Here is a 183,821-nt window from a genome sequence, read left to right as displayed (position 1 = left end):
GATTCCCGATTCCCGATTCCCGATTCCCGATTCCCGATTCCCGATTCCCGCCCCATGCCCCGCATCCTGCTGGTCGAAGACGAATCCGCCATCGCCGACACCGTGGTGTACGCGCTGCAGGCCGAGGGCCATGCGGTGGTGCATTGCGCCACGGCAGGCGATGCGCTGCGCCAGGCCGGTGCCGTCGCATTCGACCTTGCGGTACTCGACGTGGGGTTGCCGGACATCGGTGGTTTCGCGCTGTGCCGGGAACTGCGCGCGCGGCATGACCTGCCGGTGATCTTCCTGACCGCGCACGGTGCCGAGGCGGACCGCATGCTCGGGTTCGAACTGGGCGCGGACGACTACATCGCCAAGCCGTTCTCGCCGCGCGAACTGGCGGCACGGATACGGGCGCTGCTGCGACGCGTGGCCGCCGCTGCGCCGGCGCCAGTGGCGTCGAAAGGCTTCGAGCACGATGCCGAAGGCCGCCGCATCCGCTGGCACGGGCAGTTGCTCGAACTCACCCGCTACGAATACGGCCTGCTGGCGGCGCTGCTGGCGCGGCCGGGTGCGGTGCTGTCGCGTGCGCAGCTGATGGACCGGGTGTGGGGCGATGCGCTGGACAGCAGCGACCGCACCGTGGACACCCACGTCAAGACGCTGCGCGCGAAGCTGCACGCCATCGCGCCCGGCACCGACCCGATCCGTACCCATCGCGGCCTGGGCTATTCCGTGGATGCCGGCTGAGCCGCGGTGAAGATCGGCCTGCGCATCCTGCTGGGGTACTTCGTGATCGTCGCGATCGCCGGCATCCTGTTGCTGCGCGTGTTCGTGCAGGAAGTGAAGCCCGGCGTGCGCCAGGCGATGGAGGACACGCTGGCCGATACCGCCAACGTGCTGGCGGAACTGGCCACCGACGACATGCTGGCCGGGCGCATCGCCGACGGCCGCTTCGCCCGTCGCATCGATGCGCTGCGCCATCGCGACCTGGGCGCGCACATCTGGGACGTACGCAAGCGCCGCGTCAGTTACCGCGTCACCATCACCGATGCCGCGGGCATCGTGGTCTACGACTCGGCAGGCCTGGACATGGGCCGCGACAATTCGCGCTGGAACGACGTGTACCTGACGCTGCGCGGCCAATATGGGGCGCGTTCGACCCGCAGCGATCCGGACGACGAAGACAGCACGGTGATGCACGTGGCCGCGCCGATCCTCGACGGCGACCGGCTGATCGGCGTGCTGACGGTGGCCAAGCCGAACAGCGCGACCCAGCCGTTCATCGCGCGCAGCGAGCGCACCGTGCGCCGCTGGGGGCTGGTGTTGCTGGGCGCGGCGCTGGGCATCGGCCTGCTGGCATCGTGGTGGCTGTCGCGCCAGTTGGGCGGCCTGCAGCGCTATGCCCGCGCAGTGACCGCGGGCGAGCGCGCCACGCTGCCCGATGCCGCGGGTGAGTTCGCCGACCTCGGCCGCGCGCTGGAAACCATGCGCGACCGGCTGGAGGGCAAGCAGTATGTCGAGGGCTACGTGCACAGCCTCACCCACGAACTCAAGGCGCCGTTGACCGCGATCCGCGGTGCGGCGGAACTGCTGTCGGAACCCTCGCTGCCCGAGGCCGACCGGGTACGTTTCGCCGCGCACGTCGATGGCCAGAGCGAACGCATGGCGCAGACCATCGACAAGCTGCTGGCGCTGGCGGCAGTGGAATCGCGGCAGCGCATCGAGCAGCCGGAGGCGATCGATGTCGGCACGCTGCTGGCCGACGTCTGCCTGCAGTTCGCATTGCGCGCGGAGCAGCAGGGCGTGTCGCTGCAGCCACCGCGGGAACCGCCCGCGGCCATCGTGCGCGGCGACGGCTTCCTGCTGCGGCAACTGTTCGCCAACCTGCTGGACAACGCGCTGGCGCACGCGCCGGCGGGCAGCCGGGTGCGGTGGTCGCTGGTACGCGCTGGCGCGCATGTCGTGGTCGAGATCGGGGACGAAGGCCCCGGCGTGCCGGAGTACGCACTGGGCCGGGTGTTCGAACGGTTCTATTCGCTGCCGCGTCCCGGGGGCGGCAGCCGCAGCAGCGGACTGGGCTTGCCGTTCGTGGCCGAGGTGGCCGAACTGCACGGTGGCCGCGCGTCGTTGGCCAATCGCGACGAGGGCGGCGCCATCGCGCGGGTGGAACTGCCGCTGGCGGACTGACCGGACGTCGTCGCCCGCGCCGTGCTCCGCCCGATGCGGGTACTTCACCGTCGCCACACATTCGCGCCATCGCCGGCCCATGCCGCGCGGGCACGCTGGCGCCCTCATCCGGAGGGAGCGTGCGATGAAGCTGGCTTTGAAGGTGTTGGTGGTGGTGCTGATGACGCTGGCGATCCTGGTGCCGTTGGCGATGATCCGTGGCGTGGTGCACGACCGGCAGGTCTATCGCGCCGAGGCGGTGCAGGCGATCGCGCGCAGCGAGGCTGGTGCGCAGGGCATCGCTGGCCCGGTGCTGGTGGTGCCATGGACCGAGATCGTGGAAGTCGAGGAAAAGGACGCGCGCGGCGACGTGGTGCGCACGGTGCGTCGCGACGGGGAAAGCGGCGAATGGGTGTTCTTCGCACAGGACGCGGCATTCACCGCACGGCTGGCGCCCTACACGCGAAGGCTGGGCCTGCATGAGATCCGCATGTACGCGCTGACCGGCAACCTGCGGGCACGCTTCGATGTGCAGGTGCCGGCCGATGCCGATCCCGCGCTGCCGCGACGGATCGGGCAGCCGTGGCTGGGCTACGGCATCGCCGATGTGCGCGGCCTGCGCGCCGCACCCCGCCTGCGACTGGACGGCAGCGAGGTCGCGCTGCAGCAGGGGCAGGGGCATCGCGGCCAGCCGGGGGTGCATGTGCGCTTGCCGGTGCCACGGGCCGGCACCTCACTGGCCTTCGATGCCGTCCTCGACGTGGAGCTGGCCGGCGCCGAAGCCTTCGCCTTCGCGCCGCTGGCAACGCGCAACCACGTCGTGGTCGAGTCGACGTGGCCGCACCCGCAGTTCAATGGCGCGTTCCTGCCGCGCGAGCGCAGCACATCGGCCTCCGGGTTTCGCGGCGAATGGGAGGTCAGTGCATTGGCGACCAATGCCCAGGCGCAATATCGCGGCGGGCAGGGGCTGTCCTCGACCGACGTGGCCGCGGTGCGTGACGGCGGTGGCAACGGGCTGGACGTGGTTGGGATTTCGCTGGTCGACCCGGTGAATCCCTACGTGCAGGCCGACCGTGCCACCAAGTACGGCGTGCTGTTCGTGCTGTTGACCTTCGTCGGCTTCTTCATGCTCGAGTTGGTCAAGCAGCTGCGCATCCACCCCATCCAGTACGGCCTGGTCGGGCTGGCGCTATCGATCTTCTTCCTGCTGCTGGTGGCGCTGTCCGAGCACATCGCATTCGGCTGGGCCTATCTCGCGGCCAGCGTGGCCTGCATCGGCCTGCTCGGGTTCTATCTCGCACACGTACTGCGCAGCACGCTGCGGGGCGGCGGGTTCGCGGCGATGCTGGCCCTGCTGTATGCCGCGCTGTACGGCCTGCTGGTCTCGGAAGACAACGCACTGGTGCTCGGTGCGGGACTGCTGTTCGTGATCCTCGCTGCGCTGATGGTCGCTACCCGCAGGGTCGACTGGTACCAGCTGGCGGCGCCGGCCCCGAAGCCCTGATTGCAGGCAGAGGTCGAGTTCGAGTGGACCGCTGCAGCCGGGCGTCAGGCTGCAGCGGTTTCGCGCTCGAGGAACAGCAGCAGGAAGCCAAAGAACTCGGCGCGCGGGGCAAGCGCGTGGCCGACGACCTTCCAGCCTTGCTTGCGTGCCTGCCGGTCGTAGGCGCTTGCGCCGATGGCAGGCGTGATGCGGCGCGATGCAGTGCCGTAGAACGCCGCGCGCTCGGCCATCTGGTCCTCGAACGAAGGCGTGTTGAAGCGCGGGTCGGCGTTCATCATTTCCGGATCGGTGATGAAGTTCAGCGCCAGCACCGCATGTTCCGATTTCGGGTCGAAGTAGCGGAACACGGCGGGCATGGCGTCGAAATGCTCGCAGAAGCCGTGGTAGATGCCGCCCAGGTTGTTGTCCAGCACGATCATGTCGTACAGGCCGAGGCGATCGTCGCCCTCGTTGATCATCCTGAAGCTGTCGCCGTGGATCGACGTGACCTTCGGGTCCAGCTTGCCGGCCAGCCGCGCCGCGTCCTGGTCGATGTCGCACAGGTGGGCTTCGCTGACCCGGTCGAGGTAGCTGTGCGACATGTTGATGCCGGCGCCGGCGAACGGGTCGAGGATGCGTGGCCGCTCCATCGGGTAGCCGTGTGCCGCGCACAGCCAGAACACGGTGTCCATGTGGAACACCACGCGCGTGTAGTTGCGGAGCGGCGGCGCCAGCGCATGCAGGCCATTGATGCCGGCGATCGCTGCGCGGCGGGTCCAGTAGTGCAGATCGGCGGAAACCGAAGCCATGGTGTCACCCCTGTAGCGAAGACAATGCGTCGGGACCGGTGCATCATGGCGACTGCCGTGGTGATGCCTGCGGCCCTGTTGTGAAACAACGTGAAGTCCTACGGGTTCCGGACAAGGCAGGTGGCGCACCATGCAATCGCAGCAGATCCAGGTGGTGCGTGGGGCCGAGGCGGGGCCGTGGCTGGAGGCGGTGGCGGCGCTGCGGATCGCGGTGTTCCGCGACTGGCCCTACCTCTACGCGGGTGATCCGGGCTACGAGCGCGAGTATCTCGCCGCCTACGCGGCATCGCCGCGCAGCGTGTTCGTGCTGGCGCTGGAGGGGGATCGACCGGTCGGCGTATCCACCGGCTTGCCGCTGGCCGACGATGCCGAGGCATTCCGGGCGCCGTTCGACGCCCGTGGCATCGATCCCGGCGAGGTGTTCTATTTCGGCGAGTCGGTGCTGCTGCCGGCGTGGCGCGGCCGCGGCATCGGCCACGCATTCTTCGATGCACGCGAAGCGCATGCGCGAACGTTGGGGGGCTTCCGCTGGACGGCATTCGCCGCCGTGGATCGCGACGTGGACGATCCACGACGCCCGCCGCGACATCGTGGCAATGATGCGTTCTGGTCGCGGCGCGGTTACGTGCGGCAGCCGGGCATGACGATGCGCCTGCCGTGGGAGGAAACCGGCGTGGGAAGCACCATGCACGCCCTGACATTCTGGCTGCGGCCACTGGAGCACACGCCATGAGGGTCGCGGTGGCGCGTTACGACATCGCTGCACCGTCGAGCTTCGACGCGTTCGCCGAGCGCCAACGTGCGTGGCTGCAGGACGCCGCCGATGCAGGTGCACGCATCGCCGTGTTGCCGGAGTACCTGTCGCTGGAGCTTGCTGCGACGTTCGCGCCGGAAGTGCAGGCCGACTTGCCGCGTTCGCTGGCCGCACTGCAGGCGTTGCGGCCGCAGTGGTGTGCGCTGTACACCTCGCTGGCGCGATCGCTGTCGATGCATGTGGTGGCAGGCACCTTCCTGCTGGACGTCGCCGGGGAGGGCGGGCAGGCGCCTCGCTATCGCAACCGTGCCGACCTGTTCACCGCGCAGGGCGGGCACGCCTGGCAGGACAAGCTGCAGTTGACCGGGTTCGAGAAGGCCGTCGGCACGATCGAGCCGGGCGATGCATTGAAGGTGTTCGCGCTGGACGGACTGCGCGTCGGCATCGCCGTGTGCTACGACATCGAGTTCCCGCTGCCGGTGCGCGCGCAGCGCGAGGCGGGCGCGCGCGTGTTGCTGGTGCCCAGCTGCACCGATACCGAGGCCGGCGCGCACCGCGTGCGCATCGGTTGCCAGGCGCGCGCACTGGAGAACCGCTGCCATGTCGCGCAGGCGGTGACCGCAGGCATCGCGGAATGGAGCCCGGCGCTCGACGTCAATACCGGCGATGCCGCGGTCTACGTGCCGATGGACGTCGGGTTTCCCGCCGATGGCGTGCTGGCACGCGGCACGCCGGCACAGCGTTGGGTATTGGCGGACGTGGATGCGGATGTGTTCGATGCCACCCAGGCGTCGGCTCAGGTGGGGATCGACCGCGATTGGCGGGGTCAGTTGGTGCCCGCGCTGGCACGTGCAACGCTGGAACGCCTGTAGCGTACCTTCCGGAAGTGCGCACCCGCCGTCATCCCCGCGCAGGCCGGGAACCATGGGCTCGGGTCTCGAGTAAGGCCTGGCGGGGAATTCGGCGGAGTCGATGCCCGTCGAGGAGTTCCGGGCTCCTGGTTCGTGCCGTGGCTGCGGAATCAATGACACCGTGGGAAGTGGTTCGCTTGCGAGGATATCCCGCGACACGGCTCCCCGGCGTCTTTCGAACGCGGGATGTGGCCAACGACCCCCGCTCACTCCGCTTCGGCAGTCCCCGTCGGCAGGATCGCGAACTCCGACAGCACGCCGTGGTGGTCGGATGCCCACGCGCCGGTCTCGTCCGGTTGGGTGAACAGGATTTCCGAGCGCAACGCCTCGAAGCGTCCGCGCTGGAAGTAGATGTGGTCGATCCGCCGCGGTGTGTCGAACCAGGCAAGGTTGAGCGTAGTCGCCTCAGGGCTTGCGTCGGGATGCAGCTGCCCGAAGCTGTCGATGTATCCGCTGCCGGTCAACGCAGCAAGTTCGGGTGCATCGGCCAGGGCATTGAAGTCCCCCCCGACGATGCTGGGTGCATCGCCGGCGGTCCGCGTGATGAACTCCATCAGGCCATCGATCTGGCGCGCGCGAAGCGCCGCGCCGCCGGGGGTATGGTGCAGGTGGGTGACGTAGATGTTGACCGGTTGCCCGCGCACGTCGATCCGCAGCATCCCGGCGTTGCGGCCGTCGTCGCGTGGCTCCAGCGCCACCTGGTCGCGCGCCAGCACCGGGTGCGGGGTCAGCAGGGCGTTGCCATAGCGATGCACCTTCTCTTCCGGATCGACACTGGTGAAATACACCGCGTAACCAAGTTCGGCTGCCAGCCATTCGGCCTGGTTCTGCAGGTTCTCGTGCTGCAGGACTTCCTGCAACACGATGGCATCGGGTCGCAGCGCGCCCAGCACGCCTGGGATCTGCGCGCGGCGCTTCGGCCAGTCGTCACGGTCGTGGTAGAGGTTCAGCGTGACGACCGTGACGGTCGAATGCGCATCGGACGGGGTGGCTTGCGCGTGAGCGGCCATGCAGCCGGCGCAAAGCAGGCTGGCCAGCAGCAATCGAAACAGGGGGCGATACATCGCATTGTCCGTGAAGGTGCGGAAACCCGTCAGCGTAGCGGCGTTTCCATGCGATCACATGAACGCATGCACCGGCACCGCCCACAGCGACACGAAGGCCAGGCCTGTACCGATGGCGGTCGCGGCCAGCACGTCGCTGGGGTAGTGCAGACCCAGCACCACGCGTGAGGTCGCCACCGAAGCGGCGAACGGCACCAGCAGCCACGCCAGCGCCGGGTAGTGCGCCACGGCGACGATGGTGAACGACACCGCATGCAGCGTATGTCCGGAGGGGAAGCTGAATTCGTCCAGCGGCGCCACCCAGGCGCGGATGCGGCCATCGGAGGCGAAGGGCCGCGGTCGCCGCGTCCAGCGCTTCAGTCCCTTGTACATCAGCAGTGCGACCATGCCGGTCGCGGCCATGTGGGCCGATGCCGCCAGTCCCTCGCGGCCGTCGACCAGGATCAGGATGGCCATCAGCGCATACCAGAACACGCCATCGCCAAGCCGGCTGACGGCGGCGAAGTAGGCACGCACGCGCTGGCGCGCGCAGGCGCGGTTGGCGCGCAGGCACCAGGCCGATTCACGCTGTACCAGTCGTTCAAGCCGTGGCGAGGCGTGCATGTCCGGTCTCCCTGCCGGCAAGCCCGGCGAGCAAGGCATCGAAATCGGCCGACACGCGGTCCGGCGAGAGCGGGTGCACCGCGTCGCGCGCAGCCGCGCCCATTGCGCGGCGCAGGGCGGCGTCGCTGCCGATGCGCACCACGGCCTCGACGAAGGTCGCCTCGTCCTGCAACGGCACTGCCGCGCCGTGGCCGCCGTCGCGCAGGTGCTCGTGCGCCGCGCCGTAATCGTAGGCCACCGTGGCCAGGCCGCTGGCCATCGCTTCCAGGGTGACGTTGCCGAAGGTTTCGGTGGTGCTGGGGAAGGCGAACAGGTCGGCGCTGGCGAACAGGCGTGCCAGCGCTTCGCCGCGCTGGATGCCGAGGAAGATGAAATCCGGGTTGTGGCGGGACAGGCGTTCGCGCATCGGACCATCGCCCACCCATACGTAGCGGGCCCCGGGTTGCGCCTGTTGCAGCGCGCGGAACGCCCGCACGGCCAGGTCGAGGTTCTTCTCGGCCGCGATGCGGCCGACGTGGATCACCACCGGGCCGGCATCGTCGCCAAGCCACGCGCTGCGGATGCCTTCGTCGCGCTTCGCCGGGTCGAACAGTACGGTATCCACCGCGCGCCGCAGCAGGCGTACCTCGTGGAAGCCACTTGCCTGCAGGAAGTCGCCCAGCGCGCGCGTGGGCACCAGGGTTGCCTGTGCGCTGTTGTGGAAATGGCGCATCCAGCGCATCGCCACCGGCTGCAGCCACGGCAGGCCGTAGTCGCGCATGTATTCGTCGAACCGGGTGTGGAAGCCGGTGGCCACCGGGATGCCGAGTTTGCGTGCCGCGCGGACCGCCGACCAGCCCAGCGGGCCTTCCGTCGCCACGTAGATCGCGTCGGGACGGGCATCGCGCCACAGGCGCTGCAGCCGCCCCGCGCATGGCAGGCCGATGCGCAGTCCGGCATAGCGTGGCATCGGCACGCTGGCCACGCGCGTCTGGTCGCCTTCGCGCCCGGGTCGCATGCCGGCCTGTGCCGGGCGTACCACGCACACGGCATGTCCACGCGCGCGCAGGCCCTGCTCCAGCGACTGCACCGTCAGCGCAACGCCGTTGACTTCGGGCGGATAGGTCTCGGTGACGATGGCGTAGCGCATGCAAGGCTCCACGTTTGCGTCATGGTGCGCACGGGCGATGAAGCCTTGGTTGCAGCGTGGTTGCGGCGGGATGACAGTCGCCGGGCGGGATCAGGCCACGAACGGCTTGAAGGTGATGCCCAGCCCGGGCATGTCGTCGGGCTCGCCCAGCAGGTCCGAGCGCAGCAGCGGGTGTGCATCCACCCAGCGCTTTCCGACCACCAGGTCGAGCCGGTCGTCCCCGGCCTTGAGCTCGAGGTGCGGGATCGGTTCGGCGCTGCGCGAGCGATGCAACAGCACCGCCAGCCGCAGCAGCGCGGCCTTGCGCTTGGCCGACGACAGCAGGCGGTCGGGCAGGGCGTCGAACGCGCTCTTCGACACGCCGCGCCGGTGCGTACGTACCAGCGACGACAGCACCTGCTGCTCCTGCCGCGAGAAACCGGAGATGTCGGAGTGCTCCAGCAGGTAGGCGCCGTGCACGTGGTACTGGCTGTGCGCGATCACCAGGCCGATCTCGTGCAGGCGTGCGGCCCAGCCGAGCATCAGTGCGTCGTCGTCATCGAGTCCCCAGGCCTCGCGCACCTGCTGGAACAGGCGCATCGCGGTGGCCTCGACCCGCGCCGCCTGCGCCTCGTCGATGCCATAGCGCTGCATCATCGCAGCCACCGACAGGTCGCGTGGATCGTTGTCGCCGCCGCGCCCCAGCATGTCGTAGAGGATGCCTTCGCGCATCGCGCCCTTGCTGACCATCATCCGCTGCAGCCCCAGCGCCGAGAACGCCGCCTCCAGCACCAGCACGCCGCCGGCGATGATCGGCCTGCGGTCGTTGGACAGGCCGGGCAGCTCGATCGCGTCGATGCGATCGGCCTGCAGCAGGCGGTCGCGCACTTGCGGCAGCGCCTCGGCGGTGACCGCGCCCTTGGTGAGCTTCATCGCCGCGCAGATATCGCCGATCGCCTTGTTGGTGCCGGACGCGCCCAGCGCCTCGTTCCAGCCCAGCTCGCGATAGGTATTGGCGAACTGCTGGAACTCGGCCGAGACTTCGATCACCGCGTCGCGCCACTTCTTGCGCGTCAGTTTGCCGTTGCCGAAGAAGCGCCGCGTGGTGGCGATGCAGCCGGCCTGCAGGCTTTCGCGCTCCAGCGTGTCGAAACCGGCGCCGATGATGCATTCGGTGGAACCGCCGCCGATGTCGATCACCAGCCGTCGGTGCCCGGCCTTCGGCGGCTGCGCGTGCGCCACGCCGAGGTAGATCAGTCGCGCTTCCTCGCGGCCGGAGATGACTTCGATGGAATGGCCCAGCGCGGTTTCGGCCGGCACAAGGAAGGCCTGCGGCGAAGCAAGGCTGCGGACCGTGTTGGTAGCCAGCGCACGCACGTGCTGCGGCGGGATGTCGCGGATCCGCTGGCCGAAGCGCGCGAGGCACTCCAGTGCGCGCTGTCGCTCGTCCGCGGCCAGGCCGCCACGGCCGTCCAGGCCTTCGGCCATGCGCACCGTCTCGCGCAGGCGGTCGACGATGCGCAGTTGGCCCAGCGTGTAGCGCGCCACGACCATGTGGAAGCTGTTGGACCCGATGTCGATGGCAGCCAGCATGTCGCCATCGTCGAGCGGAGGCGCGGTGGGTTCGGCCAGGGACAGCGTTTCGGTCATCCGCACAGTTTCGCCAGCAGGGAGGATTGCGCCGAGTGCGGCATCGCTCCGTCGGCGGGCGAGAGTTTGAGGTAGCTGCCGTCGGGCTGCAATTCCCACGCGTTGAGGTTGTCGGCAAGGTAGTTGTCCAGCGCCTCGTCCTTGACCCGGGCCTTCAGTTCGGGATCGAGGATCGGGAAGCAGGTTTCCACCCGGCGCAGCAGGTTGCGCTCCAGCCAGTCGGCGCTCGCGCAGAACAGTTCCGGGTCGCCGCCGTTGGCGAACCAGTACACACGATGGTGCTCGAGGAAGCGACCGACGATGGAGCGAACGCGGATGTTGTCAGATATGCCGGGCACGCCCGGCCGCAACGTGCATGCGCCACGGATGACGAGGTCGATCTGCACGCCCGCCTGCGAGGCGGTGTACAACGCCCGCACCACCTGCGCCTCGTTGAGTGCGTTCATCTTGGCCATGATGCGGGCCGGCTTGCCATCCAGCGCGTTGCGGGTCTCGCGCTCGATCCGCGCGATGATGCCGGCATGCAGGGTGAACGGCGACTGCAGGAGGCGCTTGAGTGCGATCGCTGGCGCCAGGCCGGACAGTTGCTGGAACACCTGGTGCACGTCGGCACCCAGGTCCGGGTCCGCGCTGATGAGGCCGAAGTCGGTGTAGCCACGCGCGGTGCCGGCATGGTAATTGCCGGTACCCATGTGCACGTAACGGCGCAGCTTGCGGCCCTCGCGACGCACGACCAGCAGCATCTTGGCGTGCGTCTTGTAGCCGACCACGCCGTACACCACCTGTACGCCGGCCTCCTGCAGCCGATCGGCAAGGCCGAGGTTGGCTTCCTCGTCGAAGCGCGCGCGCAGTTCCACCACCACGGTGACGTCCTTGCCATTGCGCGCCGCCTGCACCAGATGCTCGACGATCGCCGAATCCTTGCCGGTACGGTAGAGCGTCTGCTTGATCGCCAGTACGTTCGGGTCTTCGGCCGCCTGCTTGATCAGCTCCAGCACCGGCGCGAACGAATCGAACGGGTGGTGCAACAGCACGTCGCCCTCCGCGACCAGCTCGAACATGGCGTCGGTGCCCGCCAGCGTGCGTGCCTGGAACGGCGGGAACTTCAGTTCCGGCCGCTGCACCAGGTCGTACACCTGGGTGACGCGGTTGAGGTTCACCGGGCCGTCGATGCGGTAGACCGCGTTCTCGGGCAGGTCGAAGTTCTCCAGAAGCGTGCGCACGATCGGCTTGGGGCAGTCGGCGGCGATCTCCAGCCGCATCGCGCGCAGGTAGCCGCGCCCGACCAGCTCGTCGCGCAGCGCCAGCGCCAGGTTCTCGACTTCGTCCTCGTCCAGGATCAGTTCGGAATTGCGGGTCACGCGGAACTGGTACGCGCCCTTGACCTCCATGCCGGGGAACAGTTCGTCGACGAATTCCGACAGCACCGCCGACAGGAACACGAAGTCGTGTTCGCCGCCCGAGATCCGCTCGGGCAGCTGGATGATGCGCGGCAGCGAGCGTGGCGCGCGCACGATGGCGAGGTGGCCGCTGCGCCCGAACGCATCCTTGCCCTTCAGCACCACCACGATGTTGAGCGACTTGTTGAGGATCTTCGGGAACGGATGCGCCGGGTCCAGCCCCAGCGGCGAGAGCACCGGCAGGATCTCGTCGCGGAAATACGCGCGCAGCCAGCGTGTCTGCCGGGCACTCCATGTCCCGCGTGCAAGCACGCGCACGCCGTTGTCCTCCATTTCCGGGCGCAACACCTGGTTCCAGCAGCGGTACTGCGCGTCCACCAGTTCCTGTGCGCGTTCATGGATGCGCTTGAGCAGGGTGGTGGGGGCCAGCCCGTCCGGCGGGGCGATGCTGCCGAAATCCTGCGCGTGTCGCACCGTGGCGGCGCGGATTTCGAAGAACTCGTCCAGGTTGGTGCAGGAGATGCAGAGGAAGCGCAGGCGCTCGAGCAGTGGCACCGACTCGTCCAGCGCCTGTGCCAGCACGCGGAAATTGAAATCGAGCTGCGACAGCTCGCGGTTGAAGTAGAGCGATGGGTCGCGCAGCGGATCGGCGACGTCGCCCCCGCCCACCGGCGTGGCGATGTCGGCGACGGGTTTACGCGTCTTGCGTGGCTTGCTCACTCGGGGCTCCGTGGAGGTCTGGGTCGCGCGCCAGGATGCGATCGGCGCCGAAATGGCATGAGAAAAGGCTGCCTTGGCCGACTTCGCTCGCGACCTGGAGGCGGCCCTGGTGCAGGTTCAGTACGTGCTTGACGATCGCCAACCCGAGGCCGGTGCCGCCGCTGCCGCGCGAGCGGCTGGTGGAGACGCGGTAGAAGCGTTCCGTGAGCCGCGGCAGGTGCGACGCCGGGATACCGAACCCACTGTCGCGCACCGACAGCGCCACGCCATCGCCGTCGTGCCAGAAACGGACATGGATGCTGCCGCCAGCGGGGGTGTAGCGCACCGCATTGCTGACCAGGTTGGAAAACGCGCTGTGCAGTTCCTTGGTGGAGCCCAGCAGGTCCACGCCTGCTTCATCGGCCACCGTGACCTGGTGCTTGCCCTGGCTGAGCGCCTCGGCCTCGCGGCGCAGGGTGGCGAGCATCGAGGCCATGTTGACCGCATCCTCTTCGATGTCGTCCTGCGCCTCCAGCCGCGACAGCGTCAGCAGGTCCTCGACCAGTTGCGTCATCCGCTGCGACTGCTGCTGCATTTCCTTCAGCATCGGTGCCCACTCGGGCTGGTCCTCGGGATCGAGCATGTCCAGGTAGCCGTGGACCACCGTCAGTGGTGTGCGCAGTTCATGCGACACGTTGGCCACGAAATCGCGGCGCATCTGTTCCAGTCGCATGATCTTGCTGACATCGCGTGCGACCAGCAGCCACAGTTCGTCCGAATAGGGGATCAGGCGCAGGCCCAGGCGCACCAGCGGCGATACCGGCGAGGGCACGTCGAGGATCGGTTCGGCCTGCGGGCCGCTGGCCAGCCAGTGCGACAGCTGCAGCGGCTGCAGGCGCTCGACGATCGATGCGCCGATGTCGTTGGGGTAGTGCAGCCCCAGCAGCGGCGTGGCGGCTTCATTCATCCACAGCACGCGCTGGCTGTCGCGCTCAAGGACCACCACCGCGTCCGGCAGCGCGGCGGCGGCGGCGCGATAGGCGCGCAACATGGCGACCAGTCGCCGTTTGCGGTTGCGCACGTCGTCCTGCTGCTCGCGCAGCAGGGATTCGAGTTGGTTCCACACGCCGACGCCACTTGGGACGGGCATCCGCTGGCGCGAGGTGAGGTGCATCAGCACCCGTCGCAGGCGCCAGTAGTGCCACGCCACGATACCGAGCGCCGTGATCGCCAGTGCCGGCCACACCTGGCCCAGGGCAAGCCCCAGCAGAAGGCCAGCGGCCAGCACCAACACGAGTTGGCCGAGGGTGCGGAGCCAGGCGGAGCGGGCGCGGGGGGGCATGGAATCAGTCTATGCGATGGGATGCGGGTGAGGCGGATGGGTGGCGATTGGTGTGGGTTGGACGGTGTGCGTTTGCTTGCTGGTATCGCGCATCTCGATGGCTTCAAAGCAAGCGCCCATGGGTCCCGCCTGCGCGGGGATGACGGTTGCTTTGCTCTTTACGCGGGCGGTGTGGATTCATGCAGACCCGGAGGGCGGCCGGCATGGATGCCGGACGTTTTTCGACAGGACATGGATGTCCTGTCGAAAAATCCCGTCGAGTCCAATCTGGGACGTTAGCTTCGTCGGGGAAAGGCCCTTTCTTTTGGTTACTTTTCTTTGGGCTAGCAAAGAAAAGTAACTCGCTCGCCGCAGGCGAGTGAAAGCCTTTGGTCTTGTGCGGGCAAAAGATGGAGCTGTAGAGAAAACAAAGGCTTCCGTCCGCTATCGCGGCCGGGTTCATTTCTTTTTGCTGGCCCAAAAAGAAACGAACCAAAGAAAAAGGGCCTTCCCCGACAGAGCTAACCGGGCATGTCGAATTCGTCGGGATTTTTCGACGGGACATCCATGTCCCCTCGAAAAACGGCGCGCGTCCTGCGCGCCGCCCTTCGGGTCTCCATGGCTGCGTCGAGGCTCGCTGACGAGCGAAGAGCACCAGGGATGCTTTCTGCCAGATTGCCAAACCCGTTGCTCACACCGCAGCCGAGAACCGGTAACCCGATCCCCGCACCGTCTGCACCATGCCATCCAGTTGCACCGGCTCCAGCGTCTTGCGCAGGCGGCGGATGTGCACGTCCACCGTGCGTTCCTCGACGTACACGCTGCCGCCCCACACATGGTCCAGCAACTGCGCGCGACTGTAGACGCGCTCCGGGTGGGTCATGAAGAAATGCAGCAGGCGGTACTCGGTGGGGCCGATGCTGATCGGCTCGTCGCCGGCGAACACGCGATGCGCGGCGCCATCGATGCGCAGGTTGCCGACGGCGACGCTGCCGTCTTCGTCGTCGTCCCGTGAGCGCCGCATGACCGCGCGGATGCGGGCCAGCAGCTCGCGGGCGGAGAACGGCTTGACGACGTAATCGTCGACGCCGGCCTCGAGCCCGCCCACGCGGTCGTTCTCCTCGCCGCGGGCGGTGAGCATGATGATCGGGATCTCGCGGGTCAGCGGTTCACGGCGCCAGCGCCGGGCCAGTTCAAGGCCGCTGGTGCCGGGCAGCATCCAGTCCAGCAGGATCAGGTCCGGCACGCGGTCTGCGATCGCCGACTGCGCTTCGCGCGCATCGCCCGCATGGACGGGATCGAAATCGCCCTTGCGCAGTGCGAAGGCGACCATGTCGCGGATGGCGGGTTCGTCGTCGACGATCAGGACGCGCTTCTGCATGGATCTGCCGGCTGGGGGCGGGTGCCGGCATTAAACGACAGTTTTATGACCGAACGATGACGGGCCTAACGCCGGCGCAGGTCCTCGTCGCGGATGCCCTGGCGACGCAGTTCCAGCACCACGGGGGTGATGGTCGCGATGCGCGCGTCGATGCGGGCGCGGGCGTAGTAGTCCAGGTCGTCGCGCTTCTTGAGTGTGTTGAGCTGCACCAGGGCCTGTTCCTCGCGGCCGCTGAGGAAGGCAGCTTCGGCCCAGGCCTCGCCGGCGCGGACCGGATCTCCGGCGATTTCGCTGGCGCGGGCGAAGGTGCGCTGGAACATCGGATCCTCCGCCGACGACCGCATCAGCGGGCGCAGCACGGCCTGGGCACGTCGGCCCGATTCCGGGGTGTCACGCTCCACGAGGACACGCGCGTAGGTCAGGGCCACGGCCGGGTTGTGCGGCATGCGCTCGAGCAGGCTGTCGAGGTGGCGGTCTGCCTGCGCCGGACGGCCGGCGCGCTCCTCGGCCTCGGCCAGGCCCAGCGACAGCCACAGGTCGCCGGGGTGCGACTGCAGCAGTTCAGCGAACTCCGTCGCAGCCGAGGCCGCGCCACGGCCATCCTGCAGGCGCGCGACGGCCAGGCCGTAGCGCTGTGCATCGGTCAGCTGGCCAGCGCGCTGCATCTGCTCGTATTCGCGGATGGCTTCGGCCGGGGTATTGGCGCTCAGCACCCGCAGGCGTTCCTTGGCCCAGCCGAACTGCACCGGGTCCGGACCGTTGCCGCCCGCTTCGGGCAGTCGCAACGACGACGGCAGCAGCGGATTGCCGGAGAGCAGCAGGTCGGAGGCCGGCGGTGCGTTGTCGCTGGCGGTGCCCAGTGGATCGGCGGCGCCTTCGGCGGGTGCGCGCGGCGGCGCCTGCCCCCACGTGACCGACGTCGCGACATTGGCGTTGCCGGCCATCTGCTCGGCACGCTGGCGCGCCTCGCCGACCCGGGTGGTGGTGACCGGATGGGTGCGCAGGTAATCGGGCGCGCGTTCGCGCTCGCCGCCCTGGTTGGTACGCGAGGCGGCCTGCATGCGCTCGAACATCGTCGCCATCGCCATCGGCTCGTAGCCGCTGCGGGCGAGGGTGCGGATGCCGAGGCGATCGGCCTCGGATTCGTTGGCGCGGGTGTAGTCGATCTGGCGCTGGATCGCGAGGCCCTGCGCCGCGGCCATCGCCGCCATGGAGGCATCGCCGGCGGAGCTGCCGCCTGCCGACTGCGCCACCGCGATCGCGCCCAGCATGCCCAGCAGGATCGGGATCTGGTCGCGCTGCGCACGCTCCACGCCGCGCAGTACGTGCTGCTGGGTGACGTGCGCGATCTCGTGCGCCAGTACGGCGGCCACCTCGTCCTCGCTGCCTGCCGTCAGCACCAGCCCGGCGTTCATGCCGATGTAGCCGCCCAGGGTGGCGAAGGCGTTGATGCTGCGGTCGCGCATCATGAAGAACGTGTAGCGCTGGCGCGGCTGGTCGCTGACCGCACCCAGCCGGTTGCCGGCCGACTGCAGCCAGCCGTCGATCAGCGGGTCTTCCAGTACGTAGTTGTAGTGGCGCAACTGCGCCAGCAGCATCCGTCCGTACTCCTCCTGCTGCACCGGGCCGATCAGGGTCCCGGCGGACGAGCCGATGTCGGGCAGGCGGCTTTCCTGCGCGGTCGCGCCCATGCCGCCCAGCAGGGTGAGCAGGGCGATGGACAGGGACAGGCGCAGCGGGCGGAGTGGGCGCATCAGGAGCTGGAGGTCGGGGAAACGATGTCGGGAGGATGCAGTCTCGCGCCCGTGAAGGCGTGAACTCTGTGTTAACCGGACCGGTGTGGCCCGGCAGGCAACGCTGCGTTTTGGCGTCGGACTGGAAATGACCGGCGGTGCGCACCACACTTGGACCTCCGACACGACGACAAGGTTCCGGAGCGCGCGTGACAGCAGGCATCGACTCCCCCGGCAGCGCGGCGCAGCCGCCCATCACGCTGTACACCAGTGCGGTGTGCGGCTATTGCATGGCCGCCAAGAACTTCCTGAAGAGCAAGGGTCTCGACTGGGAGGAGGTGCGCGTGGACCTGGACCCCAAGGCACGCGAGCGCATGCTGGCGCTGGCCCGGCGCACCAGCGTGCCGCAGATCTTCGTCGGCGACGTGCACGTGGGCGGGTATGACGACATGGTCGCCCTGAACCGGGCCGGCAAGTTCGATGCGCTGCTTGGCGACGCAGGGGCTTCCCCGTGAGTGGTGATGCCTCTGGCGGCGAGTCGGACCGCATCGCGGCATTCACCGCCTTCCGCAAGCGCATGAACGACCGCATCCTTGCCGAACCCAACCAGGTGGTGCGGCGCTTCTTCGCGCTGGACACGCAGACCTACCAGGCCGGCGCGCTGGATGTGAAGACCAAGGAGCTCCTCGGGCTGGTCGCGTCGCTGGTGCTGCGCTGCGACGACTGCATCAGCTACCACGTGGCACAGTGCCGCGAGGCGGGCGTGAGCCGCGACGAGATGTTCGAGGCTTTCTCGGTGGGGCTGGTGGTCGGCGGCAGCATCGTCATCCCGCACCTGCGGCGCGCGGTGGACTTCCTCGACCAGCTGGAGCAGGGCGACGCCGACGCGCCTGGCGCGCACGCACACGACTGATCCGATGCACATGCCGTCGTGGCGGCTGCGGGCAGGCCAAGCGCGCCTCAGACCATCGTCGATTTGGGGTACCGGCGGCCGGTCCGGCATAATGGGCGGATGTTTTTTGCCCATTTCGCCGTGTTTTTCGGCGTTCGACCGTACGGAACCCCCACGCAATGACCCAGACGATCACCATCATCCGCGGCGACGGTATCGGCCCCGAAATCATGGATGCCACCCTGCACGTGCTCGATGCGATGCAGCTCGGCCTGCAGTACGAAGATGCCGATGCCGGCCTGGTCGCACTGGAAAAGCACGGTGAACTGCTGCCCGCGACGACGATGGCATCGATCCGTCGCAATGCCGTGGCGCTCAAGAGCCCGCTGGCCACGCCGGTGGGCGGGGGCTTCAGCTCGATCAACGTCGAGCTGCGCCGCCAGTTCGACCTGTACGCCAACGTGCGTCCGGCGATCTCGTTCCCCAACACCAAGTCGCGCTTCGACAGCGGCATCGACCTGATCACCATCCGCGAGAACACCGAGGGCTCGTACATCAGCGAAGGCCAGGAAGTGTCGGAGGACGGCGGTACCGCGGTCTCGATCACCCGCATCACCCGCAAGGGCTCCGAACGCATCGTGCGCTACGCGTTCGAGCTGGCGCGTTCGACCGGTCGCAAGAAGGTCACCATCGTGCACAAGGCCAACATCCTCAAGAGCACGTCGGGCCTGTTCCTCAAGGTCGCGCGCGAGGTGGCCGCGGAATATCCGGAGATCGAAGCCAACGAAATGATCGTGGACAACGCCTGCATGCAGCTGGTGATGCGTCCCGAGCAGTTCGACGTGATCGTCACCACCAACCTGTTCGGCGACATCATCTCCGACCTTTGCGCGGGCCTGGTCGGCGGCCTTGGCCTCGCGCCGGGCGCCAACATCGGCAAGGACGCGGCGATCTTCGAGGCGGTGCACGGCACGGCCCCGGACATCGCCGGCCAAGGCAAGGCCAACCCCTGCGCGCTGCTGCTGGCGGCTGCGCAGATGCTGGACCACCTCGGCAAGCCCGACGATGCCACGCGCCTGCGCAAGGCCATCGTCGATACGCTGCAGGCCAGGGACAACCTCACGCCGGACCTCGGCGGCAGCGGGAATACCCTGTCGTTCGCCAAGGCGATCGCCAGTCGCGTCTGACCCGGCCTGCGCCCTGACGCATGCGGACGGGACGCTTCGGCGTCCCGTTTTTGTATCCGCGGCATTCCGCCAGGCGGGATGACGGCAGCGCATCCACGCCGCAGAATCCGGCGACCCCACGCGATGGCTTCCCGATGACCCAGCCTGCCGGCGCCCGCCCCAGTGCGATCGCCCTCACGCCGCTGCTGCTGTTCCTTGCGCTGTTCTTCGGCGCCGGGCTGTACTTCACCGCCCTCGGCGAGCCGATGGGGTTCTACCAGCTGCGCGCGCCAGTCGCGATCCTGCCCGCCCTCGCGCTGGCGGCGTGGATCGCACACGCCCGCGGCCTGAAACCCGTCGAGGTGCTGCTGCGCGGCATGGGCGATCCCAATATCGTGCTGATGTGCCTGATCTTCCTGCTGGCCGGCGCGTTCGCTTATGTATCGAAGGCGGCCGGTGCGGTGGATGCCATCGTCGGGCTGGGCATCGGCGCGCTGCATCCGGCGTTGCTGCTGCCCGGGCTGTTCCTGATCGCGGGCCTGGTGGCGCTTTCGATCGGCACCTCGATGGGCACGATCGCCGCCGTGGTGCCGATTGCCCTGGGGGTCGCGGATGCCTCCGGGCTGGATCGCGCGCTGGTGGTCGGGGCGGTGATCGGCGGCGCGATGTTCGGCGACAACCTGTCGGTGATCTCCGACACCACCATCGCGGCCACGCGTACGCAGGGTGCGCAGATGCGCGACAAGTTCCGCGAAAACGTCAGCATCGCCGTGCCCGCCGCGCTGGCCACCATGGTCTTGCTGGGTATCGCCGGCGACTCTGCCCCGGTGGAAGTCGACCACGTCGCGTCGCCCTGGCTGGCCCTGCCTTACGTCCTGGTGCTGGTACTGGCGGTGGCGGGTCTCGACGTGCTGCTGGTGCTGGGCATCGGCCTGCTGCTGTCGGGCACGTTCGGCCTGCTGTTCGTGGCCGACTACGACCTGGTGCAGTACGCGGGCGACATCTGGACCGGCTTCGAGGGCATGGTGGAAATCCTCCTGCTGTCGCTGCTGATCGGCGGGCTGGGCGCCCTGATGAAGGCGTCCGGCGGACTGGACTGGCTGGCGGCGGCCATTGCGCGCATCGGGTGGGGGCATCGCGGACGCCGCACCGGCGAAGCAAGCATCGCCGCGCTCGCGGCCACCTCGGATGTGTTCACCGCCAACAACACCGTGGCGATCCTCGTGGGCGGCAGCGTGGCGAAGGACATCGCGACCCGGCATGGCATCCCGCCCCGGCGTGCCGCCAGCCTGGTCGACATCTTTGCTTGCGTGCCGCAGGGCGTGCTGCCCTACGGCGCGCAGCTGCTGCTGGCGGCATCGCTGGCTTCGGTGTCGCCGCTCGCCCTTGCAGGCAAGGTCTGGTACTGCTGGCTGCTGGCCATGGTGGCCATCGTGTTCATCGCCTGGCCTTCACGTGCTGGCATGCCTGTCGCGGACAGCAAGGGAGCCCCCACGCAGGCATGAGCTCCCGCAGTCCGGGATATCAGGGGGCCTGGCGGGGCCGCGACTTGCGGCGGCATCCTACCTGCGCCGCCGCGAGTGTCTATCGTTCGATCAGGGGAAAACCATGAAAAAGGGCGCCCTCGGCGCCCTTCTTGGTGATGCGGACATGTGCGTCAGTTGCGCGACTGCAGCTTCGACAGCAGGCGCAGGAACTCGATGTACAGCCACACCAAGGTGACCATCAGGCCGAAGGCCCCGTACCACTCCATGTACTTCGGCGCGCCCTGTTCAACGCCCGTTTCGATGAAGTCGAAATCCAGCACGAGGTTCAGCGCCGCGATCACCACCACGAACAGGCTGAAGCCGATGCCGACGATGCCGCTCTCGTGGATCAGCGGGATCCCGCTGCCGAACATGTTCAGCACGATCGAGGCCAGGTACACCAGCATGATGCCACCGGTGGCCGCCACCACGCCCAGCTTGAAGTTCTCGGTGGCCTTGATCAGGCCGCTGCGGTAGGCGAACAGCAGCGCGAACAGCGTGCCGAAGGTCAGCAGCACCGCCTGCATCACGATGCCGTCGTACATGTGGTTGAACATCGCCGAGATCGCGCCGAGGAAGAACCCCTCGACCAGCGCATACATTGGCGCGGTCACCGGTGCCCAGGTCTTCTTGAACACGGTGACCATCGCCAGGATGAAGCCGCCGATCAGGCCGCCCCACATGTAGATCGGGGCCATCGCGGTCGGCTCGCCGTTGACGAAGCTCGCGTTCCAGGCGAAGGCCGCCGTCATCACCGTCAACAGCAGCAGGATGCCGGTCTTGTTGACGGTGCCGTTGAGGGTCATCGCACCGTCGGCGCGCGACACCACGGTGCCGCTGCCGAGGTCGAGGAAGGTGGATTCCTTCAGGGCCGGATTGCCGCTGCGCATGGAGAACTCCAGGGAGAAGTGAACGATGGGGGGGAGGATACACGGCGCAGGTAAATCCCGGCCTCGTGCGTTCCGGTTTCCGTCTGGAGGAGGTGCCCGTCCGGCGGATGAGGGGGGTGGGGCTGCCAAGGCTTTTCCTCCGCCATGCAGCCTGATTCGGGGGCCATCAAATAGCGTGGCGCTCCGGGATGCGCGATTTGCGGCGGCTCCCTCGGGACGGGCTCGACCATCACCGCGTCGCGGGCCCTTTGCGTCGATTCGTCGAGGGCGCGGCTCCGTCCGCTTGTTCATTTACCCGGCGGCCCGAGGTGGAACCCGGGGTGGTGCGAAAGGAGGGACTCGAACCCTCACGGGGGTTACCCGCTGGAACCTAAATCCAGTGCGTCTACCAATTCCGCCACTTTCGCCCGATCTCGCGCCGCGCATCTTACTTCGCGCGGGCAGCCTCGCGCAGCGGGCGAACCGGAGGTTCGAATCCGGCGATCCGGGGCGGCGCAAACGAAAAACCCGGCGCATGGCCGGGTCTTCGTGAAATGGTGGGCCGTCAAGGATTCGAACCTTGGACCTATTGATTAAGAGTCAACTGCTCTACCAACTGAGCTAACGGCCCCGAAAATCGGGCGAAGATTGTAACAGACCCGCTGCCGCTGGCAATGGCTTACCCATGACTGCGGGGAAATAGGGTGGGGTGGCTGAGGGGACTCGAACCCCCGACATCTGGAATCACAATCCAGGACTCTAACCAACTGAGCTACAGCCACCACATGGAACCTGCGTAGGATACCGGAGCGACGGGGTCCGTGGCTTCCGGCAACCGTTTCGAACATGGTCGAATCGACTCGTCGATGTCGCGCACCGGGAACGCGGACATCGCCACACCGACTCTCGATGAATCCTGCCTGGCGCGCCCGGCAGGACTCGAACCTGCAACCACCGGCTTAGAAGGCCGGTGCTCTATCCGGTTGAGCTACGGGCGCGTATGCGCATGATAGCGGCCCCGGCAGGTCCGGATGGTCGGGGTAGAGGGATTCGAACCCCCGACATCCTGCTCCCAAAGCAGGCGCGCTACCAGACTGCGCTATACCCCGGTGGATCCGGATATTGCTGGCCCGTTGGCGTCTTGCCGCGGGGAACCGCCCATTGTCCGGGCGTGCGAGGGGGGTGTCAACGCGCCGTGGGCCCGGCATCGTGGCCCTGATGCCGGGAGGCGGGGGCGCCGGCACAAGGTCCGTCTGGCGCGAATGGCTGGCGGCGAACCCCGGAATCCGCCAAAATATTCCGTTCCGCCGGTGCGGTCGGGTCGAACCCGATGCCGCTCCGGACCGCACGGCATCCACAGGATGCGCCCAGTAGAGCCAAGCCGCCGGCACCATGCCGCGGTGGCAGGAGTGAATATGCAAGTTTCGGTCGAATCCGTCGGCAACCTTGAGCGCCGCATCACCTTCCGCCTGCCGTCGGAGGGCATCGAGAGCCAGGTCGGCGGACGCCTGCGCGAGATCGCGCGTACCGCGCGGATCAAGGGCTTCCGTCCCGGCAAGGTGCCGACGAAGGTCATCGAGCAGCGCTATGGCGAGCAGGTGCGCGCCGAAGTACTGGACGGCCTGCTGCGTGATCGTTTCAACGAAGCCGTGCGCGAGAACGAGCTGCGCCTGGCCGGCCAGCCGAAGATCGAGCCTGGCGAAGCCGTAGGCGATGAGCTGGCGTACGTGGCCACTTTCGAGGTGGTGCCGGACTTCGGCGATATCGACGTCTCTGGACTCAACGTGGTGCGCCATACCGCCGAGGTGACCGAGGAAGACATCGACCGCATGATCGAGAACCTGCGCATGCAGCGTCGCAGCTGGAGCGCGGTCACGCGCCCGGCGCAGTCCGGCGATGCGGTGGATGTGCAGACTTGGTCTGAAGTGGACGGCGAGCGACTGCCTGCCGAGGGCGCCGAGGGCGGCACCACCGTCATCGGCTCCGGCGCGATGTACGCCGACCTTGAGAATGCGTTGGTTGGAATGTCGAAAGGCGAGCAGAAATCGCTCGAAGTGGCGTTCCCCGCCGACTGGCGGGTGCAGCGCCTGGCCGGCAAGACCGCGCAGGTCCACCTGCAGGTGGAGCAGGTGTCCGAACAGCACCTGCCGGAAGCCGATGCCGCGTTCATCCGCAGCTTTGGCGTGAAGAGTGGCGAGATGGACCAGTTCCGCGCCGACATCCGCACCAACCTGGAGCGCGAGCTAAAGGGCGCGCTGATGAACCGCCTGCGCCGCGAAGTGGGCGAGCAGCTCATCGCCACCTTCGCCCAGGTGGAGATGCCGCCCAAGGTGGTGGAGGCCGAAGCGCGCGCGATGCTGCAGCAACAGCTCGACCAGCTGCGCCGCAACGGCCGCGACCCCGGCCAGGTGCCGGCGGATGCGCACCAGTCGTTCATCGAGCCGGCGCGCAAACGCGTGCTGGTCGGCCTGCTGGTGGGCGAGGTGGCGCGTCGCAACGCGCTGGTGCTCGATCCCAAGCGCGTGAACGAACACCTGCGCCTGATCGCCTCGACCTACGAGGAACCCCAGCAGGTCATTGACTTGTACCGCAACGACCCCCAGCTGATGTCGGGACTGCAGAACCGCGTGATGGAGGAACAGGTGATCGACTGGATCGCCGAGCGCGCCCAGCACGAGGAGAAGCAGTTGACGTTCCAGGAAGCGATCGCGCCGTAGGGCGGGTTTCGACCCGCCGTTCGGCCGACATGTAATCCAATGGCGGGCCAAGGCCCGCCCTACGCAGCTGCAAGCACCGGGAAGCGACCATGATCGATACCACCCCCAAGGCCCTCAACCTCGTCCCGATGGTGGTCGAACAGACCAGTCGCGGCGAGCGCGCCTATGACATCTACTCGCGCCTGCTGAAGGAGCGCGTGATCTTCCTGGTCGGTCCGATCGACGACTACATGGCCAACGTGATCGTTGCCCAGTTGCTGTTCCTCGAGGCCGAGAACCCCGAAAAGGACATCAACCTGTACGTGAACTCGCCGGGCGGCATCGTCACCGCCGGCATGGCGATCTACGACACCATGCAGTTCATCAAGCCGGACGTGAGCACCATCTGCGTCGGCCAGGCGGCCAGCATGGGCGCGCTGCTGCTGGCGGCGGGCGCGGCCGGCAAGCGCTATGCGCTGCCGAACTCGCGGGTGATGATCCACCAGCCGCTGGGTGGCTTCCAGGGCCAGGCGACCGACATCGACATCCATGCGCGTGAAATCCTGTCGATGAAGCAGCGCCTCAACGAGATCCTCGCCCGCCACACCGGCCAGTCCATCGAAACCATCGCCAGCGACACCGAGCGCGACAACTTCAAGAGTGCCGAGGCCGCTCGTGAGTACGGACTGGTCGACCAGGTCCTGGAGCGCCGCCCGGACGAGTCCATCCAGCCGGCCTAACCGATTGATTCCACAGGGAAACTATGGTCGTGCAGCGCGCCGTTTGCGCTGCCGGGCCCTGTGCTATTCTCGAACCGTGAACGCAGCAGCAGACCAGAACACAGCATGAGCGAAGATCGTCAGGGCCGCAGCGGCGACAGCAACAAGATCCTGTACTGCTCGTTCTGCGGAAAGAGCCAGCACGAGGTCAGGAAGCTGATCGCCGGCCCCAGCGTGTTCATCTGCGATGAATGCGTCGAACTGTGCAACGACATCATCCGCGAGGAACTCGAGGAGAAGGCGCAGTCGGCGCGCAGCTCGCTGCCCAAGCCCAAGGAAATCCTCGAGGTCTTGGACCAGTACGTGATCGGCCAGTTGCGTGCCAAGCGCACGCTGGCGGTGGCGGTCTACAACCACTACAAGCGCATCGAGAGCCGGCAGAAGAACGACGACGTCGAGCTGGCCAAGTCCAACATCCTGCTGGTCGGCCCGACCGGTTCGGGCAAGACCCTGCTGGCCGAGACCCTGGCGCGACTGCTCAACGTGCCGTTCACGATTGCCGATGCCACCACGCTGACCGAAGCCGGTTACGTGGGCGAGGACGTCGAAAACATCATCCAGAAGCTGCTGCAGAAGTGCGACTACGACGTCGAGAAGGCGCAGCAGGGCATCGTCTACATCGACGAGATCGACAAGATCTCGCGCAAGTCCGAGAACCCGTCGATCACCCGCGACGTGTCCGGCGAAGGCGTGCAGCAGGCGCTGCTGAAGCTGATCGAGGGCACCGTGGCCAGCGTGCCGCCGCAGGGCGGGCGCAAGCATCCGCAGCAGGAGTTCCTGCAGGTCGACACCAAGAACATCCTTTTCATCGTCGGCGGTGCGTTCGCCGGGCTGGACAAGATCATCCAGCAGCGCAGCACCGATGCCAGCGGCATCGGCTTCGGTGCCAAGCTCAAGAGTTCCGAGCGCAAGACCGAGACCGGCAAGGTGCTGGCCGACGTGGAGCCGGAAGACCTGATCAAGTTCGGCCTGATCCCGGAGTTCGTCGGTCGCCTGCCGGTGGTCGCGACGCTGGAGGAACTGGACGAGGCGGCGCTGGTCAAGATCCTCACCGAGCCGAAGAACGCGATCAGCAAGCAGTTCAAGAAGCTGTTCGAAATGGAAGGCGTGGAGCTGGAGTTCCGCCAGGATGCGCTGAGCGCCATCGCCAAGAAGGCGATCAAGCGCAAGACCGGTGCGCGCGGCCTGCGCACCATCGTCGAGTCGGTGCTGCTCGACACCATGTACGACCTGCCATCGCTCGAGAACGTGAGCAAGGTGGTGGTGGACGAGTCGGTGATCGAGCACAAGTCCGATCCCTACCTGATCTACGAGACGCCTGCGGCCACGCAGAAGGTCGCTTCGGCCGAGTAAACGCTGGCCGAACGATCCGGCAGGGCAGCCCCCTTGCGGCTGCACTGGCGGAACACGCCGTTCCGCGCAGGGCGGCGTTCATCTGTCCCCTTCGTTCCTTCGAGCCGGTGTGAGCGCCGCGTGGTCGGGCGACGCCGGCGCGCTTGCATCCTTGTCGCGATAGCCCCATAACGGAGGCGACGCGATGTCGCGTGACTGCCTTGCCCGGAAGCCGAAATGACCGATACCACCCCCCGCGAAACGATGGAATTGCCCGTGCTGCCGCTGCGTGACGTGGTGGTGTTCCCGCACATGGTGATTCCGCTGTTCGTCGGTCGCGACAAGTCGATCCGTGCGCTGGACCTGGCGATGGAAGGCGACAAGCGCATCCTGCTGGTGGCGCAGAAGTCTGCCGAGACCGACGATCCCTCGGCGGACGACCTGTATACCCTCGGCACGCTGGCGCAGGTGCTGCAACTGCTGAAGCTTCCCGACGGGACCATCAAGGTGCTTGTGGAAGGGGTGGCACGGGTGGAAGTGTCCAACGTACAGGAGGCCGACGGCACGCTGGCGGGTCGTGGCACCGTGGTGGATCCGGTCGATTCGCGCGATCCGCGCGAGGTCGAGGCGATCGCGCGTTCACTGGTCTCGCTGTTCGAGCAGTACGTCAAGACCAATCGCAAGCTGCCGCCCGAACTGCTGCAGACGCTGTCGGGCATCGACGAGCCGGGACGTCTCGCGGACATCGTCTCCGCGCACCTCGGCGTGCGCCTGGCGGAGAAGCAGCGCCTGCTGGAAACCGTGGATACCGCCGACCGGCTGGAACTGCTGGTGGGCTTCGTCGATGGCGAAATCGATGTACAGCAGATGGAGAAGCGCATCCGTGGGCGCGTGAAGTCGCAGATGGAGAAGTCGCAGCGCGAGTACTACCTCAACGAGCAGATGAAGGCGATCCAGAAGGAACTCGGCGACATGGACGACGCGCCGAACGACCTGGAGGATCTCGCGCGCAAGATCGCCGAGGCCGGCATGCCGAAGGAAGTCGAGGCCAAGGCGAAGAACGAATACAACAAACTCAAGCAGATGTCGCCGATGTCGGCCGAGGCCGCGGTGGTGCGCAATTACCTCGACTGGCTGCTGGGCGTGCCATGGAAGAAGCGCAGCAAGGTGCGCAAGGACCTCAAGGCCGCGCAGGACACGCTGGATGCCGACCACTTCGGCCTGGAGAAGGTCAAGGACCGCATCCTCGAGTACCTCGCGGTGCAGTCTCGGGTGAAGCAGATGAAGGGGCCGATCCTGTGCCTGGTCGGTCCGCCGGGCGTGGGCAAGACGTCGCTGGGCCAGTCGATCGCGAAGGCGACCAACCGCAAGTTCGTGCGCATGTCGCTGGGCGGCGTGCGCGACGAGGCCGAGATCCGTGGCCATCGCCGGACCTACGTGGGTTCGATGCCGGGTCGCATCGTGCAGAACCTCAACAAGACCGGGACGAAGAACCCGCTGTTCGTGCTCGACGAAATCGACAAGATGTCGATGGACTTCCGTGGCGACCCGTCGTCCGCCCTGCTCGAGGTGCTGGACCCGGAGCAGAATAACGCCTTCAACGACCATTACCTCGAAGTCGACCTGGACCTCTCCGAGGTGATGTTCGTCGCGACCTCCAATTCGCTGAACATCCCCGGTCCGCTGCTCGACCGCATGGAGGTCATCCGCATCCCGGGCTACACCGAGGACGAGAAGATCGCCATCGCGATGCGCTATTTGGTGCCGAAGCAGATGAAGGCCAACGGCCTGCGCGACGGTGAACTGAAGATCGCGGAAGAGGCGGTCCAGGACATCGTGCGCTACTACACGCGCGAATCCGGCGTGCGTAACCTCGAGCGCGAAGTCGCGCGGATCTGCCGCAAGGTGGTCAAGGAAATCGCCCTGCAAGGCCCTGCGACGGCCGGCGCGAAGAAGGGCAAGTCCACGCGCGCCATCACCGTCAACTCGAAGAACCTCGAGAAGTACCTCGGCGTGCGTCGCTTTGACTTCGGCCGCGCCGAGCAGGACAACGAAATCGGACTGGTCACCGGCCTGGCCTGGACGGAAGTCGGTGGCGACCTGCTCCAGGTCGAATCCACCCTGGTGCCGGGCAAGGGCCAGACCATCCTCACCGGCCAGCTGGGCGACGTGATGAAGGAGTCCGCATCGGCGGCACTGTCCGTGGTGCGCGCGCGCGCCGACCGGTTGGGCATCGACATCGAGTTCCTGCAGAAGCACGACGTGCACGTTCACGTGCCCGACGGTGCCACGCCGAAGGACGGCCCGAGTGCCGGCATCGCGATGGCGACCGCGCTGGTGTCGATGTTCACCAAGATTCCGGTCAAGGCCGACGTGGCGATGACCGGCGAGATCACCCTGCGCGGCAAGGTCACTGCGATCGGCGGACTGAAGGAAAAGCTGCTGGCGGCGATGCGCGGCGGCATCCGCACCGTCATCATCCCCGAGGAAAACCGCAAGGACCTCGCGGACATCCCGAAGAACGTCACCCAGCACATGAAGATCGTGCCGGTGAAGTGGATCGACGAGGTGCTGGACCTGGCGCTGGAGCGCCCGCTAGCACCGCCCGCGGCACCGCGCGAAGGCAAGCCCGAGGCGCCGGTGACCCGTCGGCGCGAGAAGCCATCCCGGCGCCCCGACGTCAAGCATTGACGCCATCTGAATGGGCCGTTGCCTGCACGACAATGCGTGCCGTGGCGCTGGACCGCGCGTGACCGGATTCGCAGATCCAGGTCGAAATCGACCGGCACACCGCGTAGAATGGCGGCGTGAGCCGTTTTCATCCGGTCGCGTGCACGGCGGATTCCCCGCCACCGCATGTGGCCCCACCAGGCGGAACAGTCCGCACAAGGAGTCCATCCATGCCCATGAACAAGAGTGAGTTGATCGACCAGGTCGCCGACAAGGCTGGTCTGTCCAAGGCCGATGCCGGTCGTGCGCTCGATGCCACCATCGATGCCATCACCTCGGCGCTCAAGCGCGGCGATGCCGTGAACCTGGTCGGCTTCGGCTCGTTCTCGGTCAAGGCCCGCGCGGCCCGTACCGGCCTGAACCCGCGGACGAAGGAGGCGATCCAGATCCCCGCTTCCAACAATCCTGCGTTCAAGGCTGGCAAGGCGCTGAAGGATGCGGTAAACTAATCGGCTCCTGAGTTCCCTCGTTGGGTGCTTAGCTCAGCGGTAGAGCGTCTCCTTTACACGGAGAGGGTCGGGGGTTCGAAACCCTCAGCACCCACCACGCGCAACGCGGTGAGTCGCGAGTCGTATTTCGCAAGAGTTCAAAATCAGCGGAGTGGTAGTTCAGTCGGTTAGAATGCTGGCCTGTCACGCCGGAGGTCGCGGGTTCGAGTCCCGTCCACTCCGCCAGATGTTCCGAAGCCCCGCCAAGTGCGGGGTTTCGTTTTTCCGGGGTTTGCCGCGCCGCAGGCAGGCGAAACGTCGCGCTTGCGCTAAACTGCGCGGCTACGTCCAGACAGCGCAAAACCATGCTGCAAGCCCTTCGTGACAAGACCTCCGGCTGGATCGCGATCGTGATCGTGGCGATCCTCGCCGTGCCGTTCGCCTTCTTTGGCATGGAGCAGTACCTGTTCCAGAGCAGCGCCAATTACGCGGCGAAAGTGGAGGCACCGCCGAAGTGGTGGCGCTCCGCGCCTGCGTGGTGGCCGGCCTCGATGGTCTGGGATAGCGAGGAAGTCAGTGCCGAGGATTTCCGCACGGCGTTCGAGCAGGCGCGGTTGCAGCGCCGTGACGCCGAGGGCGAGGCGTTCGATGCGCGCGGGTTCGAGACAGCGCAGAACCGCCGCGAGGTGCTGGAGGGGCTGATCGACCAGGCGGTGATCCGACTGGCGGCCCGGCAGGCCGGGGTCGCGGTCGGCGACCGCGAAGTTGCGGAGATGATCCGTGAGTTCCCGGCGTTCCAGGTGGATGGCCGATTCGACCCGGAACGCTACCAGTTGGCGCTGGGTTCGCAGAATCCGCCGCAAACCCCGGCTTCCTTCCAGGAGCTTGTGCGCGAAGGCCTGCAACAGGGCTTGATCCCGACCCGCATCGCGGAGTCGGCATTCGTCACCGGGACCGAGACCGAACGCATGCTGCGCCTGCTGGGTGAGCGCCGCGACGTGTCGCTGGTGGTGCTGCCGCCGCCGGAGGCCGACACCGCCGCCGTCACGGCGGAAGAAATCCAGGCGTGGCACCAGGCCAATGCCGCGCAGTACCGCGCGCCGGAGATGGTCACGCTGGAGTACCTCGATCTTGAAGCCAGCGCCGTTCCGCCGCCCGCGGCACCGGACGAAGCCAGCCTGCGCCAGCGCTACGCGCAGGAACAGTCGCGTTTCGTCGATCCCGAGCAGCGCCTGGCCTCGCACATCCTGGTGCGCGTGGATGCGGGCGCGGACGACGCGGCTGACCAGGCGGCGCGCCAGAAGGCGGCGGAACTGGCCGGACAGGCCCGAGGCGGCGCTGATTTCGCCGCGCTCGCGCGTGAGCACTCCGACGACACCGGCTCGCAGGCCGGCGGCGGCGACCTTGGCTGGGTGGCGCAGGACGGCACGATGGTGAAGCCGTTCGAGGATGCGCTGTTCGCACTGCAACCAGGCGAGGTCAGCGAGCCCGTCAAGACGCCGTTCGGCTGGCACGTGCTGCAACTGCGCGAGGTGCGCGAAGGCCGCCAGGTGCCGTTCGAGGACGTGCGCGACGAGCTGTTGGCCGAGCAGGCCGAGGCCGACCGCGAGCGCAGCTTCAACGAGTACGTGGGCGGCATCATCGACGAGGTCTACAAGAACCCGACCTCGCTGGAGTCTGCCGCGGAGCTGGCCGGTCAGCGGGTGCGCACGGTCGGCCCGTTCGCGCGCGGCGAGGGCACGGGCATCGCCGCGATCCCGGCGGTTGTTCGTGCCGCGTTCTCCGAAAGCCTGGTGCAGGACGGCACGGTCAGCGATCCGATCGAAGTCTCGCCCACGCGCAGTGTGCTGGTCCGCGTCTCCCAGCACACGCCCGAGCGTGCCTTGAGCGCGAACGAAGCGCGTGACGAGATCGTGGCGGCGATCCGCGCCGACCGCGCCGCCAAGCGCATCGAGGCCGACGCCGAGGCCATGCTGGCGCGGATCCGCGCGGGCGAATCGTTGCAGGCCGTGGCTGGCGAACGCGGGCTGGAAGTGCAGAGCATCCCGGGCGTGCCGCGTGGGGCGCCGATTCCCGATCCGGCCGCGGCACAGGCGATGTTCCGCGTGCCCGCCCCCGAGGGCGGCGTGCCAGTGCCGGGCAAGGCGCCGCTGCCCGATGGCGGCATGTTGGTGTTCACCGTTGACAGTGTGGCGCCGGGCGATCCGGCGGAAGCATCCGAGCAGGAGCGCACGATGTTCCGCCAGCAGATGTCGTCGCTGATGGGCAACGAGGATGCCGACAGCCTGCTCAAGGCCCTGCGCCGCGCGATGAAGATCACCGTCGTCGAAGCGCGACTCTGACGCCGGCGCTTCGTTCGCGCAAGTGAAAAAGCCCGGCATCGCCGGGCTTTTTCATGAGGCTTGCGCCGAGGCGTGGCGCGGCATCATTCCCCGTCGTGCAGCCCGGTCATGCCGAGGATGTTGTAGCCGCCATCGACATAGGTGATCTCGCCGGTCACGCCGGCCGCCAGGTCCGAGCACAGGAACGCGGCGACGTTGCCGACATCCTCGATGGTGACGGTGCGGCGGATCGGTGCGTTCGATTCCACGTGGCCGAGGATCTTGCGGAAGCCGCCGATGCCGGCCGCGGCCAGGGTCTTGATCGGGCCGGCGGAGATGGCGTTGACGCGCGTGCCTTCCGGGCCGAGGTTGAGCGCAAGGTAGCGCACGGTCGCTTCCAGGCTGGCCTTGGCCACGCCCATGACGTTGTAGTTCTCCAGCGCGCGTTCGGCGCCGAGGTAGCTCAGGGTCAGCACCGCGCCCTGGCGGCCCTGCATCATTGGCCGCGCCGCCTTGGACAGTGCCGCCAAGGAGTAGGCCGAGATGTCGTGTGCCAAGGCGAAGTTTTCGCGTGTCAGCCCATCGAGGAACTGGCCGGCGATGGCCTCGCGCGGCGCGAATGCGATGGCGTGCACAAGGATGTCGAAGCCGTCGCTCCAGTGCCTGCCGAGGTTGTCGAACAGCGCCGCGATCTGCGTGTCGTCGGCGACGTCCAGCGGGAACGACGGGCCACCGCCGAGCTTCTGCGCCACGTCTTCGACGCGCGATTGCAGCTTTTCGTTCTGGTAGGTGAAGGCCAGTTCGGCACCTTCGCGGTGCATGGCTTCGGCAATGCCGTTGGCGATGGAGCGCTGGCTGGCGATGCCGGTGATCAGGGCGCGTTTGCCTTGCAGGAAACCCATGGGATGCTCGCGGATAGGGACGCGCCTATTCTGCCACGCCGGCCGCGCCGGTCTCCGGGGGAGTGTCGTCCACCTGCAGCACCATGCCGGGGCGGAGCACGCTGGTGGCCTGCAGGCCGTTGCGCGCAAGCAGTTCGTCGCTGCGCACGCCGTAGCGCCGTGCAATGACCCACGCCGATTCGCCACGGGCGACGGTGTGGGTGCGCGGCGATGTCGCCTCGGCGGCAGGGTCAGGCTCGGGCGGTGCCATGTTGACGAATCCGGCAACACCGCTCGTCGCGGTCGACGGGCGGGTCGGGGTCGGGGACGGGACGGTGTTGGCAGCCACCAGGCGCGCGGCGCTGTCGTTCAGTGGTGCCAGCAGCATGCGGCCGGGCGCGGACGCGATGGCGCCGTTCGCGTGCGCGGGGTTGAGGCGCTTCAGTCGTGCCGCGTCCAGCCCGTGGCGCTGGGCGAACGCATCCAGGTTGCCGCGCCCGGCCGGCACTGCTGCGAGCAGCGCCACCGGACGGTCGAGGGAATCCAGCCAGGCCTCGCGTTCCTCGGCTTCCTCCAGCAGGCAGGACAGCGCATGCAGTTTGCGTACGTAGGCGTGGGTGATGGCGGGCAGGGCGAGGGTCTCGGGCGTCGCGTTGGCCGGCGTCTGTCCTGCGCGACGCAGGGCGCCCAGTACGCGGTACTCGCCGGCGTTGTACGCCATCACCGCCAGCCGCCAGTCACCAGCGAACATGCCGTGCAAGGTCTTGAGGTAACGCACGGCCGCCTGGGTGGAATCCACCGGCGACAGGCGCCCGTCGTAGCCGCTCTCGATCGGCACCTTGTGGTTTCTGGCCGTCGTGGCGATGAACTGCCACAGCCCGACCGGGCCCGAGGGGCTGCGCGCACCGGCGCGGTAGCCGCTCTCGACGAAGGGAATCAGCGCGAACTCGGTCGGCAGATAGGCTTCATGCAACGCGTCGACCACGTAGCCGAACAGCGGCAGCACGTCGGTTCCGGGCGTGGCGAACTGGCCCGGCGCATGCGCAAAGTGCCGGCGCCAGCGCTCGCTGTCGCCGGGCGCGCATTCGGGCTCGGCCAGGCCTTCGCGGAACTTGCGGTAGATCTCCAGCCCGTTGCGGGTGCCTGCCGGCATGAGTACGGTGCTGGTGCCGGTATCGTCCTCCTGGGCGGCGCCGGGCGCGGCAGGCGGTTCGGCCGCAAGCGCGACCGGCACCAGGCACGCCAGCACGAGGATGGCCAGCGGCCTGCGCCATCGATGTCGCCGGGTCATGCGGCGAACCCGTCTTTCCAGCGCCGTAATGCGGCGAAGGCGGCCACCCGGTCGCTGGCGACAGCGGGCTCGCGCGCGACCACGGCATCGCGCACGGCGGGCGCATCGATGCGCAGGAAGGGGTTGCAGGCCCGTTCGTCGCCCAGGGAGACGGGCAGGGTGGGGTATCCGGTGTCGCGCATCGCGATGACCTCTTCGTGCCGGCGCTGTAGCGCCGGGTTGCCGGGATCGACCACGCGCGCAAAGGCGGCATTGGCCAGCGTGTACTCGTGCCCGCAGCAGACCAGGGTCTCCGCGGGCAGGGTGGCCAGCCGGTCGAGTGAGCCGAGCATGTCGCCGGGCGTACCTTCGAACAACCGTCCGCAACCCAGACTGAAGAGGGTGTCGCCGCAAAACAAGTGACCGTGGCCATGGAATGCGATGTGGCTCACGGTATGCCCGGGGACCGCCAGCACCTCGAAGCGCCAAGGGGCGGGATGGATGACATCGCCATCGGCGACCGCGTGGGTAACGGTGTCAATGCGTGGGTCTGCCGGGCCGTACACCTGCAGCGTGGGCCAGCGCTGCAGCAGGGCAGGCACGCCGCCCACGTGGTCCGGGTGGTGGTGGGTCAACAGGATGGCGCGCGGCGACAGGCCGGCATCGGCGGCGGCCAGCACCGGCGCCGCCTCGCCGGGGTCCACGATGACGGCGTTGCCAGCGTCATCGGCAAGCGTCCAGATGTAGTTGTCCGAGAGGGCCGACAGGGCGCGCAGATGCATGGGGGCTCCGGAAGCCTGGGACAGAGGAGGCGATCGACGGCCGCCATGGGTCTTCGATGCCACGGGCGTGAACCAAGGGGCCGACGCCGTAGAATGGCGACCATGCCTTCTTCCCTGCCGGGCGGTCAATCCGCCGCCCATGCCTGGTTCCAGACCCCGGCCGGCCGCGCGGTGGTGGACGCCCAGGCGTCCCCAGTCGCCGACGCCCTGCGCCAGCGCCCCGGCCAGCACTGGCTGTGGCTGGGGCCGGGTGCCACCGCGGGACCCGAAGACGCACGTGGGCTGCGACTGGCCGTGGCGGAAGGTGGCTGGCAGGGCGATATCGCCTGCAGCCTGCCACTGCCGCTGCCCAACGAGTCCTTCGCCACGGCCGTGCTGCAGCACGCGGTACCGGCCGGCGGCGAGGCCGACGCCCTGCTGGCCGAGGTCGCGCGGATCCTGGTCCCGGGTGGACGGGTGTGGATGTTCGTGCTCAATCCGCTGTCGCCATACCGCTGGCGCTGGCGGGGCACGGGCTTGTCGGCTGCGGAGCCGCTGACCTGGCGCCGTCGCCTGCGCCGGCACGGGCTGGTGCCCGACCCGGTGTCCCAGGGCGTGGGCCCGAGCTGGCGGGTGGAGGCCGCGTCGCCTCCGCAGCACGGCCCGGGCCTGCGGGCGGCCTACCTGCTGCAGGCCGAGAAGCGCGAGTTGCCGCTGACGCCGCTGCGCCAGCGGGCCGCGCTGCGCCTGCCGCAAGGGGTGCCCGCGGCATGAAGATGGTCGAGATCCATACCGATGGCGCGTGCCTGGGCAATCCCGGCCCCGGCGGCTGGGCGGCCCTGCTGCGCTACGGCGAGCGCGAGCGCGAGCTGGCCGGTGGCGAACCGCAGACCACCAACAACCGCATGGAGCTGATGGCCGCCATCGTGGCGCTGGAAACCCTGACCGAGGCCTGCGATGTCACCCTGCATACCGACTCGCAGTACGTGCGCCAGGGCATCGCCGAATGGATGCCGAACTGGGTGCGGCGCGGCTGGAAGACCGCCGGCGGCGCACCGGTCAAGAATCGCGACCTGTGGGAGCGGCTGCATGCCGCCAGCCAGCGGCATCGCATCGACTGGCGTTGGGTGAAGGGCCACTCCGGCGATCCCGACAACGAGCGCGTCGATACGCTCGCCCGCGACGAAGCCATTCGTGAGCGTGCGGCCGGCAACGCCGCGCAAACCGCCTAGCCCGAATCCATCCAGGCCCCGAAACCCACCAGGAACGCATGCGCCAGATCGTCCTCGACACCGAAACCACCGGCCTGGAATGGAAGCGCGGCAACCGCGTGGTGGAGATCGGCTGCGTCGAGCTGGTCGAACGGCGGCCGACCGGGCGCACCTTCCACAAGTACCTCAACCCGCAGCGCGAGTTCGAGCCCGGTGCGCAGGAAGTCACCGGGCTGACGCTGGAGTTCCTGGCCGACAAACCGCTGTTCGCCGACATCGCCGACGAGTTCCTGGCCTTCGTCGATGGGGCCGAGCTGGTGATCCACAACGCCGCGTTCGACATGGGGTTCCTCGAACACGAACTGGCCCAGCTGGGTGGACGTGGCCGCCTGGCGGACCGGGTGACGGTGCTCGACTCGCTGTTGCTGGCGCGGCAGCGCTACCCCGGCCAGCGCAATTCACTCGATGCCTTGTGCAAGCGGCTGGGCGTGGACAATGCGCACCGGCAATTGCACGGGGCGCTGCTGGACGCCCAATTGCTGGCCGAGGCCTACCTGGCGCTGACCTCTGGACAGGGCGAGATCGGGTTCGGCGGCGAGGCGTCGACCACCCCGGCCGCGCAGGCCGCGGTGGTGCGCGTGGTCGATGCCGGTCCGCGTCCCGCGATCACCCCCGACGCGGAAGAACTGGCCCTGCATGCAGCGCGTCTGGAGGCGATCCGCAAGAAGGCCAAGGATGCGCGCTGCCTGTGGGATGACGCGGCGGCCTGAGCGGACTGGCCTGGGAGCGCACTTCAGCGGAACGGACCATTTCGCCGCCCGGCGCCACGTTCGAAGTGCTTGAGACCTGCCCGACAGCTCCGGCGCACGCCTGGCGTCAGCCGAACTGCGCCGACCGACTCAGTGCCTGCGTACCAGCAGTACGGTCACGTTGTCGGACCCACCGCCATCGAGCGCCGCGGCCACCAGTCCGTCCACGCATTCCTGCGCGCTGCATTCGTCGTGCGCCAGCACCCGGGCGATGCCCTTGTCGTCCACTTCCTCGGTCAGCCCGTCGCTGCACAGCAGCAGCTGCATGCCGGGGCCGAGTTCGCCTGACAACGTTTCGACGTTCAACTGCTGCGGGTCGGTGACGCCCAGCGCCTGCGTGACCACGTTGCGATGCGGATGGCTGCGCGCCTGGTCGATGCTGATCGTGCCCTGCGAGATCAACTCCTGCACGTAGCTGTGGTCCTGCGACAGCTGCACCAGCTTGCCGCCGTGCCACAGGTACACGCGACTGTCGCCGACCCAAGCGACTTCGAAGCGGCTGCCGACCACGCGCGCGGCGACCACGGTCGTGCCCATCGGCAGCGAGTCGTTGCGTTGGCGAGAGGCGCGGATGATCTCCTCGTCGGCGATGCGGATCGCCTGCGGCAGTGGCGTGCCCTGGCGGATCTCGCGCACGATGGCTTCGCGCGCCAGCGCGCTGGCGACCTCGCCGTATTCGTGCCCGCCCATGCCGTCTGCGACCAGCCACAGGCCCAGCTCGCTGTCGCCGTAATACGTGTCCTCGTTCAGCTCGCGGCGGAGGCCCGCATGGGTGAGGTGTCCGAATTCGATCATGCGATCCCCGGGGCGGGGCAGGGCGGCTGTCCCATACATCAACGAAGGATGGCCCGGCGGGCGGTCATCGCGCGGTGAAGACGACGCATGCAGTGCATGGACTGTTCCGTCCTTGGAGGATGCGCGCCAAGGTATCAGAGCGACGGCGAGAGCGTCAGCCGGTGGCGCGTTGGACCCGGCAGGAACGGCGATGGCCGTCCGTGGACCCAGTCGTCGTGGCCCGCGCCCCAGAAGGGCGACAGTGGATGCCCGCTCTGCCCACCGGGCATGTGCGCGATGCCCTCGGCCTCCCGGCCCGGAGAGACCACCATGCGTTGCGACGCGCCGAAGCCCGGACCCTGCACGCGCGGCACCAAGCCATCGCCGGGCAGTGGGTCGGCCGGCATGCACAGCCGCGACCTGAGCACGCTGGGCAGCGCGCCGGCCAGCGGGTGGCAGATGCGCGCGGTGTTGCGCTCGCCCCATGTGCGCTCCGCCAGTGGCCCGTGCGGTGCGAGTTCGGTGCGGACTTCGCGCGCGGCATCCTCGAACAGCGCGTCCCAGGTCTCGAAGCGCTTCGACAGCAGGTGCGGCGGCCGTGTGGTGACCAGCGGCCATGCCACGCCCTCGAGTTGCGGCAGGTCGGGCATCTCGAACGCATCGCCCAGCGCGACGCGGGCGGGCGCGACCAGGCCATCGGCGACGCGCGACAGCACCGCCTGCCGCCAGGCGCGCACGAGTCGATAGCCCGCCGAGTCGACGCTCGCGCGACCGCTCCAGTCCCGGGCGGCGTCGGCCAGCTCGCGCAGGGCGGATGATGCGTTGTCTTTGGCACGGTCCTGGAGCAGCGTGTGCCAGTTCGACAGGAGCAGCGCGCGATCGTCGAGCTGGATCGCCAGCAGGTCCTGTTCGGTGAACCGGTCCTTCGCCAGCAACTGGTCGCGGATCTGCTGCTGGCGCACGCCGAGCGCGTAGCCGCCGTCGCCGATGCGTTCGAGGTCGGCATCGGAAACGACGCGGGCGTTGGCGGTCCAGAGGCGATGCGTGTCGGGCGAGCGTGTGGACGGGGATGCCGTCGTGTTGATATCCCATCGATAGCAGCGCTCGCGTCGCACGCCCGCTGGCGCGCTTTCAGAGGCGAGGCCATGGATCTCTGCGGGATCGTTGGCGACCAGGTCGCCTGCCGAACAGCCGCCGCGGCGTTCCGGCAGTGGTCCCAGCAGTCGCCACGCGATGTTCCCGACCGCATCGCCGACGACGAGGTTCTGCGTCGGCGTGGCGGTGCGGTCTGCGATTGCCAGGGCCTCGTCGAGATCGGCCGCATGCGCGAAGTCGGCAAGGCCGAAGTTGATAGAGCCGCGCAGGTGCGCAACCCAGCGCAGCGACAGCACGCTGCCGTTGCCCGCGTCGTGCAGGATCGGCCCCCACCGGGTTTCGCGCACATCGAAAGCCAGGGGCGCGTCGCCGGCCACGTCGATGCGCTCGACGTGGGTCACGGCATCCGTGCATCCCTCCGTCGCGTTCTCGCCACACGGCGTTTCCAGCGCCCAGTCCAGATAGTCGCCGTAGCTGTTGGTGAAGCCCCAGGCGACGTGCCCATTACTGCCCACGATCACCGCCGGCAAGCCGGGCAAGGTAAAGCCCTGCACATCGACCCGGCCACCCGGTGCCCACGCATCGGGATAGCGCAGTCGCGCGCGGAACCAGATGTTCGGCGCGCGCAGGCCCAGGTGCATGTCGTCGGCGACGATGGCGCGGCCATCCGCCGTCAGTTCGCCGGAGACGGCGAAATTGTTGCTGCCGGGAGAGAACCCGGTCGCCGCAGGCGACCCGCCGATGCCTCTCTCCCGCGTCGCGGCAGAGTGGGGGACCATCGACGGAGCGGATGGTGGCGTGAGGGCAAGCGACTCAGCGTCGTCGTCTGGCGCCGGCAGGGCGCGCAGGTCCACCTCATCCGCCACGGGCAGCACCGCATCGCCGAAGCCTTCGCCCGACAGCGGCGCATCCCAGCGGCTACCGCCGTGCGTCAGCAGCGCGAACAGCGCCTCGGGCAGGTGCGGGCGCAGTTTCCACAGCGCGAGTTCGCGCGTGTTGCCCGAATCCTGCAGGTCGAAGTACATGGCGTAGCCGGCAAGCGCGGAATCGGCTTCGGTCCAGGGCTGCGGGGTCTGGCGGAGCAGCAGGTACGGCCACGGGCGCACGCGCAACGTGGACAGCCCGGCATTGACGCCTTCGGTGTAGGCCCGCAGGGCATCTCCCTTGTCGCCGATGATGGCGTCGAGGTTGTCCATCACGCGCGCGCGCATGCGGTGCACGCGGTGGCGCTTGTCGGTGTCCAGCGCAACCGGGCCGAACAGCGCCGCCAGTTCGCCCGCCGACGTGCGTCGCAACAGGTCCATCTCGAAGAACCGTTCCTGCGCGTGCACGTAACCGAGCGCGCGTGCCGCATCGGTCTCGCTGGCGGCCTCGATGGTCACCACGCCAAGCGCATCGCGCTGGAGGGTCGCGGGCGCCGACAGGCCCGGGAGATGCATTTCGCCATCGAGCGCGGGCAGGCTGCCGCGCACCAGCCACGAAGCCAGCAGGGCCACGATCAGCAGCAGGGCGAGGAGCAGCAACAGCAGGCGGCGCAGCCAGCGGACCATGCGGGTGTTCCCTTGGCGGGGTTGTCGGGCGTGGTCTACATCATGCCGTTTTGAGAATGCGAAATGCAGTCGTTCTCACTCGATCATCGTCATCCGGGGTTGGTTAAGCTGTGGGCACCCCCGCACCGGCACGCCCTGATGAAAGGCCATCCCGAAGTCATCGATTACCTGAAGTTCCTGCTGCGTGGCGAGCTGGCGGCGCGGGACCAGTATTTCCTGCATTCGCGCCGCTACGAAGACCTCGGCCTGCATGCGCTCTACGCACGCATCAACCACGAGATGGAAGAGGAAACCGAGCACGCCGACGCGCTGCTGCGGCGCATCCTGTTCCTCGAGGGCACGCCGGACATGCGTCCCGATGCCTTCGAGCCGGGCGAGACGGTCGAGCAGATGCTGCGCAAGGACCTGGACCTCGAGTACCTGGTGCGCGACAACCTGGCCAAGGGCATCGCCTTGTGCGAACGGCATGGCGACTATGTCAGTCGCGAAGTGCTGGTGACCCAGCTGGCCGACACCGAGGAAGACCACACCCACTGGCTGGAGCAACAGTTGCGCCTGATCGAAATGGTCGGCCTGCAGAACTACCAGCAAAGCCGGATGGGCGAGGCGTCGCCGTCGGCCTGAGCATGGCCTGCGGCGCGCGCGCTGCACGAAAGGGGATCAAGCCTGCTTGTGCAGGCGGTAGGCGCAGGTATGCAGCGTCGTGATGCCTTCGTCGAGGAATGAGGCCTCGCGCTGCAGGATGTCGCGGCGTTCGAGCAGTTCCACCTGCCAGTCCCGTCCATAGACCCGCATCACCTCGTCCTGTTGCACGGAAAACGGCGGCCCGTCCTTCTGGTGCTGCGGATACTCCAGCGTGACCAGCAGGCCGCGGCAGCCGATGGGCAGCCGCGCATGCAGGGCCAGCGCGTAGCGCTCGCGTAGATCGGGTGGCAATGCGATCAGCGCGGCGCGATCGAACACGCCCCCACAGTCCGACAGCGTGGCCGCATCCAGCGCGAAGGCATCGCCGCGGATGATCTCGATCGCGTCGGCCACGTGGTGCAGGCCGAGGCGCGACTCGTGCACATCGGGGACCAGCCCGTGTTCGGAGAAGAACTGGTCCACCGCCAGTTGCGACAGCTCGACCCCCAGCACGCGATGGCCGCGCGACGCGAGCCACGGCATGTCAAGCGACTTGCCGCACAGCGGCACGAAGACGCGGCTGCCCGGCGCAAGCTGCAGCGATTCCCAATGCGCCTCCAGCAGCGGCGACGGACGCGCCTGGTGGAAGCCGATGCGGCCTTCCCGCCAGCGCTGTTGCCAGAAATCAGGTTGCACTTGCTTCCTCCGCCTGACTTGGACTGAACGGCTATTCGACCAGCAGCCCATCCACCTTCTGCCAGCCCCGCGGCAACAGGCCGCCGCGACTGGCGCGCGCGCCCACGTAGTCGCCCAGGTCCTTGAACGACAGGCTCATCGTGCGCGTGCCGGACTGCACCACCAGCGTACCGCCCGGCGGCACCACGGCCACGGCGACCACGCGCTCGGTGCCACGCTTGGCCTTGGGGATCTCGATCAGCTTGTTGCCCTTGCCCTTGTCGAGTTCCGGCAGCTCCGAGACGGGGAACGCCAGCAGGTGGCCGGCGCTGGTCACCGCGACGATGCGGTCGTCGGGGTTGCCGGCGACGGCGGCAGGCTGCAGCACCTTCGCGCCTTCCGACAGCGACAGCATCGCCTTGCCGGCCTTCTGCCGGCCGGTGAGGCTTTCGAACCGGGTGACGAAGCCATAGCCGTGCGACGAGGCCAGCACGTAGCGGTCGTCGTTGCCGCCGCTGGCCAGCGCCGCGAACGACGCGCCGGCCGCGGGCGAGAAGCGTCCGGTCAGCGGTTCGCCGTTGCCGCGCGCCGAGGGCAGCGAATGCGCCAGCGTCGAATAGCTGCGACCGGCGCTGTCGAGGAAAGCCACCTGCTGCGTCGTGCGTCCCTTGACTGCGGCGAGCAGGGTGTCGCCTTCGCGGTAGGACAAAGTTTTCGCGTCGATGTCGTGGCCCTTGGCCGCGCGTACCCAGCCCTTCTGGCTGAGGACGATGGTCACCGGTTCGCTGGCCACCAGTTCGGTTTCGTCCAGCGCCTGCGCGGCATCGCGCGCAACCAGCGGAGAGCGGCGGGGGTCGCCGAATTTCTTCGCATCCGCCAGCAGCTCGTCCTTGACCAGCTTGCGCAGCTTGGCCTTGCTGGCCAGCGTGGCGATGATGCGGTCGCGTTCGCTGTCCAGTTCGTCCTGCTCGCCGCGGATCTTCATTTCCTCGAGGCGGGCAAGCTGGCGCAGCCTGGTTTCAAGGATGTACTCGGCCTGTTCCACCGACAGCTGGAAGCGTGCGATCAGCGCCGGCTTCGGTTCGTCCTCGCTGCGGATGATGCGGATCACCTCGTCCAGGTTGAGGAAGGCCACCAGCAGGCCTTCCAGCAGGTGCAGCCGGCGCTCGACCTTGTCCAGCCGGTGGCTGAGGCGGCGGGTGACGGTGTCGGTGCGGAACAGCAGCCACTCCGACAGCAGTTGCTTGAGGTTCTTGACCTGCGGGCGGCCGTCGAGGCCGATGATGTTGAGGTTGACGCGGTAGCTCTTCTCGAGGTCGGTGGTGGCGAACAGGTGCCCCATCAGTTGCTCGGCATCCACGCGGTTCGAGCGCGGGATCAGCGCGATGCGCACCGGGTTGGCGTGGTCGGATTCGTCGCGGATGTCTTCCAGCCACGGCAGTTTCTTGGCACGCATCTGGGTGGCGATCTGCTCGATCACCTTGGACGGCGATACCTGGTAGGGCAGGGCGGTGACGATGATGTTCGCGCCTTCCTTCGCGAACGTCGCGCGTGCACGCACGCTGCCGTGGCCGGTTTCGTACATCGCCAGCAGGTCGGCGGTGGGGGTGATGATCTCGGCGGTGGTGGGATAGTCCGGGCCGCGCACGTGTTCGCAGAGGTCGCGCACGCTGGCATCGGGGTCGTCCAGCAGGCGCACGCAGGCGCTGACGATTTCGTTGAGGTTGTGCGGCGGCACGTCGGTGGCCATGCCCACGGCAATGCCGGTGGTGCCATTGAGCAGCAGGTGCGGCAGGCGCGCGGGCAGCCAGCTGGGCTCGTCCATCGTGCCGTCGAAGTTCGGCGTCCAGTCCACCGTGCCCTGGCCCAGCTCGCCCAGCAGCACCTCGGCGATGGGGGTGAGCTTGGATTCGGTATAGCGCATCGCCGCGAACGACTTGGGGTCGTCGGGCGAGCCGAAGTTGCCCTGGCCGTCGATCAGCGGATAGCGGTAGGAGAACGACTGCGCCATCAGCACCAGCGCCTCGTAGCAAGCGCTGTCGCCGTGCGGATGGAACTTGCCGATCACGTCGCCGACGGTACGCGCCGACTTCTTCGGTTTTGCTGCGGCCGACAGCCCCAGCTCGCTCATTGCATAGACGATGCGGCGCTGCACCGGCTTCAGGCCGTCGCCGATGAACGGCAGCGCGCGGTCCAGCACCACGTACATCGAATAGTCGAGGTAGGCGCGTTCGGCGTATTCGCGCAGCGGGATCTGTTCGAATCCGTGGAACGGGGTACGGACGGGATCGGTCATCTTCTGGATCGCGGCAGCGGCAAGGGGAAGCCGACGATTCTACCGCTGGCGACAACCACGGCCGTGCCGCCGGGGGGCGACGGCGAAGCGGCATGCAGGGGCTTGGCGCGGTGGACGGCAAGCCCGCGCGGGCCTTCGTCCGGCAGGCTGCGCAAGCGCCACGGTCAGGGTTTTCCTACACCCGCGCGCGGTGAGCGCCGACTGTATCGGCCGGCCCGGCGGGGCATTCTGGTTCTGCCAGCAACGTGCGTGCCGTCGATACCCCCGGCGCATGTCAAGCAACGTACGGGCGCCACGGGACGGCGCCGCTGGTACCCCACTTTTCAGGTTTTCGAAGGATCGTCCCATGTCGACGCTCGAACTGATCGCCCGCGGTGGTGGCTGGCAGCTGGTGGACGCCGGCAAGCTCTCGTTCTGGTTCCCGGAGCGCGAGAAGGCGCTGGAAACCGTGACCATGATGGCCGATGCCCGCAGCCTGCTGCACGGCATCGCCACGACCGTCCACGCCGAGAACCACAGCGGCGAAGTCGAACTGGTGGCCAGCTTCGGCTAGGTTCGCCACGGCGGCGCTTGCAGCTTCACCTGCCTCGTTTCTCCAGTAACGGTGGGACCGCATCCTGGCCGGGACCTGGTCGTGTTCGAGCGAACCGATGACGCTCCCGCCGTGTGCCGTGATCTGGCGGGATGCCGGACACCGCGGGCACTCAAGTGCGCCACTGCCCTGCCCCGAGGGAGAAAGGCAACAATTAATGGTAGCGCTAACATAATTCTGGCTTGGTGGACTGCCTTCCATGCCGCGCTGCAGCACGGCTTTTCCAGTCTGCGCTGCTACAGTCGGCCTATCTCAACGGGGTGGTGTCGGGGTCATGGGGCAGGCGGTCCGTCCATCGATGCGGCAACTCACGGCGGCAGATCGTGATAGCGCTAACCTGATTCGAATTGCCGGGGGCGGGCGATGACCGTGCTGGCGGGCATCGATGCCGGCACCCAGAGCATCAAGGTTCTGGTGTACGACGCGGACCGTCGCGAAGTGCTGGACTCGGCCAGCGCACCGCTGGATCTGATCAGCGGCGAGGATGGCAGCCGGGAGCAGCACCCTTCCGACTGGGTGCATGCCATGGAGGCCTGCTTCGACCGTTTCGACCCGGGGCTGCGGGCGCGGATCGCGGCGCTGTCGGTGTCCGGGCAACAGCACGGCTTCGTGCCGCTGGATGCCGCTGGCCGGGTCCTGGCGCCCGCCAAGCTGTGGAACGACACCAGCACCACCGCCGAATGCAGCCGCATCATGGACGCGTTGGGCGGCGCGACCAAGACGATCGCCTCGGCAGGCAACCCGATCCTGGCCGGATACACCGCGTCCAAGCTGCCGTGGACCAAGGCCCATCGCCCGGACGCGTACGCGAAGCTGGCGACGATCCTGCTGCCGCACGACTACCTCAACTTCGTGCTCACGGGCGAGCTGTGGATGGAGCATGGCGACGCCTCCGGCACCGGTTGGCTGGACGTGCGCACGCGGACCTGGTCGCCGGACCTGCTGCGTGCGACCGATGCCGATCGCGACCTGGGCGACTGCCTGCCGCCGCTGGTGGCGCACGACACGCTGTTCGACATCGCGCCAGCGTCTGCAGCGCGCCTTGGCCTGCCGACCACGGCGAAAGTCGCAGTGGGTGGTGGCGACAACATGATGGCCGCCATCGGCACCGGCTGCGTCGGCGAGGGCCGGCTGTCGATGAGCCTGGGCACGTCGGGCACCCTGTTCGCGCATGCGTCGCGACCCATCGTCAGCGACGACGGCGACTGGGCGGCGTTCTGTTCGTCCACCGGTGGCTGGCTGCCGCTGATCTGCACCATGAACTGCACCGTGGTCACCGAGCAGGTGGCGCGCCTGTTCGGCTTCAGCACGCGCGAGGGCGATGCGCACATCCACGCCACGCCGCCGGGCGCGCAGGGATTGACCATGCTGCCGTTCCTCGGCGGCGAGCGCACGCCCGACCTGCCGCTGGGCAAGGGCGTGCTGGCCGGGCTGGACCCGCACAACATGAGTCCCGCGCACCTGTATCGCGCGGCAATGGAAGGCGCCACGTACGCGCTGCGTTACGGGTTCGATGCCTTCGTCGCGGCCGGCATGCGTTTCGAGCGCATCGTGCTGACCGGCGGTGGCGCCAACAGCGCGGCGTGGCGGCAGATGGTGGCGGATGTGTTCGACCTGCCGGTCGACGTGCCGCGCCAGGCGGAAGGCGCCGCCTTCGGCGCCGCGCTGCAGGCGCTTTGGGCACTGGAGCGCAGCCAGGGCAGTGATGCCACCATCGAATCACTCGTGGGCGCCCATGTCACCACCGACGCCAGGCAGGCCTGCACGCCGGACCCTGCGCGCGCCGAGGCCTACCGTGCGCCCTACCGTCGCTATCTGCAGCACCTCGAAGCCGTGATGCCGCTGTTCCGGCCGGGCAGTCCATAGGCGTGAACCAGTCACGCATCCCTCCCCAACGCATCTTCCACAGGACCATCGCAGCATGAGCACGACCCCCTTCATCGGCGCACGCGAGTACTTCCCCGGCATCGGCAGGATTGCCTTCGAAGGTCGCGACTCTGACAACCCGCTGGCGTTCAAGGTCTACGACGCGGACAAGCGCATCGGCGACAAGACCATGGCCGAGCACCTGCGCTTCGCGGTGTGCTATTGGCACAGTTTCTGCGGTGCGGGCCACGATCCCTTCGGCCCGGGCACGCGTGCATACCCCTGGGATGCGGGCGATGGCAAACCTCTGCAGAAGGCGGAAGCCAAGCTCGATGCCGCCTTCGAGTTCTTCACCAAGCTCGGTGTTCCCTACTGGTGCTTCCACGACATCGACCTGTCGCCCGATGACGATGACATCGGTACCTACGAGTCGAACCTGAAGCACATGGTGGCGCTCGCGAAGGCGCGGCAGTCGGACACCGGGCTGAGGTTGCTGTGGGGCACGGCCAACCTGTTCAGCCATCCGCGCTACATGAACGGCGCGTCCACCAACCCGGACTTCGCCGTGGTCGCACGCGCTGCGGTGCAGGTGAAGGCGGCGCTGGAAGCCACGGTCGAGCTGGGCGGAGGCAACTACGTGTTCTGGGGCGGCCGCGAAGGTTACGCCACCCTGCACAACACCGACATGAAGCGCGAGCTGGCGCACATGGCGCGGTTCTTGACCATGGCGCGCGACCATGGTCGCAGCATCGGATTCAAGGGCAACTTCCTGATCGAGCCCAAGCCGATGGAGCCGATGAAGCACCAGTACGATTTCGACAGCGCCACCGTCGCCGGATTCCTCAAGGACCACGGGCTGGAGAAGGACTTCAAGCTCAACATCGAAGCCAACCACGCCACGCTGTCGGGCCACAGTTTCGAACACGACCTGCAGGTCGCCAGCGACCACGGCCTGCTCGGCAGCATCGACGCCAACCGCGGCAATCCGCAGAACGGCTGGGATACCGACCAGTTCCCGGTGGACCTGTACGACACCGTCGGCGCGATGCTGGTCGTACTGCGCCAGGGCGGCCTGGCGCCGGGTGGCCTCAATTTCGATGCCAAGGTGCGGCGCGAATCGACCGATCCGGCGGACCTGTTCATGGCCCACATCGGCGGCATGGATGCGTTCGCGCGCGGACTGGAAGTGGCGCATGCGTTGCTGACCGCTTCGCCGTGGGAGCAGTGGCGGAGGGACCGCTACGCCAGCTTCGATGGCGGAGACGGCAAGGCGTTCGAGGAGGGCGGACTGGACCTCGCGGCGCTGCGTGCGCTTGCCGGCAAGGCAGGTGAGCCCGCGCAGGTCTCCGGGCGGCAGGAGCAGTACGAGAACCTGCTGAACCAGTACCTGTTGCGCTGAGCTTGCCCGGCGTCGCATGCGGTGCCGGTGGTAACGATCCCGACGACACGATGGCGAACAGGAGCAGGGCAATGACCGCAGCCACCCGGCAACACGAGAACACCGGCCTGATCGTGGCGATCAGCGTGGTGGCGACGATCGGCGGCTTCCTGTTCGGGTTCGACAGTGGCGTGATCAACGGCACGGTCGATGGCCTTCAGCGTGCCTTCGATTCCGACTCCGTGGGCACCGGCTTCAACGTGGCATCGATGTTGCTGGGTTGCGCGATCGGCGCGTTCTTCGCCGGTCGCCTAGCCGACCACTTCGGGCGCCGCAACGTGCTGATCGTGGCGGCGGTGTTCTTCTTGGTCTCGGCCTGGGGTTCGGGCATCGCCGGCAGTTCGCTGGAGTTCGTGCTGTACCGCGTGCTGGGTGGCCTGGCCGTCGGTGCGGCCAGCGTGATGTCGCCGGCCTACATCAGCGAGGTCTCGGCGGCGCACTACCGTGGCCGGCTGGCGACGGTGCAGCAGATCGCCATCATCGCGGGCCTGTTTGCGGCCTTCCTGAGCAACTATCTGCTGGCCAATGTCGCGGGCTCGTCGGTGACCGAGCTGTGGGCGGGCTACGAGGCTTGGCGCTGGATGTTCTGGATCGAACTGGTGCCGGCCGCGCTGTTCCTGGTGGCGCTGCTGTTCATCCCGGAAAGCCCGCGCTACCTCGTGGTCAAGCGCCGCAATGTGCAGGCGCTGCAGGTGCTGACCCGGCTGTACGGCGAAGCCGAGGGCACGCGCAAGCTGGGCGAGATCGAGGCCTCGCTGGCGGCAGACCACCATCGGCCGCGGTTGTCGGACCTGGTCAGCAAGACCACCGGCAAGGTGCGGCCGATCGTCTGGGTCGGCATCGGCCTGGCGACCTTCCAGCAGCTGGTCGGCATCAACGTGGTGTTCTACTACGGCGCGGTGCTGTGGCAAGCGGTGGGCTTCTCCGAGAACGATGCGCTGTTGATCAACGTGCTGTCGGGTGCGCTGAGCATTGGTGCCTGCGTGGTCACGGTGTTGCTGATCGATCGGATCGGGCGCAAGCCGCTGCTGTGGATCGGTTCGGCGGGCATGGCGGCGTCGCTGGCGCTGCTGGTGGTGGCGTTCGCCAGCGGGTCGCTGGTCGACGGCCGCCTGCAGCTTTCGGACAACATGGGGGTGCTGGCGCTGGTGGCCGCGAACGTCTACGTGATCTTCTTCAACCTGTCCTGGGGCCCGGTGATGTGGGTGATGCTGGGCGAGATGTTCCCCAACCAGATCCGCGGCAGCGGGCTGGCGGTGGCGGGATTGTTCCAGTGGGGTTCGAACTTCCTGGTGACGATGACCTTCCCGATGCTGCTGGCCGGCATTGGCCTGGCCGCGACCTACGGGCTGTACACCGTCGCCGCCATCATCTCGGTGTTCTTCGTGCTGCGGTTCGTGCACGAAACCAGGGGCCGCGAGCTGGAACAGATGCAGGGCTGACGGGATGGCTGGCGCGTCCACGACCGGCATGGCGATGCGAGGCGCACGCAGCGATGCGATGCCTCGCGACCCGTCGGTGGCGATGTCAGCGGCGGCGCGGTGGCCCGGCGACGGAGTCGCGTTCGACCAGCCGGTGCGGCACCACGTGGTCCACCAGCACGCGGGTACTCTGGTCCTTTCGACGGATGCCGCGCAACAGGACCTCGATGGCGGCATTCGCCATCGACGCAATGGGCTGGTGGATGGTGGTGAGCTCTGGCCACACGGTGGTGGCGGCCGAGGTGTCGTCGAAGCCGACCACCGACAGGTCCCGCGGCACGTCCAGTCCGCGCCGGTGCGCGACCGAGATCACGGCGGCGGCCATGTCGTCGTTGCTGGCGAAGATGGCGCTGGGCGGGTTGCGGTTGGCCAGCAGTTTTTCCGCGGCCTTCAGCCCGGAGCGGTAGGTGTAGTCGCCCTGCTGCACCAGCGACAGGTCGATGTCGATGCCGGCGTCGTGCAGTGCCGCCTGGAAGCCGTCGTAGCGCCGTGCGCTGGCGTTCTGGTCCGGGCGCCCGCGGATGAACCCGATGCGGGTGTGGCCCTGTTCGATCAGATGCTCGGCCAGTTCCTTGCCGGCGCGGAAGTCGTCGATGCGCACGCAGGAGATGTCTTCGCTGAACCGGTCGGACGCGATCGACACCACCGGTACGCCGGCGCGCGTGAACTCATTCACGGCCACGCGGGAGTCGCACAGCGGCGGCGGCAGGATCACGCCGTCCACCTTGCGCGCCATCGCCCGCGCGGCCTTGCGCTCGGACTCGGCGCTGGGGTCGTCCCAGTAGTCGATCACCAGCTGGATCGCGGTGCGCGAGGCGACCCGCAGCAGGCCGACCAGCAGTTCGCGCAGGTAGGCGCCGCTGGGGTTGGTGTAGATCAGCGCGATGCGCGTGTGCTGCGCGGCGGCCAGCGAGCTGGCGGCGAGGTTGGGGGTGTAGTCCAGCTCGCGCACGGCGCGCATGACCCGGTCGCGGGTGGTGTCGCGCACCTTGCCCTGTCCGTTGACCACGCGCGAAACGGTCATCGGCGAGACCTTCGCCAACGCGGCGACGTCGGCGATGGTCGCCGCCTGGCCCTTGCGTCGTACGGATTTCCTGGGCTTTTCCAACACGCATTCCCTCCGGCAGCCGGCCGTAGCCGTGGCGCTTGTACGCGACGCACCTGCACGCGGCGGAGGGCGTCGGCGACAACGCGTGGCAAGGCATGGAGACGTCGGACATGACCTCGGGCACGACCTGCACGGGCGACAGCGTACGCCAGAAGGCCGCCGGCGCGCATCGGCGATGGCGGCCTGTCGCCCGGGACCAGGGTCGCGGCCGACGGTTGGCATGGCTGCTGCTGTTGGCAGGGCTGTCGATGCTGGCCCCTGCCCGGGCCGAGGACGGCTACGACCTCTGGCTGCGGTATCGTCCGCTGCCCGCCGCGCAGGTGGCCGCGTACGCGCCCGAGATGCAGCACCTGCGGATGGACGTGGACTCGCCGGCCCGGGCCGCTGCCCGCGACGAGCTGTCGAATGCACTGCAGGGCTTGCTGGGCAGCGCGCCACAACCCGTGGACCGCATGCGTCCCGGCACCCTCGTCATCGGCACCCCGGCGTCGTCGCCATGGCTGGCCGGGCTGGCCGCCGATGTCGATGGCCTGGGCGACGAGGGATTCCTGGTCCGTCGCATGCGGGTGGACGGTCAGCCCGCCATCGTGATCGCGGCCAACGCCGATGCGGGACTCGTGTACGGCACGTTCCGCTTCCTGCGCCTGCTGCAGACCGGGCAATCGCTCGAAGCGCTCGACCTTCGCGAAGCGCCGCGGGTGAAGCTGCGCGTGCTCAATCACTGGGACGACCTCAACCGCTATGTGGAACGCGGCTATTCCGGCCAGTCGATCTGGGACTGGCACCGCCTGCCGGGTTGGCTGGACCCACGCTATACCGACTACGCGCGTGCCAATGCCTCCATCGGCATCAACGGCACCGTGCTCAACAATGTCAATGCCAATGCGCGGATCCTGACGCCGCAGTACCTGGAGAAGGTGCGCGCGCTGGCCGGGGTGATGCGGCCCTATGGAATCCGTGTATACCTGAGTGCGCGCTTCAGCGCGCCGATGGAGATCGGTGGACTGGCGACGTCGGATCCGCTGGATCCCGAGGTGCAGCGCTGGTGGAAGGCGAAAGCCGACGAGATCTACGGCCTGATCCCCGACTTCGGCGGTTTCCTGGTCAAGGCGAACTCGGAAGGACAACCCGGCCCGCAGGATTACGGCCGCAGCCATGCCGATGGCGCCAACCTGCTGGCCGACGCGCTTGCGCCGCACGGCGGCGTGGTGATGTGGCGTGCGTTCGTGTACTCGGAGGAGGAGCCCGACGATCGCCACAAGCAGGCGTACAACGAATTCGTGCCGCACGACGGCGAATTCCGCGACAACGTGCTGGTGCAGGTGAAGAACGGCGCCATCGACTTCCAGCCACGCGAGCCGTTCCATCCGCTGTTCGGCGCCATGCCGCGGACGCCGCTGGTGATGGAGTTCCAGATCACCAAGGAATACCTGGGTTTCTCGACGCACCTGGCCTACAAGGGCACGCTGTACGAGGAAGTGCTGCGCGCCGACACGCGGGTCGATGGCGAAGGCTCCACGGTGGCGAACGTGGTCGACGGCTCGCTGCATGGCCATGTGCTGAGCGGCATGGCTGGCGTGGCCAACATCGGCAGTGATCGCAGCTGGAGCGGTTCGCACTTCGACCAGGCCAACTGGTACGCCTACGGGCGACTGGCATGGGATCCCGATCTGTCCTCGCGCGCGATCGCCGAAGAGTGGGTGCGGATGACGTTTTCGAACGATCCTGCGCTCGTCGCGCCCGTGGTCGGGATGATGATGGACTCGCGCGAGGCGGTGGTGGATTACACCGGCGCGCTGGGGCTGCACCACCTGATGGGGCGGGGCCACCATTACGGGCCGGGACCGTGGGTCGACGGTGGGCCGCGCGCGGACTGGACGTCGGTGTACTACCACCGCGCCACCGGCGAGGGCATCGGCTTCGACCGCACCACCGGCGGCAGCGATGCGGTGTCGCAGTACGCACCGGAACTGGCCGCGGTGTTCGATGACCCGACGCGCGTGCCGGAGGAGTTCCTGCTCTGGTTCCACCACGTGCCCTGGGACCATCCGATGCGTTCCGGCCAGCCGCTCTGGGACGAACTGGTCATGCGTTACGACCGTGGCGTGGACACGGTGCGGCGCATGCGCGCCACGTGGGACGCGCTGCAGGAGCACGTCGATGGCGAACGCCACCGGCAGGTCGCTGCGTTCCTTGCCATCCAGGAAAACGAGGCGCAGTGGTGGCGCGATGCCAGCATCGCCTACTTCCAGACGTTCGCGCGCCGGCCGCTGCCGGCCGGACATGCGCCGCCGCCGCGGTCGCTCGAGTACTACCAGTCGCTTGAGTTCCCGCATGCGCCGGGGGATACGCAATGAGGGGGCTCGGGCCGGGCGATCCAGCCGTGGTGCGTCGCCTCGTCTTGATGGCGTGTGCCGTGGTGGCGTGCTGCGTCGCGTTGTCCGCCGGCGCAACGGATGCACGTGACGCACGGCTGCTGCATGCGATGTTCCAGGACCATGCCGTACTGCAGCGCGACCAGCCGATCCGCATCTGGGGCCAGGCACAGCCGCAGCAGGAGGTACGCGTGACCCTGGCCAACCGCCGCGTCCGTGCGCGGGCCGATGCGGACGGGCGCTGGAAGGCGTCGATCCCGGCACTGAAAGCCGGCGGGCCATACGCGCTGTCGGTCGTTGCAGGCGACGCCACGCGCACGCTGCGTGACGTTCTGGTCGGCGATGTCTGGCTGTGTTCCGGCCAGTCGAACATGGAGCTTCCGGTCTGGCGTTCATTGGATGCGCGTGCCGAGATCGCCGACGCATCCGCCGATTCCATCCGGCTGTTCACCGTGCCGCAGGTGGGCAGCACCGTCCCGCGCGAGACCTTCGGCACGCCGGCAACCTGGCAGATCGTCACGCCGGAAACCCTGCGCGACTTCTCCGCCGCCTGCTTCTATTTCGCGCGCGAACTGCAGAAGACGATCGACGTACCGATGGGTCTGGTGAGTGCGGCATGGGGCGGTTCGCGCATCGAAGCATGGATGAGCGACGAAGCCTTGCGTGCAACCGGCGGACAGGGTGAAGCACTCGACGTGCTGGCTGCCTATGCGGAGGATCCGGTGGCGGCCGCAGCCGCATGGGGCGACCTGTGGGCGCGCTGGTGGCGCGGTCGCGACGGGGCGCAGGTCGGTGACGAACCGTGGCTTCCCTCGCACCCGGTGCGTGCCGGCTGGCGCAATGCGCCGCCGCAGCTGGGTGCGTGGGAACGCTGGGGCGTGCCGGAGATGGCTACGTTCGACGGCATGGTCTGGTATCGCGCCACGGCGCGCCTGACTGCGCGGCAAGCGGCACAGGATGCGGTGCTGCTGCTCGGCCCGGCGGACGAGATGGACACCACATGGGTCAACGGCCGCGGGGTGGGCAGCACCTACGGTGCCGGTACGCCGCGTGAGTATCCGCTGCCGGCCGGGCTGTTGCGCGCGGGTGAGAACGTAGTGGTCGTCAACGTGCTGGACACGTGGCGCGAGGGCGGGTTGTCGGGTCCCGCATCGGCGCATGCGCTGCGTTTCGCCGACGGTTCCACGGTCACGCTCGGCGGCTGGCGCTATCGGGTCGTGCCGGGCGAAGCGTCGCCGCCGCGTGCGCCATGGCAGACGGCATCGGGGCTGTCGACCCTGCACAACGGCATGATCGCGCCGCTGGGGCGCTACGGCTTGCGCGGCGTGGCCTGGTACCAGGGCGAATCCAATACCGGCGAAGGCGGGCGCTACGCCGACCTGTTGCGCGGCCTGCGCAGCGACCTGCGCGCCCGTTTCGGTGCGGACCTGCCGTTGCTGGTGGTGCAACTGGCCAACTTCGGTGCGCCACCCACCGCGCCGATCGAAAGCGGATGGGCGGACGTGCGCGAGGCGCAGCGGCAGGTGGCGGCGGAAGATGCACGCACCGCACTGGCCGTCGCGATCGACATCGGCGACCGCTACGACATCCACCCGCCGAACAAGCAGGAACTCGGACGTCGGCTGGCCCGGGCGGCCCTGCATGCCGCGTACGGACGGCGTGGGGCGGCATCGGGCCCGGTCCCGCGCTCGGCGACGCATGAGGGCGAGGCCGTACGGGTGGTGTTCGCCGACGTGACCGATGGCCTGGTGGCCCACGGCGGGGAAGGGCCGATCGGATTCGAACTGTGCGGCGTTGGCCGCGGCACTTGTCGCTACGCGACGGCGGAACTGCAGGGTAATGCGGTGCTGCTGCGGGGGCGGGGTATGGCAGGCGCGACGCGGGTGCGCCACGGCTGGGCCGATGGTCCGGTGGTCACGCTGTTCGATGGCGCAGGCCTGCCGGCCGGCCCGTTCGAGATCGAGGTGGGGCCGTGAACGTCGCGACCTTGGCTCCAAGACTCCAGCTTTGAGACAAGAGCGGAATGACATGACATCACAGCCAAACATCATGGGTGCACCTCGTTCGTCGTCGCTGAGCTATACCGCCATGGCGTTTCAGATGCAGGGACGACCTCCTTGCGTGCCGCCCCGCGCGTGGCTGACGACGCTGCTGCGCGATGTTGGGGCAGGACGGTTCGGATCGAAGGGGCTGCTGTCGTCGGTAGCGGTATGGATGCTGTTGATCACGGCACATGCTGCCGAGCCAGCGCAATTCCACTGGTTCGAATACACCGGCCGCGATGCCGCGTTCGAGGCGCCGCTGCCGGACGGCCACTTCCGCAACCCGATCCTCGCCGGCTTTCATTCCGACCCCAGCGTCGTCGCGGCGCGCGGCAAGTTCTACATGGTGCATTCCACCTTCACCTATTTTCCCGGCATCCCGGTGTTCGAGAGCGAAGACCTGGTGCACTGGACGCAGGTGGGCAGCGCCATCCATCGCCGCGAACAGCTCGACTTCGACGGGCTTGGCGTCTCGCGCGGCGTGTTCGCGCCCGCCATCGAATATCACGACGGCACGTTCTACGTGGTCAACACCGCCGTCGACAGCGGCGGGAATTTCATCGTGACCGCGACCGATCCTGCGGGCCCCTGGTCCGATCCGCACTGGCTGCCGAGCATCGGTGGCATCGATCCGTCGCTGTTCTTCGACGACGACGGCCGCGTGTACATCCTCAACAACGACGAGCCGGACGTGCCGGTGCGCTACGACGGCCATCGCGCGATCTGGCTGCAGGAGATCGACATCGCCACGCTGACCCCGTTCGGCCCGCGCAAGGTGCTGGTCGATGGCGGCGTGAAGCCGGAAGAGAACCCGATCTGGATCGAAGGCCCGCACATCTACAAGGTCGACGGCTGGTACGTGCTGTCGAACGCGGAAGGCGGCACCGGTCCGCAGCATTCCCAGGTGGTGCTGCGCAGCCGCGACGTGTGGGGACCGTACGTGCCCTACGATCGCAACCCGATCCTGACCCAGCGCGACCTCGACCCGAAGCGCCCGCTGCCTGTCACCAACGCCGGCCACGCGGACATGCTGCAGGGGCCGGACGGCAGCTGGTGGGTCACCTTCCTGGCCAGCCGCAACTACGACGGGCGCCAGTACAACACAGGGCGCGAAACCTACCTGCTGCCGGTGACCTGGCAGGACGGCTGGCCGACGATCCTGCCGCCGGGCGAAGAGATTCCGTACGTGCTGCCCGGTCCGTCGTGGATGCGGCAGCCGGCCGACCAGGCGCCGCAGACCGGCAACTTCACCTGGCGAGACGACTTCGATGGCGGCGAGCTCGACAAGGCGTGGCTGTTCGTCCGCGTACCGAAGAGCGATTGGGCGGACGTAGCCACGCAGCCGGGAATGTTGCGCATCCATCCACTGGCCGAAGGCCTCGAGACGCTGGGCAATCCGTCCTACCTCGCGCGTCGCCAGCAGCACTTGCGGTTCGATGCCAGCACCGCGTTGTCGATGCCGGAGGTCGGTGTCGCGGCGGGCATCGCGGCGTTCCAGAGCGAGCAGTACTGGTACTTCCTCGGCGTGCGCCGCACCGACGCTGGCGCGCAGCTGTTCCTTGAACGACGTGCAGGCGACGCGCCGGCCTCGGTGGTTGCCAGCCGCGGGATCGACGTCGACGACACGGTGGTGCTGAAGATCACCGGTGACGAAGGCCGGTATGCGTTCGGGTTCGATGCCGGTGGTGGCGACTGGCAATGGCTGGTCGACGACGCCGACGGCACCGTGCTCAGTACCGAGGTGGCCGGCGGATTCGTCGGTGCGACGCTGGGCCCGCACGCGCGCGACGAGCGTGGTGGAAACGCCGGGGGGACGGGCCATGCGGACTGAAGGCATCGCGCAGCGCGATACGTGGTCGCAGAGCCCATCCCCCGCCTGCGGGGGAAGAGGCCCGCAGGGCAGATGGGGGCCGCGGGCGCAGCGAGCGTGGGGCGGACCACGCGAGGCCGTCGCGGGGAACGAACATCCCATCCAAGGGCCGGGGACGTGCAGCGCCATTGCACTTCGAAGGCCCTCACCAGCTTCCGCGCGTGCGCCATCGCGCTGGAGCCGGATTGCGACGGCGTTGCTGGTGCCGGTCCTGGCGCTGCCAGCCCTCGCACGCGATACGCAACCCTGGCTCGATACCACGCGCAGCTTCGAGGCGCGTGCCGCTGCGCTGGTAGCGGAAATGACGCTGGAAGAAAAAGCCGCGCAGATGCAGAACGATTCGCCCGCGATCGAGCGGCTGGGCGTGCCCGCCTACGACTGGTGGAACGAGGCGCTGCACGGCGTGGCGCGCGCGGGCGCGGCGACGGTGTTCCCGCAGGCGATCGGCCTGGCAGCCACGTTCGACGTGCCGTTGATCGACGAGGTATCGCGCACCATCAGCGACGAGGCCCGCGCAAAGCACCACGCGTTCTTCCGCAACGGTGAGCATGGCCGCTACCAGGGCCTCACGTTCTGGTCGCCGAACATCAACATCTTCCGCGACCCGCGCTGGGGCCGTGGCCAGGAAACCTACGGCGAGGACCCGTACCTCACCGCGCGCATCGGCGTGTCGTTCGTGCGTGGCCTGCAGGGCGACGCGCCGGACGGCACCCCGCTGGACCCGCGTTATCGCAAGCTCGATGCCACCGCCAAGCACTTCGCCGTGCACAGCGGCCCCGAAGCCGATCGCCATACCTTCGATGTGCACCCCAGCAAGCGCGACCTGTACGACACCTACCTGCCGGCGTTCGAAGCACTCGTAAAGGAGGCCAACGTGGCCGCGGTGATGGGTGCCTACAACCGCGTCTATGGCGAGTCGGCCAGCGCCAGCCGGTTCCTGGCCGAAGACCTGCTGCGCGGCGAGTGGGGCTTCCAGGGCTACGTGTTGTCCGATTGTTGGGCGGTGGTCGACATCTGGAAGAACCACAAGCTGGTCGAGACGCCGGAAGCCGCCGCCGCGCTCGCGGTGAAGAACGGCACCCAGCTCGACTGCGGCGATACCTATGCCGAATCGGTCCCGGTCGCCGTGCGCAAGGGCCTGCTGGACGAGGCCGAGGTGGATGCCGCCGCGACGCGGCTGATCGCCGCGCGCATGCGCCTGGGCATGTTCGATCCACCGGAGCGGGTGCGCTGGGCGCAAACGCCTTACTCGGTCAACCAGGCGCCCGCGCACGACGCGCTGGCGCGCGAGGTCGCGCGCAAGTCCGTCGTGCTGCTCAAGAACGACGGCGTGCTGCCGCTGTCGCGTGACCTCAAGCGCATCGCGGTCATCGGCCCGACTGCGGATGACGTCATGTCGCTGCTGGGCAACTACTACGGCACGCCGGCCGCGCCGGTCACGGTGCTGCAGGGCATCCGCGAAGCGCTGCCCGATGCCGAGGTGGTCTACGCGCGCGGCGCGGACCTTGTCGAGGGCCGCGACGATCCCGCCGCCACGCCGCTGGTCGAGCCGCAGTACCTGCGGCCTTCGGCCGGTTCGAACGAGCGCGGCCTGCGCGGCGAATACTTCCCCAACCAGGACCTGTCCGGCACGCCGGTGCTCACGCGCGTGGACCCGCAGGTCGCGTTCCGCTGGGATCGCGGCTCGCCCACCGACAACCTGATGGCGCGCGGCGAGGCCGGGCCTGGGCAGGCGCTGCCAAACGACCGTTTCAGCATCCGCTGGAGCGGCCAGCTGCTGCCGCCGGTCAGCGGCGACTACCGCCTCGAAGTGGGCGCCAACGACGGCTTCCGCCTCTCCCTCGACGGCAAGCTGCTGGTCGAACGCTGGAGCAATACCGAACGCCTGCGCAGTGCCGATGTCCGCGTGCGGCTGGAGGCCGGGCGCGCCTACGACATCGTGCTGGAGTACTACGAGCACGAGCGCGACGCCGCGGTGCGCCTGGCCTGGGACCTGCCGGGCGCCAAGCCCGCGCTCGAACACGCCCTGGATGTCGCACGCGATGCCGACGTGGTGGTGTTCGTCGGCGGCCTGACCGGAGACGTCGAAGGCGAGGAGATGGACGTCGAGTTCCCCGGTTTCTCCGGCGGCGACCGCACCGACACGCGGCTGCCTGCGACGCAGCAGAAGCTGCTGGAAGCGCTGCACGCCACCGGCAAGCCCGTGGTACTGGTGCTGACCACGGGCTCGGCACTGGCGGTGGACTGGGCACACGACAACCTGCCGGCGATCCTGGTGGCGTGGTACCCGGGGCAACGCGGTGGCAACGCGATGGCCGACGTGCTGTTCGGCGAGACGAATCCCGCCGGACGGTTGCCGGTGACGTTCTACAAGGCCGACGAAGTGCTGCCGGCGTTCGACGACTACGACATGGATGGCCGCACCTACCGTTACTTCGAGGGCGAACCCCTGTACGCCTTCGGACATGGGTTGTCGTACACCACGTTCGCGTACTCCGGCCTGCGGCTGGACCGCACGCGCGTGGGCCGGGACGATGTGGTGCACGTGCAGGCCACGATCCGCAACGCGGGGACGCAGGCCGGCGACGAGGTGGTGCAGTTGTACCTGAAGCCGCTGGCGCCGCAGCGTCCGCGCGCGCTGAAGGAATTGCGCGGATTCCAGCGCATCCACCTGCAGCCGGGCGAAACGCGCGAGGTGGTGTTCACGTTCACGCCTGCCGATGCCTTGCGTACCTATGACGAAGCACAGGCTCGCTACGTGGTCGACGCGGGTGCGTACGAAGTGCAGCTGGGCGCATCGAGCGCCGACATCCGCCAGCAGGCGCGCTTCGCGGTGTCCGGTGATTGAGCTGCGCCCGCGTCGCGTCAGGTCGCTTGCGCGGCCGCCTGCACCGATGCGGGTGCAGGCGCGCGCTGGCGGATCAGCGGTCCGCGCCGAGCCCGGTGGCGTGGGTGCGCACGCGGGCGAGGAAGTCGTTGGAGGTCATGTACAGCGTGCGGCCGTCATCGCCGAACGTGCAGTTGGCGATCGCGCTGCCGGTTTCGATGCGACCGAGCCGCGTGCCGTCGGCCGCGATCACCAGTACGCCGCCGGGACCGGTGGCGAACAGCGTGCCATCGGTGGCAACCACCAATCCGTCGGGCAGGCCATGCACGCCTTCGCCCATCAGGTCGGAGGCGTCGGCGAAGACGCGGCGCCCGGACACGTCGCCGGCATCATCCAGGGCATACGCCATCCATACCGGCTGTTCCGGATCGGACACGGCGACATACAGGGTGCGCTCGTCGGGCGACAGCGCGATGCCGTTGGGATAGGTCAGGCTGTCGTCCAGCAGGTGCACGCTGCCATCGGCGTCGATGCGGTACACGCCGTTGAACGCAAGTTCCTTGGCCGGCGAGTCGTTGCCGTCCTTCAGGCCGTACGGTGGATCGGTGAAGAACACCGCGCCATCGCTGCGAAGCACCACGTCGTTGGGGCTGTTGAAGCGCTTGCCGTCGAAATGCGTCGCCAGTGGCGTCTTCGCCTTCGTCGCGGGATCGAAGCGGGCGACCAGCCGGCTGCCGGAATCGGCCAGCAGCACCGTGCCGCCGGGCTCGGCGAACAGGCCGTTCGCACCCGCCTCGCGCAGGGTGCCGTCGTCCGGGCCGCCATAGCCGGAGGGCTGCAGGAACACCGACAGGCCCTCTGCATCCGACCAGCGATGCATGGTGTTGCCGGGCACGTCGGTGAACAACAGGTAGCCGCCATCGCCATCGCGCACCCATGCCGGGCCTTCGGACCAGGTGAAGCCTTCGGTCTGCGGATCGGTCAGCCGTTCGATGCGGGCATCCCCGGGAACGTGCGAGTGGAATCCGTCCGCGTACGCGGTGAGCTGGCCAATCACCGGGAATGCCTCCCCGGGATCGCCCGCCGTCGCGGCGTTGCCGGCGGCATCGCCCGTCGTGACCGTGCAGGCCGCAAGGGCTGCCGCCAGAGGCAGGGCGAGGGTGGCGCAAGAACGAAAGGACATGTGGTTCTCCCGAAGCGTGTCGTTGAAGGGCTGGGTGCTCGCGCGGATGCGACGTGGGTGGAGCCGTTGGGCGACATCACGACCGTTGCCGCCTTGTCGCATCGAGCCGACGGACGCTTCCTGTCCTGCACCCATCGACGCGCGATAGCGAACCCAACTTGCATTGCCTCCTGCACCGATGCGATCCGCATGCCGGGCAATGCATCGGCATGCTCCGATCATAACGCCGACTACCTGCACGATGTGCGGCAACGCATCACCTGCAACCGCGCCCGCCGTACGGGCACGGACCACCATCCGCCTCACGGGAGACCCGCATGATCCATGCCACACGAAACCACCGGCGCCATGGCTGGCTGGCCACCATCGCCGTCACGCTCGCTGCCATCGCCGCGCCGGTCGTCGCCAGCCCGGTCGAGGTGGTGATCGAAGCCGATCGCCCGGGTGCCACCATCCATCCCAACGTCTACGGGCAGTTCGTCGAGCACCTCGGGCGCGGCATCTACGAAGGCATCTGGGTGGGCGAAGACTCGTCCATCCCCAATACCCGCGGCTACCGCAACGACGTGCTGGCCGCGCTGAAGGACTTGCGGGTGCCATTGCTGCGCTGGCCCGGCGGCTGCTTCGCCGACCAGTACCACTGGCGCGACGGCATCGGCCCGCGCGCGCAGCGTCCCAAGCGCGTCAATACCAGCTGGGGCGGCGTGATCGAGGACAACGCCTTCGGCACCCACGAGTTCCTGGACCTGGCGGAGATGCTCGGCGCCGAGGTCTACGTCAACGGCAACCTCGGCACCGGCACCCCGCGCGAGATGGCCGAGTGGGTGGAATACATCACCGCGGACGGCCAGTCCACGCAGGCCGAACTGCGCCGCCGCAACGGCCGCGACAAGCCCTGGAGGCTGCACTACTTCGCCATCGGCAACGAGGCCTGGGGCTGCGGCGGCAACATGCGGCCGGAGTACTACGTGGACCTGTACAACCACTACGCCACGTTCGTGAAGGCGCCGGAAGACAACCAGCCGAAGATGATCGCCAGCGGCGGCCACGGCGACATGACCGAGTGGGCCGAGGCGATCAGCAGCGGCGTCGAGCCGAACTGGAGCCTGCGCCTGGACGGCATCAGCCACCACTACTACACGTTGCCCAACGCCGACTGGGAGAAGAAGGGCGCGGCGCTGGGCTTCGACGAGGCGGCGTGGTTCGCCACGCTGCGCCAGACGCTGCTGATGGACGATTACATCGTGGCCAACAAGGAAGTGCTGGCGCGCAACGACCCCGACGGCAAGTACGGCTTCTACGTCGACGAATGGGGCACCTGGTACGACACCGAGGAAGGCGACAACCCCGGCTTCCTGTTCCAGCAGAACAGCCTGCGCGATGCCGTCGTCGCCGCGCTGAACTTCCACATCTTCCACGACCACGCCGACCGCGTGCACATGGCGGTGATCGCGCAGATGGTCAACGTGCTGCAGGCGATGATCCTCACCGACAAGGAGAAGATGCTGCTCACGCCCACCTACCACGCCTTCCACATGTATCGCCCGTTCCACGGTGCGACCACGCTGCCGGCGCGGGTGCGGAACGCGCCCGAGTATCGCCATGGCGACGGAGCCATCCCCGGCATCAGCGTGTCCGCCGCGCGCGACACCGACGGCAAGCTGCAGCTGGCGCTGGTGAACCCGGATCCCGGCACGCCACTGACCGTGCACGTGGCCGTGCAGGGCGGCGCCGTGCAGCGCGCCAGCGGACGCCTGTTGACCGCCGATGCCATGGATGCGCACAACAGCTTCGCGCAGCCGCAAGCGGTGCGACCGCGCGACTACAGCGTGGAGGCGCGCGAGGGACGACTGGCGATCGAGCTGCCGGCGAAGTCCATCGCGGTACTGGTCGTGGAATAGGCTTGCGCACGACCCACACGACCCGTGCGGCGCGGGTCGTTTGGTATGCGAAGTAACCTCCATCCAGCGATGGGTGCGTGTACCGAACGCTGCTGCCGTGCAAGCGCAGGGGGCATCGCGTTGCCTTCCGGGTTGACGGAGGCAGCCTTCGCGCAGCGCATTGGCCTTGTGTCACGCATGCACAGCCTGATCTTCGCCGTGCTGTCCGACGTGCTGCGCAAGCATGCTGGTGGCCTGTCGATCAGGACCGACCGGCCGGGCAACCCCTATGTGGAGGCGCCAGCCCGCGCGCCGAAGGCCAAGGCGGCGTTCTTCGGCGTGGTGCAGGCCAGGAAGTCCTACGTGGGGCTATCACCTGATGCGGTCTACGAGGATCCCGGTCTGCTGGATGGCATCGGCGATGGATTGCGCGGGAGGATGCAGGGCGAATCGTGCTTCAACTTCGAGGCTGTCGATCCTGTGCCGTTCAAGGAACTCGACCAGCTGACGAAGCGATGTGCCGCCAGTGTGGAAGGACGCCCGGGCGTAGGGCGTGTCGTCTGGCGCGGCGCGCGGCACGATGGCGCGCTGGATGGGACAGGCCGACGCCTCACTCCCGAGCCGGGTGCGCCATGTCGTGTGACGGTCGTTGCCGCTACTCCACGCCACTCTGCACGTAGTCCCGCAGCCACGCGAGGGCAGGGCGCTCGCTGCCGTCCTCGTTGACGAGGTAGGCGCGCTGTTCAGTGCGCCACATGCCGGGCCGGAAGCCCCAAAGCGTGATCCCGCGGACGCCGGGGTGGTCCCAGAACACCGGGAAGATGCGCTGGTAGTCGGCCAGCTGTTCTTCGTCGGTGGCGCCATCCACGTCGAACTCGGTGACGTACACGGGCAGGCCGGTGGCCGCCAGCGCATCCAGGTTTTCCCGGTGCACGTCCATCGAGGTTTCGGTGGTGGTCGAGAACGCATGACCCTGGATGCCGATGGCATCGATCAACCCTTCGCCCTGCAGCAGGCGGATGATCTCGAGATAACGCCGCGTGTTGTCGGGGGTGTTGGTCACACTGTACTCGTTGAGCATCAGCTGTGCGTCCGGGAAATGCTGGCGCGCGAGGCGGAACGATTCGAGGATCCAGTCCCAGCCGGTGTCGCCATCGCCACCCAGCGCGGCGATGTAGTTGCCGCCGCCTTCATCATCCTGCGATGGCGGGTCGTGCAGGGGTTCGTTCACCACTTCAACGGTATCGATGTCGGGATAGCGTGCGGCCACGGCGGCGAACCACTGCTCGATCGCCGCGCGCTGTTCCGCTGTGGACAAGGTCTTGATCCACTCGGGCTGCTGGTTGCCCCAGACCATCACGTGCATCTGGAACGGCAGGTCGTTGTCCTTGGCGGTGCGGTAGGCGGCATCGAGTGCGGTCCAGTCCATCACTCCGCGCTCGGCCTCCACCTCGCCCCACTTGCCGCCGTTCTCGGGCGTGACCTTGTTCCAGTACACTAGGAAGTCGCGCGCCTGCGGCGGGCTGTGCGCACTGCCGAGGAACTTCTCATGGCCATGCGCCAGCGCGGTGCTGGCGGATGCCGGCGTGGCGCCAGTGACCGCGCTTCCGGCGGGTGCGGGAGCGCCACCGCACGCAGCGAGGGCCAGTGTCGCGGTCATCAGCAGGGTGGGCATCAAGGGTTTCATCGGGCAAGGCTCCCGGCAGGCAACGAATCGGCGATGTCGTCGGAGTGACCGGAGTGCGGATGCAGGCCCTTCGGGAGTGCCGGTATCGCAGCGACCACTTCGACGACAGGTGATAGCGCTATCAGTAACACAGGCGTACCACGGGCGCCAATGCCGATCCGTGGCATGTGCCGGCGACAACGCCTGAAGCCTTGAATCCACGCTTCTGGCCAGACACTGCGGTCGTGCTGCTATGCAGCGTGCGTACCCTGATTGGTAGCGCTACCATTCGTGTCGGGACAATGCGGACATGTTGCGCATGTTGCCATCGGCCATCCGGCCGTCGTATTGCAGGGGGCGGGATGACGGAACAGGGCCGACAAGATCGCTGGCGAACGCAGGGCAGGCATGGTGCGCGCGCAGTCGCCGCGCGGGACGATGCGGTCCGGGTGATTCGTTGGACGCGGCCCGGCTGCGTCCAGTCCATTGGGTCCCCGGTCGCCCACGCTCCACGACTTCCTCCCACGGCCCGCACCGGTGCGACCGACCACCGGCCGGGCCGTGATTTTTCATCGGATGGCACGTGCACCCCGCATGCGCCGGCGCTGGAGGACTGCGCCGTGAGATCGTCGCGCTTCCGATCCCATTGCCGGCAGATGCCATGACCAGTACCGCCGAAAAGCTATCCGTCACCGAGAAAGTCGGCTACAGCCTCGGCGATCTCGCCGCCAACCTCATCTTCCAGACGCTGGTCACCTTCCTGGCGTTCTTCTACACCGACGTGTACCGCATCCCGGCCGGTACCGCGGCAACGATCATCTTCGTGGTCGGACTGTTGGGGGCATTCGTGTTCACGCCGCTGATGGGCATCGTGGCCGACCGCACGCAGACGCGCTGGGGCAAGTTCCGGCCATGGATCCTGTGGACGGCGGTGCCGTTCGGCGTGCTGTCGCTGCTGGCGTTCAGCACGCCCGACCTTGGTCCGCAGGGCAAGGTGGTGTACGCGTTGGGAACGTACACGCTGCTGGTGATGGTGTACGCCGCCAACAACCTGCCGTATTCGGCGCTCAGCGGCGTGCTGACCGGCAACATGGCACAGCGCAACAGTCTGTCGGCCTACCGCTTCGTGGCGGTGATGGTGGCGCAGTTCATGATCCAGGTGTTGCTGTTGCCGCTGGTGCTGATCCTCGGCGACGGCGACAAGGCACGGGGCTTCCAGACCACGATGATGCTGTTCGCCATCGTCGGGACGGTGTTCTTCCTGATCACCTTCCTCACCACGCGCGAACGCGTGGTGCCCACGCCCGAGCAGAAGTCGACCGTTCGCGAGGACCTGGCGGACCTGACGCGCAACCTGCCGTGGATGCTCATGCTGGCGGCGACGATCCTGGTCTTCATCAACCTTGCCCTCAAGGGCGGCATGTACGTGTACTACTTCCAGTACTACATGAGCGAGCCGCACCTGGCGGCGTTCCTGCAGGACGTGGGATTCAACGGTTTCATCGCCGGGCTCAACACGGTGCTGACCGGCATGGGGCTGACCGCGTTCCAGTGGCCGGAAGATGCACCCACGTCGGCCTTCAGCCTGTTCAACGCCGGCGGCATCATCTTCATGATCGTCGGCATCGGCTTCTCGAAACCGCTGGCCGACCGCTTCGGCAAGCGCAACGTGTTCGGCAGTGCGTTGTTCGTGTCGACGCTTTTCCTGCTGGCGTTCTGGCTGTATCCGCCGGATGCGGTGGGGCTGGTGGTGGTGTCTTACGTGCTGCACGGGTTCACCTATGGCATCACCATCCCGCTGCTCTGGGCGATGGTGGCCGACGTGGCCGACTGGTCCGAGTGGAAGAACAACCGCCGCGCCACCGCGATCATCTTCTCGGCGATCCTGATCGGCCTGAAGCTCGGCCTGAGCATCGGCGGCGCGCTGGTGGCCGGCATCCTCGCGTTCTACGGCTACGACCCGGATCTCGCCGTGCAGTCGCCGGGCGCGGTGCAGGGCATCAAGCTGGCGGTCAGCGTGTACTGCTCGATCCCGTTCCTGCTGTGCGTCGCGCTGCTGTTCTTCTACGAGATCGACAAGCCCATGGAATCGCGCATCGAGCGCGAACTGGGCGAGCGCCGGCTGCTGCAGCCACCGGCACCCCTTTGACCGCAAGCCCCACGGACGCATCGATCCATGAGTGAGCCATCGCCGACGGACGACATCGAACTGCTCGGCGCGAAAGCCATTTCGCAGCCGCTGGTGACGCACATCTACACCGCCGACCCGTCCGCGCACGTGTACGGCGGCAAGGTCTACGTGTACGTGTCGCACGACATCGAAGCCGGCACCGCGTTCGACGACGAAGGCGGTCATTTCATGATGACCGACTACAACGTGCTGCGCATGGACACGCCGGAACACGCGGCGCAGGACATGGGCACCATCCTGCACGTGCGTGACGTGCCCTGGGCGGACCGGCAGATGTGGGCGCCCACGTCCGCCACGCGCGACGGACGCTATTTCCTCTACTTCCCCGCGAAGTGCGCCGACGACCGCTTCCGCATCGGCGTGGCCGTCGCCGATCGGCCGGAAGGCCCCTTCACCGCCGATCCGGAGCCCATTGCCGGCGCGTACTCCATCGACCCGGCGGTGTTCGTCGACGACGACGGTACGCAGTACCTCTATTTCGGCGGCATCTGGGGCGGGCAGTTGCAGAAGTACCGCGACAACGCCTTCGACCCGGCGCACGAGGAGCCGACGGGCGACGCGCGGGCGCTGGGTCCGCGCATGGCGCGCCTGCGCGCCGACATGCGCGGTTTCGACGAACCCTCGCGCGAGATCGTGATCCTCGACGAACACGGTACGCCGCTGCGTGCCGATGACCACGACCGGCGTTATTTCGAGGGCCCGTGGGTCCATCGTTTCGACGGTCGCTACTACCTCTCGTACTCGACCGGCAACACGCACAAGCTCTGCTATGCCGTGGGCGACAGCCCGTACGGGCCGTTCACCTGGCAGGGCGTGGTGCTGTTGCCCGTGGTCGGCTGGACCACGCACCACTCGATCATCGCGTATGGCGAGCGCTGGTACCTGTACTACCACGACTGCGTGCTGTCCGGCGGCATCACCCACCTGCGGTCGGTGAAGGTGGCCGAACTGCACCACGAGGCGTCGGGGGGGATCAGGACGATCGACCCCTATGGCGGCTGAGTCCGGCACGCTGGACGCGGCCGTGCAGGGCGCGATGCAGCGGCTGCCGCCGGGTCCGTTGACCTCGCTGACGCGCGGCGTACTGTCGGTCGATCTTTCACCGCAGGCGGGCGGGCGCATCGCGCAGATCCGCCATCGCGGTATCGAGCAACTGTTCGGCCCCGACGATGGCGATCATGCCGCGATCGCCTGGGGCTGCTTCCCGATGGTGCCGTGGGCGGGCCGCATCCGCCATGGCCGTTTTGCCTTCGATGGACGCGGGCACGCCTTGCCGGTGAACTTCGGCGCGCACGCCATCCACGGCACCGGATTCACGCAGCCGTGGACGCTCGAAAGGCCCGGCGACGCCACCGCAATGCTGACGCTGGAACTGCCCACGGACATGCGATGGCCCTTCGGTGGTCGCGCCACGCACTGCATCACCCTGCAGGACGAAGACACCCTGCACCTGGTGCTTGAGGTGACTGCAGGTGACCGGCCCATGCCGGCCTCGCTGGGTTGGCATCCGTGGTTCCGCAAGCCAGATCGCATTGACTTCCAGCCCGATGCCATCTTTCCGCGCGATGCCGAGGGCATTGCCACGCTGCCGCCGGCCGCGCCGCCGCCGGGGCCCTGGGACGACTGCTTCGTCAACCGGCGCCCGGTGCGCGTGCATCGCGGGGATACAACGCTCACGATGACGTCGGACTGCATCTGCTGGGTGGTCTACGACCAGGCCGCGCACGCCACCTGCGTGGAACCGCAGACCGCCATGCCCGATGCGTTCAACGCCGACCCGGTGGTCCTGCCGCCCGGGCAGTCGCTGCGGGCCTGGACCACCTGGCGCTGGACGTGACGTATCCGAATCCGCGCCGCCGTGGCGCCCGGCCCGGAACGCAAAAAACCCCGCGATTCGCGGGGTTTTTCGTGTGCCACGTGGTGCCCAGGAGAGGACTCGAACCTCCACGGTTTTACCCGCTAGTACCTGAAACTAGTGCGTCTACCAATTCCGCCACCTGGGCAGGTGGCCGCGTATGTTGCGTTGCGGCGCGGGCAATGTCAAACCCTTCCCGCGGTGGACGGGCCGGTGACGGGGCGGCGTGTACCATCCGCGCATGACAAGGACTCCAGGCAAGCGCGGCGGTGGCCGCAAGACGCCCTCCAAGGGACCCTCCAGCAGCGGCAAGCCGTCACGCGCGCAGGAGGGCGGTCGCAAACCGCGGCAACAGGCGACGGCGAAACGGCCGCCGTGGATGCCCGATCTGCCCGCGACGCCTGCCGCAGGCGCGGGGGGCAGGAAGAAGACTGCACGCCCTGCCGATACGACGCGCCCTGTGCGCGACAAGCCTGCCGCTGGCGGCCGGCGCAAGGGCGGTTTCCATGACCCCCACGCCGAACGCGAGGCGCGGCGCTACGATCGGCCCATTGCCAGTCGCGAGGCGATCCTGGAACTGCTGGCCTCGGCCGACGGCCCGATGTCGGCGGATGAGCTGGCCGATCGCCTCAAGTTGAGCGAACCCGATCGCGCCGACGCGCTGGGCAAGCGCCTGGGCGCGATGGTGCGCGACGGACAACTCCTGCAGAACCGTCGCGGCGGTTTCGTGCCGGCGCGGCAGGTGGACCTGATCCCGGGCACGGTGATCGCCAATCCGGACGGCTTCGGTTTCCTGCGCCCCGACAGCGGTGCCGGCGACGACCTGTTCCTGCCGCCCGGCGAAATGCGCAAGGCCATGCACGGCGACCGGGTGATGGCCAGCGTGACCGGCGTCGACCGCCGCGGGCGCCGCGAGGGCGCGATCGTCGAAGTGCTGGAACGGCGACTCAACCGCCTGATCGGCCGTTTCACCCTCGAGTCCGGCATCAGTTTCGTGGTGCCCGATGACCGCCGCATCCAGCGCAACGTGCAGGTGCCGGCCGATGCGCGGCTGGGCGCCAACCACGGGCAACTCGTGGTCTGCGAGATCACCACGCCCGCAGAGGAACGCCGCCCGCCGATCGGCAAGGTGCTGGCGGTGCTGGGCGATGCGCTGACGCCGTCGCTGGTGGTCGAGGCGGCCATCCACGGCCACGAGTTGCCGCACGAATTCCCGCCGCAGGTGCTGGCCGATGCCGGCGCGGTGCCGCTGGACGTGACCCATGACGAGGCGCGCAGCCGCGTGGACCTGCGCGCGCTGCCGCTGGTGACCATCGACGGCGAGGATGCGAAGGACTTCGACGACGCCGTCTACTGCGAACCGAACCAGGGCGGCTTCCGCCTGATCGTCGCCATCGCCGACGTGTCGCATTACGTGCGGCCCGGCGAACCGCTGGACGACGAGGCGCAGCTGCGCGCGACCAGCGTGTACTTCCCCGGTTTCGTGGTGCCGATGCTGCCGGAAACGCTGTCGAACGGCATCTGCTCGCTGAAGCCGAAGGTGGACCGGCTGTGCTTCGCCTGCGACATGCAGGTGGACCGCGAGGGCAACGTCACCGGTTCGAAGTTCTACGAAGCGGTGATGCACTCGCACGCCCGCCTCACCTATACCGAGGTGTGGAAGGCCGTGGGCGAGAACGACGCCGAGGTGCGCAAGCAGATGGGTGCGGTGCTGCCGCAGGTGGAACGCCTGCACCAGCTGTACCACGTGCTGGCGAAGGCCCGGGCCAAGCGGGGTGCCATCGAGTTCGAGAGTTCGGAAGTGCGCTTCGTGCTCGACAATCGCGGCGAAGTCACCCAGGCGGGCATGCTGGTGCGCAACGATGCGCACAAGCTGATCGAGGAATGCATGATCGCGGCCAACGTCGAGGCCGCGCGCTTCCTGCTTGAGAAGGAGATCCCGGCGCCGTACCGCATCCACGACAAGCCGCCGGAGTCGAAGTATGCCGACCTGCTGGAGTTCCTGAAGGAGTTCGCGCTGCGGATGCCACCCTGGGGGCGCCTGCAGCCCAAGGACTTCGCCAACCTGCTGAAGAAGGTGCGCGAACGGCCCGATGCCACGCTGCTGGAATCGGTGATCCTGCGCAGCCAGAGCCAGGCGGTGTACTCGCCGGACAACATCGGCCACTTCGGCCTGGCGCTGGAAGCGTATGCGCACTTCACCTCGCCGATCCGCCGCTACCCCGACCTGCTGGTGCACCGTGCGATCAAGCATGCGCTGGCGCGCGGCAAGCGCGATGCCTTCGACTACACCCCGCGCGAGATGGCGTCGCTGGCGCTGCAGTGCTCCGAGCGCGAACGCCGCGCCACCGAGGCCGAGCGCGAGGTGGACGAGCGCTATCGCGCCGCATGGATGGAGCAGCATATCGGCGGTGAGTTCGACGGCACGATCAGCGGCGTCACCAGCTTCGGCCTGTTCGTCGAGCTGGACCAGTCGAAGGTCAACGGCCTGGTGCACGTGACCCAGCTACCAAATGACTTCTATCACTTCGACCCTGTGCGCAAGACCCTGGCGGGCGAACGCGCCGGGCGCGAGTTCCGGCTGGGCGACCGGGTGCGGATCGTGGTGCTCAAGGCCAGCCTGGAGGAGCGCAAGATCGACTTCCGGCTGGCCGAGGAGCGGGGTGCCAAGGCGCCACCGCCGCGTGGACAGCCGGCGAGGCGGCAGAAGAAGAAATACTGATCGCGCCCGAGCCGACGCAGGCGCCAGCGGACGCCTGCGGGTCTGGCGGGCCCATTGGTCGCGGGCATGGCGGCCGGCTTCTACAATGCGCGTAATTCCACGAGCCACCGTCGCATGAGCAAGCAGAACCAATGGATCGTCGGCATCAATGCCGTGGCTGCGGCGGTGGAGCACGACGCCACGCACGTGCGCGAGGTGCTGTTGGAGGCGGGTGCCAAGAACCCGCGGCTGGCGGAGATCGAGACCGCCGCGCGGCGCAAGGACATCGACGTGCGCCGCGTCGCGCAGCAGGCGCTGGACGGCGTGGCCGGCGGCGTGCGCCACCAGGGTGTGGCCGCGCGTTACGCCGCGGCGAAGACCTGGGACGAGCATGACCTGGCCGAGCTGGTGGCGCAGGCCGGCGGCAAGGCCTTGATACTGGTGCTTGACGGCGTGCAGGACCCGCACAACCTCGGCGCCTGCCTGCGCAGCGCGGCGGCGGCGGGCGTCACCGCCGTCGTCATCCCCAAGGACAAGGCGGTGCAGGTCAATGCCACCGTGCGCAAGACCTCGGCCGGCGCCGCCGACAGCGTTCCGGTGGTGCGCGCCACCAACCTCGCGCGCTGCCTGGCCGACCTGCAGAAGCAGGGCGTGTGGATCTATGGCCTGGTCGGCGAGGCCGATGCGTCGCTGTACCAGCTGGACCTGACCGGCAACGTCGCCCTGGTGCTGGGCGGCGAGGGCGATGGCCTGCGCCGGCTGACGCGCGAGCACTGCGACCAGCTGGTGTCGATCCCGATGCCCGGGGTGCAGGTGTCGCCGGGCGTGGAAAGCCTCAACGTTTCCGTCGCGACGGGCGTGTGCCTGTTCGAGGCCGTGCGCCAGCGTTTTTCCTGACACCAACGACCAATCCGCAACGAAGAAGAGAGGATCCGACATGATGTCGCTCGACCTGCAATGGCATGACTGGGTGGGTTTCGCCGGGACCTTCATGGTGCTGGCTGCGTTCTTCCTGCTGCAGGCGCGCCGCCTGTCCGGCATCGGCATCACTTACCAGCTGCTCAATCTGGTCGGGGCGATGGGCGTGCTGGTGTCGGTGATCGTCAACTTCAACGCGCCGGTGTTCTTCATGCAGGTGGCGTGGATACTGATCGCGGGCTACGGCATCGCGCGGGGGCTGTCGGAAGGCGGCAAGCCGCGGCGCTGAGAACGACTGCCGGGTCAGCCGGTGGTCACCCGGCAGGCACCCATGCGTGCAAGAATCCTCCTGCGCCGGGACGACCCGGCGCCTTTGCACATCCGGGGACGGCCCCATCGTCAAGATGGAGGTGCCACCATGCCCTGGATGATCCTGCTGCTCGCAGGCCTGTTGGAAATCGGTTGGGCGATCGGCCTCAAGTACACCGAGGGCTTCACCCGCGTGTGGCCAACCCTCGGCACCGTCGCGGCAATGGTCGCCAGCCTGGGCTTGCTGGGCGTGGCGATGAAGTCGCTGCCCGTCGGCACCGCCTATGCGGTCTGGGTGGGCGTGGGCGCTGTGGGCACCGCGATCCTGGGCATCGTGTTGTTGGGCGAACCGGCCAACGCCGCGCGCTTTGTCAGCCTTGGACTGATCGTGGCGGGCATCATCGGATTGAAGCTTGCAGCAGGTTGAGGGGCGTCACGCCGCACGACGCGCCCGAGGTCGTGAGGTACTGACGCCGTGCGAACGCACGCAAGCAGCCGGAAGCCGGGGCAAAAATCCGCGGCCTCCACGCTGCGTGCGGGTGCGATCAACCGCTGTTGCGGCTGTCGCGCTTGCCCTGGTTGATTCGGTCCCGCGTGCTGATGCTCCCCTTGATCGCGGGCATGCGTGCCTCACCTGCGTGGAGTTCCTGCGCCCGGCGTGCGGCCGCACCGGACTGGTAGCCGGGCTGGCCGGGTGCGGAGGCACCGCCGTCCAGCGACTCCCATGGCTTGGGCGCACGATCGCGCTCCTGCTTGGCCTTGAGCAGCGACTGCGTGCGCTTCAAGGCCTGCCTGGGGGTAAGCGGTTTGGTGGTGGCTGTCTTCCTGGCGGACTTGCCGGCCTTCTTGCGTGCAGCCTTGGCGACAGGTGACTTTGTCGCAGCGGTCCTGGCGGCAGCCTTGCGTGCAGGCGCCGGCTTGGCAGCCGCGGAGCGCTTCTTTTCCGTCGTCTTCGCGCTTGCCTTTTTTGCAACAGTCGCCTTGGTTGCAGCGGACTTCGTCTTGCGGTCGGCGGCTTTTCCGGTCGCCGCTTTCGTGGTTTTGCCGGCGGCTGTCTTCCTGGCAGGCGACTTCTTCGCCGCTGGTTTCGCGGCCTTGGCACTGCGCGTGGCGTCGCGCGTCGCCTTGCGTGCGTCGCGCCGGTCGCTGCGACGGCTTGCCGACTTGCGAGCGGGTGTCTTTGCAGCCTTCTTCGCGTTCTTCTTCGCAGCCTTCTTGCCGGTGCCGGTGTTGGCGTCGGCCACCTTGTCCAGCTGCGCCTCGAACCGGCGCAGGATGTCGGTGGTCAGCTCCACCTTGTCCTTGCTGCGCTGGTTGGCGACGCCGCTGGCGCCGCGCTTGTTGCCGGTCCTGTCGCGGGACGAGAGTTTCTGGCGCTGGACCAGGTCACGGGCGCGGTCGCGCAGGTCGCGCGCACGGGAGATGCGTACCGAGAGTGCCTTTTCATCGAGTTCGCGGATGGCGTTGGCGCGGCTGTCGTCGTAGAGCGCCATCTCCCGCTGGTTCAGCAGTGCGGTCGCTTTCGCGCGTGTGATGGGCATCGTCCGGCTCCTTGTGCAATGGAGCCTCGAACATAGCGACGCGGATGATTGCGGTGCGTGAAAGCTCAGGCCGGCGTGGCGCCGCGCGGCCAGTCGTTGACGATGGTGCAGAACAGGCGCGCGGTCTGCTCGGCGTCGTACAGCGCCGAGTGCGCCTCGCGAGTGTTCCAGTCGAACCCGGCGGCCTGCACGGCACGGGCCAGGACCGTTTGCCCGTAGGCCACGCCCGCCAGGGTGACCGTGTCGAACACGCTGAACGGATGGAACGGGTTGCGTTTGTGTCCGCTGCGGGCGACCGCGGCATTGAGGAAGTTCAGGTCGAAGTGCGCGTTGTGGCCGACCAGGATCGCGCGCTGGCAGCCGTGCTTGCGGATCGCCGCGCGCACGGGTGCGAACACGTGGTCCAGCGCGTCGCGTTCGGGTTTGGCCATGCGGAAGGGGTGGTCGAGGTCGATGCCGGTGACTTCCAGCGACTGCGGGTCGATCAGCGTACCGGGGGCCGGGTCGACATGCGCGCTGGCGGTCTGGCCCAGTACCAGCCTGCCATCGTCATCGAGGTCCAGCGGCACCGCGGCGATTTCCAGCAGTGCATGGCGGTTCCAGTCGAAGCCGCCGGTTTCCACGTCGACCACCACGGGCAGGTAGCCGCGGAAGCGTTTCGCCATCGGCGATGCGGACGCGGTGGGCGATGCGGCGGCGTGAGTCATCGCGCAAGCGTAGCAGAGCTGCTGGCTTCGACCGACCGGCGCATGCCGCGCGCCGCCCCGGCGAGGGGCGGCGCCGGCGGGATCAGGGCGTGGTGGCGGTGTTGGTGCCGTCGCGCTTCTCGCGCGGCGGCAGGGCGTCGTCGCCGTGGACCAGGAACCAGATGTTCTCGGCGATGTTGGTCGCGTGGTCGCCGATGCGCTCGATGTTCTTGGCCATGAACAGCAGGTGCGTGCAGGGGGTGATCGCGCGCGCGTCTTCCATCATGTAGGTCAGCAACTCGCGGAACAGCCCGGTGTACAGCGTGTCGATCTCCGCATCCTTGGCGCGGACGCGCTGCGCGGCTTCGGCATCGTTGTCGCGGTAGGCCTGCAGAACGTCGCGGATCTGGGTGACCGCCAGCTGGCCGATCGCGTTCAATCCGCGGGTGAGCGGCAGCGGCGGCGACAGGTTCAGCGCGGTCGAGCGCTTGGCCACGTTGGCGGCGTAGTCGCCAATGCGTTCGATGTCGGCGGAAATGCGCAGGGCCGCGAGGATCTCGCGCAGGTCGCGCGCCATCGGGCCGCGCAGCGCCAGCTTCATCACGTCCTGGCTGACGACGTGCTCCAGCGCGTCGATGGCTTCGTCGTTGGCGATGATGCGCGCGGCGGCCTTGTCGTCGCGGCGGTCCACCACGTCCAGCGCGGCTTCCAGCTGTGCGGCAGCCATCTCGCCCATGCGCAGGATCTCGCCGATCAGGCGCTGGCGTTCCTCGTCGTAGCTCTTGACGATGTGGTCGTGCGGTTGGGTGTTCATCAGCCGAATCGTCCCGTGATGTAGTCCTCGGTCTGCTGCTTCGAGGGATTGGAGAAGATGGTCTCGGTGGCGTCATGCTCGACCAGGTCGCCGAGGTACATGAAGGCGGTGAAGTCGGAGACGCGCGCCGCCTGCTGCATGTTGTGGGTGACGATGACGATGGTGTAGTCCAGCTTCAGTTCTTCGATCAGCTGCTCGATGCGGCTGGTCGAGATGGGGTCGAGCGCGGACGTCGGCTCGTCAAGCAGCAGCACGTCCGGGCGCAACGCCACGGCGCGGGCGATGCACAGCCGCTGCTGCTGGCCGCCGGACAGGCCCAGTGCGCTCTGGCCCAGCTTGTCCTTCACCTCGTCCCACAGCGCGCCCTGGCGCAGCGCGTGTTCGACGCGCTCGTCGAGCTGTTTTTTCGACAGCTTCTCGTGGTGGCGGATGGCGTAGGCGACGTTCTCGTAGATCGTCATCGGGAACGGCACCGGCTTCTGGAACACCATGCCCACCTTGCTGCGCAGGCGGTTCATCGGGTACTTCGGCGACAGGATGTTCTCGCCGTCCAGCAGCAGTTCCCCGCTGGCTTCCTGCTTGGGGTACAGCGCGTAGATGCGGTTGAAGATGCGCAGCAGGGTGGACTTGCCGCAGCCGGACGGTCCGATCATCGCGGTCACCCGCTTCTCGGGGATGTCCATGTTGATCTTCTTCAGCGCATGGAACTTGTCGTAGTGGAAGTCGAGGTCACGGACCGCGATCTTGACCGGGGAGGGCGCGAGCGCGCCGCGCCCCTGCGTGGCCACGCTGATGCGTTGCGACGGCGCGGATTGGATGTCGTTCATGGCCGTGTCCGGTCCGAGGTTAGTCATGGGATATCTTGTTGCGCAGCAGGATGGCACGAGCGACGAGGCTGACCACCAGCACGAACAGTGTCAACACCAGCGCACCTGCCCAGGCCAGTTGCTGCCAGGATTCGTACGGGCTGCCCGCGTACTGGTTCATCACCACCGGGACGCTGGCCATCGGCTGCAGGATGTTGCTGTTCCAGTACTGGTTCCCGAATGCAGTGAACAGCAGCGGCGCGGTCTCGCCGGAGATGCGGGCCAGCGCCAGCAGGATGCCGGTGACGATGCCCGCCGAAGCGCTGCGGTACAGCACCTGGATGATCACCTTCCACTGCGGCACGCCCAGCGACAGCGCCGCTTCGCGCATCTGCACCGGCACCAGCCGCAGCATCTCGTCGGTGGTGCGCACCACCACCGGCAGCACGATGAAGGCCAGCGCGATGGCGCCCGCGAGTGCCGAGAAACGACCGCCGGTCTGCATCACGAACAGGGTGTAGACGAACAGACCCAGCACGATCGAAGGGGCCGACAGCAGGATGTCGTTGACGAACCGTACGACGGTGCCGGCCTTGCGCGCGTTGCCGTATTCGGCCAGCCATGTGCCCGCGGCGATGCCGAGGGGCGTGCCGATCAGGATCGCCAGGCCACACATCACCGCACTGCCGAAGAAGGCATTCGCCAGCCCGCCTTCCTGCATCGGAGGCGGGGTCATCTGCGTGAACAGCGCCCAGTTGATGCCGCCCAATCCGCGCGAGGCCAGCGTCCACAAAATCCAGCCGAGGAAGAACAGGCCGAACAACGCAGTGACGACCGCCAGGATGATGGCGACGGCGTTGTAGATGCGACGCTTGCCGTACAGGCGGTCGGCGGTGCGCAGTTCCGCTTCGGTCTTGACCTGGATGCCCAGTGCGCTCATCAGTTGCCCTCCCTGCGCGCCAGCTGCATCAGCATCAGGCGGGCGATGGCCAGTACCACGAAGGTCACCACGAACAGCACGAAGCCGAGCAGCAGCAGGGCCGAGCGGTAGGTTTCGGTGGCTTCGCCGAAGTCGTTCGCGATCAGTGCGGCGATGGTGGTGCCCGGCTCGAGCAGGGATGCGGAGAACCGTACCGAGTTGCCGACCACGAAGGCGACCGCCATGGTTTCGCCCAGCGCGCGGCCGAGGCCGAGGAACATGCCGCCGATCACCGCCGACCGGGTGTAGGGCAGCACGATGTTCCAGCTCACCTCCCACTTGGTCGCGCCGAGGGCGTAGGCCGATTCCTTCAGGCGCGTGGGCACGGTGAGGAACACCTCGCGCATCACCGAGGAAATGAAGGGGATGATCATGATCGCCAGCACGAAACCGGCGGTCAGCAAGCCGATGCCCAGTGGCGGTCCGCGGAACAGCATGCCGATGCCCGGGATCGTGCCGAGGTGGTCGTTCATCCACGGCGTGACGTGCGTGGTCATCACCGGCACCAGCACGAACAGGCCCCACATGCCGTAGATGATCGACGGGATGCCGGCCAGCAGTTCGATCGCGGTGCCGACCGGTCCGCGCATCCAGCGCGGCGCCACCTCGGTCAGGAAGAAGGCGATGCCGAAGCTCACCGGCACCGCGACCAGCATGGCGATGACGGCCGTGACCACGGTGCCGTAGATCGGGACCAGTGCGCCGTACTTGTTCTCCACCGGATTCCATTCGGTCGAGAAGAAGAAGGACAGGCCTTGCGAAGCGAGGGCGTCGCGACCGCCCCACAGCATCGACAGCGCGGCGCCGGCCAGGGCGACCATGACGAACGCGACGGTGGCAACCAGCAGCCAGCGGAACAGCCGGTCATTGCGGGCGTCGCGTGTATCGCGAGCGCCGGCGGCGGGGAGGGCGGTGGCGTTCATGGCATCCCGGTTCGTTCGATAGTCCACATGTGGAACGGCAAGCCGGAGACGGGCGCCGTCCGTTCCAGTGTTCCGCCCTGCCTGGCCGCCGTGTTGGCGGCCCAGCCAGCGGGACGCACGCGGGTGCGTGCGTCCGTGGCGTGGCCGGTCAGGCCTGACGGTATCGCAAGTGCGTTACTGCTGGATTTCCGCTGCCCAGTAGGCTTCGATCTGCTGCACCAGCTCCGCCGGCAGCGGCACGTAGTGGAGTTCCGCTGCCTGGGCCTGGCCGTTTTCCAGCGCCCACTTGAAGAAGTCGAGGGTGGCCCGGCTGCGCGCGGCATCCCGCGGCTGCTTGTGCATCAGCATGAAGTTGGTGGCGGTGATCGGCCAGGCGTCGGCACCGGGGGCGTCGGTGATGACCAGGTTGAAGTCGCGCGCGTTCGCCCAATCGGCGTTCGCGGCGGCGGCCGCAAAGGACGATTCGTTCGGGCGGATCCAGTTGCCGGCGGCGTTCTGCATCTGCGCATACGGCATGTTGTTCTGCAGCGCATAGGCCAGCTCGACATAGCCGATCGAGCCGCGGATCTGCTGCACGTAGGACGCCACGCCTTCGTTGCCCTTGCCGCCGACGCCGCTGGGCCACTGCACCGAGGTGCCTTCGCCGACGCTGCTCTTCCAGTCCGGGCTGACCTTGGACAGGTAGTTGGTGAAGTTGAACGTGGTGCCGGAGCCGTCCGAGCGGTGGACGATGCTGATCTTGCCGTCCGGCAGGCTGACGCCGGGGTTGAGGCCGGTGATGGCCGGGTCGTTCCAGGTACTGACCTTGCCCAGGAAGATGTCGGCCAGCACCGGGCCGGTCAGGCGCAGTTCGCCCTGCTGCAGGCCCTGGATGTTGACCACCGGGACCACGCCGCCGATGGCGGAGGGGAACTGGACCAGGCCGGCCTCGGCCAGTTCCTCGCTGGGCAGCGGCTTGTCGCTGGAGCCGAAGTCGACCGTGCCGGCCTTGATCTGGGCGATGCCGCCGCCCGAGCCGATGGACTGGTAGTTGACCCGGTTCCCGGTGGCCGCGCTGTAGTCCGCCGACCACTTCGACACCAGGGGGAAGATGAAGGTGGCGCCGGCGCCCGTGATCTGGGCACCTCGCTGGGTGCCGCCCGTGGCGGCGGTCTCCTGGCTCCCGCTTGCGCTTTCGTAGCCGCATGCGGCGAGCAGCGACGCTGCTGCGAACGAGAGAAGGGCGGTGCGCGCCTGGATGGCTTTCATGGAATCTCCGGAAGTAGGACGCCGCTCGGGGCGGCACTGGCCGGACTATGAAATGATGTTTTTGTTACAGGCGGATGACATCCTCCGGGGCGTTCCGGGAAGAGGGGCTCAAAAAAACGGGCCCGAGGGCCCGATGGGGAGCGTAGGACGCCAATTGGGGAGAGAGATCTGCCGGCTTGCAGCCGCGGGGAACGTGGGAGGGCGCGCCTCTGCGGATGGCCTGCGCATAGTGGACCCCGCCCAGATGGCAGGTTGATGATCCGCAGGTTTCGGTTGCATGACAGCCACGGTCGATCCTCGGATGGCCTGAAGACCACTGTCACGAAACAAACACAACCGGGAAATGAAATTGTCACGATTGACATCGTGTTGTCACAATCGATGCCCAGGCTTTCCTGCGTTCGCGCGGGCCGAGTGCTGGCCTCGATCGCGAGACCGACCCCCAGCCCGGAGTATCCCGTGTCGAAACCCTTGTTGCTTCCGACCGTCCTCGCAATGGCGATTGCCGCCGCGGCACCGGCGACGGCGCATGCCAGCGACGCCGAAGAGATCGCCTTGCTGAAGGCGCAACTGCAGCAGTTGCAGGCGCGCATCGAACAACTCGAGACGCGCGCAACCGCGTCGCCCCCTGCGGACGCATCCCCTGGCGCTGTCGAGCAGGGCGTGGCCGAACCCGGATCGGCCACGCCATCGGTGGATACGCGAGGCGGCTTGAAGGTGGTTTCGGCGGACAAGGCGTTCGAGGTGTCGCTGGGCGGGCGGGTGCACTTCGACGCGTATGCTTTCGATCGCGACATCGCCGCGGCCATCGGCACCACCGAATTCCGGCGCGCGCGCCTGACCCTGCAGGGCAAGGCCTATGGATGGGACTACAAGCTTGAGCAGGATTTCGCGGCCGGCAGCAACCTCGATGGTCTGCGCGATGCGTACATCGGTACCTCGCTGTTCGGCGGCAAGGCGATCATCGGCCAGTTCAAGCCCTACCGGTCGATGGAGGAACTGACCAGCTCCAACGAGATCCTGATGATGGAGCGCCCGTTCGCATCGGGCAGCGGCCTGTTCAACGGCCGGCAGTTCCAGCAGGGCGTGGGCTACCAGCGCTCGGGGGATCACTACACCGCCGGCCTCAGCGTGTTCAACCTGCGCGGTGCCAACGGGCCGCGCAACGAGGGCCATGGCGTGGCGGGCCGCGTCACCTATGCCCCGATCAACGACGAGGGCCGTACGCTGCACCTGGGTGCATGGGCCAGCCACGAGGACGTGCGGCTGGGTTCGGCCGATATCGCCGCGGTGGCGAACTACGCCGGTCGGCGCGGTCCCGCGCAGACCATTGCCGTCACCACCAGCGCCAGTGGCGGCGAGGTCACGGCGCATGGGCTGGAAGTCGCAGCGGCAATGGGGTCCGCGTTCGCGCAGTCCGAGTACGTGCGCGCAAGCTTCGGCCAGCAGGGCGGCGGCGACAGCGACGTCCAGACCTGGTACGTGCAGGGCGGCTGGCTGTTCGGCGGCGCGCACAAGCCCTACAAGTCGGCGACCGGTGTGTTCGGTTCGCCGAAGGTCGGCGCGGACGGGCAGTGGGAACTGACCGCCCGCTACGACGCCATCCGCAACCGCGACGTGGCCGCGCTGGACGTACGCAGCTGGATCCTCGGGCTGAATTACTACGTCAACCCGAACCTGCGCTTCATGCTCAACTACACGCAAGGCGACAACCGCGCCACCGGCGACGAAACCGGGCAATACGCGCTGCGGGCCCAGTTCGCGTTCTGATGCACGCGGCCCCCGGCATCCGCGCCGGGGCGACTCAGCGTCCCGGCGCGGGTGGCGTCGGAACCAGGAACCGCGCATGCACGCGCAGCTGTCCGTTCCCGGTCGTGACGTGCAGCGCGTCAGGGGCCAATCCGTGCTGGCGGCGCATCTGTTCCAGCCACGCGACCAGCGGTGCATGGTCCACGGCGTCGATGTCGACCAGCCATGTGCCCGGCTCGCCGTCGCGATCGCGCGTGATGGCCACGCCGGTGGCGCGGGCGGCGTCGACGACAGCCGCCGAGACCGCCTCGCGCGTCGTTGGCGCTGTTGCGTCGCCGGGCTGCGTTGCCAGCCGCGCTGCGGCGGCCTGCACGACTGCAAACGTGTCGGCGGCGCGCTGGTGCGAAGCATGCGCGGTCTCCCGGACCTGTCGTAGCGGTGTGAGCATTCCATACCACCACGCGAAGGCCGCCAGGGCCGCGAGGATCAGCCACAGCAAGCGCCGTTCGCGGACGTCGCGCGCCTGCCACCACGTCTGGAGGGCGTGCAATCCGTTCATGGGCGCACCTCCAGCGAAAGCTCACTGCGCAAGCCGTCGCCGAGTGCCTGCGTGTCCACTACCACGGCATCCAGCCCGCTGTCGCCAAGGCGCGTGCGGATCGCATCGAGCGTCGCGGAGTCGGGGTGCTGCACGCCAGCCAGGGCAGGAGCGGCGCGTTCCAGCGTGAGCGCGTCGAGCCGTGCGCCCGGCGCGTGCGAAATCGCCTGCGACAGCAGATCCATCCGCGAAGCCAATGCGTCCGGCCAGGTCGTCCGTGACAGTAGCGCCGCAGCGGCTGTCGCGGGATCGGGACTGTCCGACCCGCCGGCACCATGCGTGGCCAGCACCGCCGTGGCCTTCGACTGCAGCAGCTGCGCAGCCACCGCATGCCGCAATGCGAGCGCGCCATCCACCAGCGCGGGCGACAACAGCGCCAGTGCCGCGAGCACGCGCACGCGCCTTCTCAGGCGCGTGCGCGGCCCGTCGCGACGTGCGTACGGTCCCTGCAGAAGGTCCGGAGATGCCGCAACGGCATGGCGCGCGAAGATCGCCTCAGCGGTGGTGGTGGCGTCGAGGGCATGCATCGCGTCGGCGTCGGCGACGACGGCCAGCAGCGTCGCTTCGACGCGGAACGCCTGCGTGCGCCCTCGCGCCAGCACCTCGCCCTGCCAGTGGACGACATGCAGTGCCTCGTCGTGGTCCGGAGGCGGCAGCAGCAGGTAGTCCGGCAGCAGCGCCTCGGGCGTGATGCCCAGACGCTCGCATTGCGCCAGCCAGCCCTGCATCGACGCGTGCGTGGTCGCCAGCACGCATCGCGGCATCGCGGGATCGGCGGCGGGGTCGAGGGCGACATGCATCGCAGCCAGGTCCCCGGCCACGTGGTCCTCCAGCGCCAGCCGGGCCGCGGCCATCGCCTGGTCCGCGCGCCGTGAGGGCAAGGTGCGCCACAGTGCGCGCACCTCGGTCCCCGGGACCACCACGCGGGCGCGGAGGCGCGGGCCGGCCGAGGCTGCGTCCGCGCGCAGCAGCCGGCGTTCGAGCAGGCTGCCATCGGCGCCGATGTGCAGGCACAGGGCATCGCCCGTGGGGTCGTTTGGCAAGAGCACCAGTCGCATCGTCAGTCTTCTCCACTCCAGCGCCGTGCCACCAGCGCCACGCGCCCGTCGGGCCTTCGGTGCAGCAGGGTGCCCATGTCCACGCGTGCATCCATGTAGCGCACGTCTGCGGACACGCGGAACCAGTCGCCGCGCAGCGACACCTGTTCGTACACGGCGCTCGGCACGTCGCTGCTCGCAAGGCCGGGCGTCGCCCAGAACGCGACGGCGTCGCGCCAGCCGCTGGCCGGGCGCGCGGCGATGATGCGCGCCCCGGCCAGCGGGTCCAGTGCGCCCAGCGTGAGCATCGACAGCAGCGGCGCATCGTCCGGTGTCAGGGCGTTGACGTTGAGCGGCGAGGGCGCGGCCATCGGCAGTGCGCAGACGTGCCGGCGCAGGCGCGCATAGGCGGGCGCGGCGTAGCCGTGGATCGCGCGCAGTTCGCTGGCGTCGGCCAGCAGGGTGGCCGACGTGCGATACGCAGGCCGCAGGCCGAGGTACGCGGCATCCTCGGCGCCACGCGGCGAGCGCACCTGGTCGCTGTCGATCCAGTCCACCAGCGCGTCGGCCATGGTCTCGGCCTGCTCGGCGGGAAAGCCGAGTGCCGCCAGCAACGCAAGGTACTGGCGTACGCCCAGCTCGCGGCGCTGCCACTGCCCGGGCATGCCCTCGACCACGCTGTTGAGGTTGAAGCAGCGGCTGCCATCCTCGATGGTGGCTTCGACGTGCCCCTCTTCGACCGGGAACGCGACGATGCGGCGCTGCCACAGGCGCGGGTCCACGCTGCCGCCGGACGCCAGGCCGGCGATGCGCTGCATCGCCATCTGTTCGACCCCCTGCGCGTACCAGCGCGCTTGGGCGATGTCGCTGGCATTGGCGCTGCGGCGCAGGCCGAAGCGCACGTCATCGAGCATTGCCACCACCAGCACCGACATCACCATCGCCAGCAGCAGCACGGTCAGCAAGGCCATGCCGGCCTGCCGGTGCGGCCGCGGCGGGACACAGTGCCGACTCATGTCGACGCACCGGGCAGCAGGAACACCTGGCGCACACGGCCGTAATGCTCCAGCTCGAGCTCCAGTGCCACGGCGTCGGGCAACGCCTCCTGGCCACCGATCCAGCCATCGTTCCAGCGCCCTTGGACGTGGAATGCGAGCGATCCGGCGCGCACTCCCTCCAGCAGCACCTGCGGCGTGCCCGGGCGGGCACCATCCAGGTCGCTGCGCGCGCTGCGCTCCAGCCGGCCATCGGCGATGCGGTACTCGACGTACTGCAGCGATGCGCGTGGCGCGTCGTCCGGGTTGTCCCAACCATGGCGCACGAAGGCCAGCAGCGGCAGGCGCGGATCACGCGGGGCGGCGTTGAAGGCATGGCGGTCGGCGCCGCCATCGGGGCGGCGCGTGCGGCGTGCGACGGCCTGCGACAGATCGGCCTGCAGCAGGCCGTGCGCCAGCTGCAGCTGCGACATCCGGTCCAGGTGGGTGCGCACCGCGGCCTGCTGGTCGGCGGCATGGGCCAGCGCCAGCACCGCGGCACCCGAGAGCAGCGCGAACACCGCCATCGCGACCAGCATCTCCAGCAGGGTGAATCCCCGGCTGCGTGCGTGCGTGCGCTGCGCGCGACGTGGCTGTCGCGTCACGGCACGGCCCGGAACAACTGCGTGTCGATGCTGACGCGGTCGCCGTCGCCCGGGCCGACGCGCACCCGTATCGCCAGCAAGCGTCCACCGTCGCCGGTATCGACCTCGCTGGGCTCGCGCAGCCAGCGCCAGCGACGCCCCCCCAGCTCTTCCACCCCGGCAGCGGGTGTTGCGAGTGCGCGCGGCTCGAGCAGCATGGCTTCTGCGGCCAGGTTCTGCGCAACGATGCCGGCGAGCACGCGTTCCTCCACGTGCGCCGCCGTGCGCGTACTCTCCCCCGACAGGTTGAGCAGGGCCAGCACCACCAGCGCGAACACGGCCATCGCCACCAGCAGCTCGATCAGCGAAAACCCGGATTGACGGTCAGCGCATCGCATCGTCCACCCGGACCTTGCCTGCGACCTCGACGACGACGGCGGCGCGATGGTCGCCCAGTGCCAGCACCAACGTGCGTGCTTCCGCACTCCCCGTAGGCTCGAACGCAAACGTGACGTGCGGTTCGCGCGGCGCGAGCAGGGGCCTCGTTTCGCCTTGCCAGCGGCGCGACGCGAAGGCGGGCGCGGCCAGCGGCTGCCAGGCACGGCCGGTGCGCGCCTCGAACGCATAACCGTCGGCGTCGGCCCGCACGCGGACGGGACGCGCCGCGAGGATGGCTTCCTCGCGCGCACGCTGCAGGTGCAGGGCGAAGGCGTCGGCCTGCCGGTGCAGGCTGGCATCGCCGGGGGGCAGCGACAGCGCGACCGCGGCCCCGGCCACGCCGAGGATCGCCAGCACCACCATCAGTTCGACGAGGGTGAAGCCGGGCGGCGCCGTGATTCGTGGCTTGCGGTTCGTGACTGCAAACGGCCTCAACCGCGCCACGGCGTTGCCGTTGGCACGCTTCGCCTGGTCACAACCCGCCGATGACGAACCGACCATCACCCAGTTACCCATCACATCGCTGTCATTGCCAGTTGCCGATGTCGGCGTTGTCGCCTTCGCCGCCTTCCACGCCATCGGCACCGAACGAGAACACGTCGAAGGCACCGCGGCGTCCCGGTTGCCGGTACTGGTAGGGGTTGCCCCACGGGTCGGCCGGAAGCCTGCGGATGTATCCACCGGGACGATAGCGTTCCGGACGCGCCAGCCCCGCCGGTGCCGATACCAGGGCCTGCAGTCCCTGCTCGGTGCGCGGGTAGGCCAACTGGTCGAGCCGGTAGGCATCGAGTGCCTGCTCCAGCACCGAGATGTCGGCGCGCGCCTTTTCGACCATCGCACGGTCCTGGCTGGGCATGACGTTGATCATCACCACCGTGGCCAGCAGGCCAAGGATGACGATCACCACCATCAGTTCGATGAGGGTGAAGCCGCGTTGCCCGACGACTCTTGATGGGGCGTTGGTGGTTCGCTGGCGCATCGGTCTGTGCTTCCTGTTTCGTGGGTGTCGCGACGTGTTTCCAGTCGATGGATTCGGCAACCGCCGGTCGGCGACCGCCTGTTCCGCCTCAAAGCGCCATGGTGTTGAACTGCAGGATCGGCAGCAGGATCGACAGCACGATCACCGCCACGATGCCGCCCATCGCCACGATGATCGCCGGCTCGAGCAGGCTCATCGCGGCGGTGGTGAAGGTGTTGAACTCGCGCTCGAGGTAGTCGGCGGCGCGGTCGAGCATGGGTGCCAGCTGGCCGCTGTTCTCGCCGCTGGAAGCCATGTACAGCAGCGTCGGCGGGAACACGCCGGCGCGCTTCATCGCCGTCGACAGGCTGCTGCCTTCATGGATGGCCTCGGCCATGCCCAGCGTCGCCTGCCGCAGCACCTGGTTGACCTGGGTGCGCGCCGTCGCGGCCAGCCCTTCGACCAGCGGCAGCCCGCTGCCCAGCATGATCGCCAGCGTGCGCGCCATGCGCGCGCCGTGCACGTCGCGCAGCACGCGGCCAATACCCGGCAGGCGCAGCAGCATGGCGTCGAAGCGCAGCCTGTACCCGGGTTTGCGCAGCAGGTGCAGGGCAGCGGCGATCGCCGGTACGACCAGCAAGCCCAGCAGCCAGCCCCACCCGGTCAGCACCTCCGAGACACCGATCACCGCGCGCGTCAGCCAAGGCAGGGTGCGGCCCATCGAATCGAACTGTTCCACCACCTTGGGCACCACGAACACCATGAGCGCGACGACCACCGCCAGCGCCGTGGACGCGAGTGCGGCGGGATAGACCAGCGCGCTGGTGAGGCGCGCGCGGACCTGCTGCTGTCGTTCGAGCAGGTCCGCCAACCGTTCGAGGATCTGCGGCAGCGCGCCGGAGCGCTCGCCAGCGGCGACCATGGCGCGGTACAGCGGCGGGAACGCCTTGCCTTGCCGCGCCATCGCATCGGCCAGGCGGAAGCCCTCCACCAGTCCGCGATGCACGCCCATCACCACGCGGCGGACGTGGGCGCGCTCGGACTGCGTGCCGATGGTGCGCAAGGCTTCCTCCAGCGGTGCAGTCGCGGCAAGCGTCGCCAGCTGCCGGGTGAACAGGCTCAGGTCGCGCGTACCGAAACGCGTGAAGGCGAAACGCGGTGCGGTTCCCGACGCATCGTCGCGCGTTGCATCCAGGCGAACCGGTACCAACTGGCGCTCTTCCAGCAGCCGCCGCGCCTCTCGCGGGCCCGCGGCCGCGACCACGCCGGTATGCAGGCGCCCCCCCGCATCGAGGGCGGCGTAGTCAAACGCCGCCATCGGCCCCGCCTTCGGGTCGCGCCACGCGATAGGCTTCTTCCAGCGTGGTGATGCCGGCGGCCACGCAGGCGTGGGCACTGTCGGCCAGGCGACGCCCCTGCGCGAACGCGGCGCGGACCAGCGCATCCTCACCCGCGTCCTCGGCCACCAGCCGCCGGATCGCATCGTCCACCGCGATCACCTCATGGATGCCAGTGCGTCCGGCGTAGCCGGTGTGCCGGCAATGGTCGCAGCCCATCGCACGGTACACCGGGCCGTCGAAGCCGGGCATGGCCATGCGCGCGAGCGGGCGCGCCGCGTCGTCGACCGCGCGGCAGTGCGGGCACAGCCGGCGCACCAGCCGCTGCGCCAGCACCAGGCGCAGGCTGGAGGCGAGCAGGAAGGGCTCGATGCCCAGGTCGCGCAGCCGGGTGATGGCACCCGCGGCATCGTTGGTGTGTACCGTGGACAGCACCAGGTGGCCGGTCAGGCTGGCCTGCACCGCGATCTTCGCGGTCTCGCCGTCGCGGATCTCGCCGACCATCACCACGTCCGGGTCCTGGCGCAGGATGGCGCGCAATCCCGCGGCGAACGTCATGCCGACGCGGGTGTTGACCTGGGTCTGGCCGACGCCATCGATCGCGTACTCCACCGGGTCCTCGACGGTCAGGATGTTGCGCTCGCCGTCGTTGAGCGTGGACAGCGCGGCGTACAGCGTTGTGGTCTTGCCCGACCCGGTGGGGCCGGTGACCAGCACGATGCCGTTCGGTATGCGCAGCGCCTCGCGCAACGCGGACAACACCGCGCCGTCCATGCCCAGTTCGGCCAGCGAGCGCATGCCGGCATCCTTGTCGAGGATGCGCATCACCACGCGTTCGCCGCCGCGGGTGGGCAGGGTCGAGACGCGCACGTCGAAGCTGCGCGCGCCCATCGCCAGCGACACCCGCCCGTCCTGCGGCACGCGCTTCTCGGCGATATCCAGGCGCGCCATCACTTTCACGCGCGACACCAGCAGCGGGGCGATCCGCGCAGGCAGCGTGGCGGCCTCGCGCATCACCCCGTCCACGCGCAGGCGCACGCGCAGCGACGATTCGAACGATTCGATATGCACGTCCGACGCGCCCAGGCGCACCGCTTCGGCGATCAGGCCGTTGATCAGGCGGATGACCGGAGCATCGTCCTGGGTATCGAGCAGGTCGGCAGTGGCCGGCAGGTCCTCGAGCAGGGCATCCAGCGTGCTGTCGGCATCGATCCCTTCGACGCGGGCGGCCGCATCGAGCCCGGCGTCGGCATACAGTTCCGACAGGCGGCGGTCGAAGTTGGACACGGGCATCGTTTCGACGCGCAGCCCGCGGCCCAGCAGTCGGCGCACTTCCACCAGTGCCTGCGCGTCACCGCCTTCGCGAAGGCCGACGACCGGGGCGTCGCATGCGTCGTCCAGCACCAGCACGCCGTGGCGGCGCGCGAAGGCGTAGGGCAGCGCGGGCGAAGCCAGGCTCATGGCGCTTCGGTCGTCGTTGCCGGCGCGGGCGCGGCAGGCACCGGCATCGTCGGCGGCGTGGTCATCAGGTACTCGCGTACCAGGGTGTCGAGCGCGGCTTCGGCGTGGCCGTCGCGCAGCTGGCGGTCGCGGATGTAGCCGTAGCGGCGTGCGGTCTCGCGCTGCGCGTCCTCGGCGCCGCCGACGATCGTCGGGCGCAGGAACACCATCAGGTTGGTCTTGTTGCCGGTGCGCGAACGGCTGCGGAACAGCCCGCCGATCACCGGGATGTCGCCCAGCAGCGGCACCTTCTGCAGCGTGTTGCGGTCGCTCTGGTCCAGCAGGCCGCCCAGCACCACCATCGCGCCGTCGTCGACCACCACGTTGGTCTCGATCTCGCGCTTGTTGAGGATCAGCTCCTGGTAGTCGCTGCTCACCGGGCCGGCCACGGCGGAGACTTCCTGCTTGATTCGCAGGGTGATGCCGCCGCCCGCGTTGATCTGCGGACGCACGGTGAGCTGCACGCCCACGTCCTCGCGCTGGATGGTGCGGAAGGCGTTGTCGAAGTTGTTGCTCAGGGCCTCGCCCGTGGTCAGCGGCACCTCCTGCCCGACCAGGATGCGCGCTTCTTCGTTGTCCAGGGTGAGGATGGAGGGCGTGGACAGGAGGTTGCTGGCGGTATCGTTCTGCACCGCATTGATCACCAGGCCGAAGAGGTTGTCGCCACTGCGTCCGCCGATGCCGAACAGGCTGCCGCTCAGGCCGAACAGCGAGCGCGCCGCGGCCTCGCGTGCCAGGTCGCCGATGGTGTCGTCGCCATCGCCATCGCCGTCGCGGCGCCCGGCCAATGCCGCCCCGGCCAGCGGCAGGATGCCGACGTCGGCGGTCGAGAACTGCGTCGCGGCGATCGGCACGTTGCCATCGCGCCCGGCCACCACCAGCTGCGCGCCGAGCTTGCGTGCGGCGTCATCTGAGATCTCCACCACGATCGCCTCCACCAGCACCTGCTGGCGGCGTTCGTCGAGCTGGCGGATGACTTCCAGCAAGGTCCGCTGGGTGTCGGGGTCGGCGTGGATCACCAGCGAATTGGAGCCCGGGTAGCGGACGATGGTCGGGCGCTTGCCGCCGGCGGGCGCAATGACCTGCGCGTTCGCGGCATCGACCGCCGGGCCCTGCGTCGCGCCATTGGCGGTGGCGCCATCCGGTGCCTGCCCGATGAGCTGCTGCAGCACCGGCAACAGCTGGTCGGCACTGGCGTGCTGCAGCTTGACCACCGCCACGTCGCCGCTGCGTTCGGCGCGTCCATCCAGGTCCATCGCCATCTGCGTCACCTGGCGCACCAGCGATGCCTCGCCGCGCACGACCAGCGAGTTGCTGCTGTCCACCGGCAGGATCGACAGCACGTTGCCGGGATCGTTGCCGGCGATGCCGAACACGCCCGCCAGCGTGCCAGCCATCTCGCGCGCGGACGTATTGCGCAGGGTCACGGTGTCGATGCTGCCGCTGTCGCGGTCGATGCGCTCGACCAGGCCGCGCACCCGGCGGATGTTGTCGGCGTAGTCGGCAACCAGCAGCCGGTTGCCCTGCGGCAGCGCCATGACCACGCCGCCGCGCCCGACCAGCGGCTTGAGCGTTTCGGCGGCCACGCGGGCATCCAGGCGCTGCAGGTTGAACACTTCGGTGGCGAATCCGTAGCCACTGCCACCCAGTGAACCGGGCTGCTGCGCAGCGCTGTCGTCCGGGACGATGCGATAGGTGGCCCGCCCGGATGGCACCGCCACCAGGCCATTGGCGCGCAGCACCGCCAGCAGCACGCCGATCAGGTCCTGGTTGTCCATCGCCTGCTGGCGATGCACGTCCACGCTGCCCTGGACGCGTGGATCGACGATGAAGGTCGTACCGGTGGCGCGCGCCACGTCCTGGATGAAGGCACGCAGGTCCACGTTCTGCATGCGCATCGCGGCGGCTGCATCCTGTGTCGCCTGCGCGTTCGCAGCGCACGCCGGCGCCAGCGCCAGGCAAAGCACCATGGCGAGTGCGGAGATGCGGATCATGGGGCGCGGGCTCCGAGTTGCAGGGTCCGCGTCTGGCCGTCGCGGCGGAAAGTGAGCCGTGCGCCGTCGGCGGATTGCAGTTCGCCGGACAGCTGCAGCAGGCGTTCGGGGTCCAAGGCCTGGCCGTTGACATCCAGCAGCACGTCGCCGGGTTGCAGCCCCACCTGGCGGAGCAGGGCGTCATCGTTGCCGGGCATCAGCGTGTACCCGGTCACGCGGCCGTCCTCGCGGTATGCGCGCAGGCGCGCGGCAGCGAAGAGTGCTGCGGCATCGACCTGCGTCGCCGTGGTGGTGGAGTCGGTGGCGGCAGGCGCCACGGGTGGCGGGCTGGTCGGCAAGGAGCCCGCTGCACCGTCCCGACGTGCAGAACCGCCATCGACGGGAAGGTCGACGCGGACGGTCTGCGTGTCCCGCCGCAACAGTACATGGTCGCCGCCAACGGTTTCCAGGACCATGCCGGGTGCGATCTCATCGCCCACCCGGTGCGCCACCTGCGTCCCGCCCGCTTGCGACAGGATCGCGGTACTGCCACTGCCATCGGGTGTCCGGCGCACGCCGTGGAGCGTCCAATCGCCCTGCGGTGCCGTAGCCGATGCTCCGCCGCCTTCGGGATGGAACGGATCGGGCCGCGCTGCGGTTGGACGGGCGTCGCCCGTCGGCAGCGGGTCCAACACCACCGGCGCCGGCGCGACCGGCGCCAGCAGTCCCCACGACAGGCGAACCCCTTGCGCGGCCAGTACCGCCAGCAGGCAAAACTGTATCGCGGTAAGCAGGCGCGGGCTGTTTTGGGAGAGGGTGGTCACGAGTGGCAATGACGGGGCCGCTGATCACGGCGCGAGCAGGATGCGTCAGGAATATGACCGTCAGGTTGCGGTGGATGCCGAAACTGACACGTGGCTGAAATGAACAAGGCCCGGCGCGGGCCGGGCCTTGCGGATGCCGCGTCCACCGTCGATCAGAACTCGACCGACAGGCTCAGGTCGTAGCTGGTGCCGGGCTTGTAGGTGTACACGTCGACCTTCTCGCCGCCGCGCTCCTGGTACTCGCGGTAGCGCGTGTCCAGCAGGTTGCGGGCCGAGAACGCGACGGTCGTCCGGTAGCGGCCGCCGAAATCCATGCCCTTGCGCAGCACGAAGTCGAGCGAGGTGCCCGGCTCCTCGAGGTAATCAGGCTGCCCCGGGCGACCACGTGCGCTGATGCGTTCGCTGACGTGGTTGGCGATCAGCGTCGCCTGCAGGCGTTCTTCGGTGCTCTCGATACCCAGCTGCAGGTTGGCGATGTGCTCGGACTGCCCCTGAAGCTTGCTGCCATCGCGGACGAACAGGCGTGCGGGCAGTGGCTCCGTGTAGCCGAACGGCTGCACCGTGTCGCTTTCGCTGGCACGGACTTCAGAATCCGACCAGGTGTAGTTGCCGGCCACGTACAGGCGGTTGTCGCCCCACCAGGACGCCTGCACGGGCAGGTCGAAGTACTTCTTCATGTCCAGTTCCACGCCGTACACGTTCGCGCGGGGTGCATTGAAGTAGCTCTGGAACGTTGTGCCGCCGGCCTGGTTGATGTTGGCCTCGATCGGCTTGTCGATCTGCTTGTAGAACAGGCCCGCGGTGACGTATTCGCCAGCACCGAAGAACCACTCGTAGCGGGCGTCGAAGTTGCGCAGCCTGCTGTCGACCAGGAACGGGTTGCCGTAGAACAGGCGGTTGTTGTCCGGGTCCTGGTACTGCTGCGGGGACAGTTCGCGGAACTGCGGGCGGGCGATGGTCTCGGACGCGCCGACGCGGACCTGCATGTTGTCGGCGAAGTTCCAGGTCACGGTGGCGGAGGGCAGGAGGTAGGTTTCTTCCAGCGCCTGCGGTGCCGGCTGCGGTGCGCCACTGAAGATATCGTAGGGCGCGACGAATTGCGTGGCGTCCTCGTGGCGCAGGCCGAGCGCGCCCCGCACCGTGGGCACGATCTCGCCCTCCAGCTGCAGGTAGAACGCCTTGACCTCGAGCTCGCCGGTGTACGCGGCCGCGCCGGAATTGCCGGTCGTCTCGCGCAGGCGCAGCAGCCCCTGGCTGAGGTTGTAGTCCGAGAACAGGTAGTCGATGCGCTGGTATCGGTTGTAGAACGGCAGCGCGCCGTCCAGCGCCAGCAGGCGGAACTCCCGCGTCCACGACTCGCGGTCGTTGTCCGAGTAGGCCGCGCCGCCGCTCAGGGTCAGGTCGCGTTCCACCGGCAGGCGCCAGGTGATGTCGACGCCGGCGCTTTCGGTGCGGTCGACCACTTCGCTGAAGCGGAAGAAGTTCTGCACCCGCGAACCGTCGTGCGACCAGAACCCATCGACGTCTTCGTAGCGAACGCCGGTCTCGTACGGGGCCTGCCGGGTGGCTTTCGCCACCGCGCCACGCCATTCGACCTTGAGGTCGTCGAACTCGCCGAACACGTGGCTGCCGCCGAACTGGTGGCTGAGCAGGCTGCGTTCGAACCACTCGGTGTTGTCGTCGCGTGCGGTGAAGCCGGCGAGGTCGTCGTAGCCCGAGCGGCTGCGTGCTTCCTTGACGGTATCGTGCACGTACAGCGTGGTCCAGCCGGCCTGGTGGCGTTCGCCCTTCAGTCCGGTGGAGAACATGGCGTTGGTGCGGGCCTGGTTGCGCGTGGACAGGAAGTCGTAGCTGGAGTCGAACTCGACGTTGTCGTTCGAGGTGAAGAACGCGTCCTGCTGCTGGCCGAAGCGCGTGCGCCACTCGTTCTTGAAACTCGCCACTGCGATCACGCCGAGGCGAACGCCTTCGCCCATGTCCCAACCATAGCCCAGGCTGCCACCGAACCCGAAGTCCGGGTCGATGCTGTTCTTCTGCTGCAGCAGGTACAGGTTGGGGTTGTTGAGGCTGCGGCCAAGGGTGCGGATCTCCTCCTGGCTGAAATTCGCGCCCTGGTCGATCCGGTTGCCGGTGGCCATCGCGGCCTGGATTTCGCGCGGGATCTTGCGGGTGCCGTCGTCGTAACCCCACCAGTCGTCGTCGCCGCCGTAGTAGGTCAGGCCATTCTCGCCTGTCGTCACGTTGTTGCCGCCGATGCCGACCGACACCTTGAAGAAGTTTTCCTCCGGTACCGCGAGCGACTGCAGGTCGATGACGCCGCCGCCGAACTCGCCCGGATAGCGGGCGGAATAGGTCTTCTGCACGGTGACGCCCTGCAGCACCTCGCTGGGGAACAGGTCCAGCGGCACCACGCGCTGCAGCGGTTCGGGGCTGGGCAGCGGCGAGCCGTTGAGCAGGGCCAGCGAGTAGCGTTCGCCGAGGCCACGGACATAGACGAACTTGCCGTTGACCAGGCTCAGGCCGCTGACCCGGGTGAGCGCCTCGGCGGCATTGCCGTCACCGGTGCGTTCGAAGTCTTCGCGGGTGACGAAGCTCGCGACTTCCGGCGTTTGCAGCATCGGTTCCGGGATGTATTCGCCGCGCACCATCACGGCGTCCAGTTCTGCCGGCTGCGATGCCGGGGGCGGCTCCTGCGCAATCACCGCCATCGGTGCCAGCAAGGCGGTGATGGCCAGCGAAAGGCCGGTTCGAAGGGGCGTTGGTTTCATCGTGGAGAAGGCCTTGGGCTGCGATGCGGGTGGTGGCGTCACCATCGTGACCGGGGGCGGCTTCCCGCCCCCGGCGCTTGCTTGCACGTCGATGTCAGCAGGGAGTTGCCGCGGTCAGGCCGCAGGTCCAGCCCTGCCACCAGGTATCGCTGGCGTTGCGCACGCCGCCGATGTAGTCCACGTTCTGGAAGTAGCCGCTGACGCCGCTCAATCCCTGGAACGCGGGCACGGCGTTTTCGTTCGCACCATTGATGAAGATGCTGCTCAGCGTCGACGTGCCGTTGGCCGTGTTGTTGGTGCCGGCGTTGAAGTCTGCCTCGGCGCGGGCCCCGGTGAATGCAGTGGGGCAGGACATGTACACGGAATGGAAGGTGCCCTTGGTGTCGTCGTCGACGATGTTGAGGCAGGTGGCGCCGTTGCCGCTGCCGCCCGCAGGACGCGTGACCACCGAGTTGTAGAACTGGGCCTGCGTACCCTGGTTGAGCTCGATCGCAACGCCGCCACCCGAGCGACCGACGAAGGTGAAGTTGGCGACCTTCGGGTTGGAATACGGCTGGCGGCGGATGCTGCTGAACTCGTTCATGCGGTCGCCGCGGCCATCGCGCTTGACCACGATGCCGAACTGGATGGCGCCGTTCCAGCCGGTATCGGTGTCCAGGTCGTCGTCGTCGTTGCCGGTCAGCACCAGGTAGCGGCCGTTGACGGTGCCGCCGAACCATTCGATGCCGTCGTCGGAGCTGTTGTGCACTTGCACGTACTCGAACACGGTGCCGTTGCCCACGCCGGCGAGGGTGATGCCATTGAGTTCGTTGTTGGGCTGGATCTCGAAGCCGGAGTGCATCACGCGCACGTAGCGGAAACGGCCACTGTTGTCGCCGGCCGAGTTGCCGCCGTAGAACGCATTGGTGCCTTCCACCTGGGCCTGGCACTCCGGGGTGCCCGAAACGGTGTTGCCCGGGCAGGCATTGATCGGCGCGCGGCCAAGGATGACCACGCCACCCCATTGGCCGATCGAATCGAGGTTGGTCTGGCCTTCGATGCTCTGGCGCGAGGTGAACACGACCGGGCTGCTCGACGTGCCCTCGGCGAAGATCTGCGAACCACGGTTGATGACGATGTAGTCGGCACCGGCCGACCCGAACAACCGCACGCCAGGGGCGATGGTCAGGATGCCCTGCTGCGAACCTGCCGCAGGGCTGCCAGCGTTGCCACCGCGGTCGGTACCGACGTTCACCTTGCCGCTGATGGAGTAGACCACGCCGGGCGCATTCGGAACGCTCAGGTTGCCGACGATCAGCTCCGGCAGCTGGCAGGCGCGCAGCGTGCCATTGGCCACCGTGCCCACGTTGGCGAAGCCGGTGGGGCACTCCTCGGCAGGACCGCCGCCGGGCGGGGGCGGCGGGGGCGGCGGCGGCGGCGGAGTCGTCGGCGGCGGCGCGGGCGGGAAGGCGCCTTCGCCCGGGGAGACCACGCTGTCGGCGCCATTGCCGCAGCCGGCGAGGGCGAGCGCGGCGCCGAAGGTCATGAGCAGGGTCTTGGCATTGGTACGGACGGACATTCGGGTTCTCCGATGGATGGTGGTCCGGTGGACGAAGCAAACGGAGGCCGATGTCGGGCGACAACGACCGGCGAAGTGGAGGGTGGAGCGGGTGGCATATTTATAGGCGGGGTCTGTGACACTTTGTTTTCCCATTTGTGTCCGTGGACGGGCATCGAAATGACAGGTCGCGCGCATCGCGCTCCATGGCTTTCCTGTTGCAGAATGACGACATGACGCAAGTACGGATCACCCCGGAATTGGAGCGATGGATCGTCGACCAGGCGATGGCCGGGCGAGAGCCGGACGTGGTCGTCAGGTCGATGCGCGATGCGGGATGGAGCGAAGCCGACGCGATGGAGGCGGTGGATCGCGTGGTACGCGACCACCTCGACCAGAACGCACGCGAAACCGGCCTGCCGCCCGCGGTCCGCGTCCCGGCGCCCATCGTGGCCAACGGTGCCTCGGTGCTGGACGCAGGCGACCGCAAGGTATGCGTGCTCGCCAACATGCTGTTGCCGCGCGTCGTGCTGTTTGGCGGCTTGCTGTCGGAACAGGAGTGCGACGCGTTGATCGAAGTGGCGCGTCCCCGGATGTCACGGTCTACGACGGTCGATCCCGGCAACGGTGGCGACCTGGTGCACGAGGCGCGCACCAGCCGTGGCACTTTCTTCCCACGCGCCTTCGACGCAATGTTCGCCGCCATCGAGGCGCGCATCGCGCGACTGTTGGAGTGGCCCGCGGACCACGGCGAAGGGCTGCAGATCCTGCACTATGGGCCGGGCGCGGAGTACAAGCCGCATTACGATTATTTCGACCCGGCGCTGCCTGGCAGCGAACCGCTGCTACGGCGCGGTGGGCAACGCGTGGCGTCGTTGGTGATGTACCTCAACACGCCCGAGTGCGGTGGTGCGACCACGTTTCCCGACGTGCGGTTCGAAGCGGCGGCGATCAAGGGCAATGCCGTGTTCTTCAGCTACGACCGCCCGCATCCGATGACGCGCTCGCTGCACGGCGGCGCGCCGGTTGTCGCGGGCGAGAAGTGGGTGGCGACGAAGTGGCTGCGGGAACGTGCGCACCTGTAGGGCGCGACTGTCGCGTGGATATCCTTTCGAACCCCTCCCGCGCGCATGCGCGGGGCATGTGGCGCTTACTCGTCCTCGTCGAACGCCGTGAACCGCAGCGGCGTGCCGGCCAGGCCGGGATCCTTCCAGCGGACGTAGATCGGCCTGCGCTGGCGCTCGCGGAAACCGCTGCGGTGCAGCTCGGAGGTTTCATGGGCGGGCAGGCAGCACTCGATCGAGAGGGACTGGCAGCCCATGGCGTAGGCCGTGGTCGACAGCGCGGCCAGGCACTGCGCAAGTGACGCGCCATCGGGGATGATCATGTCCGCGATGTGCAGTACGTCGCCCGCACGATGGCAGACGAACCAGGCGCCGTTCGCGCCGCGCGCGGGCAGGCACACCTGCAGCAGGCGGAAGTTCGCGAGCGGGTTGCGCCGGAATCGCCAGTCGAGGGTGGCCCGGCTTCGTACCCCCTGCAGCGGTGTGCCATCGCCTGCCTCGGGCAACGCGAGATCCGCCGCCATCGCTTCGCACCAGTGCGCCCGGGCACGGCCACCGGGCCAGCGCGCGCGCAAGTGGTCGCGCGCCTGGGTGGCGAGATCGAGGAAGCCACCCAGCACCCTTGCCATCGGCCCGGGCATCCGGCGCGCCAGGTACGGCGCATGGTGCAGGGGGCGCACGTACAGCACCATGTCGCCGGCATGCGCGTAGCCCAGCCGCTTGACCACCGGAACCGCATTCGGATTCGGAAAGCCGTACACCAGGTCGGCATCGGCCAAGGCGCGTTCGCAGGTCGTGCGCTGCAGCGACAGCGCGGGGCCCAGCATGCGATGACTGCTCAGCACCGCCATGTCGGCGAGCAGGCCGCCGAGCAGCGCCCGGCCATTGGCTTGCATCCTCCGCCAGCCGACGCCGGCCGTGCCCACCACGTCGCGGTCGCTGCCATGCCGCAGCAGCTGCAGCAGCGCGCCATCGGGTGCGGAGTGGTAGAACCATTCGAACTTCGCGGCGCGCCCTTCGGCATGACCGAGGCTTGCGCGCCAGACGGCGATGGCGGCGTCGCCGTCGCGCGCCATGTCCGCGGCCTCCACTACGTATCCGGGTTCGCCAGTGGCGGCCTGCGTCATGCCGCGTGGCCCCCGACCGAAACGCTGCCGAACAGGATCGGACGCAGATGCAGAGGCCGGGTGGTCTGGCGCTTGCGCAGGATGTCGGCGTACACCGCCTCCGCCTGTGCAGCCGTGATGTCGAGTGCGGATGCGAGCTGCGCGGCCGGCACGGCGTGTTCCAGTGCCCACAGCGCCAGGTCCATCGCGCGATAAGGCAGTGCGAAATAGAACTCGTCCTGGCCCTGCTCCAGGCTGTAGGTGTCGGTAGTGGGTTGCGCGTTGCACAGCCGCTCGGGCAACCCGAGGTGACGCGCCATGGCGTAGACCTGGGTCTTGTACAGGTGTGCGATCGGCTTGATGTCGGCCGAGCCGTCGCCGTTCTTGACGAAGAAGCCCTGGTCGTACTCCAGCCGGTTCGGCGTGCCGATCACCGCATAGTGCAGGCGGTCGGCATGGAAGTATTCGATGGTCTTGCGCAGCCGCTGCTTGTAGCTGGTGGCGGCGACGATGGTCAGGTATTCGTGCAGGCGCAGGTCGCGTTCGTGCTGTTCGCCGCCGGGGGAACGCGCCACCAGGCGGAAGCGGTTGATCGCGCCTTCGCTGCCGCCGGAGATCGCGAGCTTCATCTTCCACGTTGTGTCGTATTCCGGCAGCACGCTGCGCACCGCGGCATCGCGCGCGGCATAGGCGCCGATGGCTTCCAGTGCGGGCGCGATGTCGAAGGTTTCGGCCTGCACGCCCAGCGTCTGCGCCAGCAGGGTGGCGCGGGCGGCACTGTCGGGGTCGGAGTCGCGTTCGGGCAGGATCAGGCAATGCACGCGGGTGGGACCGAACGCGCGCACCGCCAGCGCGGCGCAGACCGAACTGTCGATGCCGCCGGAGATCGCCACCACCACGCCACGGCGGCGCAGCGATTGCGCGACCGCCTGGCGCAGGCCGTCGCAGATGCGCGCGGCCTCCTGCTCGCAGTCGAGTTCGAGGACGGATGCATCGATCCGTTCGTCGACGGTACTCATGCCGATGCCCCCGTGCCGGATGCCGCCCGCTGCGCGAGCAGGGCACGCACCGCGCCGGCATCGTCCACCAGTTCGCGCACGTCGCCCCAGGCCGGATCGTTGCGCAGGCGCCGGGCCATCGCCGCGCCCTGGCCCAACCCGACTTCGAACGCCAGCCAGCCGCCGGCGCGCACGAAACGCGGTGCGTCCTGCATCAACCGCGACAGCAACGACACGCCCAGCGGGCCCCCGTCGAACGCCAGCCGGGGCTCGTGCGACGAGATTTCCGCAGGCATCGCCCCGACCTTGCCGCTGCTGATGTAGGGCGGGTTGCAGGTCAGCAGGTCGACGCTGCCATGGAAGGCCGCTGTCTCGAACGGCGCCAGCAGGTCGCCGGCCTGGAACGATACGCGGGCATCGAGCGCCAGCGTCGCGGCATTGCGGCGCGCCAGCGCGACGGCAGCCTCGCTGAGGTCGGCGCCATGCACGGTCAGGCCGGCGACATGGTGCACGAGCGCCAGCGCCAGGTTGCCTGAGCCGGTGCACACGTCGATCGCCACCGCGGCACGCCCGCCTTCGCAGGCCTCGCGCGCCAGGGCGATCGCCGCACGGCCCAGCAGTTCGGTTTCGCGGCGCGGGATCAGCGCCCCGGGGCCGGCCAGCAGGTCCATGCCAAGGAAGTGCTGGCGACCGGTGAGGTGCGCCAGTGGCACGCCGTCGATGCGTCGGTCGAGGAGGGTGTCGAGGCAACGCTCGGCGTCTTCATCCAGCGCAGGTAGCGCGATGTCGGATGCGCTGACCGCCGACAGCGGCGCGCCGGCGGCGGTCGACCACAGTGCCAGCAACGTGTTGCGGGGCGTTTCCTCCGGCTTGTCCGGCGCGGCCTGCCAGTTGTCCTGCAGTCTGCGCAGGCGTGACGCATAGGCGGGGGTGGGGGTCATGCGGCCTTCGCGCGCATCACGTAGGAGACGATGCGATCGACCGAATCGAAGTTCTCCGGCACGATCGCGGTGTCCAAGACCTGCATCGAGAAGTTCTCCTCGATCAGCAGCACGAGTTCCAGCACCCCGGTCGAATCGATCACGCCCATGTCCAGCAGCGAGGCGTCGTCGGGCAGCTTCGCGGCATCATCGGTGAACATCAGGTTCTCGAGGATGTGGCCGCGGATGGTGTCGCGGATGGCGGTTTCGCTCATGGTCATGCGGTTCCCGTGGCAGGCAGGGCCGGCGCGGAGGTGCGCTGGCGGATGAAGGTGTCGTGCAGCAGCATCGTCGAGACGATCCCGGTGAACGCCTGGTTGTCGGCGAAGCCGAGCGCACGGCCATTGCGGCATTTCTCGAACAGCAGCCGTACCTTGGCGGCATCGAACACGCCGGCATCGCGCAGTCGTTCCGGCGACAGCAGTTCGGCCACGTAATCGACCGGCTTTCCGGCATCGAAGAAGCTGGCGGCATCCGGCGCGCGATACGGCTGCTTGGTGCGGCTGGCGATGGCCTTGGGCAGCAACGGCGCCAGCGACTTGCGCAGGATGTGCTTCTCGGTGAGTCCGCGGATCTTCCACTGCGGCGGCAGGCGGCTGGCGAATTCGACCAGGCGATGGTCGAGGAAGGGGAAGCGGCCTTCGATGGAGTTGGCCATCGCCACGCGGTCGCCCTGCGACGACAACAGGTAGGCGGCCATCAGTGATTTCGCCTCGACGTACTGGTCGCGTGCCAACGGCGTCCATTCGCCGATTTCGCGCGGGAGTCGTTGTTCGTAGAACGTCAGCGGATCGAACGCCATCGCGCGTGGCTGCAGCTCGGTCGACAGGAACGCCAGCGCACGTCGCGACGTGGCCCAGCGTGGCGCATGCGCGAACACCGGCCGCCCGATGTGTTCCATGCCTTGTGCGAAGAAGCCGCGGGCGAACCCGGGCGTGCCCACCGGCGAATGCCTGAGGTAGCCGTAGAGGCGCCCGAGCAGCAGGTGGCGCCAGTCCGACTCGGGTCGGCGCGCCCAGAAGCGACGCACCTTGGCCTCCTTGAACAGGTCGTAGCCGGCGAAGATTTCGTCGGCGCCTTCGCCGGTCAGCACCACCTTGTAGCCGGAGGCGCGCACCTGTCCGGACAGCAGCATCAGCGGTACCGGCGCCGTGCGCAGCACCGGCGCTTCGGCATGCCGGACCAGGGTCGGGAATGCGGCGGCGATGTCGCGCTGCGTGCAGTGCAGCGTGGTGTGCTCGGTGCCGAGATGGCGCACCATCGCCTGTTGCTGGTCGCGCTCGTCGAACTCGGCATCGTCGAAGGTCACCGAGAACGTGCGCACCTGGCTGATTCCCGCGTGCTTGGCCAGCGCCACGATGCCGGAGGAGTCCAGGCCGCCGCTGAGGTAGGCGCCGACCGGCACGTCAGCGCGCAGCTGCAGGCGGACCGCATCGGCCAGCAGGTCGCGCAGCTCGTGCACGGCATCGTCGAAGGAGGCGAACGCCGGTGCGTCGCCCGCGCGTGGAAACGTCCAGTCCCAGTACTGCGACAGCGTTTGCGTGCCATCGGCCTCGCGCACCAGCAGGTGGCCGGGCGGCAGGCTCTGTACGCCGACGAAGAGGGTCTGCGGATCGGCCGGGCCCCACAGCGTGAATGCTTGCACCAAGCCATCGGGATCGAGTGCCGCGCATTCCGGCAGCGCTTCCAGCAGCGCCTTGACCTCCGAGGCAAACCACAGCCGGCCACGCGCCATCGCGTAGTACAGCGGACGGATCCCGGCGCGGTCTCGCGCCAGCAGCAGGCGATGGTGGCGCGCATCCCACACGGCGATCGCGAACTGGCCGTTGAGCCGTTCGACGAAGCGATCGCCGTCGCGATGATAGAGATGGACGATCACCTCGGTGTCGGATTGCGTGTGGAAGTTGTAGCCGTCACGCTCCAGCTCGGCGCGCAGTTCGATGTAGTTGAAGATCTCGCCGTTGAACACCGTCCAGATCGATCCGCTGCCGTCGTGCAGGGGCTGCTGGCCGGTGGCAAGGTCGATGATCGCCAGTCGCGCATGTGCCAGGCCAATGCCGGGCGCGGCATGGATGCCTTGTCCGTCCGGCCCGCGGTGGTGGAGTGTTGCGATCATCCGCTGAAGCAGCCGGCGGTCGTCGACGCCACCACCGCACTCGCCAGCGAAGCCTGTGATGCCGCACATGGGTCAGTGCCGCCCGCTTCGTCGACGGCAGGTGCAGCCGTTGCATCCCGGTCGGGTGGGCGGCAGGCAATCGCAGGGGAGGGCGGGCGCGCGGGTCGTCGTCATCGGCACAGGGCAGGCGATGGCACGCCGTCGGGGGAGGGGGCATGCCGGGCGTTGGATCGAAGGGCGTCGCATTCCTGCGTGCCACCTCCTGCAATCAACGCAGGTCGATCCAGCCACCGGACAGGACTTCCGGGGAGGGTGGCCGACTGGCCGGAAGCGCGGGCCGTTCGCTTGCCGAAAACGGACCCCGGGCCACGGTTGACGTGGGTGGCCAACGGCACACGCGTCGGTTTTCCTTGAACCGGCGCAGGTCGCGGACGATGCGATGCGGGCCGTCGGGCCCGGAAGTGGCGCCGTGGCGTATGAACCGGCCTGCGACGAAACCAGCGCGGCGTGCGGCACGCGCAGCGCCCGCGGCCGACGGAGGTGCCGCTTCGTTATTGCGGCGGCGTCTTGTCCCTGAAGCGGCACAGGTCGCGGATCACGCAATGCGGGCAGTCGGGCTTGCGTGCCTTGCAGACGTAGCGGCCGTGGAGGATCAGCCAATGATGCGCCCCCATCGCGAACTCCGAAGGCACCACTTTCACCAACGCGTCCTCGACCGCGCGTACATCCTTGCCGGGCGCCAGTCCGGTGCGGTTGGACACCCGGAAGATGTGGGTGTCGACGGCGATGGCCGGTTCGCCGAACACGGTGTTGAGCACCACGTTCGCAGTCTTTCGCCCGACGCCCGGTAGCGCTTCCAGCGCCTCCCGCGTGCGCGGCACTTCGCCGTCGTGGCGCTCCAGCAAAAGCCTGCAGGCTTCGATGATGTTCCTGGCCTTGGCGTTGAACAACCCGATGGTGGAGATGTAGGGCTTCAGCCCGTCCTCGCCCAGTGCGAGGATCGCGGCGGGCGTGTTGGCGACCGGGTATAGGCGACGCGTGGCCCTGTTGACGCCGACGTCCGTCGCCTGTGCGGACAGGATCACCGCGACCAGCAGTTCGAACGGCGTGGTGTATTCGAGCTCGGTGCTCGGTTCGGGGTCGAGTTCGGCCAGGCGCGCGAACAGTTCGCGGACGTCCGCGGCTGGCATGCGCGCGCCGCGCCGCGTGGGGTTGCGTGCCGCGCTCACGGCTTGGCCGATGCCTTCGCGCGGGCGCGTGCCAGTGCGGACGCCGCAGCAGGCGGCAGGGGCGGTTTCGATGCGGCCGTCGCGGGGCGGGCGCGTCGCGCATCGCGCTCGGCGGCGATGCGCGCCAGGCGGTCGGCACGCGCACGATGACGCTCGCGGGCGGCCCAGGCCGAATGCAGGCGAGCGCGCGCGGTCTGCAACAGCATCAGATCGTCCTCCGCCAGGCCTGGGTCATCCTCGGGACCTGACTGCATCAGGCCCGCTTCGATCGCGCCATCGATGTCCCCGGCGCGCAACAGGGCGAGCACGCGTCCGGTATCGACCGGGTCGGGTAACGCCTCCGGCGCCATCGCGCGACTCAGCGCCCGGTGAACGCAGGCTTGCGCTTCGCGAGGAAGGCCGCGGTGCCTTCGCGCATGTCGTCGGTGGAAAACACCAGTCCGAATTGCGCGGATTCGTACTCCAGTGCCTCGCCGAGCGCGGTCTGCGCACCGGTGTCGATGCAGTCGAGGACGCCGCGCAACGCCAACGGCGCGGCGTTGGCCAACTGGGAGGCCAGTTTCATCGTCTCGGCTTCCAGCTCGGCGGCCGGTACCACGCGGTTGACGATGCCCAGTTGCAGCGCACGCGCGGCATCGATCGGGGCGCCCGTCAGGCACAGTTCCAATGCGGCGGCGCGTCCGCACAGGCGGACCAGTCGCTGCGTGCCACCGAAGCCGGGGATCAGGCCCAGGTTGACTTCGGGCTGGCCGACCTTCGCCGAGTCGGCGGCGATGCGCAGGTGGCAGCTCATCGCCAGTTCCAGCCCGCCGCCCAGCGCGAAGCCGTTGACCATCGCGATCACCGGCTTTGGCATCTTTTCGATGCCGCGCATCATCCGGCTGCCGCGCAACGAAAAGTCGCGGCCCTCGGCGGGCGTCAGGCCGGCCATCTCGCCGATATCCGCCCCGGCCACGAAGGCCTTGGGTCCGGCGCCGGTCAATACCACCACGCGCACGCCGGGATCGGCGGCGGCGGCGTCGAAGGCAGCGCGCAGGTCCTCGATGGTCGCGGAATCAAGCGCATTCAGCTTGTCGGGCCGGTGTACGGCGATGGTGCGCACGGCACCCTGGTCGGCGATCAGCAGGGGGGATTCGGTCATCGGGAAGCGGGGCCTGAACGGAAGGCGAAGGCGCGGGAACTCCGCGGCTCCGGCTGGGGTCGATGGGGTTGGCGTCAGTGGCGGTTAAGCGCCACCGCCGTTATCCTAACGTGTCATCAGCGTCATCCGGATGGGGCGGCCAGGCCGCCCCGTTCCACGATGGGCCCACCACCGGATCAAATATCCTGGAGATCTGCTTCATGAAGTTGCGTTTGCTTGCCGCCAGTCTCGCGGCATTGACCCTGGCCTCCGGCGCTGCCATGGCCCAGGACACGTCGTCCGAGCGTGGCCGCCTGAGCTACGCCATCGGCTACAACACCGGCGTCGAACTCGCGCAGCTTACCGCGCGCGGCGAGGCGGTGGACCTCAACACGGTGGTGCAGGCCATCCAGGATGCCTACGCCCGCAAGGAACCGAGTGTGCCGGTCGACCAGTTGCGTGCGGCCGTCGAAGGCATGCAGCAGCGCCAGCAGGCACGGATGCAGGAAGAGTTCACCAAGCTGGCCGCGGAGAACAAGGCCAGCAGCGACGCATTCCTGGCGCAGAACCGTGCCAAGGCCGGCGTGCAGACGCTGTCCGGCAGCACGGTGCAATACCGGGTGATCGAGAACGGCAGCGGTGCGCGTCCGCAGCAGAACAGCACCGTGCAGCTGAACTACAAGGGCACGCTGCCCGACGGCACCGTGCTGGTCGATACCGCACAGCCGCAGGAAGGCCAGCAGCCCGGTCCGGTGACCATGCAGGTCAGCCAGATTCCGCTCGCCGGCTTGCGCGAAGCGTTGCTGCAGATGCCGTCAGGCGCACGCTGGGAAGTGGTGCTGCCGGGCGACAAGGCCTACGGCGCCGACATGCGCGCTGGCGCAATGGCCAACCAGGCCGTGGTCTTCGACGTCAAGCTGCTGAGCGTCCAGTAACGCGATTGGCTGCGACATCCCGCCGTGCCGGCCCCGTGCCGGCACGGCGTTTTCATGCGCGCGCGGTGCGCGCAGGTAGTCTGTACATCATGATTTCCACGTTTCGCGCCGTGCTCAGTCCCTGCATCGGCGTCTGCATGCTCGACGACGACGGCATTTGCCTGGGTTGCCACCGCACCTCCGCCGAAATCGCGCGCTGGCCACAGATGGGCGATGATGAGCGCCTGCAACTGATGGAAACCGTGCTTCCGGACCGGGAAGCGCAACGCACCTGATGCCCATGCCCGGCTTGCCCGCACTGCGACGCGCGTTGCATCCATTGGATGTGCCGCCACGCGGGCCAGGATGGAACCTGCCGGAGCTTGAAGGCCTGCTGCCCGGCGATGCCGGCCAGACCGAAGCCGCCGTACTCGTTGGCCTGTTGCCGCGCGGTGCCGAACTGCAGGTCCTGCTGACCCGGCGCACCGAGGTATTGCGCCACCATGCCGGGCAGGTGAGTTTCCCCGGCGGGCGCGTGGAAACGTCCGATCATGGGCCGCTGGCCGCGGCGTTGCGCGAGGCGCACGAAGAGATCGGATTGCCGTCGGCGCAGGTGGAGCCGTTGGGCTGGCTGGATCCGTTGGCCACGATCACCGGCTACCGCGTGCTGCCCGTGGTGGCGCGCATCTCGCCTGCGTTCCAGCCGGTGCCGGATCCCGGCGAAGTGGCGGAAGTGTTCGAGGTGCCGTTGTCGTTCCTGCTGGCCCCGTCCAACCTGTCCCGCATCGACATCGAATTCGGCGGTCGTGTCCGGCACGTGCTGGAGTTCAAACGGCATGGCGATCCCGACGACGAAACGCTCGCCGCGCGCCGCATCTGGGGCGTGACGGCGTCGATCCTGGCCAATCTCCGCGACCGACTGGAGGACGCGTGACGCCCATCGACTGGACCACCCTCGTATCGCCCGAAGCACTGCAGCCCCGCCTTGGCGATGACGACCTGGTGCTGCTGGATTGCCGCGGATCGCTGGCGGATCCATCGGCTGGCGTGGCGGCCTGGCGTGCATCGCACCTCCCGGGCGCGCGCCATGCCGACATGGAGCGCGATCTCTCCGGGCCGCATGCCGCAGGCGCCGGGCGTCATCCCTGGCCGGATGCCGCCGGGTTCACCGCGAAGCTCTCGGCCTGGGGCATTTGGCCAGCGACCCAGGTGGTGGCCTATGACGATGGCGATGGTGCCTTTGCCGCGCGGCTCTGGTTCCTGCTGCATGCGCTGGGACATGCGCGCGTCGCAGTGCTCGACGGTGGCTGGCGGCAGTGGTGCGCACAGGGCCGTCCCGTCGACGGCCTCGAACCGGAGCCTCGGCCCGCCTCGTATCGCGCGACGTTCGACGACACCTTGCTGGTGGATGCGCGAGGCGTGCGTGCGCATCTCGATGCCGGTGGCCTGCTGCTGGATGCACGGGCCGCGGAACGTTTCCGCGGCGAGGTCGAGCCGATCGATCGCGTGGCAGGGCACGTCCCCGGCGCGATCAACCGGCCCTACGCCGCCAATCTCGTCGAGGGCGGGTTCAAGGCATCACGGGTGTTGCGGGCGGAATACGAGGCCTTGCTCGACGGCCGCGATCCCGAGGCCGTGGTGGCGATGTGTGGCTCCGGCGTGACCGCGTGCCACCACCTGCTCGCCATGGCGCATGCCGGGCTGCCGGGCGCGCGGTTGTTCACCGGCTCGTGGAGCGGCTGGATCGAGGATCCGGCGCGGCCGGTGAGCACTCGGCAGATTTAGGCGAAGTAGGTGGCGCCGCGCTCGACACTGAGGTCGGGAGCATCACGGGTCAGGCAAACTGTCGGCTCGGATCGGCCCGCGACGTACAGCGCGAAGTCTTCAGTCCACAGGAACCATCGCCGAACGCCAAAGCTTTCCCGGTCTGCTTGCATCATGGGCGTGTCGAACAATTGGTCGAACTCGTCGTCTGGCAACTCGTAAAGAAAATCGGAAACGCCAAGTCGACGGCCTTCGGGTGCACGCTCTCTGCCTTCGCGCGTGACCTCATACCGCCATACGTGGTCGAACACAATCTCAACAACGCGTGATCGATGGGTCAGCAGTACCGGCCGATAAGGTCCAAGCTCGGTGCCATCAACGTCGACCGCCTCGGTTTGATCCGAGACAATGCCTTCTGCGAGCCGGACCGCAAGATTTCCCGGATGCTTGAAAAACATGCCTTCGAAGAACCAGGTCGAGGCGGTGGTGAGCATCTCCGGAGACGAAACCATCATCATTTTCCAAGCTTCGCCACCAGCGCGCGCAGCGCCGCCTGTGTATCCGGCCCGTTCCAGGACGCGACGAACCGCTCCAGCTGGATGCGCTCCGGCTGCAGCGCCGCCACCACGTCGGCGCGAGCGATGGTGCGCGTCTGTTGCATCGGCTTGCGCGGGAGCACCAGCAGGCCGCGCAGCCAGTCGACGGCGCGCGCGGGGACATGGTCGATGTCGGTCAGCTCGTCGACCAGCCCGATTTCCAGCGCACGCTGCGCATCCACCATCTCGCCGCCCACCAGCAGGCGTTCGGCGCGGTGTGCGCCCACCACGCGGCGCATCAGGTGCTGGATGCCGTCGGGTGCCAGCAGCCCCACCTGTGTTTCGTTCAGGCCGATGCGATAGGGGCCCGAGGCCATGACCCGATAGTCGCAACACAGTGCCAGCACGCAGCCACCCGCGGGGGCATGGCCGTTGAGCGCAGCGACTACCGGCACGGGTGAGCCGGCGATGGCGCGTGCGGCCGCGAAGAAGGCTTCCCAGGCAGACATCAGCGCGTCGGCGTCGAGTGCCAGCAGGTGCGGGACGTCCAGCCCGGCCGAAAACACCTTCGGCCCGCCGCTGAGCACCAGTCCGCGCGCATCGTTCGCCAGTGCGGTGTCGATGGCCTCTCGCAACGCGACGCATACCGCAGGGTCGAGCGCATTGACCGGCGCACGCGCGAGGCGGAGTTCGTGGATGCCGCCGTCGTGGACGGTCACGTCGACCAGTGCGTTCATGTGCAAGCCCGGTGGAGGAATCGAGCCGGCATCATAGCGGGCCTCCGGCGTGGCATGCCGGTCGCGCTGCGCGCCCCGGCCGTCGGCGCTATGCGCTTGCGACCCGGCGGATTGCCTCCGGCAGCGGCGTCGGGCGGCCGCTGCGGCGATCGATCCAGACCATCACCACGTGCCCGTCGGCATGCAGCACGGTGCCGTCCTCGCTGGCGATGCGATGGCCCACGGTGACGCTGGTCGTACCGACGCGTTCGGCATACAGCTCCACCACCACGCTGGAGGGATACGGAATCGGCACGCGATAGTTCATCTGCACCGCGGCCAGCAGCGGCGCGGTCTCCTCCGTGACCCAGGCTTCGCCGACCGAGTCGAACCAGCGGATGCGCGCCTCCTCGAGGTAGGTCATGAAGTTCGAGTTGTTGACGTGGTTGAACGCGTCCAGGTCGCGCCAGCGCAACTCGATCGGCATGCGGAACAGGGCGGTGCGGTTGTCGAGGCTCATGCCCTGGCCCTCGCGCCGACAGTCTTGCGGCTGGCCTTGGTTGCCTTCTTCGCCGGCTTGCGCGGCGCCTCGGCACTCGCCGTGCCGGCGGCGTCAAGGGTCTTGGCGAGGAAACGGCCGGTATGGGACTTCGCCATGCGCGCGACCTCCTCGGGCGTGCCCTCTGCAAGGATGGTGCCGCCGCGATGGCCGCCCTCCGGTCCCAGGTCGACCACCCAGTCCGCGGTCTTGATCACGTCGAGGTTGTGTTCGATCACCACCACCGTGTTGCCGTCGTCGCGCAGCTTGTGCAGCACCGCCAGCAGGTGCTCGATGTCGTGGAAATGCAGGCCGGTGGTGGGCTCGTCGAGGATGTACAGCGTGCGCCCGGTATCGCGGCGCGACAGTTCCTTCGACAGTTTGACGCGCTGCGCCTCGCCGCCCGACAGCGTGGTCGCAGGTTGGCCCAGCTTGATGTAGCTCAGGCCCACGTCCATCAGCGTTTCCAGCTTGCGCGCGATCGACGGCACCGGCTCGAACAGCGCCAGCGCGTCCTCGACCGTCATCTCCAGCACGTCGTGGATGCTATGGCCCTTGTAGAGGATTTCCAGCGTCTCGCGGTTGTAGCGCTTGCCATGGCAGACGTCGCAGGGCACGTACACGTCAGGCAGGAAGTGCATCTCCACCTTGATCAGGCCGTCGCCCTGGCAGGCCTCGCAGCGGCCGCCGCGCACGTTGAAGCTGAAGCGCCCCGGCGAGTAGCCGCGCGCACGCGATTCCGGCACCTGCGCGAAAAGTTCGCGCAGCGGCGTGAACAGGCCGGTGTAGGTGGCGGGGTTGCTGCGCGGGGTACGCCCGATCGGCGACTGGTCGATGTCGACGACCTTGTCGAACAGGTCCAGTCCCTGCACGTCGCGATAGGGCGCAGGCTTGTGCGAAGCGCCGTTGATTTCGTTGGCGGCCAGCGCGTACAGCGTGTCGTTGATGAGCGTCGACTTGCCCGAGCCGGACACACCGGTGATCGCGGTGAACAGGCCAGAGGGAATGGTCAGGTCGACGTTCTTCAGGTTGTTGCCCGATGCGCCGAGCAGCTTGAGCTGCATCTTCGGATTCGGCTTGTGCCGCGTCTTCGGCACTTCGATGCGGCGCTTTCCGGACAGGTATTGCCCGGTCAGCGAACGTGGTGCCTTCAGCACGTCGGCGTAGGTGCCCTGTGCGACCACTTCGCCGCCGTGCACGCCAGCCGCGGGACCGATGTCGACGATATGGTCGGCCAGCCGGATCGCGTCCTCGTCGTGCTCGACCACGATCACCGTGTTGCCCAAGTCGCGCAAACGCGTCAGTGTGCCCAGCAGGCGCTCGTTGTCGCGCTGGTGCAGGCCGATGCTGGGTTCGTCCAGCACGTACATCACGCCGACCAGGCCCGCGCCGATCTGCGAAGCCAGGCGGATGCGCTGCGCTTCGCCGCCCGAGAGCGTGTCGGCCTTGCGTTCCAGCGTCAGGTAGTCGAGGCCGACATCCACCAGGAAGCCGAGTCGTTCATTGATCTCCTTGACGATCTTGGTCGCAATCTCGCCACGCCAGCCGGCAAGGGTGAGCGTGCTGAAGAACGACAGCGCCTCGTCGATCGGCAGTACCACCAGTTCCGGCAGCGGACGGTCGGCGACGAACACGCTGCGCGCAGCCTTGTTGAGCCGTGCGCCACCGCAGTCGGTACACGGCCGCTCGCTGATGTACTTGGTCAGTTCCTCGCGCACCGCGGACGACTCGGTCTCGCGGTATCGCCGTTCCAGGTTCGGCACGATGCCCTCGAAGCGGTGCTTGCGCTGGGTGCGGCCGCCGGCATCGGTGATGTAGTTGAAGGTGATCGTCTCGCTGCCGCTGCCGAACAGCACCGCCTGCTGCGAGGCCTCGTCCAGCTCCTGCCATGGGGTATCCACCTTGAACCCGTAGTGCTTGGCGAGAGACTGGATCAACTGGAAGTAGTAGGCGTTGCGGCGGTCCCAGCCACGCACGGCGCCCGCGGCCAGCGACAGCTCCGGGTGCACCACCACGCGCGATGGATCGAAGAACTGGGATACGCCGAGACCGTCGCAGGTGGGGCAAGCGCCGACCGGCGAGTTGAACGAGAACAGGCGCGGCTCCAGCTCCGGCAGCGCGTAGTCGCACACCGGGCACGAATACTTCGACGAAAACAGCAGCGTTTCGGCACCGTCGTCGTCCATGTCGTGCACGGACGCCATGCCGTCGCCCAGCTTGAGCGCGGTCTCGAACGATTCGGCGAGGCGCTGCTTGAGGTCGTCGCGGACCTTGAAGCGGTCGATCACCGCTTCGATGGTGTGCTTGACCCGCAGCGCCAGCGGCGGCACCGCATCGATCTCGTGCAGTACGCCGTCCACGCGCACGCGCACGTAGCCCTGCGCGCGCAGCTGCTCGAACACCTGCGCGTGCTCGCCCTTGCGCTCGCGCACCACCGGCGCCAGCAGCATCCAGCGCTTGCCCGCGTCGAGCCCCAGCACCTGGTCGACCATCTGGCTGACCGTCTGCGCTTCCAGCGGGTAACCGTGGTCCGGGCATCGCGGCAGGCCCACGCGTGCGTACAGCAGGCGCAGGTAGTCGTAGATCTCGGTGATGGTGCCCACGGTCGAACGCGGGTTGTGGCTGGTCGACTTCTGCTCGATCGAGATCGCGGGCGACAGCCCCTCGATATGGTCGACGTCGGGCTTTTCCATCACGCTGAGGAACTGGCGCGCGTACGCCGACAATGACTCGACGTAGCGGCGCTGGCCTTCTGCGTAGATGGTGTCGAACGCCAAGGACGATTTGCCCGAGCCGGACAGGCCGGTGATCACGATCAGCTTGTCGCGTGGCAGGTCGAGGTCGACGTTCTTCAGGTTGTGGGTACGGGCACCGCGAATGCGGATGGTGTCCATCGCCATCGGTGTGGGATCCGGTTGGGGGCGGGGGAGGGCCGGCGGGAGGAAATCGATCAGACTAGCAGGTCGTGATGAAGCGGGCGGCTACACCCCCAGCGGCACCAGGACAGCCCCGCCGGGGCGCCTGATCGCTGGTTTCCATCGCCTGCCGGTGGCCTCGTAAGTGGGGGCTGAGCCCCGGAATGCCAGCATGCCCGTGCCCCGTCTCGGCAGTCGAGACAGCCAGTGGCAGCGCTACAGCCAGTGGCAGGGCTGGCCGGGCAGGCGCCCGGGTGGCTTGACCCTAACTGCCTGAATCCCCTACAATTCCGCTTCTGTCCGCCCTCGATGGCGGCCAGGTCCAAGAATAACTACAGAACCAACACCGAACACGAGAGGCTCCACATGTACGCAGTCGTAGTGACAGGCGGTAAGCAGTACCGCGTGGCGCAGGGCGAAACGCTCCGCGTCGAGAAGCTCGATGCCGAAGCCGGCAACGAGATCAAGTTCGACAACATCCTGATGCTCGGCGACAGCGACGGCATCAGGATCGGCGATGCGCTCGAGGGCGCCAGCGTCACCGCGAAGGTCGTGGCCCATGGCCGCGCCGACAAGGTGCGCATCATCAAGTTCCGCCGCCGCAAGCACCACATGAAGCGGCAGGGACATCGCCAGCACTACACCGAAATCGAGATCACCGGCATCGCCGGTGGCGACAACAAGTAAGGAGAAGCAGCCATGGCACACAAAAAGGGCGTAGGTTCCTCGCGCAACGGCCGCGACTCCAACCCGAAGTACCTCGGCGTGAAGATCTACGGTGGCCAGGCCATCGACGCCGGCAACATCATCGTGCGCCAGCGCGGCACCCAGTTCCATCCGGGTCCGGGCGTGGGCCTGGGCCGCGACCACACGCTGTTCGCGCTGGTCGACGGCACGGTGGAGTTTTCCACCAAGGGTCCGAAGAAGCGCCGCACCGTCAGCGTGGTCGCAGAGGCCTGATCCTCGCGACATGTCGAGCGAAGGCCCCGCCGCGTGCGGGGCTTTTCGTTTGCGGATGCGCCACACTTCATCCGCACCCCACACACACCGGGCAACGTGCCCGCATTGCCTGAAGAATCGCCCCGATGAAACTCGTCGACGAAGCAGAAATCACCGTCATCGCCGGCAACGGCGGCAACGGCTGCGTGGGCTTCCGGCGCGAGAAGTTCATCCCGATGGGTGGGCCGGACGGTGGCGATGGTGGCGACGGTGGCAGCGTCTGGCTGGTGGCCGACGAGAACCTCAACACGCTGGTCGATTTCCGCCACGAGAAGGTCTTCCGCGCGCAGCGCGGCGAGAACGGCATGGGCCGCCAGATGTACGGCAAGGGCGGCGAGGACCGGATCATCGTCGTGCCCGTCGGCACCGTGGTGCACAACGTCGATACCGACGAGGTGATCGGCGACCTGACCCGCCACGGCGACCGGCTTCTGGTCGCGCAGGGCGGCAGGGGCGGCCTGGGCAACATGCACTTCAAGAGCTCGACCAACCGCACGCCGCGGCAGTCCACCCCGGGCACCGCGGGCGAGGAGCGCACCCTGCGGCTGGAGTTGAAGCTGCTGGCCGACGTGGGCCTGCTGGGCTTCCCCAATGCCGGCAAGAGCACCCTGATCCGTGCGGTGTCGGCGGCGACACCGAAGGTGGCCGACTATCCGTTCACCACGCTGTATCCGAACCTGGGCGTGGTCAGCGTGGAGCCGGCGCGGAGTTTCGTGATCGCCGACATCCCGGGGCTGATCGAAGGCGCGGCCGATGGTGCGGGACTGGGTGCGCTGTTCCTGCGCCATATCCAGCGCACCGGCCTGCTGTTGCACCTGGTCGAGATCGAACCGCTGGACGGCAGCGATGCCGTCGAGCAGATCCGCACCATCGAGCGCGAGCTCGGGAAGTTCGATGCCGGCCTGCTGGACAAGCCGCGTTGGCTGCTGCTCAACAAGGCCGACCTGATCCCGGCCGAGGATGCGCGGGAACTCGGCGAGCGCATCGTGTCCGAGCTGGGCTGGGACGCGCCGTGGTTCATCATTTCCGGCCTGGCCCACGAGGGCACGCGCGAGGTGATGCTGAAGGTGCAGGCGCATCTGGATGAGCGGGCGCGCGTGCAGCGCGAGGCTGCGGACGGAAATGGTCCGGTCGCGACGAATGCAGACTGACGCGGATTTCTCGGCGGCTTCCCTTCCCCCGCTTGCGGGGGAAGGTGCCGAAGGCGGATGGGGGAGCGCCGCAGGCGCGAGAAGGCGCCCGCATCCGGCGCTCCGTGCCACCTTCCCCCGCGAGCGGGGGAAGGGAAGGGAAGTTTTTCCTCACGCAACAAAAAACCCGGCTTGCGCCGGGTCTTTCGGTGCCGATGCAGCGAGGCTGCGATCAGGCGGCCTTGAGGGCCTTGATGCGTGCGGTCAGGCGGCTCTTGTGGCGAGCGGCCTTGTTCTTGTGGATCAGGCCGCGCGAGCCGAAACGGTCGAGCAGCGGCTGGGCGACGGCGAAGGCGGCTTCGGCGCCGGCGGCATCGTTGGCGTCGAGCGCCTTGACGACCTTCTTGACTGCGGTGCGCAGCTGCGAGCGCTGGGCCGTGTTGCGCGCGTTGCGCACGACGGTCTGCTTGGCGCGCTTCTTGGCGGACTTGATGTTGGCCACGTTGGAATCCTGGAAACGGGTAAGGGTTTGAACGTCGAAAACCGGCGAGTGCCGGGATTCGGGAATAAGGAGCCGGAAATTATGGGGGATTCAATGGCTTGCGTCAACATGCCCCCCGCCGCGGGGCGGAGCCCGTGAGCAGCCCGGATCCGGGCGCCAACGACCCGTCCGGCGCGGCGCCCGCGAAGGCGGTGGCTGGCCGTGGCGGGCTGCTGCGGTCCACCGCCGTGTTCAGCGGCATGACCCTGGTGTCGCGGATCGCCGGCTTCGCCCGCGACATGCTGCAGGCCACCCTGTTTGGCACCGGGGGGGCGATGAGCGCCTTCATCGTGGCCTACCGGATCCCCAACTTCCTGCGCCGGGTGTTCGCCGAAGGCTCGATGGCGATGGCTTTCGTGCCGGTGCTGAACGAGATCAAGGAAAAGGGCGACAAGGCGGCGTTGAAATCCTTCGTCGACCACATGGCCGGCGCACTCTGCGCCGTGGTGCTGGTGGTCTGCGGGCTGGGCATGCTGCTGGCGCCGCTGGTCGCGCGCCTGTTCGCCCCGGGCTGGGCCGACCAGCCGGAACTGCTCGCACAGACCGCGCAGATGCTGCGGATCACGTTCCCGTACCTGCTGTTCATTTCGATGATGTCGCTGGCGGCGTCGATCCTGAACAGCCACGGCCGCTTCGGCCTGCCAGCCTTCACGCCGGTGCTGCACAACCTGACGATGATTGCGGCGATGCTGTGGCTGGCGCCACGCTTCGAGCTGCCGCCGGTGGGGCTGGCTTGGGGTGTGCTGGTCGCCGGCTTCCTGCAGTTGGCGTTGCTGTGGCCGATGCTGGGCCGGTTCGGCCTGCGCCCGCGGCTGCGGCCGGGGTTCGGCCACCCCCAGGTGCGCAAGGTCGGCCGGCTGATGCTGCCGACGCTGTTCTCGTCCTCGGTGGCGCAGGTGAACCTGATCGTCGGGACCGCGTTCGCTTCGCTGCTGGCGGCCGGCAGCGTGGACTGGCTGTACTACTCGGACCGCCTGGTCGAGTTCCCGCTGGGGCTGTTCGGGGTCGCGCTGGGCACGGTGATCCTGCCGCACCTCTCGCGTCGTCATGCGGCCGAGGATGCCGCCGGCTACAGCCATTCGCTGGACTGGGCGCTGCGGATGGCGCTGCTGGCCGGCGTGCCGGCCGGGCTGGGCCTGCTGCTGCTGGCCGAGCCGATCACCGCCACGGTCTACAACTACGGCCAGTTCACGCCGTTCGATACGCGCATGGCCGCGATCAGTCTGACCGCGATGAGCCTGGGCGTCCCGGCCTTCATGCTGACCAAGGTGCTGGCGCCGGCGTTCTTCGCGCGACAGGACACCAGGACGCCGATGCGCGCGGCGATCTGGACGGTGGTCGCCAACGTGGTACTGACCATTGCCATCACCACGCCGCTGTGGCTCCAGGGCATCCCGGGCGCGCACGGCGGCATCGCGCTGGCCACGGCGCTGGCGGGCATCTTCAATGCCTGGCTGTTGTGGCGCGCATTGCGCCGGGCCGGGCTTTACCGGCCGCAGGCCGGGTGGGGTGGGTTCGCCCTGCGGCTGCTGGTGGCCTGCATGGCGATGGCGGCCGTGGTGCTGGCGCTGCGCGGCTGGATCGGTGACTGGACGACGATCATCGGCTGGCAGCATCGCGTGGGCTGGCTGGGCGCGACCATCGCCGCGGGTGCGGGGACGTACCTGGTGGCCATGGCGGCCTGCGGCCTGCGACCCCGGCACCTGAAGCATTGAAGGCGGCTCGGGCGGCACGTTTTTCGCTCGTCATCCCCCGCGACACGAGCGCAGCGAGTGAACGGCGACAGCCGGGCCGAAGGGCGAGCGCGTAGCGCGAGTAAAGCGGGGATCCATGGACGTGTCTTCGCGCCCGCAACGTCGTCGGGTGTCCGATCCCCGGCCCTCGCGCCCCGCGCTCGCGCGTTCGGGTGGATACGAGCCAATGGCTCGCAAGCCATCCGTCCTCACCCCCGCCTTCCCGGGGGCGACGGGATGGATTCCCGCGCCGGCGCCGGCCGGAGCCGGAACAAACCGCCCCACGGCTATACTTCAGGGTTCCCATGAACACGCTTTTCCGCGACATCGCCGGCGGCACCTCGTGCCCGGACGGCAGTGTGGTCTGCATCGGTGCGTTCGACGGCCTGCACCTGGGCCATCGCGCGCTGGTGCGGCGTGCGGTCGCGCGTGCGCGTGAATCTGGCGTGCCTGCGGTAGCGCTGAGCTTCGAGCCGCTGCCGCGGGAGTTCTTCGCCGGAGGTTCGCCGCCGCCACGACTGGGGTTGCCACGCGCCAAGTACGAAGGGCTGCGCGAGCTGGGCATCGACATCGTGGGCCTGCTGCGCTTCGACGCGACGCTGTCGGCCATGTCGGCCGAAGCCTTCGTCGAGGCCTTGCTGGTGCAGCGCCTGCACGCACGCGAGGTATGGGTGGGGCCGGCGTTCCGGTTCGGCCATCGTCGTGCCGGCGACGTTGCGGTACTGCGGGCCGAGGGGGGGCGCCACGGCTTCACTGCGCACGAGATCGATCCCGTGCTGTTCGATGGCGAGCGCGTGTCCAGCACGCGCATCCGCCAGGCGCTGGTGGCCGGCGATTTCGCTGCGGCCTCGAAACTGCTCGGCAAGCCCTACGCCGTGTCCGGTCGCGTCGTGCGTGGCAAGCAGCTCGGCCGCACGCTTGGCTACCCGACCGCCAACCTGCGCTTCGGCGACAAGGTGCCGGCCTTGCGCGGCATCTATGCCACGCGCGTGCACGGCGTGGGCGACACACCGTGGCCGTCGGTGTCGAGTTTCGGCACGCGTCCGACGGTCGGCGGCCTCGAACCGCTGCTGGAAGCGCACCTGTTCGATTTCGATGGCGACCTGTACGGGCGCCGGATCGAGGTGGAATTCGTGGCGCGGTTGCGTGACGAAGAGAAGTTCCCCGACCTGCCGACGCTCGTCGCGCAGATGGATCGCGACGCGGCCCAAGCGCGTCGCCTGTTGCAGTACAACCCCACACAGGCCTGCGCGTGAGTTCTGACGACAACCGCTACAAACCGACGATCCTGCTGCCCGCGACGGACTTCCCGATGCGTGGCGACCTGCCCAGGCGCGAGCCGGCGACGCTGGAACGCTGGGAAAGGGAGGGCCTGTACGCGCAGTTGCGCGACAACGCCAGGGGCCGCCCGCTGTTCGTGCTGCACGACGGCCCGCCGTACGCCAACGGCGCGATCCACCTCGGCCACGCGGTCAACAAGATACTCAAGGACATCATCGTCAAGTCGAAGACCCTGGCCGGCTTCGATGCGCCCTACGTGCCGGGCTGGGACTGCCACGGCCTGCCGATCGAGATTGCGATCGAGAAGAAGTACGGCAAGGTCGGAGTGAAACTCGATGCCGTCGAGTTCCGCCGGAAGTGCCGCGAATATGCCGAGTCGCAGATCGAGGTCCAGCGCAGGGACTTCAAGCGCCTGGGCGTGCTGGGCGACTGGGACAACCCGTACAAGACGCTGGATTTCCGCTTCGAGGCGAACGAGATCCGCGCGCTGGCGAAGATCGTCGACAACGGCCACCTCACCCGCGGCGTGAAGCCCGTGCACTGGTGCTTCGATTGCGGCTCGGCGCTGGCCGAGGCCGAGATCGAGTACGCCGACAAGGTGTCGCCCGCGATCGACGTGGCCTATGCGGCGCGCAGCCCGCAGGCGGTGGCGCGCAAGTTCGGCGTGGAAGTGCCGGAAGACGTCGAAGTTGCGGTGCCGATCTGGACCACCACGCCGTGGACGCTGCCGGCATCGCTGGCGATCTCGCTCGGTGGCGAGCTCGAGTACGCGTTGGTCGAAGGCCCGTCGCACGACGGCAAGCGCCGCTGGCTGGTGTTGGCCGACGCCTTGGCCGAACGCGCGCTGCGGCGTTATGGCGTCGAGGAAACGACGGTGCTGGGGCGAGCCAAAGGCGAGTTGCTCGAAGGTCTGTCGTTCGCGCATCCGTTCTACGACGAGCGCGACATCCCGATCCTGCTGGGCGACCACGTCTCGGCCGAGGATGGCACCGGCGCCGTGCATACCGCGCCCGGCCACGGCCAGGAGGACTACGCGGTCGGCAAACAGTACGGACTGCTCGACACCTACACCGCCGCGCAGCTCAATCCCGTCGACGGTCGTGGCGTCTACCTGCCGTCGACGCCCGCCGCGCACGGCACCGAGCTCGCCGGCCTGCATATCTGGAAGGCGAACGAAACGATCACCGACGTGCTGCGAACCAGTGGCGCGCTGCTGGCCTTCAGCAAGTTCGAACACAGCTATCCGCACTGCTGGCGGCACAAGACGCCAATCGCATTCCGCGCCACGCCGCAGTGGTTCATCTCGATGGAGCAGGCCAACCTGCGCAACGACGCGCTGGCGGCGATCAAGACCGTCGGTTGGTTCCCGCAGTGGGGCGAGGCGCGCATTGCGGGCATGGTGGAAGGCCGCCCGGACTGGACCATCTCGCGCCAGCGCACCTGGGGCGTGCCGATCGCACTGTTCGTGCATCGCGAGACCGGCGAGCCGCATCCGCGCAGCACCGAACTGATGCGTGCGGTGGCCGACCGCGTCGAGCAGGGTGGCGTGGACGTGTGGTATTCGCTCGATGCCGCCGAGCTGCTGGGCGACGAGGCGAAGGACTACGACAAGATCACCGACATCCTCGACGTCTGGTTCGATTCCGGCGTCACCCACGAGGGCGTGCTGCTGGAGCGTGGCCTCGGCAAGCCGGCCGACCTGTACCTGGAAGGCTCCGACCAGCATCGCGGCTGGTTCCAGTCGTCGCTGCTGACCGGCGTGGCCATCGACAAGGCCGCGCCGTACCGGCAGTGCCTGACCCACGGCTTCACCGTGGACGAGCACGGCCGCAAGATGTCGAAGTCGCTGGGCAACGGCATCGAGCCGCAGGACATCATGAAGACGCTGGGCGCGGACATCCTGCGCCTGTGGATCGCCAGCGCCGACTACAGCAACGAGATGTCGCTGTCGCAGGAGATCCTCAAGCGCAACGCCGACGCCTACCGCCGCATCCGCAATACCGCGCGCTTCCTCCTGGGCAACCTCAACGGCTTCGACCCGGTGCGAGACCTGCGCCCGCTCGACGACATGGTCGCGCTGGATCGCTGGATCGTGCATCGTGCCTGGGAAGTGCAGGAGAAGATCAAGGCCGCGTACGATCGCTACGATTTCGCCGAAATCGTGCAAACGCTGCTGAACTTCTGCAGCATCGACCTCGGCTCGCTGTATCTCGACGTCACCAAGGACCGGCTGTACACCATGCGCGAGGACTCGCGTGGCCGGCGCAGCGCGCAGAGTGCGATGTATCGCATCGCCGAAGCATTCACCCGCTGGATCGCGCCGGTGCTTAGCTTCACCGCCGACGAGTTGTGGGCTTACCTGCCAGGCGAACGCGCCGGCAACGTCCTGTTCGCCACCTGGTACGACGGCTTGGCCCCCTTGCCGGCGGATGCGCCACTGGGTGCGAATGACTTCGATCGGCTGCTGGCGCTGCGCGAGCAGGTCGCCAAGGTGCTGGAGCCGATGCGCGCCACCGGCGAGATCGGTGCGGCGCTGGAAGCCGAGATCGAACTGCATGCCGGCACCGCCGACCACATCCGGGTTGCGCCCCTGGTCGATGAGCTGCGCTTCCTGCTGATCAGCGGAGACGTGACCGTGGTGCCGTTCGATGGTACCGAGTCGCGCATCGTGGCCACGCCCACGAAGAAGACCAAGTGCGTGCGCTGCTGGCACCATCGTGCCGACGTGGGCAGCCACGCGGAACATCCGCAATTGTGCGGCCGCTGCGTGTCGAACGTGGTAGGTCCGGGCGAGGATCGCAAATGGTTCTGACAAGCCGCACGCAGCCCACCCGAACCGTCATCTCGGAGAATGCCGGGACCCAGCGTCTTGGTGTGTTGGATGTTGCGCCCATCGAAAGCCACTGGGTCCCGGCCTTCGCCGGGACGACGAGACCCGCGCCATGACCGCTTCCCCCAAACCCAATGCATTGGCCTGGCTGGCTGTTTCCGTGGTCGTCATCGCGCTCGACCAGTGGACCAAGGCCTGGGTGCTGTCCAGCCTGCCCGAGTACACCGCCATCCCGGTGATCGAGGGCTTCTGGAACTGGTACCGCACCTACAACACTGGCGCGGCCTTCAGCTTCCTCGCGGGCGCCGGTGGCTGGCAGAAGTGGTTCTTCACCGTGCTCGCCATCGGCATCAGTGGCGTGCTTGCGTTCTGGCTGTCGAAGACCCCGCGTCGCGATTGGCGCACCGCGCTGCCGTTCGCGCTGGTGATCGGCGGCGCGCTGGGCAACATCATCGACCGCCAGATCCACGGCCATGTCATCGACTTCATCCAGTGGCACTGGAAGGACTACTACTGGCCGGCGTTCAACATCGCCGACTGCGCGGTGGTGGGGGGCGCCATCGGCATCGCCGTGTTCGGGTTGTTCCAGGGCAAGTCGCAGCGTTCCGCGGCGGATGGCGACGGTTCGCGCGGGCAGGCGTAGACTGCGCCTCGCCCCCATCCCGTCCCCTTCTGCCCGTGAAGGGCACAATGCCCCGCGCGCGGGGAAGGGCGATCGTATCCGCGGCAGGCGCCTTTTCGCGTCCGTCGCGGCTGCGTTAACCATGCTCCGGTAAACTTCGGTGCTTATGGACATCGTCCTTGCCAATCCCCGCGGTTTCTGCGCCGGCGTCGACCGTGCCATCGAGATCGTCAAGCGTGCCATCGAGACGCTGGGCGCGCCGATCTACGTACGCCACGAGGTGGTGCACAACCGCTTCGTGGTGGACGACCTGAAGCAGCGTGGCGCGATCTTTGTCGAGGAGCTCGACGAAGTGCCCGACGGAAACACCGTGATCTTCAGCGCACACGGCGTTTCGCAGGCCGTGCGCGACGAGGCCGCCCGCCGTGGCCTGAAGGTGTTCGACGCGACCTGTCCCCTGGTCACCAAGGTGCATTTCGAGGTGGCGCGCCACTGCCGCGCCGGCCGCGACGTCGTACTGATCGGCCACGCCGGGCATCCCGAGGTGGAAGGCACGATGGGGCAGTGGAAGGCCGAACACCGCAGTGGCCGCATCCATCTGGTCGAGGATCTCGAGGACGTGGCCTACCTCGATCCGGGACAGCCGGAAAATATCGCCTACACCACCCAAACCACGCTGTCGGTCGATGACACGCGCGACATCATCGCCGCCCTCAAGGCGCGCTTCCCGGCGCTGCAGGGGCCGAAGAACGACGACATCTGCTACGCCACCCAGAACCGCCAGGACGCGGTGCGCGACCTGGCGCGCCAGTGCGACCTGGTGCTGGTGGTCGGTTCGCCCAACAGCTCCAACTCCAATCGCCTGCGTGAACTGGCCGAGCGCGACGGCGTGGAGGCCTACCTGATCGACGGCGCCGACGAGATCGACCCGCGCTGGCTGGACGGCCGACGCCACATCGGCGTGACCGCGGGCGCCTCGGCCCCCGACGTGCTGGTGCAGGGCGTGCTGGACCGGCTGCGCCAGCTGGGCGCCAGCGGTGTGCGCGAGCTGGAGGGCGAGCCGGAGAACATGGTGTTTGCACTGCCCAGGGAGTTGCGGCTCCATCTGGTGGAGTGAGTCGGACCGTCTCTATGGGTCGGGCAAGGCCCGCCTGCTGCAGAAGACTGCGTCCGAGCCGGGATGCCCCGCAGGGTAGACCGACGCTGGCCGTCGATGCGCCCAGCGTCCCGGCCTGGTTCCGGAACGCGCTCCGGCGGTTTCCGGCAGTCCGGCCTGTATCGACCCGTTACACTTCCTGATTGCTGGTTTCCCGGGATCACCGAATGAACAAGCCCACGCTCGACTCGATTGCGACCGCCAAGGCCAAGCTGGCCGAAGAGCTGCGCCAGTTGGAAAAGCAGGAGCTGGAACTCCGGCGCGAGGAAGCCAACGCAGCCCATGCCCGCATCCTCGAGCTTCTGTCCAGTTTCGGGGACGAGTTCAGCGACAAGCAGCGGTCCGAGATCGTCGCTGCGTCGGGTGCCAAGCCGAGCCTGCGCGCGAAGAAGGCAGGGTCGGGGAAGGAAGTGGCCCCGAAGTACTGGCTGCCGCACACGGGTGAAACCTGGTCGGGCAGGGGGCGTCCCCCGAAGGCGTTCAGCGCATGGGTTGGAACCGTGTCGCACCGGGAGTGGAAAGCGAACCATCCCGATGAGAAGTTCCCGAAGTATCCCGGCTGATGCCCGGGCATCGATCGGGCAGGAGATGTTGCCCGGGATCGCCCCGCATTTCATGGACGCCAACAAGCCTGAAGGTCGCGGCCGGGTGCCCGGCATTCGGGATTTTTTTCTCGGAACATCCCTGTGTGCGACCGCCTGCGAACGGCTGGCGGGCCTGCGCCTTTGACCGGGCAGGCGCCAGCCCCTAGAATCTGCGGCCCCGCCGGAATAGCTCAGTTGGTAGAGCGGCGCATTCGTAATGCGTAGGTCGTAGGTTCGATTCCTATTTCCGGCACCAGGATGCAAGGCCCCGGGAAGTCGGTTTCCCGGGGCCTTTCGTTTTGTGAACACGCGTGTTCCGGATCCGGCCGGGGTGTCGCGTGATCCAGCCTCGGAAACGCCCCCCATCCTCACGCGAGGGTGCTTTGCACCGGACGGTACCTGCACTGAGCGGGCGTTTCAGGCTGAGAACGAGTCCTTGTCAGGCCCTGTCGAACTGGATGCCGCACCCCTTCTGGGCGGAGACCGCTTCCAGAGCCTCGATCTCGCCCTTGAGCTGGGCCAGCTCGGTGGCGGACCGGGCATTGTGGCCATGGGTGAAGAACAGCGCCGGCCAGAACACCACCAGTCCCGCGGCGGTGATGGCCTGGTCCTGATGGCGATGGCGTCGTTCGGTACCGATGGCGTCGTGGGCACGGTTCGAGACGTTGACCGCTTCGGCGGCAATCTGGTTGCAGCTCATGTTCTGGTAGATGGCCTGGGGTACGTAGGCTGCCTTGACTGCATGGGGCTTGGGTGCGCAGGCGGTCAGGGCGCAGGCAGCGAATGCCGCCAGGACGAGGTGGTTCGTACGCATCGGTTCGACTCCATGTGTTGAGGGCACTCAGGGGTTCGGAGAAACCCCGTGCAACCGGACATGGAAACGAACGGGCCGGGATCAGCCGTTGTCGGCTGTGTCGAGGTGGCTTTGCAGGTAGGCGCGTGCCTTGCGCCAGTCCCGCCGTATCGTGCGTTCGGTGACGCCGAGCAGCGTGGCGATTTCCCCCTCGTCCAGGCCGCCAAAGTAGCGTAGTTCAACGACCCTCATCAGCCGCTCATCCACGCGGGACAGTGCCTCGAGCGCCTTGTCGAGTGCCAGCAACTCCTCGATCTGGCTGTCCACGCGCAGGTCGTCCATGGTCGAGAGATGCTCCACGTGGACCTCGCCGCCACGCTTGCCCGTCATCGCCCGTCTTGCTTCGTCCAGCAGAACGAAACGCATCGCCCGGGCCACAAGCGACATCAGATGCGGGCGGCAGGAAACGGAAGCCTGTGTCCGCGCCAGTTTGATCCAGGCTTCGCTGATGAGCGACGAGGGAGAGAGGCCAGGCTGATAGTGCAGACGGATCTGGGTGCGGGCGATCCTGTGGAGGTCGTGGTAGACCAGCGCATAGATCCTGTTCCAGGCCGCATCGTTGCCGCTTTCCGCATCCACGAGCAACTGCGTCACCGATTCGACCGCGTCGGCACCCACCGGGTCCTGGAGACCGGCTTTTGCTGGGCCCGGGTAGGCGGAGTTGGTGGTCATGTCCTGTGGTGCCCGTATTCCCCGAAACGGTCAGCAATGGGAAGGGTGGACGCCTGTCGGCATCCGCCCCGGACTGTTGCGCGATATGTGTGGGCAACTGCAGTCAGTGTAGCGGATCGCGGGCTGGACGATGGTGGGGGCGCTGCGGCCTTGGCCGCGTGCGCCGACGAGGCCAGGGTATCGGCAGGTCATGGATGTGGGACACGACGGGGAAGGCATGGCGCTGCACATTGCGTATCTGGTGGCCATCGTTGCGGAAGCCATGTCGGCCGCCCTGGTGGCCGGGCGGAGGGAGATGGACTGGTTCGGCGTCTGCGTGATCGCCTGCGTGACCGCGTTGGGGGGCGGCACCGTGCGGGATGTGCTGTTGGGCCACCACCCGCTGGCGTGGGTCCAGCATCCCGAGTACCTGGCGTACACCCTGACGGCGGCGTTGTCGGTCGGACTTCTGGCGCCTCTGGTCCTGCGCTTGCGTCGGCTGTTTCTGTTGCTTGATGCGGTTGGGCTCGTGGTGTTCACGGTCATCGGTTGCAACGTCGCCAGTGAATTGTCGATGCCGTTCGCCATTGTGCTGGTGAGCGGGATGATCACGGGAACCTGTGGAGGCATGCTTCGGGACGTGCTGTGTGGACAGACGCCACTGCTGTTCCGCAAGGAACTGTACGCCAGCATATCGCTGACGACCGGGTTGCTCTACATGGGCGGCCAGGACATTGGACTGCAGCACGATCTGGCCATGATCCTGTCGATGATTGCCGGCTTCACCTTTCGCATTCTGGCCATCCGGTACGACTGGAACATGCCCAGGTTTGTCTATCGAGGAGACTGGAGTTGATCTTCTCGTCCAGGCAAGGAGGGCTTGATCGTTCGTGTCGACCACGCATGCAAGTCAGCCAATTCTGGTCGGTTAGGACAGGGCGGAAGGGGCATGGATTCCTTGTATCTGTCCGTCGGCTCTCTGCTTCATGACCGGATTGGCCCGTAAATCACGAAACCAAGGCAAGAACCCACCTGCTTCCCGCATGCCGCGGGGGCACACCACGGAGGTGACAGTGATGTACAGGAACTTGAGCATTCTGGCGGTACTGGCCGGTGGCGGATTGCTTGCCGGCAATGCGACAGCCGCGGATACCACCGTCGAGTGCGTATCGCACAACTACGCCTACAACGAGTGCTACGCACCGTTGAGCGCACCGCAACTGGTCTATCAAAGCTCGCATAGCGCCTGCATCGTCAATCGAACCTGGGGTTTCAACCCCGCGACGCGACGCATCTGGGTCAGCGAAGGCTGTTCGGGAGTGTTCGCCGATCCCGGTGGCTACCACCACGGCCAGGCGGGTTCCCATGACGAGGGGGCCCGGCATTACGATGAGCGCGGCCACGATGCGGGCGCGGCGGTTGCCGGGCTGATCCTGGGCGCATTGATCGAGGGCGCGGCCAGCGACAAGAAACATACGACCTCCAACAACTATACCCATACCGGGCGTACGGGGTCGGGTTACACAGGCTGCCACGGCACGGGCTGTCTGGTGGACAATCCGGATGCCAGGTCCTATGACGCTCCGCCCGAGCCGGGTCAGGGCAGGTTCTCCGACGACTCCCCGCCTGAGCCCGGGCAGACCGAGTTTTCCAGCAATTCCGACAACAACTGAGCATTCGGAGCGCGACGATGGACAAAAAGTCGATCTTCCAGGGCTGGCGCGGACTGCTGGTGGCGGCGATGTTGCTGGCGGTAACCGCGTGCGCTGACCCGGCGGGCGAGGAACCGCAGGCCGCGCCGGAATCCCTCGCCGGAAACGATGCGATCGCCGGCCCGCAGGCAGACGAAGGGACGGCAGCGGCCAACGACGCCGCCGACGTGGACCAGGCGATCGACACGGTGCTGGGCGGCGACCACAACGTCTATCGCGATGTGATCGAACGCGTGCAGAAGGCGGTGGTGGCCGGCGACAAGGAGGCTGTCGCCGCCTTGGTGAGCTATCCGATCGAGGTCAGGATCAGCGGCAAGCCGCGCAAGATCGCGAGCGAACCGGAATTCGTGGCGGCGTGGGACGGCATCGTGACGCCAGATGTCGCGCAGGCCGTCGCCACGCAGGAGTACAGCGCGATGTTCGTGAACTCGCAGGGCGTGATGTTCGGCGATGGGCAGGTCTGGATCAGCGGCGTCTGCCGGGACGAGGCCTGCACGAACAGCGACGTCCTCATCACTGCGATCCAGCCGGCCCCTCTCTGACTGGGCGGACCTCGTCGTACAGTCGAACGATCATCCTTCACCCATCGGGAGCGCACTTTTATGTCGACCAGATCGATGATCGCTGCGTTTTTGTTGACGCTGCTGGTTGCATGCAGTGGCGATGATCCGGCACGACCGGGAGGGGCAGGCGTCGCCACGGATCCGCCGATGGATCCGCCATCGGCCACGCCAACCACCACAGGCGGTACCGCGCCTTGTCACGGCGCGGACACCGGACTTGGCGACGCCCGTCGCGACGAATACCTGGCGCTGGTGTCGGGCGCGCTGGAAGGGGTGGAAAGTTCGTCTGTCGGGATCGTCAGGTTCATGGCGATCGGTGCGTGGAGCGTGGTCCTCGCGACCACGCCGGTCGCCGACCCGGGCTGGTTCGTGTTCGAGTCCACCGATGGTCGGAACCAGTTCAAGGATGTCTGGGCCGGCATGGCGGTTGAAGACGACCGTCCGGGCCTTGTCCAGTGGGCAACGGCGCTGGGAGCGCCGAAGGATTTCTCGACGTGCTTCGCCGAGACCATCCTCAACTGACGGTGGAATGAGGCGCGGGGAATCGGCCTCCGCCGCTTGCCGGAGAACGCACGGCCCGCGCGTTCCCGAGACAGCGGGGCCGGCGTCTGTCCGGTGTCGCGCACGTGATGCGGGTTCGCTGGCGAACGGTGTCTTCGACACTCTGCTTGATCCCGTTGACCACACAGGAGCAATGGGAAATGTCCGCAATCAAACCGATCGTGATGGTCGTTCTTTCCAGCATGCTGGTGGTCGCCTGTGGCGACAGGGCGAAGCCCGCAGGGGGTGTCGGGGCGGCCACGGAGGCCCCGGACCCCTTCGCATTTGCCGTCGAGGTAACGCTGTCCGGCGTGGCGCGGCAGCAACTCGACGCGTCCGCAGAAACAGTGGTCGTGGCGGCCAGCTATTTTGGCGGTGCCCGTGAGGGCGTGGCCGCCAGCGAGCTCAATGACGTCGGCCTGATCGACCTCGGTCGGGTGGAAGTCGAGCATGCAGGCGAAGGAAGCGTGCTGGTCGATGGTGGAGCGGTGCGCAGGTACCGGCTGGGCCTGGTCGAAGGCGAGCCGCAGGTGAACGTCAACGTCTATTCGGGGCGTCGTACATCGCCGGACAACATCCTGGCCTGCGACATGTTCCAGGATGGGGTCCGGGTTGCCGTTGCCGCGCCGGTTCGGATCGCGTGCCGGCTGCTTTCCGAGGCGGATGCAGACGATGCGACGTTGTGACGACCGTGCCGGCGATGGCGTACAGGTCGCACGAGTGCTCCGCCATCTGGCGTCGCTGATCCTGGTGCTGGCATGGATGCCACAAGCCATCGCGCAGGACACAGGCAATTCCGGTGAGATGCCAGCCGACGACGTGCCGGAGACGATCCGTGTCGGCGTGTACGTCAGTCCGCCCTTGGTGATGAAGGATGCCGGGGGGCGCTATGCGGGAATGGCGATCGAGCTCTGGGCGTCCGCGGCCAGGGAACTTGGCTGGAACCACGAGTATGTGGAACAGCGCACGTTCGGGGATCTCATCGACGCCGTGGCCGAGGGCGACCTGGATGTCGCCGTGACCAACCTCACCGCGAGCCAGGAGCGCGCCGGGCCGATGGATTTCACCCACCCCTGGTACGACGCCGGCATGCGGGTACTGATCGGAGACGGACCCGGTAGCCGTGGCAAGCTGCTCTCGGCATTGCGCCAGAGCGGCCATTTGCACGCCTATGCCGGCCTGACGGCGTTGATGCTGCTGGCGACGTGGCTGCTGACCTTGTTCGACCGCAAGTACGATGACGAATTCCCCCGGACCTGGCGCGAGGGGCTCGCCGAAAACCTCTACCGCGTGGTCTCCGTGGCGACATCGGGGAAGGCGACCACGCGAAGAAGATGTTCGGCGCCACCGGGCGGCTGCTGGGGGCCATGTGGATACTGTGCGGCGTTGCGTGGATTGCCTACGTCACCTCGTCCGTCACTCGCGTGATGACCACGATGTCCTTGGCCCGGCAGATCAGCGGGGTCTCCGACCTTGCCGGAAGGGCGGTCGGGGGTGCTCGCCGGGAGTACGACGGAAGACTATGCTGTGGCGGAGGGGTTCGACACGCGCCGGTTCGATGGCATCGGGAGTGCGGTGGCGGCGCTGTGCCGGCAGGACGTCGCAGCGGTCATTGGCGATGCGTCCGTCCTGGAATACTTCGCATACGTCAACCAGGGTGCGGGAGCCAGCGTGGCTGGCAACAACTTCAGCCCGGAGAAGTACGCATTCGGACTGCGTCACGGATCAGGAATCTCCAGGCCGCTGACGGTACAGTTGCTGGGAATGCAGGAAGATGGTCGTGCGGAGATGGTGCGAGTGAAGTTCTTCGGCAGCGGCGATTGAGGCAATCGATGCGCATCGCCCGGGACATCTGCAGCGAGAGTCCTGTCGTTCGCGGTGAGTGGTCGGAGTTTGGGAGAAGCGCAACATGAGTTCCGTCGTTGCCCGGGCGTTGCTGTTGTTCGACCGCTATGTCGACATGAGGCCCGACGAACGTGCGTCCCACCTTGCCATCCTGAAGGACGAGGATCCGCAACTGCACGCGGCCCTGGAGGCCTTGCTCAGGGCTGACGGACACACCCGCCTGGACCGTGCGCCGGTCGAGGCGGTGGCGGCGCGGATGTGTCCGGACGCAGAAGCCTCTCCGGACCCCCAGATCGGCAACATCGTGGGCGCATGGAGGGTCGTGGGAGTGGTCGGCCGTGGCGGGATGGGCACCGTCTACAGGGTGGAGCGGGCAGACAACCAATACCAGCAGACCGCCGCCTTGAAGTACGTGCGTACGGAGGCGCTGACGCCGAGCCTGGTGGAAGCGTTCCTGGAAGAGCGCAACGTGCTGGCCAGCCTGCGGCATCCGGACATCGTGCCGTTGCTCGATGGCGGGGTGGACGAGAGTGACCGTCCATGGTTCGTCATGCAGTGCGTGGATGGCGAGCAGCTCGATCACTGGTGCGATCGGAGAGGTTGGACCATCGCCCAACGTGTTGAACTGGTCGCACGTGCTTGCGATGCCATCGACTACGCCCATGGCAGGGGAATCCTGCACCAGGACATCAAGCCGTCCAATCTCCTGGTGACGCCCGACGGCCATCCGCAACTGCTGGATTTCGGCCTGTCAAAGCGGATGGAGCCAGGCACGCATGGGGAGCGACGGCGACTTGCGATCACATCCGGCTATACCGCGCCTGAAGTGCTGAGGGGCGATCCGGTCGGGTTTGGCGTGGACATCTACGCGATCGGCGTGCTGTTGTACCAGTTGCTCTGCGGCCGGCATCCAGTTCCGCACACTGCCGTCGCGGCCGACCCCGGACGGCCCAGCGAACTGGCGATGCAAGCCACACCGGCGATGCTGGCCGTTCGCGGCGCTTCCGAGGCTCGCATCCTGGCACGCACGTTGAAGGGTGCGCTGGACAGCATCCTGCTGCGGTGTGTGAACGATGATCCGGCGGAACGGTACGACAGCGTCGAAGCGTTGCAGCAGGATCTGCGCAACTGGCTGTCCGGGTTTCCCGTCGCGGCGCACGGCAGCGGCCTCGGGTACCGGCTTGGCTGCTTCATCCGCAGGAATCGGGCGTCTTCGATAGCCGTCGGTTTGCTCGTCCTCGCGATCAGCGGATTTGCCGCGTACTGGACATGGCAGCAGGTGAAAGCCGGGAGGGACATGGTTGCATCCAGTCACGTCGACCGGGCGTTCGAATCGGCGATGGGAATGGCCACGCTTTCGGGGCTGGGCGATGCCCCGCTCGCGCCGGCGGCCATGCTGGAGAGGAACGAGGCGTACTTCAGGGGGCCGTCCCTCGCGGGCCACCCGGAAGTCCGCTCGCGCGGCCTGTCCGTGCTGGCGAGGAACTGGGCGGCCATCGGCGACTACGCAAGGGCAGAAGAGCTGATTCGCGAAGCGGGGAGCCTGGCGCAGGGGGACAAGCTGCTCACGGCATTCAATCTCGCCACCCTGGCGCAAGTCGAAAGCCAGCAGGCGAGGCATCGCCAGGCCGAAGCCACCGCGCGGCGAGGCTTGTCCTTGCTGAGGATGCGCCTGTCCGACCAGCATCGTCTCGCATCGATCCGGTTGCGCAACCAGCTTGCGGTGGCGCAGTCGGGGCAGGGCCGCTCACGGGAGGCATTCGACACGCTTACATCCGCAATCAGGGATGCCGAGCGACTTCCGCAGCTCATCGGCGACGCGGTCGTCGCGCAACTGCTGACCCAGCGCGGCACATGGTACCGGTGGCGTTTCCGGATGGCCGAGTCCGAAGCCGACCTGCAGCGCGCGATCGAACTGAGCCGGGATGCCGATCCCGTGATCGCCGATGATGCCCGCGAATCCCTGGTGCGCACGATCCGGCTGTCGCGACAAGCTGGGCGAGAGAAGAAATCCCTGCAACTGGCGGAGGAACTGCTGGAAAGCAGGCTGCGCACGCTCGGTGAAAAGCATCCGCAAACCGGCATGACATGGGCAGAGCTGACCTCCATCCGGTTACTCAACATGGACATTGCAGGCGCGCAGGATGCCGTCGATCGCGCCCGCGACATCATCGTCGCCACGCTGGGTGAAGCGCACCCGGCCTATGCACGGGTGCACGTGGCGCAAGCGTTCGTAAATACCTTGTCGGGACGGATCGACGAGGCGATCGCCGAGGTCGGGCGCGGCATCGACATCTATGGCAGCACGCTCGGACACTCGCACGAGTCCACCCTGGAGGCCAGGTTCCTCCTGGCCAGCCTGCACTGGTCCATGTTCAGCAGGTCGCAGGATGCAACCTGGCGCGACCAGGCGATTGCCATGATCCAGTCGGCGATCGACGATAGCGTCACTGCGCACGGGGACGTGGCGGCGATCCATCGCATGGCGCTCGCGACGCTACTGTCGAGTGGCGGGAAGCCCGACGAGGCGAAAGTGCACATGGCGACCGCCCGTGGCGACGCCATCCGTCAGTACGGCGCAGACAGCCAGGAGGCCCTTCATGTACGGGTCACGCAGATCACCATGGCAGTCGACGGTGACGGCGATGCGGACTGGATCGAGCGGGAGTTCCACTCCCTCATCGCCGATGTCGGCAAGGTCGATACGCTCTACGCCCGTTCGATCGCGCATACCGCCTGGCTCACGCATGCGGATTGGCGACGCAGGCAGGGACGTATGGACGACGCCAGGAATTCCCTGGCGCGTGCCCGTCAGGAGGCGTTGGATGCCGGACAGCAGGGATGGGTGGATGTTGCCGATCTGCGACTTGAAGAGTTGGATGCAGGTCGATAACACGCAGCGTGCGGGGTGCCGTCGTCAGGATCGACCGCCGCTCGTGTCAACGCGACGTCCCCCGCCTTCAGCAGCGGTCTGATCTGGAGCCCGGGTTCGCTCATGGTGTTGGATCCAGCCGTGTGAGTTCAAAACCACCCTGATGGAGAGCGGACCCCCAGAATCCCGTGCGGCTTACCATTTTTTCATCGTTTCCGAAATCGATCATCGCGCTTGGCGCAACGTGGCAAAAGAAGACAGAACCGCCTTCCACGCACTCGATATCGCCGACCACATTTATTCCACTGTAATCACGCGGGCGGAACCGTTTGAGTGTAATGGGATTCTGTTCGCCTGCTAATGAAAGCGTCCAGCGCGCCACGCCTCTCTCAAGCTCTGCTTCAGTCAGCGTTGCGGGGTCGGCGTCCGGCGCTTTGGCAATGATCAGCTCCATGCCCGATACGCCAGCCTTGGCGGCAGGCCCGCCTATCCAGGTCATGCGATAGCGTCCCGTCCAGGCATCTTCTTCGGGCGCGGCCATTGCCGAAAGACTGACGCAGCCCGCACACAGCAATGACCAACAGATTCTTCTAGCCAAATCTCTCTCCCGTCGGATCAGCCTAACGCCTGATGCAAGCCGCGTCGCGAAGCGGCATGGGCTTGTATGAAATGTCAGGGCCCTTTACAGCATGCACGGCGCCAATGCTTGGACCTGACCTTGATTGTTCAGCAGGTGCCCAGAAACCAGGAATATCTGATGGGTCTGCATGATCGACTTGAGCTCGCTGTTACAGAACATACGTTCCCATGCCGCAGTATTCCGCAAGTTTGCTTCGTATGCCGCCTTGTCATTGTCTGCGTTTGGCCTGGACAGGAGGTCTGGGTTGTCAGTGTGAAACCTGAGAATGAATGACGGGGGTTTGTAACCCGTCTCTCGGGCGTATTCAGGGCTGTACAGGTCCCGGCCACTTCTCGACACAAGGTCATCTGCAAACCTCTTGAGATCAGCCTCAGGGCGTGATGCTGTCTGCCCCGGCTCGGACGAGCAGGCAGCCAAGGCGATAGCCAGTAGAAGGACGAGGATGCGCATGGGTTTCCTTTGGCGGCCGAATAGTACTGAAATGGCTCTGGCACCCGATTCCAGGGCCCCATCGCCTGGCACTGCCAGGTGGCGCCTGCGTGCGCGCCAGCATTGCGTCAGGCGCTGCTGCGATTGAACAACTGCGTCCGCAAGGCATCGACAAACGCTGCGGCTTCCTGTCGGTGCCACGGCCATCCTTTCGCGGCATTCAGGTCACGGCCAGCGGTATTGACGATCACCCGTGGAGAACCCCACAGCAGGATCACCGCAAACGCGACGAAAAGCAGTCCAAGGATCTTCAATCCTCCATCGGCAGCCAGCAGCGTCATGCCGACGAGCAGGAAGAAGAGCCCGGCGATGATGCTGCGCGACACATCCAGGCGCACGGAGGTGACATGCTGGAGTGGAATGTCCTCGCGCGAACCACCGCTGAGCCAGCCCTTGTTGCGGTAGTACACGACACGCTTGTTGGTAACGGTGCCGAACGCATTCTCGACGAATGTCGACTCTGCCTGTTGAATGGAACCACTCATGAAACCTCCTGTCTGTTGAGTGTTGAGTCGCTGTTTTCGCTTCCATCCCTGCGTGTCATCAAGTCGCGTTGCGACGCGTCCGCCAGTTGAAGCGCGGTGGCGCTTCAGCCGCAGGTTACATCGTTCATCGCCTGGATGAGCGGCGGAAATTCTACAACGAGCGATTACGTGTGATGGACGCGGCGCGCATGCGGCGTGGCCCAGCTGCGAACCGTACACGCTGCGGAAGCGGCAATCCACGGATGCCCGCCAGGCAGTCGCCACCCGCGCGCTGGAGACACGCCGTGGTATCGCCATGACGCGACGGGAAAGTGCCATCCGTGAGCGGCATTCGCAGTTTTCGCGAGTCACAGGACATGGCGGAAACGGTTCCAGACACCCAGCTTCCTGGAGACCTCCAGTCGTTCTGGTTTCGCGTGACATCACGTGTCCTGCGGATTGCGGAATCCACGAAACCCAAGACACCAGCCACAGCGCCGGCTCAATCGGATATGGAAGGGGGGGCATGAAATCGACGATCACCGCCGTGTTTGCGGCGCTGCTGGTCTGTACCACGCCGGTCGTTGCAAAAGGGGCCGACACTGGCGCAGTGCCATCTGAAGTCGGCCACGATGCCGACTTCATGACCTGGCTGACAGCCCTGACCGACCAGGACGAACGATACCGAAGAATTGCGCTGGATACCGACGCACAGGTCGCGGGGTTGACGGTCATCCTCCACAGACTCTTCCGCGGACAGACCGCCGATGCCCGGTTCATGGGCTGGATGGGTGTGGCGTATCCGGGGTACGCACACGAGCAGGTCGCCATCCTCCGCATCCTGCATGCGCACCGGAAGGGATTGGGCAGATGAGCGACCCAATGCGTCGGCGTTCCGTCCGCGCGCACAAGGCCGCGCTCCTCGCTGGCGGCATCGTTGCATGTCTGCTGGTAATCGTGGGCGGGTCCTGCGGCAAGGCGGATCTCGGCGTCGTGGAAATGGTGGTGGCCGGTTTCGGCGACAGGCGTGCCTCTGCGGACACATTGTTGTCCTGCGGCGGCACCACGGAAAGCGTGGGCGCGTGCACGGGCGACGTTCCGGGGGCGGCAACTGCGACCAATGCTGAGCGTGCACGCGCTTCTGAGCCGTGATGCGCCTTTTGACGAGGGGATGCCGTGCGCATCCGGTGTGTTGATCAACGACGTAATTCGCGGAGGAAGCGTGAGCAATGATGAATGTGGATGAATTAAAGGGAGTGTCTTGGTCCAAGGACGATTCGGCCGTAATTTCCGATGCGCTTTGCAAAACCGGAGGGGTCTGCATGCAGCCCGCATTGCAGGTGGCAGTGACGGAGGACGACGTGGTTCTCCGCGAACAATTGTTGTTGCCGGGCCTGACAGGCTACGGCTTCGGAGTCGAGGGGTTCGGCAGTACGACGGCGCTGTACCGGCGCATGCTGGAGCGGCGTTTCGACATCATCGTGATGGACATGCACCTGCCCGGCGAGGATGGCCTGGCTGCCGTCGCGCACCTGCGCAACATCATGCCGGGGTTGGGCATCGTGATGCTGACGGCCGAGTCCAGGCGCGAGCGCCAGTTGCGCGCCATGCGCGATGGCGTCGATGTCTTTCTGCCAAAACCTACCGACATGGACGTGCTGGCGGCCACCCTGCACAGCCTGGGGCGGCGCTTGCAGATGGGAGCCCTTTCGGGCGTGTGGCGGCAACCTGACGTGTCACCGGGCAAGGCTGCCCCGACCCAGCCCCGGCCCGGCTGGCGACTCAGTTCAGATGGTTGGTGCCTGTTGTCGCCGGACGGCAGTGTCATCGCATTGACCGTTCCGGAGCGGCAGTTGCTGCGCGTGCTCGATGCCACGCGTGGCCGCCCCGTGCCCCGTGACGTGCTGATCGCCGAACTGTCCACCGGCGATGTCGAGTACGACCCGCATCGCCTGGAAACCCTGGTATCCCGCATCCGCCGCAAGGCGGTGACCGTGCCCGCGGGCAATCCGCCGCTGCCCCTGCTGGCCGTGCGTGGCGTCGGCTATGTCCTGGCGGAATGACGGTGGCCGGGGCCCCTGCGACCCATCGCGTTTGGCAAGCAAGCGCGGTGCCCATGAAAAGACCGCAATCGACATTGAACATCTGTTGCGCGCGCAACAAAAAATCTATGCGCAGAACGGAGAGGTACGGAGAGCATTCATGAAGAACGCGAAGTGTCGGACGGAATAGCGAAGTAAACGGAAAGTTGCATGCGTGATCCGGCGCGTCAGTTCGTGCAGCCTGTCACGGAATGCGGAGGGGAGAGGTATCGCAAGGGGAATGGCGTTGAGGTCAACGCGCAAGCCGGGTGCAACCCGGCACCCGATTGTGGCTTGTCCCGGGCGGGAAATCTTGACGGATACGGAGTGCTGTCGGCGTCGCCGCGGCGTGTTCCGTGCCCATTGAAAACTGGAGATCGGTACGTGAACAAAATTTACAGCAAGGTGTGGAACAAGTCGCTCGGCCAGCTGGTCGTGGCATCCGAGTTGGCCAGCAACGATGGCACCGGCACCACCATGGGCGCGGGCATTGCCGCGCGGCCCATGACCCGCCTGTCGTGGATGATCGCCCTGGCGCTTGCGCTGGCGGGCGGCCTTGCCAGCCCGGCCTTTGCCGAAGTGGGCACGGGCGGCGGCACGGGCTCGGGCACCGCCATTTCCAACATCACCGCCACTTGCGGTTCCGGTGCATGGGGCGCCATCCCCCAGGCCAACGCCACCAACATCTACGCCGTGGCCATCGGCTGCGGCGCCTTCGCCCAGATCGACAGCTTCAGCTTCGGCCGCAATGCCGGCAGGGGCCAGGCGGCAACCGCCATCAACACCATCAACATCGGTGCCAATTCCGGCGTTGGCCTGTCCGGCTTCAACAACATTTCCATTGGTGAGTACACCAACTCCGGCATTACCGGCAGCCTCAACGTGGCCATCGGCCAGTACGCCACCGTGCGCGGCGGCTTCGACAACGGGGTGGCGCTGGGGCAGCGCGCGTACGCGGGCGGCGGCAGCGCCATTGCCATCGGCAACAGCTCCGATGCCAACGGCACCGGTACCATCGCCATGGGCTTCCGCGCGGGCGCCGGTTCCAACGCCTCGCTCACCGGGAACCAGGGCACCGGCGCGGTCACCGTGGCCACCCCGGCCGATGGCACCGGCGGCGATTGGAACACCATCGTCGGCGCCGAGGCCGGCCAGCGCATGTCCGGTGGGCAGAATGTCGCCATGGGCCGCCGCGCCGGCAACGGCCTCAATGGCACCGGCAACGTGGCCATCGGCAACAACGCCAATTCCGTCGGCTTCTACACCGACGATGCCGGCACCACCTGGAGCGGCGGCGCGCAGGTCAACGCCAGCAACACCACCGCCCTCGGCAACAACACCCGGGCCAGCGCCGCCAATGCGACGGCCATCGGTGGCGCTGCGACTGCCGCCGACGCCGCGAACGCGACGGGCGCGGGCAGCACGGCATTGGGCTATGGCAGCGCGGCCACCGCTGCCGATGCCATCGCCATCGGCGATGCCACGGCCGGTGGTTTCCGTAGCGTCGCGGTGGGGTTCAATGCGGAGGCGACTTCGGTCAATGGCACTGCGATCGGCAATTCCGCCCGGGCGTTGGCCACTGACAGCACTGCCGTCGGGACATGGAGCAATGCCACGGCACGGCAGGCCAGTGCGGTGGGCTATACCAACAATGCCACCGGCATTGGCAGTTCCGCGATCGGCAATCTGAACAGGGCTTCGGGCAGCGCCAGCAGTGCGGTCGGTGCCGAGAACACCGCGTCGGCCATGTTCAGCAACGCAGTCGGCAGCCGCAACATCGCGTCTGGCGTTTCGAGCTTTGCGGCTGGAGACCGGAGCCAGGCGATGGGCGACTACACCATCGCCATCGGCAGCGACGCGATTGCCACGACGAACGACGCCATCGCCATCGGCCATGGCGCCCAGGCCAACGGCCTGCAGTCCATCAGCATCGGTACCGGCAACATCGTCAACGGCGACAACTCCGGCGCCATCGGCGACCCGACCATCATCGACGGCGCCAACAGCTACAGCGTGGGCAACAACAACGTCGTCGCCACCGACAACACCTTCGTGTTGGGCAACAACGTCACCCAGACCGCGCAGGACGCGGTGGTGCTGGGCGAAGCCGCAGGCGTGACCGTCGAAGGCGGCGTCGCCCTGGGCGCAGGCAGCCTGTCCGACACCGCCGCCGGCGTGGCCGGCTACGTGCCCACCGGTGCCGGCGCGGCCGATGCCGCCGCCATCGCCGCCACCGTCGCCACGCGCGGCGCCGTGGACGTGGGCAGCCGCCAGATCACCGGCGTTGCGGCAGGTACCGACGACAATGACGCCGTCAACGTCGCGCAGCTCACCGCGCTGGCCAACACCGTGGACCAGAACGCCATCCACTACTTCAGCGTCAACGACGGTGGCGTGGCCGGCGGCAACTACAACAACGATGGTGCCACCGGCTACTACGCGCTGGCGGCAGGTGTCGATAGCGTGGCAACTCAGGCCTTCAGCACGGCGGTCGGCTACAACAACACCGCGTCGGGCCAGGCGTCCACCGCGATGGGGGCGGAGAACACGGCCTCGGCGGCCCAGAGCGCCGCCATCGGCCGCGGCAACATCGCGACGGGTACGGTCTCAACCGCAGTCGGTTCGCTCAATCAGGCATCCAGCGTTTCGGCGACGGCAGTGGGCCGGTCGAACATCGCTTCCGCGGGCAACGCCACTGCGGTAGGTGCGCTGAACCAAGCAACGGCCATCAACGCCGTTGCTATTGGCGCAGGCAACCAGGCGACGGGTTTAGGCGCGACTGCGCTGGGCAACAACACTCTCGCCACCGCCGATGGTGCCATCGCCCTGGGCGGCGAAATGGGCATGGGGACCACCGTGGCGTCGGGCATCGCGTCCATCGCCTTGGGCGCGGGCTCAGACGCGACAGCCGCCTACACCATCGCCATCGGCACGAACTCGCAGGCCAGTGCGGACGACGCCATCGCGCTGGGCACCGACGCGCAGTCCAGCCACGCGGGCAGCGTCGCTTTGGGCGCGGGCAGCCTCGCCGACGGCAGCACGCTGGCGGACACTGCCTACTCGCCGACCGGCGACGAGAACGACGTGGCCGGCATCGCCCCGGCGGGCGAGGTGTCGGTGGGCAGCGCCGGCAACGAGCGTCGCATCACCAACGTCGCCGCAGGCGCCAACGACACCGACGCCGTCAACGTCTCGCAGCTGCGCGCATTGGCCGACACGGTGGAAGCCAACGAAATCCACTACTTCAGCGTCAACGACAACGGCGTGGCCGGCGGCAACTACGACAACGATGGCGCGACCGGCATCAATGCCATCGCCATCGGCGTCAATGCGGTCAGCACGGCGGGCAGCGCCATCGCACTGGGTGCCGACAGCATGGCCTTTGGCACCGGCGCGGTCTCGGTCGGCCAAGGGGCTGGCGCATTCGCCGATGCCACCACGGCAGTCGGCCAGTCGGCCCTGGCCTTCGGCCTGGGCGACACCGCCATCGGCAACATGGCCTACGTGGAAACCACCAACGGCGCCGGTACGGGCGTGGGTACGCTGAGCCAGGTGCTGGCCGACGGCGGCACCGCACTGGGCGCGGAAGCTTCCGTGGGCTACAACGGGCAGGGCGCCACCGCCGTGGGTCGTTCGGCCAGCGCGGACGGCGAGGCCGCCGTGGCCGTGGGTGCCATGAGCACCGCCAATGGCGCGGGCGCAACCGCGGTGGGCGGACGCTACGACATCGGCAACTATCTGGGCGCGGGCTCGTTCTACATCGAGACCACGGCATCGGGCGAAGGCGCCACGGCGCTGGGCGCGGCCTCCCAGGCGTTGGGCGAAATGTCCACCGCCGTGGGTACCTGGGCCGAGAGCAATGGACTGGAAGACAGCGCACTGGGCTTCGCGAGCTGGGCGCGCGGCGAATCCAGCACCGCGCTGGGTGCATGGTCGGACGCCAGTGCCTTCGGCAGCGTTGCCCTGGGTGCGTATTCGGTGGCCGACACCGCTGCCGGCGTGGCCGGCTACGACCCGGTGACCGGCGCCCCCAGCCTCGACGGCTCGCCCACCTGGACCAGCACCGCAGGCGCGGTCAGCGTGGGCGATCCGGCCTTCGGCCTCACCCGCCAGATCACCGGCGTGGCGGCGGGCACCCAGGACACCGACGCGGTCAACGTGGCGCAGCTGCGCGCGCTGGCCGATGTGGTGGACGGTAACGAAGTCCATTATTTCAGCGTCAACGATGGCGGGATCGCCGGCGGCAACTACAACAACGACGGTGCCACCGGCCTGAACGCGCTGGCGGCTGGCGTGGACGCGTTCGCAGAGGGTGAAGGCGGCACGGCCGTCGGCGCCCAGGCCTACGCTTCAGACGACTTCGGCACGGCCATCGGCCAGGCCAGCACCGCCATGGGCGTGGGCGCTTCGGCGCTGGGCAGTGGCGCGGTGGCGATGGGTGAGCTGGCGACCGCCGTGGGCTACAACGCCACGGCCACCGCCGACTCCGCCGTCGCGCTGGGCGGCCTGCTGGATACGCAGACCACCGAGGCGGCGGGCATCGCGTCCACCGCGCTGGGTGCGGGCTCGCAGGCAGTACAGAACTACGCGACGGCCGTCGGTGCGGGCGCCGTGGCCAACGGCCTGTCCAGCATCGCCATGGGCGACAACGCCTTTGCGCGCAACAACAACAGTGTTGCCATCGGCACCGACAGCATCGCCAACGGCGTCAATGGTGTTTCCATCGGTGCCGAAGCGCTGGCCGACGGCTTCAATGCCATCGCCATCGGTTTGAACACCGCCGCCATCGGCTGGGATTCGGTGGCAATGGGCGCGTTCGCGACGGCGGATTATTTCGGCACCTCGATCGGCGGCTTCACCACCACCGGCTACGGCGGCACGGCCGTCGGCAACGGTGCCTCCTCGGCCGATGCCAGCGTGGCGGTGGGCTGGGGTGCCATGGCGGGCACCTATGACGCCGGTCTTGGCTACTGGGTGACCGGTGGCGCCGTCGCCGTGGGCGGCGGGGCAAGCGCCAGTGGTCAGTACGGCACTGCCGTCGGCCAGAGCAGCCGCGCGGTGGGCACGTCTTCCGTGGCGCTGGGCGGCGTGTCGGAAGGCTCGTGGACATCCGCTACGGCAACCGGCGACAGCAGCACCGCGCTGGGCGCGGGCACGCTGGCCGGCCGCGATGCATTCAGCGTCACCAACGGCGACTACACCACCGCAGTGGGCACAGAAGCCTGGGCCACCGAGGATGGGGCGACCGTCGTCGGCTACAACAGTTACGCGCAGGCCGTCGGCGCCACGGTCATCGGGTCAAACAACTGGACCGAGAAGGAAGCGGAGAACAGCGTCGTCATCGGTACCGATTCGCTGGCCACGCAGGCCGGCGCCATCGCCATCGGCCATGGCACGCAGTCCACTGGCGAGGACGCCATCGCCATCGGCACCGGCGCATTGGCCACCGGCTCCATCGCCATGGGTGCGGGTTCCCGCGCGGGCGGCGGCGGCGCGGCCTTCGGCGACAACGCCGATGCAGGCGGCACGCCGCTCAGCGCGGCGACCGGCATCGTGATGGGTACGGCGCTGGGCAATGGCACCACGGTACTGGTCGACGAGGGTGTGGCTCTGGGCAGCGGCTCGGTCTCCAACACTGCGGCAGGCGTGGCAGGCTACGTGCCCGCCAGCGCAAGCGCAGCCAACGCAGCCGCCATTGCCGCCACCGTCGCCACGCGTGGCGCAGTGGACGTGGGCAGCCGCCAGATCACCGGCGTGGCCGCCGGCACCGATGACGACGATGCCGTCAACGTCTCGCAGCTGCGCGCACTGGCCGATACGGTGGAAGCCAACGAGATCCACTACTTCAGCGTCAACGACGGTGGCGTGACCGGCGGCAACTACAACAATGATGGCGCGACCGGCGTGAACGCCTTGGCAGCTGGCGTGGATGCGTCGGCGACAGGACAAGACAGCACGGCAGTGGGCTATGGGGCCAGCGCTGGCCACCATTTCGCGACAGCCATCGGCGCCAATGCCGCCGTGACCGGCCAATGGGGCACGGCGGTGGGTTACAACACCCTCGCCGGCCAGAACAGCGTGGCGATGGGCATGAGGGCCGAAGCCGTGGGCGCGACCACCGTCTCCGTTGGCTACCGCGCGGGCGAAAACAATACGGACGTTGCCAACGTATTCGTTGGCAACGTCGCGGGCTCTAACTCCGCTGGCGCGTGGAACGCCTACGTGGGCTCCGGGGCTGGCCATAACGCCCAGGGCAACCTCAACACCGGCTTTGGCTACATCGCCGGTTCTGGAGTCTCGGGTAGCGGCAACACCAGTATCGGTTCCTACGCGGGCAACTCGACCCAGGGCGATGCCAATACCGTCATCGGGATGTTCGCGGGCATGGGAATGGTGGGCGACAGCAACGTGGCCATCGGCTTCATGGCGGGCACTCTCGACCCCTACGCTCCCGGCATCACCGCCAGCAACACTATCGCCATCGGCACGAACTCGCAGGCCAGTGCGGACGACGCCATCGCGCTGGGCACCGACGCGCAGTCCAGCCACGCGGGCAGCGTGGCGCTGGGCGCTGGCAGCATCGCCGACGGCAGCACGCTGGCCGACGCCGCCTACTCGCCGACCGGCGACGTGAACGACGTGGCGGGCATCGCCCCGGTGGGCGAGGTGTCGGTGGGCAGCGCCGGCAACGAGCGCCGCATCACCAACGTCGCCGCAGGCGCCAACGACACCGACGCGGTCAACGTCTCGCAGCTGCGCGCATTGGCCGACACGGTGGAAGCCAACGAGATCCACTACTTCAGCGTCAACGACAACGGCGTGCAGGGCGGCAACTACGACAACGACGGTGCCACCGGCATCAATGCCGTGGCCATTGGCGTCAATGCACTGGCCTCGGGCAATGGCAGCTACGCGGCGGGCCTGGGCGCCAATGCGGTCGGCTTGAACACCATCGCCATCGGCAATGGTGCCTATGCCGCCAGTGCCAACAGCGTGGTGCTGGGCACCAATGCAGGCGTCGGCTCGGCAACCGCCAACACCCAGGTGGCCATTGGCAACCAGGCCGGCCAGAACGTCACCGGCAGCAACAACGTTGCCCTGGGGCAGATGTCCGGCCGGAACGTCGCGGGCAACAACAACAGCTCGCTGGGTTCGCGTTCGGGTACGGACGTGACCGGCTCGCGCAACGTCGTCAACGGCTGGGAATCGGGCAACAACGTTGCCGGCAACAACAACATCGCCATAGGCCCGCAGGCCGGCAACAACGTGTCCGGGTTCTTCAACCAGGCCAGCGGCTACTACGCCGGTACCGGCGTGCAGGGCAACGCCAACATCGCCAGCGGCCACACCGCCGGCGCCAATGTCAGCGGCACCGGCAACATCGCGCTCGGTGCCCAGGCGGGCACGCTGACCCAGGTGCTGGAAAGCCCCATCAACGCCCAGCCCATCGTCCTCAGCAGCGCCGTGCTGAACGTGAACAACACCGTCGCCTTCGGTACGCAGGCGGTGTCCACGCGCAACGACGGCGTCGCCATTGGCACCCAGGCGCGCAACGACGGCCTCGCCGGCATTGCGCTGGGCGCAGGGGCGCGGGTCACGGCCGACAACAGCGTCGCCCTGGGTGCAGGCAGCCTCGCCGACGGCAGCACGCTGGCCGACGCCGCCTACTCGCCGACCGGCGACGTGAACGACGTGGCCGGCATCGCCCCGGTGGGCGAAGTGTCGGTGGGCAGCGCCGGCAACGAGCGCCGCATCACCAACGTCGCCGCAGGCGCCAACGACACCGACGCCGTCAACGTCTCGCAGCTGCGTGCAGTGGAAGGCCTGGCCACCGCCGGCTGGAACGTGACCGACGCCGACGGCAACACGGCCAATATCGGCCCGGGCGGCGAGGTGCGGTTCGAGAGCGGCAACGGCAACATCGCGGTGACGCAGACCGGTGCGGACGACGAAGGCGTGTTGGAAATCACGCTCAGCAACGATCTCGATCTGACCGCGGCCGGTAGCGTGACCATCGGCGACACGCTGGTGAACAACGCCGGCGTGGCGGTGGGTGCGAACGTGATGCTGGGCAACACCGGCCTGACGGTGATCGGCGGCACCACCACCACGGTGGTGGACGGCGATGGCCTGACCACCGGTACGGTGGTGGTGAGCGGCGTGAGCAACGACGTGACCGGGTTGTCCAACCTGGACCTGGACGCGGCAGACTTCGCCACCGCGGGCCGTGCGGCGACCGAAGAGCAGTTGCAACTGGTGCGTGGCGAGATCGGCGAGGAAATCGAGGCCAACCGCACCCGCTACTACAGCGTCAACAGCACCGGCGGCGGCAACGAGGACAACGACGGCGCCACCGGCGAGGACGCGATTGCCGCAGGCAAGGATGCCGAGGCCGAGGGCGACGAGGCAGTCGCGATCGGTTACGGCACCACGGCGGCGGGTGACGGCAGCGTGGCCCTGGGTGCCGGTGCGCAGGCGCTGGAACTCAACAGCCTGGCCATCGGTGCTGGCGCGGTTGCCAACCACGCAAACAGCATCGCGCTGGGCGCCGGCTCGGCCACTACGGTGGGCGCGCAGGCCAGCTACGAAGGGGCCTACGTAGGCAACAGCAGCTCGACCGGCGAAATGAACATCGGCGGTCGCCAGATCACCGGCGTGGCCGCGGGTTCGGCCGCGACCGATGCGGTGAACGTCAGCCAGTTGCAGGGCGGCGTGGAGCACGCGATCACGGTGTCCAACGAGTACACAGACATCCAGATCGGCGAGGTCAACGTCCGGATCGATGAGTTGGACAACCGCGTGACCGTGATCGAAGGCGACATCATCGATATCCGCGGCGACATCACCGACATCCAGGGCGACATCGTCGATATCCGTGGCGACATCACCAACCTGGACAATCGCGTGACCACGGTGGAAGGCGACATCGCCAACCTGACGGTAACGGTGAACGAATTCGACAACCGCATCACCAATGTCGAGAACGGCGCCGACGGCATGTTCCAGGTCAGCCAGGAAGGCCCGATCGTCAAGCCGACGCCGACCGGGACGAACTCGTCCGCAGGCGGCAACGGCGCGGTGGCCAGCGGCAACAACGCGCTGGCGGTCGGCAACCAGAGCACGGCCAGTGGCAACAACAGCACTGCTGTCGGCACGGGCGCCACGGCGTCTGCCGCCAACAGCACCGCCATCGGTCACGGCGCTACGGCCAGCCATGCCAACAGCGTGGCGCTGGGCCAGGGCTCGGCCACCACGCGCGGCGCGCAGACCGGCTACAACGCCGCGTACGTGGGCAGCAGCAACTCCACGGGCGAGGTGAACGTGGGTGGCCGCACCATCACCGGCGTGGCGCCGGGCATCGCCGGCACCGACGCGGTCAACGTCAACCAGCTCACTGCCGGCGTCAACCACGCCATCAACATCGCCAACCAGTACACCGACAACCGCATCAACGAACTTCAGAGCGATGTCTGGACGATGGATCGTGGCTATCGCGGCGCCACGGCATCGGCGATGGCGATGGCGGGCCTGCCGCAGGCCTATCTGCCGGGCAAGAGCATGCTGGCGGTCGGCTTCGGCGGCTACCAGAACGAGTTCGGCATGGCCGTGGGTCTGTCGGGCATCACCGAGAACGGACGCTACGTCTACAAGGTGCAGGCCAGTGGCAACACGGTGCGCGACTGGGGCTTCTCGGTTGGCGCCGGTATCCAGTGGTAATGGCTACGGGATGGTCGGTGCAATGAATGCACCGACCGTCGCCGGATCGGACGAGAAGAAGGATTCCGATGATGATCGTCAAGACGATTCCCACAAGATCGGGTGAGGTGACGCTGGTCGTCAGCGACACCTCCGAGTGGCGGGCCGAAGCGATTGGCTGGTTCTGCGAGCAGACGGTGCAGAGAGCGATCAGGCGCCTGCAGCAACGCCGGACCCGGCTCGACGAAGAGGTGCCAATGCAGCAGGAACAAAGTGACGCCGCATGAGCCAGACACAGCCACGACCTGGGGATGACGATGCGCTCGCTGGCCTGGAAGCCGAAACCGGGGAGGTGGGGGTGTTTACCCGGATCTATTCCGGACAGAGCGGCGACATCGTGCTGACGGTACGGGCGCGCGATGCACAGGCAGCGAGTCTGTTGAGCCGGATATGCGGGGCGGGGGTTGAGGCAGCGGTTTTCAGGATGTATCGCGAGCGGCTGCTGCAGCACTGAAGCGTGCAGCAGCCGACTATCGCAATCGAACAGGATCATAGAGAGGGATTGGCAATGAGAGTATCGAAAATCGTCGCAACAGCGGTGCTTTGCACCACGACCGCGCTGTTGCTCGCTGCATGCGGCACGCGGCATGTCAGCCGCGACATCACGCCCGATGGCCGCGCTGGCGAAATCGTCTTCCCGGACGTCTCGCGCATCGTGCTGAAGGAAGGCACGTTCCCCAATGTGGACAGTCTGCGTACGGTGGGCTCCGGGGTGACCAAGGATCAGCTGTATTACCTGCTGGGACGTCCGCATTTCCGCGAGGCGCTGTACGGTGTGCGTGAGTGGGACTACCTGTTCCACTTCCGCACTCCAGAGGGCATCGTGACCTGCCAGTACAAGGTCATTTTCGACACCGCGCACCGCGGGCAGAGCTTCCACTGGGCCCCGGCATCGTGTGCGGACATGCTGGCCAAGCAGGCACCGGCCGCGGTCGCGGCGCCAGCCGCCGAGACGCGCATCGAACTGTCGGCCGACGCGCTGTTCGCCTTCGCCAAGTCCGGCCGGGGCGATATTCTCGACAACGGTCGCCAGCAGTTGGCTGCGATCGCCGACAGGTTGTTGACGGCTAGGGATGTGCAAGTGCGCGTTATCGGCCATACCGATCGCATCGGCAGTGATGCAGCGAACCAGGCGTTGTCGCAGCGCCGTGCAGAGACCGTGCGACAGTTCTTCATTGACCGCGGTATCTCCGCCAGCAGCATTACTGCCGAGGGCCGTGGTGAGTTCCAGCCGGTCACGACGGGCTGCAGCGATGCGCTGGCACGACAGGCGTTGGTCCAGTGCCTGCAGCCGGATCGGCGCGTGGAGTTGTTCGTGCGCGGCATCGAATCCGAATAGGTTTCCGCGGCGACCGCCAAGGGTTCGCATTCCGTCCGCATCGGTGACAGGGGGATGCGTGGCAGGAGTGCTTCATAGGAGCGGCAACGCAAGGATGCTCTTTTACCAGACAGCTCAATCCGGTTCCCCCCGGGTTGTCTGTGGCTGCTTCCAACTTCCCCAAATTGCAGGAAGCAGCCCTGTCACCCAGCAATTGGGTGGCTCCGCCGAGGGGCAAGCCCCCTTGCCCCTCGGCACTCTTCTTTCGATTTCGCGATCCGCTTGATTGAAAGTACCGCGCTCCTGCTTCGTCGCACCGGATGGCGGATCAGGGAGACCATGCGGCGTGCACGTCTCGGTCACGCCAAGTTCAATAAACGACAAACATAAGGAAAAGGAAATGAACAAGTGGATGTTGGTGCCGGCGTTGGTGGTTGCGCTGGCGGCATGCAAGAAGGACGACACCAGTGCCCCGGCAGACGCGAATGCATCCGCCGACAACGCAGTCGCCGACACGGCGGAGGTCGCAGCCGCGCCGGTGAACTCCGGATTGCCGCAGGCTTGCGAAGACTACCTCAGCCGCGCCAAGGCCTGCTTCGCCAAGGCTAACCCGCAGATGGCTGCTGCATTCCAGGACGGAATCGACCAGTCGAAGGCGCAGTGGGATGCGATGACCGATCGCGCCGGCCTGGAAGCGGCCTGCAAGATGGCCAATGACCAGTTCGCGCAGACTGCATCGGCACTTGCTTGCGAATGATCTGCCGAGCGCCATCCCCGCATGCGTAGGTGTGCGGGGGGGGCGCGAGGCATTGTCGGTCAAGTCGTTTCGACCGTTCCAGCCCAGACATGACGAATCGCGCGTAATCAGGGCCTGTCAGAAAAGCGGAAGATGGCATGCATAACCAGGACTACCAACATGGTGGACGGGCACTGCCAAAGAGCAATCAAGCCCGAGGGAGGCGTCGAGCGAGGGATGGTGTCCGCCATCCAGGAGGCATCTTCTGGGGAATGCTGATCGTTGCGATTTCAGGCGGCGTCATGGGTGGAGGGCTCGGCATGCTCGTGACGAGAAGTGCCGTAGCTGCGGCAATCGCTGCAATCGTATGCGCAAGCATTGCCGCCATCGGTTTTGCAGCGTTGACCTGCAACGGCAGTGCGGACAGGTGAGCGATCCGCAGATACGCAGTCTCATGAAGACTGGTCGGGTCGCGTCGGCAGTGGATACCCACCAGTTGCCGGCAACTTTCAGCCTTGGGAAATGCGGTCAAAGTCCTTGCTTGCCGAACTCGGCATTCAAGGCAATCACGAATCTGCCGATTTCCGGTGTGATGCAGGTATTGAATTGCGAAGGGTTGTTGCAGGTTTGGTCGATTCGAACGGATTTCTCGCGCAGACCGAAATCCGCCAGAACGTTCCTGGCGCGCGAAAAACACGCCGCACTCCTCGACCCGGTGGTCAGTGGCCCGTACTTCGCCATGCAGTACGTCATGGCCGCGGATATGGCGGCTGAATTGACGGCATACAGCGAGGGGCCGGGTTCAGGGTGCGCCGACTGGGCGAATGTCGGTACGGAAGGTGCCAACAACAGAACCAGGCAGAGGGAAGCCGATGAAATGTTCATGACATGGTGGTCGAGAAGCGGAGGGGAACGCGCACCTGCGCGTTACGCAGGATGATATCGCCAAATGATGCTGTCGATCTCACGAAGCGTATCGAGGACAGGGCTCGACGGGTGGCCGTTCAGAGCCGATACCAACTGCCAGCTTTGGCGCCGGAAGGATCGACAACCAGGAGTTGCCAGATGATCAAGCGTTCCATCTGTTCCACCCTGTTGTTCGCCCTGCCGTTGCTGCTGGCCGCTTGCCAGCCGACGCCCGGCGCCATGCAGGCCGGTTTGGCCACGTTGCGGCTGGATACGCCTGTCAGTGGTGAGGTCACAACCGCTGGCCGCATCAACTACAACGATGGCAGCCGAAGTGTCGCCTACGAAATTGAGCTTGGTGACGACCAGGCCATCAGCCTGGAGACGAAGGGCGCGTTGTGCGCACGGTTGCTGGTGATGTTCGATGGAGAAACCGTTGCCGGGCCGGTAGATGCGCCTTCGTGCGGGGATGCGAACAACGAATCCAGGCTGTCGCTGCTGGCGCCCGAGGCGGGCCGTTACACCGTGGCGGTCAGTGGAGTGGGTGGACGATCCTACGGCCCGTTCCGACTTGAGGCCAAGGCGCTGCAGGTGCGCACCGGCAACGAGCCACTTCAGCCGGACGTGGAGATTGTCGATTTCATGCAGGACGACAACAGGAAGCGCTACCAGGTCGAGATCAGCGAGCCGGGGTACTACGTCCTTGAAATGCGCTCATCTGATGTCGACTCGGCACTTGAGTTGCAGGGCAACGGCGTGTCGGTCAGCGACGACGATGGCGGCGACGGACTGGATTCGCGCATCCGCGTTTCGCTGCAGCCTGGGGTTTACACGTTGCATGCGAAGGCCGTCAACGACAAGGCTGGCATGTTCCGGCTCTCTGTATCCACGGGGGCTTTGCCGGACGGCGTGCAATTGCAGAACGAAGGTTCGTTGATGGCCGATGGCACGGTCGTGTACGGGACGTTGGTGGGATCGCCGCGGGAGTACACACTGGCGATCGCGCAGCCATCGCGCATTGAGCTGGATCTGCGCAGTGATGATTTCGATGCCGTGCTTGAACTGCGTGGCAACGGCATCTCGCGCGAGGACGACGACGGCGGCAGTGGCACCGACTCGCGGATCTCGACCGTGCTGCAGCCAGGCGAGTACCGTGTGGTTGCGCGCGGCCTGGGAGGTAACGCCACCGGCCTGTTCCAGCTCACTGCCACGCAGCGGCCCATGCCCGAGGGGGCAGCGTTGCGCACGGGTGGCACGCTGGTGCTGGACACGCCCGTCAGTGGCTTGCTGGAGGGCGAGGGCCACACTTACCAGTTGGAGGTTGCGCGGCGTGGTGAATTGGTCGTCGACCTGACCAGCGATGACTTCGACGCAATGCTGGAACTCCATCGTGACGGCGCGCTGGTCGCTTCGGACGATGACGGCGGGACGGGCACCAATTCGCGTCTCCAGGCCGATGTCGCGCCCGGCCGCTACATGATCAAGGCGCTGGCCTATCACGGTGCTCATGGCATTCGCGGCATGTACGAGCTGACAGCGCGCCTGGGCTCGGTTTCAAGCGCGGCGGGAGTCGTCGATCAACCGTAGTACGCCGAGCGGGACTCAGCACCCTCCCGCGTGTCGGGCGTGGTGGCGGGGTTTGGGGTGCCGCCGTGGCGATGTCCTGTCCCGACGAGGGAACACGAAACCCCATTACCGGTAGTTCAATCCAAGGAGATAACCGTCATGGCCAATCATTCCATCAAAGGCAAAGTCGTCCTGATCGCGGGCGGGGCCAAGAACCTCGGCGGGCTGATCGCCACCGATCTGGCCGAGCAGGGCGCCAAGGCCGTTGCGATCCACTACAACAGCGAGTCCAGCAAGGCGGATGCGGAGAACACCGTGGCCGCGATCGAGAAGGCGGGCGCGAAGGCGGTGGCCCTGCAGGGCGACCTGACCTCCGCGGCGGCGGTGGAGAAGCTGTTCGCCGACACCGTCGCGGCCGTGGGCAAGCCCGACATCGCCATCAACACCGTGGGCAAGGTGCTGAAGAAACCGATGACCGAGATCAGCGAGGCCGAGTACGACGAGATGACCGCGGTCAACAGCAAGACCGCCTTCTTCTTCCTGAAGGAAGCCGGCAAGCACGTCAACGACAACGGCAAGGTGTGCACCATCGTCACCTCGCTGCTGGGCGCGTTCACGCCGTTCTATGCGTCGTATGCGGGCACCAAGGCGCCAGTGGAGCATTTCACCCGCGCGGCGGCGAAGGAGTTCGGCGCGCGCGGCATCTCGGTGACGGCCGTCGGCCCCGGGCCGATGGACACGCCTTTCTTCTACCCGGCCGAAGGTGCGGACGCGGTGGCGTACCACAAGACCGCGGCGGCGCTGTCGCCGTTCTCGCCGACGGGCCTGACCCACATCGAGGACGTGGTGCCCTTCATCCGCCACCTGGTCAGCGACGGCTGGTGGATCACCGGACAGACCATCCTGATCAACGGTGGGTACACCACCAAGTAGTCCTTCGATGGCCTTGCCTGCAGTCCACCGGTTGCGGTGGGCTGCAGGCACGATGGGAGGTCTGGATGAACCCGTACCAACCCCTGCTGGACCTGCAACGCGAGTTTTTCTTCAGCGAGGCAACCAGGCCCGCGTCGTGGCGCTTGGAACAGCTTGATCGCATGGAGCGCATGCTCCGCGAGAACCAGCAGGCGTTGTGCGATGCCTTGTACCAGGACTTCCGCAAGCCGCCATTCGAGCAGCTGTTCGAGATCACGGTGCCGCTGGGGGTCATCCAGTATTACCGCGAGCACTTGGGGGCGCTGATGGCGCCGCAACCGGTGGCGATTCCGGAAGGCCTGGAAGCAACCGGCAATCGCGGCGTGATCCTCAAGGAACCCTACGGGGTGACGCTGGTCATCGGCCCGTTCAACGCGCCCATCCTGCTGTTGCTGGACCCGGCGATCGCCGCGCTGGCGGCGGGCAACACGGTGATCCTCAAGCCGGCCAACACGACCCCGGTCACCGCCGCGCTGCTGCAGGAACTGGTGCCGAAGTACTTCGCGCCGGAAGCGGTCAGCGTGATCACCGGCGGTCGGCAGGAAATCTCGGCACTGCTGGAGCTGCCGTTCGATTTCATCTTCTTCACCGGCAGCTCGGCCGTCGGCAAGGTGGTGATGCGCGCGGCGGCCGAGCACCTGACGCCGGTGATCCTCGAGCTTGGTGGCCAGAACCCGACGGTCGTCGACCAGACCGCGAACCTCGACATCGCCGTGGACCGCATCGCCTGGGGCCATAACGCGATTTCCGGCCAATGGTGCATCGCGCCCGGCTACGTGTACGTGCACCGCTCGATCGCCGACGACTTCATCGGTCGGCTGAGGCGTTCGCTGGTGGCCATGTACGGCGAGGACCCGCAACAGAGCCCCGACCTGGCGCGCATGATCAGCGAGCACGACGCCCAGCGCGTGGCCTCGTACATCCTGCCTGAGAAGGTCGTGCATGGCGGCCGCTTCGACGTGCCGGATCGCTACGTGGAGCCGACCGTGCTGTACCCCAGCACGTGGGGCGACCCGGCCATGCAGCAGGAAGTGTTCGGCCCGGTGCTGCCGGTGCTGCCTTACGACGACCTGGGCGACGTGATCGAGACCATCAAACGCAAGCCCAAGTCGCTGGCCGCCTACATCTTCAGCAAGGACCAGGCCACCATCGATCGTTTCCTCGGCAGCGTGTCCTTCGGCGGCGGCTGCGTCAACCAGACCAACCTGCATTGCTGGATCGACAGCCTGCCGTTCGGGGGCGTCGGCTACTCGGGCATGGGCAAGTACTACGGCAAGGCGGGATTCGATGCGCTGTCCAACACCAAGGCCATGCTGATCGGCAATCCCGACGTGGTGCTCGACGTGTTTCCGCCGTATGCGGACAAGGACATCTCCGCCAGCCTCAGCGTGTTTTCATGAGTCGCGCGCACGCGCTGCAGCCTGGGCGCATGTGGTTGGCGTTCCTGCTGGCTGCCCTGCTGGCAGCGTGCAGGACCACCCCGGAACCCGACGTGCCGCAGGCGGTCTCCGCGGCACGACAGGCCTACGATGCACTGCACGATGCGCCGGAGGATGCCGCGGCGATGGCAGCGTACCAGGGCGCGCTGGCGCGGCTGGGGATCTGGCTGGAACGGCAGCCCGCGGACCGTCAGTCGGCGGCGTTGGCCGCCAGCGGTCTGCGCCTGGACGATCATGACCTGGGCGAGGCGGGCCTGCGTTACCGCCGGGCCCAGGGCGTTTCGACCCGCAGGCTGGAGCGCCGCCACACACGCGATGGCATCGGGCTGCCGATGGTGGCCTGGCGCAGCAACGATGGCAGCGGCCCGTGGGACCGCTTCCTCCCGCCGGAAGGCATCTACCTGCCCGCCACCGCGCTGCTGGAACGGGAGGCGGGTGGCTGGGTGCTGCGCATGGTGTCGCCGCTGGCGCATGCGCAGGCGACGCTGGCGGGACGGGACTGGCCGCTGGCGGCGGATACCACGGCGGCGTTCGCACTGCTGCTGGCGCAGCCGGGTGCGTCGGAACTGGGCCGCACCGGCTTCTTCGGCCTGTTCAACCCGCAGAACGCCAGGCGCGCGGAACGGGTGTACCTGATGAAGGGCTACGACCCGTCGAAGATCCCGCTGCTCACGGTACACGGGCTGCAGTCCACGCCACTGACCTTCGCCAACCTCGCCAACGACCTGTTCGCCGATCCGGAATTCCGCCAGCGCTACCAGTTGTGGCAGTACCACTATCCCACCGGCATGGCGGTGCTGCACAACGCCACGCAGCTACGCACCGCGCTGCGCCGCACGCTTGATGAACTGGATCCGGAGGGCAAGCACTTCGCCACCCGGAACATCGTGACGATGGGCCACAGCATGGGGGGCGTGATCACCCATACCCTGGTGAGCGACTCGGGCAGTGCGTTGTGGGATTCGGTGGTGGACGTGCCGCCGCAAGCGCTGACGCAATGTCCGCCCGAAGCGGTCGAGGCATTGCATGCGAACCTGGTGTTCGAACGCGACCCGCGCGTGGTCCGCGCCATCTTCATCGCCGCCCCCCACCGCGGCAGCGAGATGGCCGACAACTGGATCGGCACCCTAGGCCAGCGCCTGTTCCACCGCGACCAGGCGGCCCTTGGGCCGTACAGCTTCCTGCTGGAATGTGCCCGCGATCGCATCGACCCGCGCTTCGCATCGCTGCTGCACGACGGCAAGTTCAGTTCGATCCGCACCTTGTCCAGCCAGAGCCGGCCGGTCATGGCGTTGTCGGACATCCCGCCGGCCGTCCCGTTCCACAGCATCATCGGCCAGCGGCGACCCGGGCCCATGGAAACGGGCAGCGACGGCGTGGTCCCCTACAGCAGCAGCCACATGGACGGCGCGGAGTCGGAACTGATCGTGCCGTACGGCCACAGTGCATTTCGTCATCCGGATGCGGTGAAAGAGATCTTGCGGATCCTGCACCTGCAGGCGGCACGCTCGCCGGTGCCGGCAGGGGTGGCGCCGTGAGCCGGCGGGAGGCCTTGCGGGCCTTGGCGGCGTTGGCAGCCATACTGCTGGTCTCGTGCGTCGATACGCAACTTGCCGATGCGGGATCCGCGCAGCCGCCACCACCACCGAAACCGCCGCAAACCAGGGAGAACCACACGATGACCACCCCGTTGCCCACCCCCGTTGCCCGCCTGGTCGACGCGGTCAACCGCGGCGACACCGATGCCTTCCTGGCGCTGTTCCCCGGCGATGGACGGGTCGATGACTGGGGGCGCAGGTTCGACGGCCATGACGCGATCCGCGCATGGAGCGAACGCGAGTTCACCGGTGCCAACGGAACGCTGACGCCGCGCAAGGTCACCACCGCCGGCCAGACCGTCACCGTGGATGCAGCGTGGAAAAGCAATTTCTACAGCGGGGATTCCCGGTTCGTGTTCGTGGTGGAAGGCGACGGCATCCATGAAATGCGCATCGTCGCGCACTGAGGAAACGCGCATGCATACGATCAAGGTTGTTCTGGCAGGAATCGCACTGTTCGCAGCGATGGCGCTATTGGGTCGACTGGCGGACGGGGCGTCGGGCGCGACCTATGCCTTCTACCTGTTCGTGCCGCTGTGGCTGGCGTGCGCGGTCGTCAACCTGCGCATCGGCGTGGTGCGTGCGGGGTACACGGTGCGCCAGGAATTGCCGGTCCTGGCCGTGGTGTTTGCGGTGCCCGTGGCGATCGCCCTGGGTGCCTGGCTTCTGTTTTTCAGGGACTGATACGGGAGAACCAGAACGATGAGAACCGCCATCCTGATCGCAATCGGGCTGTTGCTGGTGTGGGTTGTCATGGACAGGGTCGCAGCGCATCGCCGCGAAGGCACCGCCGTCGCCTTGATGGTCGTATGGCTGGCGGTGGTGGTCTGGAACCTGCTGACCGGCATGTCGCACGGCTACACCTTCCGGGAAGAGCTTCCGATCCAGCTCGGCATCCTGTTGCCGCCGGTACTGCTGGCGTGGTGGATGGGGCGGAAGCGTAACCAGGGCTGATGGCCGGCCACGAATCCCTCGTCATCGCGACCACGGAAAACCCTTCATCGGCTTGCGGAATGTGCAACCGTCCATCCGCCCGCGTCGGCGGATCGCTGCGGCCGTACGCCCCTTGCCAGCAACGGCAACCAATGTATCAAGGCAGTCCAGAATGTTGCATTTCCTGATTCATCGCGCCATCCCTTCCTCGGCGCTGCGCCGGTTGGGGGCGTCGGAAAGTCCGCGCGTTACCAACATGGAGCTGTTCTTCGACCTGGTGTATGTGTTCACCATCATCCAGCTCTCCCACTACTTGCTGGATGGCATGACATGGATGGGGGCCATCGAGGCGCTCACGCTGTTTGCCGCAGTGTGGTGGACATGGAATTACACCGCGTGGGCCACGAACTGGCTCGATCCCGATCACGTCAGCGGACGCGTGTTGATGACGGTGCTCATGGGGTGTGCACTGGTGATGGCGATCGGGATTCCGGAAGCCTATGGCGACCGTGCGGGCCTGTTCGCCGTTGCCTATGTCGCCATGGCGCTGCTGAGGGCCGGATACATGTCCCTGCTCTTCCGTGGGCAGGCGATGGGACGCAACTATGCGCAGCTGTTTGCGTGGAGCGCTGTGTCCGGATGCTTCTGGATCGCCGGCGCGCTGTTTCCGGAGCAGCGCATCCTGCTCTGGATCCTTGCGGTGTTACTGGACTATGCGGCTCCGTACCACGGGTTCTGGTTGCCGGCGCTGGGGTCGACATCGATGGCGAGCTGGCCGCTGCGAGGGCTGCATCTGTTCGAGCGGAACCAGCAGATATTCATCATCGCGTTGGGCGAATCGATCCTTCTGCTCGGAGCGCTGCTGGTTGGCAGGTCGCTGGATCCACCGGTGGTATCGGCGGCCATCATCGGCTTCCTGGTCATCATCATGCTTTGGTGGATCTACTTCGTGCAGCTGGCCGAACGCGGCGAGCATGGCTTCCACCACGGCACCGACCATTCGCGCCTGGCGCGCGCCGGTTTGGCCTACGCGCACGGCGTCATGGTCTGTGGTGCGATCATCGTCGCCGTGGCGATCGAACTGATCGTGGCACATCCACTCGATCCGGTGCATGTTCCCACGGCACTCGCCGCGGCAGCCGGTCCAACCCTATTCCTGGCCGGCGCCGCCCTGTTCCACAGGACGATGTCACGCAGGATGCCCGGCACGTATGGACTGGCAGTGTTGGCGCTACCGGCGTGGGCATGGCTGACGGTGGCCCTGCACCTCGATGGCCGATGGCTGGGCGCGGGCGTACTGATGCTGATGACAGCGGTTGCTATCCGGCAGCGTGGGCATGGAGCCCTTGCATGAAGGCGGAGTCAATATCCACCGGGCGCAGGGTGACGTTGTACCTGCTGCTCGGCATGCTGGTACACAACCTGACCTATCCGCTGACCGGCATCGGCGGTGTATGGCCCGCGCTCTTCTACCTGTTCTACGGCGTGCTTTTCGTCGCGGCAACGTGGCTGCTCCTGCCCGACAGGGGGCTGCGAATGCTGGCCGCCGGCTGTGGCGTAGCCGTCATTGCGGCGGGGCTGGCCAATTCGTACGCGCCCGGGACCTATACAAAGCTGGGTGTCTTCCTGACTTCGATCGCCTACCACGCCGTGATTACCTGGGTGCTGGTGGTGTACATCTTCCGCGCGACGGCGGTCATGGCGGATGTGCTGCTTGCCGCGGCCTCCATCTATCTCGTCATCGGATCCGGATTTGCCGCGATCTACGGCTTGGTCGAATGGCTTTCGCCCGGATCCTTCGTGACCGCGTCCGGCGACCCGGTCAGCTGGCAGCAGCTGTTCTACTACAGCTACGTCACGCTCACCACGGTGGGCTACGGCGATATCTTGCCGCAAGGGTTTCTGGCGCAGTCCTTTGCCATCTTCCAGGCGGTGGTTGGCGTGCTCTATACCGCCATCCTGCTGGCAAGGCTCGTTGGGCTGCAGGCAAGTCCGTCTCCGGAGGCCAGGGAGCCTTCATGATGGCAGCGCCGATGCAACGACGGGATACTCGCGACGTCCTGCAGGGAGCGCGTGTGCGTGCCCGATTCGCACGCAGCCAACACGGCGGATGGATGCGCAGGACGTCGACGTGAGTACCGACCTGGGCTGGAGGGCTGTACTTGCATTCTGGGATGGCGCCGGGCCCGGAAAGTGGTTCGCCAAGGATGCTGCATTCGACGCGGCGTTCCATGCGCGGTTCATTGCAACGCACGAGGCTTCGGCCCGTGGGGAAGTGAACGAATGGGCGCATGCCCCGAGCTCTTGCCTCGCGCTGCTGTTGCTGCTGGACCAGTTTCCACGCAATGCCTTTCGCGGCACGCCGCGCATGTACGCCACCGACGCAGCGGCGATCGAGGTGGCGCGGCATGCGGTGGCGGCGGGTTTCGACAGGCGGGTCGAGGGGCTGTTGCGATTGTTCTTCTACCTGCCGTTCGCGCATTCCGAGCGGCTGGAAGACCAGGAGGTGTCGGTGGCGCTGAACCGTCGCCTCGGGCAGCCATGGCTGTCGCATGCCGAAGACCATCGAAACATCGTGAAGCGGTTCGGCCGTTTCCCGCACCGCAATCCAATCCTGGGGCGCCCATCGACGCCGGAGGAGATCGCATTCCTCGCCGCCGGCGGGTTTTCCGGTTGAAGCGGATGGCGACGGCAAGATCGCACGCACCTGCGCCCGGACTCGGCAACGACCTCTCACCACTCACCACTGGAGCCTGACATGCCAGCATCCGACCTGAAGATCGAAACCCGATGCGGGATCGCGCGCACGCCGCGTCGCATCCTGTCCATCGTGTCCAACACCACCCGGCTCAAGGATTTCCCGGTGGGCTTCTTCGCCGAGGAAATGACGCGCGCCTTCCTGATGTTCACCGAAGCCGGGCACCGGGTGGACCTGGCCTCCCCCAAGGGCGGCGAAGTCATGTTCGACACCCACAGCGACCCACGCACGCCGGGCGGTGCATATGCCGACGACCTCATCAGCCTCGGGTTCGCGCACCATGCCCGGTTCGGCGCCATGCTCAAGGACACGTTGCCGATCAGCGCGGTGTCCGTGGACGATTACGATGCGGTCTGGGTGGCTGGCGGCGGCGGGCCGTTGCTGACCTTCAAGGACGACACTGCGCTGCACAAGCTGATTGCCGATTTCTACGAGAGGGGCAAGGTCGTCGCCTTGATCTGCCATGGATCATCGTTGGCACTGTGGACGCGCCTGTCCAACGGCAAGCTGCTGGCAGAGGGCAAGAAGTGGACCGGCTTCACCGACGAGGAAGAGGCCGAGGCCAATGCCGCCTTCGGCATGACACTGAACGAGTACACCATCGAAAGCGAACTGGCCGGCGTAGAGGGCACCAGCTTCCTGTGCCGCGGGCCCAACGAACCCTTCGCCATCCGCGATGGACGCCTGATCACGGGGCAGCAGCAGTACAGCAGCGCGCTGACGGCGGAGCTGGTCCTGGAGGCGCTCGACGAGTATTGATTCCACGGCAGTGTCCCGCGGCGGTGAGCGGACGCATTCGAACGGTCGTGCCGTCCGGCGCCGGGATGGCAGCCGGGCAGGCGACCAATCACGTCAGATCAAGCGCAGTCCCGTGCGTGCTTCCAGTTGCGCGGCGCGTTCCTTGCGTTCGCTATAGCGATCGACGAGGTGCGGGGCCACGTCACGCGTAAGCAGGGTGAACTTCACCAGTTCCTCCATCACGTCCACCACGCGGTCGTAGTAGGACGAGGGCTTCATGCGCCCGGCCTCGTCGAACTCCTGCCAGGCCTTGGCCACCGACGACTGGTTGGGGATGGTCAGCATTCGCATCCACCGGCCCAGCACGCGAAGTTGGTTGACGGCGTTGAACGACTGCGAACCACCCGAGACCTGCATCACCGCGAGGGTCTTGCCCTGCGAAGGCCGCACCGAGCCTTCGGCCAGCGGAATCCAGTCGATCTGCGCCTTCATGATGCCGCTCATCGCGCCGTGGCGTTCGGGCGAGCTCCAGACCATGCCTTCCGACCAGCGCACCAGTGCGCGCAGTTCCTGCACTTTCGGATGGGTCTCGGGCGCGCCATCGGGCAGGGGCAGGCCGGTGGGATCGAACACGCGCGTTTCCGCGCCCATCGCCTGCAGCAGGCGTTCGGCTTCCAACGTCAGCAGTTTGCTGTACGAACGGGTTCGCAGCGAGCCATACAGCAGCGCGATCCGTGGCGGGTGGCTGGCGCGTTGCGTTGGCGACAGCAGGGCGTCGCGATCCGGATGCCGGAATTCGGCCGTTTGCAGGTTTGGCAGTGCGTCGAACGGATCAGACACGGTTGCCGCCTGCATCGATCACCGGCTCGCCGTCTTCCTTGTTGAACGCGCCACGCTGCGGTCGGGGCAAGATGTCGAGGACGGCTTCGGAGGGCCGGCACAGGCGCGCGCCCAGCGGTGTGACCACGATGGGACGGTTGATCAGGATCGGGTGCGCCAGCATCGCGTCGACCAGCTGCGCGTCGGTCAACGACGGGTCGTCCAGGCCCAGTTCGGCATAGGGCGTGCCCTTGCTGCGCAGCAGGTCACGCACCGGCATGCCCATCGCCGCGATCAAGCCGACGAGGGTGTCGCGATCCGGGGGCGCCTGCAGGTACTCGACGATGTGGGGTTCGGTGCCGGTGTTGCGGATCAGGCCCAGCACATTGCGCGAGGTGCCGCAGTCGGGGTTGTGGTAGATCGTGATGTCGCTCATGCGAGGTTTTCCTTGGCGGAAGAAACAGTGTTGCTTTCGATGGAAGGCCCATCGCCGCCCAGCGCACGGTGCAGCCCGTAGCCGCAGCCTGCGCCCACGATTTGCGCCGCCACGAAGGCGGGCACGTCGCTTGGGGCGATGCCGGAGAAACTGTCGGTGAACATGCGCCCGAACGCCGCGGCGGGGTTGGCGAACGAGGTGGAGGCGGTGAACCAGTACGCGCCGCCGATCCACGCGGCCACCATCGCCGCGACGCGTCCCGGGGGCGCACGCAGGATGACCAGCAACAGGCCTGCCGTCGCCACCACTTCCGCCAGCCACTGTCCCGGGCCACTGCGCGAGTTGGCGGACCATTGGAGGATCGGCATGGCGAACATCGCATGCGCAAGCCACGCGCCGCTGGCCGCGCCCGCCAGCTGCGCGGCGACGTATCCGGGCAGCGCGGCCTTCGGCAACACGCCGCGGAGGGCCATGACCAGGCTGACGGCGGGATTCATGTGCGCGCCACTGACCGGGCCGAAGCTTTCGATCAGGATGTAGAGCGCGGCGACCGTGGCGAAGGTGTTGGCCAGCAGCGCGACCGCGACGCTTCCGCCCGACAGGCGCTCGGCCATGATGCCGGAGCCGACCACCGCCACCAGCAGCAGTGCGGTCGCGATGTATTCGGCGAACAGCCTGCGGATCATTCGTTGTCCACCTTGCCGATGTCCTGCAGTTGCGACTGCGCGGCAATCCGGTCCAGTTTCTCCAGCGGCAGCGACAGCAGCAGTTCGACGCGGCGGCGCAAGGTGGCGAACGCAGCGGTGAAGGCGTGGCGGCGGGCAGCCTCGTCGCCGGTGGCTTCGACCGGGTCGGGGACACCCCAGTGCGCCTGCGCGGGATGGCCCAGCCAGACCGGGCAGGCTTCGCCGGCGGCGTTGTCGCAGACGGTGATGACGATATCCATCTGCGGCGCGCCTTCCACCGCGAACTCGTCCCACGACTTGCTGCGCGCAAGCGTGGTGTCGTAGCCGATCGCTTGCGCCAGTTCCAGCGCCATTGGCTGGACCTGGCCGCTCGGGTGGCTGCCGGCGCTGAAGGCGCGGAACCGGCCCTTGCCGAGGACGCCGAGGATCGCCTCGGCCATGATGCTGCGCGCGGAGTTGCCGGTGCACAGGAACAGTACGTTGTAGATGCGGTCGCTCATCGTGTGGTCTTCCGGGATTTGGGGAGTGCCGGGGGGTTGCCGGGTTTCGATGGCGGGCAGGCTTGGCCGCCACAGCAGTTTTCAGTCAGGGATCCGAGCAGCGCCTCCATCGCCGCGTAGTCGGCGCGCACCCGGATCACCCGGCCTTCGCGCTCGTCCACCACCAGGCCGTTGGCGCGCAACTGGTTGAGGTGTGCGGTGAGCGTGGCCGGCGGCAGGTCCAGCGCCTCGCGCAATTCGCCGACGGTAAGCCCGCCTGGCCCGGCCTGCACCAGCAGGCGGAATGCAGCCAGTCGGCTGTCATGGGCGAGGGCGCGCAGCGCGCAGACGGCGTGGCCGGGTTTCATTATTCGATAATTCCAGAATAGTGGAATTATTATCGCGCCATGTGACCGGTATGTGTCAACCGCCGTCGCGCGCGTCTCGCGTGCCGCGACACCGCTCCGCTAAGCTGCCGGCTTCCCGGGCAGGGCGACACGATGGCGAAGGCAAGGACGGCATACGTCTGCAGCGAATGCGGCGCGGACTTCAGCAAATGGCAGGGGCAGTGCGGTGCTTGCGGCGCGTGGGACACGCTGTCCGAGATCGTGCTGGAAACGGCGGCCGCGGCGAAATCGCCCGCCTCGCGCCGCAGCGGCTGGGCCGGCAAGGTGGACGCGCCGAAGGTCACCGCGCTCAAGGACGTGCAGCAGGGCCAGGACGTGCGCGTGTCCACCGGCATCGGCGAGTTCGACCGCGTGCTGGGCGGTGGCCTGGTGGCAGGCGCGGTGGTGCTGGTCGGCGGCGACCCGGGCATCGGCAAGTCGACGCTGCTGCTGCAGGCGGTGGCGTCGATGGCTTCGACGCTGCCGGGACTCTACGTGACCGGCGAGGAATCGCTGGCGCAGGTCGCCGGGCGCGCGGCTCGGCTCGACCTGCCGCTGGAAGGCATCAATGCGCTGGCCGAAACCGGCATCGAACGCATCCTCGAACAGGCGGTCGCGCTGCGGCCGCGGATCATCGTCGCCGACTCGGTGCAGACGCTGTGGACCGAATCGCTGACCGCTGCTCCCGGTTCGGTCAGCCAGGTGCGCGAGAGCGCGGCGCGGCTGGTGCGCTATGCCAAGGAGACCGGCACCGCGGTGTTCCTGGTCGGCCACGTCACCAAGGAAGGCGGCATCGCCGGCCCGCGCGTGCTGGAGCACATGGTCGATGCGGTGCTGTATTTCGAAGGCGATTCCGGCAGCCGCTTCCGCGTGCTGCGCGCCTTCAAGAACCGCTTCGGTGCGGTCAACGAACTGGGCGTGTTCGCGATGGCCGACAAGGGCCTGAAGGAAGTGCCCAACCCTTCGGCGATCTTCCTCTCCGGCGGCAGCACGCAGCAGCCGGGCAGCTGCGTGATGGTGGCGCGCGAAGGCACGCGACCGCTGCTGGTCGAGGTGCAGGCGCTGGTGGATGCGTCGCCGCTGTCCAATCCGCGGCGCGTGGCGGTGGGGCTGGAAGGCAACCGGTTGGCGATGCTACTGGCGGTGCTGCACCGGCACGGCGGGGTGATGGTCGGCGACCAGGACGTGTTCGTGAACGTGGTCGGCGGCATCCGCGTGCAGGAGACCGCGGCCGACCTGCCGGTGCTGCTGGCGGTGCTGTCGTCGCTGCGCGACACGCCGCTGCCGGAGAAGACGGTGGCCTTCGGCGAAGTCGGCCTGTCGGGCGAGATCCGCCCGGTGCCGAACGGAGAGGAGCGCCTGAAGGAAGCCGCGACGCACGGCTTCAAGCGCGCCATCGTGGCGAAAGCGAACGCGCCGAAATCCGGCAGCTACAAGGGCATGGAGATCATCGCGGTCGAACGGCTGGCCGAGGCGCTGGAGCAGGCGTGAGCGAGCCGCCGCCGCGAGGCGCATCGCTGCGGTTCGCGCGCGTGCTGTCGATCGTCCTGCACCCGTTCCTGGTGTTCGCCGTCCTTGCACTGGCGGCGGCGTGGCGGCTCGATCCCGGTTCCATGTTGCGTACCGCCGTCGGCATCGCGATCGCCATCGCGATCGTCTGGGCGTTCGTGCTGCAGCGTCGCCGTGCCGGCCACTGGCAGACCGTCGATGCCTCGCGCCCGCAGGAACGTCCGCTGCTGTACCTGCTGGCGTTGCTGGTGGCGGGTGCATACTGGTGGTGGATGGGCGGCCGCGCATCGGCGACATCCACCGGCATCATCGCCGCGGTGGCCATGCTGTGCATCGCCGGGCTCGCCAACCGCTGGATCAAGCTGTCGCTGCACATGGCCAGCCTTGCGTTCGCCGGCTGCGTGCTGCTGCAGCTCGCGCCGGTGCCCGGCATCGCGATGTTGGCCATCCTGCCTTTGCTTGCGTGCGCGCGGCTGCGCATGGCGCGGCACACCGTGCCGGAAATCGCCGCCGGCGTCCTGCTTGGCGTGCTGTGCGGGGGTGCGCTCACATTGGTCGGGTGAGGCGTGGCCGGCCGTTTATCCGGTGCGCTGCAACACCAGCTCCAACACGAACTTGCTGCCGAAGAACGCCAGCACCAGCAGCGCCATCGCCGCCAGCGTCCAGCGCACCGCGATGCCGCCGCGCCAGCCGTAGCGCCAGCGTCCGAACAGCAGCGCACCGAACGCCAGCCACGACAGCACGCTGAGCACGGTCTTGTGCATCAGGTGCTGGGCGAAGAAGTCGTGCACGAACAGCACGCCGGTCAGCAGGGTCGCGGTGAGCAGGATGAAGCCCACGGCAATCGTGCGGAACAGCAGCGTTTCCAGCTCGGTCAGTGGCGGCAGCGCTCGCAGCCAACGGTGGAATTCGCGCCGGCGCAGGGCGCGTTCCTGCAGCCACAGCATGATCGCCAGCAACGCGGCGATGGCCAGCGTGGCGTAGGCCAACAAGGCCAGCCACGCGTGCAGCTCCACGCGCCAGTCGAGGTCGCCTCGCGGGCTGCTGCCCGACCACAGATAGCCGGCCAGGGACAGCGCGGCCAGCGGGAACACCACCGCGCCGAGCGCGCCCATCCGTCCGGTGGCGGCATACAGCGTGGTCAGCGCCGCCATGCCCAGGCCGACCAGGGACAGCGCTGCGAAGAACTGCAGGTCCAGCCCGCCGACATGGCGCCAGGTCAGGATGTGGTAAGTGGCATGCAGCAACACCGCCGCCAGCGCGGTCAGCAGCCAGAAGCCGACGCCGGCGCGGTCCTCGCGCAGCACGCGGCGCACCACCAGCCATCCGGCCAGCAGGTAGAAGAGGCTGGCGATGAGAACGATTGTCATCTTGGAAGTGTCGCATACCCGGGGCCGTCCGGAGCGTCCGCCTATAATCGCGGATCGTCTCCCTGACCCACGACCTGCCCATGTTCGAATCCCTCACCCAACGCCTGTCCGGCACCATGGAGCGCCTGCGCGGGCGCGGCCGGCTGACCGAGGAGAACATCCGCGAAGCCACCCGCGAGGTGCGCATCGCGTTGCTGGAAGCCGACGTGGCGCTGCCGGTGGTGCAGGCGTTGATCGAGCGGATCAAGGTGCGCGCGGTCGGGCAGGAAGTGCTGAAGTCGCTCACGCCCGGCCAGGCGCTGATCAAGGTGGTGCGCGACGAACTCACGGCCGTGATGGGCGCGCAGGCGTCCGAGCTCAACCTCAACGTGCCGGCGCCGGCGGTGGTGCTGATGGCCGGCCTGCAGGGCGCGGGCAAGACCACCACGGTCGGCAAGCTGGCGCGGCACCTGAAGGACAAGAAAAAGAAGAAGGTGATGGTGGTCAGCGCGGACGTGTACCGTCCGGCCGCCATCGAACAGCTGAAGACGCTGGCGCAGCAGGTCGACGTGCTGTTCTTCCCGTCCGATGCCGGCCAGAAGCCGGAGGACATCGTGCGCGCGGCCATCGCCGAGGCCAGGAAGTCCTACGCCGACGTGCTGCTGGTCGACACCGCCGGCCGCCTCGCCATCGACGAGGCGATGATGGCCGAGATCAAGGCGCTGCATGCCGCGGTGAATCCGGTCGAGACGCTGTTCGTGGTCGACTCGATGACCGGCCAGGACGCCGCCAACACCGCCAGGGCCTTCGGCGAGGCGCTGCCGCTGACCGGCGTGGTGCTGACCAAGACCGATGGCGACGCGCGCGGTGGCGCGGCGCTGTCGGTGCGCTACATCACCGGCAAGCCGATCAAGTTCGTCGGCACGGGCGAGAAGGTCGACGGGCTGGACGTGTTCCACCCCGAGCGCGTGGCCAGCCGCATCCTCGACATGGGCGACGTGCTGTCGCTGGTCGAACAGGTCGAACAGAAGGTCGACAAGGACAAGGCGCAGAAGCTGGCCGAGAAGGTCGCCAAGGGCAAGAAGTTCGACCTCAACGACATGCGCGACCAGTTGGAGCAGATGCAGGGCATGGGCGGCATCGGCAGCCTGATCGACAAGCTGCCGGGGCTGGGCCAGGTACCAGACCACCTCAAGCAGCAGGTATCGCAGGGCAAGGAAGTGCCGCGCATGATCGCCATCATCAATTCGATGACCAAGAAGGAACGCCGCAACCCGGCGTTGCTCAACGGCTCGCGCCGCGCGCGCATCGCCGCCGGCTCCGGCACGCACCCGTCCGACGTCAACAAGCTGATGAAGCAGTACATGCAGATGGAGAAGATGATGGGCAAGATGGCCCGCGGTGGCATGAAAGGGATGATGCGCAACCTGCAGGGCATGATGGGCGGGCGCGGCGGCATGCCGTTCCGCTGACAGTTGCGGGCGACAGGCGTTCCACCGGAAGCAACGCTTGCTCCGCCGCGGCCCCGCATCCCGTCTCAACTGCGCGGCAGTACGGCGCGCCATCGCTCGACAGGCCGCGAGGCGGTATCGTGCGGCCATATGACGATGGCATTCCTCGATGGCCAACCCGCGGGCGCAGACGACCTGCGCGCGCTGGCGCTGTCCAACTACGGCCACTTCACCTCGATGCAGGTGCGGGCGCGTGCCGTGCGCGGGTTCGATCTGCACCTGCAGCGGCTGGTGTCCGCAACGCGCGAGTTGTTCGATGCCGCGCTTGATCCGGCGCGCGTCCGCGCGGCCATCATCGCCGCACTCGACGGCAACGGCATGGACGATGCCAGCGCGCGCGTGACGATCTACTCGCGTGCGTTCGACCATGCACATCCGGACCGCCCTCAAGCCGTGGACGTGCTGGTCTCGCTGTCGCCGCCGCGCGAGGCGACGGACCGGGCGGCATGGGTCAGGTCGTATCCGTTCCAGCGGCCGTTGCCGCAGGTCAAGCACGTCGGCACGTTCCCGCTGTTCCAGCTACGGCGACAGGCGAAGCGCGACGGCTATGACGATGCACTCTTCGTGGACGCGAAGGGGCTGGTCAGCGAAGGCTCCATCTGGAACGTCGGCTTCTGGGACGGGGCGCAGGTCATCTGGCCGCGGGCCGATGCCTTGCGCGGGACGACGGAAAAGTTGCTGCAGGCCGGCCTGGCCGAGGCCGGCGTGGTGCAGCGGCATGAACGGGTGGAGGCGAGGGCACTGGCCGGCTTCAAGGCCGCATTCGCCTGCAATGCCAGTGGCGTCTGGCCGATCTCCGGAATCGACGACACCGCGCTGCGCCCCGATGCCGACCTGATGCAATGCCTGCGGCAGGCGCTGGCGACGGCGCCCTGGCAGCCGCTTGCCGGTGCCGGCTGAGCGGGTGATGACGACACGCGCGATGTTCCGGTAACGTAGCCCGGCGGCGTGCCGGGGAGGGCGCGTTGCCGGGTCGGCGTCCGCGACGCCATCGGAAGGCCGTCGAGGCCAGGGACAGGGGAACACGACATGCTGACGCCGCATACGCCGGTGCCCGATCCGGGCGCGCCGGAGGATGAGCCGCCGTCGATAACGCGCGAGCGTCCGGTGTTCAGCGGGCGCGCGGGCGAATACTTCGGCATCTGGATCGTCAACGTGCTGCTCAGCATCGTGACGCTCGGGATCTATTCCGCGTGGGCGACGGTGCGCACGCAGCGCTATTTCTACGGCAATACACGACTGGCCGGCTCGGCCTTCGAATACCTCGCGGACCCGATCCGCATCCTCAAGGGTCGGCTGGTGGCCTATGCGATCGTGATCGTGCTGGTGCTCAGCTCGCACTTCCTGCCGGTGCTGTACCTGGCGTTGATCCTGCTGCTGACGCTGTTGATGCCGCTGCTGGTGTTCCTGGCGGCCCGGTTCCGCGCGCGTTACTCGGCCTGGCGCGGGGTGCGCTTCCGCTTCACCGGCGGTGCGGGGGAGGCCTACGGGCCGTTCTTCGGCTGGGTGCTGCTGACCGGCCTGACCTTCAGCCTGCTGTATCCCATCGCGAAGACCCGGCAGCATGCCTACCTGGTCGATGGCCACCGCTTCGGCACTACTGCCTTCCGTTACAGCGGGGATGCCGGCAGCTACTACATCCCGTACCTGATCGCGATGGGCATCGGCGTCGCGATGATGGTCGCGATGTTCCTGGTCACGATCGGCGCAATCGCCGCATCGTCCGCGGTGTCCACCGGCAGCGACGGCCCGGGCGATGCATCTGCCTGGATCGTGATCGCGGTGTTCCCGCTCTTTTACCTGGGCTTGTTCGCGTTGATGGCCTTCCTGCGCGTGCGCTACGTCAACCTGATGTGGCGCAGCAGCGCGCTGGGGTCGCATCGCTTCGAATCGACCCTGCGCGCGCGCGACGTGATCTGGCTGTATGCCAGCAACCTGGTCGCGATCGTCTGCACCCTCGGGTTGGCCACGCCTTGGGCGATGATCCGGCTGGCGCGCTACCGGGCTACGCATTTCGCAGTGCTGGTGTCGGGCGACCTGGACAGCTTCCTGGCCGATGTCGAGGCCGAGCGTGCGAGCGCCGGCGCCGAGCTGGTGGACGCGATGGACTACGGCGTGGACATCGGGATCTGAACGTGGAGCCGCCCACCCTCGAAGGCGACTGGTACGACGGCACGACCAGTCGCCCGCGCCGCGCGATGGTGTCGCGGGAAGCGGGCGACAGGCTCCGCATCGCATCCGCTGACGAGGCGAGGGAGGTCGCCTTGCGCGACGTCCGCCTCAGTGCGCGACTGGGGGCGACGCCGCGGGTCCTGTCGCTGCCCGACGGCAGTCGCGTCGAATGCCATGACTCGCCGTTGCTGGACCGCTGGTTCCCGCGTCCCGACAGCCGCATCGACGCCTGGGCGGACTGGCTGGAGCGGCGGAGGCTGGCGATCGCGGTGGCGGCGCTGGTCACGACGGGGACGGTGGTGGCGTTCTTCCAGTTCGGCGTGCCGCGGGCCGCGGCCTACATCGCAGGGCAATTGCCGCGCGGGGTGGAGGTGGCGGCCAGCCACCAGGCAATGCAGGTGCTTGGCCGCCTGGGGCTGCGCGAGACCACCTTGCCCGCGGCACGGCGCGAGGCGCTGGAGGCGCGTTTCCTCGCGATGGTCGACGGCGAGCCGCGTCATTCACAGATGCAACTGGCGTTCGCCGACGCCCCGCGCTTCGGCCCCAATGCGTTCGCCTTGCCCGATGGCCGCCTGTTCGCCACCGACCAGCTGGTCGAGCTGGCCGGCGACGACGACGAAATCCTGGCCGTGTTGGCGCACGAGGCCGGGCACCACGTCCACCGCCACGGCATGCGCCAGGCCATCGAAAGTTCGTCGGTGGTGGTCGTGGTGGGACTGATCATGGGCGATGCCACCGGCTCATCGGTGGTCGCGGCCCTGCCGGCGGTGCTGCTGTCGAGCGGCTACTCGCGAGGCCACGAGCGCGAGGCCGACGCCTATGCGCTGGACCTGCTGGAACGCCGCGGACTGGACCCGCAAGCCTTCGGCCGTATCATGCAGCGCCTGGGCGAAGCGCACGGGGCAGGCGACAGCGAGGTGGCCGGCTGGCTGTCCACCCATCCACCGACGCCGGAGCGGATCCGGGCGGCCATGCGCCATCGCGGGGCCGGCCCGGAGCGCGATTTGCCGCAGGATGCCCGCTGACCTACAATAGTCGGCTTACCTCGCCAACCTGGCGACTGGGCAACACGAGAGAACGCACCATGGTCAAGATCCGCCTTACCCGCGGTGGCGCGAAGAAGCGCCCCTTCTACCACATCATCGTCACCGACTCGCGCAGCGCGCGCGACGGCCGCAACATCGAGCGCGTGGGCTACTACAACCCGGTCGCGCAGGGTGCCGAGCAGCGCGTGGTGCTGGACACCGCCCGCGTCGACCACTGGGTGTCGAAGGGCGCGCAGATGACCGACAAGGTCCGCAACCTGTACAAGGAAGCGGCCAAGCCGGCACCGGCCGCCGCCTGATCGCGTGGCCTGCACGGCCTGCCTGATCCATCGGCCACGCCCATACGGCGTGGCCATGTCCCCATGACCGACCCGACGCGCCGCATCCTCGTTGGCAGGATCCACGGCGGCTTCGGCGTGCGCGGCGAGCTCAAGCTCGAATCGTTCACCGAGCCGGCACGGGCGATCCTGGGCTATCGGCCGTGGACCTTGCGCGCGCCGTCCGGTGCAGAGCGCGAGGTGGCGGAAGCGCGCGGGCGCGAGAATGCCAAGGGTCTCGTGCTCACGCTGCCCGGCGTCGAGGACCGCGACACCGCCGATGCGATGCGTGGCACCGAGGTCTTCGTGCCGCGTGCGGCGCTGCCGCCGCCCCAGCCCGGCGAGTACTACTGGGTCGATCTGGAAGGCCTGCGCGTGGTGAACACCGAAGGCGCCGACTTCGGCCACGTTGCCTATCTGTTCTCGACCGGCGTCAACGACGTGCTGGTCGCGCGCGGCGAACGCGAGCGGATGATCCCGTTCAAGCAGCCCGATTACGTGGTGTCTGTGGATTTCGACGCGGGCGTGGTGACCGTCGACTGGGACGCGGAGTTTTGATGCGCATCGACGTCGTCAGCCTGTTCCCCGAATTCGTCGCCCAGGTGGCCAGCCATGGCGTGGTCGGGCGCGCGCAGGAACGCGGGCTGCTGTCGATCCACGGCTGGAACCCGCGCGACCATGCCGAGGGCAATTACCGCCGGGTCGATGACCGTCCCTTCGGCGGCGGTCCGGGCATGGTGATGATGATCGACCCGCTGCGGAGCGCGCTGCAGGCCGCCCGAGGGGCCGACCCGGCGCCCGCGAAAGTGGTCTACCTCAGTCCGCAGGGCGTGCCGCTGACCCAGGCCAGGGTGCGCGAGCTGGCCGGGCGCGAGCGCCTGGTCCTGTTGTGCGGCCGCTACGAAGGCGTGGACGAGCGCCTGCTGGCGGCCGAGGTGGACGAGGAAATCTCCATCGGTGACTACGTGCTGTCCGGCGGCGAACTGGCGGCGGCGGTGGTGATCGATGCCGTGGCCCGGCTGCAGGACGGGGCCCTGAACGATGCCGAGTCGGCGGTGCAGGACAGTTTCGAGGGCGATGGCCTGCTGGACTGCCCGCACTACACCCGCCCGGTGGAGCACGCCCTGGGCGCGGTGCCGGAGGTGCTGCTGTCCGGCAACCACGCCGAGATCGCCCGCTGGCGGCGGCGCCAGTCGCTCTCGCGCACCCGCCAACGGCGGCCCGACCTGCTGGACCGGGCGGCCCTGACCGAGGCCGAGCGGCGCTGGCTGGATGGGGCGGGCGAGGCCGATCCGGCCACGGGAGGCTGACGCAATCCGTTGCAGGCGCGCGCCATGCCCGCGGCCCCGGGACGCCTGTCGCGGGCATGGCCCGCGCCTGCATGCTTCCGACGCCTAACCACTGGTTTCGGAAGGATTTTCCGGGCTATAATGCGCGGCTACCTGCCCGAAGAGGCGGGGCTCAGCAGTACATGCCAAGAGCGTGCGTCCACGTGCACCACGCCTACAACGACTCCAACAGGCTCCACTCAGAGATATCGCCATGACCAACAAGCCGTCCCTCAACACCCTGCTGCAGGACTTCGAGACCGCGCAGGCAGAACGCAAGCTTCCCGACTTCAGCCCCGGCGATACCGTCGTGGTCAACGTGAAGGTCAAGGAAGGCAACCGCGAGCGCGTCCAGGCCTACGAGGGCGTGGTCATCGGCAAGAAGAACGCCGGCCTCAACTCCGCCTTCACCGTGCGCAAGATCTCGCACGGCTTCGGCGTCGAGCGCGTGTTCCAGACCCACAGCGCCACCATCGACTCGGTGGAAGTCAAGCGCCGTGGCGCGGTGCGCGCCGGCAAGCTGTACTACCTGCGCGGCCTGCAAGGCAAGAAGGCCCGCATCAAGGAAGACCTGTCGGCCCAGGCCAAGGCGAAGAATGCCGCCGCCGCCGCCGAAGCCGCCGCTGCCGAGTAAGCATCGGACAGGCGTTGCATGCGACGGCCACCGCGAGGTGGCCGTTTGCGTTTGCGGACCGGGCATCCTGGCGATGGCATCGAACGACACGAACGACGACAGCGGGTTCCAGGTTCGCCTGGACCAGTGGCTGTGGGCGGCGCGCTTCTTCAAGACCCGCAGCCTGAGCAAGCAGGCGATCGACACCGGCAAGGTCGACGTGGGCGGCCAGCGTGCCAAGCCGTCGCGCGTGGTGCGCGTTGGCGACGCCATGCGCGTGCAGCGTTCGGGCGAAGTGTTCGAAATCGAGGTGCTGGCACTGTCGGATACGCGCGGCCCGGCGACGGCGGCGCAATCGCTGTACGCGGAGACCGAAGCCTCGCGCCAGGCGCGCGAGGCGGCACGTGAACTCGCCCGTGCCGAACGCGATGGTTTCCGCGCGCCGGAGACGAAGCCGGACAAGCGCGCGCGCCGGTTGATCCGCGCGCTGGGGGACATCGACGCGAGTTGAGCCCGGTGGATGGGGCCTCCGCCTGCCCATGTCCTGCTCTCGTGGCCAAGCCAGCGCGGACCTCGCGCTCCCGGCTTGCGTCCACCACTGTCAGGGAAATTCCCGGGGTGGTGCAGGATGCACCCGCGCATCGAGGGCGCATCGCGAAACTGCCCCATCCGGGATTCGATTTCCGGCCATTCCTTTTTTCCGGAGATGGAGTGGACTTACGCCGGCATGACGAGTCGCGTGCGTCCACGAGAAAACGCCGGCAGGTCGCCGGCGTTTTCGTGGCTTACCGCAAGCGATGCATCATGCCAGGTCGAAACGATCCAGTTCCATTACCTTCGCCCAGGCCGCAACGAAGTCGTCCACGAAACGGCGTTCGCCATCGGCACTGGCATACACCTCGGCCAGCGCGCGCAACACCGAGTTGGAGCCGAACACCAGGTCCACGCGGCTGCCGGTCCACTTCTTCCGGCCGCTCTTGCGGTCGATGGCTTCGAAGTGGTCCTTCGCGTCCGAGGTGGCCTTCCACTCGGTGCCGATGTCGAGCAGGTTGACGAAGAAGTCGTTGCCCAGGGTGCCCACGCGCGAGGTCAGCACGCCGCGGCTGTCACCATCCACGGTCGCGCCCAGCACGCGCAGGCCGCCGACCAGCGCGGTCATCTCGGGTGCCGTGAGCGTCAGCAACTGCGCGCGATCCACCAGCATGGCCTCGGCGGGCACCGCGGCGCGCGTCTTCTGGTAGTTGCGGAAGCCGTCGAAGAACGGCTCCAGCGGCGCGAACGAATCGACGTCGGTCTGGTCCTGCGAAGCATCGGTGCGTCCGGGCGAGAAGGGCACGGCCACGTCATGGCCACCGGCCTTCGCCGCCTTCTCAACGGCCGCGCTGCCGGCCAGCACGATCAGGTCGGCCAGCGAGATCTTCTTGCCGCCACCCGCGCCGCCGTTGAAGTCGGACTGGATGCGTTCCAGCACCTGCAGCACCTTCGCCAGTTGCCGTGGCTGGTTGACCTCCCAGTCCTTCTGTGGCGCCAGCCGGATGCGTGCGCCATTGGCGCCGCCGCGCTTGTCGCCACCGCGGAAGGTGGAAGCCGAGGCCCAGGCCGTCGACACCAGTTCGCCCACCGAGAGGCCGCTGTCGAGGACCTTCTGCTTCAACGCCCTGATGTCTGCATCATCGACCAGCGCATGCTTCGCGGCGGGCACCGGGTCCTGCCAGATCAGTTCTTCAGCCGGGACTTCCGGGCCGAGGTAGCGCGCACGCGGCCCCATGTCGCGATGGGTCAGCTTGAACCAGGCGCGGGCGAAGGCGTCGTAGAACTGCTCGGGGTTTTCGAGGAACCGGCGCGAGATCTTTTCGTAGGCCGGGTCGAAGCGCAGGGACAGGTCGGTGGTCAGCATCGTCGGGCGGTGCTTCTTCGACGGGTCGTAGGCGTCCGGGATCACTTCGGGCGCGTCCTTCGCCACCCACTGGTGCGCGCCGGCGGGGCTCTTGGTCAGTTCCCATTCGAAGCCGAACAGGTTCTCGAAGTAGTTGTTGCTCCACTGCGTCGGCGTCTTCGTCCAGGTGACCTCCAGGCCACTGGTGATCGTGTCGGCACCCTTGCCGCTCTTGTAGGTGCTCGCCCAGCCGAAGCCCTGCAGCTCGAGGTCGCTGCCCTCGGGTTCCGAACCGACGTGGTCGGCCGGTCCCGCGCCGTGGGTCTTGCCCAGGGTGTGGCCACCGGCGATCAGCGCCACCGTTTCCTCGTCGTCCATGGCCATGCGCGCGAAGGTGTCGCGGATGTCGAACGCGGCCTTCAGCGGGTCGGGATTGCCGTCCGGGCCTTCCGGATTGACGTAGATCAGGCCCATCTGCACCGCGGCTAGCGGGTTCTCCAGCTTGCGGCTGTGGGTATCGCCGTCGGCATCATCGTCGGAGACCAGCACGCCGGTGTCGCCCGCCTTCTCCACGCCTTCCGAACCATGCGCGTAGCGCTCGTCGCCGCCCAGCCATGTAGTTTCGCGGCCCCAATACACGTCCTGGTCGGGCTCCCAGGTGTCCTCGCGGCCACCGGCGAAACCGAACGTCTTGAAGCCGGCGGTTTCCAGCGCGACGTTACCCGCGAGGATCATCAGGTCGGCCCAGGAGATGGCCTGGCCGTACTTCTGCTTGATCGGCCACAGCAGGCGTCGCGCCTTGTCCAGGCTCACGTTGTCCGGCCAGCTGTTGAGTGGTGCGAAGCGCTGCTGCCCGCGGCCGCCACCACCGCGTCCGTCACCGATGCGGTAGGTGCCGGCGCTGTGCCAGGCCATGCGGATCATCAGCCCGGCGTAGTTGCCGAAGTCCGCAGGCCACCAGTCCTGCGAATCGGTCATCAGTGCCGCAAGGTCCTTCTTGAGCGCGGCGTAGTCGAGCTGCCTGAACGCCGCGGCGTAGTCGAACTTGCGGCCCAGCGGGTTCGACTTTTCGGAATGCTGGTGCAGCATTTCCAGCGGTAACTGGTTGGGCCACCAGTCGCGATTGGTGGTGCCGCGCGCGGAATGGTTGAACGGGCACTTGGCTTCGTTGGACATGGCGGGTGGCTCCCTCTTGGTGTGGTAGGCGTAGGTCCACCATACCCGGCGCGTGCGGATAGATGAAATCGAATTAAATGAAGGAGTGAATAGCGCCCGCCTATATAAAGACCGTATTGATGCGCCGCATCAATCGCAGGATCACGATTCGCCTATGCCACCTCACCCGCGGCGCGTCCTGACGCCCAGGCCCACTGGAAGTTGTAGCCGCCCAGCCAGCCGGTCACGTCCACCACCTCGCCGATGAAGAACAGTCCCGGCACGAGCTTCGACATCATCGTGCTGGACGACAAGCCATCGGTATCGACCCCGCCCAGCGTGACCTCGGCCGTGCGGTAGCCCTCAGTGCCGCTGGCGACCAAGGGCCAATCGGCAAGCGTGCTGGCGATGTCCTTGAGTTGCGCCGGCGTGTACTGCTTCATCGGCCGGCTGGGCAGCCACACTTCGCACAGGCGCTGCGCGAAGCGTTTGGGCAACACGTCGGAAAGCACGGTGCGCAGCTCGGCGTTGCCGCGTTCGCGTTGCTGCAAGGCCAGCCAGCTGGATGCGTCGTGCATCGGCAGCAGGTCGAGGCGCAGATCGTCGCCCGGCTGCCAGTACGAGGAGATCTGCAGGATCGCCGGCCCGCTGATGCCGCGGTGGGTCACCAGCAGCTGGTTGCGGAAGCGTGCGCCGTTGCAGCGCGCCTCGACCTCGAACGACACCCCGGACAGGTCCTGCAGGCGTTGCTGGTGCTTGCCGCTCAGCGTCAGCGGCACCAGGCCCGCGCGCTGGGGCAGCACGTCATGGCCGAACTGGCGGGCGACGTCGTAGCCGAACCCGCTGGCACCCATCGACGGAATCGACAGGCCGCCGGTGGCGATCACCAGCGAGGCGCATTCGACGCTGCCCAGTGTGGTGCGCAGGTGGAATCCGCCGCTATCAGGGCGCTCGATGCGTTCGACCGTGCAGTGCGTGCGCACGTCGGCGCCCACTGCGGCGCATTCGTCCAGCAGCATGCGCACGATCTGTTTCGACGAGTCGTTGCAGAACAGCTGCCCGAGTTCCTTCTCGTGCCAGGCGATGCCGTGCGCGTCCACCAGCGCGATGAAATCGGCCGGTGTGTAGCGGGCGAGGGCGGACTTGCAGAAGTGCGGGTTGGCGGAGAGGTAGTTGGCCGGCGTGGTGCCTGTGTTGGTGAAATTGCAGCGGCCGCCGCCCGACATCAGGATCTTCTTGCCGACCTTGTTGGCATGGTCGAGCACCAGCACCCGGCGCCCGCGCGCCGCTGCGGTGATCGCGCACATCAGCCCCGCGGCACCGGCGCCGATGACGACGACGTCATGGTCCATCGCGTTGGTGGTGTCGGTGGGCAAATCGGACTCCGCAAACGCGCACGGCGGGCCATGCCCGCCGCGGCGTCATGTCATGGGCGGTGGGTTCAGCGCTTGCCGCCGAGCAGGCCGCCACCGATCTTCAGCAGGTCGCCGATGCCCAATTGGCCATCGCCGTCCTGGTCGAGCACGGCACCCAGCAGGCCGCCGCCCAGGCCGCCTTGCTGCTGCGCCTGCTGGCGTTCCTGGCCGAGGATCGAGCCGAGCAACTGCGCGGTGGGGTCCTGCTGTGCCAATGCGCCGTTGCCCTTGTTCTGGAACATCTGGCGCGCCAGGAAGGCCAGCACGATCGGCGCAAGGATCTTGAGCAACTGGCCGGCCTTGTCGCCGCCAAGCCCGGTGGCCTTGCCGAGTGCCGCTTCCGCCTTGGGCTGGTTGCCGCCCAGGACGTGTCCCAGGATGCCGGCGCCATCGGTCTGGCGGCTTTGCGCACCGCCCAGCACCGACCCCAGCAGGCCGACGATGTCGCCGGTGCCCGAAAAATCCTGCTGCAGCGCGCCGAACAGCGCCTGCGCACCCTGCGGCTGGCTGGCGTTCTTGCCCAGCGCGCCGATCAGAAGCGGCAGGGCGGCGCTCACCGCACCGGCGGCCTGCGCCTGGCCGATGCCGAGTTGCCGTGAGATCTGCTGCAGGGGCGCGCCGTCGATTTGCTCGAACAGTTGGTCGATCAGTGAAGTGCTCATTCTGAAATCCTTCTCCGGAGTACGTGCATGAATGCGGGCCGCTACTGTAGCGCCTTCAGCCGATAGAGCGCTTCGAGCGCCTGTCTGGGCGTGAGTTCGTCAGGGTCGATCGCCGACAGCGCTTCCAGCGCGGCGGACGCCGGGGCGAACAATCCGAACTGTTGCGGCTGTTCGAGGTTGGACGCCGACAGCGTGGCCGCGGCCGGCGCGTCGTGCCGGCGCTGCTCCAGTTCCGCCAGTCGCCCGCGTGCGTTGCGGATCACGGTCTTCGGCAGGCCGGCCAGTGCCGCGACCTGCAGGCCGAAGCTGCGGTCGGCCGGGCCGTCCTTCACCGCGTGCATGAATACCAGGCTGTCGCCGTGCTCCACCGCATCGAGGTGCACGTTGGCGATGCCGCTGCCGGGTTCGGCCAGCGTGGTCAGTTCGAAGTAGTGCGTGGCGAACAGCGTGTAGCTGCGGTTGACCGACGCCAGGTGGCGCGCGCAGGCGTCGGCCAGCGCCAGGCCGTCGTAGGTCGAGGTGCCGCGACCGATTTCGTCCATCAGCACCAGCGAATGCTCGGTGGCGTGGTGCAGGATGTAGCTGGTCTCGCTCATCTCCACCATGAAGGTCGACTGGCCCTTGGCGAGGTCGTCGCCGGCGCCGATGCGGGTGAGGATGCGGTCGATCGGGCCGAGCACCGCCTTCGACGCCGGCACGAAGCTGCCGATGTGCGCCAGCAGCACGATCAGCGCGTTCTGGCGCATGTAGGTGCTCTTGCCGCCCATGTTGGGGCCGGTGACCACCAGCATCCGGCGTTCGCCGTCGAGGACCAGGTCGTTGGGTTCGAACGGGTCCTCGCGCACCGCTTCGACCACCGGATGGCGGCCGCGTTCGATGCGCAGGCCGGCATCGTCGGAAAGCTCCGGGCGCACCCAGTCCAGCGCCTGTGCGCGTTCGGCGAACGCGGCCAGTACGTCGAGTTCGCTCAAGGCGGAGGCGCAACGCTTGAGCGGTTCGAGGCGCGCGTTCATGGCATCGAGCAATTGCTCGTACAGCAGCCGTTCGCGCGCCAGCGAACGCTCGCGCGCCGACAGCACCTTGTCCTCGAACTGCTTGAGCTCCTCGGTGATGTAGCGTTCGGCATTGGCCAGCGTCTGCCGCCGCGTGTAGTGCGTCGGCGCCTTGCCGGCCTGCGCCTTGCTGATTTCGAGGTAGTAGCCATGCACGCGGTTGTAGCCGACCTTCAGCGTCGGGATGCCGCTGCTTTCGCGTTCGCGGGTCTCCAGGTCGACCAGGAACCGGTCGGCATTGCTGCTCAGCTGGCGCAGCTCGTCGAGCTCGGCATCGAAACCGTCGGCGAACACGCCGCCGTCCCGCGCCAGCACGGGCGGGTGTTCGACCAGTGACTGCGAAAGCAGGTGCGCCTCGGCCGCGTGTTCGCCCAGTGCATCGGACAGCTCGCGCAGGCGCGGCGAGTCCAGCGGCGCCAGCAGTTCGCGCAACGCCGGCAGCATCGCCAGGCCATCGCGCAGGGTGGACAGGTCGCGCGGGCGCGCCGAGCGCAATGCGACGCGCGAGAGGATGCGTTCGAGGTCGCCGACGGCGCGGAAGCGTTCGCGCAGGTCTTCGTCCGCACCTTGGTCGATGAGGGTGGCGACGGCGGCGTGCCGGCGGCGCACCAGGTCGCGGTCGCGCAGCGGGCGATGCAGCCAGCGCCGCAGCAGGCGTCCGCCCATCGGCGAGACGCTGCTGTCGAGCACGCCCAGCAAGGTGTGCCGGGTTTCGCCGTCGATGCGCGAATCCAGTTCCAGGTGGCGGCGCGTGGCGGCGTTCATCGCGATGGCGCCGTCGCTCGTTTCCAGCGCGATCGAGGTCAGGTGCGGCAGGCGCTGCTTCTGCGTTTCCTCCACGTAGCCGAGCAGGGCGCTGGCGGCGCCGATGGCCAGTGGCCTGCCCTCGATGCCGAAGGCCGACAGGTCGTGCAGCGCGAAGAAGCGCAGCAGGTGGCGCTGGCCGCTGTCGGCGTCGAACAGCCACGGCGCGCGCCGGCGCAGGCCGGTGCGTTCCAGCACGGCGAGCGGCCAGCCATCCTCGTCCGGCAGCAGCAGTTCGGCCGGGTCGAGCCGCGCCAGTTCCGCTTCCAGCTGGTCCTCGTTCGCGACTTCGCTGACCAGGAACCGGCCACCGGCCAGGTCCGCCCAGGCAAGGCCGTAGCCGTCCTTGCCGCGCGCCACCGCCAGCAGCAGGGTGTCGCGGCGTTCGTCCAGCAGCGCCTCGTCGGTGACCGTGCCGGGGGTGACGATGCGCACCACCTTGCGTTCCACCAGCCCCTTGCTTGCCGCCGGGTCGCCGATCTGCTCGCAGATCGCCACCGACTCGCCCAAGGCCACCAGCCGAGCCAGGTAACCTTCGGCCGAATGGTGTGGCACGCCGGCCATCGGGATCGGCGCGCCCCCGGAGCTGCCGCGCTGGGTCAGGGTGATGTCGAGCAGCCGCGCGGCCTTGCGGGCGTCGTCGTAGAACAACTCGTAGAAGTCACCCATCCGGAAGAACAGCAGCACGTCCGGATGCTCCGCCTTGGCGGCGAAAAACTGCTTCATTAAAGGCGTGTGTTCTGCGCCACCCTTGCTGGGCTTGCTTGTTTTATTGGAATCAGTGGCTTGCAAAATAATCTGCCTCGGCTTGTAGCGGTCGATACCAGCCAGAAACGGCGAGTAACGGGGTTTTTTGTTGCGATCATGTTGCGACGGGTTCCGGTTGAGGCCAGAATCCTGTTGCGACGACAAGGATCGGGGTTTCGGCGATGGCCAACGGTGTTGCGACGAAGGCAGGTGCCCGCCGAGCGGGCTTCAAGTTTAGTCTGACCCACGCGCAGGTGATGCAGCTTTCCACCAGCGTCGTGCCTGAGGTCGTTGGGGGCGGGCGGATCAAGTTGGTTCCCCGTCCCAAGGCCGACCTGGGCAAGCCCTACCGGATCGTGGACGCCAGTCAGGGCGCCCCCGTGGGTTTCGGGTTCTACGTGGGCAAGACGAAGGTGACCTACGAGATGGTCCGGCGCGGCCCCAACGGGGTGCGCCGCTTCGCCCTGGGCAACGTGACGGACATGGGCCTGGCCGAGGCCCACGAAAAAGCGCGGGAGCAGGTGGCGATCCTGCTGAGCACCGGCGAGAACCCGAAGGCCCACCAAGCCAAGGCCAGGGAAGCTGCCCAGAACATCGAGCGGCTGGCGAACATCACCGTTCGCGAGTGCATGGCTGCCTACCTGGCGGACATGGAAGAGCGACTGGCTCGGGGGCAGGTCAAGGCGAACAGCGTCGGGGCTTACCGAGACAGCATGGCGCGCTTGGCGCGCCCTGAAGTGGGCATGGCCGATCGGATCGTCAAGGATCTGCGCGAGGCGGACATCAAGGGGGCTTACGTCGCCATGCGCAAGAGCGCCATGGTCCGCTCCAACCGCATTCCCACCCACCTTCGAGCCGTCCTCGCGGAGTATGAGGACTGGGCGGAGCTCGACACCGCCAAGCTCGAATTGTTGGGTATCACGGGCAAATACATCCAGCGGGTGAAAGCCGCTGGGGTAGCCGCGGCTGAGCACACGTTCACCGACGCCTACCGGGGCGTGAAGCACGTGGTGCTCAAGGAAGTGGAGTTGGCCAGCATTGAGGGGCGTGCGCCGCTGCTGTCCTTCAACCCCTTCTCAATCATCTTCAGCAAGAAGCTGGTGCGCAGCGCTCGAGAACTGCGCCGGCACTACGAACGGGCGGAGGTCAGAAACCCCCTCAACGACGACACCTTGCCCAAGGTGCTCAAGGCCATCGTGGCCCGGCGGGACGAACAGGGCGGGCACAACGCAGGGGCTTCCGATTACCTGCTGCTGACCCTGCTCTGGGGAACGCGCCGCAGCGAAGCGGTGCAGCTGCGCTGGTTCGATCGCTGCTCCAAGGGCGAGCTGTCCCAGCGGGAGGTGTCCTGGGTGTGGCTGGGTGCTGCGGACGCGGTGAACCCCTACACCGGCCGCACCGGACCGCAGGTGTTCATGAGTGACACGAAGTCCGGGGAGAGCCGATTCCTGCCGGTGAGCTATTTCGCCGAGCGGATTCTTCGCCGCCGCTTCGAAACTCGCTTGGACGACACCGCCGCCAAGAAGGAACTGACTGCAGCACGGCAACTGCTGGAGTCGGCGCGCAAGAGCGGTGCGAGCAAGGCCGTGATCGCGGGGCTCCAGGAGGCCGTGGAAAAGGCAGAGCACGAGGTTCAGCGGTCGAAGTATGTGTTTCCCGCCCGCTCCAATCGCAGCAAGACGGGGCACTACTCGGACAGCAAGTCGATCCTGGCCAACGTTCGCCGCGATGCCGGCCTGGCCGACCTTCGGGACGAAGTCGACCAAGGCCTGACCCCCCACGATCTGCGCCGGACCTTGGGGCGCTACGCCAGCCTCCACCTGGGCGACAGCCGTGTGGTCTCCCAGATGCTCCACCACCACGTGTCCCAGCCAGGCGACAACGGAATGGCCGAGGTGAGCAAGCTCTACACCGATCAGGAATGGAAGCGCCTGCGCGAGGCGTTTTCCGAGGTGGAGGAATTGATGATCGCCAGTAGCCCCCGGGTCTGGAACCGGCTCAAAGGCGTGGACAAACCCCGGCTGGACGAGTCCAAGGACGAACCGGTTACCATCTTTGCTCCCCGCAACCAGATCACCGCGCTGGATGACGATTGAGCTTCAACGCACCGAAGAGCAATACCTGGCACTGCAGGCCACGGCGGTAGACCGGGAGTTGGAACGGGCTGCAGCTGGCCTGCCGCCTCCCACCGTGAGCACCAAGGCCGCGGCGAAGTTCCTGGGCGTCCACTTCGACACGCTGGGCGAATGGCGGCGGCGCTCGCCCCCACTGGGTCCTCCCTTCCAGAAAGGGGCGGGGCAGGTTGGGGGTGGGCTGAACCAGCACGTGCGCTACCTCTACAGCGACCTGGTGGAGTGGCAGCAGGCGCGTATTGGCAAGTCGGCGAAAGAACGCCGCCTGCAGAACGACCTGGATCTGGCGCAGCAGCGCGTGCGCGAGCTGGAACTGGAGCTTTCCCTCCGTCATGCAAAGGAAGAGTTGACCAAGCTTCAGAAGAAGCTGGGCCGCATCGCAAACCTGGCTACCCTTCAGGACGTGGCGGTGGTGTCGCACGACTGGGCGTTGGTTGGGGATCGCATTGCTGGCCATGTCTTGGCCGTGGACGACGCCACGCTTGCTCAGGCCTTGGCCGAGGGCAACGTGTGGGAAGGCACCGTAGAGGGCGCCTTGGCCCAGCCGTGGATCAACACCGAGAGCCGACAGCCCTACCAGGACGCGTTCGTGGGGGTGCTTACCAGCACTCAGCACGCCATCGAGGCGGCGCGGTCACGCCAACGCGCCAGTGATCTGGAAGAGCGGTTGGGCGGTGGTGCCGTCGTCGCCGATCCCGTGCGGCCATTCGCCAAGGATCCCTGATGGCCCTCACCGCAGCCGACGCCTACCGCCGAGCCATCGATCGCTTTCTCGGCAAACTCTCTGGCGCCGAGACCGTGGGTCAGATGGAGAAGAAGGTTGCAGACCATCTGAGCCTGGCGAAGCAGCGCCCCAAGGTGGACGTGGAGTTGAGCTTCAACGAGGCCGCCGGTGTGTTGGCGATGAGCACGACCCAACTGGAACACCTCCTGGAGAAACACCCCCCGTCGGAGACTCTGTTCACAGTGAAGGGAGCGCGCAAGCGCTCGACCACCCTTATTCCGTTGATGGCCTGGGCGGCAGAACTCAAGGCCAAGGGCCTCTGGAAGCCGTTGAGCGAACGCGGCGTGGCGATCGACACCCTACTTACCGCCGAACTGCCGTTTCTGGTGGCCAAAGGGCCCGGCGCCAAGCAGTTCTTCCTAGAGCCGCTGACCGACCAGCCAATCACCGAAGCGGCAATTCGCCAGCTCCAAGCATTGGGTGCGCAGATCGGGCTTGGGATTCGGGTCTGCACGCTAACCGAGGCATTTGCCCAGCCGTGGCAGGACCCCGACATCAAGCGCCAGTGGGTGGACGCATTCAACAAGGCAGCCCAAGCCCAGGCCAGCCGCCTGCGCGACCTGGCTCACCAACTCGACGCTGCGCGAGCTGGGGTGAACGAACAGACGCTCGAGGAGCGTTTAAGCCACGCCGCCCAACACGCGCCATCATCCAATAAAAGGCGCTTTTAAGCAGCGGCTGAATCGGATTGGAAGCCTCCGATATCCGTATCTGGGGAGGCTTCGAATTCGGATGATTACTCCAACGCCCCGGTGGTCGGGGCGATGGAGAAACCCGATGGGCCTTGATATGTATGCGGGGAAGACCCGCAAGAGCACGGTCGATGAGACCGCCGTGCCGATCTTCTATTGGCGCAAGCACCCTGATCTGCACGGGTGGATGTTTGATCTCGCCAAATCCCGCTTGGGAATCAATGAAATGCGTTGTTTCAACAAGCGGCCTGTCTTTCTGACGGGGGGCGATCTCGATCGCTTGGAGGAGGCGGTTCGCAACGGGCGACTGCCGAAAACCGAGGGCTACTTCTTCGGTGAGTCCCGCTTGGAAGAGATTGATCACGATCTTGCATTCATTGCCGGTGCGCGACACCTCATGCGCGACGGCTGGAATGTTTTCTACGACTCTTGGTTCTAGTCGCATCGCGTGACCAGATGGTCTGTCAACAACAATCTATGGAGTTTGAAATGAACAAGAAGAACAAGAAGCAAAGGCAGCGGGAGTGGAAGCGGCATGTGCCTAAGGTGGAAGGTGTCAGCTTTTTTCTTGGCGACAGGATCAAGAGCTACATGGTCGGCCTGGATAAGGAGTCGCTTGCTATCTACGAAGAAGCGTTGACGATCTCGCTCCTCAACTTGCAGCCGATGATTGAAAGTATCATTGGTCTCAGTGGAGCTTTCGACAGCACGCTTACAATGCTTGATGCGCCCGAAGCAAATCAGCTCACTGTCAGTTACGTCGGGACTAAGAAGCGCCATGATGGTTGGACCTACCTGGCGATCGTTGTTGATCTTCAACAGGAAGGTGCAGTTGGAGGCGTATCGCGTCCAAGCTGGCTCGGTAACCACGCGTTGCCGAGGTATACGAGCGCGCTGGAAGGGTTGGTGTCGTAAAGCGACGCAACTATTGATCTCTTCTGGCTATTCAATTTCGCGCTCGCTGTTCGCGTCGGCATTGATTCGTAGCTGACGCATCCCTTTCTCTTTCCTTCAACGCGGCCATCCAGTCGTGCTGGCGGAGCTTTGCCTGGAGATTTTCATGCAACCCAAAACCAATGTTGTGCCGCTCAAAACGGCGACCCGTCCCAAGCGCCTCCCGGCGCCCGAGGCCGCCCGGCTCACCACCGCCTGCTACAAGGCCTGCGACAAAGACCACTCGACCGTCGATTGGTATACCCCGCCGGTCATCGTGGAAGCGCTGGACGGCAAGGAAGGGTTTGACCTCGATCCTTGCACGCCGGAAGACCCCTCCCGTCTGCCGGCACCCACGGCCCGCCGGATGATCACACCCCGTCAGGATGGCTTGGCGACGGCATGGTGGTCGCGGGACTTCGTGTGGTTGAACCCGCCTTACGGCAAGGGGATGGACAAGTGGATGGCCAAGCTGGCCAACCATCCCGGTGGCGGCGTCGCGCTGGTGCCGGGGCACATGGATCCGGCATGGATGCACGAGTTCGTGCTCAACCACCCCAACACCACCGCGATCCTCTTCGCCCGTGGCCGCCTGAAGTTCGTGCGTCCCGATGGAAGCACTGGCACGGCGGCGCCGACCGGATCGGTGTTCGTGGCCTACGGCCAGCGGGCTGCACGCAATCTCCAGAGGGCGCAGGCAAGCGGTGTGCTGCGCGGAAAGTTCTTTGCCATCCAGCGGGTGACACGGGTGGCTAATGCCAATCAGGGGAGTGCAAACGATGAGTAGTCAGGAGCAAGGAGTCGTGAATCTTCTTGTGCAGGAACGTTGGTGGAGATTGTGGGCTTGGAACCATAGAAGGAGGCGAAGGTGACAGGAAAACGAGGCTGCTGGTCTTCCCCTTAGCCAGCAGCAGGCGTTAGCCAGCAGGAAAGCCAGCAGTGCAAAGCGCTTGATTCCTAAACGCTATGCATCGCCAAGGAGGGCGTTGCTGGCCTGCTGGCCCAAACTTCCGACTCCTCCATGCACTGAAGATTATTCCTAACAGTCTCAGTATTTTTTCAGCATTTGAAATCGATTCAATTTTGACCCAGCAGCCCAGCAGAGGGGTTTCTCTGAGCTACAAAGCATATGGATTCAAGAGGTTGCAGCTGCTGGCCTTCCTGCTGGTCTTCGATCTCTGCTGGCTAATGGAAAGCCAGCAGCACGAGGAAAGCCAGCACTCGCATTGTT

Annotated in this window: 161 protein-coding genes, 9 tRNA genes and 1 pseudogene; 97 read left to right on the top strand and 74 right to left on the bottom strand. The window is 67.5% G+C overall.

Translation table 11 applies throughout. The annotated features are described in order from the left end of the window. Positions 1 to 54 precede the first annotated feature (54 nt). From creB to creD, 3 genes are all read left to right on the top strand, one after another. Positions 55 to 729 carry a two-component system response regulator CreB gene (creB, locus tag E2F46_RS02495; RefSeq protein WP_133320562.1) on the top strand — a complete coding sequence of 225 codons (675 nt, stop codon included), beginning with the start codon at positions 55 to 57 and terminating at the stop codon, positions 727 to 729. Between the two features lie 6 nt (positions 730 to 735). Beyond that, positions 736 to 2,169 (top strand): two-component system sensor histidine kinase CreC, encoded by a 1,434-nt coding sequence (gene creC / locus E2F46_RS02490; protein ID WP_133320561.1) that lies wholly within the window; start codon positions 736 to 738, stop codon positions 2,167 to 2,169. Positions 2,170 to 2,293: 124 nt separating this feature from the next. Further along, positions 2,294 to 3,652 (top strand): cell envelope integrity protein CreD, encoded by a 1,359-nt coding sequence (gene creD / locus E2F46_RS02485; RefSeq protein ID WP_243720271.1) that lies wholly within the window; start codon positions 2,294 to 2,296, stop codon positions 3,650 to 3,652. A 44-nt stretch (positions 3,653 to 3,696) separates the two neighbouring features. Here creD and E2F46_RS02480 read toward each other — a convergent pair whose 3' ends face one another. Then, positions 3,697 to 4,440, bottom strand: a complete 744-nt coding sequence (locus E2F46_RS02480; protein WP_133320559.1) for a class I SAM-dependent methyltransferase — start codon at positions 4,438 to 4,440, stop codon at positions 3,697 to 3,699. Positions 4,441 to 4,570: 130 nt separating this feature from the next. Here E2F46_RS02480 and E2F46_RS02475 point away from each other — a divergent pair, with 130 nt between their 5' ends. Together E2F46_RS02475 and E2F46_RS02470 are read left to right on the top strand one after the other, a co-directional pair. Further along, a complete protein-coding gene (locus E2F46_RS02475; RefSeq protein ID WP_133320558.1) occupies positions 4,571 to 5,173 on the top strand; it encodes a GNAT family N-acetyltransferase in 603 nt (200 codons plus the stop codon). Then, on the top strand, positions 5,170 to 6,066 hold the full coding sequence (locus E2F46_RS02470) for a carbon-nitrogen hydrolase family protein (RefSeq protein ID WP_133320557.1): 897 nt from the start codon (positions 5,170 to 5,172) through the stop codon (positions 6,064 to 6,066). The genes E2F46_RS02475 and E2F46_RS02470 overlap by 4 nt, the downstream gene beginning before the upstream one ends. 245 nt (positions 6,067 to 6,311) lie before the next feature. Here E2F46_RS02470 and E2F46_RS02465 read toward each other — a convergent pair whose 3' ends face one another. The 8 genes from E2F46_RS02465 to E2F46_RS02430 form a co-directional block, all read right to left on the bottom strand. Continuing rightward, positions 6,312 to 7,169, bottom strand: a complete 858-nt coding sequence (locus E2F46_RS02465; RefSeq protein WP_133320556.1) for an endonuclease/exonuclease/phosphatase family protein — start codon at positions 7,167 to 7,169, stop codon at positions 6,312 to 6,314. A 54-nt stretch (positions 7,170 to 7,223) separates the two neighbouring features. Beyond that, positions 7,224 to 7,772: a phosphatase PAP2 family protein gene (locus E2F46_RS02460; RefSeq protein ID WP_133320555.1), complete on the bottom strand. Its 549-nt coding sequence runs from the start codon at positions 7,770 to 7,772 to the stop codon at positions 7,224 to 7,226. Continuing rightward, entirely contained in the window at positions 7,750 to 8,901 is a 1,152-nt protein-coding gene (locus E2F46_RS02455; protein WP_133320554.1) for a glycosyltransferase family 4 protein, read from the bottom strand. The genes E2F46_RS02460 and E2F46_RS02455 overlap by 23 nt, the downstream gene beginning before the upstream one ends. A 90-nt stretch (positions 8,902 to 8,991) precedes the next feature. Next, positions 8,992 to 10,512 carry an exopolyphosphatase gene (ppx, locus tag E2F46_RS02450; RefSeq protein WP_207949500.1) on the bottom strand — a complete coding sequence of 507 codons (1,521 nt, stop codon included), beginning with the start codon at positions 10,510 to 10,512 and terminating at the stop codon, positions 8,992 to 8,994. 14 nt (positions 10,513 to 10,526) lie between these two features. Then, positions 10,527 to 12,611, bottom strand: a complete 2,085-nt coding sequence (gene ppk1, locus E2F46_RS02445; protein ID WP_243720275.1) for a polyphosphate kinase 1 — start codon at positions 12,609 to 12,611, stop codon at positions 10,527 to 10,529. 13 nt (positions 12,612 to 12,624) lie between these two features. After that, positions 12,625 to 13,971 (bottom strand): phosphate regulon sensor histidine kinase PhoR, encoded by a 1,347-nt coding sequence (gene phoR / locus E2F46_RS02440; protein ID WP_133320551.1) that lies wholly within the window; start codon positions 13,969 to 13,971, stop codon positions 12,625 to 12,627. A gap of 670 nt (positions 13,972 to 14,641) precedes the next feature. Next, positions 14,642 to 15,331, bottom strand: a complete 690-nt coding sequence (phoB, locus tag E2F46_RS02435) for a phosphate regulon transcriptional regulator PhoB (protein ID WP_133320550.1) — start codon at positions 15,329 to 15,331, stop codon at positions 14,642 to 14,644. A gap of 65 nt (positions 15,332 to 15,396) precedes the next feature. Then, complete coding sequence (locus E2F46_RS02430; RefSeq protein WP_486624437.1) at positions 15,397 to 17,067, bottom strand: M48 family metalloprotease; 1,671 nt, start codon at positions 17,065 to 17,067, stop codon at positions 15,397 to 15,399. Positions 17,068 to 17,273: 206 nt separating this feature from the next. Here E2F46_RS02430 and grxC point away from each other — a divergent pair, with 206 nt between their 5' ends. From grxC to E2F46_RS02410, 4 genes are all read left to right on the top strand, one after another. Next, a complete protein-coding gene (gene grxC, locus E2F46_RS02425) occupies positions 17,274 to 17,579 on the top strand; it encodes a glutaredoxin 3 (RefSeq protein ID WP_243720270.1) in 306 nt (101 codons plus the stop codon). Between the two features lie 62 nt (positions 17,580 to 17,641). Continuing rightward, complete coding sequence (locus E2F46_RS02420) at positions 17,642 to 17,977, top strand: carboxymuconolactone decarboxylase family protein (RefSeq protein WP_425599791.1); 336 nt, start codon at positions 17,642 to 17,644, stop codon at positions 17,975 to 17,977. A 158-nt stretch (positions 17,978 to 18,135) separates the two neighbouring features. Continuing rightward, positions 18,136 to 19,143 (top strand): isocitrate dehydrogenase, encoded by a 1,008-nt coding sequence (locus E2F46_RS02415; RefSeq protein ID WP_133320548.1) that lies wholly within the window; start codon positions 18,136 to 18,138, stop codon positions 19,141 to 19,143. 134 nt (positions 19,144 to 19,277) lie between these two features. After that, positions 19,278 to 20,627 carry a Na+/H+ antiporter NhaC family protein gene (locus tag E2F46_RS02410; protein ID WP_133320547.1) on the top strand — a complete coding sequence of 450 codons (1,350 nt, stop codon included), beginning with the start codon at positions 19,278 to 19,280 and terminating at the stop codon, positions 20,625 to 20,627. Between the two features lie 152 nt (positions 20,628 to 20,779). Here the strand turns inward: E2F46_RS02410 and E2F46_RS02405 are convergent, their stop codons facing one another. The 6 genes from E2F46_RS02405 to E2F46_RS02380 all read right to left on the bottom strand — a co-directional run bounded on the left by E2F46_RS02405 (position 20,780) and on the right by E2F46_RS02380 (position 22,626). Next, on the bottom strand, positions 20,780 to 21,538 hold the full coding sequence (locus E2F46_RS02405; protein WP_133320546.1) for a Bax inhibitor-1/YccA family protein: 759 nt from the start codon (positions 21,536 to 21,538) through the stop codon (positions 20,780 to 20,782). A gap of 321 nt (positions 21,539 to 21,859) precedes the next feature. Beyond that, positions 21,860 to 21,945 (bottom strand) — tRNA-Leu (locus tag E2F46_RS02400). Between the two features lie 127 nt (positions 21,946 to 22,072). After that, positions 22,073 to 22,148 (bottom strand) — tRNA-Lys (locus E2F46_RS02395). A gap of 74 nt (positions 22,149 to 22,222) precedes the next feature. Further along, positions 22,223 to 22,299 (bottom strand) — tRNA-His (locus E2F46_RS02390). 139 nt (positions 22,300 to 22,438) lie between these two features. Continuing rightward, positions 22,439 to 22,515: transfer RNA gene (locus tag E2F46_RS02385), tRNA-Arg, on the bottom strand. A gap of 34 nt (positions 22,516 to 22,549) precedes the next feature. Then, positions 22,550 to 22,626: transfer RNA gene (locus tag E2F46_RS02380), tRNA-Pro, on the bottom strand. A 306-nt stretch (positions 22,627 to 22,932) separates the two neighbouring features. Between E2F46_RS02380 and tig the strand changes: the two genes are divergently transcribed. The 8 genes from tig (at position 22,933) to E2F46_RS02340 (ending at position 31,824) form a co-directional block, all read left to right on the top strand. Beyond that, positions 22,933 to 24,234: a trigger factor gene (tig, locus tag E2F46_RS02375; protein WP_165967325.1), complete on the top strand. Its 1,302-nt coding sequence runs from the start codon at positions 22,933 to 22,935 to the stop codon at positions 24,232 to 24,234. An 89-nt stretch (positions 24,235 to 24,323) separates the two neighbouring features. Beyond that, positions 24,324 to 24,953, top strand: a complete 630-nt coding sequence (gene clpP, locus E2F46_RS02370; RefSeq protein WP_133320544.1) for an ATP-dependent Clp endopeptidase proteolytic subunit ClpP — start codon at positions 24,324 to 24,326, stop codon at positions 24,951 to 24,953. Positions 24,954 to 25,058: 105 nt separating this feature from the next. Then, entirely contained in the window at positions 25,059 to 26,345 is a 1,287-nt protein-coding gene (gene clpX, locus E2F46_RS02365) for an ATP-dependent Clp protease ATP-binding subunit ClpX (protein ID WP_133320543.1), read from the top strand. A gap of 216 nt (positions 26,346 to 26,561) precedes the next feature. Next, positions 26,562 to 29,015, top strand: coding sequence for an endopeptidase La (gene lon, locus E2F46_RS02360; RefSeq protein ID WP_133320542.1), 2,454 nt, complete (start codon positions 26,562 to 26,564; stop codon positions 29,013 to 29,015). A 215-nt stretch (positions 29,016 to 29,230) separates the two neighbouring features. Beyond that, positions 29,231 to 29,503, top strand: a complete 273-nt coding sequence (locus tag E2F46_RS02355) for an HU family DNA-binding protein (RefSeq protein ID WP_133320604.1) — start codon at positions 29,231 to 29,233, stop codon at positions 29,501 to 29,503. 22 nt (positions 29,504 to 29,525) lie between these two features. Then, a tRNA-Val gene (locus E2F46_RS02350) sits at positions 29,526 to 29,600 on the top strand. A gap of 51 nt (positions 29,601 to 29,651) precedes the next feature. Continuing rightward, a tRNA-Asp gene (locus tag E2F46_RS02345) sits at positions 29,652 to 29,728 on the top strand. Positions 29,729 to 29,847: 119 nt separating this feature from the next. Next, positions 29,848 to 31,824 carry a peptidyl-prolyl cis-trans isomerase gene (locus E2F46_RS02340; RefSeq protein ID WP_133320541.1) on the top strand — a complete coding sequence of 659 codons (1,977 nt, stop codon included), beginning with the start codon at positions 29,848 to 29,850 and terminating at the stop codon, positions 31,822 to 31,824. An 83-nt stretch (positions 31,825 to 31,907) separates the two neighbouring features. Here the strand turns inward: E2F46_RS02340 and E2F46_RS02335 are convergent, their stop codons facing one another. The 3 genes from E2F46_RS02335 to gloB are packed head-to-tail and all read right to left on the bottom strand — an operon-like array spanning position 31,908 to position 34,736. After that, positions 31,908 to 32,705: an enoyl-ACP reductase FabI gene (locus E2F46_RS02335; protein ID WP_133320540.1), complete on the bottom strand. Its 798-nt coding sequence runs from the start codon at positions 32,703 to 32,705 to the stop codon at positions 31,908 to 31,910. Positions 32,706 to 32,730: 25 nt separating this feature from the next. Beyond that, complete coding sequence (locus E2F46_RS02330) at positions 32,731 to 33,975, bottom strand: lytic transglycosylase domain-containing protein (protein ID WP_133320539.1); 1,245 nt, start codon at positions 33,973 to 33,975, stop codon at positions 32,731 to 32,733. Beyond that, complete coding sequence (gene gloB / locus E2F46_RS02325; protein ID WP_133320538.1) at positions 33,972 to 34,736, bottom strand: hydroxyacylglutathione hydrolase; 765 nt, start codon at positions 34,734 to 34,736, stop codon at positions 33,972 to 33,974. The genes E2F46_RS02330 and gloB overlap by 4 nt, the downstream gene beginning before the upstream one ends. Positions 34,737 to 34,838: 102 nt before the next feature. Here gloB and E2F46_RS02320 point away from each other — a divergent pair, with 102 nt between their 5' ends. The 3 genes from E2F46_RS02320 to dnaQ are packed head-to-tail and all read left to right on the top strand — an operon-like array spanning position 34,839 to position 36,696. Further along, positions 34,839 to 35,489, top strand: coding sequence for a methyltransferase domain-containing protein (locus tag E2F46_RS02320; RefSeq protein ID WP_133320537.1), 651 nt, complete (start codon positions 34,839 to 34,841; stop codon positions 35,487 to 35,489). Further along, complete coding sequence (gene rnhA / locus E2F46_RS02315; RefSeq protein ID WP_133320536.1) at positions 35,486 to 35,947, top strand: ribonuclease HI; 462 nt, start codon at positions 35,486 to 35,488, stop codon at positions 35,945 to 35,947. The genes E2F46_RS02320 and rnhA overlap by 4 nt, the downstream gene beginning before the upstream one ends. A 38-nt stretch (positions 35,948 to 35,985) precedes the next feature. Continuing rightward, a complete protein-coding gene (dnaQ, locus tag E2F46_RS02310) occupies positions 35,986 to 36,696 on the top strand; it encodes a DNA polymerase III subunit epsilon (RefSeq protein ID WP_133320535.1) in 711 nt (236 codons plus the stop codon). Between the two features lie 129 nt (positions 36,697 to 36,825). Here the strand turns inward: dnaQ and E2F46_RS02305 are convergent, their stop codons facing one another. Next, positions 36,826 to 37,530 (bottom strand): PP2C family protein-serine/threonine phosphatase, encoded by a 705-nt coding sequence (locus tag E2F46_RS02305; protein ID WP_133320534.1) that lies wholly within the window; start codon positions 37,528 to 37,530, stop codon positions 36,826 to 36,828. A 134-nt stretch (positions 37,531 to 37,664) separates the two neighbouring features. Continuing rightward, on the bottom strand, positions 37,665 to 40,154 hold the full coding sequence (locus E2F46_RS02300) for a penicillin acylase family protein (RefSeq protein ID WP_133320533.1): 2,490 nt from the start codon (positions 40,152 to 40,154) through the stop codon (positions 37,665 to 37,667). Positions 40,155 to 40,292: 138 nt separating this feature from the next. Between E2F46_RS02300 and bfr the strand changes: the two genes are divergently transcribed. After that, positions 40,293 to 40,778 (top strand): bacterioferritin, encoded by a 486-nt coding sequence (gene bfr / locus E2F46_RS02295; RefSeq protein WP_133320532.1) that lies wholly within the window; start codon positions 40,293 to 40,295, stop codon positions 40,776 to 40,778. 36 nt (positions 40,779 to 40,814) lie between these two features. On the opposite strand, the gene E2F46_RS02290 is transcribed toward bfr, so the two are convergent. Then, positions 40,815 to 41,474 carry a thiopurine S-methyltransferase gene (locus E2F46_RS02290; protein ID WP_133320531.1) on the bottom strand — a complete coding sequence of 220 codons (660 nt, stop codon included), beginning with the start codon at positions 41,472 to 41,474 and terminating at the stop codon, positions 40,815 to 40,817. A gap of 31 nt (positions 41,475 to 41,505) precedes the next feature. Next, a complete protein-coding gene (gene parC, locus E2F46_RS02285; protein WP_133320530.1) occupies positions 41,506 to 43,749 on the bottom strand; it encodes a DNA topoisomerase IV subunit A in 2,244 nt (747 codons plus the stop codon). Positions 43,750 to 44,095: 346 nt separating this feature from the next. Between parC and E2F46_RS02280 the strand changes: the two genes are divergently transcribed. The 4 genes from E2F46_RS02280 (at position 44,096) to E2F46_RS02265 (ending at position 49,087) form a co-directional block, all read left to right on the top strand. Continuing rightward, complete coding sequence (locus tag E2F46_RS02280; protein WP_133320529.1) at positions 44,096 to 44,302, top strand: hypothetical protein; 207 nt, start codon at positions 44,096 to 44,098, stop codon at positions 44,300 to 44,302. A 402-nt stretch (positions 44,303 to 44,704) separates the two neighbouring features. Then, complete coding sequence (gene xylB / locus E2F46_RS02275) at positions 44,705 to 46,207, top strand: xylulokinase (RefSeq protein WP_133320528.1); 1,503 nt, start codon at positions 44,705 to 44,707, stop codon at positions 46,205 to 46,207. Positions 46,208 to 46,262: 55 nt separating this feature from the next. Continuing rightward, complete coding sequence (xylA, locus tag E2F46_RS02270) at positions 46,263 to 47,606, top strand: xylose isomerase (protein ID WP_133320527.1); 1,344 nt, start codon at positions 46,263 to 46,265, stop codon at positions 47,604 to 47,606. A gap of 50 nt (positions 47,607 to 47,656) precedes the next feature. Continuing rightward, positions 47,657 to 49,087: a sugar porter family MFS transporter gene (locus E2F46_RS02265; RefSeq protein WP_133320526.1), complete on the top strand. Its 1,431-nt coding sequence runs from the start codon at positions 47,657 to 47,659 to the stop codon at positions 49,085 to 49,087. An 85-nt stretch (positions 49,088 to 49,172) separates the two neighbouring features. Here E2F46_RS02265 and E2F46_RS02260 read toward each other — a convergent pair whose 3' ends face one another. Further along, positions 49,173 to 50,234, bottom strand: coding sequence for a LacI family DNA-binding transcriptional regulator (locus E2F46_RS02260; RefSeq protein WP_133320525.1), 1,062 nt, complete (start codon positions 50,232 to 50,234; stop codon positions 49,173 to 49,175). A gap of 248 nt (positions 50,235 to 50,482) precedes the next feature. Here E2F46_RS02260 and E2F46_RS02255 point away from each other — a divergent pair, with 248 nt between their 5' ends. From E2F46_RS02255 to E2F46_RS02240, 4 genes are all read left to right on the top strand, one after another. Next, positions 50,483 to 52,591, top strand: coding sequence for an alpha-glucuronidase family glycosyl hydrolase (locus E2F46_RS02255; protein WP_133320602.1), 2,109 nt, complete (start codon positions 50,483 to 50,485; stop codon positions 52,589 to 52,591). A 47-nt stretch (positions 52,592 to 52,638) separates the two neighbouring features. Beyond that, a complete protein-coding gene (locus tag E2F46_RS02250) occupies positions 52,639 to 54,585 on the top strand; it encodes a sialate O-acetylesterase (RefSeq protein ID WP_133320603.1) in 1,947 nt (648 codons plus the stop codon). A gap of 238 nt (positions 54,586 to 54,823) precedes the next feature. Beyond that, positions 54,824 to 56,482, top strand: coding sequence for a glycoside hydrolase family 43 protein (locus tag E2F46_RS02245; RefSeq protein WP_133320601.1), 1,659 nt, complete (start codon positions 54,824 to 54,826; stop codon positions 56,480 to 56,482). A gap of 241 nt (positions 56,483 to 56,723) precedes the next feature. Continuing rightward, positions 56,724 to 59,369 (top strand): glycoside hydrolase family 3 protein, encoded by a 2,646-nt coding sequence (locus E2F46_RS02240; RefSeq protein WP_243720274.1) that lies wholly within the window; start codon positions 56,724 to 56,726, stop codon positions 59,367 to 59,369. 73 nt (positions 59,370 to 59,442) lie between these two features. Here the strand turns inward: E2F46_RS02240 and E2F46_RS02235 are convergent, their stop codons facing one another. Beyond that, entirely contained in the window at positions 59,443 to 60,531 is a 1,089-nt protein-coding gene (locus E2F46_RS02235) for an SMP-30/gluconolactonase/LRE family protein (protein WP_133320523.1), read from the bottom strand. A 317-nt stretch (positions 60,532 to 60,848) separates the two neighbouring features. On the opposite strand from E2F46_RS02235, the gene E2F46_RS02230 reads away from it, so the two are divergent. Continuing rightward, positions 60,849 to 62,432: an alpha-N-arabinofuranosidase gene (locus tag E2F46_RS02230; protein WP_133320522.1), complete on the top strand. Its 1,584-nt coding sequence runs from the start codon at positions 60,849 to 60,851 to the stop codon at positions 62,430 to 62,432. A 177-nt stretch (positions 62,433 to 62,609) separates the two neighbouring features. Then, the gene (locus tag E2F46_RS02225; protein ID WP_133320521.1) at positions 62,610 to 63,137 is read left to right on the top strand and encodes a hypothetical protein; all 528 of its coding nucleotides are present in this window, start codon (positions 62,610 to 62,612) and stop codon (positions 63,135 to 63,137) included. Here the strand turns inward: E2F46_RS02225 and E2F46_RS02220 are convergent. Then, positions 63,067 to 64,098, bottom strand: coding sequence for an endo-1,4-beta-xylanase (locus tag E2F46_RS02220; RefSeq protein ID WP_243720269.1), 1,032 nt, complete (start codon positions 64,096 to 64,098; stop codon positions 63,067 to 63,069). The two genes, E2F46_RS02225 and E2F46_RS02220, sit on opposite strands and share 71 nt — an antisense overlap. Positions 64,099 to 64,738: 640 nt before the next feature. Between E2F46_RS02220 and E2F46_RS17630 the strand changes: the two genes are divergently transcribed. The 3 genes from E2F46_RS17630 to E2F46_RS02210 are packed head-to-tail and all read left to right on the top strand — an operon-like array spanning position 64,739 to position 68,105. After that, a complete protein-coding gene (locus E2F46_RS17630; RefSeq protein WP_243720268.1) occupies positions 64,739 to 66,226 on the top strand; it encodes an MFS transporter in 1,488 nt (495 codons plus the stop codon). A 27-nt stretch (positions 66,227 to 66,253) separates the two neighbouring features. After that, a complete protein-coding gene (locus tag E2F46_RS17625) occupies positions 66,254 to 67,270 on the top strand; it encodes a glycoside hydrolase family 43 protein (protein ID WP_243720267.1) in 1,017 nt (338 codons plus the stop codon). Continuing rightward, positions 67,260 to 68,105 (top strand): aldose epimerase family protein, encoded by an 846-nt coding sequence (locus E2F46_RS02210; protein WP_133320520.1) that lies wholly within the window; start codon positions 67,260 to 67,262, stop codon positions 68,103 to 68,105. The genes E2F46_RS17625 and E2F46_RS02210 overlap by 11 nt, the downstream gene beginning before the upstream one ends. An 81-nt stretch (positions 68,106 to 68,186) precedes the next feature. Here E2F46_RS02210 and E2F46_RS02205 read toward each other — a convergent pair. Further along, positions 68,187 to 68,271: transfer RNA gene (locus tag E2F46_RS02205), tRNA-Leu, on the bottom strand. A gap of 93 nt (positions 68,272 to 68,364) precedes the next feature. Between E2F46_RS02205 and rnr the strand changes: the two genes are divergently transcribed. From rnr to sugE, 4 genes are all read left to right on the top strand, one after another. Beyond that, positions 68,365 to 70,845, top strand: coding sequence for a ribonuclease R (gene rnr / locus E2F46_RS02200; protein ID WP_133320519.1), 2,481 nt, complete (start codon positions 68,365 to 68,367; stop codon positions 70,843 to 70,845). Positions 70,846 to 70,959: 114 nt separating this feature from the next. After that, positions 70,960 to 71,721 (top strand): 23S rRNA (guanosine(2251)-2'-O)-methyltransferase RlmB, encoded by a 762-nt coding sequence (rlmB, locus tag E2F46_RS02195; RefSeq protein ID WP_133320518.1) that lies wholly within the window; start codon positions 70,960 to 70,962, stop codon positions 71,719 to 71,721. Between the two features lie 40 nt (positions 71,722 to 71,761). Next, positions 71,762 to 72,031 carry a CBU_0592 family membrane protein gene (locus tag E2F46_RS02190; protein WP_341777544.1) on the top strand — a complete coding sequence of 90 codons (270 nt, stop codon included), beginning with the start codon at positions 71,762 to 71,764 and terminating at the stop codon, positions 72,029 to 72,031. A gap of 129 nt (positions 72,032 to 72,160) precedes the next feature. After that, complete coding sequence (sugE, locus tag E2F46_RS02185; protein WP_133320517.1) at positions 72,161 to 72,478, top strand: quaternary ammonium compound efflux SMR transporter SugE; 318 nt, start codon at positions 72,161 to 72,163, stop codon at positions 72,476 to 72,478. 118 nt (positions 72,479 to 72,596) lie between these two features. Here the strand turns inward: sugE and E2F46_RS02180 are convergent, their stop codons facing one another. The 7 genes from E2F46_RS02180 to pstS all read right to left on the bottom strand — a co-directional run bounded on the left by E2F46_RS02180 (position 72,597) and on the right by pstS (position 79,048). Continuing rightward, complete coding sequence (locus E2F46_RS02180; protein WP_133320516.1) at positions 72,597 to 73,592, bottom strand: hypothetical protein; 996 nt, start codon at positions 73,590 to 73,592, stop codon at positions 72,597 to 72,599. Positions 73,593 to 73,657: 65 nt separating this feature from the next. Continuing rightward, positions 73,658 to 74,299, bottom strand: coding sequence for a ribonuclease T (gene rnt, locus E2F46_RS02175; protein WP_133320515.1), 642 nt, complete (start codon positions 74,297 to 74,299; stop codon positions 73,658 to 73,660). A gap of 82 nt (positions 74,300 to 74,381) precedes the next feature. After that, the gene (gene phoU / locus E2F46_RS02170) at positions 74,382 to 75,092 is read right to left on the bottom strand and encodes a phosphate signaling complex protein PhoU (protein WP_133320514.1); all 711 of its coding nucleotides are present in this window, start codon (positions 75,090 to 75,092) and stop codon (positions 74,382 to 74,384) included. Continuing rightward, positions 75,092 to 75,919: a phosphate ABC transporter ATP-binding protein PstB gene (pstB, locus tag E2F46_RS02165; RefSeq protein WP_133320513.1), complete on the bottom strand. Its 828-nt coding sequence runs from the start codon at positions 75,917 to 75,919 to the stop codon at positions 75,092 to 75,094. Before pstB ends, phoU begins: the two co-directional genes overlap by 1 nt. Positions 75,920 to 75,938: 19 nt before the next feature. Further along, positions 75,939 to 76,838: a phosphate ABC transporter permease PstA gene (pstA, locus tag E2F46_RS02160; protein WP_133320512.1), complete on the bottom strand. Its 900-nt coding sequence runs from the start codon at positions 76,836 to 76,838 to the stop codon at positions 75,939 to 75,941. Further along, positions 76,838 to 77,800, bottom strand: coding sequence for a phosphate ABC transporter permease subunit PstC (pstC, locus tag E2F46_RS02155; protein ID WP_133320511.1), 963 nt, complete (start codon positions 77,798 to 77,800; stop codon positions 76,838 to 76,840). Before pstC ends, pstA begins: the two co-directional genes overlap by 1 nt. A 174-nt stretch (positions 77,801 to 77,974) precedes the next feature. Continuing rightward, positions 77,975 to 79,048 (bottom strand): phosphate ABC transporter substrate-binding protein PstS, encoded by a 1,074-nt coding sequence (gene pstS, locus E2F46_RS02150; protein WP_133320510.1) that lies wholly within the window; start codon positions 79,046 to 79,048, stop codon positions 77,975 to 77,977. A gap of 459 nt (positions 79,049 to 79,507) precedes the next feature. Here pstS and E2F46_RS02145 point away from each other — a divergent pair, with 459 nt between their 5' ends. Then, on the top strand, positions 79,508 to 80,818 hold the full coding sequence (locus E2F46_RS02145) for an OprO/OprP family phosphate-selective porin (protein ID WP_165967324.1): 1,311 nt from the start codon (positions 79,508 to 79,510) through the stop codon (positions 80,816 to 80,818). Positions 80,819 to 80,852: 34 nt separating this feature from the next. On the opposite strand, the gene gspM is transcribed toward E2F46_RS02145, so the two are convergent. The 13 genes from gspM to E2F46_RS17555 form a co-directional block, all read right to left on the bottom strand. After that, the gene (gspM, locus tag E2F46_RS02140; RefSeq protein ID WP_133320508.1) at positions 80,853 to 81,356 is read right to left on the bottom strand and encodes a type II secretion system protein GspM; all 504 of its coding nucleotides are present in this window, start codon (positions 81,354 to 81,356) and stop codon (positions 80,853 to 80,855) included. Then, positions 81,353 to 82,453 (bottom strand): type II secretion system protein GspL, encoded by a 1,101-nt coding sequence (gspL, locus tag E2F46_RS02135; protein ID WP_133320507.1) that lies wholly within the window; start codon positions 82,451 to 82,453, stop codon positions 81,353 to 81,355. The genes gspM and gspL overlap by 4 nt, the downstream gene beginning before the upstream one ends. Positions 82,454 to 82,455: 2 nt before the next feature. Then, positions 82,456 to 83,403 carry a type II secretion system minor pseudopilin GspK gene (gene gspK, locus E2F46_RS02130; RefSeq protein ID WP_133320506.1) on the bottom strand — a complete coding sequence of 316 codons (948 nt, stop codon included), beginning with the start codon at positions 83,401 to 83,403 and terminating at the stop codon, positions 82,456 to 82,458. 41 nt (positions 83,404 to 83,444) lie between these two features. Then, the gene (gene gspJ / locus E2F46_RS02125; RefSeq protein ID WP_279512674.1) at positions 83,445 to 84,071 is read right to left on the bottom strand and encodes a type II secretion system minor pseudopilin GspJ; all 627 of its coding nucleotides are present in this window, start codon (positions 84,069 to 84,071) and stop codon (positions 83,445 to 83,447) included. Next, complete coding sequence (gene gspI / locus E2F46_RS02120; RefSeq protein WP_133320505.1) at positions 84,068 to 84,448, bottom strand: type II secretion system minor pseudopilin GspI; 381 nt, start codon at positions 84,446 to 84,448, stop codon at positions 84,068 to 84,070. The genes gspJ and gspI overlap by 4 nt, the downstream gene beginning before the upstream one ends. Beyond that, complete coding sequence (locus E2F46_RS02115) at positions 84,435 to 85,004, bottom strand: GspH/FimT family pseudopilin (protein WP_165967323.1); 570 nt, start codon at positions 85,002 to 85,004, stop codon at positions 84,435 to 84,437. Before E2F46_RS02115 ends, gspI begins: the two co-directional genes overlap by 14 nt. Positions 85,005 to 85,014: 10 nt before the next feature. Continuing rightward, positions 85,015 to 85,467: a type II secretion system major pseudopilin GspG gene (gene gspG / locus E2F46_RS02110; RefSeq protein ID WP_133320503.1), complete on the bottom strand. Its 453-nt coding sequence runs from the start codon at positions 85,465 to 85,467 to the stop codon at positions 85,015 to 85,017. Between the two features lie 88 nt (positions 85,468 to 85,555). Beyond that, entirely contained in the window at positions 85,556 to 86,764 is a 1,209-nt protein-coding gene (gene gspF, locus E2F46_RS02105) for a type II secretion system inner membrane protein GspF (RefSeq protein WP_133320502.1), read from the bottom strand. Next, a complete protein-coding gene (gspE, locus tag E2F46_RS02100) occupies positions 86,751 to 88,244 on the bottom strand; it encodes a type II secretion system ATPase GspE (protein ID WP_133320501.1) in 1,494 nt (497 codons plus the stop codon). Before gspE ends, gspF begins: the two co-directional genes overlap by 14 nt. Further along, positions 88,241 to 90,277: a type II secretion system secretin GspD gene (gene gspD / locus E2F46_RS02095; RefSeq protein ID WP_133320500.1), complete on the bottom strand. Its 2,037-nt coding sequence runs from the start codon at positions 90,275 to 90,277 to the stop codon at positions 88,241 to 88,243. The genes gspE and gspD overlap by 4 nt, the downstream gene beginning before the upstream one ends. Then, the gene (locus tag E2F46_RS02090; protein WP_165967322.1) at positions 90,274 to 91,080 is read right to left on the bottom strand and encodes a type II secretion system protein N; all 807 of its coding nucleotides are present in this window, start codon (positions 91,078 to 91,080) and stop codon (positions 90,274 to 90,276) included. The genes gspD and E2F46_RS02090 overlap by 4 nt, the downstream gene beginning before the upstream one ends. 152 nt (positions 91,081 to 91,232) lie before the next feature. Then, positions 91,233 to 93,848, bottom strand: a complete 2,616-nt coding sequence (locus E2F46_RS02085; protein WP_133320498.1) for a TonB-dependent receptor domain-containing protein — start codon at positions 93,846 to 93,848, stop codon at positions 91,233 to 91,235. A gap of 94 nt (positions 93,849 to 93,942) precedes the next feature. Continuing rightward, positions 93,943 to 95,406 (bottom strand): hypothetical protein, encoded by a 1,464-nt coding sequence (locus E2F46_RS17555; RefSeq protein WP_207949495.1) that lies wholly within the window; start codon positions 95,404 to 95,406, stop codon positions 93,943 to 93,945. Positions 95,407 to 95,618: 212 nt separating this feature from the next. Here E2F46_RS17555 and E2F46_RS02075 point away from each other — a divergent pair, with 212 nt between their 5' ends. Continuing rightward, positions 95,619 to 96,470, top strand: coding sequence for a 2OG-Fe(II) oxygenase (locus tag E2F46_RS02075; protein WP_133320497.1), 852 nt, complete (start codon positions 95,619 to 95,621; stop codon positions 96,468 to 96,470). A gap of 65 nt (positions 96,471 to 96,535) precedes the next feature. Here E2F46_RS02075 and E2F46_RS02070 read toward each other — a convergent pair whose 3' ends face one another. The 8 genes from E2F46_RS02070 to E2F46_RS02035 form a co-directional block, all read right to left on the bottom strand. Next, on the bottom strand, positions 96,536 to 97,576 hold the full coding sequence (locus tag E2F46_RS02070) for a hypothetical protein (protein WP_133320496.1): 1,041 nt from the start codon (positions 97,574 to 97,576) through the stop codon (positions 96,536 to 96,538). Further along, positions 97,573 to 98,574, bottom strand: a complete 1,002-nt coding sequence (nadE, locus tag E2F46_RS02065) for an NAD(+) synthase (RefSeq protein WP_133320495.1) — start codon at positions 98,572 to 98,574, stop codon at positions 97,573 to 97,575. Before nadE ends, E2F46_RS02070 begins: the two co-directional genes overlap by 4 nt. Next, complete coding sequence (locus E2F46_RS02060; RefSeq protein ID WP_133320494.1) at positions 98,571 to 99,494, bottom strand: N5-glutamine methyltransferase family protein; 924 nt, start codon at positions 99,492 to 99,494, stop codon at positions 98,571 to 98,573. The genes nadE and E2F46_RS02060 overlap by 4 nt, the downstream gene beginning before the upstream one ends. Next, positions 99,491 to 99,748 (bottom strand): acyl carrier protein, encoded by a 258-nt coding sequence (locus tag E2F46_RS02055; protein WP_133320493.1) that lies wholly within the window; start codon positions 99,746 to 99,748, stop codon positions 99,491 to 99,493. The genes E2F46_RS02060 and E2F46_RS02055 overlap by 4 nt, the downstream gene beginning before the upstream one ends. Positions 99,749 to 99,750: 2 nt before the next feature. Beyond that, positions 99,751 to 101,718 (bottom strand): asparagine synthase (glutamine-hydrolyzing), encoded by a 1,968-nt coding sequence (asnB, locus tag E2F46_RS02050; RefSeq protein ID WP_133320492.1) that lies wholly within the window; start codon positions 101,716 to 101,718, stop codon positions 99,751 to 99,753. 482 nt (positions 101,719 to 102,200) lie between these two features. Then, positions 102,201 to 102,839 (bottom strand): endonuclease III, encoded by a 639-nt coding sequence (gene nth, locus E2F46_RS02045; RefSeq protein WP_133320491.1) that lies wholly within the window; start codon positions 102,837 to 102,839, stop codon positions 102,201 to 102,203. 35 nt (positions 102,840 to 102,874) lie between these two features. Then, positions 102,875 to 103,228 carry a hypothetical protein gene (locus tag E2F46_RS02040; protein WP_133320490.1) on the bottom strand — a complete coding sequence of 118 codons (354 nt, stop codon included), beginning with the start codon at positions 103,226 to 103,228 and terminating at the stop codon, positions 102,875 to 102,877. Between the two features lie 8 nt (positions 103,229 to 103,236). Continuing rightward, positions 103,237 to 104,019, bottom strand: coding sequence for an enoyl-CoA hydratase/isomerase family protein (locus E2F46_RS02035; protein WP_133320489.1), 783 nt, complete (start codon positions 104,017 to 104,019; stop codon positions 103,237 to 103,239). Positions 104,020 to 104,219: 200 nt separating this feature from the next. On the opposite strand from E2F46_RS02035, the gene E2F46_RS02030 reads away from it, so the two are divergent. The 3 genes and pseudogenes from E2F46_RS02030 to E2F46_RS02020 all read left to right on the top strand — a co-directional run bounded on the left by E2F46_RS02030 (position 104,220) and on the right by E2F46_RS02020 (position 106,697). Beyond that, on the top strand, positions 104,220 to 104,933 hold the full coding sequence (locus tag E2F46_RS02030) for an FKBP-type peptidyl-prolyl cis-trans isomerase N-terminal domain-containing protein (protein WP_133320488.1): 714 nt from the start codon (positions 104,220 to 104,222) through the stop codon (positions 104,931 to 104,933). A gap of 89 nt (positions 104,934 to 105,022) precedes the next feature. Beyond that, positions 105,023 to 105,846, top strand: a pseudogene (locus E2F46_RS02025) (NUDIX hydrolase). Next, positions 105,843 to 106,697: a sulfurtransferase gene (locus E2F46_RS02020; protein WP_207949494.1), complete on the top strand. Its 855-nt coding sequence runs from the start codon at positions 105,843 to 105,845 to the stop codon at positions 106,695 to 106,697. The pseudogene E2F46_RS02025 and the gene E2F46_RS02020 overlap by 4 nt, the downstream one beginning before the upstream one ends. On the opposite strand, the gene E2F46_RS02015 is transcribed toward E2F46_RS02020, so the two are convergent. The 4 genes from E2F46_RS02015 to uvrA all read right to left on the bottom strand — a co-directional run bounded on the left by E2F46_RS02015 (position 106,694) and on the right by uvrA (position 111,366). Further along, positions 106,694 to 107,170, bottom strand: coding sequence for a hypothetical protein (locus tag E2F46_RS02015; RefSeq protein ID WP_133320487.1), 477 nt, complete (start codon positions 107,168 to 107,170; stop codon positions 106,694 to 106,696). The genes E2F46_RS02020 and E2F46_RS02015 overlap by 4 nt on opposite strands. Before the next feature lie 20 nt (positions 107,171 to 107,190). Then, complete coding sequence (locus E2F46_RS02010) at positions 107,191 to 107,949, bottom strand: enoyl-CoA hydratase/isomerase family protein (protein WP_133320486.1); 759 nt, start codon at positions 107,947 to 107,949, stop codon at positions 107,191 to 107,193. 88 nt (positions 107,950 to 108,037) lie between these two features. Further along, positions 108,038 to 108,448 (bottom strand): acyl-CoA thioesterase, encoded by a 411-nt coding sequence (locus tag E2F46_RS02005; RefSeq protein WP_133320485.1) that lies wholly within the window; start codon positions 108,446 to 108,448, stop codon positions 108,038 to 108,040. Beyond that, positions 108,445 to 111,366: an excinuclease ABC subunit UvrA gene (gene uvrA / locus E2F46_RS02000; protein ID WP_133320484.1), complete on the bottom strand. Its 2,922-nt coding sequence runs from the start codon at positions 111,364 to 111,366 to the stop codon at positions 108,445 to 108,447. Before uvrA ends, E2F46_RS02005 begins: the two co-directional genes overlap by 4 nt. A 381-nt stretch (positions 111,367 to 111,747) precedes the next feature. Between uvrA and rplU the strand changes: the two genes are divergently transcribed. The 3 genes from rplU (at position 111,748) to cgtA (ending at position 113,531) form a co-directional block, all read left to right on the top strand. Continuing rightward, entirely contained in the window at positions 111,748 to 112,068 is a 321-nt protein-coding gene (gene rplU, locus E2F46_RS01995; RefSeq protein WP_133320483.1) for a 50S ribosomal protein L21, read from the top strand. 12 nt (positions 112,069 to 112,080) lie between these two features. Next, the gene (gene rpmA / locus E2F46_RS01990) at positions 112,081 to 112,341 is read left to right on the top strand and encodes a 50S ribosomal protein L27 (protein WP_133320482.1); all 261 of its coding nucleotides are present in this window, start codon (positions 112,081 to 112,083) and stop codon (positions 112,339 to 112,341) included. Positions 112,342 to 112,466: 125 nt separating this feature from the next. Continuing rightward, entirely contained in the window at positions 112,467 to 113,531 is a 1,065-nt protein-coding gene (gene cgtA, locus E2F46_RS01985) for an Obg family GTPase CgtA (protein ID WP_133320481.1), read from the top strand. A 211-nt stretch (positions 113,532 to 113,742) separates the two neighbouring features. Here cgtA and rpsT read toward each other — a convergent pair whose 3' ends face one another. After that, positions 113,743 to 114,012, bottom strand: coding sequence for a 30S ribosomal protein S20 (gene rpsT, locus E2F46_RS01980; protein ID WP_133320480.1), 270 nt, complete (start codon positions 114,010 to 114,012; stop codon positions 113,743 to 113,745). A 209-nt stretch (positions 114,013 to 114,221) separates the two neighbouring features. Between rpsT and murJ the strand changes: the two genes are divergently transcribed. The 7 genes from murJ to E2F46_RS01945 all read left to right on the top strand — a co-directional run bounded on the left by murJ (position 114,222) and on the right by E2F46_RS01945 (position 122,513). Then, positions 114,222 to 115,766, top strand: coding sequence for a murein biosynthesis integral membrane protein MurJ (gene murJ / locus E2F46_RS01975; RefSeq protein ID WP_425599790.1), 1,545 nt, complete (start codon positions 114,222 to 114,224; stop codon positions 115,764 to 115,766). 323 nt (positions 115,767 to 116,089) lie between these two features. Continuing rightward, positions 116,090 to 117,040: a bifunctional riboflavin kinase/FAD synthetase gene (locus E2F46_RS01970; RefSeq protein ID WP_133320479.1), complete on the top strand. Its 951-nt coding sequence runs from the start codon at positions 116,090 to 116,092 to the stop codon at positions 117,038 to 117,040. 56 nt (positions 117,041 to 117,096) lie between these two features. Next, a complete protein-coding gene (gene ileS / locus E2F46_RS01965) occupies positions 117,097 to 119,877 on the top strand; it encodes an isoleucine--tRNA ligase (protein WP_243720273.1) in 2,781 nt (926 codons plus the stop codon). Between the two features lie 130 nt (positions 119,878 to 120,007). Beyond that, positions 120,008 to 120,538 (top strand): signal peptidase II, encoded by a 531-nt coding sequence (lspA, locus tag E2F46_RS01960; RefSeq protein ID WP_133320477.1) that lies wholly within the window; start codon positions 120,008 to 120,010, stop codon positions 120,536 to 120,538. Between the two features lie 145 nt (positions 120,539 to 120,683). Continuing rightward, positions 120,684 to 121,634, top strand: a complete 951-nt coding sequence (gene ispH, locus E2F46_RS01955) for a 4-hydroxy-3-methylbut-2-enyl diphosphate reductase (RefSeq protein WP_133320476.1) — start codon at positions 120,684 to 120,686, stop codon at positions 121,632 to 121,634. A gap of 206 nt (positions 121,635 to 121,840) precedes the next feature. Beyond that, on the top strand, positions 121,841 to 122,236 hold the full coding sequence (locus tag E2F46_RS01950) for an H-NS histone family protein (RefSeq protein WP_133320475.1): 396 nt from the start codon (positions 121,841 to 121,843) through the stop codon (positions 122,234 to 122,236). A 201-nt stretch (positions 122,237 to 122,437) separates the two neighbouring features. Continuing rightward, positions 122,438 to 122,513: transfer RNA gene (locus E2F46_RS01945), tRNA-Thr, on the top strand. Between the two features lie 183 nt (positions 122,514 to 122,696). Here E2F46_RS01945 and E2F46_RS01940 read toward each other — a convergent pair. Together E2F46_RS01940 and E2F46_RS01935 are read right to left on the bottom strand one after the other, a co-directional pair. Next, entirely contained in the window at positions 122,697 to 123,071 is a 375-nt protein-coding gene (locus E2F46_RS01940; RefSeq protein WP_133320474.1) for a hypothetical protein, read from the bottom strand. Positions 123,072 to 123,152: 81 nt separating this feature from the next. After that, complete coding sequence (locus E2F46_RS01935; protein WP_133320473.1) at positions 123,153 to 123,782, bottom strand: ECF-type sigma factor; 630 nt, start codon at positions 123,780 to 123,782, stop codon at positions 123,153 to 123,155. A gap of 217 nt (positions 123,783 to 123,999) precedes the next feature. On the opposite strand from E2F46_RS01935, the gene E2F46_RS01930 reads away from it, so the two are divergent. From E2F46_RS01930 to E2F46_RS01895, 8 genes are all read left to right on the top strand, one after another. Continuing rightward, positions 124,000 to 124,617: a trimeric intracellular cation channel family protein gene (locus tag E2F46_RS01930; protein WP_133320472.1), complete on the top strand. Its 618-nt coding sequence runs from the start codon at positions 124,000 to 124,002 to the stop codon at positions 124,615 to 124,617. Between the two features lie 220 nt (positions 124,618 to 124,837). Further along, a complete protein-coding gene (locus E2F46_RS01925; protein ID WP_133320471.1) occupies positions 124,838 to 125,434 on the top strand; it encodes a DUF3011 domain-containing protein in 597 nt (198 codons plus the stop codon). A 59-nt stretch (positions 125,435 to 125,493) separates the two neighbouring features. Further along, positions 125,494 to 126,015, top strand: a complete 522-nt coding sequence (locus tag E2F46_RS01920; RefSeq protein WP_133320470.1) for a hypothetical protein — start codon at positions 125,494 to 125,496, stop codon at positions 126,013 to 126,015. Between the two features lie 168 nt (positions 126,016 to 126,183). Continuing rightward, the gene (locus E2F46_RS01915; RefSeq protein ID WP_133320469.1) at positions 126,184 to 126,558 is read left to right on the top strand and encodes a hypothetical protein; all 375 of its coding nucleotides are present in this window, start codon (positions 126,184 to 126,186) and stop codon (positions 126,556 to 126,558) included. Between the two features lie 146 nt (positions 126,559 to 126,704). After that, positions 126,705 to 127,262: a hypothetical protein gene (locus E2F46_RS01910; RefSeq protein WP_133320468.1), complete on the top strand. Its 558-nt coding sequence runs from the start codon at positions 126,705 to 126,707 to the stop codon at positions 127,260 to 127,262. Next, positions 127,249 to 128,004, top strand: coding sequence for a transporter substrate-binding domain-containing protein (locus tag E2F46_RS01905; RefSeq protein WP_165967320.1), 756 nt, complete (start codon positions 127,249 to 127,251; stop codon positions 128,002 to 128,004). Before E2F46_RS01910 ends, E2F46_RS01905 begins: the two co-directional genes overlap by 14 nt. Before the next feature lie 99 nt (positions 128,005 to 128,103). Next, a complete protein-coding gene (locus E2F46_RS01900) occupies positions 128,104 to 128,400 on the top strand; it encodes a type 2 periplasmic-binding domain-containing protein (RefSeq protein WP_243720266.1) in 297 nt (98 codons plus the stop codon). Positions 128,401 to 128,485: 85 nt separating this feature from the next. Next, positions 128,486 to 131,314: a serine/threonine-protein kinase gene (locus tag E2F46_RS01895; protein WP_133320465.1), complete on the top strand. Its 2,829-nt coding sequence runs from the start codon at positions 128,486 to 128,488 to the stop codon at positions 131,312 to 131,314. Positions 131,315 to 131,414: 100 nt separating this feature from the next. Here the strand turns inward: E2F46_RS01895 and E2F46_RS01890 are convergent, their stop codons facing one another. Together E2F46_RS01890 and E2F46_RS01885 are read right to left on the bottom strand one after the other, a co-directional pair. Then, positions 131,415 to 131,792, bottom strand: a complete 378-nt coding sequence (locus tag E2F46_RS01890) for a hypothetical protein (RefSeq protein ID WP_133320464.1) — start codon at positions 131,790 to 131,792, stop codon at positions 131,415 to 131,417. A 698-nt stretch (positions 131,793 to 132,490) separates the two neighbouring features. Further along, the gene (locus E2F46_RS01885; RefSeq protein ID WP_133320463.1) at positions 132,491 to 132,907 is read right to left on the bottom strand and encodes a hypothetical protein; all 417 of its coding nucleotides are present in this window, start codon (positions 132,905 to 132,907) and stop codon (positions 132,491 to 132,493) included. A gap of 505 nt (positions 132,908 to 133,412) precedes the next feature. Here E2F46_RS01885 and E2F46_RS01880 point away from each other — a divergent pair. The 8 genes from E2F46_RS01880 (at position 133,413) to E2F46_RS01785 (ending at position 146,798) form a co-directional block, all read left to right on the top strand. Continuing rightward, the gene (locus tag E2F46_RS01880; RefSeq protein ID WP_133320462.1) at positions 133,413 to 133,760 is read left to right on the top strand and encodes a hypothetical protein; all 348 of its coding nucleotides are present in this window, start codon (positions 133,413 to 133,415) and stop codon (positions 133,758 to 133,760) included. Continuing rightward, positions 133,757 to 134,038 (top strand): hypothetical protein, encoded by a 282-nt coding sequence (locus tag E2F46_RS01875; protein WP_133320461.1) that lies wholly within the window; start codon positions 133,757 to 133,759, stop codon positions 134,036 to 134,038. The genes E2F46_RS01880 and E2F46_RS01875 overlap by 4 nt, the downstream gene beginning before the upstream one ends. An 80-nt stretch (positions 134,039 to 134,118) precedes the next feature. Further along, entirely contained in the window at positions 134,119 to 134,949 is an 831-nt protein-coding gene (locus E2F46_RS01870; RefSeq protein WP_243720265.1) for a response regulator transcription factor, read from the top strand. Positions 134,950 to 135,351: 402 nt separating this feature from the next. After that, positions 135,352 to 144,684: an ESPR-type extended signal peptide-containing protein gene (locus tag E2F46_RS17385; protein ID WP_165967319.1), complete on the top strand. Its 9,333-nt coding sequence runs from the start codon at positions 135,352 to 135,354 to the stop codon at positions 144,682 to 144,684. Positions 144,685 to 144,755: 71 nt separating this feature from the next. Beyond that, positions 144,756 to 144,950, top strand: a complete 195-nt coding sequence (locus tag E2F46_RS01800; RefSeq protein WP_133320460.1) for a hypothetical protein — start codon at positions 144,756 to 144,758, stop codon at positions 144,948 to 144,950. Further along, positions 144,947 to 145,177 carry a hypothetical protein gene (locus E2F46_RS01795; RefSeq protein ID WP_133320459.1) on the top strand — a complete coding sequence of 77 codons (231 nt, stop codon included), beginning with the start codon at positions 144,947 to 144,949 and terminating at the stop codon, positions 145,175 to 145,177. Before E2F46_RS01800 ends, E2F46_RS01795 begins: the two co-directional genes overlap by 4 nt. Before the next feature lie 54 nt (positions 145,178 to 145,231). Further along, on the top strand, positions 145,232 to 146,062 hold the full coding sequence (locus tag E2F46_RS01790; RefSeq protein WP_133320458.1) for an OmpA family protein: 831 nt from the start codon (positions 145,232 to 145,234) through the stop codon (positions 146,060 to 146,062). 325 nt (positions 146,063 to 146,387) lie between these two features. Then, positions 146,388 to 146,798 (top strand): DUF5339 family protein, encoded by a 411-nt coding sequence (locus E2F46_RS01785; protein ID WP_133320457.1) that lies wholly within the window; start codon positions 146,388 to 146,390, stop codon positions 146,796 to 146,798. 507 nt (positions 146,799 to 147,305) lie between these two features. Here E2F46_RS01785 and E2F46_RS01780 read toward each other — a convergent pair. After that, entirely contained in the window at positions 147,306 to 147,662 is a 357-nt protein-coding gene (locus tag E2F46_RS01780) for a hypothetical protein (RefSeq protein ID WP_133320456.1), read from the bottom strand. Between the two features lie 3 nt (positions 147,663 to 147,665). On the opposite strand from E2F46_RS01780, the gene E2F46_RS01775 reads away from it, so the two are divergent. The 11 genes from E2F46_RS01775 (at position 147,666) to E2F46_RS01725 (ending at position 157,708) form a co-directional block, all read left to right on the top strand. Then, positions 147,666 to 149,270 (top strand): hypothetical protein, encoded by a 1,605-nt coding sequence (locus tag E2F46_RS01775; protein WP_133320455.1) that lies wholly within the window; start codon positions 147,666 to 147,668, stop codon positions 149,268 to 149,270. Positions 149,271 to 149,408: 138 nt separating this feature from the next. Next, positions 149,409 to 150,182, top strand: coding sequence for an SDR family oxidoreductase (locus E2F46_RS01770; RefSeq protein ID WP_133320454.1), 774 nt, complete (start codon positions 149,409 to 149,411; stop codon positions 150,180 to 150,182). A 65-nt stretch (positions 150,183 to 150,247) separates the two neighbouring features. Beyond that, positions 150,248 to 151,621 (top strand): aldehyde dehydrogenase family protein, encoded by a 1,374-nt coding sequence (locus E2F46_RS01765; RefSeq protein WP_133320453.1) that lies wholly within the window; start codon positions 150,248 to 150,250, stop codon positions 151,619 to 151,621. Next, entirely contained in the window at positions 151,618 to 153,198 is a 1,581-nt protein-coding gene (locus E2F46_RS01760) for an esterase/lipase family protein (protein ID WP_133320452.1), read from the top strand. Before E2F46_RS01765 ends, E2F46_RS01760 begins: the two co-directional genes overlap by 4 nt. Positions 153,199 to 153,338: 140 nt before the next feature. Continuing rightward, positions 153,339 to 153,665 (top strand): nuclear transport factor 2 family protein, encoded by a 327-nt coding sequence (locus tag E2F46_RS01755; protein ID WP_133320451.1) that lies wholly within the window; start codon positions 153,339 to 153,341, stop codon positions 153,663 to 153,665. Positions 153,666 to 153,675: 10 nt separating this feature from the next. After that, positions 153,676 to 153,942 (top strand): hypothetical protein, encoded by a 267-nt coding sequence (locus tag E2F46_RS01750; protein ID WP_133320450.1) that lies wholly within the window; start codon positions 153,676 to 153,678, stop codon positions 153,940 to 153,942. A gap of 18 nt (positions 153,943 to 153,960) precedes the next feature. Next, complete coding sequence (locus E2F46_RS01745; RefSeq protein WP_133320449.1) at positions 153,961 to 154,212, top strand: hypothetical protein; 252 nt, start codon at positions 153,961 to 153,963, stop codon at positions 154,210 to 154,212. A 151-nt stretch (positions 154,213 to 154,363) separates the two neighbouring features. Beyond that, positions 154,364 to 155,545, top strand: a complete 1,182-nt coding sequence (locus E2F46_RS01740) for a low temperature requirement protein A (RefSeq protein ID WP_207949493.1) — start codon at positions 154,364 to 154,366, stop codon at positions 155,543 to 155,545. Next, positions 155,542 to 156,213, top strand: coding sequence for a potassium channel family protein (locus tag E2F46_RS01735; RefSeq protein ID WP_133320448.1), 672 nt, complete (start codon positions 155,542 to 155,544; stop codon positions 156,211 to 156,213). The genes E2F46_RS01740 and E2F46_RS01735 overlap by 4 nt, the downstream gene beginning before the upstream one ends. A gap of 109 nt (positions 156,214 to 156,322) precedes the next feature. Then, the gene (locus E2F46_RS01730) at positions 156,323 to 156,868 is read left to right on the top strand and encodes a DUF924 family protein (RefSeq protein ID WP_243720264.1); all 546 of its coding nucleotides are present in this window, start codon (positions 156,323 to 156,325) and stop codon (positions 156,866 to 156,868) included. Between the two features lie 81 nt (positions 156,869 to 156,949). Beyond that, a complete protein-coding gene (locus E2F46_RS01725) occupies positions 156,950 to 157,708 on the top strand; it encodes a type 1 glutamine amidotransferase domain-containing protein (protein ID WP_133320446.1) in 759 nt (252 codons plus the stop codon). 93 nt (positions 157,709 to 157,801) lie between these two features. Here the strand turns inward: E2F46_RS01725 and arsH are convergent, their stop codons facing one another. From arsH to E2F46_RS01700, 5 genes are read right to left on the bottom strand one after another with little or no spacing between them, the layout of a single operon-like run. Beyond that, on the bottom strand, positions 157,802 to 158,542 hold the full coding sequence (gene arsH / locus E2F46_RS01720; RefSeq protein ID WP_133320445.1) for an arsenical resistance protein ArsH: 741 nt from the start codon (positions 158,540 to 158,542) through the stop codon (positions 157,802 to 157,804). Continuing rightward, the gene (arsC, locus tag E2F46_RS01715) at positions 158,520 to 158,942 is read right to left on the bottom strand and encodes an arsenate reductase (glutaredoxin) (protein ID WP_133320444.1); all 423 of its coding nucleotides are present in this window, start codon (positions 158,940 to 158,942) and stop codon (positions 158,520 to 158,522) included. Before arsC ends, arsH begins: the two co-directional genes overlap by 23 nt. Further along, positions 158,939 to 159,628, bottom strand: a complete 690-nt coding sequence (locus tag E2F46_RS01710; protein WP_133320443.1) for an aquaporin — start codon at positions 159,626 to 159,628, stop codon at positions 158,939 to 158,941. The genes arsC and E2F46_RS01710 overlap by 4 nt, the downstream gene beginning before the upstream one ends. Then, on the bottom strand, positions 159,625 to 160,128 hold the full coding sequence (locus tag E2F46_RS01705) for an arsenate reductase ArsC (RefSeq protein ID WP_133320442.1): 504 nt from the start codon (positions 160,126 to 160,128) through the stop codon (positions 159,625 to 159,627). Before E2F46_RS01705 ends, E2F46_RS01710 begins: the two co-directional genes overlap by 4 nt. Next, positions 160,125 to 160,475, bottom strand: a complete 351-nt coding sequence (locus E2F46_RS01700) for an ArsR/SmtB family transcription factor (protein WP_133320441.1) — start codon at positions 160,473 to 160,475, stop codon at positions 160,125 to 160,127. Before E2F46_RS01700 ends, E2F46_RS01705 begins: the two co-directional genes overlap by 4 nt. A gap of 132 nt (positions 160,476 to 160,607) precedes the next feature. Here E2F46_RS01700 and radA point away from each other — a divergent pair, with 132 nt between their 5' ends. After that, positions 160,608 to 161,984 (top strand): DNA repair protein RadA, encoded by a 1,377-nt coding sequence (gene radA, locus E2F46_RS01695; protein ID WP_133320440.1) that lies wholly within the window; start codon positions 160,608 to 160,610, stop codon positions 161,982 to 161,984. Then, positions 161,981 to 162,565, top strand: coding sequence for a hypothetical protein (locus E2F46_RS01690; protein ID WP_133320439.1), 585 nt, complete (start codon positions 161,981 to 161,983; stop codon positions 162,563 to 162,565). The genes radA and E2F46_RS01690 overlap by 4 nt, the downstream gene beginning before the upstream one ends. 15 nt (positions 162,566 to 162,580) lie before the next feature. Here the strand turns inward: E2F46_RS01690 and E2F46_RS01685 are convergent, their stop codons facing one another. After that, entirely contained in the window at positions 162,581 to 163,372 is a 792-nt protein-coding gene (locus tag E2F46_RS01685; RefSeq protein ID WP_133320438.1) for a cytochrome C assembly family protein, read from the bottom strand. A gap of 80 nt (positions 163,373 to 163,452) precedes the next feature. Here E2F46_RS01685 and ffh point away from each other — a divergent pair, with 80 nt between their 5' ends. The 9 genes from ffh (at position 163,453) to E2F46_RS01640 (ending at position 170,849) form a co-directional block, all read left to right on the top strand. Next, entirely contained in the window at positions 163,453 to 164,823 is a 1,371-nt protein-coding gene (gene ffh / locus E2F46_RS01680; protein WP_133320437.1) for a signal recognition particle protein, read from the top strand. A 135-nt stretch (positions 164,824 to 164,958) separates the two neighbouring features. Then, positions 164,959 to 165,762, top strand: a complete 804-nt coding sequence (locus tag E2F46_RS01675; RefSeq protein WP_243720263.1) for an aminotransferase class IV family protein — start codon at positions 164,959 to 164,961, stop codon at positions 165,760 to 165,762. 129 nt (positions 165,763 to 165,891) lie between these two features. Beyond that, entirely contained in the window at positions 165,892 to 166,995 is a 1,104-nt protein-coding gene (locus E2F46_RS01670) for a YjgN family protein (RefSeq protein ID WP_133320435.1), read from the top strand. Positions 166,996 to 166,997: 2 nt separating this feature from the next. Beyond that, positions 166,998 to 168,059 (top strand): M48 family metallopeptidase, encoded by a 1,062-nt coding sequence (locus E2F46_RS01665; protein ID WP_133320434.1) that lies wholly within the window; start codon positions 166,998 to 167,000, stop codon positions 168,057 to 168,059. 59 nt (positions 168,060 to 168,118) lie between these two features. Beyond that, positions 168,119 to 168,379, top strand: a complete 261-nt coding sequence (gene rpsP / locus E2F46_RS01660) for a 30S ribosomal protein S16 (RefSeq protein WP_133320433.1) — start codon at positions 168,119 to 168,121, stop codon at positions 168,377 to 168,379. A 63-nt stretch (positions 168,380 to 168,442) separates the two neighbouring features. Next, positions 168,443 to 168,955: a ribosome maturation factor RimM gene (rimM, locus tag E2F46_RS01655; RefSeq protein WP_133320432.1), complete on the top strand. Its 513-nt coding sequence runs from the start codon at positions 168,443 to 168,445 to the stop codon at positions 168,953 to 168,955. Further along, positions 168,955 to 169,707 carry a tRNA (guanosine(37)-N1)-methyltransferase TrmD gene (gene trmD / locus E2F46_RS01650; protein WP_133320431.1) on the top strand — a complete coding sequence of 251 codons (753 nt, stop codon included), beginning with the start codon at positions 168,955 to 168,957 and terminating at the stop codon, positions 169,705 to 169,707. The genes rimM and trmD overlap by 1 nt, the downstream gene beginning before the upstream one ends. Positions 169,708 to 169,939: 232 nt before the next feature. Next, complete coding sequence (gene rplS / locus E2F46_RS01645) at positions 169,940 to 170,359, top strand: 50S ribosomal protein L19 (RefSeq protein ID WP_133320430.1); 420 nt, start codon at positions 169,940 to 169,942, stop codon at positions 170,357 to 170,359. Between the two features lie 73 nt (positions 170,360 to 170,432). Next, positions 170,433 to 170,849: an RNA-binding S4 domain-containing protein gene (locus E2F46_RS01640; RefSeq protein ID WP_133320429.1), complete on the top strand. Its 417-nt coding sequence runs from the start codon at positions 170,433 to 170,435 to the stop codon at positions 170,847 to 170,849. Positions 170,850 to 171,140: 291 nt separating this feature from the next. Here the strand turns inward: E2F46_RS01640 and katG are convergent, their stop codons facing one another. From katG to mutS, 4 genes are all read right to left on the bottom strand, one after another. Further along, complete coding sequence (katG, locus tag E2F46_RS01635; protein ID WP_133320428.1) at positions 171,141 to 173,390, bottom strand: catalase/peroxidase HPI; 2,250 nt, start codon at positions 173,388 to 173,390, stop codon at positions 171,141 to 171,143. A gap of 152 nt (positions 173,391 to 173,542) precedes the next feature. Beyond that, positions 173,543 to 174,721, bottom strand: a complete 1,179-nt coding sequence (locus E2F46_RS01630; RefSeq protein ID WP_133320592.1) for a BaiN/RdsA family NAD(P)/FAD-dependent oxidoreductase — start codon at positions 174,719 to 174,721, stop codon at positions 173,543 to 173,545. An 89-nt stretch (positions 174,722 to 174,810) separates the two neighbouring features. Further along, positions 174,811 to 175,446, bottom strand: a complete 636-nt coding sequence (locus E2F46_RS01625; protein ID WP_133320427.1) for a DUF937 domain-containing protein — start codon at positions 175,444 to 175,446, stop codon at positions 174,811 to 174,813. A 41-nt stretch (positions 175,447 to 175,487) separates the two neighbouring features. Beyond that, positions 175,488 to 178,133: a DNA mismatch repair protein MutS gene (mutS, locus tag E2F46_RS01620; RefSeq protein WP_425599789.1), complete on the bottom strand. Its 2,646-nt coding sequence runs from the start codon at positions 178,131 to 178,133 to the stop codon at positions 175,488 to 175,490. 98 nt (positions 178,134 to 178,231) lie between these two features. Here mutS and E2F46_RS01615 point away from each other — a divergent pair, with 98 nt between their 5' ends. The 6 genes from E2F46_RS01615 (at position 178,232) to E2F46_RS01590 (ending at position 183,377) form a co-directional block, all read left to right on the top strand. Next, the gene (locus E2F46_RS01615) at positions 178,232 to 180,145 is read left to right on the top strand and encodes a site-specific integrase (protein WP_133320425.1); all 1,914 of its coding nucleotides are present in this window, start codon (positions 178,232 to 178,234) and stop codon (positions 180,143 to 180,145) included. Further along, on the top strand, positions 180,135 to 180,905 hold the full coding sequence (locus E2F46_RS01610; protein ID WP_133320424.1) for a nucleotide-binding protein: 771 nt from the start codon (positions 180,135 to 180,137) through the stop codon (positions 180,903 to 180,905). The genes E2F46_RS01615 and E2F46_RS01610 overlap by 11 nt, the downstream gene beginning before the upstream one ends. Next, positions 180,905 to 181,636 (top strand): hypothetical protein, encoded by a 732-nt coding sequence (locus E2F46_RS01605; protein WP_133320423.1) that lies wholly within the window; start codon positions 180,905 to 180,907, stop codon positions 181,634 to 181,636. The genes E2F46_RS01610 and E2F46_RS01605 overlap by 1 nt, the downstream gene beginning before the upstream one ends. A 106-nt stretch (positions 181,637 to 181,742) precedes the next feature. Next, positions 181,743 to 182,096, top strand: coding sequence for a hypothetical protein (locus tag E2F46_RS01600; protein WP_133320422.1), 354 nt, complete (start codon positions 181,743 to 181,745; stop codon positions 182,094 to 182,096). 50 nt (positions 182,097 to 182,146) lie between these two features. After that, positions 182,147 to 182,572 carry a hypothetical protein gene (locus E2F46_RS01595; RefSeq protein ID WP_133320421.1) on the top strand — a complete coding sequence of 142 codons (426 nt, stop codon included), beginning with the start codon at positions 182,147 to 182,149 and terminating at the stop codon, positions 182,570 to 182,572. Between the two features lie 145 nt (positions 182,573 to 182,717). Continuing rightward, on the top strand, positions 182,718 to 183,377 hold the full coding sequence (locus E2F46_RS01590) for a DNA N-6-adenine-methyltransferase (protein ID WP_133320420.1): 660 nt from the start codon (positions 182,718 to 182,720) through the stop codon (positions 183,375 to 183,377). Positions 183,378 to 183,821: the final 444 nt, after the last annotated feature.

The sequence above is a fragment of the Luteimonas aestuarii genome, from assembly GCF_004357985.1.
In the GTDB taxonomy this organism is placed as follows: Bacteria; Pseudomonadota; Gammaproteobacteria; order Xanthomonadales; family Xanthomonadaceae; genus Luteimonas; species Luteimonas aestuarii.
This window is presented reverse-complemented; position numbering and strand designations above follow the sequence as displayed.

Coding starts and splice junctions, on each gene's coding strand:
- E2F46_RS01800 (WP_133320460.1), top strand. CDS start 144,756: ATGATCGTCAAGACGATTCCCACAAGATCGGGTGAGGTGACGCTGGTC.
- E2F46_RS01930 (WP_133320472.1), top strand. CDS start 124,000: ATGGCGCTGCACATTGCGTATCTGGTGGCCATCGTTGCGGAAGCCATG.
- E2F46_RS01890 (WP_133320464.1), bottom strand. CDS start 131,792: ATGACCTGGATAGGCGGGCCTGCCGCCAAGGCTGGCGTATCGGGCATG.
- E2F46_RS02340 (WP_133320541.1), top strand. CDS start 29,848: ATGCTGCAAGCCCTTCGTGACAAGACCTCCGGCTGGATCGCGATCGTG.
- E2F46_RS02255 (WP_133320602.1), top strand. CDS start 50,483: ATGCTGGCCCCTGCCCGGGCCGAGGACGGCTACGACCTCTGGCTGCGG.
- xylB (WP_133320528.1), top strand. CDS start 44,705: ATGACCGTGCTGGCGGGCATCGATGCCGGCACCCAGAGCATCAAGGTT.
- E2F46_RS01630 (WP_133320592.1), bottom strand. CDS start 174,721: ATGGACCATGACGTCGTCGTCATCGGCGCCGGTGCCGCGGGGCTGATG.
- arsC (WP_133320444.1), bottom strand. CDS start 158,942: ATGAGCGACATCACGATCTACCACAACCCCGACTGCGGCACCTCGCGC.
- E2F46_RS02420 (WP_425599791.1), top strand. CDS start 17,642: ATGAACGACCGCATCCTTGCCGAACCCAACCAGGTGGTGCGGCGCTTC.
- E2F46_RS02005 (WP_133320485.1), bottom strand. CDS start 108,448: ATGAGCCTCGACAACCGCACCGCCCTGTTCCGCATGCCGATCGAGTTG.
- E2F46_RS02060 (WP_133320494.1), bottom strand. CDS start 99,494: ATGACCCCCACCCCCGCCTATGCGTCACGCCTGCGCAGACTGCAGGAC.
- radA (WP_133320440.1), top strand. CDS start 160,608: ATGGCGAAGGCAAGGACGGCATACGTCTGCAGCGAATGCGGCGCGGAC.
- xylA (WP_133320527.1), top strand. CDS start 46,263: ATGAGCACGACCCCCTTCATCGGCGCACGCGAGTACTTCCCCGGCATC.
- gspD (WP_133320500.1), bottom strand. CDS start 90,277: ATGATCCGCATCTCCGCACTCGCCATGGTGCTTTGCCTGGCGCTGGCG.
- E2F46_RS01610 (WP_133320424.1), top strand. CDS start 180,135: ATGACGATTGAGCTTCAACGCACCGAAGAGCAATACCTGGCACTGCAG.
- E2F46_RS01770 (WP_133320454.1), top strand. CDS start 149,409: ATGGCCAATCATTCCATCAAAGGCAAAGTCGTCCTGATCGCGGGCGGG.
- E2F46_RS02075 (WP_133320497.1), top strand. CDS start 95,619: ATGACGCAAGTACGGATCACCCCGGAATTGGAGCGATGGATCGTCGAC.
- E2F46_RS02335 (WP_133320540.1), bottom strand. CDS start 32,705: ATGGGTTTCCTGCAAGGCAAACGCGCCCTGATCACCGGCATCGCCAGC.
- cgtA (WP_133320481.1), top strand. CDS start 112,467: ATGAAACTCGTCGACGAAGCAGAAATCACCGTCATCGCCGGCAACGGC.
- gspF (WP_133320502.1), bottom strand. CDS start 86,764: ATGGCGGCGTTTGACTACGCCGCCCTCGATGCGGGGGGGCGCCTGCAT.
- E2F46_RS02465 (WP_133320556.1), bottom strand. CDS start 7,169: ATGTATCGCCCCCTGTTTCGATTGCTGCTGGCCAGCCTGCTTTGCGCC.
- E2F46_RS01935 (WP_133320473.1), bottom strand. CDS start 123,782: ATGACCACCAACTCCGCCTACCCGGGCCCAGCAAAAGCCGGTCTCCAG.
- katG (WP_133320428.1), bottom strand. CDS start 173,390: ATGTCCAACGAAGCCAAGTGCCCGTTCAACCATTCCGCGCGCGGCACC.
- E2F46_RS02070 (WP_133320496.1), bottom strand. CDS start 97,576: ATGACGCAGGCCGCCACTGGCGAACCCGGATACGTAGTGGAGGCCGCG.
- E2F46_RS02015 (WP_133320487.1), bottom strand. CDS start 107,170: ATGCTCACCACCGCCTCGACCTGGTTCTTCGAAGGCATGTTTTTCAAG.
- E2F46_RS01675 (WP_243720263.1), top strand. CDS start 164,959: ATGGCATTCCTCGATGGCCAACCCGCGGGCGCAGACGACCTGCGCGCG.
- E2F46_RS01775 (WP_133320455.1), top strand. CDS start 147,666: ATGGTGGTCGAGAAGCGGAGGGGAACGCGCACCTGCGCGTTACGCAGG.
- gspM (WP_133320508.1), bottom strand. CDS start 81,356: ATGAACGGATTGCACGCCCTCCAGACGTGGTGGCAGGCGCGCGACGTC.
- E2F46_RS02280 (WP_133320529.1), top strand. CDS start 44,096: ATGTCGACGCTCGAACTGATCGCCCGCGGTGGTGGCTGGCAGCTGGTG.
- gspL (WP_133320507.1), bottom strand. CDS start 82,453: ATGCGACTGGTGCTCTTGCCAAACGACCCCACGGGCGATGCCCTGTGC.
- E2F46_RS02180 (WP_133320516.1), bottom strand. CDS start 73,592: ATGCCCATCACACGCGCGAAAGCGACCGCACTGCTGAACCAGCGGGAG.
- E2F46_RS01885 (WP_133320463.1), bottom strand. CDS start 132,907: ATGAGTGGTTCCATTCAACAGGCAGAGTCGACATTCGTCGAGAATGCG.
- phoR (WP_133320551.1), bottom strand. CDS start 13,971: ATGCCCCCCCGCGCCCGCTCCGCCTGGCTCCGCACCCTCGGCCAACTC.
- E2F46_RS02320 (WP_133320537.1), top strand. CDS start 34,839: ATGCCTTCTTCCCTGCCGGGCGGTCAATCCGCCGCCCATGCCTGGTTC.
- gspK (WP_133320506.1), bottom strand. CDS start 83,403: ATGGCCTTGCTGACCGTGCTGCTGCTGGCGATGGTGATGTCGGTGCTG.
- dnaQ (WP_133320535.1), top strand. CDS start 35,986: ATGCGCCAGATCGTCCTCGACACCGAAACCACCGGCCTGGAATGGAAG.
- E2F46_RS01795 (WP_133320459.1), top strand. CDS start 144,947: ATGAGCCAGACACAGCCACGACCTGGGGATGACGATGCGCTCGCTGGC.
- E2F46_RS01605 (WP_133320423.1), top strand. CDS start 180,905: ATGGCCCTCACCGCAGCCGACGCCTACCGCCGAGCCATCGATCGCTTT.
- rpsP (WP_133320433.1), top strand. CDS start 168,119: ATGGTCAAGATCCGCCTTACCCGCGGTGGCGCGAAGAAGCGCCCCTTC.
- asnB (WP_133320492.1), bottom strand. CDS start 101,718: ATGTGCGGCATCACAGGCTTCGCTGGCGAGTGCGGTGGTGGCGTCGAC.
- rnr (WP_133320519.1), top strand. CDS start 68,365: ATGACAAGGACTCCAGGCAAGCGCGGCGGTGGCCGCAAGACGCCCTCC.
- E2F46_RS01595 (WP_133320421.1), top strand. CDS start 182,147: ATGAACAAGAAGAACAAGAAGCAAAGGCAGCGGGAGTGGAAGCGGCAT.
- phoU (WP_133320514.1), bottom strand. CDS start 75,092: ATGAACACCCAACCGCACGACCACATCGTCAAGAGCTACGACGAGGAA.
- lspA (WP_133320477.1), top strand. CDS start 120,008: ATGACCGCTTCCCCCAAACCCAATGCATTGGCCTGGCTGGCTGTTTCC.
- sugE (WP_133320517.1), top strand. CDS start 72,161: ATGCCCTGGATGATCCTGCTGCTCGCAGGCCTGTTGGAAATCGGTTGG.
- E2F46_RS02030 (WP_133320488.1), top strand. CDS start 104,220: ATGAAGTTGCGTTTGCTTGCCGCCAGTCTCGCGGCATTGACCCTGGCC.
- E2F46_RS02235 (WP_133320523.1), bottom strand. CDS start 60,531: ATGTCCTTTCGTTCTTGCGCCACCCTCGCCCTGCCTCTGGCGGCAGCC.
- E2F46_RS02085 (WP_133320498.1), bottom strand. CDS start 93,848: ATGAAACCAACGCCCCTTCGAACCGGCCTTTCGCTGGCCATCACCGCC.
- E2F46_RS02300 (WP_133320533.1), bottom strand. CDS start 40,154: ATGGTCCGCTGGCTGCGCCGCCTGCTGTTGCTGCTCCTCGCCCTGCTG.
- E2F46_RS01710 (WP_133320443.1), bottom strand. CDS start 159,628: ATGATCCGCAGGCTGTTCGCCGAATACATCGCGACCGCACTGCTGCTG.
- E2F46_RS02355 (WP_133320604.1), top strand. CDS start 29,231: ATGAACAAGAGTGAGTTGATCGACCAGGTCGCCGACAAGGCTGGTCTG.
- ileS (WP_243720273.1), top strand. CDS start 117,097: ATGCGTGGCGACCTGCCCAGGCGCGAGCCGGCGACGCTGGAACGCTGG.
- E2F46_RS01970 (WP_133320479.1), top strand. CDS start 116,090: ATGAACACGCTTTTCCGCGACATCGCCGGCGGCACCTCGTGCCCGGAC.
- E2F46_RS01875 (WP_133320461.1), top strand. CDS start 133,757: ATGAGCGACCCAATGCGTCGGCGTTCCGTCCGCGCGCACAAGGCCGCG.
- E2F46_RS02415 (WP_133320548.1), top strand. CDS start 18,136: ATGACCCAGACGATCACCATCATCCGCGGCGACGGTATCGGCCCCGAA.
- E2F46_RS01925 (WP_133320471.1), top strand. CDS start 124,838: ATGTACAGGAACTTGAGCATTCTGGCGGTACTGGCCGGTGGCGGATTG.
- E2F46_RS01760 (WP_133320452.1), top strand. CDS start 151,618: ATGAGTCGCGCGCACGCGCTGCAGCCTGGGCGCATGTGGTTGGCGTTC.
- E2F46_RS02460 (WP_133320555.1), bottom strand. CDS start 7,772: ATGCACGCCTCGCCACGGCTTGAACGACTGGTACAGCGTGAATCGGCC.
- E2F46_RS01725 (WP_133320446.1), top strand. CDS start 156,950: ATGCCAGCATCCGACCTGAAGATCGAAACCCGATGCGGGATCGCGCGC.
- gloB (WP_133320538.1), bottom strand. CDS start 34,736: ATGCATCTGCGCGCCCTGTCGGCCCTCTCGGACAACTACATCTGGACG.
- arsH (WP_133320445.1), bottom strand. CDS start 158,542: ATGCAGGCGGCAACCGTGTCTGATCCGTTCGACGCACTGCCAAACCTG.
- gspI (WP_133320505.1), bottom strand. CDS start 84,448: ATGCGATGCGCTGACCGTCAATCCGGGTTTTCGCTGATCGAGCTGCTG.
- E2F46_RS02010 (WP_133320486.1), bottom strand. CDS start 107,949: ATGAACGCACTGGTCGACGTGACCGTCCACGACGGCGGCATCCACGAA.
- creD (WP_243720271.1), top strand. CDS start 2,294: ATGAAGCTGGCTTTGAAGGTGTTGGTGGTGGTGCTGATGACGCTGGCG.
- rpmA (WP_133320482.1), top strand. CDS start 112,081: ATGGCACACAAAAAGGGCGTAGGTTCCTCGCGCAACGGCCGCGACTCC.
- E2F46_RS01895 (WP_133320465.1), top strand. CDS start 128,486: ATGAGTTCCGTCGTTGCCCGGGCGTTGCTGTTGTTCGACCGCTATGTC.
- E2F46_RS01590 (WP_133320420.1), top strand. CDS start 182,718: ATGCAACCCAAAACCAATGTTGTGCCGCTCAAAACGGCGACCCGTCCC.
- E2F46_RS02330 (WP_133320539.1), bottom strand. CDS start 33,975: ATGACCCGGCGACATCGATGGCGCAGGCCGCTGGCCATCCTCGTGCTG.
- E2F46_RS01765 (WP_133320453.1), top strand. CDS start 150,248: ATGAACCCGTACCAACCCCTGCTGGACCTGCAACGCGAGTTTTTCTTC.
- tig (WP_165967325.1), top strand. CDS start 22,933: ATGCAAGTTTCGGTCGAATCCGTCGGCAACCTTGAGCGCCGCATCACC.
- pstC (WP_133320511.1), bottom strand. CDS start 77,800: ATGAACGCCACCGCCCTCCCCGCCGCCGGCGCTCGCGATACACGCGAC.
- gspG (WP_133320503.1), bottom strand. CDS start 85,467: ATGCGCCAGCGAACCACCAACGCCCCATCAAGAGTCGTCGGGCAACGC.
- rnt (WP_133320515.1), bottom strand. CDS start 74,299: ATGACTCACGCCGCCGCATCGCCCACCGCGTCCGCATCGCCGATGGCG.
- E2F46_RS01700 (WP_133320441.1), bottom strand. CDS start 160,475: ATGAAACCCGGCCACGCCGTCTGCGCGCTGCGCGCCCTCGCCCATGAC.
- E2F46_RS02115 (WP_165967323.1), bottom strand. CDS start 85,004: ATGGGTAACTGGGTGATGGTCGGTTCGTCATCGGCGGGTTGTGACCAG.
- E2F46_RS01755 (WP_133320451.1), top strand. CDS start 153,339: ATGACCACCCCGTTGCCCACCCCCGTTGCCCGCCTGGTCGACGCGGTC.
- E2F46_RS02265 (WP_133320526.1), top strand. CDS start 47,657: ATGGCGAACAGGAGCAGGGCAATGACCGCAGCCACCCGGCAACACGAG.
- E2F46_RS02220 (WP_243720269.1), bottom strand. CDS start 64,098: ATGAAACCCTTGATGCCCACCCTGCTGATGACCGCGACACTGGCCCTC.
- clpP (WP_133320544.1), top strand. CDS start 24,324: ATGATCGATACCACCCCCAAGGCCCTCAACCTCGTCCCGATGGTGGTC.
- creB (WP_133320562.1), top strand. CDS start 55: ATGCCCCGCATCCTGCTGGTCGAAGACGAATCCGCCATCGCCGACACC.
- E2F46_RS02190 (WP_341777544.1), top strand. CDS start 71,762: ATGATGTCGCTCGACCTGCAATGGCATGACTGGGTGGGTTTCGCCGGG.
- E2F46_RS01915 (WP_133320469.1), top strand. CDS start 126,184: ATGGATCCGCCATCGGCCACGCCAACCACCACAGGCGGTACCGCGCCT.
- E2F46_RS02470 (WP_133320557.1), top strand. CDS start 5,170: ATGAGGGTCGCGGTGGCGCGTTACGACATCGCTGCACCGTCGAGCTTC.
- E2F46_RS02055 (WP_133320493.1), bottom strand. CDS start 99,748: ATGAGCGAAACCGCCATCCGCGACACCATCCGCGGCCACATCCTCGAG.
- parC (WP_133320530.1), bottom strand. CDS start 43,749: ATGACCGATCCCGTCCGTACCCCGTTCCACGGATTCGAACAGATCCCG.
- E2F46_RS01880 (WP_133320462.1), top strand. CDS start 133,413: ATGAAATCGACGATCACCGCCGTGTTTGCGGCGCTGCTGGTCTGTACC.
- pstA (WP_133320512.1), bottom strand. CDS start 76,838: ATGAGCGCACTGGGCATCCAGGTCAAGACCGAAGCGGAACTGCGCACC.
- nadE (WP_133320495.1), bottom strand. CDS start 98,574: ATGAGTACCGTCGACGAACGGATCGATGCATCCGTCCTCGAACTCGAC.
- E2F46_RS01745 (WP_133320449.1), top strand. CDS start 153,961: ATGAGAACCGCCATCCTGATCGCAATCGGGCTGTTGCTGGTGTGGGTT.
- E2F46_RS02245 (WP_133320601.1), top strand. CDS start 54,824: ATGCTGTTGATCACGGCACATGCTGCCGAGCCAGCGCAATTCCACTGG.
- uvrA (WP_133320484.1), bottom strand. CDS start 111,366: ATGGCGATGGACACCATCCGCATTCGCGGTGCCCGTACCCACAACCTG.
- E2F46_RS01940 (WP_133320474.1), bottom strand. CDS start 123,071: ATGCGTACGAACCACCTCGTCCTGGCGGCATTCGCTGCCTGCGCCCTG.
- E2F46_RS02210 (WP_133320520.1), top strand. CDS start 67,260: ATGGCGGCTGAGTCCGGCACGCTGGACGCGGCCGTGCAGGGCGCGATG.
- ispH (WP_133320476.1), top strand. CDS start 120,684: ATGGACATCGTCCTTGCCAATCCCCGCGGTTTCTGCGCCGGCGTCGAC.
- E2F46_RS01685 (WP_133320438.1), bottom strand. CDS start 163,372: ATGACAATCGTTCTCATCGCCAGCCTCTTCTACCTGCTGGCCGGATGG.
- E2F46_RS01625 (WP_133320427.1), bottom strand. CDS start 175,446: ATGAGCACTTCACTGATCGACCAACTGTTCGAGCAAATCGACGGCGCG.
- E2F46_RS02480 (WP_133320559.1), bottom strand. CDS start 4,440: ATGGCTTCGGTTTCCGCCGATCTGCACTACTGGACCCGCCGCGCAGCG.
- rimM (WP_133320432.1), top strand. CDS start 168,443: ATGACCGACCCGACGCGCCGCATCCTCGTTGGCAGGATCCACGGCGGC.
- E2F46_RS01670 (WP_133320435.1), top strand. CDS start 165,892: ATGCTGACGCCGCATACGCCGGTGCCCGATCCGGGCGCGCCGGAGGAT.
- lon (WP_133320542.1), top strand. CDS start 26,562: ATGACCGATACCACCCCCCGCGAAACGATGGAATTGCCCGTGCTGCCG.
- E2F46_RS01905 (WP_165967320.1), top strand. CDS start 127,249: ATGCGACGTTGTGACGACCGTGCCGGCGATGGCGTACAGGTCGCACGA.
- E2F46_RS02250 (WP_133320603.1), top strand. CDS start 52,639: ATGGCGTGTGCCGTGGTGGCGTGCTGCGTCGCGTTGTCCGCCGGCGCA.
- E2F46_RS17555 (WP_207949495.1), bottom strand. CDS start 95,406: ATGTCCGTCCGTACCAATGCCAAGACCCTGCTCATGACCTTCGGCGCC.
- E2F46_RS02475 (WP_133320558.1), top strand. CDS start 4,571: ATGCAATCGCAGCAGATCCAGGTGGTGCGTGGGGCCGAGGCGGGGCCG.
- E2F46_RS01640 (WP_133320429.1), top strand. CDS start 170,433: ATGGCATCGAACGACACGAACGACGACAGCGGGTTCCAGGTTCGCCTG.
- E2F46_RS02305 (WP_133320534.1), bottom strand. CDS start 37,530: ATGATCGAATTCGGACACCTCACCCATGCGGGCCTCCGCCGCGAGCTG.
- E2F46_RS01600 (WP_133320422.1), top strand. CDS start 181,743: ATGGGCCTTGATATGTATGCGGGGAAGACCCGCAAGAGCACGGTCGAT.
- rplS (WP_133320430.1), top strand. CDS start 169,940: ATGACCAACAAGCCGTCCCTCAACACCCTGCTGCAGGACTTCGAGACC.
- E2F46_RS02035 (WP_133320489.1), bottom strand. CDS start 104,019: ATGACCGAATCCCCCCTGCTGATCGCCGACCAGGGTGCCGTGCGCACC.
- E2F46_RS02230 (WP_133320522.1), top strand. CDS start 60,849: ATGATCCATGCCACACGAAACCACCGGCGCCATGGCTGGCTGGCCACC.
- E2F46_RS02225 (WP_133320521.1), top strand. CDS start 62,610: ATGCACAGCCTGATCTTCGCCGTGCTGTCCGACGTGCTGCGCAAGCAT.
- E2F46_RS01705 (WP_133320442.1), bottom strand. CDS start 160,128: ATGAGCGACCGCATCTACAACGTACTGTTCCTGTGCACCGGCAACTCC.
- trmD (WP_133320431.1), top strand. CDS start 168,955: ATGCGCATCGACGTCGTCAGCCTGTTCCCCGAATTCGTCGCCCAGGTG.
- phoB (WP_133320550.1), bottom strand. CDS start 15,331: ATGCAGAAGCGCGTCCTGATCGTCGACGACGAACCCGCCATCCGCGAC.
- E2F46_RS01870 (WP_243720265.1), top strand. CDS start 134,119: ATGAATGTGGATGAATTAAAGGGAGTGTCTTGGTCCAAGGACGATTCG.
- bfr (WP_133320532.1), top strand. CDS start 40,293: ATGAAAGGCCATCCCGAAGTCATCGATTACCTGAAGTTCCTGCTGCGT.
- E2F46_RS17630 (WP_243720268.1), top strand. CDS start 64,739: ATGACCAGTACCGCCGAAAAGCTATCCGTCACCGAGAAAGTCGGCTAC.
- rplU (WP_133320483.1), top strand. CDS start 111,748: ATGTACGCAGTCGTAGTGACAGGCGGTAAGCAGTACCGCGTGGCGCAG.
- E2F46_RS01740 (WP_207949493.1), top strand. CDS start 154,364: ATGTTGCATTTCCTGATTCATCGCGCCATCCCTTCCTCGGCGCTGCGC.
- rnhA (WP_133320536.1), top strand. CDS start 35,486: ATGAAGATGGTCGAGATCCATACCGATGGCGCGTGCCTGGGCAATCCC.
- E2F46_RS01735 (WP_133320448.1), top strand. CDS start 155,542: ATGAAGGCGGAGTCAATATCCACCGGGCGCAGGGTGACGTTGTACCTG.
- E2F46_RS17625 (WP_243720267.1), top strand. CDS start 66,254: ATGAGTGAGCCATCGCCGACGGACGACATCGAACTGCTCGGCGCGAAA.
- E2F46_RS02040 (WP_133320490.1), bottom strand. CDS start 103,228: ATGGCGCCGGAGGCGTTACCCGACCCGGTCGATACCGGACGCGTGCTC.
- E2F46_RS02405 (WP_133320546.1), bottom strand. CDS start 21,538: ATGCGCAGCGGCAATCCGGCCCTGAAGGAATCCACCTTCCTCGACCTC.
- E2F46_RS02455 (WP_133320554.1), bottom strand. CDS start 8,901: ATGCGCTACGCCATCGTCACCGAGACCTATCCGCCCGAAGTCAACGGC.
- E2F46_RS02410 (WP_133320547.1), top strand. CDS start 19,278: ATGACCCAGCCTGCCGGCGCCCGCCCCAGTGCGATCGCCCTCACGCCG.
- clpX (WP_133320543.1), top strand. CDS start 25,059: ATGAGCGAAGATCGTCAGGGCCGCAGCGGCGACAGCAACAAGATCCTG.
- E2F46_RS01780 (WP_133320456.1), bottom strand. CDS start 147,662: ATGAACATTTCATCGGCTTCCCTCTGCCTGGTTCTGTTGTTGGCACCT.
- nth (WP_133320491.1), bottom strand. CDS start 102,839: ATGCCAGCCGCGGACGTCCGCGAACTGTTCGCGCGCCTGGCCGAACTC.
- ffh (WP_133320437.1), top strand. CDS start 163,453: ATGTTCGAATCCCTCACCCAACGCCTGTCCGGCACCATGGAGCGCCTG.
- rlmB (WP_133320518.1), top strand. CDS start 70,960: ATGAGCAAGCAGAACCAATGGATCGTCGGCATCAATGCCGTGGCTGCG.
- gspE (WP_133320501.1), bottom strand. CDS start 88,244: ATGAGCCTGGCTTCGCCCGCGCTGCCCTACGCCTTCGCGCGCCGCCAC.
- E2F46_RS01790 (WP_133320458.1), top strand. CDS start 145,232: ATGAGAGTATCGAAAATCGTCGCAACAGCGGTGCTTTGCACCACGACC.
- pstB (WP_133320513.1), bottom strand. CDS start 75,919: ATGAACGACATCCAATCCGCGCCGTCGCAACGCATCAGCGTGGCCACG.
- pstS (WP_133320510.1), bottom strand. CDS start 79,048: ATGAAAGCCATCCAGGCGCGCACCGCCCTTCTCTCGTTCGCAGCAGCG.
- E2F46_RS01750 (WP_133320450.1), top strand. CDS start 153,676: ATGCATACGATCAAGGTTGTTCTGGCAGGAATCGCACTGTTCGCAGCG.
- E2F46_RS01615 (WP_133320425.1), top strand. CDS start 178,232: ATGGCCAACGGTGTTGCGACGAAGGCAGGTGCCCGCCGAGCGGGCTTC.
- E2F46_RS01950 (WP_133320475.1), top strand. CDS start 121,841: ATGAACAAGCCCACGCTCGACTCGATTGCGACCGCCAAGGCCAAGCTG.